This is a genomic window from Bacillus sp. AFS098217 (genome assembly GCF_002551815.1).
Classification (GTDB): Bacteria; Bacillota; Bacilli; order Bacillales; family Bacillaceae_G; genus Bacillus_A.
In genome coordinates this window covers 1-230,686 of record NZ_NVPR01000016.1, presented here as the reverse complement: position 1 = coordinate 230,686, position 230,686 = coordinate 1, and the positions used below count along the sequence as shown (strand labels likewise).

The 230,686-nt window shown below is 36.8% G+C and carries 228 protein-coding genes, 1 pseudogene, 1 riboswitch and 1 other annotated feature (1 of these 231 cut by a window edge); of the genes and pseudogenes, 29 read left to right on the top strand and 200 right to left on the bottom strand.

Annotation, left to right across the window (positions count from 1 at the left end; genetic code table 11):
- The 83 genes from COO03_RS04055 to COO03_RS03645 form a co-directional block, all read right to left on the bottom strand.
- A protein-coding gene (locus COO03_RS04055) for a 2-oxoacid:ferredoxin oxidoreductase subunit beta (RefSeq protein ID WP_097895298.1) crosses the window boundary here: on the bottom strand, positions 1-142 show its start. The gene continues 725 nt to the left of window position 1, outside the view; only the first 142 of its 867 coding nucleotides appear in the window; it begins with the start codon at positions 140-142; the stop codon falls past the left edge of the window.
- Positions 129-1,886 carry a 2-oxoacid:acceptor oxidoreductase subunit alpha gene (locus COO03_RS04050; protein WP_097895297.1) on the bottom strand — a complete coding sequence of 586 codons (1,758 nt, stop codon included), beginning with the start codon at positions 1,884-1,886 and terminating at the stop codon, positions 129-131. Before COO03_RS04050 ends, COO03_RS04055 begins: the two co-directional genes overlap by 14 nt.
- Positions 1,887-2,134: 248 nt before the next feature.
- Positions 2,135-3,058 (bottom strand): dipeptidase, encoded by a 924-nt coding sequence (locus tag COO03_RS04045; protein ID WP_097895296.1) that lies wholly within the window; start codon positions 3,056-3,058, stop codon positions 2,135-2,137.
- 62 nt (positions 3,059-3,120) lie between these two features.
- Positions 3,121-3,381, bottom strand: a complete 261-nt coding sequence (gene spoVS, locus COO03_RS04040; protein ID WP_000404341.1) for a stage V sporulation protein SpoVS — start codon at positions 3,379-3,381, stop codon at positions 3,121-3,123.
- A gap of 148 nt (positions 3,382-3,529) precedes the next feature.
- Positions 3,530-4,324 (bottom strand): TIGR00282 family metallophosphoesterase, encoded by a 795-nt coding sequence (locus tag COO03_RS04035; RefSeq protein WP_003199419.1) that lies wholly within the window; start codon positions 4,322-4,324, stop codon positions 3,530-3,532.
- A gap of 202 nt (positions 4,325-4,526) precedes the next feature.
- Positions 4,527-6,089, bottom strand: a complete 1,563-nt coding sequence (gene rny, locus COO03_RS04030) for a ribonuclease Y (protein WP_097895294.1) — start codon at positions 6,087-6,089, stop codon at positions 4,527-4,529.
- A 476-nt stretch (positions 6,090-6,565) separates the two neighbouring features.
- Positions 6,566-7,600, bottom strand: coding sequence for a recombinase RecA (recA, locus tag COO03_RS04025; RefSeq protein WP_097895292.1), 1,035 nt, complete (start codon positions 7,598-7,600; stop codon positions 6,566-6,568).
- Between the two features lie 142 nt (positions 7,601-7,742).
- Positions 7,743-8,981, bottom strand: coding sequence for a competence/damage-inducible protein A (locus COO03_RS04020; protein WP_097895290.1), 1,239 nt, complete (start codon positions 8,979-8,981; stop codon positions 7,743-7,745).
- Positions 8,982-9,001: 20 nt separating this feature from the next.
- Positions 9,002-9,580, bottom strand: coding sequence for a CDP-diacylglycerol--glycerol-3-phosphate 3-phosphatidyltransferase (gene pgsA / locus COO03_RS04015; RefSeq protein ID WP_097895288.1), 579 nt, complete (start codon positions 9,578-9,580; stop codon positions 9,002-9,004).
- Positions 9,581-9,643: 63 nt separating this feature from the next.
- The gene (locus COO03_RS04010; RefSeq protein ID WP_097895286.1) at positions 9,644-10,543 is read right to left on the bottom strand and encodes a helix-turn-helix domain-containing protein; all 900 of its coding nucleotides are present in this window, start codon (positions 10,541-10,543) and stop codon (positions 9,644-9,646) included.
- A 21-nt stretch (positions 10,544-10,564) separates the two neighbouring features.
- Complete coding sequence (locus COO03_RS04005) at positions 10,565-11,350, bottom strand: DUF3388 domain-containing protein (RefSeq protein WP_012094875.1); 786 nt, start codon at positions 11,348-11,350, stop codon at positions 10,565-10,567.
- Between the two features lie 138 nt (positions 11,351-11,488).
- A complete protein-coding gene (locus COO03_RS04000; RefSeq protein WP_097895285.1) occupies positions 11,489-11,737 on the bottom strand; it encodes a DUF3243 domain-containing protein in 249 nt (82 codons plus the stop codon).
- An 80-nt stretch (positions 11,738-11,817) separates the two neighbouring features.
- Complete coding sequence (gene ymfI, locus COO03_RS03995) at positions 11,818-12,531, bottom strand: elongation factor P 5-aminopentanone reductase (protein WP_097895283.1); 714 nt, start codon at positions 12,529-12,531, stop codon at positions 11,818-11,820.
- Between the two features lie 181 nt (positions 12,532-12,712).
- A complete protein-coding gene (gene yfmH / locus COO03_RS03990) occupies positions 12,713-13,999 on the bottom strand; it encodes an EF-P 5-aminopentanol modification-associated protein YfmH (RefSeq protein ID WP_097895282.1) in 1,287 nt (428 codons plus the stop codon).
- Positions 14,000-15,274, bottom strand: coding sequence for an EF-P 5-aminopentanol modification-associated protein YfmF (yfmF, locus tag COO03_RS03985; RefSeq protein WP_097895280.1), 1,275 nt, complete (start codon positions 15,272-15,274; stop codon positions 14,000-14,002).
- Between the two features lie 211 nt (positions 15,275-15,485).
- The gene (locus COO03_RS03980; protein WP_097895278.1) at positions 15,486-16,445 is read right to left on the bottom strand and encodes an ABC transporter permease; all 960 of its coding nucleotides are present in this window, start codon (positions 16,443-16,445) and stop codon (positions 15,486-15,488) included.
- The gene (locus tag COO03_RS03975; RefSeq protein ID WP_097895276.1) at positions 16,446-17,504 is read right to left on the bottom strand and encodes an ABC transporter permease; all 1,059 of its coding nucleotides are present in this window, start codon (positions 17,502-17,504) and stop codon (positions 16,446-16,448) included. It lies immediately after the preceding gene.
- Positions 17,497-19,029 (bottom strand): ABC transporter ATP-binding protein, encoded by a 1,533-nt coding sequence (locus COO03_RS03970; RefSeq protein ID WP_097895274.1) that lies wholly within the window; start codon positions 19,027-19,029, stop codon positions 17,497-17,499. The genes COO03_RS03975 and COO03_RS03970 overlap by 8 nt, the downstream gene beginning before the upstream one ends.
- A gap of 105 nt (positions 19,030-19,134) precedes the next feature.
- A complete protein-coding gene (locus COO03_RS03965) occupies positions 19,135-20,211 on the bottom strand; it encodes a BMP family lipoprotein (RefSeq protein ID WP_097895272.1) in 1,077 nt (358 codons plus the stop codon).
- Positions 20,212-20,301: 90 nt separating this feature from the next.
- A complete protein-coding gene (locus COO03_RS03960) occupies positions 20,302-21,027 on the bottom strand; it encodes a GntR family transcriptional regulator (RefSeq protein WP_097895270.1) in 726 nt (241 codons plus the stop codon).
- A gap of 234 nt (positions 21,028-21,261) precedes the next feature.
- A riboswitch (purine riboswitch) is annotated at positions 21,262-21,363 on the bottom strand.
- Positions 21,364-21,567: 204 nt separating this feature from the next.
- Positions 21,568-23,961, bottom strand: a complete 2,394-nt coding sequence (locus tag COO03_RS03955; protein ID WP_097895269.1) for a DNA translocase FtsK — start codon at positions 23,959-23,961, stop codon at positions 21,568-21,570.
- Positions 23,962-24,172: 211 nt separating this feature from the next.
- Complete coding sequence (locus COO03_RS03950) at positions 24,173-24,376, bottom strand: YlzJ-like family protein (protein ID WP_097895266.1); 204 nt, start codon at positions 24,374-24,376, stop codon at positions 24,173-24,175.
- A complete protein-coding gene (locus COO03_RS03945; RefSeq protein WP_097895264.1) occupies positions 24,373-25,122 on the bottom strand; it encodes a ClpP family protease in 750 nt (249 codons plus the stop codon). The genes COO03_RS03950 and COO03_RS03945 overlap by 4 nt, the downstream gene beginning before the upstream one ends.
- Positions 25,123-25,222: 100 nt before the next feature.
- Positions 25,223-26,893, bottom strand: coding sequence for a ribonuclease J (locus COO03_RS03940; RefSeq protein ID WP_097895263.1), 1,671 nt, complete (start codon positions 26,891-26,893; stop codon positions 25,223-25,225).
- A gap of 413 nt (positions 26,894-27,306) precedes the next feature.
- Positions 27,307-28,185 (bottom strand): 4-hydroxy-tetrahydrodipicolinate synthase, encoded by an 879-nt coding sequence (dapA, locus tag COO03_RS03935; RefSeq protein WP_097895261.1) that lies wholly within the window; start codon positions 28,183-28,185, stop codon positions 27,307-27,309.
- Between the two features lie 11 nt (positions 28,186-28,196).
- Entirely contained in the window at positions 28,197-29,429 is a 1,233-nt protein-coding gene (gene dapG / locus COO03_RS03930) for an aspartate kinase (RefSeq protein WP_097895258.1), read from the bottom strand.
- Between the two features lie 23 nt (positions 29,430-29,452).
- A complete protein-coding gene (gene asd, locus COO03_RS03925) occupies positions 29,453-30,499 on the bottom strand; it encodes an aspartate-semialdehyde dehydrogenase (RefSeq protein ID WP_097895256.1) in 1,047 nt (348 codons plus the stop codon).
- Positions 30,500-30,648: 149 nt separating this feature from the next.
- Positions 30,649-31,248: a dipicolinate synthase subunit B gene (locus tag COO03_RS03920; RefSeq protein WP_097895254.1), complete on the bottom strand. Its 600-nt coding sequence runs from the start codon at positions 31,246-31,248 to the stop codon at positions 30,649-30,651.
- Positions 31,245-32,147 carry a dipicolinic acid synthetase subunit A gene (gene dpaA, locus COO03_RS03915; protein WP_097895252.1) on the bottom strand — a complete coding sequence of 301 codons (903 nt, stop codon included), beginning with the start codon at positions 32,145-32,147 and terminating at the stop codon, positions 31,245-31,247. Before dpaA ends, COO03_RS03920 begins: the two co-directional genes overlap by 4 nt.
- A gap of 285 nt (positions 32,148-32,432) precedes the next feature.
- A complete protein-coding gene (locus COO03_RS03910) occupies positions 32,433-32,684 on the bottom strand; it encodes a YlmC/YmxH family sporulation protein (RefSeq protein WP_097895250.1) in 252 nt (83 codons plus the stop codon).
- Between the two features lie 203 nt (positions 32,685-32,887).
- Entirely contained in the window at positions 32,888-34,126 is a 1,239-nt protein-coding gene (locus COO03_RS03905; RefSeq protein WP_097895249.1) for a M16 family metallopeptidase, read from the bottom strand.
- 86 nt (positions 34,127-34,212) lie between these two features.
- Positions 34,213-35,112 carry a polysaccharide deacetylase family protein gene (locus COO03_RS03900; protein WP_097895247.1) on the bottom strand — a complete coding sequence of 300 codons (900 nt, stop codon included), beginning with the start codon at positions 35,110-35,112 and terminating at the stop codon, positions 34,213-34,215.
- Positions 35,113-35,270: 158 nt separating this feature from the next.
- On the bottom strand, positions 35,271-37,409 hold the full coding sequence (gene pnp / locus COO03_RS03895; protein WP_097895245.1) for a polyribonucleotide nucleotidyltransferase: 2,139 nt from the start codon (positions 37,407-37,409) through the stop codon (positions 35,271-35,273).
- Between the two features lie 160 nt (positions 37,410-37,569).
- Positions 37,570-37,839, bottom strand: coding sequence for a 30S ribosomal protein S15 (gene rpsO, locus COO03_RS03890; RefSeq protein WP_001229392.1), 270 nt, complete (start codon positions 37,837-37,839; stop codon positions 37,570-37,572).
- Between the two features lie 100 nt (positions 37,840-37,939).
- A complete protein-coding gene (ribF, locus tag COO03_RS03885) occupies positions 37,940-38,911 on the bottom strand; it encodes a bifunctional riboflavin kinase/FAD synthetase (RefSeq protein ID WP_097895243.1) in 972 nt (323 codons plus the stop codon).
- Positions 38,912-38,954: 43 nt separating this feature from the next.
- Entirely contained in the window at positions 38,955-39,878 is a 924-nt protein-coding gene (gene truB / locus COO03_RS03880) for a tRNA pseudouridine(55) synthase TruB (RefSeq protein WP_097895241.1), read from the bottom strand.
- 238 nt (positions 39,879-40,116) lie between these two features.
- Entirely contained in the window at positions 40,117-40,473 is a 357-nt protein-coding gene (gene rbfA, locus COO03_RS03875; RefSeq protein WP_017151269.1) for a 30S ribosome-binding factor RbfA, read from the bottom strand.
- A gap of 15 nt (positions 40,474-40,488) precedes the next feature.
- Positions 40,489-40,770 (bottom strand): DUF503 domain-containing protein, encoded by a 282-nt coding sequence (locus COO03_RS03870; RefSeq protein ID WP_097895238.1) that lies wholly within the window; start codon positions 40,768-40,770, stop codon positions 40,489-40,491.
- Entirely contained in the window at positions 40,767-42,833 is a 2,067-nt protein-coding gene (gene infB / locus COO03_RS03865; RefSeq protein WP_097895236.1) for a translation initiation factor IF-2, read from the bottom strand. The genes COO03_RS03870 and infB overlap by 4 nt, the downstream gene beginning before the upstream one ends.
- 4 nt (positions 42,834-42,837) lie before the next feature.
- Complete coding sequence (locus tag COO03_RS03860) at positions 42,838-43,149, bottom strand: YlxQ family RNA-binding protein (protein WP_017151266.1); 312 nt, start codon at positions 43,147-43,149, stop codon at positions 42,838-42,840.
- Positions 43,150-43,422: an RNase P modulator RnpM gene (rnpM, locus tag COO03_RS03855; protein WP_026590333.1), complete on the bottom strand. Its 273-nt coding sequence runs from the start codon at positions 43,420-43,422 to the stop codon at positions 43,150-43,152. It lies immediately after the preceding gene.
- Positions 43,423-43,433: 11 nt separating this feature from the next.
- On the bottom strand, positions 43,434-44,534 hold the full coding sequence (nusA, locus tag COO03_RS03850; RefSeq protein ID WP_097895232.1) for a transcription termination factor NusA: 1,101 nt from the start codon (positions 44,532-44,534) through the stop codon (positions 43,434-43,436).
- 17 nt (positions 44,535-44,551) lie between these two features.
- A complete protein-coding gene (gene rimP / locus COO03_RS03845; RefSeq protein WP_017151263.1) occupies positions 44,552-45,022 on the bottom strand; it encodes a ribosome maturation factor RimP in 471 nt (156 codons plus the stop codon).
- Positions 45,023-45,358: 336 nt separating this feature from the next.
- Positions 45,359-49,660 carry a PolC-type DNA polymerase III gene (locus tag COO03_RS03840; RefSeq protein WP_097895231.1) on the bottom strand — a complete coding sequence of 1,434 codons (4,302 nt, stop codon included), beginning with the start codon at positions 49,658-49,660 and terminating at the stop codon, positions 45,359-45,361.
- A 129-nt stretch (positions 49,661-49,789) separates the two neighbouring features.
- The gene (locus COO03_RS03835) at positions 49,790-51,490 is read right to left on the bottom strand and encodes a proline--tRNA ligase (RefSeq protein ID WP_097895229.1); all 1,701 of its coding nucleotides are present in this window, start codon (positions 51,488-51,490) and stop codon (positions 49,790-49,792) included.
- A gap of 152 nt (positions 51,491-51,642) precedes the next feature.
- Positions 51,643-52,899, bottom strand: coding sequence for an RIP metalloprotease RseP (gene rseP / locus COO03_RS03830; protein ID WP_141523152.1), 1,257 nt, complete (start codon positions 52,897-52,899; stop codon positions 51,643-51,645).
- Positions 52,900-52,916: 17 nt separating this feature from the next.
- A complete protein-coding gene (gene dxr / locus COO03_RS03825; protein WP_097895226.1) occupies positions 52,917-54,059 on the bottom strand; it encodes a 1-deoxy-D-xylulose-5-phosphate reductoisomerase in 1,143 nt (380 codons plus the stop codon).
- 23 nt (positions 54,060-54,082) lie between these two features.
- Entirely contained in the window at positions 54,083-54,874 is a 792-nt protein-coding gene (locus tag COO03_RS03820; RefSeq protein ID WP_097895224.1) for a phosphatidate cytidylyltransferase, read from the bottom strand.
- 17 nt (positions 54,875-54,891) lie between these two features.
- Positions 54,892-55,668, bottom strand: a complete 777-nt coding sequence (locus COO03_RS03815; RefSeq protein ID WP_097895222.1) for an isoprenyl transferase — start codon at positions 55,666-55,668, stop codon at positions 54,892-54,894.
- 85 nt (positions 55,669-55,753) lie between these two features.
- A complete protein-coding gene (gene frr / locus COO03_RS03810) occupies positions 55,754-56,311 on the bottom strand; it encodes a ribosome recycling factor (protein WP_097895221.1) in 558 nt (185 codons plus the stop codon).
- A gap of 2 nt (positions 56,312-56,313) precedes the next feature.
- The gene (gene pyrH, locus COO03_RS03805) at positions 56,314-57,036 is read right to left on the bottom strand and encodes a UMP kinase (protein WP_097895218.1); all 723 of its coding nucleotides are present in this window, start codon (positions 57,034-57,036) and stop codon (positions 56,314-56,316) included.
- A gap of 66 nt (positions 57,037-57,102) precedes the next feature.
- Positions 57,103-57,990: a translation elongation factor Ts gene (gene tsf, locus COO03_RS03800; RefSeq protein WP_097895216.1), complete on the bottom strand. Its 888-nt coding sequence runs from the start codon at positions 57,988-57,990 to the stop codon at positions 57,103-57,105.
- 103 nt (positions 57,991-58,093) lie between these two features.
- Positions 58,094-58,795, bottom strand: a complete 702-nt coding sequence (rpsB, locus tag COO03_RS03795; RefSeq protein ID WP_012094919.1) for a 30S ribosomal protein S2 — start codon at positions 58,793-58,795, stop codon at positions 58,094-58,096.
- A gap of 361 nt (positions 58,796-59,156) precedes the next feature.
- A complete protein-coding gene (codY, locus tag COO03_RS03790; RefSeq protein ID WP_097895214.1) occupies positions 59,157-59,936 on the bottom strand; it encodes a GTP-sensing pleiotropic transcriptional regulator CodY in 780 nt (259 codons plus the stop codon).
- Between the two features lie 77 nt (positions 59,937-60,013).
- A complete protein-coding gene (hslU, locus tag COO03_RS03785; protein WP_097895212.1) occupies positions 60,014-61,405 on the bottom strand; it encodes an ATP-dependent protease ATPase subunit HslU in 1,392 nt (463 codons plus the stop codon).
- Between the two features lie 22 nt (positions 61,406-61,427).
- Positions 61,428-61,970 carry an ATP-dependent protease proteolytic subunit HslV gene (hslV, locus tag COO03_RS03780; RefSeq protein WP_097895210.1) on the bottom strand — a complete coding sequence of 181 codons (543 nt, stop codon included), beginning with the start codon at positions 61,968-61,970 and terminating at the stop codon, positions 61,428-61,430.
- A 42-nt stretch (positions 61,971-62,012) separates the two neighbouring features.
- Positions 62,013-62,912 (bottom strand): tyrosine recombinase XerC, encoded by a 900-nt coding sequence (xerC, locus tag COO03_RS03775; protein ID WP_097895207.1) that lies wholly within the window; start codon positions 62,910-62,912, stop codon positions 62,013-62,015.
- A 65-nt stretch (positions 62,913-62,977) separates the two neighbouring features.
- Positions 62,978-64,282 carry an FADH(2)-oxidizing methylenetetrahydrofolate--tRNA-(uracil(54)-C(5))-methyltransferase TrmFO gene (trmFO, locus tag COO03_RS03770; RefSeq protein ID WP_097895206.1) on the bottom strand — a complete coding sequence of 435 codons (1,305 nt, stop codon included), beginning with the start codon at positions 64,280-64,282 and terminating at the stop codon, positions 62,978-62,980.
- A 49-nt stretch (positions 64,283-64,331) separates the two neighbouring features.
- Positions 64,332-66,410 (bottom strand): type I DNA topoisomerase, encoded by a 2,079-nt coding sequence (gene topA / locus COO03_RS03765; protein ID WP_097895204.1) that lies wholly within the window; start codon positions 66,408-66,410, stop codon positions 64,332-64,334.
- Positions 66,411-66,560: 150 nt separating this feature from the next.
- Complete coding sequence (dprA, locus tag COO03_RS03760; protein ID WP_097895202.1) at positions 66,561-67,424, bottom strand: DNA-processing protein DprA; 864 nt, start codon at positions 67,422-67,424, stop codon at positions 66,561-66,563.
- An 88-nt stretch (positions 67,425-67,512) separates the two neighbouring features.
- Positions 67,513-68,415, bottom strand: coding sequence for a succinate--CoA ligase subunit alpha (sucD, locus tag COO03_RS03755; RefSeq protein ID WP_042979412.1), 903 nt, complete (start codon positions 68,413-68,415; stop codon positions 67,513-67,515).
- A gap of 19 nt (positions 68,416-68,434) precedes the next feature.
- Positions 68,435-69,595, bottom strand: a complete 1,161-nt coding sequence (sucC, locus tag COO03_RS03750; RefSeq protein WP_097895201.1) for an ADP-forming succinate--CoA ligase subunit beta — start codon at positions 69,593-69,595, stop codon at positions 68,435-68,437.
- A gap of 192 nt (positions 69,596-69,787) precedes the next feature.
- Positions 69,788-70,561 carry a ribonuclease HII gene (locus COO03_RS03745; RefSeq protein WP_097895199.1) on the bottom strand — a complete coding sequence of 258 codons (774 nt, stop codon included), beginning with the start codon at positions 70,559-70,561 and terminating at the stop codon, positions 69,788-69,790.
- A gap of 60 nt (positions 70,562-70,621) precedes the next feature.
- On the bottom strand, positions 70,622-71,485 hold the full coding sequence (gene ylqF / locus COO03_RS03740; protein WP_097895197.1) for a ribosome biogenesis GTPase YlqF: 864 nt from the start codon (positions 71,483-71,485) through the stop codon (positions 70,622-70,624).
- Between the two features lie 21 nt (positions 71,486-71,506).
- Entirely contained in the window at positions 71,507-72,058 is a 552-nt protein-coding gene (gene lepB, locus COO03_RS03735) for a signal peptidase I (RefSeq protein WP_097895194.1), read from the bottom strand.
- A gap of 101 nt (positions 72,059-72,159) precedes the next feature.
- Complete coding sequence (rplS, locus tag COO03_RS03730; RefSeq protein WP_033672113.1) at positions 72,160-72,504, bottom strand: 50S ribosomal protein L19; 345 nt, start codon at positions 72,502-72,504, stop codon at positions 72,160-72,162.
- 147 nt (positions 72,505-72,651) lie between these two features.
- Positions 72,652-73,386, bottom strand: a complete 735-nt coding sequence (gene trmD / locus COO03_RS03725; protein WP_097895192.1) for a tRNA (guanosine(37)-N1)-methyltransferase TrmD — start codon at positions 73,384-73,386, stop codon at positions 72,652-72,654.
- Positions 73,386-73,901: a ribosome maturation factor RimM gene (rimM, locus tag COO03_RS03720; protein WP_097895191.1), complete on the bottom strand. Its 516-nt coding sequence runs from the start codon at positions 73,899-73,901 to the stop codon at positions 73,386-73,388. Before rimM ends, trmD begins: the two co-directional genes overlap by 1 nt.
- A gap of 120 nt (positions 73,902-74,021) precedes the next feature.
- On the bottom strand, positions 74,022-74,249 hold the full coding sequence (locus COO03_RS03715) for a KH domain-containing protein (RefSeq protein WP_097895189.1): 228 nt from the start codon (positions 74,247-74,249) through the stop codon (positions 74,022-74,024).
- Positions 74,250-74,263: 14 nt separating this feature from the next.
- Entirely contained in the window at positions 74,264-74,536 is a 273-nt protein-coding gene (gene rpsP, locus COO03_RS03710) for a 30S ribosomal protein S16 (RefSeq protein ID WP_000268751.1), read from the bottom strand.
- 101 nt (positions 74,537-74,637) lie between these two features.
- Positions 74,638-75,987, bottom strand: coding sequence for a signal recognition particle protein (ffh, locus tag COO03_RS03705; RefSeq protein WP_097895186.1), 1,350 nt, complete (start codon positions 75,985-75,987; stop codon positions 74,638-74,640).
- A gap of 12 nt (positions 75,988-75,999) precedes the next feature.
- Positions 76,000-76,332, bottom strand: coding sequence for a putative DNA-binding protein (locus COO03_RS03700; protein ID WP_042979425.1), 333 nt, complete (start codon positions 76,330-76,332; stop codon positions 76,000-76,002).
- 133 nt (positions 76,333-76,465) lie between these two features.
- Entirely contained in the window at positions 76,466-77,455 is a 990-nt protein-coding gene (ftsY, locus tag COO03_RS03695; protein WP_097895183.1) for a signal recognition particle-docking protein FtsY, read from the bottom strand.
- A gap of 14 nt (positions 77,456-77,469) precedes the next feature.
- Positions 77,470-81,039 (bottom strand): chromosome segregation protein SMC, encoded by a 3,570-nt coding sequence (gene smc / locus COO03_RS03690; RefSeq protein WP_097895182.1) that lies wholly within the window; start codon positions 81,037-81,039, stop codon positions 77,470-77,472.
- A 149-nt stretch (positions 81,040-81,188) separates the two neighbouring features.
- Positions 81,189-81,926 (bottom strand): ribonuclease III, encoded by a 738-nt coding sequence (rncS, locus tag COO03_RS03685; protein ID WP_097895181.1) that lies wholly within the window; start codon positions 81,924-81,926, stop codon positions 81,189-81,191.
- Positions 81,927-81,985: 59 nt separating this feature from the next.
- The gene (gene acpP / locus COO03_RS03680) at positions 81,986-82,219 is read right to left on the bottom strand and encodes an acyl carrier protein (protein ID WP_097895180.1); all 234 of its coding nucleotides are present in this window, start codon (positions 82,217-82,219) and stop codon (positions 81,986-81,988) included.
- 69 nt (positions 82,220-82,288) lie between these two features.
- Positions 82,289-83,029 carry a 3-oxoacyl-[acyl-carrier-protein] reductase gene (fabG, locus tag COO03_RS03675; protein ID WP_097895179.1) on the bottom strand — a complete coding sequence of 247 codons (741 nt, stop codon included), beginning with the start codon at positions 83,027-83,029 and terminating at the stop codon, positions 82,289-82,291.
- Positions 83,023-83,973: an ACP S-malonyltransferase gene (gene fabD / locus COO03_RS03670; RefSeq protein WP_097895178.1), complete on the bottom strand. Its 951-nt coding sequence runs from the start codon at positions 83,971-83,973 to the stop codon at positions 83,023-83,025. The genes fabG and fabD overlap by 7 nt, the downstream gene beginning before the upstream one ends.
- A gap of 14 nt (positions 83,974-83,987) precedes the next feature.
- Positions 83,988-84,980 (bottom strand): phosphate acyltransferase PlsX, encoded by a 993-nt coding sequence (gene plsX, locus COO03_RS03665; protein ID WP_097895176.1) that lies wholly within the window; start codon positions 84,978-84,980, stop codon positions 83,988-83,990.
- Entirely contained in the window at positions 84,977-85,570 is a 594-nt protein-coding gene (gene fapR, locus COO03_RS03660; RefSeq protein WP_097895174.1) for a transcription factor FapR, read from the bottom strand. Before fapR ends, plsX begins: the two co-directional genes overlap by 4 nt.
- Positions 85,571-85,659: 89 nt before the next feature.
- On the bottom strand, positions 85,660-87,708 hold the full coding sequence (gene recG / locus COO03_RS03655; protein ID WP_097895172.1) for an ATP-dependent DNA helicase RecG: 2,049 nt from the start codon (positions 87,706-87,708) through the stop codon (positions 85,660-85,662).
- Between the two features lie 298 nt (positions 87,709-88,006).
- On the bottom strand, positions 88,007-89,683 hold the full coding sequence (locus COO03_RS03650) for a DAK2 domain-containing protein (protein ID WP_097895170.1): 1,677 nt from the start codon (positions 89,681-89,683) through the stop codon (positions 88,007-88,009).
- Positions 89,684-89,705: 22 nt separating this feature from the next.
- Positions 89,706-90,068 (bottom strand): Asp23/Gls24 family envelope stress response protein, encoded by a 363-nt coding sequence (locus COO03_RS03645; RefSeq protein WP_000021111.1) that lies wholly within the window; start codon positions 90,066-90,068, stop codon positions 89,706-89,708.
- A 378-nt stretch (positions 90,069-90,446) separates the two neighbouring features.
- Between COO03_RS03645 and rpmB the strand changes: the two genes are divergently transcribed.
- Positions 90,447-90,635 (top strand): 50S ribosomal protein L28, encoded by a 189-nt coding sequence (rpmB, locus tag COO03_RS03640; protein ID WP_000124776.1) that lies wholly within the window; start codon positions 90,447-90,449, stop codon positions 90,633-90,635.
- 69 nt (positions 90,636-90,704) lie between these two features.
- Here rpmB and spoVM read toward each other — a convergent pair whose 3' ends face one another.
- From spoVM to COO03_RS03555, 17 genes are all read right to left on the bottom strand, one after another.
- Positions 90,705-90,785 carry a stage V sporulation protein SpoVM gene (gene spoVM, locus COO03_RS03635; RefSeq protein ID WP_001213600.1) on the bottom strand — a complete coding sequence of 27 codons (81 nt, stop codon included), beginning with the start codon at positions 90,783-90,785 and terminating at the stop codon, positions 90,705-90,707.
- Between the two features lie 66 nt (positions 90,786-90,851).
- On the bottom strand, positions 90,852-91,493 hold the full coding sequence (locus tag COO03_RS03630) for a thiamine diphosphokinase (RefSeq protein ID WP_097895168.1): 642 nt from the start codon (positions 91,491-91,493) through the stop codon (positions 90,852-90,854).
- A gap of 146 nt (positions 91,494-91,639) precedes the next feature.
- Positions 91,640-92,284: a ribulose-phosphate 3-epimerase gene (gene rpe / locus COO03_RS03625; protein WP_097895166.1), complete on the bottom strand. Its 645-nt coding sequence runs from the start codon at positions 92,282-92,284 to the stop codon at positions 91,640-91,642.
- Positions 92,285-92,286: 2 nt separating this feature from the next.
- Positions 92,287-93,168, bottom strand: coding sequence for a ribosome small subunit-dependent GTPase A (gene rsgA / locus COO03_RS03620; protein WP_097895164.1), 882 nt, complete (start codon positions 93,166-93,168; stop codon positions 92,287-92,289).
- A gap of 614 nt (positions 93,169-93,782) precedes the next feature.
- Entirely contained in the window at positions 93,783-95,756 is a 1,974-nt protein-coding gene (pknB, locus tag COO03_RS03615; RefSeq protein ID WP_097895162.1) for a Stk1 family PASTA domain-containing Ser/Thr kinase, read from the bottom strand.
- An 8-nt stretch (positions 95,757-95,764) separates the two neighbouring features.
- On the bottom strand, positions 95,765-96,517 hold the full coding sequence (locus COO03_RS03610) for a Stp1/IreP family PP2C-type Ser/Thr phosphatase (RefSeq protein ID WP_097895161.1): 753 nt from the start codon (positions 96,515-96,517) through the stop codon (positions 95,765-95,767).
- A gap of 4 nt (positions 96,518-96,521) precedes the next feature.
- On the bottom strand, positions 96,522-97,610 hold the full coding sequence (rlmN, locus tag COO03_RS03605) for a 23S rRNA (adenine(2503)-C(2))-methyltransferase RlmN (RefSeq protein WP_097895159.1): 1,089 nt from the start codon (positions 97,608-97,610) through the stop codon (positions 96,522-96,524).
- 4 nt (positions 97,611-97,614) lie between these two features.
- Positions 97,615-98,949: a 16S rRNA (cytosine(967)-C(5))-methyltransferase RsmB gene (gene rsmB, locus COO03_RS03600; RefSeq protein WP_097895157.1), complete on the bottom strand. Its 1,335-nt coding sequence runs from the start codon at positions 98,947-98,949 to the stop codon at positions 97,615-97,617.
- Positions 98,946-99,890 (bottom strand): methionyl-tRNA formyltransferase, encoded by a 945-nt coding sequence (fmt, locus tag COO03_RS03595; protein WP_097895155.1) that lies wholly within the window; start codon positions 99,888-99,890, stop codon positions 98,946-98,948. The genes rsmB and fmt overlap by 4 nt, the downstream gene beginning before the upstream one ends.
- Before the next feature lie 16 nt (positions 99,891-99,906).
- Positions 99,907-100,383: a peptide deformylase gene (gene def, locus COO03_RS03590; RefSeq protein WP_097895153.1), complete on the bottom strand. Its 477-nt coding sequence runs from the start codon at positions 100,381-100,383 to the stop codon at positions 99,907-99,909.
- Between the two features lie 11 nt (positions 100,384-100,394).
- On the bottom strand, positions 100,395-102,800 hold the full coding sequence (gene priA / locus COO03_RS03585; RefSeq protein WP_097895151.1) for a primosomal protein N': 2,406 nt from the start codon (positions 102,798-102,800) through the stop codon (positions 100,395-100,397).
- On the bottom strand, positions 102,797-104,002 hold the full coding sequence (coaBC, locus tag COO03_RS03580) for a bifunctional phosphopantothenoylcysteine decarboxylase/phosphopantothenate--cysteine ligase CoaBC (protein WP_097895149.1): 1,206 nt from the start codon (positions 104,000-104,002) through the stop codon (positions 102,797-102,799). The genes priA and coaBC overlap by 4 nt, the downstream gene beginning before the upstream one ends.
- Positions 104,003-104,202: 200 nt before the next feature.
- Complete coding sequence (gene rpoZ / locus COO03_RS03575) at positions 104,203-104,415, bottom strand: DNA-directed RNA polymerase subunit omega (protein ID WP_097895147.1); 213 nt, start codon at positions 104,413-104,415, stop codon at positions 104,203-104,205.
- Position 104,416: 1 nt separating this feature from the next.
- Complete coding sequence (gene gmk, locus COO03_RS03570) at positions 104,417-105,034, bottom strand: guanylate kinase (protein ID WP_097895145.1); 618 nt, start codon at positions 105,032-105,034, stop codon at positions 104,417-104,419.
- A 13-nt stretch (positions 105,035-105,047) separates the two neighbouring features.
- Positions 105,048-105,311, bottom strand: coding sequence for an extracellular matrix/biofilm regulator RemA (gene remA / locus COO03_RS03565; protein WP_001251456.1), 264 nt, complete (start codon positions 105,309-105,311; stop codon positions 105,048-105,050).
- Positions 105,312-105,378: 67 nt separating this feature from the next.
- Complete coding sequence (locus COO03_RS03560; RefSeq protein WP_097895143.1) at positions 105,379-106,254, bottom strand: YicC/YloC family endoribonuclease; 876 nt, start codon at positions 106,252-106,254, stop codon at positions 105,379-105,381.
- A 99-nt stretch (positions 106,255-106,353) separates the two neighbouring features.
- Positions 106,354-109,077, bottom strand: coding sequence for a calcium-translocating P-type ATPase, SERCA-type (locus COO03_RS03555; protein ID WP_097895141.1), 2,724 nt, complete (start codon positions 109,075-109,077; stop codon positions 106,354-106,356).
- A gap of 104 nt (positions 109,078-109,181) precedes the next feature.
- Between COO03_RS03555 and COO03_RS03550 the strand changes: the two genes are divergently transcribed.
- The 4 genes from COO03_RS03550 to COO03_RS03535 all read left to right on the top strand — a co-directional run bounded on the left by COO03_RS03550 (position 109,182) and on the right by COO03_RS03535 (position 113,358).
- Positions 109,182-110,891 (top strand): Rqc2 family fibronectin-binding protein, encoded by a 1,710-nt coding sequence (locus COO03_RS03550; RefSeq protein WP_097895140.1) that lies wholly within the window; start codon positions 109,182-109,184, stop codon positions 110,889-110,891.
- A gap of 288 nt (positions 110,892-111,179) precedes the next feature.
- Positions 111,180-112,247 carry a M24 family metallopeptidase gene (locus COO03_RS03545; protein WP_097895138.1) on the top strand — a complete coding sequence of 356 codons (1,068 nt, stop codon included), beginning with the start codon at positions 111,180-111,182 and terminating at the stop codon, positions 112,245-112,247.
- Positions 112,248-112,372: 125 nt separating this feature from the next.
- Positions 112,373-112,897 (top strand): DinB family protein, encoded by a 525-nt coding sequence (locus tag COO03_RS03540; protein ID WP_097895136.1) that lies wholly within the window; start codon positions 112,373-112,375, stop codon positions 112,895-112,897.
- Positions 112,898-113,103: 206 nt separating this feature from the next.
- Entirely contained in the window at positions 113,104-113,358 is a 255-nt protein-coding gene (locus tag COO03_RS03535) for a YbeF family protein (protein ID WP_097895134.1), read from the top strand.
- 137 nt (positions 113,359-113,495) lie between these two features.
- Here the strand turns inward: COO03_RS03535 and pyrE are convergent, their stop codons facing one another.
- The 39 genes from pyrE to panE all read right to left on the bottom strand — a co-directional run bounded on the left by pyrE (position 113,496) and on the right by panE (position 157,418).
- The gene (gene pyrE, locus COO03_RS03530) at positions 113,496-114,128 is read right to left on the bottom strand and encodes an orotate phosphoribosyltransferase (RefSeq protein ID WP_097895132.1); all 633 of its coding nucleotides are present in this window, start codon (positions 114,126-114,128) and stop codon (positions 113,496-113,498) included.
- The gene (pyrF, locus tag COO03_RS03525) at positions 114,125-114,841 is read right to left on the bottom strand and encodes an orotidine-5'-phosphate decarboxylase (RefSeq protein ID WP_097895130.1); all 717 of its coding nucleotides are present in this window, start codon (positions 114,839-114,841) and stop codon (positions 114,125-114,127) included. The genes pyrE and pyrF overlap by 4 nt, the downstream gene beginning before the upstream one ends.
- A 2-nt stretch (positions 114,842-114,843) precedes the next feature.
- Positions 114,844-115,755, bottom strand: a complete 912-nt coding sequence (pyrD, locus tag COO03_RS03520; RefSeq protein ID WP_097895128.1) for a dihydroorotate oxidase B catalytic subunit — start codon at positions 115,753-115,755, stop codon at positions 114,844-114,846.
- Positions 115,752-116,531 (bottom strand): dihydroorotate oxidase B electron transfer subunit, encoded by a 780-nt coding sequence (pyrK, locus tag COO03_RS03515; RefSeq protein ID WP_097895126.1) that lies wholly within the window; start codon positions 116,529-116,531, stop codon positions 115,752-115,754. The genes pyrD and pyrK overlap by 4 nt, the downstream gene beginning before the upstream one ends.
- Positions 116,528-119,746 (bottom strand): carbamoyl-phosphate synthase large subunit, encoded by a 3,219-nt coding sequence (gene carB / locus COO03_RS03510; protein WP_097895124.1) that lies wholly within the window; start codon positions 119,744-119,746, stop codon positions 116,528-116,530. Before carB ends, pyrK begins: the two co-directional genes overlap by 4 nt.
- Positions 119,731-120,828, bottom strand: coding sequence for a carbamoyl phosphate synthase small subunit (locus tag COO03_RS03505; RefSeq protein WP_097895122.1), 1,098 nt, complete (start codon positions 120,826-120,828; stop codon positions 119,731-119,733). Before COO03_RS03505 ends, carB begins: the two co-directional genes overlap by 16 nt.
- A complete protein-coding gene (gene pyrC, locus COO03_RS03500) occupies positions 120,825-122,111 on the bottom strand; it encodes a dihydroorotase (RefSeq protein ID WP_097895121.1) in 1,287 nt (428 codons plus the stop codon). Before pyrC ends, COO03_RS03505 begins: the two co-directional genes overlap by 4 nt.
- Positions 122,095-123,009, bottom strand: coding sequence for an aspartate carbamoyltransferase (gene pyrB / locus COO03_RS03495; RefSeq protein WP_097895119.1), 915 nt, complete (start codon positions 123,007-123,009; stop codon positions 122,095-122,097). Before pyrB ends, pyrC begins: the two co-directional genes overlap by 17 nt.
- Before the next feature lie 148 nt (positions 123,010-123,157).
- Positions 123,158-124,441: a uracil permease gene (uraA, locus tag COO03_RS03490; RefSeq protein WP_097895118.1), complete on the bottom strand. Its 1,284-nt coding sequence runs from the start codon at positions 124,439-124,441 to the stop codon at positions 123,158-123,160.
- Between the two features lie 146 nt (positions 124,442-124,587).
- Positions 124,588-125,130 (bottom strand): bifunctional pyrimidine operon transcriptional regulator/uracil phosphoribosyltransferase, encoded by a 543-nt coding sequence (pyrR, locus tag COO03_RS03485; RefSeq protein WP_097895116.1) that lies wholly within the window; start codon positions 125,128-125,130, stop codon positions 124,588-124,590.
- Positions 125,131-125,334: 204 nt separating this feature from the next.
- Positions 125,335-126,243, bottom strand: coding sequence for an RluA family pseudouridine synthase (locus COO03_RS03480; RefSeq protein WP_097895114.1), 909 nt, complete (start codon positions 126,241-126,243; stop codon positions 125,335-125,337).
- Between the two features lie 4 nt (positions 126,244-126,247).
- Complete coding sequence (lspA, locus tag COO03_RS03475; protein ID WP_097895112.1) at positions 126,248-126,706, bottom strand: lipoprotein signal peptidase LspA; 459 nt, start codon at positions 126,704-126,706, stop codon at positions 126,248-126,250.
- A 129-nt stretch (positions 126,707-126,835) separates the two neighbouring features.
- Positions 126,836-127,165: a molecular chaperone DnaK gene (locus tag COO03_RS03470; RefSeq protein WP_097895110.1), complete on the bottom strand. Its 330-nt coding sequence runs from the start codon at positions 127,163-127,165 to the stop codon at positions 126,836-126,838.
- Between the two features lie 248 nt (positions 127,166-127,413).
- Entirely contained in the window at positions 127,414-130,179 is a 2,766-nt protein-coding gene (gene ileS2, locus COO03_RS03465) for an isoleucine--tRNA ligase (protein ID WP_097895107.1), read from the bottom strand.
- Between the two features lie 73 nt (positions 130,180-130,252).
- Positions 130,253-130,477, bottom strand: a binding site (T-box leader).
- 51 nt (positions 130,478-130,528) lie between these two features.
- Positions 130,529-131,035, bottom strand: a complete 507-nt coding sequence (gene divIVA / locus COO03_RS03460; protein WP_097895105.1) for a septum site-determining protein DivIVA — start codon at positions 131,033-131,035, stop codon at positions 130,529-130,531.
- Positions 131,036-131,128: 93 nt separating this feature from the next.
- Positions 131,129-131,902: a YlmH family RNA-binding protein gene (locus tag COO03_RS03455; protein ID WP_097895103.1), complete on the bottom strand. Its 774-nt coding sequence runs from the start codon at positions 131,900-131,902 to the stop codon at positions 131,129-131,131.
- 15 nt (positions 131,903-131,917) lie between these two features.
- Positions 131,918-132,181, bottom strand: coding sequence for a YggT family protein (locus COO03_RS03450; protein WP_097895101.1), 264 nt, complete (start codon positions 132,179-132,181; stop codon positions 131,918-131,920).
- Between the two features lie 6 nt (positions 132,182-132,187).
- A complete protein-coding gene (locus COO03_RS03445) occupies positions 132,188-132,658 on the bottom strand; it encodes a cell division protein SepF (protein ID WP_097895100.1) in 471 nt (156 codons plus the stop codon).
- A gap of 19 nt (positions 132,659-132,677) precedes the next feature.
- Entirely contained in the window at positions 132,678-133,352 is a 675-nt protein-coding gene (locus tag COO03_RS03440) for a YggS family pyridoxal phosphate-dependent enzyme (RefSeq protein WP_097895098.1), read from the bottom strand.
- 5 nt (positions 133,353-133,357) lie between these two features.
- Positions 133,358-134,167, bottom strand: coding sequence for a peptidoglycan editing factor PgeF (pgeF, locus tag COO03_RS03435; protein WP_097895096.1), 810 nt, complete (start codon positions 134,165-134,167; stop codon positions 133,358-133,360).
- A gap of 117 nt (positions 134,168-134,284) precedes the next feature.
- The gene (locus tag COO03_RS03430; protein ID WP_141523153.1) at positions 134,285-134,563 is read right to left on the bottom strand and encodes a YlmC/YmxH family sporulation protein; all 279 of its coding nucleotides are present in this window, start codon (positions 134,561-134,563) and stop codon (positions 134,285-134,287) included.
- Between the two features lie 199 nt (positions 134,564-134,762).
- Complete coding sequence (gene sigG, locus COO03_RS03425; RefSeq protein ID WP_097895093.1) at positions 134,763-135,542, bottom strand: RNA polymerase sporulation sigma factor SigG; 780 nt, start codon at positions 135,540-135,542, stop codon at positions 134,763-134,765.
- Positions 135,543-135,725: 183 nt separating this feature from the next.
- A complete protein-coding gene (gene sigE, locus COO03_RS03420) occupies positions 135,726-136,445 on the bottom strand; it encodes an RNA polymerase sporulation sigma factor SigE (RefSeq protein ID WP_097895091.1) in 720 nt (239 codons plus the stop codon).
- 19 nt (positions 136,446-136,464) lie between these two features.
- Positions 136,465-137,382 carry a sigma-E processing peptidase SpoIIGA gene (gene spoIIGA, locus COO03_RS03415; RefSeq protein WP_141523154.1) on the bottom strand — a complete coding sequence of 306 codons (918 nt, stop codon included), beginning with the start codon at positions 137,380-137,382 and terminating at the stop codon, positions 136,465-136,467.
- Between the two features lie 397 nt (positions 137,383-137,779).
- Positions 137,780-138,934 carry a cell division protein FtsZ gene (gene ftsZ / locus COO03_RS03410; RefSeq protein ID WP_097895088.1) on the bottom strand — a complete coding sequence of 385 codons (1,155 nt, stop codon included), beginning with the start codon at positions 138,932-138,934 and terminating at the stop codon, positions 137,780-137,782.
- A gap of 39 nt (positions 138,935-138,973) precedes the next feature.
- On the bottom strand, positions 138,974-140,275 hold the full coding sequence (gene ftsA, locus COO03_RS03405) for a cell division protein FtsA (RefSeq protein WP_097895086.1): 1,302 nt from the start codon (positions 140,273-140,275) through the stop codon (positions 138,974-138,976).
- A gap of 386 nt (positions 140,276-140,661) precedes the next feature.
- Positions 140,662-141,429, bottom strand: coding sequence for a cell division protein FtsQ/DivIB (locus COO03_RS03400; protein WP_097895084.1), 768 nt, complete (start codon positions 141,427-141,429; stop codon positions 140,662-140,664).
- Between the two features lie 98 nt (positions 141,430-141,527).
- A complete protein-coding gene (gene murB, locus COO03_RS03395; RefSeq protein ID WP_097895335.1) occupies positions 141,528-142,433 on the bottom strand; it encodes a UDP-N-acetylmuramate dehydrogenase in 906 nt (301 codons plus the stop codon).
- Between the two features lie 50 nt (positions 142,434-142,483).
- Positions 142,484-143,587: an undecaprenyldiphospho-muramoylpentapeptide beta-N-acetylglucosaminyltransferase gene (murG, locus tag COO03_RS03390; protein ID WP_097895083.1), complete on the bottom strand. Its 1,104-nt coding sequence runs from the start codon at positions 143,585-143,587 to the stop codon at positions 142,484-142,486.
- A gap of 94 nt (positions 143,588-143,681) precedes the next feature.
- Complete coding sequence (gene spoVE, locus COO03_RS03385) at positions 143,682-144,773, bottom strand: stage V sporulation protein E (RefSeq protein WP_097895333.1); 1,092 nt, start codon at positions 144,771-144,773, stop codon at positions 143,682-143,684.
- An 89-nt stretch (positions 144,774-144,862) separates the two neighbouring features.
- A complete protein-coding gene (gene murD / locus COO03_RS03380) occupies positions 144,863-146,215 on the bottom strand; it encodes a UDP-N-acetylmuramoyl-L-alanine--D-glutamate ligase (protein ID WP_097895081.1) in 1,353 nt (450 codons plus the stop codon).
- Positions 146,216-147,190, bottom strand: coding sequence for a phospho-N-acetylmuramoyl-pentapeptide-transferase (gene mraY / locus COO03_RS03375; protein ID WP_097895079.1), 975 nt, complete (start codon positions 147,188-147,190; stop codon positions 146,216-146,218).
- 22 nt (positions 147,191-147,212) lie between these two features.
- Entirely contained in the window at positions 147,213-148,688 is a 1,476-nt protein-coding gene (locus tag COO03_RS03370) for a UDP-N-acetylmuramoyl-L-alanyl-D-glutamate--2,6-diaminopimelate ligase (protein ID WP_097895077.1), read from the bottom strand.
- Between the two features lie 280 nt (positions 148,689-148,968).
- Positions 148,969-150,885 (bottom strand): stage V sporulation protein D, encoded by a 1,917-nt coding sequence (locus COO03_RS03365; protein ID WP_097895075.1) that lies wholly within the window; start codon positions 150,883-150,885, stop codon positions 148,969-148,971.
- A 102-nt stretch (positions 150,886-150,987) separates the two neighbouring features.
- On the bottom strand, positions 150,988-153,141 hold the full coding sequence (locus tag COO03_RS03360) for a penicillin-binding protein (protein WP_097895073.1): 2,154 nt from the start codon (positions 153,139-153,141) through the stop codon (positions 150,988-150,990).
- A 17-nt stretch (positions 153,142-153,158) separates the two neighbouring features.
- Entirely contained in the window at positions 153,159-153,524 is a 366-nt protein-coding gene (ftsL, locus tag COO03_RS03355) for a cell division protein FtsL (protein ID WP_097895071.1), read from the bottom strand.
- Between the two features lie 14 nt (positions 153,525-153,538).
- On the bottom strand, positions 153,539-154,471 hold the full coding sequence (gene rsmH, locus COO03_RS03350) for a 16S rRNA (cytosine(1402)-N(4))-methyltransferase RsmH (RefSeq protein ID WP_097895070.1): 933 nt from the start codon (positions 154,469-154,471) through the stop codon (positions 153,539-153,541).
- 369 nt (positions 154,472-154,840) lie between these two features.
- Complete coding sequence (bshC, locus tag COO03_RS03345; protein ID WP_097895068.1) at positions 154,841-156,457, bottom strand: bacillithiol biosynthesis cysteine-adding enzyme BshC; 1,617 nt, start codon at positions 156,455-156,457, stop codon at positions 154,841-154,843.
- 79 nt (positions 156,458-156,536) lie between these two features.
- Positions 156,537-157,418 carry a 2-dehydropantoate 2-reductase gene (gene panE, locus COO03_RS03340; RefSeq protein WP_097895067.1) on the bottom strand — a complete coding sequence of 294 codons (882 nt, stop codon included), beginning with the start codon at positions 157,416-157,418 and terminating at the stop codon, positions 156,537-156,539.
- A gap of 319 nt (positions 157,419-157,737) precedes the next feature.
- On the opposite strand from panE, the gene COO03_RS03335 reads away from it, so the two are divergent.
- Positions 157,738-158,211: an N-acetyltransferase gene (locus COO03_RS03335; RefSeq protein WP_097895065.1), complete on the top strand. Its 474-nt coding sequence runs from the start codon at positions 157,738-157,740 to the stop codon at positions 158,209-158,211.
- A 107-nt stretch (positions 158,212-158,318) separates the two neighbouring features.
- Here the strand turns inward: COO03_RS03335 and COO03_RS03330 are convergent, their stop codons facing one another.
- The 4 genes from COO03_RS03330 to COO03_RS03320 form a co-directional block, all read right to left on the bottom strand.
- Positions 158,319-158,840: an RsfA family transcriptional regulator gene (locus COO03_RS03330; RefSeq protein WP_097895062.1), complete on the bottom strand. Its 522-nt coding sequence runs from the start codon at positions 158,838-158,840 to the stop codon at positions 158,319-158,321.
- Positions 158,841-159,026: 186 nt separating this feature from the next.
- Entirely contained in the window at positions 159,027-159,161 is a 135-nt protein-coding gene (locus COO03_RS27410; protein WP_255257249.1) for a hypothetical protein, read from the bottom strand.
- A gap of 122 nt (positions 159,162-159,283) precedes the next feature.
- Complete coding sequence (gene rpmF, locus COO03_RS03325; RefSeq protein ID WP_001984764.1) at positions 159,284-159,457, bottom strand: 50S ribosomal protein L32; 174 nt, start codon at positions 159,455-159,457, stop codon at positions 159,284-159,286.
- A 61-nt stretch (positions 159,458-159,518) separates the two neighbouring features.
- Positions 159,519-160,019 (bottom strand): YceD family protein, encoded by a 501-nt coding sequence (locus COO03_RS03320; RefSeq protein WP_097895059.1) that lies wholly within the window; start codon positions 160,017-160,019, stop codon positions 159,519-159,521.
- Positions 160,020-160,172: 153 nt separating this feature from the next.
- Here COO03_RS03320 and COO03_RS03315 point away from each other — a divergent pair, with 153 nt between their 5' ends.
- A complete protein-coding gene (locus COO03_RS03315) occupies positions 160,173-161,414 on the top strand; it encodes a nucleotidyltransferase (RefSeq protein ID WP_141523159.1) in 1,242 nt (413 codons plus the stop codon).
- Between the two features lie 103 nt (positions 161,415-161,517).
- On the opposite strand, the gene COO03_RS03310 is transcribed toward COO03_RS03315, so the two are convergent.
- Positions 161,518-162,543 carry a SepM family pheromone-processing serine protease gene (locus COO03_RS03310; RefSeq protein WP_097895055.1) on the bottom strand — a complete coding sequence of 342 codons (1,026 nt, stop codon included), beginning with the start codon at positions 162,541-162,543 and terminating at the stop codon, positions 161,518-161,520.
- Entirely contained in the window at positions 162,536-163,327 is a 792-nt protein-coding gene (locus COO03_RS03305) for a patatin-like phospholipase family protein (protein ID WP_141523160.1), read from the bottom strand. Before COO03_RS03305 ends, COO03_RS03310 begins: the two co-directional genes overlap by 8 nt.
- Before the next feature lie 114 nt (positions 163,328-163,441).
- On the opposite strand from COO03_RS03305, the gene ylbJ reads away from it, so the two are divergent.
- Entirely contained in the window at positions 163,442-164,674 is a 1,233-nt protein-coding gene (gene ylbJ, locus COO03_RS03300) for a sporulation integral membrane protein YlbJ (RefSeq protein WP_097895053.1), read from the top strand.
- Here the strand turns inward: ylbJ and coaD are convergent.
- Positions 164,666-165,157 carry a pantetheine-phosphate adenylyltransferase gene (gene coaD / locus COO03_RS03295; protein ID WP_097895050.1) on the bottom strand — a complete coding sequence of 164 codons (492 nt, stop codon included), beginning with the start codon at positions 165,155-165,157 and terminating at the stop codon, positions 164,666-164,668. The two genes, ylbJ and coaD, sit on opposite strands and share 9 nt — an antisense overlap.
- On the bottom strand, positions 165,154-165,720 hold the full coding sequence (gene rsmD, locus COO03_RS03290; RefSeq protein WP_097895047.1) for a 16S rRNA (guanine(966)-N(2))-methyltransferase RsmD: 567 nt from the start codon (positions 165,718-165,720) through the stop codon (positions 165,154-165,156). The genes coaD and rsmD overlap by 4 nt, the downstream gene beginning before the upstream one ends.
- Positions 165,721-166,286: 566 nt before the next feature.
- On the opposite strand from rsmD, the gene COO03_RS03285 reads away from it, so the two are divergent.
- Positions 166,287-166,676, top strand: coding sequence for a DUF7147 family protein (locus COO03_RS03285; RefSeq protein WP_097895045.1), 390 nt, complete (start codon positions 166,287-166,289; stop codon positions 166,674-166,676).
- A gap of 97 nt (positions 166,677-166,773) precedes the next feature.
- Here COO03_RS03285 and COO03_RS03280 read toward each other — a convergent pair whose 3' ends face one another.
- From COO03_RS03280 to COO03_RS03255, 6 genes are all read right to left on the bottom strand, one after another.
- Positions 166,774-167,040: a YlbG family protein gene (locus COO03_RS03280; protein ID WP_097895043.1), complete on the bottom strand. Its 267-nt coding sequence runs from the start codon at positions 167,038-167,040 to the stop codon at positions 166,774-166,776.
- 128 nt (positions 167,041-167,168) lie between these two features.
- Positions 167,169-167,621, bottom strand: coding sequence for a YlbF family regulator (locus COO03_RS03275; RefSeq protein ID WP_097895042.1), 453 nt, complete (start codon positions 167,619-167,621; stop codon positions 167,169-167,171).
- Between the two features lie 101 nt (positions 167,622-167,722).
- A complete protein-coding gene (locus COO03_RS03270; RefSeq protein ID WP_097895040.1) occupies positions 167,723-168,295 on the bottom strand; it encodes a histidine phosphatase family protein in 573 nt (190 codons plus the stop codon).
- 79 nt (positions 168,296-168,374) lie between these two features.
- The gene (locus tag COO03_RS03265) at positions 168,375-168,620 is read right to left on the bottom strand and encodes a YlbE-like family protein (protein WP_097895039.1); all 246 of its coding nucleotides are present in this window, start codon (positions 168,618-168,620) and stop codon (positions 168,375-168,377) included.
- A 12-nt stretch (positions 168,621-168,632) separates the two neighbouring features.
- Positions 168,633-169,046 carry a YlbD family protein gene (locus COO03_RS03260; RefSeq protein WP_097895038.1) on the bottom strand — a complete coding sequence of 138 codons (414 nt, stop codon included), beginning with the start codon at positions 169,044-169,046 and terminating at the stop codon, positions 168,633-168,635.
- Positions 169,047-169,135: 89 nt separating this feature from the next.
- The gene (locus tag COO03_RS03255) at positions 169,136-170,173 is read right to left on the bottom strand and encodes a CAP domain-containing protein (RefSeq protein WP_097895037.1); all 1,038 of its coding nucleotides are present in this window, start codon (positions 170,171-170,173) and stop codon (positions 169,136-169,138) included.
- A 209-nt stretch (positions 170,174-170,382) separates the two neighbouring features.
- Between COO03_RS03255 and COO03_RS03250 the strand changes: the two genes are divergently transcribed.
- A complete protein-coding gene (locus COO03_RS03250; protein ID WP_097895036.1) occupies positions 170,383-170,748 on the top strand; it encodes a YugN family protein in 366 nt (121 codons plus the stop codon).
- Positions 170,749-170,839: 91 nt separating this feature from the next.
- Here the strand turns inward: COO03_RS03250 and ctaG are convergent, their stop codons facing one another.
- The 6 genes from ctaG to cyoE form a co-directional block, all read right to left on the bottom strand.
- Positions 170,840-171,745, bottom strand: a complete 906-nt coding sequence (ctaG, locus tag COO03_RS03245) for a cytochrome c oxidase assembly factor CtaG (RefSeq protein WP_097895035.1) — start codon at positions 171,743-171,745, stop codon at positions 170,840-170,842.
- Positions 171,746-171,825: 80 nt separating this feature from the next.
- Positions 171,826-172,164 (bottom strand): cytochrome c oxidase subunit IVB, encoded by a 339-nt coding sequence (ctaF, locus tag COO03_RS03240; RefSeq protein ID WP_097895034.1) that lies wholly within the window; start codon positions 172,162-172,164, stop codon positions 171,826-171,828.
- A 3-nt stretch (positions 172,165-172,167) separates the two neighbouring features.
- Entirely contained in the window at positions 172,168-172,791 is a 624-nt protein-coding gene (gene ctaE, locus COO03_RS03235) for a cytochrome c oxidase subunit III (protein ID WP_097895033.1), read from the bottom strand.
- Positions 172,791-174,626 carry a cytochrome c oxidase subunit I gene (gene ctaD / locus COO03_RS03230; protein ID WP_170958147.1) on the bottom strand — a complete coding sequence of 612 codons (1,836 nt, stop codon included), beginning with the start codon at positions 174,624-174,626 and terminating at the stop codon, positions 172,791-172,793. Before ctaD ends, ctaE begins: the two co-directional genes overlap by 1 nt.
- Before the next feature lie 60 nt (positions 174,627-174,686).
- A complete protein-coding gene (gene coxB / locus COO03_RS03225) occupies positions 174,687-175,736 on the bottom strand; it encodes a cytochrome c oxidase subunit II (RefSeq protein ID WP_097895031.1) in 1,050 nt (349 codons plus the stop codon).
- Positions 175,737-175,828: 92 nt separating this feature from the next.
- The gene (gene cyoE / locus COO03_RS03220) at positions 175,829-176,752 is read right to left on the bottom strand and encodes a heme o synthase (RefSeq protein ID WP_097895030.1); all 924 of its coding nucleotides are present in this window, start codon (positions 176,750-176,752) and stop codon (positions 175,829-175,831) included.
- Between the two features lie 499 nt (positions 176,753-177,251).
- Here cyoE and COO03_RS03215 point away from each other — a divergent pair, with 499 nt between their 5' ends.
- Complete coding sequence (locus COO03_RS03215) at positions 177,252-178,181, top strand: COX15/CtaA family protein (protein ID WP_097895029.1); 930 nt, start codon at positions 177,252-177,254, stop codon at positions 178,179-178,181.
- A gap of 209 nt (positions 178,182-178,390) precedes the next feature.
- On the opposite strand, the gene pyc is transcribed toward COO03_RS03215, so the two are convergent.
- The 3 genes from pyc to COO03_RS03195 form a co-directional block, all read right to left on the bottom strand.
- Positions 178,391-181,837: a pyruvate carboxylase gene (pyc, locus tag COO03_RS03210; RefSeq protein ID WP_097895028.1), complete on the bottom strand. Its 3,447-nt coding sequence runs from the start codon at positions 181,835-181,837 to the stop codon at positions 178,391-178,393.
- 396 nt (positions 181,838-182,233) lie between these two features.
- Positions 182,234-183,424, bottom strand: coding sequence for an FtsW/RodA/SpoVE family cell cycle protein (locus COO03_RS03200; protein ID WP_097895026.1), 1,191 nt, complete (start codon positions 183,422-183,424; stop codon positions 182,234-182,236).
- 123 nt (positions 183,425-183,547) lie between these two features.
- Entirely contained in the window at positions 183,548-183,835 is a 288-nt protein-coding gene (locus COO03_RS03195) for a YlaN family protein (RefSeq protein WP_097895025.1), read from the bottom strand.
- A 148-nt stretch (positions 183,836-183,983) separates the two neighbouring features.
- Between COO03_RS03195 and COO03_RS03190 the strand changes: the two genes are divergently transcribed.
- Positions 183,984-184,481: a hypothetical protein gene (locus COO03_RS03190; protein ID WP_097895024.1), complete on the top strand. Its 498-nt coding sequence runs from the start codon at positions 183,984-183,986 to the stop codon at positions 184,479-184,481.
- Between the two features lie 58 nt (positions 184,482-184,539).
- Here the strand turns inward: COO03_RS03190 and COO03_RS03185 are convergent, their stop codons facing one another.
- Both COO03_RS03185 and COO03_RS03180 read right to left on the bottom strand, forming a co-directional pair.
- Positions 184,540-185,868: a PhoH family protein gene (locus COO03_RS03185; protein ID WP_097895023.1), complete on the bottom strand. Its 1,329-nt coding sequence runs from the start codon at positions 185,866-185,868 to the stop codon at positions 184,540-184,542.
- A gap of 244 nt (positions 185,869-186,112) precedes the next feature.
- On the bottom strand, positions 186,113-186,568 hold the full coding sequence (locus tag COO03_RS03180) for a pyridoxamine 5'-phosphate oxidase family protein (protein ID WP_097895022.1): 456 nt from the start codon (positions 186,566-186,568) through the stop codon (positions 186,113-186,115).
- A 141-nt stretch (positions 186,569-186,709) separates the two neighbouring features.
- Here COO03_RS03180 and COO03_RS03175 point away from each other — a divergent pair, with 141 nt between their 5' ends.
- Positions 186,710-186,910 (top strand): YlaI family protein, encoded by a 201-nt coding sequence (locus COO03_RS03175; protein ID WP_097895021.1) that lies wholly within the window; start codon positions 186,710-186,712, stop codon positions 186,908-186,910.
- 36 nt (positions 186,911-186,946) lie between these two features.
- Here COO03_RS03175 and COO03_RS03170 read toward each other — a convergent pair whose 3' ends face one another.
- The 3 genes from COO03_RS03170 to typA all read right to left on the bottom strand — a co-directional run bounded on the left by COO03_RS03170 (position 186,947) and on the right by typA (position 189,558).
- Entirely contained in the window at positions 186,947-187,222 is a 276-nt protein-coding gene (locus COO03_RS03170) for a hypothetical protein (protein ID WP_097895020.1), read from the bottom strand.
- A gap of 14 nt (positions 187,223-187,236) precedes the next feature.
- Positions 187,237-187,539 (bottom strand): YlaH-like family protein, encoded by a 303-nt coding sequence (locus tag COO03_RS03165; protein WP_097895019.1) that lies wholly within the window; start codon positions 187,537-187,539, stop codon positions 187,237-187,239.
- Between the two features lie 174 nt (positions 187,540-187,713).
- Complete coding sequence (gene typA / locus COO03_RS03160) at positions 187,714-189,558, bottom strand: translational GTPase TypA (RefSeq protein WP_097895018.1); 1,845 nt, start codon at positions 189,556-189,558, stop codon at positions 187,714-187,716.
- Positions 189,559-189,698: 140 nt separating this feature from the next.
- Here typA and COO03_RS03155 point away from each other — a divergent pair, with 140 nt between their 5' ends.
- Positions 189,699-189,878, top strand: a complete 180-nt coding sequence (locus tag COO03_RS03155; RefSeq protein ID WP_141523161.1) for a DUF5325 family protein — start codon at positions 189,699-189,701, stop codon at positions 189,876-189,878.
- Between the two features lie 43 nt (positions 189,879-189,921).
- Here the strand turns inward: COO03_RS03155 and COO03_RS03150 are convergent, their stop codons facing one another.
- Both COO03_RS03150 and COO03_RS03145 read right to left on the bottom strand, forming a co-directional pair.
- The gene (locus tag COO03_RS03150; RefSeq protein WP_097895016.1) at positions 189,922-190,713 is read right to left on the bottom strand and encodes an inositol monophosphatase family protein; all 792 of its coding nucleotides are present in this window, start codon (positions 190,711-190,713) and stop codon (positions 189,922-189,924) included.
- Between the two features lie 89 nt (positions 190,714-190,802).
- Positions 190,803-190,991, bottom strand: coding sequence for a hypothetical protein (locus COO03_RS03145; protein WP_001250169.1), 189 nt, complete (start codon positions 190,989-190,991; stop codon positions 190,803-190,805).
- A 209-nt stretch (positions 190,992-191,200) separates the two neighbouring features.
- Here COO03_RS03145 and COO03_RS03140 point away from each other — a divergent pair, with 209 nt between their 5' ends.
- A complete protein-coding gene (locus COO03_RS03140; protein ID WP_097895015.1) occupies positions 191,201-191,827 on the top strand; it encodes a YktB family protein in 627 nt (208 codons plus the stop codon).
- A gap of 81 nt (positions 191,828-191,908) precedes the next feature.
- Here COO03_RS03140 and COO03_RS03135 read toward each other — a convergent pair whose 3' ends face one another.
- A complete protein-coding gene (locus COO03_RS03135) occupies positions 191,909-192,178 on the bottom strand; it encodes a UPF0223 family protein (protein ID WP_097895014.1) in 270 nt (89 codons plus the stop codon).
- 398 nt (positions 192,179-192,576) lie between these two features.
- On the opposite strand from COO03_RS03135, the gene COO03_RS03130 reads away from it, so the two are divergent.
- Positions 192,577-194,058 (top strand): aminotransferase class I/II-fold pyridoxal phosphate-dependent enzyme, encoded by a 1,482-nt coding sequence (locus COO03_RS03130; RefSeq protein ID WP_097895013.1) that lies wholly within the window; start codon positions 192,577-192,579, stop codon positions 194,056-194,058.
- Between the two features lie 75 nt (positions 194,059-194,133).
- A complete protein-coding gene (locus COO03_RS03125; protein ID WP_097895012.1) occupies positions 194,134-194,964 on the top strand; it encodes a protein-glutamine gamma-glutamyltransferase in 831 nt (276 codons plus the stop codon).
- 32 nt (positions 194,965-194,996) lie between these two features.
- Here the strand turns inward: COO03_RS03125 and COO03_RS03120 are convergent, their stop codons facing one another.
- The 4 genes from COO03_RS03120 to COO03_RS03105 form a co-directional block, all read right to left on the bottom strand.
- A complete protein-coding gene (locus COO03_RS03120; RefSeq protein WP_097895011.1) occupies positions 194,997-195,128 on the bottom strand; it encodes a GapA-binding peptide SR1P in 132 nt (43 codons plus the stop codon).
- 56 nt (positions 195,129-195,184) lie between these two features.
- The gene (locus tag COO03_RS03115) at positions 195,185-195,316 is read right to left on the bottom strand and encodes a GapA-binding peptide SR1P (RefSeq protein WP_097895010.1); all 132 of its coding nucleotides are present in this window, start codon (positions 195,314-195,316) and stop codon (positions 195,185-195,187) included.
- Positions 195,317-195,377: 61 nt separating this feature from the next.
- Positions 195,378-195,506, bottom strand: coding sequence for a GapA-binding peptide SR1P (locus COO03_RS03110; protein ID WP_097895009.1), 129 nt, complete (start codon positions 195,504-195,506; stop codon positions 195,378-195,380).
- A 198-nt stretch (positions 195,507-195,704) separates the two neighbouring features.
- Positions 195,705-196,001, bottom strand: a complete 297-nt coding sequence (locus tag COO03_RS03105; protein ID WP_097895008.1) for a DUF3055 domain-containing protein — start codon at positions 195,999-196,001, stop codon at positions 195,705-195,707.
- A gap of 132 nt (positions 196,002-196,133) precedes the next feature.
- Here COO03_RS03105 and COO03_RS03100 point away from each other — a divergent pair, with 132 nt between their 5' ends.
- Positions 196,134-196,526: a DUF1885 family protein gene (locus COO03_RS03100; protein WP_097895007.1), complete on the top strand. Its 393-nt coding sequence runs from the start codon at positions 196,134-196,136 to the stop codon at positions 196,524-196,526.
- Between the two features lie 3 nt (positions 196,527-196,529).
- Here the strand turns inward: COO03_RS03100 and COO03_RS03095 are convergent, their stop codons facing one another.
- The 5 genes from COO03_RS03095 to pdhA form a co-directional block, all read right to left on the bottom strand.
- Positions 196,530-196,757 (bottom strand): hypothetical protein, encoded by a 228-nt coding sequence (locus COO03_RS03095; RefSeq protein ID WP_097895006.1) that lies wholly within the window; start codon positions 196,755-196,757, stop codon positions 196,530-196,532.
- Positions 196,758-197,005: 248 nt separating this feature from the next.
- Positions 197,006-198,418, bottom strand: coding sequence for a dihydrolipoyl dehydrogenase (gene lpdA, locus COO03_RS03090; protein WP_097895005.1), 1,413 nt, complete (start codon positions 198,416-198,418; stop codon positions 197,006-197,008).
- Between the two features lie 5 nt (positions 198,419-198,423).
- Positions 198,424-199,698 (bottom strand): pyruvate dehydrogenase complex dihydrolipoyllysine-residue acetyltransferase, encoded by a 1,275-nt coding sequence (gene pdhC, locus COO03_RS03085; protein ID WP_097895004.1) that lies wholly within the window; start codon positions 199,696-199,698, stop codon positions 198,424-198,426.
- A 92-nt stretch (positions 199,699-199,790) separates the two neighbouring features.
- A complete protein-coding gene (pdhB, locus tag COO03_RS03080) occupies positions 199,791-200,768 on the bottom strand; it encodes a pyruvate dehydrogenase complex E1 component subunit beta (protein ID WP_097895003.1) in 978 nt (325 codons plus the stop codon).
- Between the two features lie 3 nt (positions 200,769-200,771).
- The gene (gene pdhA / locus COO03_RS03075; RefSeq protein ID WP_097895002.1) at positions 200,772-201,887 is read right to left on the bottom strand and encodes a pyruvate dehydrogenase E1 component subunit alpha; all 1,116 of its coding nucleotides are present in this window, start codon (positions 201,885-201,887) and stop codon (positions 200,772-200,774) included.
- A 512-nt stretch (positions 201,888-202,399) separates the two neighbouring features.
- On the opposite strand from pdhA, the gene COO03_RS03070 reads away from it, so the two are divergent.
- Positions 202,400-202,555 (top strand): YjcZ family sporulation protein, encoded by a 156-nt coding sequence (locus COO03_RS03070; RefSeq protein ID WP_097895001.1) that lies wholly within the window; start codon positions 202,400-202,402, stop codon positions 202,553-202,555.
- A gap of 207 nt (positions 202,556-202,762) precedes the next feature.
- Positions 202,763-203,317 (top strand): peptide deformylase, encoded by a 555-nt coding sequence (gene def / locus COO03_RS03065; RefSeq protein WP_097895000.1) that lies wholly within the window; start codon positions 202,763-202,765, stop codon positions 203,315-203,317.
- A 79-nt stretch (positions 203,318-203,396) separates the two neighbouring features.
- On the opposite strand, the gene COO03_RS03060 is transcribed toward def (COO03_RS03065), so the two are convergent.
- A complete protein-coding gene (locus COO03_RS03060; RefSeq protein WP_097894999.1) occupies positions 203,397-204,170 on the bottom strand; it encodes a Cof-type HAD-IIB family hydrolase in 774 nt (257 codons plus the stop codon).
- A gap of 578 nt (positions 204,171-204,748) precedes the next feature.
- Here COO03_RS03060 and COO03_RS03050 point away from each other — a divergent pair.
- Positions 204,749-204,961, top strand: a complete 213-nt coding sequence (locus tag COO03_RS03050; protein WP_097894998.1) for a DNA-dependent RNA polymerase subunit epsilon — start codon at positions 204,749-204,751, stop codon at positions 204,959-204,961.
- 3 nt (positions 204,962-204,964) lie between these two features.
- A complete protein-coding gene (rnjA, locus tag COO03_RS03045) occupies positions 204,965-206,632 on the top strand; it encodes a ribonuclease J1 (protein WP_097894997.1) in 1,668 nt (555 codons plus the stop codon).
- A gap of 362 nt (positions 206,633-206,994) precedes the next feature.
- Here rnjA and COO03_RS03040 read toward each other — a convergent pair whose 3' ends face one another.
- The 12 genes from COO03_RS03040 to COO03_RS02985 form a co-directional block, all read right to left on the bottom strand.
- Positions 206,995-207,660: a potassium channel family protein gene (locus tag COO03_RS03040; RefSeq protein WP_097894996.1), complete on the bottom strand. Its 666-nt coding sequence runs from the start codon at positions 207,658-207,660 to the stop codon at positions 206,995-206,997.
- Between the two features lie 83 nt (positions 207,661-207,743).
- A complete protein-coding gene (locus COO03_RS03035) occupies positions 207,744-208,610 on the bottom strand; it encodes a cytochrome C oxidase assembly protein (RefSeq protein WP_097894995.1) in 867 nt (288 codons plus the stop codon).
- A 351-nt stretch (positions 208,611-208,961) separates the two neighbouring features.
- Positions 208,962-209,420 (bottom strand): TlpA disulfide reductase family protein, encoded by a 459-nt coding sequence (locus COO03_RS03030; RefSeq protein ID WP_097894994.1) that lies wholly within the window; start codon positions 209,418-209,420, stop codon positions 208,962-208,964.
- A 74-nt stretch (positions 209,421-209,494) separates the two neighbouring features.
- Entirely contained in the window at positions 209,495-210,043 is a 549-nt protein-coding gene (locus COO03_RS03025; RefSeq protein ID WP_097894993.1) for a peroxiredoxin, read from the bottom strand.
- A 208-nt stretch (positions 210,044-210,251) separates the two neighbouring features.
- Positions 210,252-211,382 (bottom strand): N-acetyldiaminopimelate deacetylase, encoded by a 1,131-nt coding sequence (locus COO03_RS03020; protein WP_097894992.1) that lies wholly within the window; start codon positions 211,380-211,382, stop codon positions 210,252-210,254.
- Positions 211,383-211,440: 58 nt separating this feature from the next.
- Entirely contained in the window at positions 211,441-212,163 is a 723-nt protein-coding gene (dapD, locus tag COO03_RS03015) for a 2,3,4,5-tetrahydropyridine-2,6-dicarboxylate N-acetyltransferase (protein WP_097894991.1), read from the bottom strand.
- 71 nt (positions 212,164-212,234) lie between these two features.
- Positions 212,235-213,092 carry a LysR family transcriptional regulator gene (locus COO03_RS03010; RefSeq protein ID WP_097894990.1) on the bottom strand — a complete coding sequence of 286 codons (858 nt, stop codon included), beginning with the start codon at positions 213,090-213,092 and terminating at the stop codon, positions 212,235-212,237.
- Between the two features lie 348 nt (positions 213,093-213,440).
- Positions 213,441-213,884: a cyclic-di-AMP-binding protein CbpB gene (gene cbpB / locus COO03_RS03005; RefSeq protein ID WP_097894989.1), complete on the bottom strand. Its 444-nt coding sequence runs from the start codon at positions 213,882-213,884 to the stop codon at positions 213,441-213,443.
- Positions 213,885-214,096: 212 nt separating this feature from the next.
- Positions 214,097-214,288, bottom strand: coding sequence for an antirepressor AbbA (gene abbA, locus COO03_RS03000; protein ID WP_097894988.1), 192 nt, complete (start codon positions 214,286-214,288; stop codon positions 214,097-214,099).
- Between the two features lie 82 nt (positions 214,289-214,370).
- Positions 214,371-214,889: a ribonuclease H-like YkuK family protein gene (locus tag COO03_RS02995; RefSeq protein ID WP_097894987.1), complete on the bottom strand. Its 519-nt coding sequence runs from the start codon at positions 214,887-214,889 to the stop codon at positions 214,371-214,373.
- Positions 214,890-214,964: 75 nt separating this feature from the next.
- Positions 214,965-215,114, bottom strand: a complete 150-nt coding sequence (locus COO03_RS02990; RefSeq protein WP_097894986.1) for a hypothetical protein — start codon at positions 215,112-215,114, stop codon at positions 214,965-214,967.
- A 193-nt stretch (positions 215,115-215,307) separates the two neighbouring features.
- A complete protein-coding gene (locus tag COO03_RS02985; RefSeq protein ID WP_000055151.1) occupies positions 215,308-215,544 on the bottom strand; it encodes a YkuJ family protein in 237 nt (78 codons plus the stop codon).
- 233 nt (positions 215,545-215,777) lie between these two features.
- Between COO03_RS02985 and COO03_RS02980 the strand changes: the two genes are divergently transcribed.
- Positions 215,778-216,014 carry a glutaredoxin family protein gene (locus tag COO03_RS02980; RefSeq protein ID WP_097894985.1) on the top strand — a complete coding sequence of 79 codons (237 nt, stop codon included), beginning with the start codon at positions 215,778-215,780 and terminating at the stop codon, positions 216,012-216,014.
- Between the two features lie 17 nt (positions 216,015-216,031).
- On the opposite strand, the gene COO03_RS02975 is transcribed toward COO03_RS02980, so the two are convergent.
- From COO03_RS02975 to fadH, 3 genes are all read right to left on the bottom strand, one after another.
- Positions 216,032-216,532, bottom strand: a complete 501-nt coding sequence (locus tag COO03_RS02975) for a DUF3993 domain-containing protein (RefSeq protein ID WP_097894984.1) — start codon at positions 216,530-216,532, stop codon at positions 216,032-216,034.
- A 182-nt stretch (positions 216,533-216,714) separates the two neighbouring features.
- Complete coding sequence (locus tag COO03_RS02970; RefSeq protein WP_097894983.1) at positions 216,715-217,932, bottom strand: EAL domain-containing protein; 1,218 nt, start codon at positions 217,930-217,932, stop codon at positions 216,715-216,717.
- A 264-nt stretch (positions 217,933-218,196) separates the two neighbouring features.
- Complete coding sequence (gene fadH, locus COO03_RS02965; RefSeq protein ID WP_097894982.1) at positions 218,197-218,961, bottom strand: 2,4-dienoyl-CoA reductase; 765 nt, start codon at positions 218,959-218,961, stop codon at positions 218,197-218,199.
- Between the two features lie 256 nt (positions 218,962-219,217).
- Between fadH and COO03_RS02960 the strand changes: the two genes are divergently transcribed.
- Positions 219,218-220,075 carry a metallophosphoesterase gene (locus COO03_RS02960; protein ID WP_097895329.1) on the top strand — a complete coding sequence of 286 codons (858 nt, stop codon included), beginning with the start codon at positions 219,218-219,220 and terminating at the stop codon, positions 220,073-220,075.
- Between the two features lie 99 nt (positions 220,076-220,174).
- Entirely contained in the window at positions 220,175-220,411 is a 237-nt protein-coding gene (locus tag COO03_RS02955) for a hypothetical protein (protein WP_097894981.1), read from the top strand.
- A gap of 185 nt (positions 220,412-220,596) precedes the next feature.
- Here the strand turns inward: COO03_RS02955 and COO03_RS02950 are convergent, their stop codons facing one another.
- Positions 220,597-222,705: a polyphosphate kinase gene (locus COO03_RS02950; protein WP_097894980.1), complete on the bottom strand. Its 2,109-nt coding sequence runs from the start codon at positions 222,703-222,705 to the stop codon at positions 220,597-220,599.
- A gap of 107 nt (positions 222,706-222,812) precedes the next feature.
- Positions 222,813-224,351 carry a Ppx/GppA family phosphatase gene (locus COO03_RS02945; RefSeq protein WP_097894979.1) on the bottom strand — a complete coding sequence of 513 codons (1,539 nt, stop codon included), beginning with the start codon at positions 224,349-224,351 and terminating at the stop codon, positions 222,813-222,815.
- 178 nt (positions 224,352-224,529) lie between these two features.
- On the opposite strand from COO03_RS02945, the gene COO03_RS02940 reads away from it, so the two are divergent.
- Entirely contained in the window at positions 224,530-224,988 is a 459-nt protein-coding gene (locus COO03_RS02940; protein ID WP_097894978.1) for a YkyB family protein, read from the top strand.
- 29 nt (positions 224,989-225,017) lie between these two features.
- On the opposite strand, the gene COO03_RS02935 is transcribed toward COO03_RS02940, so the two are convergent.
- Complete coding sequence (locus COO03_RS02935) at positions 225,018-225,638, bottom strand: YkyA family protein (protein ID WP_097895327.1); 621 nt, start codon at positions 225,636-225,638, stop codon at positions 225,018-225,020.
- Between the two features lie 55 nt (positions 225,639-225,693).
- The gene (locus tag COO03_RS02930; RefSeq protein WP_170958145.1) at positions 225,694-226,512 is read right to left on the bottom strand and encodes a peptidoglycan-N-acetylglucosamine deacetylase; all 819 of its coding nucleotides are present in this window, start codon (positions 226,510-226,512) and stop codon (positions 225,694-225,696) included.
- Between the two features lie 460 nt (positions 226,513-226,972).
- Between COO03_RS02930 and COO03_RS02925 the strand changes: the two are divergent.
- Positions 226,973-227,157: pseudogene (locus COO03_RS02925) on the top strand (phage holin); the annotation flags it as partial.
- Positions 227,158-227,186: 29 nt separating this feature from the next.
- Here the strand turns inward: COO03_RS02925 and COO03_RS02920 are convergent.
- On the bottom strand, positions 227,187-227,702 hold the full coding sequence (locus COO03_RS02920; protein WP_097894976.1) for a DUF11 domain-containing protein: 516 nt from the start codon (positions 227,700-227,702) through the stop codon (positions 227,187-227,189).
- Between the two features lie 636 nt (positions 227,703-228,338).
- On the opposite strand from COO03_RS02920, the gene COO03_RS02915 reads away from it, so the two are divergent.
- Positions 228,339-229,874 carry an MDR family MFS transporter gene (locus tag COO03_RS02915; protein WP_097894975.1) on the top strand — a complete coding sequence of 512 codons (1,536 nt, stop codon included), beginning with the start codon at positions 228,339-228,341 and terminating at the stop codon, positions 229,872-229,874.
- Between the two features lie 92 nt (positions 229,875-229,966).
- Positions 229,967-230,524 (top strand): PadR family transcriptional regulator, encoded by a 558-nt coding sequence (locus tag COO03_RS02910; RefSeq protein WP_097894974.1) that lies wholly within the window; start codon positions 229,967-229,969, stop codon positions 230,522-230,524.
- Positions 230,525-230,686: the final 162 nt, after the last annotated feature.

The window sequence follows — 230,686 nt, the reverse complement described above, 5'->3', positions numbered from 1 at the left end:
TACCAGAAATAACTGCTAATTCGTCTGGATTTAAACCAACGTTAGCTGCTGCACGTTGAATCGCAGCTTGCACCGAGAAGTCTCCGCAACCTGGACACCAGTTTGGTTTTACACTGTTACGAAAGTCCTTAAATGTTGCCATTTAATACAACCCCTTTTTTGCATTCGTTGTAAATTTCTTTTGGTAAGAATGGATTTCCATCATATTTTAAGAGACTAGAAATTTTCTCACCATTACCAAGATTCATTTTCATAATGTTAGCAAGTTGACCAGTCGCATTGTTTTCTACTACAACAACGCGCTTCGCACTCTTCACAAGTGGATCGATTTCAGCCGTTGGGAACGGATGGATTAAACGCACATGAGCGTGATTTACTTTCATTCCTTCTTGCTCTAAACGTTCCATCGCTTCCTCAATTGCACCACGAGTAGAGTTAAAACCAACTAACAATACATCAGCATCATCATACTTGGCATTTTTATAAACAGGGGTATTGAACTTCAAATTCGCCATTTTACGGAAACGTTTGTCCATTTGTTCTTTACGATTCAGCGCTGATTCAGATGGTTTACCAGTCTCATCATGCTCTACACCAGTCACATGGTGAACACCATTTTTCATACCAGGTAGAACGCGTGGTGAAATACCATCTTCTGTCACTTCATAACGTTTGAAATATGCTTTATTTTCACGCTCTGGTAACTCTGCTTGTAAATCAAGCTTACCACGGCGAATTTCTACTTTATCTAACTTCAGTGGTTCAACTGTTTGTTTTCCTAAAGAAAGCTGTAAATCTGTTAAGAAGATAACTGGAACTTGATATTCTTCCGCTAAGTTAAACGCTTCTACAATATCATAGAACGCTTCTTCAACAGTACTTGGCGCCATTACGATTTTGGGAATTTCACCATGTGTTCCATAAATCATTGCCATTAAATCAGATTGTTCTTGTTTTGTTGGTAAGCCCGTACTTGGACCACCACGTTGTGTATCTACGATTACAAGAGGTGTTTCTGTAATACCTGCTAAGCCAATCGCTTCCATCATTAAAGATAGACCTGGACCTGCCGATGCCGTTAATGTACGAACACCAGCATAGTTTGCACCAATAGCCATTGTACAAGCCGCAATTTCATCCTCAGTTTGGATTACAGTCCCGCCTACTTTTGGAAGCTTTTTAATTAAGTATTCCATAATTTCAGATGCAGGTGTAATTGGATATGCAGACATAAAGCGAGCACCACCAGCTACTGCTCCAAATGCAATCGCATCGTTACCGATCATAAACATGCGTTTTTGACCGTCAGCTTTTTCAAGCTGCATCATATTTACTTTCTCACCAAGCAATTCTTTCATATATTGAGAGCCGCGTTTGATTGCTTCCATATTCTTTTGAACGACTTGCTCTCCTTTGCGACCAAAGATCTCTTCAACAACCTCTAAATAAACAGTTTCATCTAACCCTAGTACCGAACTAGATGCTCCAACAGCAACCATGTTTTTCATTAATGATGTACCTAATTCTGAAGCAATATCTGTAAACGGTATCACATATAGATTCACATCTGCATTTTCAGGTATAGTCGGATTAAATTTCGCATCCGCAACAACAATTCCGCCTGGACGTAATTCGTGGAAATTAAAATCGATTGTTTCTTGATCAAATGCAATTAAAATATCTAAATCATCTGATATCGCGCGCACCTCAGTTGTACTTACGCGAATTTTATTATTTGTATGACCGCCTTTAATCCGTGATGAGAAGTGGCGGTAACCGTATAAGTAATATCCTAATCGGTTTAATGCAATACAGAAGATTTCTCCTGTACTTTCAATTCCTTCACCTTGTTGTCCTCCAACTTTCCATGAAAGTTGACTAATCATCTCCTACACCCCTTTTGGCTGCATTCATTGTAGTGTATTTTTTTACAGTAATAGTTTAGCACTTTTTATACAAATAAACTACAATGGACGCAAATTATACCTCTTCTGACTTCCCTGAATCTTTTGTATAATCTTAATTCGTCTACCATTCTAGCCTTACCATACAAAAAAAGCAATAAATTGTTTTTATTTCGTTTTTAATTTTTTAAATTTTTAAATTATTTATATTAACTATTTTAAATCCAACACTAAAAAGGAATATGTTCAACAAAATTATCATATAAAAAATTGCGAACACTCGCCTCACTGTATCTTTTACAAAGTTCATTAATTATATGTTCATAGCTCCTATACGCTTCTATTCCTACCGCCATCTCTGGCATACCATCAAAATCCGAGCCAAATCCTATATTTTTCTCTCCTCCAAGCGAACAAATATGTTCTACATGACGTAATATATCATCTATATAGGCTGGTCGATGATTCGTTAAAAACTCAGGTACAAAGTTCACACCAATCACAGCATTTTTTTGAATCAGTACTCGTATTTGTTCGTCTTTGAGATTACGTGGATGGTGACACAGATTGTGACAATTCGAATGTGAAGCAATTGGATATTGAGCGATTTCCATTACATCCCAAAATCCTTTTTCATTTAAATGAGATACATCTGTCCATAAACGAAACGAATTAAGTTCTTGTACAACTTTTTTACCAAAAGCAGTTAACCCTGCTCCCCTTGTTTCCAGTGCACCATCAGCTAGTAAATTCGCATAGTTCCATGTTAACCCGAAAGATCGTACTCCTAAGCGATAAAACAAGCGCAATTTCATCATTTCTTTCCCAATCGCTTCGCACCCTTCTAATGTTAAAATGGCGCCAATTTCACTCTTTCCTAACTGCTTTATATCTTTTTTCGTCTGTATCAATTTCATACCTGGTAGCGATAAAATTTCCTTATGAAATATATCTACCATAGTTAGGGCAACTTCAAAACGTTCTTCATACGCTACTGTTTCCGGTACATATATCGCAAAGCATTGTATACTTCCTTTTCTCCGCTCTAATTGTTCAAAAGTAATATATAATGCTGGATCACTTTGGAAATGTTTTTTTCCTTTTGCATTCCATAATTGCCATAACACATCACAATGCGCATCAAAAACTTTCATTCCCTTGCCCCCTTTACCATAAAAACAACCTGTTTGCACACAAGCAAACAGGTTGTTCAAACTTAACGAGGTTCTACAATTAGCTTTATCGCTGTACGTTCTTCACCATCAATCATAATGTCTGTAAAAGCTGGGATACAAATCAAATCCAAACCACTAGGCGCTACAAATCCTCTTGCAATTGCTACTGCCTTCACGGCTTGATTCAATGCACCTGCACCAATAGCTTGAATTTCTGCTGTTCCGCGTTCACGAATCACTCCAGCAAGTGCACCAGCTACAGAGTTAGGGACCGAAGTTGCTTTAACTTTTAATATTTCCATTCCACGTTTCCTCCTCGTTTCTAAAAAAAGTATTAGCGATTATTTCACTTTAACTTATATTCACGAGGAACGAGGCGTATTCCTGCTAAATCTCTGTAATTTTTCTAAAAAATTAAAATATAATGTTTTTTCTAAATTTTATAGAAAACTATTCAAAAAATGGCTGATCATCATTAATTAAAATGCGCTCAATTTTTTTCGCTTTTCCTGTATTTGGATCCACATCAATTAGTACTGCACTTAATTGTGTTCTACCATTTGTCACTTCAAAACGCACAGGTAAATTTGTTAAGAACTTTTTCAGTACAGCTTCACGATCCATACCTAAAATTCCATCATATGGGCCTGTCATACCTACATCTGTAATATACGCTGTCCCGCTTGGTAAAATACGATTATCAGCCGTAGGAACATGTGTATGCGTTCCTACTACCGCTGTAGCACGACCATCTACATACCAGCCGAGCGCTTGCTTTTCACTTGTTGTCTCAGCATGAAAATCAATAAAGATAATATTCGTGCGTTTTTTCGCAATATTAATTAACTCATCTACTTTTCGGAATGGACAATCAATTGGTGGAAGGAATGTACGACCTTGCAAGTTAATTACCGCTACTTCCGTACCATTACAATTCACGAAAATAAGACCTTTTCCAGGAGTTCCTTCTGGAAAATTGGCCGGCCTTGCAAGATATTTAGCATCATCAATAAATTCAAACACTTCACGGTTATCCCAAGCATGATTTCCAAGTGTAACTGCTTGTGCACCACATTCTAAAAAGTTTCGGTATATTTTCTCTGTAATACCACGACCACCTGCTGCATTTTCTCCATTAATAATTGTTACTGTAGGTGTATATTTTTTCTTTAATGCCGGTACGTATTGTTGAATCATCCCTCTACCAGGAGATCCTACTACATCCCCAACGAATAATATTCTCATATCTATTACCCTTTCTATATACTACTTTTTCATTACCATACCATATTACAAGCTATTCACTTGTAATAAAACCATATTGCTCATTTTAAATTCCCTGCCATCCTACTATAAAAATAATGTATAAGGGCTATTTACGGTGATGGAAGTGTCACTTTATTTTACCCAATTCCAACACAAAAAAATAAAGTGGCATTTCACCACTTTATTTTGCGTATTCCACTGCACGTGTTTCACGAATAACAGTTACTTTAATATGGCCTGGGTAATCCAGTTCATTTTCGATACGCTTTCGAATATCACGTGCTAAACGATGAGCTTCTAAATCATCGATTGTATCTGGTTTTACCAGAATGCGAACTTCACGTCCTGCTTGAATTGCAAAAGATTTTTCTACGCCTTCATAAGACTCTGAAATCTCTTCTAATTTTTCAAGACGACGAATATAGTTTTCAAGCGTCTCACTACGAGCTCCTGGTCTTGCAGCTGACAATGCATCTGCCGCAGCAACTAGAACTGCAATGATTGAAGTTGGTTCCGTATCACCATGGTGAGATGCGATACTATTTATAACAACAGGGTGCTCTTTATATTTCGTTGCGAGTTCGACACCAATCTCAACGTGACTACCTTCTACCTCATGATCAATTGCTTTTCCGATATCATGTAATAGACCAGCACGTCTTGCTAGTTTTTCGTCCTCACCAAGCTCTGCCGCCATAAGTCCTGTTAAGTACGCTACTTCCATAGAGTGTTTCAACACGTTTTGTCCATAACTTGTACGGTATTTCAAACGACCTAAAATCTTAATTAAATCTGGATGTAATCCATGGACACCTACTTCAAATGTTGTTTGTTCTCCTACTTCACGAATATACTCATCCACTTCACGTCTTGATTTTTCGACCATTTCTTCAATACGTGCTGGGTGAATACGTCCATCCTGTACGAGCTTATCAAGAGCGATACGAGCTGTTTCACGACGAATTGGATCAAATCCAGATAAGATTACTGCTTCTGGTGTATCATCAATAATAAGGTCAATACCTGTTAACGTTTCTAACGTACGAATATTACGACCTTCACGCCCAATAATACGTCCCTTCATTTCGTCATTTGGAAGATTTACAACCGAAACGGTTGTTTCAGCAACATGATCAGCTGCACATCTTTGCATTGCAAGAGATAAAATCTCTTTTGCCTTCTTATCCGCCTCTTCTTTCGCACGAACTTCACTTTCTTTTACCATAACGGCAATTTCATGAGAAATTTCACTTTCTACTTTCCCTAAAATGATTGCTTTCGCTTGTTCGCGTGTTAGATTAGAAATGCGCTCTAATTCCGTTTGTTGCTTTTGAACTAACTCTCCCACTTTGCTTTCCAACTCTTCAATCTGTTGTTGTCTCGCTACAAGAGATTCCTCTTTCTTTTCTAACATTTGCTCGCGCTTATCGAGCGTTTCGTCTTTACGATCAAGGTTCTCTTCTTTTTGCATTAAACGATTTTCTTGTTTTTGTAATTCGCTTCTACGATCACGAATTTCTAATTCAGCTTCTGTACGAAGTGTATGAATTTCATCCTTTGCTTCTAAAAGCGCTTCTTTTTTAAGTGCCTCTGCTTCGCGATTCGCTTCGTCTAAAATACGCTTCGCTTCATTATCAGCACCATTAATCTTCGCTTCTGCAATAGACTTTCGAACAAAAAAGCCAACAACTGCACCGACTGTTGCAAGCAAAATGGAGATGAGTATCCAAACTGTACTACTCATGATTTCACCTCCCCTTGCTATGAATGAAAAAAGACTGTCGGCATGTACATTGAATTGCAACGTACAGCAAAGACCGTCGTCCCGCTTTTTTAAGGGACTTTCTTCATTTCACAATTAAAATGTCATATTATTATTTCGGTAAGATTTAAATCTTACTCCGAATATTACTTCTCTTCTAGAGAAGAGTATATCGTATATAAGAAAAAATATACATTCTCATTGTATCTATCGCATTTTTCATTGTCAAGCGTTGTCTACTTTTACTTTCTTTCCCTTTGCCCTATGAATCTTCCCCTAAAAAGAAAAGCGGGTACCATATTATCATGGCAAGCTATACTAGAACCCATCTAATACGCTTAAAAACGTATAGAAATCCATCTTCATACTATTTTAGTAGGATAAGGCGAAAACTCCATCAGCAAAGATCTTGCTGCCTACAATAACTGAAAAAAATAAAAGACACGAAATCGTGTCTTTTATTTTTCAAGAAGAGTTCCCTCTTCCATGCTTTCAGAAGCAGAATCTTCACCAATTCCATGATGTTCACGAATAAAGAATGCAATTTCATCTCTTAATTCTGGATTTTCTTTTAAGAATTGTTTTGCATTTTCGCGCCCTTGTCCTAAACGTTCTTCATTATAAGAATACCAAGCACCACTTTTTTGAACGATATCAAGTTCAGAAGCCATATCTAAAATTTCGCCTTCTCTTGAAATTCCTTCTCCGTACATAATATCAACTTCAGCAACACGGAAAGGAGGTGCCACTTTATTTTTTACTACTTTTATTTTTGTTTTGTTACCAACAATATCATTGCCTTGCTTTAATTGCTCAGCACGACGTACCTCAAGACGAACTGTTGAATAGAACTTCAACGCACGACCACCTGGAGTTGTTTCTGGGTTCCCGAACATAACCCCAACTTTTTCACGAATTTGGTTAATAAAGATTGCAATTGTTTTCGATTTATTAATTGCACCAGAAAGCTTACGAAGTGCTTGTGACATTAAACGCGCTTGTAAACCAACGTGAGAGTCACCCATCTCCCCTTCAATTTCCGCTTTTGGTACAAGAGCTGCTACAGAGTCAATTACGATAATATCAATTGCACCACTTCGAACTAATGCCTCTGCGATTTCTAGTCCTTGTTCCCCTGTATCAGGCTGTGATAATAGTAACTCATCAATATTAACACCTAACTTCTGTGCATATACAGGATCCATCGCATGCTCTGCATCAATAAATGCTGCTTGTCCACCTTGACGTTGTACTTCCGCAATCGCATGTAATGAAACTGTTGTTTTACCTGAACTTTCAGGTCCATAGATTTCGATAATACGACCGCGTGGATAACCACCAACTCCAAGCGCTACATCAAGTGCTAACGAACCACTTGGCACCGTTGAAATTCTACGTTCTGCCTGTTCTCCTAACTTCATAATTGAACCTTTACCGAATTGCTTCTCTATTTGTTTTAACGCCATATCTAATGCCGCTTGACGATCACTCATTCAAATTCCTCCTTAACTGAATTGCTAATCTTATTATACCTATTTTCATTTCAATTTGCCAACAAAAATCGAACATTTATTCGATTTTTTTATTTCCAAATTGAAAATACCTATTTTTTACCATAAAAAAACTAGAAGAAACTCACATCTCTTCTAGTTTTTTATACAAATGATAAAATCCATATTTCACAGACCGTTCTCTAATTTGTTGACGACTTCCACTTAAAGTAAGAGGAAAGACCGCTGTCGGCTCATCCTTAATTGCTAGCCCAACAAATACAGTACCCGGTTCTTTATTTTCTGAAGCTTCCGGTCCTGCTACTCCAGTGAAACTAATCCCGATATCCGCTTTTAAAAGTGTTTTAACATTTTCAGCAAGAAAACGTGCACACTCTTCACTAACTGCCCCAGCTGTTTGTAATGTTTCTTCAGGTACGTGCAATATGTGCTGCTTTACGTCATTCTGATAGCAAATGACACCGCCTTTAAAAATAGAAGACACACCAGCATTTTCTGTTACTTGATTCCCAAAAAGACCACCCGTTAAACTTTCGGCACAAGCTAAAGTAAAACCTTTCTTCTTCAATAAATCAATTGCTTTATAATGAAGAAAATCTTGGTTATATCCGTAGAAAAATTCTCCTACTCTTTCTAAAATCAAGCTTTCCACGTGTTGAATTAACATTTCTGCATGCTTCACATCGTGATGCTTTGCTGTTAAACGAAGCGTCACCTCTCCATCAGAAGCAAGCGGCGCAATTGTCGGGTTCGTTTGTCTATCAATTAAATCTTGTACTTTCACTTCTAGTTGGGATTCGCCAATGCCAAAAAAGCGAAGAACACGAGAATAAATGCTCTCTCCAGTTGTAAAGTTACGTAAAAATGGGTCTACGTAGTTCGTATACATTGGTTGCATTTCCTTCGGTGGACCTGGTAATAAAATATAAACTTTTTCATTTTTATTTAATCCCATTCCTGGCGCCATACCGTGATCATTTGCAAATACTGCCGAGCCATTTAAAACAAGTGCTTGTTTCTTATTATTCTCTGTAAACTCACGGCCAGTACGCTTATAATACTCACTAATGGACGTTAAAGCAATTTCGTCATAAACAAGTTCTTCACCAATAACAGACGCAATTGTTTCTTTTGTTAAATCATCTTTTGTCGGCCCAAGCCCACCTGTAAAAATGAGTATATCTGCACGCTTCTCAGCAATTTGAATTGCCTCTTGTAAACGATGGTTATTATCCCCTACCACAGTATGATAATACACATTAATCCCAATGGAAGCCAATTTTTCAGATAAAAACTTCGCATTTGTATTTGTAATTTGCCCGAGTAACAATTCTGTTCCAACCGCAATAATTTCGGCATTCATTCCGATTCCCCCATAAACTGCTATTTTGAGTTTACAAAAGCAGCTCTATTTTTCCAGAAGTAGTCCCAGCCAGAAATAACTGTAAAGATTAGTGCAATCCATATGAAAATATCCGCAACCGGAATATGGATTAAGTTTAATGGTACATCGTGTAATAAATATGCTGAAATTGCAATAATTTGTGTCCATGTCTTAATTTTCCCTAGCATGTTAGCCGCAACAACTTCTCCAGTTCCAGCTAGCACAAGACGTAAGCCTGTTACAGCAAATTCACGACTAATGATTACAATAACAATCCACGCTGGTACATATTGCATTTCAACCAATGTAATAAGAGCTGCTGAAACAAGTAGCTTATCTGCTAATGGATCAAGAAACTTCCCTAAATTTGTTACAAGATTATACTTTCTTGCATAATGCCCATCAATCCAATCCGTAGCTGAAGCAACAATAAAAATAAGCGCTCCTACTAAATGTTGAATTGGTAAATCTACATTCCCAATTGTATATGCACCCCAATCAAAAGGAGCCAGCATAATCACTAGAAAAATTGGAATTAAGCAGATTCGAGATATTGTAATTTTGTTTGGTAAATTCACAGCTATTCCTCCATCATGTCAAAAACATTTGTTCATTGAAAAAAGTCATCGAAGCGATGACTGTTATTGTGCAGGTTGCCCTGCCCCTAAGTTTTTAATCACCATTCTTTGGTGCATTGCCTCTTCGGTACTTATACCATAGTTGATAACTTTACCATTTACTTTAATTTCAATATTAGGCGCATTACCGATATTAAGCCGTACTTCTTTTTGAGCAGTTAAGTTTTGTGGTACTGTTTGCCCTGCTTCTAACGTAGCATTATAAAGTTCATTACCATTTTCATCTTTAATATCTACATAACTTGTTCCCTTTGCTGAAAGTTCCAATTGTAACTCTTTATTGTTCATTTCATATGTAGATACTTTTCCACTTGTCCCTACCAATTTTATTTCATCTTGTCCTGCTGGTGGTTGCTGTGCTTTTTGCTCATCTTTCTTTGGTTCTTCTTTTTTAGGTTCTTCCGTTTTTTTCTCTTCTTTCTTTTCATCTAACGGCGAACCCTTCGCTTTTTGCACTTCAATTTGTTCACTCTTATTTTGCGTTACTGATCCAGCATCTTTTGCAGTTAACCATTGAAAAATAAACCAAACCGCTACTCCTAATGCAATTACCAATAATGCAATTAAAATTTTCGGCATATGATCTGCGAATGGAAGCGATGTAGCTTTTTGCATTGTTTCCTGCGTTTTTTGACCTGTTGATACTTGTGGTACATCATGAGATTCAGATTGCGGTATTGTACTTTGATACTCTACAAGCAATTCCTCTCCGTTTAATCCAACAGCATCTGCATATTGTTTAATAAACGCACGTGCATAAAACGCACCTGGCAACATGCTATAATTGCCCTCTTCAATTGTCGCTAAATAACGCTTTTGAATTTTTGTAATCTCATGTAGCTGATCGATAGACAAGCCTTTCGCTTCTCTTGCTTCCTTCAGCTTTTGTCCTAATTCCGTCACTGCTAACACCTCAATATTTCTTTAAAAGTCAAACATAGAGAAATTATTTTGCGTTCCTTGCTCAATTTCATCTACTAAATTATATTGAATTTCTTCATCATAATCGTTACGCAATTCAATAATATAATCAAAATCATCAAGTGTATATTCTGATTGACTCACAAATACATCCGGATGTTCCACAACCTTGGTTGCAGGTAATCTCATGATTTCACGCACAAGCTGCCAATGTCTTTCATTTGCACGCTTTGTTGAAACAATTCCATCTAATATAAAAATATTATCGTCGCTATACTCATCTTCAATCAGTTGACTGCGTACAGTTTGTTTAATGAGGGTTGATGATACAAACAGCCAACGCTTATTTGCACAAACACTTGCGGCGACAATAGATTCCGTTTTTCCAACGCGAGGCATCCCTCGTATCCCGATGAGCTTATGACCCTCTTTTTTCATTAATTCTGCCATAAAATCAACGAGTAATCCTAATTCATCACGTACAAATCGGAATGTTTTCTTATCATCTGCGTCCCGTTGTATGTACCTGCCGTGCCTAACTGCTAGCCTGTCCCGAAGCTTTGGCGGACGATATTTCGTTACCGTTATATTATCCATCGTATTTAAAATTGATTCAAGTCTAGAGATTTGCTCTTGATTATCACACATAAGCAAAAGTCCACGCCGAGCATTATCTACACCATTAATTGTGACGATATTAATGCCAAGCATACCGATTAACGAAGAAACGTCACCAAGCAAGCCAGGTCGGTTTTTATGTATTTCATATTCAAAATACCATTCAATCATTCAAGATCACTCCCCTTGCTTACTTTACACCTACGTACTATATTATATGATTTCACGTTAATAGGGAAGCTAAATGTACAACCAAATCAAGGTATTTTCAATACTAAAAAAAAAGAGAGGATATTCTCCTCTCTTTTTTTACTTATGTTGTACAAACTTCACCATTAAATTCGCGATTGTATGTTGCTCTTGTTCGTCAGCAACTTTCCAAAGCCCAGCTAATAGTTTTTCTTGATCATTACGTGCTTCTACTTCATTCGCCAGATAGTCACCAACGCGGAATGCCATATCTGAAACAGCTCCCCCATCAAGACCCTTTCCTTGCGCCTGCTCTAAACGCTCTCCTAAAAAGCTTTTCCACTGATCAAAGTTTTCTAATACTGACATATTTAAGCACCTCACTATTAAGTAATAGAATCATGCTTAATTTGTACAATTCCATGTTTTTTATGTATGTATTTTGCATTTTAACAATGCCATCCACCGTTTACTCCAATAATTTGCCCCGTTATATACGAAGCCCCTGGTGATACAAGGAAAGAAACTGTTTTTGCTACTTCCTCTGGACATCCAATTCTCCCAGTTGGAATCTCTTCTGCCATCCCATTCTTATCTTCCTCTGAAAATACACTTAGCATTTCTGTCTCGATTGCTCCTGGTGCCACTGCATTGACACGAATCCCACTTAAAGCCACTTCTTTAGCCAATGCTTTTGTATACGAATTTTGCGCACCTTTTACCATTGAATACAACACTTCACAAGACGCACCCATTTGTCCCCAAATCGATGAAATAATAACAACGTTTCCACTTCTGCGGTGAATCATTGATGGAATTGCAAGCGACAGTAGTTTATATACGCTTTTCACCTGTAATTCCACCATTTCATTTAACTGTTCATTTGTAACATCTGTCACTAAACCAAATATACTTTTTCCAGCCGCATATACAATTACATCAATTGGATGATGAATTTGTGCCCACAATTTTTCCGGTCCATCTGCAGCTGCTAAATTTGCTTGAACGGGAATCATTTCATCAAATTGGTTTTCTAGTTCTCTTACCTTTTCTTCACCTTTGTTATAATGCACATATACTGTATAACCATCTTCATTTAACTGTTTTGAAATTGCAGAGCCAATTCCTCCGCTTCCTCCAGTCACTAACGCAAATTTTTTCATACTTTTCCTCTCTTATCCTTTCATCTATAAAGAGACTTTTTCAAATTACACATTCTTTCATACATCCCCAAACAAATAATACCCCCATCTTACGATTTAGCAATAGCTAAAAAGTTAGATGAGGGATAAAATGGCTGTAAATCCCCTGAACACCAAGCAGTTCCCTTATTAAAGTTCCCCTTTATTGTTTCGGCAAGACTTGGCAAATACTCATTCTTTCTTCAGATAAAAATACTTTTGCTGCTTCTTGTAAATCTTGAATAGTTAAATCTTCTAAAACAGAAAGAGCATCAAACAAGCTGGATTCATTAAATGCATATCGTGTAAATTGATTTGCAATATATTCAGGCGAGTTAAGTGATCGTAAAAAGCCCCCAATTTTCTTTTTCTTTACGCGCTCTAGCGCCTTTGCATCTAACTCATCATAATTGGTCTGTAATAAAATGCTTTTCAAACGATCTGCTAACTCATCAGGCTGCTTCGTATCGCCACCAACCATCGCAAAACCAAAGTTACTTTCTTCTGTATAATCATAAGAGAATGTATCATCAATGAGTCCTTCATTATATAAAGACTCATAATGAGCTGACCCTTTCCCAAATAAATAATCTAAAAGTAATGTAATCGCAATCTCTTGTTTTAAAAGTTCTTGCCCTTTTTCTTTGAGCCCTGTCGCCTTTATACCGACTAAACATTTCGGTGTTTGAACAGGCATAGAAATAATTTTCTTCTTTTCATTTACCTCTTCCGGTTCACTCTCAAATGAACGTACAATCTCCGGTTGATTTTTATAATCTTTTTTCGCCTGATTTTCACGGACTAAATCCATTGTCTTTTCCGGATCGATAGCTCCAACAACAAATAACAACATATTGCTTGGATGGTAAAATGTTTCATAACACTCATACAATAAGTCTTTTGTAATTTTACTAATAGACTCAATTGTTCCCGCAATATCAATTTTAATTGGATGCTTGACAAATAAACTATCAATTAATCCAAAATATAAACGCCAATCAGGATTATCTTGATACATTTGAATTTCTTGACCAATAATTCCTTTCTCTTTTTCAACCGTTTTTTCAGAAAAATACGGTTCTTGGACAAAATTCAATAATGTATTTAAATTTTGCTCTACATTTGATGTACATGAAAAGAGATAAGCTGTTCTCGTAAAGGATGTAAAAGCATTTGCAGATGCCCCTTGTTTACTAAACAATTGAAATGCGTCATGATCTTCTTTTTCAAATAATTTATGTTCAAGGAAATGAGCGATCCCATCTGGTACCCGAGTCATTTCTTCTTTTCCAAGTGGAACAAATGTGTTATCGATGGAACCATACTTTGTTGTAAATGTCGCAAACGTTTTATTAAATCCTTGTTTCGGCAACATATATACGTTTAATCCATTAGGAAGTTTTTCGTAATAGAGCGTTTCTTTTAATTGTTCATAAACTATTTTCTCCATCTATTCTCCCTCCGTTCCGTGTAAAAAGTAAATTGTATCTAATTCAATGCCATTGGCAACCTTTACAATTTCTTCTTTCGTAACACGCTCAATGCCAGTTAACCATTCCTCTACTGGGCGCGTACGTTCTGCAATCACACCATGATAAAGCATTTCCACGAAACCACGCGGTGTATCAACTGCCTCTAAAATTTGATTTTGAATAACACTTTTTGTTTGACAAATTTCTTCTTCTGAAAAATCACCACTTTGCATGGCCTTCATTTGCTCTTTTATAATCTCCACCGCTTTTTCATAATTTTTCGCTTCAATTCCAGACATAACAAAGAGAAGACCTTTATGACTTTCAAATCGTGATGCTGCATAATACGCTAAACTATTTTTTTCACGAACATTCACAAATAATTTTGAGTGTGAGAATCCACCAAATAAACCGTTAAACAATTGCAATGCAAAATAGTCTTCATCACGGTACGTAATATACGTACGATATCCAATATTTAATTTACTTTGCTTTAATTCTTGTTTTTCAACAATTTCTTTCTCTTCATTATTTCGTTTATGAAGAAGGACATTTTTTTCTTTTGGGGCACGCGGCGAGATTGAAAAATATTTACCAACAAGCTCGACCGCATTTTCTGAAATATCACCAATAATATAAAGATCCATTTCATCTTCTGCTAACACTTTTTGATAATACCGATACAAGCTTTCATTTGTAATAGAAGCAACGTTCTCTTTTTTCCCATTTGCACTTAATCGATATAGCTCTACTTTACACATTTCTTCTATTAATCGCTCGTTAGCATAACGCATTTTATCATCATATGTTGCTTCAATCCGTTGCAAGAGTGCTCGCTTTTCACTTTCTACAATAGAGTGTAAAAAGCTATCCCCTTCCGTCGCTGGATGTAACACAATATCAGACAACATAGAAAGCGCCTTTTCAAAAAGGGGCGGCGCGTCTTGTAAATACGTTTCATTGGCGATATCCACATAAATAGAGATAATGTGATCTTCTCCCTTTTTACTTACATCCACTGCTAAAGAAGAACCATATAATTCCTCTAAATATTGGCGAAGACGAATCACGGATGGTAACTTTTCTGTCGCACTTTGTAAGACGTATGGCAATAAAGCTCGCTCCGTCACCGTTTCTTCATTTAAAGGTGCTTTAAAGCGAAATACAAATGTATTTGTTTTATATTTGTCTGTAGGAATAATATGTACTCGCAAACCACCTAATTCATGCATTTGCTGTTCCATCAGTTTCATTTATAGCCCTCCTTTACGTATGTAGGAATATTCCTCTTCAATATACAGTTTTTAGAAATACAAAATCAACTTTTCTCTCTTATCATCTTTATATCCTTTTCCTTCTAATCATTTCTTCATTAAAAAGCAGAAAATAAATTTCTGTATTAAGCATATTCTATGTAAAAAAGCCCGCACTAATGTGCGAGCTTTTTCTATACTTTTTAAACGATTACCTTTTTCCTTTTTCATACGGTGTTCCAAGTGCTTTTGGAGCTTCTGACCGTCCTACAAAACCGACAAGTGCTAAAATCGTGAACACATATGGTAATATCGCTAAAAAAACACTTGGAATTTCTTTTAATACAGGGATTGTACCACCAGTTACCCCTAGTGATTGTGCAAATCCAAAGAATAAAGCAGCTCCTAGTGCACCAATTGGGTTCCATTTCCCAAAGATCATAGCAGCTAATGCTAAGAAACCTTGTCCCGTAATCGTTGCACCTGAGAAGTTGTTTGAGATTGACAGTGCAAAGACTGCACCACCCACTCCAGCAAACATCCCTGAAATACAAACAGCAATATAACGCATTTTATATACATTAATCCCCATTGTATCTGCAGCCATTGGATGTTCACCAACCGCACGAAGACGAAGACCAAACGGTGTTTTATAAATGATATACCAAACAACAAATGCTAAAATAATGGCAATATACGATGTTAATGGTACATTTGAGAAAAAGATTTTTCCGATAACCGGAATATCCGAAAGTCCTGGAACATCAATTTTTTCAATACGGTAGTGAATAAAATCAGTTTGTCCTTTACCAAAGATTTTCTTAATCGCAAAAACAGTTAAACCAAGAGATAAAAAGTTAATTGCTACTCCACTAACAACTTGATCCGCACGGAATGTAATCGATGCAACTGCATGAAGAAGTGCAAATAATCCGCTACCAATTGCTGCAAATATAAGTGCAATCCAAGGAGTCATAGCCCCCCAAGTATCCCCCATTAATAGCGTTGTAATAATACCAACAAATGCACCAAATAACATTAATCCTTCCAATGCGATATTTACAACACCAGAACGCTCACTAAATACGCCACCTAACGCTGTAAAGATTAGAGGTGCTGCCGTGTATAACGTACCCGTCACAAGAATGGCTAAAACATCTAGAAAGCTCATTTATTTCCCCTCCTTGCTCATGCGCGTAAGTGCCCAGCGTAAAATATAACTACAAGCAACAAAGAAAATAATACATGCAATAATTACATTAATTAATTCAGATGGTACATCCGCTTCAAAGTTCATTTGCGGCGCTGCACTTTTTAAACCTCCAAATAATAATGCAGCAAGTATAATACCAAATGGATTATTCCCTCCAAGAAGTGCTACCGCAATCCCGTCAAATCCAATTCCGGTAAACGTAGCCATTGCTGTCATACTTTGGAACGTCCCGAGCCCTTCCATTGCGCCACCAATGCCAGCAAATGCCCCCGCAATTGTCATAGATAACACAACATTACGAGACACTTTCATACCAGCATATTGAGACGCTTGTTGGTTAAATCCAACTGATTTCAATTCATAACCTAAAGTTGTTCTATCTAATAAGAACCACATAAGAATCGTAACAAGAATTGCGACAACAATTCCCCAGTGAAGGCGAGAACCATCTGTTAAAGAAGCTAACCAATCTGAAGCTAATGACGCACTCGGCTGAATATCATATGTTTTGTCATTACCTTCATGTAAAAAGCGTTTAATGATGTCATATGTAACATATAGTGCAATGTAATTCATCATAATCGTTACAATAACTTCATTAACCTTAAATTTCCCTTTCAAATATCCTGGAATAAATCCCCATAGCCCACCAGCTATAGCTGCCACTAAAATAGACAATGGAATATGAAGAAAGGCAGGTAATGATACTGCATAACCAAACCAAACAGCAGCAAGCCAACCAACTAACAATTGTCCTTCTACCCCGATATTAAATAAACCGGTACGAAACGCAAATGCTACCGATAACCCCGCTAGAATAAGCGGAATCATTGTACGAAGTGTCTCTCCAATTGCACTAGGGCTTCCGAACATACCAGTCCAAAGTGCACCATATCCAACAATTGGATCATATCCACTAACTAACATAACAATGGCACCAACAAGCAAACCAAATATAACGGATAATATAGGAACTAAAATATTAATCGTTCGCTCCGTTAAAAACTTTTTAGCCATTTGTACTCACCTTCTCTTCCCCTGTTCCACCAGCCATTAAAAGACCTAATTGTTTTTCATTTGTCTCTTTTGTATTAACAATCGCAACAATTTTCCCTTCATAAATAACAGCAACGCGGTCACTCACATTTAAAATTTCATCGAGTTCTAAAGAAAGAAGAAGCACCGCTTTTCCCTTATCTCTCTGTTCAATTAATTTCTTATGAATAAATTCGATCGCACCTACATCTAAACCACGTGTCGGCTGCGCTGCAATTAATAAATCAGGATCACGATCTACTTCACGTGCAATAATTGCCTTTTGCTGGTTCCCACCAGATAATGCACGAGCTAATGTTTGCTCGCTAGGTGTACGTACATCAAACTGTTCAATCAGCTCTTTTGCTTTTTTCTTTATTTTACTAAAATTTAAAATCCCCTTATTTGAAAATGGTTTTTTATAATATGTTTGTAAAACCATATTATCTCTAACAGAAAAATCAAGAACGAGTCCATGTTTATGACGGTCTTCTGGAATATGACCGATTCCTTCTTCCGTAATCCGTCTAACAGGCCAATTTGTGATTTCTTTCCCATTAATTGCAATAGAACCTGACTCAACTTTTCGTAAACCAGTAATTGCCTCTATTAATTCACTTTGTCCATTCCCATCAATCCCTGCAATACCGACAATTTCTCCTGCACGAACAGTTAAGTCAAGGCCTTTTACAGCAGGTAATTGGCGTGCATCATGAACAACAAGATTTGCAATAGAAAGTACATCTTCCTTAGGCTTGGCATCTAATTTTTCTGTTTTAAAATTCACTTGACGTCCGACCATTAGTTCTGCAAGTTTATGTTCATCTGTATTTGCAACGTCAACCGTTCCGATTCCCTTTCCTTTACGAATAATCGTACAACGATCACAAACTTCCATAATTTCTTTTAACTTATGTGTAATAAGAATGATAGATTTTCCTTCTTGCACAAGCTTTTTCATAATTTGAATAAGCTCATGAATTTCTTGAGGAGTTAATACTGCCGTCGGTTCATCAAATATTAAAATTTCTGCTCCGCGATACAGCGTTTTTAAAATTTCAACACGTTGCTGCATACCAACCGAAATATCTTCAATTTTCGCATTCGGATCTACAGCTAAACCATATTGTTCTGATAATTGTTGAATCTCTTTTGCAGCTTCATCAATAGCAATTTTCCCTTTTCTCTTCGGTTCATTTCCAAGAATAATATTCTCTGTTACTGTAAAATTATGAACAAGCATGAAATGTTGATGAACCATACCAATCCCGAAGTCATTTGCAATATTAGGGTTTGTAATTTTTACAGGTTTCCCTTTAATTTTAATTTCTCCTTGTTCTGGCTGATATAATCCAAAAAGAACGTTCATTAACGTTGACTTCCCTGCACCATTTTCTCCGAGTAAAGCATGTATTTCTCCCTGTTTTACTTGCAGCGTAATATTATCGTTCGCTACAATGCCTGGGAATACTTTTGTAATATTATTCATCTCAATTACGTATTCCATTTTGTTCCTCCTTTTAGCAGGGAACAGTCCCCAATTACACTCTATTAAAAGTAATTTTATATATACAAAGGTTAGTTCTAAGAACTAACCTTTGCTATTTCTCTATTATTTCTTAAGAGCAGCTTCGTATTCTTTGTACTCTTTATCAGTAGCAGGCACCTTAATTTCACCAGCAGTAATTTTCTTTTCAAACTCTTCTACTTTTGGTAAAATTTCCGGATTTACTTTTTTCACATTATCAGTTGTTTTCGCAATGCCAACACCTTCATCTTTCAAACCAAACGCTTCTACTTTTCCGCCTTCTAACTTACCATCTTTTGCTTCTTGTGCTACTTTTTCAACCGCAACATCAACGCGTTTTACCATAGAAGTTAGCGTTACGTTTTCAGGCATACCTTCTTGATTTTGGTCACGGTCAACACCGATTACCCAAACATTTTCACCTTTCTTCTTACGGTTTTTCGCTTCAGTAAACACGCCGTTACCAGTACCACCAGCAGCATGATAAATTACGTCTACTCCTTGTCCGTACATTGCTGATGCAAGTGCAGCACCTTTTTCAGGCTTATCGAACGCTTCTGCATATTCAGATACAATCTCAATATTTGGGTTAACAGCTTTAGCACCAGCTTTAAATCCATTCTCAAACTTACTAATTAAATCACTCTTCATTCCACCAACAAACCCAACTTTATTTGTTTTTGTTGACATCGCTGCTACTGCACCTACAAGGAATGATCCTTCATGATCCTTAAATGTAATACTTGTTACGTTCGGTTGTTTTACTACAGTATCTACAATTGCAAACTGTTGTTTTGGATTTTCTTTCGCAACCTCTTCAATTGCTTTTTCTAATTTATAACCAATACCAAAAGATAAATCATATTTATCTTTTGCAAATTTCTTTAAGTTCGGAATATAATCTGCTTCTTTTTCAGACTGAAGGTAACGATAGTTCGTCTTCTCTTTTAGCCCATTATCTTTACCGAATTTTTGTAAACCTTCCCAAGAAGATTGGTTAAATGATTTATCATCAACGCCCCCAACGTCTGTAACCATACCTACTTTAATGTTCTTGTCATCTTTTTTATCTCCACTTGCTTTATCCGAGTTACCACATGCACCTAACACTGTACTCGCTACTAACGTTAATGATAATAAAAGACCTGCTTTTTTCTTCATACTAGAAACCCCTCCTAAAATGATATATATATCTATTCATACGCTGCTGTCCCTTTCTTCTTGCTGTCACCTCCCTAAAAAGGAACTTTATTACATACGTTTTCTTAATACGTGGAAGCTAAATTTATCTGCTCTGAAATAATTAATAGAATATAAGATTGGTTCATCATTTTGATCATAGTGCATTTGCTTTAAAACGAGCAGTGCTGTTTCTGGCTCACATTGTAAGATTGGCGATATTTTCGGATGATAACCAATTGGTTCAATATGAGCGACCGCATATGTAATGCGTTTGTGCGTGTTATTATGTATTACAGTAAGCAGCGATTCCTCATTGTAATCCGATAAATCAGGCAATATTTCTTTTGCCAATTTGTCAATACAATATACAACAGGTTCCCCATCTGCTGTACGAACACGCTCAATCATCACTGCTTCAAAATCTTCTTCACTATTAAACTTTTCTTTTTCCTCTTCTGTTAAACTCGTAGTAGATGATGATAAAAAGACTGTTCCCGGTGTTTTCCCCACACTGGAAATCATATCTGTAATACTAGAAAGCTGTTCGATTCCTGAAGAAAATAACGGTTTCGCATTCACAAACGTACCCACACCATGTCTACGAATCACAACATTTTCTTCCTCTAAAATACGCAATGCTTCACGTAAAGTTGCTCTACTTACGCCGAGTTCTTTCGCTAAATCAAACTCTGAAGGCAACTTTTGTTTCTCTTTGTATGCCCCGCTTTTGATCTTCTCTTTAATATGATCGATCACCTGTAAATATAAGTGTCGACTATCGGATTTAACTGACATAAGACTCCCCCGCATTTCAATTATTCGACCTCTGATGTAAGACTTCTTTTCTCTCTTTTCAACCTACACACAGTTTAAATTTTGCAATACTAAAATAAATGAAACTTGCCGAATAAATGTTAATAATTTTTCAAGATGAAATTTTCTATCTTTATTTCATAAAAAAAACTTTGTACCACAAACATTCCTCATATAGAGAAAAAGTTCGGCACAAAGATCCCTCTTACATCCTTTGTTACACACTTTTCCCCTCATAGTCTAGCAATTCATGGTTGCCAGGTAGAAACTTATGGACCTTATCTCCAAGATTATATGAGGCAGTGATTCTTTTCGAAGTAATCTTACCACTTGCTCCCATATGTGTCAACATGATTCAACACTTTTCTACAACGAATATCGAACGTTTTCAAAAACAATATTAAAAGCATTCGTATTCTAAAGAACCACTCAAGATGTAAGCCCTTTCTTTACTGACGACTATAGTATATAACAAAAACGTCATATAAAAAAGCCTAATTGCAAACAATTAGGCTTTTTTTATTAAGAACTTTTTTCTTGTATATCTTTAATCAACACTTCTCTCGGTTTACTACCCTCATAAGGTCCAACTACACCATTCATCTCCATTGCATCAATTAGACGCGCCGCACGTGTATATCCTACTCTAAATCTGCGTTGCAACATAGAAACAGAGGCTGTTTGCATTTCTACAACAAGTTGAACCGCTTCATCATACAATTCATCTTCAACTTCTTGTTTTGTTTCGGGGACATCTTGCGGGATCATATCTTCTTGATATTGCGCTTTTTGTTGCCCTATAACATATTCTACAACTCTTTCTACTTCATCATCTGATAAGAACGCCCCTTGCACACGAACTGGCTTCGATGCACCGATAGGTATAAATAGCATGTCTCCACGACCTAGTAACTTCTCAGCGCCACCACCGTCAAGGATTGTACGAGAGTCTGTTTGAGAAGATACAGCAAAAGCAATACGCGATGGAATATTCGCTTTAATAACACCTGTAATAACGTCAACTGACGGACGTTGCGTCGCGATAATTAAATGAATACCAGCTGCACGCGCCATCTGCGCTAAACGCATAATTGCATCTTCTACGTCTGAAGAAGCAACCATCATTAAATCAGCTAGCTCGTCCACAATTACAACAATGTATGGAAGTTCTGGTTGCTTAGCTTCAGATTGGTCATTATGCTGTCTAATATACTCATTATACCCTTCAATATTACGCGTTCCACTATGAGCGAACAATTCATACCGACGTTCCATTTCACTCACAACTTTTTTCAATGCTTGTGAGGCTTTTTTCGGATCTGTTACCACAGGTGTTAATAAATGCGGAACACCATTATATACATTTAACTCTACCATCTTCGGATCAATCATCATTAATTTTACCTCATGTGGTTTTGCACGCATTAAAATACTAACAATAATCCCATTAATACATACACTTTTCCCACTGCCAGTCGCTCCAGCTACTAATAGATGGGGCATCTTATTTAAACGTGCTAACACGGCTTCACCAGTAATATCACGTCCAAGACCAATTAATAATTTTTCTTCTGGATGGTTGTTCGCTTTTGAATCAAGTACTTCTCTAAGCGTCACCATAGAAACCTCTGAATTTGGAACTTCAATTCCTACTGCTGATTTCCCGGGAATTGGTGCTTCAATTCGAATATCCTTGGCCGCTAAAGCCAGTGCCAAATCATCACTCAAACTAACAATTTTACTTACTTTCACTCCCATATCCGGATACACTTCATACTTCGTAACCGCAGGACCTCTATGTACTTTTGTTACTTTCGCTTTCACACCAAAGCTTTGGAATGTGCGTTCCAATTTACGAGCATTCTCATAAATTTCCGCATTTTCATTCGTAACTTGCTTATTCTTTGGAAATTTCAATATATCAAGAGAAGGAAGCTTATAATCTTTATTTTCCACATTGGAAAATTGCATTGGAGGCGCCTTTGTTTCCCCCTCTAAAGATTCAACTATCTTTTCGCCGCGTTTCTTTTTCGGTTGTTCTTGTGGTTGAGATGGAATTTCTTCTTCAACAAGCGGCGAAGTAATTAAATCGTTTGGTCTTTCTTCTTCACTGCGTTTATCCTGCTCCTCACTTACCGGGTAATTCTCTGTGAAGTTTGAAATAATTGGCGGTCCGATTTCTATTTCTTCTACCGGATCGGCAATCTCTTCTTGGGTATCAAGACGTTCACTCCGCGTACGCCTTGACGTTTTTTTCTTTTCCGTTTGTTCAGCTGCACGCTTAGATTTCCAATCTTTGTAGTCTCCTTGCATCACTTGAAACTGACTTCTAAGTATTCTTCCTACCGGAGCAAGTACTTCTCCAATATGTTTATTTGTAATACAGAGCACACCAAGAACAACTAAAATAATCCCAATAATATAGGCTCCTACTTCGTCAAATAAAAAATAACATGTCGCAAACATAAGAGCTCCAAACATGCCGCCACCTAAATGGACAGTATTTGGACTCTTTTTCATTTCTAGAAAGAATAAATCTTTTGTACTAACAATTACAGATGTATTTTCTACCGCTCCGTCTTTTGTAAGCAGGTTGAATAATGTGATATGACTAAACATTAATATCGCTGATACAATTAAATAAACACCTATTAACCGTTTGTTTAAAAGATTAGGCCATCCACGTTTTATCACAAATGCAATTGACAAAGCAATCACACCTAATACGCCAATTATGTACCATTCACCAAAGAAAAAGCGAAAAAATAACACAAACGATTTTCCTACAACACCTAGCTGTAAAATTGTAATGATTGAAAGTGCAAAAAGAGTCAACCCGACGATTTCGTAATACAAAGTCGGCTTTATCGTACGTCTTGCTTTTGCTTTCGTCCCTCTTTGCTTTTGTTTTGCCATTTCTTCACCCCGTGTTCTAAAATTAAATAAAACTTTCATTTACAAAATGATTTATTTATAAACCATTCCTTATATTCAGGTCTCGTTATCTTCTATTTTTACACTTCTTGTAAAATGCTAAATAAACAGAAGAAAGCAGCCTACTCATGGCTGCTCAACCGTCTTGTTTTTTATATTATACCATAGCTTTTAAACAAAATCCTGCTTTTTACTAAAAGGTTATTTTCTGTCCAGGCTCATATTGTAAGTAATGGGATGGATCCGTACTTAGCACGCGTACTATGGAATAGGATTGATTATTTTCTTCAGAAACAACCATCTCTACACCATTTACATTCACTATTTTTTGACTTTCACACTGCGAATAATCCGCTGGATAAATAACTTGCTCTGGCATAATTGTATATAAAATCATTGCAACAACTTCCCATCTTGTTTTCCATCCGCTTTCATATCTATTAATTCATTTAATTTTCGAATCGCATCTCCAATACCACCAACATCATCTATTAAACCATATTTCACTGCGTCTCCACCAATTACATTTGTTCCAATATCTCGCGTTAAATTCCCTTTTGCAAACATAAGCTCTTTAAAACGATCTTCCGTCACTTTTGAATGCTTTGTTACAAATCGTATAACCCGTTCCTGCATCTTATCTAGATACTCAAATGTTTGCGGAACACCAATGACAAGACCAGTTAAACGAATTGGATGAATCGTCATTGTTGCAGTTTCTGCAATATATGAATAATTCGTCGATACCGCAATCGGTACACCTATTGAATGCCCTCCACCTAAAACAAGGGATACAGTTGGTTTTGATAGTGAAGCTACCATTTCAGAAATCGCTAGTCCAGCCTCAACATCACCACCTACTGTATTCAACAATAAAAGTAAACCTTCAATTTTCGGATTTTGTTCAATTGCTACAATTTGCGGAATTACATGCTCATATTTCGTCGTCTTATTTTGCGGTGGAAGTTGAACATGCCCTTCTACCTGTCCAACAATTGTTAAACAATGAATACGTGATTCATTCATTTGCGGCACATTCGTTTGACCAAGCTGTTGAATTTTTTCTACTACTGATGCTTCCTTTGAATCCTCTTTCGGATCAGCTTCTTTTTCTTCATTTGTATAATGATCACGCTCTGTCATATCGCATCCCCTTTCACTCGTATACAACTATTATTTCTTAAGTTATAAATTTCATTCGATAGGGATAAAAAAGAAAAAACCACCTATAAAGGCGGCTTTCTTATACTTCCATAATAATTGGTAAAATCATTGGCTTTCTCTTCGTTTCTTCATATAGGAATTGTCCTAATAATTCACGAATATTTTGTTTTAACATAGACCATTCAATAGAATATTCTTTAATTGATTGTTCAACAATTGTACGTACAATATCTGTAGATCTTTCAATTAATGCTTCTGATTCGCGAACATATACAAAACCACGTGAAATAATTTCTGGACCAGAGATTATTTTTTTCTCATCTTTCCCAAGTGTTACAACAACAACTAAAATTCCATCTTGCGATAACATCTTGCGGTCACGTAGGACAATGTTACCAACATCCCCCACACCTAATCCATCAATGAGAACATTCCCTGCTTGTACTTTACCAGCTAGTTTTGCTTCTTCTCCTTCAAAAGCAATCACATCGCCTTTTTCCACGATGAAAATATTTTCTTTCAAAACACCTACATCTTCTGCTAAATACGCATGTGCTTTTTGCATACGGAATTCACCATGTACGGGTATAAAATATTTCGGCTTCATTAAATTTAACATCAATTTCAATTCTTCTTGACTACCATGACCAGAAACATGAACTTTTCTTTCACCATAATAGACAACTTCTGCACCAGCTCTGAATAGTAAATCAATAATTTTCGATACCGATATTTCATTTCCAGGAATTGGAGAAGCCGCAATAATAACTGTGTCTCCCTTACGGATTGAAATTTGCTTATGAGCTTGCTTCGCCATTCTTGAAAGAGCTGCCATTGGTTCCCCTTGACTACCAGTTGTTAAAATCGCCACCTTCTTCTCGGGGAAGTTATCTACCTCTTGCAATGAAATAATCATGCCATCTGGAACATCTAAATAACCAAGACGTCTTGCTATATCTACTACTTTCACCATACTACGACCTACTACTGCTACTTTACGCCCTGTTTCAACCGCTGCATCGAATACTTGTTGAATACGATGTACATTTGATGCAAAAGAAGCAACAATAATACGGCCTTCTGAACCATAAAATACTTTTGAAATTTCTATTCCAACCTCTTTTTCAGAACCGGTGTAACCAGGACGTTCAGCATTTGTACTATCAGATAATAAGCACAGAACGCCTTCATTTCCAATTTGCGCCATCTTTCCAAGATCGGCCCCACTGTTACCAATTGGTGTTTGGTCGAATTTAAAATCTCCAGTATATACGATAGCACCTTTTGATGTATGGAAGCACACACCAACAGAATCTGGAATACTATGTGTTGTACCAAAGAATGAAACCGTTGTCGTATTAAATTCCACTGTCGAATTCGCATCAATTGTTTTTAAATCTACACGACCCAGCATTCCTGCTTCACCAAGTTTTTCTTGGATAAGACCTACTGTTAACTTTGTCGCATACACTGGGATTGAAAGTTTACGCAGTACATAAACAATTCCACCAATGTGATCTTCATGACCATGTGTAATAAATAAACCTTTTACTCGCTCTTGATTTTCTACTAAATATGTAATGTCAGGGATGACGATGTCAATTCCAAACATTTCATCTCCCGGAAACATTAAGCCTGCATCTACAATAAAAATTTCGGAATCAATTTCGACACAATACATATTTTTTCCGATTTCACCTACTCCACCAAGAGCAAATACCTTTACAGAATCAATCTCTTTTCTCTTCATGTTGTTGCCTGGTTTAAAAATCTTGCAAACACTGATTTCACTAAAATTGTAGAGACACCAGGGAAACTCTACAACCACCATATATTCACCGTCCGAGACGAATGTCCTTACCGTTATGCGATATCATGTTCTTGTTCACTTTTTAAACCAGGTTTCACCTCTCTTTCATTATATAAATCAAATATCTTATGCGATATGATATGAAAATTCCGTTAAATTATAAATTTTTCCAATTTTGCTAAGCATACCCGTACTAAGCTACTTAGCCATATTATAACTGATACAAGAAATAGAACACAAGTTAAATTATGAGAAAGAGCGGGGAAGCCTACAAATCCGAAACGTTGATACAGTCATTTCAACTCCAAAAAAAAATGACCTAGTCTTATACTAGGTCATTTTTTCACCCTATGTTAACGAGGGATTGATTGCATTACACCCTGCAATGTTAGTCTTTCTTCTTCTGTTAACGGAAGAAGTGGTAGACGTACAGAGCCTACATCTAATCCAACCATTTGTAACGCTGTTTTTACTGGTGTTGGGCTCGGTGCCATAAATAGCGCATTTGTTACTTTTACAAGTAATTGATGCAATTTCTGTGCTTTTTTGAAATCTCCTGCTTGGAACGCCGCAATCATTTCTTGCATTTCATTTCCAATAACATGAGAGGCAACAGAAATAATACCTTTAGCTCCAACTGCCATAGCTGGTAACGTTAAACCGTCATCACCGCTGTATACAGCAAAGTCGTCCGCTGTTTTTTCAATGATTTCTGTCATTGATAATACATCGCCGCCAGCATCTTTAATTGCAACAATGTTTGGTATTTCTGATAAACGAACAACTGTATCAACGGAGATTTGTACAATAGATCGCCCTGGAACATTGTATAGCATGACCGGAAGTTCAGTACTTTCAGCAATTGTTTTAAAATGCTGATACATTCCCTCTTGGCTCGGTTTATTATAATACGGTGCTACTAGCATAATTGCGTCAACACCAACTTCTGTTGCCTTTTTCGTTAATTCAATAGAAGCATGTGTATTATTGCTACCTGTTCCAGCGATTACGGGCACCCTTTTATCGACAACAGATACGACATGGCGATATAACGCTACTTTTTCTTCTGATGATAATGTAGGAGACTCTCCAGTTGTTCCTCCTACCACGATTGCTGTTGTACCGTTATCAATTAAATAATTTACCAATTTAGTTGTCTTTGCAAAGTCGACATTTCCGTTTTTATCAAACGGTGTTACCATCGCTGTTGCAATTGTCCCAAAATCTATCATGGTCTCACTCCTTATTGTTCCAGTTGCTTTTCTTTAGAAAGCTCAAATGCACTATGTAATGCATTCACAGCTTCCACTAAATCTACTTCTTTCACAAGCACCCAAATTGTCGTATGACTATCGGCAGATTGTAAAATTGTTACACCTTTTTCTGCCAGCGCTGTGACAATTTTCGCTGTAACTCCTGGTATACCTGCCATTCCCGCTCCTACAATGGATACTTTCGCACAATGTTCCGTTACGATTGGTTCATATCCAAGCTTACGTAGCACGTCAACTGCAAGGCCCGATACATGATCATTCACTGTATAAGCCACACCTGTAGGCGAAATGTTAATTAAGTCAACGCTAATTCCTTCACTCGCCATTTCTTTAAAAACACGCTGTTGTAGATCATACGATCCTTCTTTTGCAACCACTTTAATTTGTGTCACGTTTGATACATGAGCGATCCCTGTAACAGGTCGCTCTTCTACATCACGGCCCTTTGTAGCACCATCATATGCGGCAATAAGTGTTCCTTCATTATCAGAATACGTAGAACGCACACGAAGTGGTACCTTTGCGTGCATGGCGATTTCAACTGCACGCGGATGAACAACTTTTGCACCTTGATAAGCCATGTTACAAATTTCATTATATGTTACGTTTTGAAGATGACGTGCATCTTTTACAATACGTGGATCAGCTGTCATTACACCTTCTACATCGGTGAAAATATCAATATATTCAGCGTGAAGCGCAACACCTAATGCTGAAGCTGAAGTATCACTACCTCCGCGTCCAAGTGTTGTCGTATCGCCTTCTTTCGTTTGCCCTTGGAATCCAGTAACAACAACAACATCTGTGTTTTGTAACTCTTCATGTATACGATCACAATTCATTTCAATAATCTTCGCATTTGTAAAATCAGCATTTGTTACAAAACCAGCTTGTGCACCATTTAAAGCCGCTGCTTTTACTCCGTTTTCATTTAACATATTTGAGAAGACGATTGCAGAGATTAATTCTCCACATGATAATAATAAATCCTGTTCGCGTTTTGAAATACTAGATTTCTCTTGATTCACAAGGTTTAATAATGTATCTGTTGCATATGGTTCACCTTTACGTCCCATAGCTGATACAACCGTAACTACTTTATAACCAGCATCTAATGATTTTTTAATATGGTGAAGTGCATGCTTACGTCCATTTTCATCACGTACAGATGTCCCACCAAATTTTTGAACAATAATTTTCATTTTTTGCACCTTCTCTTAGCCGTTTACACTAATTGTAATTTTACTAATCGCTCTGCAATTTGAACAGAGTTCCATGCAGCACCTTTTAATAAGTTATCAGATACGACCCAAAGATGGAATCCTTTTTCATTATTTAAATCTTTACGAATTCGTCCAACGAATACTTCATTTTTACCTACTGCAGTAGATGGCATTGGGTATAATTGTTCTGCTGGATCATCCTGCAGTACAACACCTTCTGCATTTGAAAGTAAGCTTTTCATTTCTTCTACTGTAACACCTTCTTTGTCCACTTCAATGTAAACAGACTCAGAGTGTCCTGATACAACTGGTAAACGTACGCATGTTGCTGCAACTTCTAACTCAGGCATATGCATAATTTTTTTCGTTTCATTAATCATTTTCATTTCTTCAAATGTAAATCCATTATCTTGAAACTTATCAATTTGCGGGATAGCATTAAACGCGATTGGGAAATGTTTTTTGTCACCTGATACAGGTAAAACATTCGCTTTTACTTCTTCCCCATTTAAGATTGCTTGTGATTGTTCATGAAGCTCTTCGATTGCAGCAGCACCTGCACCAGACACAGCTTGATATGTGGAAACGATTACTCGTTTTAAACCAAATTGCTGACGAATTGGTTCAAGAGCGACTACCATTTGAATTGTAGAACAGTTTGGATTTGCAATAATACCATTATGTTCTTTTAAGTCATTTTCATTTACTTCGGGTACAACAAGTGGCACATTTTCTGTCATGCGGAATGCACTTGTATTATCAACAACAATTGCACCGCGTTTTGCTGCTTCTGGCGCTAATTGTTTCGATACAGATCCACCTGCACTAAAAAGTGCAATATCCACTCCCTCAAAGCTTTCAGGCGTTGCTTCTTGAACTGTGAATTCTTCTCCTTTAAATACAAGGTTCTTGCCTGCAGATCGTTTAGATGAAAGTAACGTTAACTTCCCAATTGGAAATTCTCGTTTCTCTAAAGTATTTAACATTTGTTCACCAACTGCGCCGGTTGCTCCAACTACAGCGACATGAAAAGTTTTTTGCTTTTCCATCACTATGCCCCTTTCTAGATACCAATCCTTCTATACTTAGAATTAGAAGGGGTATAAAGTACCCCTTCTAATCTTAATAACGTTAATTTTATCATATTCTGCGGTAAGAATGATGGTTTCATAAAAAATTGTCTGTTTTTTTTCGTTTTTTAATTCATATATCTGAATTTTTCTACAACAACTGGTTGTAATTGTTTCCCTTCTAGCGCTTCTATTATTGTATCTTCAAGCAACTCCATTCGAGCTACCATTGAATTCGGCTTTTTCTCCGGTGCATCTTGCCCAAATGGAACAAAATAAATATGTTTGGTAGCGATTAAACGCATGAGATTTACCCCATTGAGCCCAAGGGCATCATTCGTTGAAACAGCTAATACAACCGGCTTTCCATTTCGGAGCGTTGCCTTCGCTGCCATTAAAACTGGAGAATCTGTCATTGCATTCGCAAATTTACTCATTGAATTTCCTGTTAATGGAGCAATCACCATGCAATCTAACGGGATTTTCGGGCCAAGTGGTTCTGCTCCTACAATAGAATTAATAACCTTGTTTCCTGTTATTTCTTCAATTTTTCCAATCCACTCTTCCCCTTCACCAAATCTAGTATTTGTCGTTTGTACGGTGTAGGAGACAACTGGCAGTACTTCCACCCCTTCTGCAATCAATTTCTCTAAATGCGGCATAACTTCTGCATACGTACAATGTGAACCTGTAAATCCAAAACCAATCCGTTTCCCTTTCAAGCTCATTTCCCATTCTCCTCTCTTGCAATCATATCTACTGTTAATAGCTGAGAAAGAACATTAGCCAAAATTTGCCCCGCCGTTTTCGGTGCAACAATTCCCGGAAGACCAGGTGCTAACAAAGCTTTAACTCCTCGCTTCTCCGCATAACGAAAATCCGTACCACCTGGCTTAGAGGCTAAGTCAATAATTAAAGTGTGCGCTGGCATCCGTGAAATAACTCTTGCCGTTACAACAAGATGCGGAATTGTATTAATCACAATATCAATGTCACTTACTTCCTTCTCAATATCCTGCATATAAAAAGGAGAAAACATCATTTCCGAAATACGAGCGATATGTTCCGAACGCCTTGCTCCTACTTTGACATGCGCTCCTAATGATTGAAAAGCTCTAGCTACACTCATCCCAGTTCTACCAAATCCTAAAACCATGACATTCGAACCATGAATCGTATAGTCTGTATGTTGAATAACCATCATTAATGTTCCTTCTACTGTTGGAATAGAATTGTAGATTGCTACATCATCACGATCGAATAACTTTACAAGTTTTCGATTGGTAGTCGCTACAATACTCTCCAAATATGGTGTACCAATCCCTGAATATATAGTAAAATTTGCTGGCGTTTTTTCAATTTGTTCTTTTGTAATCGAAACTTTTTCATTTGAAAAAATAGTATCTACTTCCCCTTTTGCATTTGTTCCTGCTACCGGCAAAATAATTGCATCTAAAGAAGTGAAATCTAGATCTTGCATACTCTCTTTTGCTGCCCCTGTAAAACCATGATCTAATTGGTCAAACCCTATTAATGAAAGTTTCGCATCAAGTTCAACTAACTTGCGAATCACCTCTAGCTGTCTTGCATCTCCCCCTATGACAGCAATGTGCATCTCAGTCAACATTCTCTAATTCACCTTCTTTTTCTTTCATTTATATGAAAAGCGCCTACTTTTTCTTTTTCCTCCACATCATATGTACCGTACGAGTTAGAGGTGATTGCAAAACAAAAAGCATACATTATTTCTAAATATTTAATAGTTTATAAAGTGAAACTTTAATCAGCAAGGATTTTACTTGCAATTAATCCCCCGTCTAACTTCTTTGCTTTCGCTGCACTTTGAGGTGATAGATTATGATCCACGAATAGCAGGATAAAAAAAGAAAAAGACAACCAAAATGGTTATCTTTTATTTTGAACCCGAATGATTCGCAAGGTCAAAAATAATCATATCATGCCCAACTTTCTTAATCCTGCTCCATTCTACCCGCACTTCCTGCTGCTCCCTTTTAAACCCTCCCCATTTTCCAACAGGTATGATAAGAGCTTGAATCTTTCCATCCTTCTCATTAATTTCTAAATCTGCATGGCCTAAAACTCCCATTTTTTCCGCACGTTCCAAGTCTACAATTTCCTTTCCACTTAATTCACTCAAACGCATAGGACTCTCCTCCTTATTCAGCTCATGTGAAGCAACACTCTATAATAAGTACCTATTCTACATGTCTAAAAAAAATAACCAGAATTTTACGATTGATTTATCTCTTTACTTCCACTAAATTTTGAGATAGGCACCTTACTGCCTGCGAATAACGGGATAAAAAATAACCGTATCTCTTTAACACGAGATACGGTTATTTCTCTTTATTTCATTCCCTTTGGCAACTCGCCATTTGGACTAATAAGCGCTGCAGAAAATTCATTTGTAAACATATCGCGGATCAATGTATCTACATTTGTTTTCGTCACACTGTTTACACTCTCAATAATTTCATCAAGAGAACGATGCTTTCTAAGAAGTAATTCATTTTTACCATTGCGGCTCATACGACTATTTGTGCTCTCTAAACTTAGCATTAAGTTTCCTTTAAGCTGTTCTTTACTATTAACGAGTTCTTTCTCCGTGATACCTGTATTTTTCAATGTTTCTAACGTTTCTTGCATTGTATCATACAGCGTATCTAATTGTTGATTTCCTGTCCCACCATACAGTGTTAACATTCCAGTATCTTCATAAGAAGAATGATAAGAGAACACGGAGTATGCTAAACCGCGTTGTTCACGTACCTCTTGGAACAAGCGACTACTCATACTGCCACCTAATATATTATTTAGCACAATTAAGTTATAAATATCTTCATGCCCCATTTGCAATCCTTGGAAACCTAAGCATAAATGTGCTTGCTCTGTTTCCTTCTTACGAGCAACCTTATTGAAATGGAAAATCGGGCTATGTACTTGTTCACGATTTGTTGTTCCTTCGTAGTTACCAAAATATTGTTCCACTGTTTGCACAAATGTTTCATCAATATTTCCAGCAATCGATACAACAACATTTTCAGGTGTATAATGATCTTTAATATATTGACGCAGTGTATCACCCGTAAACGTTTCAAGTGTTTCCTCTGTTCCTAAGATTGGATATCCTAGCGGATGCGTTTCATATGTTGCTTTCGTTAACATATCATGTACGATATCATCTGGCGTATCTTCATACATTTTAATTTCTTCAAATACAACATTCTTCTCTTTTTTCAATTCTTCTTCATCGAATGTTGAATTAAAGAACATATCCGCTAAAACATCTAGTGCATATTTCGCATGCTCATCTAACACTTTTGCATAATAGCATGTATATTCTTTTGAAGTAAATGCATTTACTTGCCCACCAATGCTATCAAATGATTCTGCAATTTCTCTCGCACTACGCGTCTCTGTTCCTTTAAAAAACATGTGTTCTAAAAAGTGCGAAACCCCATTGTTTTTCTCATTTTCATTTCTTGAACCTGCATGGATCCATATACCAATCGCAACTGAACGGACAGTTGGGATATTCTCCATAACGATTCTTACACCATTTTTACAAGTATATTTTTTAATCAAAAACTTTCCTCCTAATGCCAGTTTCTCTAAATAATTGCTATTATTTAATGATAACAAGTTTGGGCATGAATGTCATGCAAATGTATTTAATCGATGCGTTTTTCATCTAGTAATTCTGTAATATTCCCTACTTTATACCCTTGTTTTTTTAATTGCATAATCATCGTATCCAATGCTTCCGTTGTTGAGGAAGTAGGATGCATCAATACAATAGCACCCGGATGTATTTTTCCCATGACCCGTTGCAAGAGCACCTCAGGCCCTGGATGTTTCCAATCAATTGTATCAACCGTCCACATAATCGTTCCCATCTTTAAGTCATCTGCTACCTTTACAACTTCATCACGAAAGCTTCCACTCGGTGGTGCAAACCATCTTACTTTTTGATTAGTAGCTGCCTCAATGATTTGATTTGTCTTTTGTAATTGTTCTTGTATTTCATTTGTAGATAGTGTTTTCATATCAGGGTGCGTATAGGAATGATTCCCTACCTCTTGATTTGCATCCACAATCATCTTCGCAAATCTTAAATTTTCTTTTACCCAGCGACCTTCTAAAAAGAACGTTGCCTTTACATCATGTTTTTTCAATGTCTCTAATATACGCGGAAGATATTCATTGCCCCAAGCAACATTTATCGTTAGTCCAACCATTTTCTTCTGTGGATGCCCACGATAAATTGGAGATGGTGATAAATCTTCTAAATGAACACTAGGTGATACTTCCCGGAAAACAAGTTTCTTTTCATCAAACTTCTTTAACTTCTTCATATTATTATATGACGCCTCAATATCAATTTCTTTCCCGTTATACCCTGGCGTTGCTTTCCAAATTTTATCAATCATTGCATTTTGAGGAGCAATTAAATGCAGCTTCGCCTGTTTCTGAATTTCTTCATATAGATCATCATTGGCAAATACTGAATACGAACATACTCCTATACAAAAAAAGAATATAGATATACATATAAATATACGAGTTCTCATATAAACCCTCCCATTAACTATCCCAAAAGAGAAAATCCATTCTCTTCTTATCTTTGTTAATTTGAGCGTTATGCTGAAAACTATACCTTCTTATATAAAAATCTATATTGCTTATATTTTTTTATATAACAAAAAAAAGCCAAAATTTGGCTTTTTCCTTATTTTTGTTCTTGTGTATTTTCTTCTTTTGCTGCTTCTTTTTCTTGCTCTTCTTTTAGCAATACTTTTCTAGATAGATTTACACGACCTTGTTTGTCAATCTCGATAACCTTCACGGAAATCTCGTCACCGATTTTCACAACGTCTTCTACTTTCCCTACACGCTCAAGTGCAAGTTCAGAAATATGAACAAGTCCATCTTTACCACTGAATAATTCAACGAAAGCACCGAATTTCTCAATACGTTTTACTTTTCCTAAGTAGATTTCGCCTACTTGTACTTCACGAACAATATCTTCGATAATCTTCTTCGCTTTATCATTCATTTCTTGATCAACTGAAGAAATGAAGACTGTACCGTCTTGTTCGATATCAATTTTCACGCCTGTTTCTTCAATAATCTTGTTAATTTGTTTACCGCTTGGTCCAATAACATCACGGATTTTGTCCGGATTAATTGTCATTGTAATAATTTTTGGAGCATATGCAGATAGCTCTTTACGAGGCTCAGCAATAGCAGATAACATATGATCTAGAATGTGCATACGACCAATCTTAGCTTGTTGTAATGCTTCTTCTAAAATTTCACGAGATAAGCCATCAATTTTAATATCCATTTGTAGCGCTGTTACACCTTGTGCTGTACCTGCTACTTTAAAGTCCATATCACCTAAGTGATCTTCCATACCTTGAATATCAGTTAAAATTGTGTAGTACTCACCAGATTTCACTAGACCCATTGCAATACCCGCAACCGGTGCTTTTAGTGGCACACCAGCATCCATCATCGCTAAAGTACTACCACAAATACTTGCTTGTGAAGTAGAACCATTCGATTCTAAAACTTCAGATACAAGACGAACTGTATATGGGAAATCTTGCTCGGATGGAATAACTGGTTCAAGAGCACGCTCACCTAATGCACCGTGACCAATTTCACGACGACCTGGTCCACGCATTGGTCTTGTTTCACCAACACTAAAGGATGGGAAATTATAATGGTGCATAAAACGCTTAGACTCTTCTACACCAAGACCATCTAAAATTTGCACATCGCCTAATGCACCTAATGTACAAATACTTAATGCTTGTGTTTGTCCACGTGTAAACAAGCCAGAACCATGCGTACGAGATAAAATACCTACCTCTGATGCTAAAGGACGAATTTCATCACCTTTACGTCCATCTGGGCGGATTTTTTCAACTGTAATAAGACGACGTACTTCTTCTTTTACAATTTTATATAAAATCTCATTTACTTGTCCTAATGTTTCAGCATCAGCTTCTTGCGCTTCATAATGCTCAATAACACGTTTTTTCACTTCATTAATTGCATCTTCACGTGCATGTTTTTCGTGCACTTGAATTGCAGAATGCATATCTTGCTCAGCCATTGCACGTACTGCTTGATTAAGCTCAGCATCCACTTCATAAAGTTGTACTGCTGTTTTCTCTTTACCTACAGCTTGTACAATCTCTTCTTGGAAAGCAATTAGACGTTTAATTTCTTCATGACCAAACATAATTGCTTCTAACATCGTTTCTTCAGGCACTTGATCTGCCCCTGCTTCTACCATGTTAATTGCATCTTTCGTACCAGCTACAACAAGGTGAATATCGCTTTTCTCTTGTTGTTCTATTGTTGGATTAATAATGAATTCGCCGTCAATACGACCAACTGTTGCACCCGCGATTGGACCTTCAAATGGGATATCTGAAATCGATAACGCTAATGAAGAACCAAGCATAGCTGCCATCTCAGAAGAACAATTTTGATCAACACTCATTACGATGCTGACAACTTGTACTTCATTACGGAAACCATCTGCGAAAAGCGGACGAATTGGTCGGTCAATTAAACGACTTGCTAAAATTGCTTTTTCACTCGGACGGCCTTCACGCTTAATAAAACCGCCTGGGATTTTTCCGACTGCATATAAACGTTCTTCATAGTTTACTGTAAGCGGGAAGAAATCTACATTTTTTGCCTCTTTTGATGCAGTTGCTGTAGATAGAACCGCTGTGTCGCCATATCTTACTAATACTGCTCCGTTTGCTTGTTTTGCAAGCTGACCGGTTTCAATTGTTAGCTGACGACCAGCTAAATCTATCGAGAAGACTTGCTTTTCTTGACTCATTTAAGTACCCCTCTCAATTTAAAATATTCAATTCTTCTATGTAAATGGATAGTCTATCACAATATTCTTCCTCTAGTATTGCCGAAAATGAAGTAAGCTATAAAGAGTAGAAGATATATTTTTACCTAACAAAAAAGCGGGAATATTCCCGCTTCTTTGACTATCGACGTAAGCCAAGCTTTGTGATTAATTCACGGTAGCGTGTGATATCGCTATTACGAAGGTAAGTAAGTAAGTTACGACGTTTACCAACCATCTTTAATAGACCACGGCGTGAATGATGATCTTTCTTGTGAGTACGTAAGTGCTCGTTTAGAGTGTTAATTTGCTCCGTTAGGACAGCAATTTGAACCTCTGGAGAACCAGTATCAGTCTCATGAGTTCTAAATTGTGCAATGATTTCATTTTTACGCTCTTGTGTTAAAGCCATCCTATTTCACCTCCTAATAATTAAACCACCAATTCCCTAGCAAGCGTCGGTGAGTCGCAATGCCAAGCAATGGTTGTCATAAAGTACATAACATAGAATACTACTTTTCATTGGAAAAAGCAAGCATATTCTTTGCGGTACTAAAATATTCTTGCGCCGTCATTTTGTCTTGTGCAATTTGTGCAACTAACTCATCGATACCATTAAACTTTTTCTCTTCTCGAATACGCATATGCCACTCAACAGTAACAATTTGATCATATATATCCTCATTGAAATCGAATAAATGCACTTCAATAGATAACTTACGCTCCGCCTCTTTAAAAGTTGGTTTATAACCGATATTACATACACCATCATGCCACTCATCATGAACTTTTAATCTTACTGCATACACTCCAACAGGTGGCAGAAGGTATTCATCACTTAAAGCTACATTAGCTGTTGGAAAACCAATTTGACGTCCACGTTTATCTCCGTGAACAACCGTTCCTTCTACTGTATAAGCTCTGCCTAAAATAGATGGAATTTGTTCCATTTCTCCATCTCGAATCAATTTTCGTAATGCTGTGGAACTTACTTTTTCTTCTTGAAATTCAACTTTTTCAATCACGGTCTGTGTAAACTCCCCTCGTGCATGAAATGGTAAAGTCTCCATCGTCCCTTTTCCTAAACGTCCATATGAATAATCAAAGCCTGCTACTACATGCTTTACATTTAGCCCAATAATATATTCATCTACAAACTGTTGTGGTAACAATCCAGCAAATACTTCATCGAATTTCACCACATATAACATATCAATCCCTAAGCTTGCAATTACTTTTTCTTTAATGCTCATAGGTGTAATGTACTCCACATGCGCTTCTTTTTTCCCTAATATAACAGATGGGTGTGGATGAAACGTTATGACAGCACTTTTATATCCTCTTTCATCCGCTATTTTTTTTGCTGTTCGAATCACACGTTGATGTCCTAAATGAATGCCATCAAAAAATCCTAATGCCATTACAGTTGGTGGTAATTCTAATTTATTTTGTTCATGTGGATGAGTTAAATGAATAAGTTTCACGCTTGAATTCACCTTTTTCTGTAATAATCCTTCTAATAATTCATTATAGCTTTAGTTCCTGATTATTCACAAGTACTTTCATTGGCTTTAACATGCCAGGGTGTTTTGGATGATGTTCATAAATTGCTAAGCAACGTTCGTTTTTATCAAATACTGTAATAAACGGCGCTGTCACTTGCAGTTCATTCTTTAAAAACATACCATTTTTCACCTTTTCTGTTTGTTTTTCATCTACAATCATTTTTGGAAATTTACTTAATGCCTCATCAATTGAGATAAAAATAGATTCTACTGTTCCATTTTGCATGTTTTCTTCAATTTCTTCAAATGATATGCAATCTTTTAGCAAAAATTCTCCTGAAGCTGTTCGCACAAGATGTGACATATGTGCTGGGAATCCTAGTTTTTCACCAATCATAACCGCTAATGTTCTCACATACGTTCCTTTGCTACATGTAACACGGAAGCGGAATGAAATATTCTCCCCTTCAAATACTTCACGATCATCAAGTAACACAAATTCATGGATCGTTATTGTACGAACTGGGCGTTCAACTTCTTGTCCTGCTCTTGCATATTCATATAGTTTCTTTCCGTTTACTTTTACAGCTGAATACATAGGCGGTACTTGTTCAATTGTACCTGTTAATTCTGCTAATACGCCTTCCACTTCCGTACGTGTAATGACGCGATTTACTTCTTGTTTTTCCACTACTTCACCAGAAGCGTCTTCAGTTGTTGTTGAAAAGCCTAGTGTAACTTCACCTTCATATGTTTTTGTTTCACTCGTTAAAAATTGTGCAATCTTTGTGGCACGCCCTACACAGATTGGTAATACGCCTGTCACATCTGGATCTAATGTTCCTGTATGGCCAATTCTCTTTTCACGCAATATCTTTCTTAACTTAAATACACAATCGTGTGATGTCATTCCTTTTGGTTTATGTAATAATAATACACCTTCCATATGTTCACCTCATCATTATACTTTTGTAGATGATGTTCAGAAAGTCAGGTAAGGATAGCTATAGCATTTCTTCGTTACATTGCCAGTCCAGTAGACATGTAGGTCCATCTACACTTCATATCCTCCTAGCTCCTGTACCTCAAACTGCTCGGCGCTCTTTACCTTCTTTTTTGAACACGCACACTTGTATGCAAAACTTACTTTCCATTGAAAAAATGGATAGACAAATGTCTATCCATTATTCTTCACGTTTACCGTCTTTATTAATTTCATGTAAAAGTGTATCAATTCGATGACCATATCCGATAGACTCATCAAATTCAAAGGAAATCTCCGGTGTTTTACGAAGACGAATACGTTGGCCAATTTCTGAACGAATAAAGCCTTTCGCTTTCGCTAAACCCTTTAATGTATTTTCTTTCTGCTCTTCGTCTCCTAAAACAGAAATATATACTTTAGCAATTTGTAAATCTCCACTCACTTGTACATCTGTTACTGTAACAAATCCAACACGTGGGTCTTTAATTTTACGACTAATGATGTCGCCTAATTCTTTTTTCATTTGCTCGCCCACACGGTTCGCACGTAGTTTCATAACTATTCACCTCATTCAATACCATTCCAATTGCGTTATCGTACGTTCAATCTCAGGAAATGAATCAATGTACTCAAGTACACGATTCATTTCTTTCTCGCAGACAACACGATTTGAGGATACGGAAACAATTGCAATTTCTGTACGTTGCCATACATCTTGGTGTCCTACTTCAGAAACAGCCACATTGTAACGCTGTTTCACACGAGTTAACACACGTTGTAAAATTGCTCGTTTCTCTTTTAAAGAATGCACATCATAAATTATACATTCGAACGAGAGTGAAGCGATAATCATCGCTTCACTTCTTCCATAATGTACGCTTCAATGATGTCCCCTTCTTTAAGATCGTTGTATTTCTCAATTGTAATACCACATTCATAGTTTTGTGCAACTTCTTTTACATCGTCTTTGAAACGTTTTAACGTATCAAGTTGTCCTTCATAAATTACTACGCCATCACGGATAATACGTACGCCGCTATCACGTGTAATTTTACCGTCTGTTACATAACATCCAGCGATTGTTCCAACTTTTGTTACTTTGAACGTTTGACGAACTTCCGCTTGACCAATTACTTTTTCTTCGAATTCTGGATCAAGCATACCTTGCATTGCTGCCTCGATTTCCTCGATTACTTTGTAAATGATACGGTGTAAGCGAATATCAACGTTTTCTAACTCAGCTGTACGTTTTGCGTTCACATCTGGACGTACGTTAAATCCAATTACAATTGCATTAGATGCAGAAGCTAAAATAATATCAGATTCTGTAATTGCACCTACGCCTGTATGGATGATTTTTACTTTTACACCTTCAACATCAATCTTACGAAGTGATGCTGCCATTGCTTCTACAGAACCTTGTACGTCTGCTTTCACAATTAGGTTAATTTCTTTCATTTCGCCTTCTTGGATTTGTTGGAATAAATCTTCAAGGCTTAATTTAGATTTTTCACCGCGCTGTGCAAGTAATGCTTGCTGTGCACGTGATTCACCAATTTGGCGTGCTTTCTTCTCATCAGCAAATGCCATGAAGCGATCGCCTGCTTGTGGAACTTCATTTAAACCTGTAATTTCAACAGGAGTAGATGGACCAGCAACTTTCACACGACGGCCAATATCACTTACCATCGCACGAACACGCCCGAATGATGTTCCAACAACAATTGGATCTCCTACTCGAAGTGTACCATTTTGTACAAGTAATGTTGCGATTGTTCCTTTACCTTTATCAAGCTGTGCTTCGATTACAGTACCAGTTGCATAACGGTTTGGATTTGCTTTATATTCTTCTACTTCACTTACAAGTAGAATCATTTCTAATAAGTTGTCAATTCCTTCGCCTTGAATTGCAGAGATTGGTACGAAAATTGTGTCGCCGCCCCAAGCTTCTGGAACTAATTCGTACTCTGTTAACTCTTGCATTACACGGTCTGGATTTGCTGCTGGTTTATCCATCTTATTCACAGCAACAATAATCGGTACTCCTGCTGCTTTCGCATGGTTAATTGCTTCTACTGTTTGTGGCATAACACCGTCATCTGCCGCTACAACAAGAATTGTAATATCTGTTACTTGTGCACCACGAGCACGCATCGTTGTAAATGCCGCGTGACCTGGTGTATCTAAGAATGTAATTTTCTTGTCATTTACTTCAACTTGGTATGCACCAATGTGCTGTGTGATTCCACCAGCTTCGCCAGCAGTTACTTTTGAATTACGGATAGAATCAAGTAATGTTGTTTTACCATGGTCAACGTGTCCCATAATTGTAACAACAGCTGGACGCTCTTTTAAGTTTTCTTCATCGTCTTGCTCGTCGATGAATGTTTCAAACTCAGTCTCACTTACAATTACTTCTTCTTCTACTTCAATACCGTAATCACTAGCAAGTAGCTCAATTGTATCTTTATCTAAATCTTGATTAATTGTAGCCATAATACCTAGCATAAAGAGCTTTTTAATAAGCTCAGATGGCTCTTTGCTTAGTTTTTTAGCAAGATCACCTACTGTAAGTGTTCCAGAAAAAGTAATTTTATCTGGTGTTTCTACAACTGGTGTTTGTTGTCTTCCAGCAAAGTTTTCTTGACGTTTGTCTTCATTTCCTTTGCCTTTTTTCTTTTTCTTATTGCTGTTCTTTTTACTGCGAACAACTTTTTCTTCTACTTCAAACTCATCTGCAACAGAAGGTTTTTCTGTTCCAGTATTATATTGATTATCTAATTTGTTTACTACTTCATCGTCTAACATTGTCATATGATTCGAAACCTCGATATTCATTTCTTTTAGTTTTGTAATAATGTCTTTACTTGAGATATTGTGCTTCTTTGCATATTCATACACTCGAATTTTACTCATACCTTCACCCCCGGTAAGTTGTATCGAGCATGCTACGCAGCTTTTTCGCAAAGCCCTCATCTAACACAGCTACAACGACTCGCTCGTCTCTCCCAATCGCATGCCCTAATTGTTGTCGATTTTCGACTTTTCTCATTGGTATGTTGTAGTACGTGGTCTTATCAGTGATGCGTTTTGTAGTGTTCGCTGACGCATCTTCAGAAAGCAATACCAACTTCGCCTTGCCACTTCGTACTTCCTTTAAAACGAGTTCTTCACCCGAAATAATTTTTCGGGCGCGGTTTGCTAGCCCTAAAAACGATTTCCAATCGGACACTTATTTCGACTCCTTCTCAACAAGCTCAAGAAGCTCTTCGTACAGAGAACTGTCGATCTTCGCTTTTAGATGATGTTCCAAAATATTTTTCTTCTGCGCTTGAATAATGCATTCTTTGTCTTTTGACAAATATGCACCGCGTCCTGATTTCTTTCCAGTTAAATCAATGGACACTTCGCCCTCTTTGGAACGAACAATGCGAACGAGCTCTCGTTTTGATTTCATTTCTTGCGTTGCGACGCATTTTCGTAACGGAACTTTTCGATTGCTCACACTCATCACCTCTATTCGATTTCGTCTTCAATTGAATCGAATGCGATCATGTTGTCTTCTTCTGTTACAATCCCAAGTTGTTTCGCATCAGACTCGCTTTTAATATCAATTTTCCAGCCTGTTAATTTAGCTGCAAGACGTGCATTTTGTCCACGTTTACCAATTGCTAATGAAAGCTGGTGGTCTGGAACAACAACAGTTGTTGCTTTTTCCTCTTCATTCACAAGTACTGATACAACTTGTGATGGACTTAAAGCGTTCGCTACATATTCAACTGGATCACTTGACCAGCGAACAATATCAATTTTTTCACCTTTTAGCTCATCTACGATGCGTTGTACACGTTGTCCTTTTGGCCCTACGCAAGAACCTACTGGATCAACATCGATATTCTCTGCATATACAGAAATTTTAGAACGATCGCCCGCTTCACGTGCTACGGAACGAATTTCTACAGTTCCATCATAAATTTCTGGAACTTCAATTTCGAATAAACGTTTTAAAAGACCTGGGTGTGTACGTGATACGTAAATTTGTGGTCCTTTTGTTGTTTTTTCTACTTTTGTAATAAAAACGCGAATACGATCATGCGGCTTATATTGTTCGTTCGGCATTTGTTCGCTTACAGGTAATAAAGCTTCTACTTTTCCTAAGCTTACGTAAATGAAACGAGCATCTTGACGTTGTACAATACCCACCATGATGTCTTCTTCACGATCACTAAATTCTGAATAAATAACACCGCGTTCTGCTTCACGTACACGTTGTGTTACAACTTGTTTCGCAGTTTGTGCTGCAATACGACCGAAATCTTTTGGCGTTACTTCAATTTCTAGTACATCGCCATCTTGATAGTTTGGATTAATTTGTCTTGCTTCTTCTACAGAGATTTCAAGACGTGGGTCAAACACATTATCAACAACATCTTTACGTGCTAAAACTTGAATTGTTCCCACTTCTGGGTTAAAGCTAACACGAACGTTTTGTGCTTGGTTAAAATTGCGTTTATAAGCAGAGATTAAAGCTGCTTCAATCGCATCAATAATAATATCTTTGCTAATACCTTTTTCTGATTCTAATACGAGCAAAGCATCTAACAACTCAGTGCTCATGAAGATCCCCCTTCTTACTAAAACGTAACAGCAAGTCGCGCATTCGCAACTTTGTCCATTGGAATTTGGATTTCTTTTTTACGTGTTTTAATTGTTAATAGTAATGTAATTGTTGTACCATCATAGGAAAGTAGCTTTCCTTCAAACATCTTTTCACCATCAATCGGCTCATATGTTTTAATTGCCACTTGCTTTCCTACCGCTTGCTGGAAGTCTTTTTCTTTCTTTAATGGGCGTTCCGCTCCAGGAGATGATACATCCAAAAAGTAAAGATGAGGAATTGGATCCTCTTTATCTAAAGCTTCGCTTAAACGTTCACTTACCGCACCGCATTCTTCAATGTCTACTCCTGTCTCAGAATCGATGAATACGCGTAGGAACCAGTCTTTTCCTTCTTTCACATATTCTACATCTACAAGTTCAAGATTTAACTCTTCAACAATCGGCTGCGCAAGTGCTTCAACAACTTCTGTGACTTTCTTATCCATAAACAGCCTCCTTCCTGCCGCCATGTACCATTTGAAAGAAAAAACTCCGCCTCATTATAAAACGGTCTATCTCATTCTTTCTCGTTAGCTAACAAAAGCCCCTGCTGTTAAGCAGGGAATATCTGTCTTAGTATTACCAAATTTAAGAAGTAAAACTTGTAACAAAATATGTATATACGACAGAAATGTCCCACCTACATACGTAGATAAAACATAGATAGTAACACGAAAGAGTGGGTTTCCCCACTCTTTTTTTTGCAAAATATACATGACATGGTTATCTCGGTTAATAGTATACCATAGCAAATCCCGATTTGCAAAGACTTTTCCAGTCCACTAGAACAGTGACAATTGGTTTTGATCTGGCAAATCACCTAAACAACCTTGACTATCTAAATACTCAATAATTGTTTTAGAAACCTTACTGCGCTGTTGTAAATCTTCTTTTGATAAAAACTCACCATTTTCACGTGCTTCAACAATACTTATGGCTGCATTTGTACCAAGACCAGGTATTGCATTAAATGGAGGAATCAACGTATCTCCATCAATAATAAAGTCCGATGCATGCGAACGATATAAATCAACTTTTTGGAATGAATAACCACGTTCGCACATTTCAAGCGTCATTTCTAATACCGTTAATAAACTCTTCTCTTTAGGAGAAGCATCCAATCCTTTTTGTGCAATTTCATCAATTCTCGCACGGATTGACGCTGACCCTTTTACCATTGCCTCTACATCAAAGTCATCTGCACGTACTGTAAAGTATGCTGCATAGAATAGAAGTGCAAAATGTACTTTGAAGTACGCTATACGTACAGCCATTAGTACATAAGCTGCCGCATGTGCCTTAGGGAACATGTACTTAATCTTTTTACAAGAATCAATATACCAACCAGGTACATTGTTATTGCGCATTTCCTCTTCCCATTCTTCCGGTACACCTTTACCTTTACGTACCGATTCCATGATTTTAAATGCTAAAGATGGATCTAATCCTTGGTAAATCAGATAAACCATAATATCATCACGACAACCGATAACTTCGCTTAGTGTACATGTACCGTTGTAAATCAATTCATTCGCATTACCAAGCCATACGTCTGTACCGTGGGATAGTCCAGAAATTTGGACAAGCTCCGAGAATGTCGTTGGCTTTGTTTCCTCTAACATCTGCCTTACGAATTTCGTACCAAACTCCGGAATGCCAAGTGTACCTGTTTTACAATTAATTTGCTCTTCTGTTACACCTAACGATTCTGGACCAGAGAAGATTTTCATTACTTCTGGATCATCTGTTGGTATTGTTTTCGGATCCACGCCACTTAAATCTTGCAGCATACGAATAACGGTCGGATCATCGTGTCCCAGAATATCCAGTTTTAATAAATTATCATGAATAGAGTGGAAGTCAAAGTGTGTCGTTCTCCACTCCGCTCCTACCGAATCGGCAGGGAATTGAATCGGTGAAAAATCAAAAATATCCATGTAATCTGGCACAACGATAATTCCACCTGGATGCTGTCCTGTTGTACGTTTTACCCCTGTGCAACCGGCGACAAGACGATCAACCTCAGCATTCCGAATGGTTAAATTATGATCATTGGCATAGCCTTTTACATAACCATAAGCTGTTTTCTCCGCAACCGTACCAATTGTTCCAGCACGATATACATAATCCTCACCAAACAGTACTTTCGTATAGTTATGGGCACGTGGTTGGTATTCTCCGGAGAAGTTCAAATCGATATCCGGTACCTTATCTCCTTTAAAACCAAGGAACGTTTCGAACGGAATATCATGTCCATCTTTTACATATGGAATATTACATGTTGGACACTCCTTATCAGGTAAATCAAAACCAGAACCTACAGAACCGTCATTGAAGAACTCTGATTGCTTACACTTCGGACATACATAATGCGGAGGTAATGGATTTACTTCTGTAATCTCCATCATTGTCGCAACGAATGATGACCCCACCGATCCACGCGAACCTACAAGATAACCATCTACAAGCGACTTTTTCACAAGCTTATGTGAAATTAAGTAGATAACGGCAAATCCATGTCCAATGATACTTTTTAATTCTTTTTCCAGACGGGCTTCTACGATTTCTGGTAGCTCTTCCCCATAAATGCTACGCGCCATTTTATAACTCATATCACGCGTTTCGTCGTCTGCTCCTTCAATTTTCGGTGTGTACAAATCATCTTTTACTGGATGAACGTCACCAATCAATGATGCAATCTTTTGTGTATTGGCTACAACAATTTCTTTTGCTTTCTCTTCTCCTAAGAACGAGAAGCAATCTAGCATTTCATCTGTTGTGCGAAAATATACAGGTGGCAATGAATGACGATTTAATGGGTTTGCCCCGCCCTGTGAGCTTACTAAAATTTTACGGTACATTGCATCTTCTGGATCAAGATAATGTACATTTCCTGTAGCAACAACTGGTTTACCTAATGTTTCACCCAATTTTACTAAATTAGAAATGATTGTTTTTAATTGTCCTTCATCTCGAACTAACTCACGCTCTACTAAATGACCCAACACCACTGGAGGCATAACCTCAATGTAATCATAGAACTGTGCAATTTCCTCTACCTCTTCAGGAGCCTTTTGCATCATTGCTTCAAAAACTTCACCTTTATCACAAGCTGTACCAACTAATATACCTTCTCGATATTTTTTTAATAATGATCTTGGTACTCGTGGTACACGGTAGAAATAATTGATATGTGAATATGAAACAAGTTTGTATAAATTTTTCAAACCTTCATCGGATGTTGCAAGCAAAGTGACATGACTCGGCCTTCCACGTTTATACGCATCACCTTGTCCCATGCTATCATTTAATTGATCGTGATATTCAAAACCCTTTTCAATGGCATCTTTCAACATTTTTACAAGTAAATATCCCGTTGCTTCCGTATCATAAATCGCACGGTGATGTTGCGTTAATTCAATGTCGAGTTTTTTACACATCGTATTTAAGCGATGATTCTTCATTTCTGGGAATAAGAACCTAGCTAACTCTAATGTATCAATAACTGGGTTTTTAGGCTTGTCTAAGCCACATTTCTTAAATCCTACATTTATGAATCCCATATCAAAACTTGCGTTATGGGCAACAAGTGTATGATCACCCATCCACGCTTCAAACTTTTCAAATACTTCTCCTACTTCTGGCGCATCAGTCAACATGTCATCTGTAATACCAGTTAACTCAATAATCGTAGCTGATAGCGGTTGATGTGGATTCGCAAAAGATTCAAAGCGATCAATAATTTCACCGCCTTTGACTTTTACTGCTGCTAATTCAATAACAGTATCATACACAGCCGATAACCCTGTCGTTTCGACGTCAAAGACAACGTATGTTTCATCGGCAAGCAACCTGTGTTCTTCGTTATAGGCAATTGGGACACCGTCATTTACTAAGTTTGCTTCCACTCCATAAATGACTTTTATGCCGGCTTTTTTCCCTGCAGAATATGCTTCTGGGAATGATTGTGCAACAGCATGGTCTGTAACAGCAATCGCTTCATGTCCCCATTTTCCAGCTTGCGCAACAAGTTTAGATACTGAGGTAACAGCATCCATTTGACTCATTGGTGTGTGTAGGTGAAGCTCTACTCGTTTTTCTCCTTCAGGCGCTTTATCTTTACGAGAAGGTCCTGTTATTTCGTTAATATCGTTTGCAATCATAACTAGATCACGAACAAACGTATCATTTTGAACCGAACCTCGCGCTTTTATCCACATTCCTTTTTTCAAGGATTGCAGCAACGGAATATCTTCTTTATCACGTGAGAACATTTTTATCATAATGGAATTCGTATAATCTGTTATTTTTAACGTTAATAACGTACGTCCACTACGAAGTTCTTTTGTTTCCACATGGAAGACATAACCTTGGACCGTTTTTCGTCTTTCTTCATCTTGGATTTCGCGCAGCGGCGTAATTTCTTCATCAGACTTAATGAGGTAACCAAGTACAATTGGTCCTTCATGTACAACGTCGCTTTCTTCAGTTTGCTTCTTGGCCATTTCTTCCATAGCTTGTATCACACGCTGACGATCCTCTTGCTGCGTCTGTTCACGAAACTTTTGAACTTCCTCTTCATTCTGTTTTATATTGGTTTCAAGCTGAAAACGCGGAAATCCAAACACTTCATATTGATCACCTACTGGCTTTGCAAGATTTTTCTTTAACGCAGTAGATTCCAACTCATTATTCACATTTAGTAACAACTTCACTCCATTTACATGCGGAAGTTGCTTTTTTAAATACGCAAACATAGGTGAAAATATAATTCGCTCTGTACAAAGTGGCCAATATGCCTTGACCTGTTCTTCCGTAAACTGTTTATTTTCTGTTTCTAGTGCAAATGACGTTTTTGCAATATGAGAAAATGACTGCTTGAGCTGTGCTTCTAGCAATTCATATAATTCTGTTGGTAAAATACGTGGCACCTGTAAGTCAAAATGCCAGCTTTTATTTACTTTATCAACAACTAGCTTCTGAATACCGCCACCTTGTAAATATTGATTGATAAGATCTTCCGGTATTTGCAACTGCTGGAGCAAAATTTGAAATCGCTCTTGTTGTTCATTTGTTAACGACATAAGCAACCTCCTTCCATCTGCTATTATAAATTGAAATGCTCCCTTCAGCAAAGAAAGGTTTATTCCTTCTTCTCAAAAAAAGCTTACTCTACAAAGAAAGAGAAGTACCTCATTACGAGGTACCTCTTCTTATTTTAAAATATTAGCGATATATGTGTGAAGTTCTTCAACTTTTACTTCTGCAGATTCGTTTGTCGCACGTACTTTCACTTCTACAATACCTTCATCTGCTTTTTTACCAACTGTTACGCGAACCGGAAGACCAAATAAATCCGCATCAGCAAATTTAACACCTGCACGCTCTGCACGATCATCTAATAATACTTCATAACCTTGCTCCTGTAATGAACTGTATATATTTTCGCCCACTTCACGCTGTGCATCAGATTTCATATTAACTGGAATTACATGTACATGGAACGGTGCAACTGCTTTTGGCCAAATTAAACCATTCTCGTCATTAAATTGCTCAGCGATTGCTGCTACTGTACGAGAAACACCAATGCCATAGCAACCCATGATAAGTGGTTTCATTTTTCCATTTTCATCTAAGAATGTGGCATTCATCGCTTCACTATAGCGTGTTCCTAATTTAAATACATGTCCTACTTCAATACCACGAGCAAAACGAATTGTTCCGTTTCCATCCGGAGATTGATCTCCTTCTTGAATGAAGCGTAAATCTGCATATTGACTTACCTTAAAGTCACGTTCTGGATTTACATTTACATAGTGGAAGCCTTCTTCATTTGCACCACAACAACCATTTGCAATTGCAGCTATCGCATGGTCAGCAATAACTTCAACATCACCTGTAACACCAATTGGTCCTAAAGAGCCTACTTCACAATTTAATAGGTTTCTTACCTCTTCGTGTGCAGCAAGTTCAACAACTGAAGCACCGTATACGTTCTTCACTTTTACATCATTTACTTCATGATCTCCACGCACAAGAACAACAACGAATTTTTCATCTACTTTAAACACCATTGATTTAATGCACTGAGATGGCTCAATGTTTAAGAATGTAGATACTTCTTCAATTGCCTTTTGATCTGGCGTTGCTACTTTTTCAAGCGCTTTTTCCGCTTCCTCGCTCTTTGTATAAGAAGCAACAACAGGAGCCATTTCAATATTTGCTGCATAATCAGATGTATCAGAATACGCGATTGTATCTTCTCCTACATCGGATAACACCATAAATTCATGAGTATCTTTACCGCCCATCGCTCCAGAATCAGCAATAACTGCACGGAAGTTCAAACCACAACGAGCAAAGATATTAGAATACGCTTGGAATAGACGGTTATAAACTTCATCTAAACTTTCTTGTGTTGCATGGAAAGAATACGCATCTTTCATTAAAAATTCTCTTCCGCGTAATAAACCAAAACGTGGTCGTTGCTCATCACGGAATTTTGTTTGGATTTGGTATAGTGTTAAAGGTAACTTTTTGTAAGACTTAATCTCATCACGTACAAGATCTGTAATAACTTCTTCATGCGTTGCTCCTAATGCAAACTCACGATCGTTACGATCTTTCATACGCATTAACTCAGAACCGTAAGAATACCATCGACCTGATTCTTGCCATAACTCAGCAGCTTGTAATGCTGGCATTAATAATTCTACCGCTCCCGCTCGTTCCATTTCTTCACGAACAATATGTTCTACTTTATGCAATACTTTCAGCCCAAGTGGTAAAAAGCTATAAATACCAGAAGCGTTTTGACGCATAAATCCCGCGCGAAGCAGCAATTGATGACTTTTAATCTCAGCATCTGCTGGCACTTCACGTAATGTAGGACTAAATACCATACTTTGTTTCATCTATTCGCACCTCTTTAATTTACTCTAATACGCAGTAAAACCCCTCACCTCAAATTAGGTGAGGGATTACAACTCTCAGAGCTCTATTCATTTCATTCACTATCCACAACAGATATTGTGAGATTCACACTTACTGCAAGTTTTACTCTATTTTATAAGAAAAACTTGCGAATGTCATTCCACGTTACAACTAACATAAGTAACATTAATAACGCAAACCCAATAAAGTGCACCATTCCTTCTTTTTGGCGATCAATCGGTTTCCCGCGCAATGCCTCAATTAAGAAGAAGAACAAGCGTCCTCCATCAAGAGCTGGAACCGGTAATAAGTTGAATAAACCAAGATTTATACTTAAAACCGCCGCCAAACTTAGAACACGTGTGATTCCATAGTCCACGACTTGGTCTGTTAAATTATAAATTCCTACAGGACCTGATAAATCATTAATAGAAAACTGACCTGTAACCAATTTTATAATGGAGTCAAAAATAAGTTTCGTCCATGTATACGTCTGTTCAAAACCTGATTTAATAGAACCAAAAATAGATTTCTCTACAGGGGAGTATACACCAATTCTACCAACCTTTTCTTTCCCCTCTTTATCAACTGTTGGCGTTACTTTTACATTAAATTGTTCGCTGTCACGTTTTACATGAAGCGTAATTTCTTTATTTGGGTTTTCACGTACAATCGCTACAACATCTTTCCATGTATTCGTGTCTTTCCCATCGATTGCTTGAATCATATCATCTTGTTTCAATCCCGCTTGTTCTGCAGCACTATCTTTCATTACTTTTCCAACCATCGGTTTATCAACAGGAACGCCTTGTACAAATCCAAGGATCACGAAAATAACAAATGCAAGGACAAAGTTCATAGCAGGACCTGCAAAAATTGTTAACGCTCGCTGTCCTAATGTTTTAGAGCCAAACTGTCTGTTAAACGGAGCAATTTGTATCTCTTCTCCCGCAGAAACAATACGAGCTTTTTCATTTATACGAAATGTTTGCAATTCTTCCTCGTACTCTTCGTAACCAGCGATTGTGAGACTATGTTCTAAATCAGCTTGTTCTACTTCAATCACGCGAACATTCGGATACTTTTCGCGCCCGTCTAAAACTAATTTTACAACCTCTTCGTTTTCATTTAATACAAGTCCCACTTTTTTACCTGGTTTTAATTCAACTGTTTCCGCATCTTCGCCAGCCATTCTAACATAGCCTCCAAGAGGCAGCAGTCGAACCGTATAAACTGTTTCATTCTTTTCAAATGAAAATATTTTTGGCCCAAAGCCAATTGCAAACTCGCGACATAAAATACCAGCTCTTTTTGCGAAATATAAATGCCCTAGCTCATGGAAAAATACCAGTGCACCAAAAATTAATATAAAGGCAATCGCTGTATTCAATTCCATAACCACCTTTGCTAAATTTGTTCCATCACAAACCGTCTTGTGGCCGCATCAATTTCCTGAATTTCTTCTAAGCTTGGACGTGCAATGACATTGTGATGGTGCATTGCTTTTTCAATGAGGTCTTCTACTGCTAAGAAACCAATTTTCTTTTGTAAAAAGGCTGCTACAGCTACTTCATTTGCTGCATTCATTACAGCTGGCATGCTCCCACCCGTCTTCCCAGCTTCATATGCAAAACGTAGGCAACGGAAACGCTCTTGATCCATTTTTTCAAAATGCAACGTTCCAATTTCCCATAGATTTAACCGTTTTGTATCCGAAAGAGGTAACCTGTCAGGATATGTAAGTGCATATTGAATTGGTACACGCATATCTGGTGAGCCGAGCTGCGCCATTACACTACGATCTTCAAATTCAACCATAGAATGAATAATGCTTTCTTTATGTAAAACAACATCGATTTGCTCATAAGGAATGCCGAAAAGCCAATGTGCTTCAATTACTTCCAGCCCCTTATTCATCATTGTAGCAGAATCAATTGTAATTTTCGAACCCATTGACCAGTTCGGATGACGAAGCGCATCTTCTACTGTCACATGATGCAATTCATCTCTCGTTCTATCACGAAAACTCCCGCCTGATGCAGTGATAATTAAACGCGAGATTCTTTTTTCATTTTCTCCATTCAAGCATTGAAAAATAGCTGAATGTTCACTATCTACTGGAAGTAATGACACATTGTATTTTCGCGCCGCTTCCATGACAAGATGTCCTGCAGTTACTAATGTTTCTTTATTTGCAATTCCAATTGTTTTTTTTGCCTCAATTGCACGAAGTGTTGGTAACAATCCTACACTACCTACAACAGCATTTATTACAACTTCTGCTTCTGGATGAAGAGCTACCTCTAATAACCCCTTGTCACCATATACTACTTTTGTATTTCCAGAAACGGATTGTAAGCTTACAACATCTTCTTCTCTTTGTACAGAAACAAGCTGAGGAGAAAATTCTTGAATCACTTTTACTGCGTAATCGATATTTTTTCCTACAGAAAAAGCAACGAGACGGAATTGGTCTGGGTGCATGCGCAATACATCTAACGTTTGCGTTCCAATTGATCCACTTGCACCTAATAAACTAATGTTTTTCATGACTCCAACCCCTCGTTCATTTATTAAATGTATTGTAATAAGAAATATAGAATTGGTAAAACAAACAGCCAGCTATCTGTTCGATCTAATATACCGCCATGGCCAGGTAAAATTTTACCTGAATCCTTCACGCCATAATGCCGCTTAAATGCAGACTGTACTAAGTCACCAATTTGTCCAAAAATAGAAATTGCGATTGTAGCAACAATTAAAATTCCCACACTGTTTTCAACTGGGTAAAACATATTATATACAAACGCAACAACAATACCACAAACAATACCGCCTAATGAACCTTCTATCGTTTTATTCGGACTAATCTCTGGCCACAATTTTCTTTTTCCAATTGCTTTCCCTATGAAATATGCGCCTGAATCAGTTGCCCAAATGACAAATAATGCATAAAACACATATTTGATTCCCAATATTCTTGTCTCATTTAAATATAAGAATCCCATTGCAACATATGTTGTTGCCATAAGTAAAAATGCAGCATTGTCAAAAGTAAATGTATTCTTCGAAAGGACTGTATATGATAAAAGTAATAAAACAATCACAAATGTGATTTCCAATTTATCTAATCCAATCCACTCAAACAATCCTGATGCATTACTTGGAACTAAAATAATCCACAATAATAATGCAGCTAAAACTGTTGGTACCGAAATAAGTGTAAGCTTGTTCATGCGAATTAATTCATATAACCCTATAGAAGCGAGTGCATACACTAAAGCTGTAAAAGGCACGCCACCGTAAATTACGATGGGAATGAATAGCGCGGCAGCAATCACTCCTGTAATAATTCTCTGTTTCACTACCAAACCCTCTCTTTCTACACGCCTCCGAATCTGCGCCCTCTATGTTGAAAGTCTGTAATCGCGTTTAACAAATGTTCCTCGGTAAAATCTGGCCAATACACATCTGTAAACCAAAGCTCCGAATACGCAATTTGCCATAGCATGAAATTACTAATACGTAGTTCTCCACTTGTACGAATAAGCAAATCCGGATCAGGTAAAGTACTTGTCATTAAGTATGAAGAAATCATTTCTTCATTTATATCTTCTGAACGAACTTTCCCTTTTTCACTATCTTTCATCATCTGTTGCACAGCAGAAACGATTTCATCGCGACTTCCATAGTTTAACGCAAAATTGAGAATTAATCCCGTGTTCTCTTTTGTATCTTCCATGGCTTTTTCCATCGCTCTGCGCGTATGCGTAGGAAGACGATCTTTTTGTCCAATCACTCGAATTTGTACATTTTCTTCAATCAATTCTGGTAAAAATGTACCTAAAAATTCTTCTGGAAGCTTCATTAAATAATCGACTTCCTTTTTCGGTCTTTTCCAGTTCTCAGTAGAAAAAGCATAAAGAGTCAGCACTTTTACATCAAGTTTACTAGCAAATTTCGTAATCTTTTTTACTACTTGCATTCCTTCATGATGTCCAGCAATACGAGGCATAGCTCTTTTCTTTGCCCACCTTCCATTACCATCCATAATGATTGCAATGTGCTCTGGGATATGTCCCTTTTTCACTTCTTCAATGAGATGATCAAACGATGTGACCTTTTTACCTTTAAAAAAAGGAAACTTTTTAAACATCATTCATACCCTCCAACAAGCAGACGTATGCCTAAAAGTGTAAAAAGACCCCCTTAAGAAGAGGGTCATATTTGCGAAGGTATCGCTATTACACTTCCATGATTTCTTTTTCTTTGTTTTTTGCGATTTCGTCAACTTTTGCAATATACTTATCCGTTTCTTTTTGGATATCTTCTGTATATCCTCTTAAGTCGTCTTCTGTAATCTCGCCAGCTTTTTCAAGCTTTTTAAGGTCATCATTGCCGTCACGACGTACGTTACGAACAGCAACTTTTGCTTCTTCAGCGTATTTTTTCACAACTTTAACAAGATCACGACGACGCTCTTCTGTTAATGCTGGGAATGCAATGCGAATTACTGAGCCATCGTTAGAAGGATTTAAGCCTAAATCTGCTTTTAAGATCGCTTTTTCAATATCACCGATAGAAGTTTTATCATAAGGCTGAATTACAAGTAAACGTGCTTCTGGAACTGTAATGTTCGCTAACTGCACAACAGGTGTTGGTGCACCGTAGTAATCAACTTGTACCTTATCTAATACAGACGCGTTTGCACGACCAGCACGAACTGTTGCTAATTCACGTGAATAAGCAGCAACTGCTTTTTCCATTTTTTCATTTGCAGCTTTTAATACTTGTTGACCCATATTTATTTCCCCCTTACAATTGTTCCAATATTTTCGCCTAAAACGGCACGTTTAATGTTTCCTTTTTCCATAACCGAGAATACAATTAATGGAATATCATTGTCCATACATAATGAAGAAGCAGTAGAATCCATTACACCCAAACCTTCTTTTAATACATCTAAGTATGTAAGTGATTCATATTTCGTAGCTGTTTGATCAACAGATGGATCTGCACTATACACACCATCTACATTGTTTTTCGCCATTAAAATAACATCCGCTTCGATTTCCGCTGCACGTAATGCTGCAGTTGTATCTGTAGAGAAGTATGGGTTACCTGTACCTGCTGCAAAAATAACAACACGTTTCTTCTCTAAGTGACGAATTGCTTTACGACGAATGTAAGGTTCTGCCACTTGACGCATTTCAATAGAAGTTTGAACACGCGTTTGAATTCCAATGTTCTCCAAGCTATCTTGAAGAGCTAATGAGTTCATAACTGTCGCTAACATGCCCATATAGTCCGCTCCTGCACGATCCATGCCCATTTCACTTCCAATTTTCCCACGCCAAATGTTACCGCCACCAACAACAACAGCAACCTCTACATCAAGTTCTGCAATTTCTTTCACTTGTTCTGCAACTGACTTAATAACAGCTGGGTTAATTCCAAATCCTTTTTCACCAGCTAACGCTTCTCCGCTTAGCTTTAAAACAACACGATTATATTTCGGTTTACTCATAATGAACCTCCAATTGCTTACATCTTTATTTTAAAAAAGGGAACACAATGTGTTCCCTAATCTGTATTAGTTGCTACCTTTTACTTGGTTCATTACTTCTTCAGCAAAGTTGTCTTCGCGTTTTTCGATACCTTCACCAACAGCGTAGCGAACGAATCCTTTTAATGTGCCGCCTTTAGACTCAACGAACTGACGAACTTTCATATCAGGGTTTTTAACGAATGCTTGGTCAAGTAAGCAAATCTCTTCGAAGAATTTGCCAAGACGACCTTCAACCATTTTCGCAACGATTTTTTCTGGCTTGCCTTCGTTTAAAGCCTGTTGTGTTAATACTTGACGCTCATGCTCAACTTCTTCAGCTGTTACAGCATCGCGGTCGATGTATTTAGGGTTAACTGCTGCAATGTGCATTGCTACATCTTTAGCAGCTGCTTCATCTGTAGAACCTTCAAGAACTGTTAATACACCAATGCGTCCACCCATGTGTAAGTAAGCACCGAATGCATCTGCATCAGTTTTTGATACGATTTCGAAACGACGAAGTGTAAGTTTTTCACCAATTTTAGCGATTGCTTCGTTGATGTACTCTTCTACTGTTTTGCCGTTTGCAATTGTTTGAGCCATAGCTTCTTCAAGGTTAGCAGGTTTGTTAGCTAATAAGTGAGCAGCTAATTCTTTAATTAATGTTTGGAAACCTTCGTTTTTCGCAACGAAATCAGTTTCAGAGTTTAATTCTAAGATTAAACCGTCGTTACCGTTTGTTTCGATGAAAGTTAAACCTTCAGCAGCGATGCGGTCTGCTTTTTTAGCAGCTTTTGCAATACCTTTTTCACGTAAGAAATCAATTGCTTTCTCCATGTCGCCATTAGTTTCTGTTAAAGCTTTTTTGCAGTCCATCATACCTGCGCCAGTTTTTTCACGAAGTTCTTTTACCATTTGTGCAGTGATTGCCATACTTTTCATCCTCCTAAAATATGTATTTATACCTTTTAAAAAGGTGTTTATACCTTAAAAAAGGTGATAAAAGGCCGAACCCCTTATCACCTTTCCAAATTTGTTACGCAGTAACAGTTTCTTCACCTTGTTTTGCTTCAAGGATCGCGTCTGCCATTTTAGATGTAAGAAGTTTTACAGCACGAATTGCATCATCGTTTGCTGGAATTACGTGATCGATTTCGTCTGGATCACAGTTTGTATCAACGATACCGATGATTGGAATGTTTAATTTGCGTGCTTCAGCAACTGCGATACGCTCTTTACGAGGGTCTACTACGAATAATGCACTTGGAAGACCTTTCATATCTTTAATACCGCCTAAGAATTTTTCAAGACGCTCTAACTCTTTTTTAAGTTGAACAACTTCTTTCTTAGGAAGTACATCGAATGTACCATCTTCTTGCATTCTTTCGATATCTTTAAGACGCTTGATACGTTTTTGGATTGTTTGGAAGTTTGTTAAAGTTCCACCTAACCAACGTTGGTTAACGAAGTACATTCCAGCACGAGTTGCTTCTTCTTTGATAGCTTCTTGTGCTTGTTTTTTTGTACCTACGAATAAAATGTCGCCACCTTCAGCAGCGATGTTACGCATTACGTTGAAAGCTTCTTCAACTTTTTTCACAGTTTTTTGTAAGTCGATGATGTAGATACCGTTACGCTCTGTGAAAATGTAACGTTTCATTTTTGGGTTCCAACGACGAGTTTGATGTCCGAAATGAACACCAGCTTCAAGCAATTGCTTCATAGAAATTACTGACATAATTTAGTTCCTCCTAAATGGTTTTTGATATCCTCCGTTTACTTCATCTTTAAGTGAAACTACAAGCGTAGCACCAACACTTAAATCAGTAAACGTGTATACTTTGTACTGACACCACTGCTTACTATATCATAATGAAATATTACAATCAAGTCGAAAATGCGAACAATGTAAAACTTTCTTTTTGATTATGATTTTACTCATCTTTTTTCTCTGCTTCAATTCCAGTATTACCGCATTTTTTCTATTTTAAGCAACCTTGTCTACGAAATAAAACTAAGGTTTCCCTCACACAAACCCACAATGGATCTCTTAAAAAATAAAAAAGCTCCCCTCAGATGAGGAGAGCTTTTCTTACAAATTAGTTTGTTTTTAATTTAGCAAGTTCATGTAAAAACTTGTCGTTTAATACTTTAATGTATGTTCCTTTCATACCTAAAGAACGAGATTCAATAACGCCTGCACTTTCTAATTTACGAAGGGCGTTTACGATTACAGAACGAGTAATTCCAACGCGATCAGCGATTTTACTTGCAACAAGTAAACCTTCTGTTCCATTTAACTCTTCAAAGATATGTTCAATTGCTTCTAATTCACTGTAAGACAATGAGCTAATCGCCATTTGAACAACCGCTTTACTACGAGCTTCCTCTTCAATTTCTTCTGCTTTTTCACGTAGAATTTCCATACCTACTACAGTTGAGCTGTACTCAGCAAGGATTAAATCATCATCTAAGAATTCTTGACCAAGACGAGCTAACACTAATGTACCTAGACGCTCACCACCACCAACGATTGGCACGATTGTAGTTAAACCTTGACCGAACAATTCTTTGTTTTCTACAGGGAAAGCTGTGTATTCACTATTCACATCTAAGTTTGGAGATGTTTCTGTAATATGGAATAAGCTTTGTGTATATTCTTCTGGGAATTGACGCTCTGCAAGCATTTGTTTCATGCGTTCGTTCTCAATTTGTTGGTGAATTGCATATCCTAATAATTTACCACGACGACTTACAACGAATACGTTCGCTTCAATTACTTCACACATTGTATCAGACATTTCTCTAAAGTTTACAGGCTTTCCTGCTGCTCTTTGTAATAAAGCATTTAATTTTCTCGTTTTTGCTAATAATTCCATTTCAAAAGTTCCTCCTACATGTTACTTACATATTTTTTCATCACTTGGAAACTAGGGCGAGTCACCTGATGATACTATTACAAAATAAACTGGCTCACATCTTTATTTTTAGCGATTGTCGCTAATTTTTCCTCTACATATTGAGGTGTTATCGTTATTTTTTCTAACGTAATTTCAGATGCTTCAAACGATAAATCTTCAAGAAGTTTCTCCATAATGGTATGAAGCCTTCTCGCTCCAATATTATCCGTATCTTGATTAACTTGATAAGCAATCTCAGCAATCTTACGAATAGCTTCGTCAGAAAATTCAATTTCTATACCTTCAGTTGCCAACAATGCTATATACTGCTTCACTAACGCATTGTCTGGTTCGATCAGAATTTTAACAAAATCATCTACTGATAATTTCGTTAATTCCACCCGAATCGGAAATCTCCCTTGCAATTCTGGAATCAAATCAGACGGTTTGGACATATGGAATGCGCCGGCTGCAACGAATAAAATATAATCTGTTTTTACTGATCCATATTTCGTTGCAACATTTGACCCTTCTACAATCGGTAAAATGTCACGCTGCACACCTTCACGCGATACGTCTACGCTATTCGACTGCTTACCAGCAATTTTGTCAATTTCATCAATAAAAATAATCCCGAGCTGTTCAGCACGATAAACAGCCTCTTGTGTAACTTCATCCATATCAATTAAGCGCTGTGCTTCCTCATTTGTCAAGACTTTTCTTGCTTCTTTTACAGAAAGTTTACGTTTTTTCGTTTTTTTCGGCATAAAACTTCCTAATGCATCTTGGAAATTCATCCCCATTTGTTCCATACCAGTTCCTTGTAGCATATCAAACATAGAAGACTGTTGTTCCGTCACTTCAATCGATACGACTTCCTCTTCAAGTAAACCGGCAGCAAGTTTCTTTTCAACTTCTCGGCGCTTATTTTCAATTTCTGCGTCGTCTTGTGTTTCAGATGTCTGACTAGAATTTTGATTCCCACCAAACAGCATTTCTAATGGATTTTTAAATCCTGTTTGTTTTTGTTGACTCGGTACTAAAATTTCAACAAGTCGTTGATTCGCTTGCTCTTCAGCTTTATCTTTAACCTTAACTACCATCTCTTCTTTCACAATACGAACGGACGTTTCCACAAGATCACGTACCATCGATTCTACATCCCGGCCGACGTATCCAACTTCTGTAAATTTGGTAGCCTCAACCTTAATAAAAGGTGCCCCAACGAGCTTCGCCATTCGTCGTGCTACCTCTGTCTTCCCGACACCTGTCGGTCCAATCATTAAAATGTTTTTCGGAGCAATTTCATCGCGCAAATCTTCCGCTAGCTTACTGCGACGATATCGATTTCTAAGTGCTACTGCAACCGCTTTTTTCGCATCCTTTTGACCAATAATATATTGATCCAATTTTTCTACAATTTGACGCGGAGTAAAATGTAAATGCATATAAAATGCCTCCCTTACGATTCTACAATTCTTCCACAACTATGTTGTGGTTTGTATACACACAAATATCGCCAGCAATCTCTAAACTTGCTTTCGCAATCTGTTTTGCTGTTAAATGTTCACTCGCATGTTGCTTTAAAGCACGACCAGCAGCAAGTGCATAATGTCCACCTGAACCAATCGCTAAAATACCATCATCTGGTTCGATTACTTCCCCCGTACCTGAAACGAGAAGCAGTGTTGTTTCATCCATGACAATGAGCATTGCTTCCAATTGACGCAGCATCTTATCACCACGCCATTGCTTTGCCATTTCAACTGCAGCACGTTGTAAATTGCCATTGTACTCTTCTAGTTTTCCTTCAAACATTTCAAAAAGAGTAAACGCATCCGCAACTGAACCTGCAAAGCCAGCTAACACTTTTCCCTGAAATAACTTTCGGACTTTGCGGGCTGTGTGCTTCATCACAACGGCATTGCCAAATGTCACCTGTCCATCACCAGCCATTGCACACTTACCGTTATGGTGAATTGCAAATATCGTTGTAGCGTGGAAATTTCCCATAGAAAAAACTCCTTTATATGTTTTTATAGCTTTAAAAGCAATTTATGCCCGTGGGTGATGCTTCATGTAAACAGAACGCAATCTTTCTTTAGAAACATGCGTATAAATTTGTGTCGCTGATAAATTTTCATGACCTAATAACTCCTGTACAGTACGTAAATCAGCTCCTTCATCTAACATATGTGTAGCAAATGTATGCCTTAACATATGTGGACTTATTCGCATTGTAAGAGAAGCTTTCTTAATCAGTTCATTTAAAATATAACGCACACCTCGATCTGTTAACGGCGTACCCTTTGCATTTAAAAACACCATTTGAGAGTGTTCCTCATTTTTTTTAGATAACTGTTTTCTCCCGTTCTCTATATAAGTAATTAAAGCATCTTGTGCATAGCTTCCGAACGGAATATACCTTTGTTTTTTGCCTTTTCCCATTACAAGAATTGTTCCCACTGAAAAATCAATGTCAGTGAGTTGTAAATTTACACATTCACTCACACGAATCCCTGTTGCATACATGAGTTCTAATAGGGCTTGATTTCTTTGACCAAGCGGCGTTGTCGTATCAGAAACTTCAAATAATTTTTCCAACTCTTCAGCGTACAGGAACTTTGGGATTGACCATTCTTTTTTGGGGAGTGACGCAAGTGCGAACGGATTATCTTCGCGATACCCTTCACGCATCAAAAAACGATATAAACTTCGTAAGCTTGACACTTTCCTTGCGACAGATTTACGGGCTAACTTTTCATCGTGTAACGTCGTTAAGTACAAACGAACATCAACGTATGTAACATCTAAAAAAGAGGATATGCCTTCTCGCTCCATAAATTGCACAAAATGTTCTAAATCATTTTGATAACTTGCAATTGTATATTTTGAATAATTTCTTTCAATTTGTAAATATCCAACGAATAATTGTAACAATTTCTTCACATTCACATAACTCACCTCAATAAAGGCTACTAAATCGTATCACAATTCAGTAGCCTTTGCAAGAAATTTAACTAAATATTTACAAAATTTTGAATTATCTCTAAAGCGCGTGCTGCGTATGCTTCATTTCGTTCTTGTTTCTTTTTGATTTTCTTTTCTAGTGGTGTAAATAAACCAAAGTTTGCATTCATCGGTTGGAAGTTTTTCGCATTTGTTGCAGTAATGTAATTCGCCATACTCCCCATCGCAGTTACAGGTGGTAGTACAATAGGCTCTTCTCCTTGTACAACACGAGCTGCGTTAATACCTGCTAACAACCCTGAAGCAGCCGATTCTACATATCCTTCTACCCCTGTCATTTGTCCTGCAAAGAATAAATCGTCACGGTGCTTATATTGATATGTTGGACGAAGTAACTTCGGTGAATTAATAAATGTATTGCGATGCATTACACCGTAGCGTACAATTTCTGCATTTTCAAGTCCAGGAATTAATTGTAATACTTCTTTTTGTGGTCCCCACTTTAAATGCGTTTGGAATCCTACAATATTGTATAACGTTCCTGCCGCATCATCTTGACGCAATTGAACAACCGCATATGGTGTCTTCCCTGTTTTTGGGTCCTCTAACCCAACTGGTTTCATCGGACCAAATAGCAACGTCTGTCTACCTCTACCCGCCATAACTTCTACTGGCATACATCCTTCAAAGAAAACTTCTTTCTCAAATTCTTTCAATGGTACTGTCTCAGCAGCGATTAAAGCATCATAGAAACGGTCAAACTCTTCTTCTGTCATCGGACAGTTTAAGTATGCTGCTTCCCCTTTATCATAACGAGATTTCAAATATACTTTATTCATATCAATGCTGTCCTTCTCTACAATTGGAGCGGCCGCATCATAGAAATAAAAATAATCTTCACCCGTTAATTCTTTCAACTGTGCAGAAAGATCAGGAGATGTAAGTGGACCTGTCGCGATAATAGTTGGTCCTTCTGGAATTTCTGTAACTTCTTCATTCATTACAGTTACATTTGGATGGTTTTTCACATATTCTGTTACTTTCGCCGCAAACTCATGACGATCTACAGCTAAAGCTCCTCCTGCTGGTACAGAGCATTCGTCAGCCGCACGAATGATAACAGAGTCCATTCGGCGCATTTCTTCTTTAATGACCCCAACAGCATTCGTTAATGTATTTGCACGAAGTGAATTACTACATACTAACTCAGCAAATTTATCTGTATGATGGGCTGGTGTTTGCCTTACAGGCCTCATTTCATATAACTTTACTTGGACACCACGTTTTGCGATTTGATAAGCAGCCTCGCTTCCCGCAAGACCTGCGCCAATGACGTTTACTACTTGTGTTGTCATATATATCACCTTTCCTTTTCTATCCCGAAAAAAATGTGAGCGGTTACGCTCACATTTGTTGTTCTTCTTCATAATCACACGAAATACATTGCACTTGAACGCCTTTTTTCAACTTCTTCTCTACAAGCATACCTTCACATTTTGGACATTTTCGGCCAATCGGCTTATCCCAAGATACAAAGTCACATTCTGGATATGTTCCACACCCATAGAAAAGACGTTTCTTTTTATTACTTCGACGTTCAATAATTTGTCCTTTATCACATTTCGGACAAGTTACACCGATTTCTTTTACAATCGGTTTTGTATTACGACAATCAGGGAAATTTGAACAAGCCATAAACTTTCCGTATTTACCCATTTTAAAGACCATTGGGTGATCACACAACTCACAGTCTTCCCCAGCTGGTTCATCTTTAATTTCTACTTCGCGCATTTCTTTCTCCGCTTTTTCCAAGCGAGGTTCAAAGCCTACGTAGAAATTGTCAACAATTTTTACCCAATTCGCTTTTCCTTCTTCTACTTCATCGAGACTTTGCTCCATATTGGCAGTAAATTCGATGTTAATAATTTCTGGGAAAAACTCTAAAATAAGTTCGATTACAATCTCGCCAAGTTCAGTAGGAACAAATCGTTTATTATCTAATGCGACATATCCTCGCTTCTGAATCGTTTCGAGCGTTGGTACATAAGTCGATGGTCTCCCAATTCCAAGCTCTTCAAGCATTCGAACTAAACGGGCCTCCGTATAGCGTGGTGGTGGCTGTGTAAAATGTTGTTTCGGCTCTACATCTTTTGAAAATACAGTTTCTCCTATTTCTAAAGGAGGCAACATTTTATCTTTTTCTTCTGCACCATCATCTTTCGACTCCACGTACACCTTCATAAACCCTGGGAATTTCACTACCGATCCATTTGCACGGAATTGAACATTGTTATTAATGAGTCTAGCTGTAACAGTATCCATTATAGCAGATGCCATTTGACTTGCAACAAACCGCTCCCAAATCAATTTATACAAACGATGTTGATCACGACTTAAGAAACTTTTCAATTCATCTGGCTTTCTCATCACAGAAGTTGGACGAATTGCTTCGTGCGCATCTTGTGCATTCGCTTTTTTCGTTTCCTTCTTCTTCTCTGTCCCTATGTATTCCGAACCAAATGCGTCAGTAATATAAGAACGAGCTTCTTCTTGAGCAGTTTCTGAGATACGTGTTGAATCTGTTCTCATATACGTAATAAGACCTACTGTTCCTTGTTTACCAAGATCTATCCCTTCATATAGTTGCTGTGCAAGCATCATTGTTTTCTTTGCTCGCATGTTTAACTTACGCGCTGCCTCTTGCTGTAGGGAAGACGTTGTAAACGGTGATGCAGGATTGCGCTTTCTCTCTTTTTTCGTTACATTTTCAACCGAAAACGCATTGTCTTTCATTTTTCCAATTATGTCATTTACTTGTGCTTCATTTGTTAACTGAACTTTCTCTCCGTTTACACCGTAAAAAGATGCTTCAAATGTGTCTTTTCCTTTTACAAATTCTGTTTTAATTGTCCAGAATTCTTCAGGAGTAAAGTTTTGAATTTCTTTTTCACGATCAATAATTAAACGAACCGCTACAGATTGTACGCGTCCTGCACTTAATCCTTTTTTGACTTTCTTCCATAATAAAGGACTAATATTGTAACCAACAAGACGATCAAGTATTCGTCTTGCTTGTTGTGCATCTACTAAATCCATATTAATTGCGCGAGGATGCTTAAATGATTCCTTGATTGCATCTTTTGTAATCTCATTAAACACAACCCGGCAATCCGATTCAACGTCCACATTTAACGTATTTGCTAAATGCCAAGCAATCGCTTCTCCCTCGCGGTCTGGATCGGCTGCGAGATAGACTTTTTTTGCTTTTTTTGCCGCTGATTTTAAATCTTTTAAAACGGGACCCTTACCACGAATGGTAATATACTTCGGGGTGAAGTTATTCTTTACTTCTATCCCCATTTGGCTTTTAGGTAAATCGCGAACATGTCCCATAGACGCGACGACTTTGTATTTTTTCCCTAAATATTTTTCAATGGTCTTCGCCTTAGAAGGCGACTCCACGATCACGAGGTAATCTGACATGCTAGTGCCTCCTTAAGAGGTGGATTCAAATCTTCATTAATCTTATTGATTTCTCTTATTTTTGTCAATCAAGAATGAGTATAACATACAGTGCCAATCTACCATTTGTCAATAATTGTTTAATAAAAACATAAAAATATAAGATTAATTTTAAAATTCTTCAAGAATATCTTCTGCTTTTTGAACAAGTTTTGCCCCTTGCTGAATGAGTTGATTTGTCCCAATTGCACTATCTATAAACATAGGACCAGGAAGTGCAAACACTTCTCTATTTTGTTCTAAAGCCAGATCTGCAGTAATAAGCGATCCACTCCTTGCTTTCGCCTCCACAACTAAAACCCCTTTGCAAAGTCCACTTATAATTCGATTTCTTCTTGGAAAATACCATTTTCGCGGAGAATAATGCGGCGGATATTCCGTTAATAATAACATGTAATCTTTCCATGTGTTGTAAAATTGCTGATTTTCTTTTGGATATATATACTGTAAACCATGTCCTAATATCGCAATGGTCATGCGTTGCTGCTGCACTGTGATTTCATGGGCAATTGTATCAATCCCACTTGCCAAACCACTAACAATTAACCACCCTTTATCTATCAGCGGTTGTAAAATGGGTTGTATGCTCTCCTTCCCATATAAAGATGGTTTTCTTGTTCCAACTACCGCTAATTTATTCATTTTATTAAGGAGTTCTCTCTGTCCTTTTCCATATAAAACAAAGGGAGGATCTGGTATTTCACGTAACAATTCTGGATAGTCATGATCCCATATTGTTACATAAAAAAGATGATTTTTTTCTAAATGATGAATACATTGAGAAGATGTTGATGTCTGTAAGAATTTCACTAATTCAGAAGATTTTTTCGAGGATAATCCTGTATATTTTTCAAAGTGTTCCGGACAAAAATTATAGATGTTCTTTACCTCTGGATCAATGTGTAACAAGTATTTTAACGCTTTCCAATGATCCGCTAATACATAGTGAAGATGAAGCAATCGTTCTCTTTTCACAATCATTCTCCTTACCCATAATTTTTATTATGTAAACAAAAAATGTGTAAAAAGACACCTTCTAACATGAAGGTGTCTTTCAAAAAGATTAATAGTTTTTACAAGTTTCGAATAATCCCTTTTCTTTTAAAACAGAGATTAATGTTTCACCCATAACAGCTGGTGTTTCGGCAACTTTAATACCACAAGCTTCCATTGTTTTAATCTTTTCAGCAGCAGTTCCTTTACCGCCAGAAATGATCGCCCCAGCATGACCCATACGCTTACCTGCAGGTGCTGTTTGACCGCCAATGAAGCCGACAACAGGTTTTGTCATGTTTGCTTTTACCCACTCAGCAGCTTCTTCTTCTGCTGTTCCGCCGATTTCACCAATCATAATAACAGCATGTGTTTCTTCATCTTCATTAAACGCTTTTAACGCATCAATAAAGTCTGTACCATTAACAGGGTCCCCACCAATACCTACAGCAGTAGATTGGCCAATACCTTCTTGTGTTAACTGATGTACAGCTTCATACGTTAATGTACCAGAGCGAGATACGATACCTACATGACCTTTTTTGTGAATGTAGCCTGGCATAATACCAATTTTACATTCATCAGGTGTAATGACACCAGGGCAGTTTGGTCCAAGTAAACGTGTATGTTTACCAGCCATATATCTCTTTACGTTTACCATATCTAATACAGGGATTCCTTCAGTAATACATACTACTAAATCAATCTTTGCATCAACTGCTTCCATAATTGCATCAGCCGCAAAAGCGGGTGGAACGTATACAACTGAAGCGTTCGCGCCTGTTGCTTTCACAGCATCTTCTACTGTATCAAATACTGGTACACCTTCAATATCAGTGCCGCCTTTACCTGGTGTTACACCACCGACAATTTTCGTACCGTATTCAATCATTTGTTTTGTATGGAATAATCCTTGAGAACCTGTAATACCTTGAACAATAACTTTTGTATCTTTATTAACTAATACGCTCATTTTTCTCCCCCGCTTTCTATTAGCCCACTAGTGAAACAATTTTTTGTGCACCGTCTGCCATAGATTCTGCTGCAACAATATTTAAGCCAGACTCATTTAAAATTTTCTTACCTAACTCTACGTTTGTACCTTCAAGACGTACAACTAAAGGTAACTCAAGACCTACTTGCTTCGTTGCTTCAATAACACCTTCTGCAATAACATCACACTTCATAATGCCACCAAAAATGTTAACAAAGATACCTTTTACATTTTTGTCAGAAAGGATAATTTTGAATGCTTCTGTAACTTTTTCAGCTGTTGCGCCGCCACCAACATCTAAGAAGTTAGCTGGGTCACCATGGTAATGTTTAATGATATCCATTGTAGCCATTGCTAAACCTGCACCATTAACCATACAACCGATATTTCCATCTAAAGGAATGTAGTTTAAGTCATATTTAGAAGCTTCAATTTCTTTTGAATCTTCTTCATCAAGATCACGAAGTTCTAAAATGTCTTTATGACGATATAACGCATTAGAATCAAAGTTTAATTTTGCATCTAACGCCATAACTTTCCCATCACCTGTTGTAACAAGTGGATTAATCTCCGCGATAGAGCAATCTTTTTCGATAAACGCACGATATAAGCCCATCATAAACTTCACAGCTTGTCCTACAAGCTCTTTTGGAATATTGATGTTAAACGCGATTCGACGCGCTTGGAAGCCTTGTAATCCTACTGCTGGATCAATATATTCTTTAAAGATTTTTTCAGGTGTTTTTTCAGCTACTTCTTCAATTTCTGTTCCACCTTCTTCAGATGCCATTAAAACAACTTGAGAAGTTGCACGATCTAATACAAGACCTACATAATATTCTTTTTTAATATCGCAACCTTCTTCGATAAGTAAGCGTTTTACTTCCTTACCTTCAGGACCTGTTTGATGCGTCACAAGTGTAGTTCCTAAAATGCTTTCCGCATATGTACGAACTTCATCTAAATTTTTCGCAACTTTTACTCCGCCAGCTTTGCCGCGTCCACCAGCGTGAATTTGTGCTTTAACTACACATACATCCGTTCCTAATTCTTTCGCTGCTTCTACAGCTTCTTCTACTGTAAAGGCAACCTTCCCGTTTGGAACACTAACCCCATAGCTTCTAAGGACTGCCTTACCTTGATACTCATGGATATTCATAGTCCCATCCTCCCCCGTTTTCCTGTTTTACTCAAAAAGTTTTTTAATGTTTAAAAACACTACATTGCCATTGTATAAAATGATTGCCATGCTGTCTACAATAAAGTGTCAGAAAACTGAAATCGCTTTATTCTTTTTTGAAAATAGTAATATTTGTATGCCAAAATAAAAAAATAAGCTGTAGGTTACAGCTTATTTTTGGATCATATCTTTAATTGGTGCAAATGTTTTCCGGTGTTCTTCTAGTACACCATATGTTTCGATTGCTTGCAAATGTTGTTTTGTTCCATAGCCCATATGCTGTTCAAAACCATATTCAGGGTGTTCCTTCCCTAGTTCCTTCATCATGCGATCACGCGTGACTTTCGCGATAATGGAGGCAGCTGAGATAGAAATACTTTTTGCATCTCCTTTGATAATGGATGTTTGTGGAATGGAAGTAGGAAGTTTCATCGCATCAATTAATAGATGCTCTGGTGTACACGATAAATTTGCAATTGCATCCAACATCGCTCGCTTGGTTGCTTGATAAATATTTATCTCATCAATAACCTGCGGTGATACAATTCCAACCCCAATTGCTACTGCCCTTTCTTTAATTTCATCATAGAAACGCTCCCGCTTCGCTTCACTTAGCTTTTTAGAGTCATTTAACCCTGGTATATAAAAATCTTCTGGAAGGACAACAGCGGCCGTAACAACAGGTCCAGCTAACGGCCCTCTTCCTACTTCATCAATCCCAGCAATATATAAGAGCCCCTGTTCACGTAATGCCTGTTCATATTGAGACATCTCTAAAAATTGTTCTCTTTCTTTTTGCACCTGTTCTTTTTGTTTGTGCCATTTCGCAATTAAGTTTTGAACGCCTTTCCGCTCATCTTTTATTAACATTTGAAATCGTTCATCTTCTTCTGCCGTAATTTCTTGTAATAAACATCCCACTTCTTTAATTGTTAATTTTTGCATTTTATGTACACTCCTTTTTAAAAACACCCAAAAAGAAAAGACGTACAAACGCACGTCTTCTTATACCTCTTCTACAAATTCATCTGGTGTTTCAAATGTCATTCTTCCCAGTTTACCACCGCGAAGTTCACGAAGAACAAGTTCTGATGTTTTATCATAATCAACAAGTCCGCCGCCCATTAAACAACCTCTGTTCTTTCCAATCGCATCAAATAATTCCACAATATCTTCTGGAATGTCATTTATTTTATAACGCTCTTGCAAACGCTCAGGATAATGTTTTTCCATAAAGCGAAGTGCATAAACAGCTACATCTTGTAAGTTTAAAATAGCGTCTTTAATTGCGCCAGTAGTCGCAAGACGAAGTCCAACTAATTCATCTTCGAATTTCGGCCATAAAATACCTGGCGTATCTAATAACTCCATTTCCTTTCCTACTTTAATCCATTGCTGTGCTGTTGTAACACCAGGACGATCGCCTGTTTTCGCAATGTTTTTCTTCGCTAATTTATTAATCAAAGTAGATTTACCGACATTTGGAATACCGACGATTAATGCACGAATCGCTCTTGGTTTAATCCCTTTTGCAATCATTTTATCAAACTTTTCTTTTACAAGTACTTTACAAGCAGCTGTAATTTCTTTCATACCTTGTCCGGCCTGTGCATTAATTGAAATTGCTTTATGACCCTGCTCTTCAAAATAAGCGATCCATTGTTTCGTCAAACGATCATCTGCCATATCGGCTTTATTTAAAACAACTAGTCTCGGCTTATGTGTAATAATTTCATCGATCATTGGATTTCGAGAAGATAAAGGTAAACGTGCATCTACAAGTTCAATTACAACATCAATTAACTTTAACTTTTCTGTTACTTGGCGCCTAGCTTTTGCCATATGCCCTGGAAACCACTGAATTGCCATGTTGCCACCTTCTTTTTTTGTTTATTTCACAATACGTGCATCCTTTAATGGCCAATATAACATATTTGCTTTTCCTATTACTTGGTCCATCTTAACCGTGCCAATCGTACGACTATCTTTACTAAAACGACGATTATCACCTAATACAAATAATTGACCTTCTGGAACGGTTTTTTTACCTGTAATTTCTTCAAGTTTGAAATCATATGTAAGCGGTCCGTCAGAAAGTTGTTTTTTCTGCTTGTCTAAATACGGTTCCTCATAGGGTTTTCCGTTAATATAGAGTGTATCGTTACGATATTCAACCTCATCGCCTGGTAAGCCAATAACACGTTTAATATAATCTTTCTCTTCCGTTGCTCGAAATACAATTATATCAAAACGTTTCGGTTCACCAATGTGATAACCGATTTTATTAACAATCATCCGATCACGGTCATGAAGCGTCGGTGACATCGAGACACCATCTACAAGAATGGGCGCAAAGAAAAACTGTCTAATCACAGCTGCTAACACAACAGCAATCAAAATTGCTTTTATCCATTCCCAAAGCGAACTCTTTTCTTTTTTCATGCTTTACCCCTCCACAGTTATGTACGCTGCTCGTATTATATCAAAATTTCATATAGATTGGAAAAAGGGAGCTTGTGCATTTACAAGCTCCCATACATGTCTTATCGAATTTCTTTAATACGTGCTTTTTTACCGCGAAGGTTACGTAAGTAGTATAACTTAGCACGACGTACTTTACCACGGCGAAGTACTTCGATTTTCGCGATTCTTGGTGTGTGAACTGGGAATGTACGCTCTACACCTACGCCGTAAGAAATCTTACGAACTGTGAACGTTTCGCTAATTCCGCCACCACGACGTTTAATTACAACACCTTCAAAAAGCTGAATTCTCTCACGAGTACCCTCAACTACTTTTACGTGTACACGTAAAGTGTCACCAGGACGGAATGAAGGTAGGTCAGTTTTTAATTGGCCTTTTGTAATATCTGCGATTAATTGTTGCATATTCAATTCTCTCCTTTAAACAGATGCTCTTATAAAGTCATTCATAAATTACAGCGGAACATCGTTAATACGGCTACTGCTTTCAGTAGCACAAATGTTATAATAGCATATTGCTAGGCCTGTTGCAATAGAAAATATATGAAGTTCTTACTGCTCTTCTTTAATTTGCTTAAGCCAAGTCGCTTCTTGCTTTGATAGCCTGCGTTCTTCAAGTAAATCTGGTCTACGCGTATAGGTACGTCGCAACGATTCCTTATGACGCCATTCTTCAATATTCTTATGGTTCCCTGACATAAGCACATCCGGTACCTTCATGCCACGAAAATCGGCTGGACGTGTATAATGCGGATGTTCTAATAAGCCTGTACTAAAAGAATCTTCCACCTGTGAGTTTTGATTTCCAAGTACCCCTGGCAAAAGACGTACAACACTATCTGTAACAACCATAGATGCTAATTCCCCACCTGTTAATACATAATCACCAATAGAAATCTCATCTGTTACAAGATGTTCACGAATTCGTTCATCATAACCTTCATAATGACCACACACAAAAATAACATGCTCTTCCCCTGCAAGTTCTTCTGCCTTTTTCTGCGTTAATCGTTCTCCTTGTGGACACATTAATACAACTCTTGGTTTACATTCTGTATCTTTCATTAATTCTTCTACAGCATCAAAGATAGGCTGTGGAGTTAACACCATACCAGCGCCCCCGCCGTACGGATAATCATCTACACTGTTATGCTTACTTGTCGTATAATCACGAAAATTTACAACTCTAAGCGATACAGCTTCTTTTTCTTGCGCTTTTTTTAAAATCGAAGATCCAAACACACCAGTAAACATCTCTGGAAATAATGTTAAAATGTCAATTTTCATTATAGCAATCCTTCCATTACATGAATGGTTACCAATTTATTTTCAACGTTAACTTGCAGCACAACATCATCAATGTACGGAATTAAAAGTTCTTGTCCTTTTGGACGTTTAATTACCCATACATCATTTGCACCAGGAGATAGAATTTCTTTTATTGTTCCCAGCTCTTCACCATCTTCTGTTACTACTTTACACCCAATAATTTCATGGTAATAGTACTCACCTTCAGCAAGTTCACCAAGTTGCTCTTCTGGAACCTTTAGTAAAGAACCTTTAAACTTTTCTACTTCATCTACATTGTTAAACCCTTCAAATGTCAATAAATCAAATGTCTTATGCTGACGATGAGTAGTTACTTTTACAGGAAGCGGAGTTTTCTCCTTATCATTCCATATGTATAATGTATTTCCTACTTTATATCGTTCTTCCGGAAAGTCAGTACGAGAAATGACACGGATTTCTCCCTTAACACCATGAGTATTTACAATTTTTCCTACGTTAAACCATTTTGTCATAAACAGCACGTCACCCCTGTTTTCTATATAAGTTAAGCATCTCCATTCTATATATGGACAATGCAATTTCTCTTAAAATGTTAAAAAAGGGAGAGGAATAAATCCTCGCCCTTTTCACACCTATTGAATTTCCAGTGTAACTTTTTCATGATTATGATGTCCCACTGAATACAAGAGCATTCGAATTGCTTTTGCAACACGCCCTTGCTTCCCAATGACTTTTCCAACATCCTCAGGATGTACGGTTAATCGATACTTTATCTCTCCGTTGCAAAGTTCCTGTGTAACCTTTACATCTTCAGGATAATCTACAAGAGGCTTGACGATCGTTTCGATTAACTCTTTCATAGCCATTGCCTCAATTACTTACCTTGTTTAGATAAGTGGAATTTCTCCATGATACCTTGAGTAGAGAAAAGATTGCGAACTGTATCAGATGGTTTCGCACCATTTCCTAACCATTTTAATGCTGCTTCTTCATTGATTTTCACTTCAGCTGGTTGAGCAACTGGATTGTAAGTACCAATTTCCTCGATGAAACGTCCGTCACGAGGAGAACGAGAATCTGCAACAACTACACGATAGAAAGGAGTTTTTTTAGCTCCCATACGTTTTAAACGAATTTTAACTGCCATTTATAAAGCACCTCCGAATTTATTTCACACAGATAATTATATTAGCAAAAAGACTATTGCTTTGTAAAGTATTTTTTCTTAACAGAGCCATCTTTTTTTCCTTACATAAATGGAAACTTCAATCCACCTAGTCCCTTTTTCTTACCTTTTTGCATGCCAGTCATCGTCTTCATCATTTTTTTCATATCTTCAAACTGTTTGAGTAGACGATTAATTTCTTGTACGGTTGTACCGCTACCTTTGGCAATACGCTTTTTACGACTAGCATTGATTATTTCCGGTTGTTCTCGCTCTACTATTGTCATAGAACGAATAATTGCCTCAATATGCCCAATTTGTTTTTCATCAACTTGTGCATTTTTCAGCCCTTTAATTTTATTTGCACCAGGAAGCATTCCTAGCAATTCATCAAGTGGCCCAAGTTGACGCACTTGTCCAAGTTGCTCAAGGAAATCGTCAAGCGTAAACGAAAGCGTACGCATTTTCTGCTCAAGTTCTTTTGCTTTTTCTTCATCAACTGTAGCTTGCGCCTTTTCAATTAATGTTAGAACGTCACCCATCCCTAAAATACGAGATGCCATGCGTTCAGGATGGAATGCTTCAATTGCATCTAATTTCTCACCCATACCAGCAAATTTAATCGGTGTATTTGTTACTGCTTTAATAGATAATGCTGCACCACCGCGCGTATCACCATCTAATTTCGTTAAAACAACACCTGTTAAACCTAGCTGATCATGGAAGCTTTGTGCAACATTGACCGCATCTTGTCCTGTCATCGCATCGACAACTAGGAAGATTTCATCCGGGTTCGCAACTTCTTTCACTTTCGCTAGTTCATCCATTAGTTCTTCATCAATATGCAGACGACCTGCAGTATCAATTAAAACATAATCATGATGATCTTCTTTCGCTTTTGCAATCGCTTGTTTTGCAATTTCAACAGGACTTACTTGATCTCCTAATGAGAAAACAGGCATATCCAATTGCTTCCCTAATGTTTCAAGCTGTTTAATTGCTGCAGGACGATAAATATCAGCTGCAACAAGCATCGGTTTACGATTGTGCTTTTTACGAAGCAAATTCGCAAGTTTACCTGTTGTCGTTGTTTTACCTGCACCTTGCAGTCCAACCATCATAATGACAGTTGGTGGCTTATTAGCGACAGCAATTTTACTTTGCTCTCCGCCCATAAGTTCTGTAAGTTCTTCCTGTACAACTTTAATTACTTGTTGTCCAGGTGTCAAACTCTTCATTACATCTTGTCCGACAGCACGCTCAGACACACGCTTTACAAAATCTTTTACTACTTTAAAGTTAACATCCGCTTCTAAAAGAGCTAGACGAACTTCTCTCATCATTTCTTTTACATCGGCTTCGGAAACTTTTCCTTTGCCGCGGATTTTTTGCATCGTCTGTTGAAGTCGGTCGGCTAATCCTTCAAATGCCATATTGCCGCCCTCCTAATCTAATTTTTCGATAGCTTCAACAACTTGTTTCATTTCTTCATTCACATGCTCTTCTTCGCTGATTAGCTGTTTTAGCCTTGCAACAAGTCGCTGTCGCTCTTGAAACTTTTGAAGTAATACTAATTTCTCTTCATATTCTTCAAGCATCGCTTCAGTCCGTTTAATGTTATCATACACGGCTTGGCGACTTACATCAAATTCTTCCGCAATTTCACCAAGAGATAAATCATCTAAATAATAAAGCGACATATAACTTCTTTGTTTTTGCGTTAACAACGATTGATAAAAATCAAATAAATAATTCATTCTCGTTGTTTTTTCGAGCATGTTGGATCATCCTTTGTTAAGTGATTTCCCTTTACATGAATTAGTTTACATGGAGTATAAAAGAGTGTCAAGTTTTTTTCTTAACATCCTATATTTTTCATAAAAAAGAAGCGGAAGCCCCGCTTCTTTCACTTTATGCTTCTTCTTTTTCCACTAAGTTTGCAAACAAACCGTAAACATATTGTTCTGGATCAAATTGCTGTAAGTCGTCCATTTGCTCTCCAAGACCAACAAATTTTACTGGTACATCCATCTCATTACGGATTGCTAATACAATACCACCTTTAGCAGTTCCGTCTAATTTTGTTAAAACAATACCAGTAACGTTCGTTGCTTCGCGGAATGTTTTCGCTTGACTTAAACCATTTTGTCCTGTTGTTGCATCAATAACAAGTAATACTTCATGAGGAGCACCTGGAATTTCACGTTCAATAACACGTTTCACCTTTTCCAACTCTTTCATTAAGTTTACTTTATTTTGCAAACGTCCTGCTGTATCACATAGCAAAACATCTACTTTACGCGCTTTTGCTGCTTGAACAGCATCGTACATAACCGCTGCTGGATCAGAGCCAGACCCTTGTTTAATTACCTCTACACCAACGCGGTCGCCCCATACTTCTAGCTGTTCAATTGCTCCCGCACGGAACGTATCCCCAGCTGCTAATAAGACGGATTTTCCCTCTGTTTTAAACTTATGAGCCATTTTGCCAATTGTTGTTGTTTTTCCAACACCGTTAACACCAACGAATAAAATAACCGTTAATTGATCTTGTTGCATATTCATTTCATTACTAAACTCTTCGTCACCTTTGTAAATCCCTACTAATTTCTCTGAGATAACAGCTTGTACTTCTTTTGGATCTTGAATGTTACGACGCTGCACTTCTTCCTTCAGCTGATCAATAAGTTCCATCACTGTCGCAACCCCAACATCTGCACCAATTAAAATCTCTTCCAATTCTTCAAAGAAATCCTCATCGATTTTACGATAGCGATACACTAAATCATTTACTTTATCCGCAAATGAATTTCTCGTTTTTTCTAACCCTTGCTTAAATTTCTCTGTTACAGTATCAGTTTGTTTTGAAATCTTTTCTTTTAACTTTTTAAAGAAGCTCATTCTTCCCATCCTTCCTATTTGCTTGTAACCAGCTCTTCTCCATCATCCAGACGAACGGAAACAAGTTTAGATACACCTGATTCTTGCATCGTTACCCCATATAGTACATCCGATTCTTCCATTGTACCTTTTCGGTGTGTAATAACAATAAACTGCGTTTCATCACTAAACTTCTTCAAATACTGCGCGAAACGGACTACATTCGCCTCATCAAGAGCAGCTTCCACCTCATCTAGTACGCAGAACGGAACAGGGCGTACTTTTAAAATACCAAACAGCAATGCAATTGCAGTTAAAGCACGCTCACCACCTGACAGTAAACCTAAATTTTGCAATTTCTTACCTGGCGGCTGCGCTACAATATCAATACCCGTATTTAATAAATCTTGCGGATTTGTCATTACTAAATCGGCTCTTCCGCCTCCAAATAATTCACAGAATACTGATTGGAACTCTGTTCGGATTGCTTGGAATGTAGTGGAAAAACGTTTTTTCATTTCTTCATCCATTTCCGTAATAACTTGGTGCAGTGTTGCCTTCGCTTCTTCCAAGTCGTCTCGCTGCTCTAATAGGAATGTATGACGTTCTGCTACACGCTCATATTCATCAATCGCACCTAAATTTACTGTTCCAAGCTCTTCAATGGATAATTTAATTAGTTTCACCTTTTTACGTGCATCTTCTGCAGGCATCATCATTGTATATTTTAGTTTTGCTGCTTCAAATGAAATGGTATACGTTTCACGTAAATGTTGCAATCTATTCTCTAATTCCACATCGAGACGATTGATTTTTACTTCTTGATTTTTTAACATTTCTAAAATGTATTTATGCTTACCCTTCGTCTCTTTCACTTCACGTTCTAAATGGTCTATCCGCTCTTGCAAAGCTAAACGTTGTTCACGACGAGAACGAATTAATTCCGATGTCTGATTTCGATCATGTGCTTTCTTCTCAATCATATTCGTAATTTGCTCTTCGCCACTTGAATTCGATGTCATCTCTTGTTTTAAGAACGATAAATCTTCTTTTGTTTTTACAAGCATTCGCTGCGCTTCCTCTTTTTCTTTCGTTAAGCGCTCTACTTTTTCTTTCTGGTTAGATAAACGTTGCTGCTTTTCTGCTGCTTGTACTTTCAGCTCTGTCATCTCTGTTTGAACTTTTTCTTTCGAAGAATGTTGCTCGCTTTTCTGCTTTGTTAAAGCAGAAATCTTTCCATCTAACTCTGCAATTTCTTTTTGAAGATTTGCTAAAATCTCTTCTAACTCTTCTTTACGTCCTTGCATTTTTACTTGCTCTTGTAAAAAGCCTTCTATTTCTAAGTCATAGATAGATAAGCGATCATTAATGCGATGTTCTTCTAACTCTAACTGATTAATTTCTTCTTTTAACTTCTGTTCATCCACACGCTCTTCTTCCGCGCTGTGACGCAGTTCGTTTACTTTCACTTCTTTTTCTTGAATTTCTTGCTTCAATACTTTCACAAAATTTTCTAATTTAGATGTTTTTTCTTCCATTTCAGCAAGCTTCTTATTCCACTCTTCAAGTTCGCGCTGACGCCCTAATAAAGAAGATTTCGCTTGTTTTACAGCGCCACCAGTCATAGAACCACCAGGATTCACAACATCCCCTTCAACTGTCACAATGCGGTAGCGATATTGCAATTGCTTCGCTAACTCATTCGCCCCTCTTAAATCTTTTGCAACAACAACTGTACCTAATAAATTCGAAACAATGTTTTCATATTTATTATTGTACTGTACGAGTTCTGCTGCTACACCAATAAATGATGGATGTTGATTTACAATACGTAATTGATCGAATGATAACGATCTCCCTTTCATAACTGCCTGAGGTAAAAACGTTGCACGTCCATGCCTATTTTGTTTTAAAAAAGCAATTGCCTTGCGCGCGTGCTCTTCTGTTTGTACAACAACATGTTGCATCGCTGCCCCAAGGGCTATCTCCATTGCTACTTCATATTCTTTCGGTACGGTAAGAAGTTCCGCCACAGCTCCTTCAATCCCCTGAAGCTTGCTTTCACGGGCTTTTAATACTTCACGTACTCCTTGATAAAAACCAGAATAATCTTCTTGCATTTCTTCTAGCATTTCTTTTCGAGAACGAGCTTGCTGAACAAATTGATACGCTTGATATAGCTTTGTTTCATTTTCACTATATTGCTTCTTGCATTTCTCAAGCTCTACTTCTGTCTTTTGTATATTCGTAATAATGCTTGTGACTTTCTCTTTTGCTTGCTCGTAGCTCTCCGCAAATTTCGCCTTTTTAGCTGTAATTTGCATACGCTTTTGAACATACTTTTCATTTTCCTCATCAAGGCGCTGGTTTTTAGAATTTTGTTGTTTGAACTGTTCTTCTAGCATAGATAGTTCATTACGATTACTTGCTTGTTGATTTAAAAGTTCAATATAATCACCTTTTAAATGTTCAATTTGCTCTTCTAGATTTTCTGCATATGTTGAAAGAAGTTTCTCATTTTCATGTAACTTCTGTTCTAATTTTTTTACCTGATTTGCAAATTTCATTAATTCTTCTGTACTCGTTTCAATTTCACCATCATAATCATTAGCTTTCTCTGTTAATTCAATAATTAACTGTTCAAGCTGTGCGCAATGCGTTGTTGCATTTTGTTTTCTTTCCTTCAGCAATTCACGCTGTCCTTCTAATTTTTCTAACTCTTTACTAGAAAGAAGAAGGACTTCTTGTAAGGAATCCACAGATTCATCAATTGCTTGCAATTGTCCACGCAACTCTTCAAGCTCTGCTTCACTTTTTTGTAAGTAGGTTGACATTTTTACTTCTTCATCTTTATTGTGTCCAAACTGACTACGAAGCGTTTCCCATTTTTCATGTAATTCTTCAATTTCATATACAATGAGAGCTACCTCTACCTTCTCTAGTTCTTCTTTTTTCTCCAAATAATCTTTCGCAATAGAAGCTTGTCTCTCGAGAGGCTCTACTTGACTACTTAATTCATGAATGATATCTTGTACACGATTTAAATTTTCTTGTGTTTCTGCTAATTTTCCTTCAGCTTTCTTTTTGCGGAGTTTATATTTTAATACACCCGCAGCTTCTTCGAATACACCGCGGCGTTCTTCCGACTTACTACTCAAAATTTCTTCTACTTTCCCTTGGCTAATGATTGAGAAAGCTTCTCGACCCATGCCAGAGTCCATAAACAAATCAATAATATCTTTTAATCTACAAGATTGTTTGTTAATAAAAAAGTCACTATCTCCCGAACGGGAAACACGGCGCGTTACACACACTTCATTATATTCAATCGGTAAACGCTGATCTTCATTATTTAAAGTTAACGTCACCTCTGCAACATTAACCGCTTTTCGCGTATCACTTCCTGCAAAAATAATATCCTCCATCTTTGCACCACGTAATGATTTTGCAGATTGTTCACCAAGTACCCAGCGGATCGCATCAGTAATATTACTCTTTCCGCTTCCGTTAGGACCAACGACAGATGTTACACCTGGAACAAAATCAACAGATACACGCTCTGCGAAGGATTTAAATCCCGCTATTTCTAATCTCTTTAAAAACACGAAAGGCTTTCCCCCTATTCTCCGTTGTTATAGGCGCTGTCTATAACAAACAAGCTATTGTACGGATTCATATTTAACTTTGTATTTCCAAATAAAAATAAAGCTTCATTCTATGCATAAGGAATCCCCCTCATTTAAAGGGGGATTCCTTATGATTGTTCTTTTAATTTTTTCAACGCTTCTGCAGCAGCTTGCTGTTCAGCTTCTTTTTTCGACTTCCCACTTCCGACCCCTAAAGCCACACTATTTAATGTAACGCGTGACACAAACTCTCGATTATGAGCAGGTCCTTTTTCTTGCAAAATTTGATATTCAATATTACCGCTACCATCACGCTGAATCAATTCTTGTAGTTGACTCTTATAATCCATCACATGAGAAAAAGCACCTTCATTAATTTTTGGGTATACAATTTCTTTTAAAAATCCCCAAACTGTATCTAATCCTTGATCAAGATAAAGGGCTCCAATAAACGCTTCAAAGACATCCGCTAATAAAGCTGGTCGTTCACGCCCACCTGTCATTTCTTCACCTTTCCCAAGTAAAACAAGGTTACCAAATGACAATTCATTAGCAAAACGAACAAGAGATGGCTCACACACAATAGCTGCGCGTAACTTTGTTAATTCTCCTTCGCTCATTGTCGGATATTTTTGAAACAGATACTGTGATACAGTTAGTTCTAATACAGCGTCTCCAAGAAATTCAAGACGTTCATTATCTTCATGTGGTTTTTTTCGATGCTCATTCACATACGATGAATGCGTAAATGCTTGAATCAATAATTTTTCATCTATAAACGTAATACCTATTTTTTGTTGAAACGTTTTAAAAGCTTCACGATATTTTGTTTCGTATTTTTTTTCTCTATATTTTCGGTACGGCATAGGTCCCTCCAGATATAAGCCGAGAAAGCCCCGCTAAAAAACGGGACTTCACTCAAACATTATAGATGACTCTCTATGTAAGTCACAGCATCGCCAACAGTAGCAATCTTTTCAGCATCTTCATCAGAAATTTCCATTTCAAATTCATCTTCTAATTGCATTACAAGTTCTACTACATCTAGGGAGTCTGCGCCTAAATCTTCTTTAAAGCTTGCAGCTGATACTACCTCAGTTTCTTCTACTCCTAAACGATCAACGATGATTTTTGTTACGCGCTCTAAAACATCTGCCATTGCATTCACCTCCCCTCAATTATTATATTAAATATTGTCCAAAAAAACTAGAAGAAATCGATTCTTTTATTACATTACCATACCGCCGTCAACATTTAACGTTTGACCTGTAATATATTTGCTTTGATCAGAAGCAAAAAATGTTACTGCATTTGCAATATCTTGCGCTTCTCCAAATTTAGCGGCAGGGATTACTTTTAACATTTCTTCTTTTATATTTTCGTCTAATACATCCGTCATATCAGTAGCAATGAATCCTGGAGCAATTGCATTTACTGTAATATTTCGGCTAGCTAATTCTTTAGCTGATGTTTTCGTTAATCCAATTACCCCCGCTTTAGCCGCCACGTAATTCGCTTGACCTGGATTTCCTATCACACCAACGACAGAAGCGATGTTTATAATGCGACCATGACGTTGACGCATCATATAACGAGATACTGCCTTCGTACATAAGAAAACACCTTTTAAGTTTGTATTAATAACTGTATCCCATTCTTCTTCTTTCATACGCATTAATAAATTATCTTTTGTTACACCTGCGTTATTTACAAGAATATCAACTTGTCCAAATGTATCTGCAGTTTGTTTCACCATATTTGCAACATCATCAGCATTTGCAACATCTGCTCTTACTGCAATTGCATCTGAACCAAGTTTTTTAATTTCATCAACTACTTCATTTGCCTTTTGCTCATTACCAGCATAATTCACTACAACATTTGCACCTTGTTTAGCTAATTCAATCGCAACTGCACGACCAATTCCACGTGACGCACCTGTTACTAGCGCTACTTTCCCTTTTAACATCCGCTTTCTCCTCTCAAACTGAAAATGGTATCATTCAATGTCTCTTCATCATAGATTGCATATACCTTTACAGATGGAGCAATTGATTTCATAAGACCAGCAAGTACTTTTCCAGGTCCAATTTCAATAAACGTATCTACCCCTTGTTGTACCATACGTTCAATAGATGGGTACCATAAAACAGGAGAATAGAGCTGTTCAATTAGCTTTTCTTGAATGTCTTCACCGCGCGTAATAACGTCTGCCGTAACGTTTGCAATAACAGGAATATTTGCATTTTGAATTGTAATTTCATTTAAAACACTTTGGAATTTTTCAGCAGCCGGTTTCATAAGTGATGAATGAAACGGCCCACTTACTCGAAGCGGAATTGCTCTCTTAGCGCCATTTTCTTTTGCTCTTTGAGAAGCAATTTCTACTCCTTGTTTCGTTCCAGAAATAACAATTTGCTTCGTACTATTCATATTAGCAATTTGGACAGCGTAGCCTTCACTCGTTACTTCTTCTGTAACTTGTTTCAGCACATCTGGGTCTGCTCCTAAAATAGCTGCCATCGCACCTTCTCCGTTTGGAACAGCCTCTTCCATATATTCGCCGCGTTTTCTTACAGCATACACAGCATCTTCAAATGTTAACGCTTCAGCTGCAACAAGTGCACTATATTCACCCAAACTATGTCCCGCTACATAATCAGGTTTAATATCGTATTCTTTCAAAGCTGTTAAAATCGCAAAACTTGTTGCCAATAATGCAGGTTGCGCATTTGTCGTTAATGTTAGTGTTTCCTGCGGCCCTTCAAAAATTAATTCTGAAAGGGATTCTTTTAAAACTTCATCCGCTTTTTGAAATACTTTCGCAACCTCTTTATTATTCCCTGCTAATTGTTTACCCATTCCAACCGCCTGTGAACCTTGGCCTGGAAAAAGAAATGCTAGTTTTCCCATTTCAAATCCTCCTTTTATTGAAGCGGCTCTTTCTCTATTACACTCGAAATTGTAGGAATTACTTCTTTCGCTACCATCTCTCTTGTTTGACGAATCGCACTGAAGATCGATTGATCATTAGAAGAACCATGAGCCTTAATGACAGGAGCTTGTAATCCAAATAATGCCGCCCCGCCATACTCTGAATAATCCATTTTATCTTTTAATACCATAAGTTTCGGTTTTAATACCGCTGCTGCTAATTTACTTGTAAACGAACTCATCAATTGTTCTTTCAGCATAGAGAATAACGCAAGTGCTGTTCCTTCTAATGATTTTAACGCCACATTCCCCGTAAAACCATCACATACAACAACATCCGCTACACCTTGCAATAAGTCTCTTGATTCAACGTTTCCAACAAAATGAATCGGCGCATCCTTTAACATGGCAAATACTTGTTTTGAAAGTTCATTCCCTTTGCCATCTTCTGTCCCAACATTTAAAAGTCCAACACGCGGATTTTTAATTCCTCTTACTTTTTCAGCATAAACAGAACCCATAACTGCGTATTGATATAAATGAATCGGTTTTGCATCGACATTCGCTCCAACATCTAGCATAACGAAACCTTCTCCATCGACCGTTGGCATTGTAGGGGATAAAGCTGGTCTTTCGATCCCTTCCATTCTACCTACAACAAACAATCCAGCGGCCATTAAAGCTCCTGTACTGCCTGCTGATATACACGCATCTGCTACACCATCTTTTACTTGCTGTGCTGCAAGTACCATTGAAGCTTGCTTTTTCCGGCGAACAGCTCTTACTGGCTCATCCGTCGCTTCAATCATTTCGTCTGTATGAAGTATAGTAATACGCTCTTCATTCGTTAAATACTGACGAATGTCCTCTTCTTTTCCTACTAATGTAATATGTAAATCTGAATATTCCTTAATAGCTTTCATTGCCCCTAATACAACTGCTTTTGGAGCATGATCGCCGCCCATTGCATCTATTGCGATTTTCATAAGTTGTTACCTTCCTCACTATAATTACTAGATCGATACATTTCAAAAGTGCCTGTAAAAACGAGTTCTTCTCCAACAAAGCTACGCACTTTGACAACCGTCCGTCCTTTATCATTCTCTACATCTTCAACGCGCGCCTTTGCAACAACACGTTCTCCTAATTTTACAGGACGAATGTATCGAATGGTAGACTTTGCAGTTAAAGCGAGTTCTTCATCAATAACCGCAACAGCTAGTGAGTTTGCTTGAGCAAACAAATGATGCCCACGAGCAATTTGATTTCTTTTAAAAACATGTTCTATCTTTACTTCAAAGATAGAAATTGCATGTCTATCTAATTCTATGTCAATAATTTCCCCAACGACTTCTTCTAGCGGCAAAGATTTCACATCTTCTTCATGTTGTTTCGTCGCTACATGTTTAATTCGCTCTCTTAACTCTGGAATTGATAGTTCCATACGATCAAGACGAACCGTTTGTATGCTAACTTGAAACTGCTCCGCTAACTCTTCATCTGTTATGAACGGGTTCGTTTCTATTGTTTGTTGTAATAATACTTGTCTTTCTTTTTTACTTCTTCTTTTTTTCATACCGCACCATCCATTTTTTATGACTAGGTACTAACAGTAGTATATAATCATTGAAAGTAGAATGCAACAAAAATTTTTACATTCCATTTTTAATCGAGCTTTTCTCCTTGGAATACACCTGTTCCCTCAAGATACACACGAAGCGGCGCATACTGATCATTACGCCAAAATGCTTTTGAATCAACCAATATCGCTGCGTCTTGTCTAGCTGTTTCTAGCGCTCTATAATCATGTACCATATCAGCAACCTTAAACTCTGGCAGACCACTTTGCTTACTTCCAAAGAAGTCTCCAGGTCCTCGTAACTCCAAATCTTTTTCTGACAATACAAACCCATCATTTGTTTCAGTCATAATGCGCATGCGCTCTTTTCCTGTTTCCGATTTTGGATCTGCAATTAATAAGCAATAAGATTGCTCACTACCACGTCCAACACGACCTCTCAACTGATGAAGCTGAGATAAACCGAAGCGCTCCGCATCATAAATAACCATAACAGTTGCGTTCGGCACATTCACACCTACTTCAACTACAGTTGTTGAAACAAGAATTTGCACTACATTCTCACTAAACTGTTCCATTACCTCTTCTTTTTCCTGAGATGATAACCTTCCATGCATTAATCCAACTTGGAACTTTCCTTGATAATGATGCATCAGCATACTATGTAAATCGATAGCATTTTGCACATCCAGTTTCTCAGATTCTTCAATAAGAGGGCAAATAACGTAAGCTTGTCGCCCTTTTTTCACTTCTTTCTCAACAAAACCGAGAACGCGATCTAACATATCATGTTTTGCCCAATATGTTTCAATCACCTTTCGGCCCGCTGGCATCTCATCAATAATTGAAACATCCATTTCACCGAATGCAGTAATTGCCAATGTACGCGGAATTGGTGTTGCTGTCATAAATAACACATCTGGGCTTTCACCTTTTTCTCGTAAAACACGACGCTGCGCTACGCCGAATCGATGCTGCTCATCAGTAATAACGAGACCTAATCTATGGAAAATAACTTCATCTTGAATTAAAGCATGTGTTCCAACAAGAATATCTACTTCCCCTTGTTCTAATCTCGCTAAAATTTCACGGCGTCTAGCTCCTTTAACTGAACTCGTTAACAACTCGACATTCATATTAAAATGCGAGAATATTTCAGCGAGCGATTGATAATGTTGTTCAGCTAAAATTTCCGTAGGAACCATTAAAGCTCCTTGATAATGCGCTAATTTCGCTGCATAAAGAGCAATTGCCGCCACAACTGTCTTTCCGGACCCTACATCCCCTTGTAATAATCGGTTCATCCGATAAGGAGATTTCATATCTTTCATAATTTCATCAACAACTCGGCGCTGTGCACCAGTTAACGGAAACGGAAGTGCATCAGTAAACTCTTGTAATGCTTCCATCGAAATTTCTTTTTTCGTCCCTTTAGAATTTTCCCTTTCTATTTTCCGAAGCGTTTGCATCTTCAGTTGAAATAAGAAAAACTCCTCGTAAACAAACCTACGACGCGCTTGTTTTAAATCTTCTTGCCCAACCGGAAAATGCAGTGCCCGAAGAGCTTCATAACGAGGTAACAACTTATAACGACTAAGTAATCCATCTGGCAATACTTCCGTTATCAAATTGCCGTATTCTTTTAAAGCTTGCGCAATAAAGCGACGCATTTGCTTTACTGTCATTTTCCCTTTTACCGAATACACAGGCTCTACTTCTTGTTGACGTACAACTGGCCCAAAGTAGAGCTCAGATACAGAAATTATTTGACGATGTTGATCCCACTTACCAGTAATCGTTACCGTCTCATCTAACTTTAACTTTTGCTTATAATATGGTCTATTAAAACATACAGCTGTAATTAAATAACGGCCAACAAGTACACGGACAGTCAGACGCGATTTTTTCTTCCCATAATATTGTAATAAAGGAGCACTATGCACTTTCCCTTCAACCGTCACACGTTCTTCGTGCTTCACTTCAGCCAAATCTTTCATTGCGTAATCTTCATAACGGTACGGAAAATGTTCTAGCAGATGAGAAACTGTATAAATCCCCATCTCGTGTAATAACTCAGATGTTTCTTCTCCAATTCCCTTTACATCCGTAACAGGAACTTGTACAACTTCATTCAAGGTTTTCACGCTCCGTCACATCATTTTATTCTATAGATTACAGTTAACTTATACCTGTAATCGCTCTCTTCTACCTTATATATTCTATCATAGGCATTCTAAGAGAAACTACTCTAATCCCTGCATATACAAAGCAGGCGAATGAACTACGTAAGAAAAGAGCCTCACTATAACAGCAAGGCTCTTTTCCATCATCAATATGCTAGCCTTTTGAGCAAGAGCTAGGGACACATTTTATGTTACTAGCTCTTGCTCATTAGCAAGTAAATAATCAATTCCTTATAATAAAGAATTTTTATTATTCTACAGAAAAAATGAAAGAATACACAGGTTGGTTACCTTGGTGTACCTCTACTTCAGCATCTTCAAATTGCTCTTCTACAAACGCAACTAATTCAGCAACTTCTTCATCCGTTGCATCTTCACCTTGTAAAATTGTTACAATTTCAGATTCTTCATCGATCATAGCTTCAAGTAATTGCTTCGCCGCACCTACTTTGTCAGCGTTTGTAGATACAATTTTCCCATCTGCAATACACATGAAGTCATCTTTTTGAATTGCTACACCGTCAATTTCCGTATCACGAACTGCATACGTAATTTGACCTGTTTTCACATGAGATAAAGCTTCTTTCATGTTTTCTTCATTCTCTTCTAACGTTCCAGCTGGATTAAATGCTAACATTGCAGCCATACCTTGAGGAACAGTTTTTGAACGAACGACAATAACATCTTGATCTACAACTGATGCCGCTTGCTCTGCTGCCATTACGATATTTCCGTTATTCGGTAAAATGATAATTTTCTCAGCATTCGCTTCTTCAATCGCCTTCACGATATCCTCCGTACTTGGATTCATCGTTTGACCGCCCTCAATAACTTGCGTTGCACCAATGCTCTCGAATAAGTTTTTAATACCCGATCCCATTGCTACAGTTACAATACCATATGGCTGTTTTTCTTTTGCCGGACTTACTTTTTCCGTCATCGGTGCTGGCTCATCTAATAAAGCAGTATGCTGTTCACGCATATTTTCTACTTTAATTTTAATTAAGCTACCGTAACGTTGTCCATAGTTCATCGCATCACCAGGATGTTCTGCATGAATATGAACCTTTACAATTTCATCATCCGACACAACTAATAATGAATCTCCGTATACACTAATGTCTTCACGGAATTTTTGTTCAGAGAAATTATGTTCCTTTACTTTCTCAGGCTCTAATTTCACCATGAACTCCGTACAATATCCATATTTAATGTCTTCTGTACTCAATTGGCTTTGTACACTACGGTGATGTTCTGCACGCACCATTTCGTTCATAGATGGCTGTGCTGGTGCATCAGAAGAAATTGTTTCTCCCTTTAAATCAGCTAAAAAGCCTTCGTATACAACAACAAGACCTTTACCACCGCTATCTACAACGCCAACTTGTTTTAATACAGGTAATAAATCTGGCGTACGATTTAACGATGCATTTGCTTCTTTAACAACGTCTTCCATAAACAAAACAAAGTCGCGCTGTTTTTTCGCAACCGTGACTGCATATTTACCCGTTTCTCTTGCAACTGTTAAAATCGTTCCTTCAATCGGTTTCATAACTGCTTTATATGCTGTTTCGACACCAGCTTCTAAAGCTGCCGCAAAATCAACTGTTGTTAACTCTTCTTTTTGCTCAATAGACTTAGAGAAACCTCGGAATAACTGTGATAAAATAACACCTGAGTTACCACGAGCTCCCATTAATAATCCTTTTGCTAAACTTACACCGACTTTACCAGCATGCTGTGAAGGATTTGCTTTTACTTCACGTGCGCCTGAAGTCATTGATAAATTCATATTTGTACCGGTATCGCCATCTGGAACTGGAAAAACGTTTAATGCGTCAACAAGCTGAACATTATTTGTTAAATTATTCGCTCCTTGAATGATCATTTGTGATAAACGTTTTCCATCAATTTTTTGAATTGACACAGATTTTCCTCCTTAATGCACATTACAAGTTTATTACTTTAACTCCTTGTACGTAGATGTTTACAGAATCTACTGCTAGTCCTACCGTTTGATCTAATGTATATTTCACTTTTGTTTGGACGTTGTGTGCTACCTCTGAAATTTTCGTACCATAGCTCACAATAATATACATATCAATATGTACTTCATCTTCGTCTTTACGGACAATAACGCCCCTAGTGAAGTTTTCTTTTCGTAAAATTTCTGTTAATCCATCTTTCAACTGATTTTTTGAAGCCATACCAACGATACCATAACAATCTACCGCGGCCCCTCCAGCAATCGTTGCAATTACATCTGTACTAATATCAATTTGACCGTACTTCGTTTTAATTTCAATTGACATCTCGTTTCCCCCTTCATAAATGGTGAAAGTGAGCTAGACTACTTTAGTTACTATCATATAATCTTTTTAAAGAAAATTCCATCGTTCTTTCTTTTTGCTCTCATATTTTTCACTTATCATTACACTTTTTTTATGACGAGCAAAATAGTCCATTGTTATTATACAACATGTACCACTATAATATGTCAAGTGATTTTTCTTGATTTCTACTTTTCTTTACTAACATTTAGTGTCAAGTAATTTTTCTTGATTTCTTTTCTATACACTGTTGCATTCTCTTTTTAGTTGTGTTAAATTATAGTAGTGTTTTTAGCATCGCATAAAAGACTAACATTGAAAAATTACGTATGGTAAGGTAGTTAAGGGAGGGAAATATAGATGGCTCGTGTTTGTGCTATTACTGGAAGAAAAGCTCGTTCTGGTAACTCTCGTTCTCACGCAATGAACGCTACAAAACGTAAATGGGGCGCTAACCTTCAAAAAGTTCGCGTACGCATCGACGGTAAAGTTCAACGTGTTTACGTTTCTGCTAGAGCATTAAAATCTGGCAAAATCGAACGTGTTTAATAAAAAAAAAGAGCCACTAGGCTCTTTTTTTATTATCCCCATGGAAAAAGCACCGGTAATAGGTGCTTTTTAGTCCTTTTTAAAGGTATTTAACACCGCGCGAACAATTCCACCAAGAAATTTAGGTAACTTAATTGTATAAAATCTCATGGTTTCCCTCCTAATCCCCATTACTCCACTTGTTTACTATATGACGCAAGGAGCAAAATTGTTTCTTCAATCAGTGCTTCTTATCACCATTAATATGCCAGAAGTAAATGAAAAAGTACCTTTTTCCGCAAGGAGTTCATTACTAATACAAAGTGTCGATCCCCATTTAATTGTTTTATCTATAAGAGGATATTTAAAACCACGAAGTGTAATACCATTTACACATTCAGTAACAGGTACAAAGGATACGTATGGAAATTGTTTATTTTCTTCAATTATATATGTACCCACGTCTCTCACAAATATTTCGTTTTTATTATCAACAATACACATTTCCGTACTTTCTTCCAAACCTTTCAAAAGCATTTGTATATTCGCTAGACCATGATCAAGTCTTCCACCTGTAGCACCAAAAATACGAATCAATTTCGGCTTTTGCTCCAGCGCCCAGCTAATCGCAATTTCTAAGTCGGTTTGATCTTTTTCACGCGGAACAATATGTAGCTCATCTGTCTGTTTTTGCATCCACGCTAATTCTTCCTCTGTAACTGAGTCATAGTCACCAAATGCAACAGCTGGTACGATTCCTCTTTGCAACAAACGATATACACCACGATCAACCGCAGCCCATACTACTTCCTCATTTTCATATCGAGAGAAATCAGCACAGTACTCCGCAGGTCCTCCAGCTAAAATATGAATAATCATCTTTTCTTTCCCTTCTATAGAAAAAAGCAATCTGCCAGTCGGTAGATTGCTTTTTTTCACATTATCCCGTTCTAACAGGTTCGAAAACTCCCCTATTGATTTTTAGTCCTCATCAATCGGGATAAAAGTTTCCTTACATCTATTCGTTATCCACGAATTACTCGAATTGCTTCACCGCGGTCCTTTTGATTGTATACTGCCGATCCTGCTACAAGAACATTCGCCCCAGCTTCTACACAAAGTCTCGCAGTCTCAGCGTTTACACCACCATCAACTTCAATTTCAATTTCTAAATTACGTGCCTTGGCCATTTCTGCAACTTGTTTAATTTTCGGTAATACAGAATGAATAAACTTCTGTCCACCGAATCCTGGATTTACCGTCATAAGTAATACCATATCAACATCTTCCAATACATGTTCAATCATAGAAACTGATGTATGTGGGTTTAATACAACCCCAGCTTTGATACCATGCGATTTAATTAATTGAATCGTACGATGTAAATGTGGACATGCCTCTACATGAACAGTAATAATATCTGCTCCAGCTTTTGCAAAAGTAGGGATATAGTTATCAGGGTTTTCAATCATTAAATGTACATCCAATGGTAAAGATGTAATTGGACGAATTGCTTCTACAATTAAAGAACCAATTGTAATGTTTGGAACAAAATGTCCATCCATGACATCAACATGGATATAATCCGCTCCACCTTTTTCTACATCTTTAATTTCTTCCCCTAATTTTGAAAAATCTGCTGATAAAATCGATGGTGCAATTTTAATCATGACTAATACCTCGGCTTTCTCTCTCTAATTTCTTCTACGAATTGTTTATAATGTTCGTAACGATAATGAGTAATCTTTCCTTCCTCAACTGCAGCTTTCACTGCGCACTTCGGTTCAGAAAGATGTGTGCACCCTCTAAATTTACAGTATTGACTCTCTTCTTTCAACTCTGGAAAACAATGTGTAAGATCTTCTACTTCTATATCAATAAAATCAAGTGAGCTAAAACCAGGTGTATCTGCAACAAGACCACTTCCAACTTCAATTAATTCCACATGTCTTGTCGTATGCTTACCGCGGCCTAAATGCGAAGAAATATCGTTTGTTTTCAGTGCTAAATCAGGTCGTAATACATTCAACATAGAAGATTTTCCTACACCAGATTGTCCTGCAACCACTGAAACATAGCCTTCTAAAAACGGTTTTAAAATATCAATACTTTCCGATGTATTAATAGAAGTAAACAATACATCATATCCCATTTCACGATAATCATTTGCATAAGACTCAACAGTTTCTCGCATTTTTTCATCTACTAAATCCATTTTACTAATACAAATAATTGGTTTAATGTTATGATATTCAATTAATACGAGAAATCGATCTAGTAATCCTGGGTTAAAATCTGGTTCAACTGCTGAGAAAACAAGGATTGCTTGATCTACATTGGCAATCGGCGGCCTAACAAGTTCATTTTTTCGCTCAAAAACTTCTAGAACATATCCCTCGTTCGGATTCTCCGCTTGAAAAACGACTTGATCTCCTACAAGCGGCGTAACTTTATTCTTTCTGAATACACCACGACCACGGCATTGTGTAATACCATCTTCATGCTGCACATAATAAAAACCACTCAAAGCTTTTACAATTTTTCCTTCTGCCATATAATTCTCCTTTATTCTATATAAAACTTTAATCAATGGTTGTTTCTTTACCTCATTGATTACAATTTAAACGAATCAAGCTTTTGTAAACAACTATTTCCAAAAATCATCACATGAATACTCCGCATCTATAAAGTAAAACTTTAATCAGTGAGTTTTTTCTTCCTCCCTCACTGATTATTAACTCTCACCAATGGGGCTTTTACGGACAGTTGAATCCCCACCTAACTTCTTTAGAAAAGCGGAAGCGGCTTGCTCAGAATCGCAGGACGCCCGCGTCCCTGACAGAGAGGCGCTTTTTGCCTCGTCCGAGGGGGCGAAACGACCGGAGATTCTAGCCGCTAGAGCTGGCCAATGCTTTCACTGAATTTTGAGGTGGGGGTCTTATTGTCCGCAAATAGCAGGATAGATAACTCACTCATTCTGTTTACACTTTGCTTAATCTTCGTTCAAAACCTTATTTATATTCACGTCACTTTTATGGCTATTTTCTATTTTGAAACGTAAATTCTTGCCTGTTATACCGTTCACCATGCAAACAGCATAACAGGCAAGAGTAACGAATCCCATCCCCTATATAAAGAAGATGGAATCCACCAAATAGAGACTCATCTTTACCCGACTGGATATGGTACTTCTTTATCAATGATTGTCGTTCCATCTCGAACAATCTTATAATGTCCTTTTGTTCCTTCTTGAATCACAAATTCCAAAGAAATAGTAGCAGTTTCTGTTATTGTTCGGGTTTCAATTGGTCTATCCATTTTTTGCTGCATATCTTCTTTATAAATTTCAATTGTTTGTGGCTTTTTCTCACCTGTTGCAGGAGCTTCATATGGAAGTGGAATATTATCAACTTTTACAGTCTTCGTTACTTTCGGCTTTGGTCCATCCGAAATAGTAACTGTTACTTTCTCCCCTTCTTTTAACGGCACCCCTGGTTTTGGTGATTGTGAGATTACCAGCCCTTTATCAATCGTATCCGAATATTCTCTTTTTATATCCGGTATCAGCTTCTTCTCATTTAAATAGCTGTTCACACTATTCTCAGTCCATCCTGAAAAGTCAACAGGGCGAATTTGATAAGGACCTTTACTTACCCAAACTTTCACATCTTGCTCCGCTTCCACAACCATTTGGTCTGCTGCTGGACTTTGTTCTACGATTTCACCTTTTGGTTTTTCATCGTCAACATCGTATCGGACAACAATTTTATATTTCCCTTCTAATTCTTTCTTCAAACTATCAAAATCTTTTCCGATTAAATTACTCATTTTACTCTTTTTTTTCCCGCCGGATTGATAGATTGTAATTTTAGAATTTTCCTTTACAATCCTTCCTGCTGCCGGACTTGTTTTAATTACTTTTCCAGCTTCAACATCATCTGTATAGACAATGTTTGGCTCAGCAACTTCAAATCCTTTCTCGACAAGAGCATTAACAGCAGTCTCATACTTCATACCAGACACATCTGGAATTTTCACATCTTTTGGGATAAAAAATCTTGGAATTACAGTAAGCGCTAACGTTGTACCGATTGCTAAAAGTAAAAATGTTGCAATTAACACTTTCAACCATTTGTTACTTCGCTTTTTTTTCACATTTGGTTTGACTTCTTCATTTTTTATCTGTTCATCCGCTTTGCTTCCATTCAATACGATTGTTTCATCACTTATATTTCCTAATAATTGTTCTTGTTGAATAATTGGAATCGCCTTCGTCGCTTCCATATCTTCAGGTATATAAAATGGTTGTTCGTTAATACGCTCTGGATATAGAGCTGTTTCAATATCCCTCTTCATCGCATTAGCAGACTGATATCGATGGAACGGATCTTTTGCAGTTGCTTTTAAAATTATATTTTCTACACTTTGCGGAATATCTGGATTCCAACGTTTTGGAGATGGCGTTTCATTTTGTAAATGTTTTAAAGCTATCGCAATAGCCGACTCCCCTGAAAACGGCTGCCTTCCTGTTAATAATTCAAACATAACAATACCGAGTGAATAAATATCCGATTGTTTATTCGCTATCCCTCCGCGTGCTTGCTCTGGTGACAAATAATGAACCGAACCAAGCACTGAGTTCGTATGCGTTATCGTCGTCGCACTTGTAGCTGTCGCAATTCCAAAGTCTGTCACTTTCACAACTCCATCACTTCGAATCAGGATGTTATGTGGTTTTATATCACGGTGAACAATTTCAAAATGATGGGCATGCGCCATTGCAGCTGTTAACTGCTCCATAATATCAAGAGCTTCTCCTATAGGTAACATTCCACGCTGATTTATGTATTGCTTTAATGTTTGTCCAGGTACGTATTCCATAACAAGATAATAAATTCCATCTTCTTCCCCAACATCATACATATTCACAATATTTGGATGCGACAACGTTGTAACAGATTGCGCTTCTCGATGGAAACGTTTAATAAACTCTTCATTATTTGCATAATCGAGTCGTAGTATTTTTACCGCTACATCTCGGCCTAGTATATCATCATGAGCCAAATATACATTGGCCATTCCTCCGCCACCAATCATTTTCAGCAGCTTATAACGGTCGTTTAGGCGTTTTCCAATCAGCACGTTGTAATTCACCTACTTTCGTTTGCCGAATCCACATAATCAACAATGACAAGGGTAATGTTATCTTCTCCACCACGATCATTCGCCAATTGAATAAGATGTTCTCCCTTTGTCTCAAGTTGTTCGTTTAATTGCAAAATCCTTTGCATATCATCTATGGCAACTTTATTTGATAATCCATCAGAGCAAAGAAGCAATTGATCATTCTCTTCAAGCACTAATGTTTTAACGTCTAATCCGACTGTTTCTTCTGTTCCAAGCGCACGCAAAAGTACATTCTTTTTAGGATGATACTCTGCATCCTCTTTTGAGATTTCACCATGCCTAACAAGTTCATTTACAAGCGAATGATCTTCTGTAATAAGTGATATCTCTCCATCTGACACTATATAACAACGACTATCTCCTATATGTCCAATTGTTACAAAATCTGCCTTACAAATCGCTACAATAACTGTTGTTCCCATACCACTACACTCTACATGTTGCTTAGCGTATTCATATATGCGCTCGTTAATCATCTCAACTTTTGTATGTAACCATTCTTCTGCTTTTCTAGGTTCATTCATGTTATACGTTTGTTTCCAATAATCATGGAATAGTTGAATGGCCATCGAGCTAGCAACATCACCCGCTCGATGACCTCCCATTCCATCAGCTACTACAGCTAATATATCTCCATCCAAATTATGAAAAACTCCTGCACTATCTTCATTATGTTGACGAACTTTTCCTTTATCCGATAGAAACACGGCTTTCATCTTGTCACCTCGTCTCTTCTTTGCGCTCCTTTGCACGCAACTGACCGCAGGCAGCATCAATATCATGACCTTGTTCACGACGAATCGTTACATTCACTCCACGGTCTTTTAGCGTTTTTTCAAATAAGAAAATTTGCTCACGTGGCGTTCTTACATAATCGCGTTCTGGTACGTAGTTTACCGGAATTAAGTTTACATGACATTTTACACCTTTTAAGAGTTGAGCCAGTTCTTCAGCGTGCTCAACTTGGTCGTTTTCTCCTCCAAATAAACCATATTCAAACGTAATACGACGTCCAGTTCTATTTACATAGTATTTAATAGCTTCCATTAAATCCGGCAATTTATAAGCACGGTTAATCGGCATTAATTTTGAACGTAATTCTGTATTTGGAGCGTGCAGTGAAATCGCAAAGTTAATTTGCATATCTTCTTCGGCAAACTTATAAATTTTCGGGATAATTCCACTTGTGGAAACTGTCATATGACGTGCCCCAATATTGATTCCCTTCTCATCGTTAATAATGCGTAAGAATGCCATTAAATTATCATAGTTATCAAACGGCTCCCCAATTCCCATTACTACAAGAGAACTTACACGTTCTTCTGTTTCATCAAGCGCACGTTGCACTTCTACTACTTGTGCTACAATTTCTCCAGCTTCTAGGTTTCGCTTTAAACCACCTAGTGTCGATGCACAAAACGTACAGCCAATACGGCAACCAACCTGTGTTGTTACACAAATGGAATTTCCATATTCATGTCGCATTAATACTGTTTCAATGGAATATCCATCATATAATTGGAATAAAAATTTAATTGTTCCATCAGAAGATGTTTGTTTTACTAATGTATTTAAAGTAGTAATATCAAAGGAATTCGACAATTTATCACGCAATCCTTTAGATAGGTTTGTCATATCCTCATAATTTTTCACACGTTTTTTATAAAGCCAATCAAAAATTTGTCCTGCACGGAATTTTGGTTCCCCTTGTTCCTTTAACCAATCTTGCATTTCATGAAGTTGTAAAGAATAAATAGATGGTTTTTTCATTTCTAAATTTTTCTTTTGTTTTCTTACAGTCGTTTCCATGATGCTACACCTTCCTTCTTAAACAAGCAATATAAAATCCATCTGTTGCAAAATAATGCGGTAAAATTTGTACTTGTCCCTCATTTATATAAGGACGTAGTTTTTCCGGCATACGCTCTTTTATCGTCGTATCCCATTCAAATTCAGGATGCTCTTGTAAAAATTGCTCTATCACTTGTTCATTCTCTATTTTTTCAATTGTACACGTACTATAAACAAGGCGCCCACCTGCTTTTAATAGGGGTGCAATTTTGTCTAGTATCGTTAGCTGGATTGTCGATAGTCTTTCACTATCGCCCTTTCCTTTACCTAATTTAATATCAGGTTTACGTCTGATAACACCAAATCCAGAACATGGTGCATCTACTAATATTTTATCAAAGCTTTCGTTTGCAAAATGCTCTTGGACTTTTCTTGCATCTAGTGCCTTTGTTTCAACATTTTCTAAATCAAGACGCTTTGCTTGTTGCTGAATTAAACGAACTTTATGCGGATGCAAATCAAGAGACATTACTTTGCCCGTTCCTCTTAAACGCTCTGCAATATGTGTTGTTTTCCCACCAGGTGCTGCACAGCTATCAAGAACTTTATCTCCTTCTTCCGGTTCTAAAGCTCGGGCAACAAGCATAGAGCTTTCATCTTGAATCGAAAGAAATCCTTTTTGGAACGCCTCTGTATGCGCAACATTTCCTTTTTCAATTTGAATAGCATCCTCTGATAAATCACCAAGTTTTGCCTCTACGCCTTCATTTTCTAGCAAAGCAATCGCTTCTTTGACCGTTACTTTATCAACGTTCACACGCGCTGCCGAAACAGGTGGAATCATGCTTACTTCACACATTTTTTGAGCGGTTTCCAGATCATACGCTGTTACCCATTCTTGTACAAGCCATTCTGGGTGACTTGTTGCAACAGCTAATCGTTTTACAGGATCTTGTATCTCGTCTAAAGACGGAACACCTTCACGCTGAATCGAACGCAGTACTCCGTTTACCATTCCTGCAATGCCTTTATGACCACGACGTTTTGCAATCTCAACAGCTTCATGAATTGCAGCTCTTTCTGGAACACGATCTAAATATAGCATTTGATATAAAGATAAGCGAAGCAATACTTTTACCCATGCCTCTATCTTTTTTCTTAAAAATGGTTGTAAATAATAATCGAGCGTGTCACGACGTTGAATCGTTCCATACACAATTTCAGTTAACAAGCCAATATCTTTTCTATCAATCGCACTTTTTTCAATCAAATTATTTAAAAGTAGGTTGCTATAAGCACCACTTTTCTCCACTTGCATTAAGCCATCAAGAGCTAACTCACGAACATTTTGTCTCATGCGTCTTCTCCTAACTTTGTACCAATTTCAGGTTTTGTTCCACGTAAAAATTGTGAACAGCTCATACGCTTTTTACCAGATGGTTGCAACTCAGTAATTTTAACACCCGTTTCATTTCCTGTTGCTACAATGAAACCCTCTTCTTCAATTGCCACAATTGCGCCTGGCTCGGCCTTAGCTGTTACAGGAACCTTTTCTCCCCACCATACTTTTACAACTTGTCCCGCTAAAGTCGTGTAAGCAACCGGCCATGGGTTTAAACCGCGAATGTGATTGTATACTTCTTCGCCCGTTTTCGTCCAATCAATTTTTTCTTGCTCACGCTTAATGTTGTAGGCAAATGTAGCTTCAGCTTCATTTTGTTTAATTGGTTCTAATTTCCCTTGGATTAATAGCGGAACCGTTTTGGATAATAAATGTGCCCCCGCTTCGCTTAGTTTATCGAATAATGAACCTGTTGTTTCACGTTCTTCAATTTCCACTTCTACTTGCGTTAAAATATCACCAGCATCTAATTTTTCAACCATATACATAATTGTGATGCCTGTTTTTTCTTTACCTTGCATAATCGCGTAATGAATTGGCGCACCACCACGAAGTTCTGGAAGTAATGAAGCATGGACATTAATACATCCGTACTTCGGTGCTTCTAAAATTTCATTTGGTACAATTTGTCCGAACGCAGCTGTCACAATTAAATCCGGTTCTAGTGCCAACACTTTTTCATACTCATCTTTTTCGCGAATTTTTAACGGCTGTAACACCGGAATACCATGTTTTTCTGCTTCCACCTTAACAGGTGTTGGTGTCATAACCTTTTTTCTACCCACTGGACGATCTGGCTGCGTTACAACACCAATCACATCATATCCATCCTCAATAAGACGACGAAGCACCGGTACAGAAAAGTCCGGTGTTCCCATAAATACTACTTTCACCATTCAAAAATCGCTCCTTTTACATCTCTTCTAATTCATTTTCCTCATAATATCTCGTCACTTTGGATGTAAATAGTACACCGTGTAAATGATCGATTTCATGTTGAATTGCACGTGCTAAAAAATCATCCGCTTCTAATAAAAATATTTTACCACGGCGGTTTTGCGCGCGTACTTTGATATACTCCGCACGCTCCACTTCACCATAAAGTCCCGGAAAGCTTAAGCAGCCTTCGGGACCTACTTGTTCACCACGTTTTTCTAAAATAACTGGGTTAATGAGTTCAATCTTACCAGTATCATCACCGATATCAACAACTGCTACTTGCAAACTCACACCGACTTGCGGCGCAGCTAAACCAACACCATCTGCAACTAACATTGTTTCGTACATATCTTTTAACAACTTTACTAACTTTTTATCAAAGTGAATTACCCGTTCACATGGAGCTTCTAACACTTCATTTGGATGCTTTACAATTTCTAAAACTGTCATAATTCCCTCCGCTACATTAACATTGTTGGATTAAAATCAATTGAGATTTGTAGCTCTTTTTGCATTTCTGCTTGATAATGTTCATTTACCATTTTGAGCACGTACTTTAAGTTTGGTTCCCGTTTGTATTTTATCACGCATTGGTAACGATATCTATCTTTTATCCTTGGAATTGCTGAAGCAACTGGCCCTAACACCATTGATTGCTTTGAACAATGTGTTCGTAAATACCCAACAATTTTCTCCGTTACTTGCACTGCTTTTAATAATTCCGGATGTGATACAGTTACAAGCGCAACGTAGTAGTACGGTGGATATTGCCTCATTTTCCTCATCTGCATTTCGTGTTCAAAAAATACATCATACTGCTGATTTTTTGCTAACTCTACACTGTAGTGTTCTGGTGTATACGTTTGAATAACCACTTCTCCTGGTAATTCATGTCGTCCTGCTCTTCCACTCACTTGCGTCAATAACTGATATGTTTTTTCACTTGCTCGAAAATCTGGTAAATGAAGCATCGTATCGGCTGTTAAGACACCAACAAGCGTAACTTTTGGAAAATCGAGTCCTTTGGCAATCATTTGTGTACCCAGTAAGATATCTGCCTTCTCCTCACCGAACGCTTTTAATAACTTTTCGTGCATTCCTTTACGACTTGTCGTGTCAACATCCATTCGGATAACTCGAGCCTCAGGAAATAACTTCGTAATTTCTTCTTCCACCTTTTGCGTCCCTGTACCAAAGAAACGAATATACAAACTATTACAAGCAGGACAAGCAGTTGGCATATTCTCCTCATAACCACAATAATGGCATTTCAAACGATGATTCATTTTGTGATAGGTCAGTGATATATCACAATGCGGGCATTGCACCACATAACCACAATCGCGGCACATAACAAATGTAGAATGACCTCTTCGGTTTAAAAAGAGAACCATTTGCTCTTTCTTCTCTAACCGATCCGCTATTTTCTCATGAAGTAATGTAGAAAACATCGAACGATTTCCCTCGCGAAGCTCCTCACGCATATCAACAATTTCTACTGTCGGCAACGCTTGTTCATTCATACGCTTCTGCATCGTCAATAACTCATAGACACCTTTCTTCGCTCTAGCAAATGATTCAAGCGTTGGTGTGGCACTACCAAGTACAATTGGACAATTATGATATTGTCCTCTCCAAACTGCAACATCCCTGGCATGGTATCTTGGATTATCTTCTTGTTTATAACTGGATTCATGTTCTTCATCAATAATAATAATTCCTAAATTTTCAAAAGGGGCAAAAATGGCAGAACGTGCGCCAACTACAACTTTTACTTCTTTTCGCAAAATCTTCCGCCATTCATCGTATTTTTCCCCAACAGAAAGCGCACTATGAAGAACGGCAACTTGCGAACCAAATCGCCCTTTAAAACGATCTACCATTTGCGGTGTTAATGCAATTTCAGGAACAAGCACAATCGCTTCTTTCCCTTTTTTTAATACCGCGGCAATCGATTGTAAATACACTTCTGTTTTACCACTTCCTGTAACACCATATAGCAAAAATGGATTGTAAGTTTCGTTTGCAATCGATGACAAAATTGGTGTAATCACTTGGTTTTGTTCATCCGTAAGCGGGAATGGTTTTGTCTGTTCAAAATCTTCATCGTCATACGGATTACGATATACTTCCACATATTTCTCCGAAAGCAAGCCTTTTTTGACAAGAGACTTTATCGGCGCATCTGTCATTTGCAATTCTTCTGTTAATGTTTTTGATGGCACGCTATGATAATTTTCCACAAAGTAATATAGTACATCTTGCTGTTTTTTGCTTTTTAGCTCAAATGCTGCTGCCTCTAATTTTCCCTCTGGTAACTCGGGCTGAATCACTCTTTGCTTCTTCTTTTGTACTTTATCCTTTACTTTATAGATAACTTCAATCGTACCATTTGTGATTTCTTTTTGAACCATACGATATAGATGTGGATGCGTGGCAATCTCTTCCCAATCTACTGCTTCTTTCCCTTGAAATAAATTACAGATTTCCGGGGCTGCCTCTTCTGGTTTAAGAAGTTGTAGCCGCTTTTTATAAGTCGCTTTTATCGCGGTTGGAAGCATAACTTGAAAAGCTGAAATCGTATAACATAGCGTTTCATTTGTTAGCCAAAAACCAAGTTTCAATAGTTCCTCATTTAAAACTGGCGTGACATCCAATATTTCATGCAATGCTTTTAATTTCTTACTTTCCACATCTACCGAATCTTTTATTTCAATAATAAATCCCTGTAATTTTCGTGGACCAAATGGAACGACGACACGCATACCCTTTTGTACGATATCTTCCCATTTTTTAGGAATGATATAATCAAATGGTCTATCGGTTTGACGTGCTGGTACATCAACAATCACACTTGCAAATTTCATACACGATCCTCTTCTAACATCGCTTCGATTTGCATTAATATTTCACGAGCTACTTCTTTCTTTGCTAAAAATGGTAACTCAATCACTTCTCCATCTTTTCTATACATTGTTACAATATTTGTATCCGTACCAAATCCTGCCCCTTGCGCTTTCACATCATTCGCAACAATCATATCGGCATTTTTTTCACGTAATTTTTTCGTTGCATATTCTTCTACGTTTGTTGTTTCAGCAGCAAAACCTACAAGCAACTGATGTTCCTTTTTCTCACCTAATGTTTTCAAAATATCAGTCGTTCTCTCTAGTTCAATCACTGCATCGCCAATTTTCTTTTTCATTTTATGATCATATACAATTTTTGGGCGATAATCTGCGACAGCAGCTGTTTTAATAACAACATCTATAGAAGCATACTGCTGAAGAACAGCTTCTAACATATCTTGTGCAGATTGTACTTGTACAGTTGTTACATTTATAGGCGGCGTTAATGCTGTTGGTCCTGAAACAAGTATTACATCCGCCCCTAAATTCGCTGCAACTTCTGCTAGAGCATACCCCATTTTCCCAGAAGAGAAATTTGTCATAAAACGAACTGGATCAATCTTTTCACGAGTTGGTCCAGCTGTTACTAATATCTTTTTTCCTAGTAATGGTTTTTTTTCTGAAAAAGCCTCTTCTAGTCTAGCAATGATCGTTTCCGGTTCTTCCAGTCGCCCTTTTGCAACATACCCACATGCTAAAAAGCCTTCTCCAGGCTCAATAAATGTATATCCTAATGTTTTTAATGTCATCATATTCTTTTGAACAATTTTATTTTCATACATATGCACATTCATAGCAGGTGCAATCCATACTGGTGCTGTAGTAGCTAACAATGTCGTTGAAATCATATCATCAGCAATACCATTTGCTAACTTTCCAATACAATTCGCTGTAGCCGGAGCAACAAGTACAACATCTGCCCAATCTGCTAAATCAATATGAGCGATAACTGCCGAATCTTTTTCATCAAACGTATCTGTGTATACATCATGGCGAGAAAGCGCTTGAAATGTAAGAGGTGTAACAAACTTCATCGCCGATTCACTCATCATTACTTTTACAAGTGCCCCCGCTTGTGTCAACTTACTTGTTAACGCAGCCGCTTTAAAAACAGCAATGCCTCCTGTTACACATAGAAGTATCTTTTTCCCTTTTAGCATATGACTCGTCCTCTTTCTTTTTCAAACTTGTTTTGCTGAAATGGAATGATTCCAGCTCGTCAGTGCCAGCATTTCATTAAATCTTTATCTTATTTCTTTTTAGCTCTATCGTAAAAAAATAACAACCTACTTGTAAATAGGTTGTTACCGTTACATAGAAAATTATAAAGTCTATGTTTTCTTTTGTCGAAAAGAACGTCTTACTCAGATATTTTCTCTTCGCTTGGTACATAGCTTAATGCTTCTGTATCAATTTCTTCCAATGCTTTACCCACACATTTATGAGAAACAGGATTTTCAATAACACAATTGTTAGCAAGTTGCATTTCACGAGCACGTTTTGCCGCTACCGTTACCAATGTATATTTAGAATCGATTTTTTTTAGTAATGAGTCAATTGATGGATTTAACATATTATATACCCTCCGTCATTTCCTTATAATATTTTGCTACTCTTTCGCGGCGGCAATGTTCACCAACCACAATTGCTTTAATGCGTTCACAAGCCATTTCTACTTTATCGTTTTCTACAACATAGTCATAAGCGTCCATCATCTCGATTTCTTCTTTCGCCACAGTTAAACGATTTTCAATAACCTCTTCAGTCTCTGTACCACGACCTACGATTCGGTTCTTTAATTCTGATAGGCTTGGAGGAGCTAGGAAGATAAATACACCCTCTGGGAAAGCTTTCTTCACTTGAATTGCTCCTTGCACTTCAATTTCTAAGAACACATCTTTTCCTTCTTGCAATGTCTTTTCAACATAGTCAATTGGTGTTCCATAGTAGTTTCCAACGAACTCCGCCCACTCAAGTAGCTTTTCGTTACGAATCATTTCTTCAAACTCTTCTCTCTCTTTAAAGAAATAATCCACACCGTCCACTTCGCCTTCACGCGGCTTACGTGTTGTCACTGAAATAGAATATTGAAATTTTGTATCTTCATGGCTGAACAACTCTTTTCGAACTGTCCCTTTTCCAACGCCAGAAGGTCCTGAAAGAACGATGAGCAACCCTCTTCTACTTCTCATAAATATGTAAAACCTACCCTTCCTCACTTAAATCTTCTTTATTATTCAAACGATGTGCAATCGTCTCTGGCTGAATTGGACTTAATACAACATGCCCATCATCCATAACAATAACCGCCCTTGTTTTTCTCCCATACGTAGCATCAAGTAACGCATTATGTTCACGCGCTTCCTGTACCGTTCGTTTGATAGGAGCTGACTCCGGACTTACAATAGCAATAATTCGATGAGCAGATACAATATTCCCGTATCCAATGTTTAAAAACCGCATGGCCATAGTTTGCGCCTCCTAGTAAGTCTATCCGATTTCTCCATCACGTATAACTCTATATATTTTTTGACAGCTACTCAATATTTTGTACCTGTTCACGAATTTTTTCAAGGTTATTTTTCATTTCTACAACATATTTTGAAATTGTTAAGTCATTTGCCTTAGAACCAATCGTATTAATTTCACGATGCATCTCCTGTACGATGAAGTCCATTTTTCTCCCAACAGGCTCTGTAATCTCAAGTGCTTCATGAAATTGATCTAAATGACTTTGCAAACGAACTAATTCTTCATGAATATCACAACGCTCTGCAAACATTGCTACTTCTGTCAACAATCGTTGTTCATCTAAATCCTGATTATGTAATTCCTTCAAGCGATTTTCCAATCGTTCACGATATTTTTGAATTACAATTGGAGCATGCGGGATAATCGCATTTACACAATTGTGAATTTCTTGTAAACGATATGCTATATCTTTATGTAATCGTTCTCCTTCGCCATCTCTCATCGTTTTTAACATACAAGCAGCCTGGCGAACAGCCTCATATAAACTTTGTTCAAATTGTTCATTTACATTTTCCATTTCCTCAATTGCCGTTACTTCTGGCATTCCCATTAGTTGTTGAAGTGTAATGGAATCTTGTAATTGAAACTTTGTTTTTACGTCTTCCATAATGGATTTATATTGCTTGAGAAGCGACCAATTTACACTTAATTTTCTTTCGACAAGTCCTTCCCCTGTAATGCTAACGGACACTTCAATACGTCCGCGGCGAACTTGTTCTGCGATGATCTTACGAATTTTGTCTTCAAAAACCATCATTTGTTTCGGAAGTCGAATGTTCATCTCTAAAAAACGATGGTTCACTGACTTCATTTCTACTGTAATTTGAAAAGCATCGTTTTCTACCTTCGATCTTCCAAATCCTGTCATACTAGAAATCATCTTTATCACATCCACGCCATGAAATAACTCAATGAAAAAGGTAATAGAGATGCAACTCTACTACCTTTTGTAAATTATATCACATTTTCATATCATTGACTATTTCAAGTTTATCCCTTTCTTATACAACAAAGGCTTTTTCTTTTTCTCCTTTTTCCCTGTCAGTAAGGAACCAACTAACAAGAATGTTGGAATGGAGGATAAACCTACAATTAATAACCAATCTCTCGCCTGAATCGGCAGTGTACTAAATATCGGTTGTAATGGTGGATAATAAATCACCACAAGCATCAACAATATGGAAATGATCACCGCTCCAACTAAATACATGTTACCAAATGGATTCCGATGGAATACAGAATGTTCACTACGACAGTCGAATACATGGATAAGCTGCGCTAACACCAGTGTTGCAAACGCTACTGTTTGTGCATATTTCAATTCATTCGGATGTTGATTATACGCAATAATAAATGCAAGTAAGGTTACTGTACCAATCAAAAAGCCTCGACTTACAATCTTCCAAGCAAGTCCTCTAGCAAATACCCCTTCTTTCGGATGTCGTGGCTTTCTTTTCATTACATCTCCCTCAGCTGCATCTAATCCTAATGCCATTGCTGGTAATCCATCCGTTACTAAATTTACCCATAAAATTTGAATTGGAACCATCGGAAGCGGTAGTGCCAGCATCATTGCAAATAACATAACTAAAATCTCTCCGACGTTGGATGCTAATAAATACCGAATGAATTTCCGAATATTTTCATATATATTTCGGCCCTCTTTAATTGCAGATTTAATCGTAGCAAAGTTATCATCTAACAATACAAGAGAGGAAGCTTCTTTGGCTACATCCGTCCCTGTAATCCCCATCGCTATCCCAATATCGGCTGTTTTAATAGCAGGAGCATCATTCACTCCATCACCTGTCATCGCTACAATATGATCTTTATTTTGAAGAGATTTTACAATTTTTAATTTATGTTCAGGGGATACACGTGCAAATACATAGGTGTCTTCTACAATATCCTCTAGTTCATCTACAGACATATTTGCTAATTCCACACCTTCTACAACGCGCCCATTCGGCGGCAAAATTCCTAACTGCTCTGCGATAGCCATTGCCGTTACTTTATGATCTCCCGTAATCATTACCGTTTTAATACCTGCTTCTTTGCACTCTTGTACAGCCTGTTTCACTTCTGGTCTTGGTGGATCTATCATTCCTTGGATTCCAACAAGCATAAAATCTCTTTCTACTTCTCGTTCATGTTCAATTGAATCTGTTACTTTTAACGGCTTAAACGCAACTGCAATTGTTCTGAGTGCCTGACTGCCAAGGCTATGGATAGCTGCCTGTACTTCTTTTCGGTACAGTTCACTTAAAGGCTGCTGTTTATTTCCCCATAAAATGGTTTGGCTCATTTGTAACAAAACATCTGGTGCACCTTTTGTAACAACAAATTTTTTACCATCGCGATCACGAACAATAACACTCATCATTTTACGCGTGGAATCAAAAGGAAATTCATGAATAATTTCAAATTTCCCCTTTAGTGCTTCACGTGATATTCCCGCTTTCATTGCTGCTGCAACGAGTGCACCTTCTGTAGGATCCCCATCTAACACATACGTTTTTTTCTTTTTAATAATATTAGCATGATTACATAGACATCCAAATGTTAATAATTGATAAAGCGATTTAGTAGCTGCTGGATCAATATTCTTTTCCTCCTTCATAAAAGATCCAGTTGGCTCATACCCTTGACCTGTTACCTTCCATAATTCACCGCCTGACCACATATGTGTCACCATCATTTTATTTTGCGTCATCGTTCCTGTTTTATCTGAACAGATAACCGAAGCGCACCCTAGCGTTTCTACAGCTGGCAATTTCCGTACAATCGCTCTCTTCTTAATCATACGCTGTACACCAAGTGATAAAGCAACTGTAACAATAGCTGGCAACCCTTCTGGAATTGCCGCAACCGCAAGCGAAACACCAGCTAAAAACATATGGTACACTTCATTACCTTGATATACACCAGCTAATACAACAAGTGCTGTTAAAATAAGAGCGACAACGATTAAGATTTTTCCAAGTTGTTCTAGCCTTCTTTGCAGCGGTGTTTCCATCTGCTCTGCATTTTGCAGCAGATTTGCAATCTGTCCCATAGCCGTATTCATCCCTGTAGCTACTACTACTCCGGCCCCGGAACCCCGTGTTATCATCGTCCCCATAAATGCCATATTTTTTTGATCACCAATCGCAACATTTTGACCGCCTAATGCTTCCACTTTCTTTTGAACAGGTACAGATTCTCCCGTTAAAGCCGATTCCTCGATATATAAACTCGATGCTTCAACAAGACGAATATCAGCACCAATACGGTCGCCGCTAGAAAATTTAATGATATCCCCAAGGACAAGTGCTTTAGATGGTATTTTCATCCATTTTCCATTTCGTAAAACCGTTACTTGCGGGGCAGCTAATTCTTTCAAAGCTTCCAATGATTTTTCTGCTTTTCTTTCTTGAAAAAAGCCAAGAACACCATTGATAATAACAATTGCGACAATTGCAATCGAATCAATATACTCTCCTAAAAAAGCTGAAATGATTGTCGCACCAAACAAAACAAGTACCATAAAATCTTTAAACTGCGCCAAAAATACAAGGAGTGCAGAAGGCCTTTTTGCTTCCTGTAACTCATTTGGACCAAGCTTCTTTAATCGTCCTTCTGCCTCTTGCTCTGAAAGTCCTATTTTCACATTCGTATTCGTTCTTTCCTCCACTTCATGCGCACGCATCTCATACCAATTCATCTCGCTATCGACCTCCTGATTGCAGACATACTCTAATGAAAGCTTATTCAGCCTCGTCCAAAAAAATGCTATAATTAACTTTTAGTTAGAAAGGAGTGTTCATAATGGCATTCGATGGATTATTTACAAGAGCGATTACACATGAAATTGCAAATTCTCTTCAAACAGGAAGAATTTCAAAAATATATCAACCCTCAAAATATGAAATTTTATTACATATTCGAGCAAACGGAAAAAATCAAAAACTGATTCTTTCAGCACATCCTACATATGCACGTGTGCATCTTACCAACCAAAGTTATGATTCACCCGCCATCCCCCCAATGTTTTGTATGCTACTTCGCAAACATTTAGAAGGTGGATTTATTGAAAATATTGAACAAATCGATTTAGAGCGTATTATTCAAATTACGATCCGGAGTCGTAATGAAATTGGAGATGAATCATTAAAAACATTAGTAATTGAAATAATGGGGCGCCACAGCAACATCATTTTAGTAGATGCAAAAACAAATGTTATTTTAGATAGCTTGAAACATGTTTCTTTGGCAGTAAATCGCCATCGTACTGTATATGCTGGTGCAGAATATGTTGCACCACCAGCACAGCATAAAATCAACCCACTGCAGATTGAAACAGAAGCTGGGTTTATTAGACCGCTAGACTTTTTATCGGGAAATATGGATAAGCAACTTGTAGGAGCGTTTATGGGAATTTCTCCACTATTTGCAAAAGAAGTTGTAAAAAAAGCGGGTCTAGTAAATGAAAATGCATTATCAGCAGCATTTTTCTCATTACAAAAACCACTGCAGGTGCATCAATATACACCAACGATGATAACAGCGAATGGGAAAGAATTCTTTTATCTCTTCCCTCTCACTCACTTAAAAGGTGATGAGAAAGCATTTCCATCCGTTAGCGAATTATTGGATCGTTTCTTCTTTGGAAAAGCAGAACGTGATCGTGTCAAACAACAAGCTCACGATTTAGAACGATTTATGCACAATGAAAAAACAAAGAACGAAAAAAAATTAATTAAACTAGAAAAAACATTACAGGACGCTGGAAAAGCGGGTAAATATCAATTATTCGGTGAGCTCCTTACAGCTAACATGTATGCATTAAAAAAAGGTGACAACGAAATTGAAGTTGTTAACTACTATGATGAAAATGGTGGAACTGTAAAAATCACGTTAGATCCACTAAAAACACCGTCAGAAAATGCACAACGTTATTTTCAAAAGTACCAAAAAGCCAAAAATTCTGTCGCAATTGTGGAAGAACAAATTGAAAAAACGAATGAAGAAATCCTTTACTTTGATAGCCTCCTTCAACAAATGGAAGCTGCTTCTGCAAAAGATATTGAAGAGATTCGCGAAGAATTAGCTGAAGAAGGTTATATACGCAACCGTAAAGCGAAAAACGCAAAGAAAAAACCGACAAAGCCAGTATTAGATAAATATATCGCTAGCGATGGAACAGAAATTTTAGTTGGCAAAAATAATAAGCAAAACGACTATTTAACAACTAAATTTGCACGCCGTGATGAAATTTGGTTACATACGAAAGACATACCTGGATCTCACGTTGTTATCCGCTCTGTGGAACCTGCTGAGGAAACTTTATTAGAGGCTGCCAAACTTGCTGCTTATTACAGTAAAGCAAAGGAGTCTAGTTCTGTCCCGGTCGATTTTACAAAGATCCGTCATGTCAAAAAACCGAGCGGTGCCAAACTTGGATTTGTTACATATGATAATCAACAAACATTGTATGTAACGCCAGATGCTGATACAGTGATGAAATTAAAAGCTTAAAACGTAATAAAGAGGTAATCACGATTCATTGGATATCGTGATTACCTCTTTTTACGTATACACTTCTCTCAACAACATAAAAAAATAGACACCATAGATTCCTATGTTAAAAAATATAGACATATAAACTTCTTGTTTGTTTATATTTTTTGACAGCTTATGAATCGAAACATCACTTTCCCTATCCAACAGATTATGTCCCACATATTCTTTTAAAACACAGCCTTTCACCTAAAAATATTGGCACAATTCTTGCTTTATATAAGCATGTGAAAAGGAGGAGTCAAAATGATTTTACGAATAAAAAAAATTCAAGAACAACTACATCAATACGGAATAGACGGATTACTTATTACCAAAAAGGAAAACCGCCAGTATGCAACTGGATTTACAGGTAGCGCTGGAGTCGTGTTACTATCCGCAACTGAAGCTGTATTTATTACAGATTTTCGCTATGTAGATCAAGCAAAAGCACAGGTACAACAAGCGGAAATCATTATGCATAAAGGAAACATAGAACAGGAGATTGCAAATCAAGTAACTAAATTAAACATCCAAAAATTAGGAATCGAAGAAAACGACATAACTTTAAAGCAATACATGGCATTAAAAAAATATGTGAGCAGCGACATTGTACAAGTATGCGAATTAATCGAAACCATTCGTACCATTAAAGAGAAATCTGAAATTGAAACAATTAAAATCGCAGCTAACATTGCGGATCAGGCATTTCAGCATATTACGAGTTTTCTAAAACCCGGTGTATCTGAATTTGACGTTCGAGATGAATTAGAATTTTTCATGCGAAAACAAGGTGCTTCTTCCTCCTCATTTAACATTATTGTAGCTTCCGGAGTCCGGTCTTCTCTCCCACATGGAGTTGCTACAAATAAAATTATTGAAAATGGAGATATGGTTACGTTAGACTTCGGTGCACTCTACAATGGATATTGCTCTGATTTAACACGTACTGTCGCGATTGGAAGTTACTCCAAAGAATTTGAAAAGATATATAGTATTGTATTAGAAGCATTAAAACGAGGAACCGAAGCAATTAGACCAGGTATCTCCGCAAAAACGATTGATGATGTTACAAGAAATCATATTACAGATCACGGCTACGGTGAATACTTCGGTCATTCTACCGGCCATGGTCTTGGATTAGAACTTCATGAACCTCTTCGATTATCACAAGAAAGTAAAGCTATTTTGCAAGAAGGCATGGTTGTTACTGTCGAGCCAGGTATTTATATCCCTAGCTGGGGCGGTTGTAGAATTGAAGATGATATTGTCATTACAAAAGATGGTCATGAAATAGTTACACAGGCTAATAGAGACCTTATTGTTATTGGTTAATCCGTCCCCTATATAACGATTTTTTCTTTTAACACAAGGAGTTTTTTCTTCTTTATTTAACAGGAATTTCTTTCTATGTAGCGAAATCTTTCTCTGAAGAGATTATTTACTAGGAGGCATTTCTATTGAATTTTGTAATTGATAAGATGGACGGATTAAACATGGAATTCTCAAAACTTGTTTCTATGATGAATTATGCTCGCTATACAACAATGCAAGCGGTACAAGACTTAACAATTGAAGAGCTCGATTATTTGTACGATGATGAGGCAAATTCCATTGGTATGCTTTTATATCATATGGCTGCAATTGAATTTTACTATCAGATTCATACTTTTGAAGATCGTGAACCAACAGAAGCTGAATTAGAACGCTGGTTACCAGGGGTTGAATTAGGTGATCTTGGACGTCAAACGATTAAAAATCATCCTATAGACTACTACATAAATACGTTACAAGAAGTTCGTACTAAAACGATTGCAACGTTTCAATCACTACCTGACGAATGGCTATATAAAACGACACCGTTTTGGTATGACAAACCAGCAAACAACTTTTTCAAATGGTTTCACGTCTTTGAAGACGAAATCAATCATCGCGGACAAATTCGGTTAATTAAAAAGATGCAAAAGGCTCATGCAGTAAAATAATAAAAAGTGCTACCTTGTAAGGTGGCACTTTTTATTATTTATAACTTTGAAATAAAGTGGGATTAAATTTCTCTTACTCTAATTCTCTTAACTATGATTATTTATCCATTCACACTTATTCATTTTGTAATAATTATATTAGGAGAACAAGTATTTCAAAATGTTCACGAGAAACACATGATTTCTTAAGAAAAGGGGACATAACTATGAGTGAATTGATTTTCCTCTTATTTATTTGCCCATTACTTATCTTTATTGTTTCAGTAATTGGGACGCTTAGAACAAGAGCATCTTACGTAATGCCCATTGTAACGTTTGCTATTTTTCTTATATTAGGAGTTACATTGTTTACACCATCATTTTTCTTTTGGGTTGGCATGTACAGCATTTTCTCATTTATTGTTTCTTATATGACTTTATTATTTGTAAAAGGGTATGAAGCTATCGAAAGAAACGAGTAACCATTCTCCTTTCATTGAAGAACCTGAAAATTTTCTAAATGCAATACACTCTTTTACAAATCGATTAAAATCAAATTTTTCTACTTTATAAACAAAAAACACGACCGCGTTTCCCCCCGCGATCGTGTTTTTCAATGTTACGCTGTAATCCAAGCCTCATCAGCTGGATTTTTACGCCACTCTTGTAATTTCTTCGTTTCAGCTTGTCCGATCATACCTTTTTCTTCAGCTACTTCAGTCAGTGTGCTGTAGTCGCTTAAAGAATAGGATGCTACGTTTGCTGCTGCTAGTTTTTCTTTTCCTGCTTCAAGCTCGTATGTGAAGATTGATACGATTCCTAATACTTCACAACCAGCCTCGCGAAGTGCTTCAACACAAGTGATTGCACTACCGCCAGTTGAAATTAAGTCTTCTACTACTACTACTTTTTGACCTTTTTCAGCTTTTCCTTCAATTTGATTACCTTTACCATGACCTTTTGCTTTACTACGTACGTAACACATTGGTAAGTCCATACGATCGCTTACCCACGCAGCATGCGCAATACCAGCAGTCGCTGTTCCTGCAATAACTTCTACAGTTGGGAAGTGCTCCTCGATTAACTTCTCTAATCCTGCCGCAATCGCTTGACGTACTTTTGGATATGATAACGTTAAACGATTATCACAATAAATTGGTGATTTCATACCAGAAGACCATGTAAATGGATCATTTGGTTGTAAAAATACTGCTCCAATTTCTAATAGATGAGATGCGATTTCTTTTTTCATATTGTTACACCTTCCCACTGTTGTTTTACTGTTTTATACGCTTCAAGCGGATTTTCCGCCTTTGTAATACTACGCCCCACTACAATATAACTTGAACCAAGTTCACGTGCACGTTTTGGTGTTGCTACGCGCACTTGATCATTCACATCATCACTTGCAAGACGAATCCCAGGTGTTACAGTTACAAATTCCAATCCGCATACTTCACGTAATTTTGGTACTTCTAGCGTTGAACATACAACACCATCAAGTCCACTTTCTTTCGTTAATTTTGCATAGTGAGCAACCGCTTCTTCTAACGTTTTCTCAATGCCGATTTCTTTTTTCATCATGGCTTCCGATGTGCTTGTTAGTTGTGTAACTGCAATACAAATCGGTCTCTCTTTTCCTTCTTGCTTACCTTCCTCTAATCCCTCAAGCGCAGCTTTCATCATACTGCTTCCCCCAGCAGCATGAACATTTACCATATCAACATCTAGACTAGCTAGGCTGCGCATTGCGCTTTTTACCGTATTCGGAATATCATGAAGCTTCAAATCTAGAAAAATTTGATGACCTTTTTCTTTTAGGTACGTAATGATAGCAGGTCCCTCTTTGTAAAATAGTTCCATACCAACTTTGACAAATAACTGCTCCCCTTCAAAGTGATGTAAAAACTGTTCTACCTCTGCTTTACCTGGAAAATCCAGTGCAACGATTAAAGGCTGTGACATGATTATTTCCAGCTCCTTCCTTGACATTCCGAAATGTGGTCAAATCCTAATTCATCTAATAATGCTGGTAATTCTTCAATAATTGTTGGACATACAAACGGATCCACAAAGTTCGCTGTACCAACTGCAACTGCACTTGCACCAGCGTAGAAGAATTCAATAACATCTTCCGCTGATTCAATACCGCCCATTCCGATAATTGGAATATTAACTGCTTGACTTACTTCATGTACCATACGAATCGCTACTGGCTTAATGGCTGGGCCTGATAGTCCACCTGTACGGTTTGCTAAAATTGGTTTTGCTGTTTTTAAATCTAGACGCATACCAAGCAATGTATTAATCATCGTTAATCCGTCTGCACCTGCATTTTCGATTGCCTTTGCAATCTCCACAATGTTTGCCACATTCGGTGACAATTTCACATATACCGGTACTTCAGAAACCTCTTTTACTCGCTTCGTTAAATCAGCAGCAATTTCTGGGACAGTACCAAAAGCAATACCACCCGTTTTTACATTGGGACAAGAGATATTTAACTCTAGCGCATGAACATTTGGTGCTTTCGAAATTTCCTTTGCTACCGCTACATAATCCTCAGCCTGTGAGCCCGCAACGTTCGCAATAATTGGAAGATCAAATTGCTCTAACCATGGTAATTCAGAAGTCATTACCTTTTCTAACCCTGGGTTTTGAAGCCCGATTGCATTTAGCATTCCGGCTGGCGTTTCAGCAACACGAGGCGTTGGATTTCCATAACGAGGTTGTTCCGTTGTTGCTTTAATCATGATTGATCCAAGTACACTTAAATCATAAAACTGCGCATACTCACGACCAAACCCGAAGCAACCAGATGCTGGGATAATCGGATTCTTTAATGATAATCCTGGTAATTCAACTTGCAATCTGTTCATAGTACAACCTCCCCGATTGGAAATACTGGCCCGTCGCTGCACACCTTCTTGTAAGAATGTCCACTTGGATCTTCTTGCAAGTGGCATACACATGCGAAACATGCTCCAATACCACAGCCCATACGTTCTTCTAGTGAAATGTAGGCTTTTTTCTCTTTATAGCGGCCTTCCAATGCGCGAAGCATTGCTAAAGGTCCACATGAGTATAAAATGTCAAAGTCAATTCCATAGCTATCAATCACATCTGTTACAAATCCTTTTGTACCATGTGTACCATCGACTGTTGCAACATACGTATCACCAAGCTCTGCAAATTTCTCTTCATAGAAGACAACATCTTTTGTTTGGAAACCTAGGATGTGAATGACACGTACTCCTTTTGCAACAAGGCGTTGTGATAACTCATAAAGTGGTGGCACACCAATTCCCCCACCTACTAATAGAGCAGTTTGTCCAGCTTCCGCTTCTTCTACCGGAAATCCGTGACCTAATGGTCCTAATACGTCTACAAGTTCACCTTGCTTTTTCTTTGCTAATGTTTTTGTTCCTTGTCCTTCCGCTCGATATAGCATTGTAAACTCGTTCTTGTCTTGATCTACATTACAAATACTAATTGGGCGGCGCAGAAGGGGCGTGATGCCCTCTGCTACCTTAATGTGTACAAACTGCCCTGGTTCGTTCATTTGCTGTACAAGATCCCCTTGAAGCACTAATTCGTAAATGTTTTTTGCGATTTCTGTTTGGTTAACGACGATCATATTTTGCTTTTGCATCATGCATGTACCACCTCGTGACCTTGCTTTGGCGCGATTTCTTTCATTGCGTGAGCTGAGAATGTCATAGATTCTAGTACGCGCAAGATTGCTCTTGTTGTATCAAGTGATGTTAAGCAAGCTACACCATTCTCTACAGACTCACGGCGAATGCGGAAACCATCACGCGCTGGTTGTTTTCCTTTTGTTAATGTATTGATTACAAACTGTGCTTTTCCTTGACGAATAATATCAAGTAAGTTGTAGTCTTCAGAATCAATTTTGTTTACAACTTGCACCGGAATGTTTTGCTCTGTTAACGATTGTGCTGTTCCTGCTGTTGCTAATAAGTTATAGCCGATTTCATGGAAGCGTTTTGCAATTTCCATCGCTTCTTCTTTATCTTTATCCGCCACAGTAATGATTACTGATCCGTGCGTTGGAATGTTAATTCCTGAAGCAACAAGTCCTTTATACAGTGCTTTTTCAAGCGTTAAGTCTTTACCCATTACTTCCCCTGTTGATTTCATTTCAGGCCCTAATGTTGTATCAACTGAACGTAGTTTCGCAAATGAGAATACTGGAGCTTTTACATACACTTCATTCTCTTCTGGGCGATATCCAGTTTCATATCCTTGTTCTACAAGATTTTGACCTAAAATAACTTTTGTTGCGATATTCGCCATCGGTACACCTGTAATTTTACTTAAGAATGGTACTGTACGGCTCGCACGTGGGTTTACTTCAATTACATACACTTCGTCTTTGAATACTACAAACTGGATATTCAGTAATCCAACAATGTTTAATCCTCTTCCAAGTGCAATTGTATTTTCGATAATTTGTTCTTTCAGTTTTGCAGATAAGCTTTGCGGTGGGTATACTCCAATTGAGTCACCAGAGTGAACTCCAGCGCGTTCAATATGTTCCATAATACCTGGAATGAATACATTTTCACCGTCTGAAATCGCATCTACTTCAATTTCTTTACCAACCATGTAACGGTCAATTAATACTGGATGATCTGCATGAACTTTTACTGCGTTTTTCATATAGTGCAGTAGTTCTTCTTGACGATATACAATTTCCATTGCACGTCCACCAAGTACGTAAGATGGTCTTACTAGTACTGGATACCCAATTTCTTCAGCAATTGCTACCGCTTGTTCTACTGTTGTTGCTGTTTTACCAACTGGCTGCGGGATACCAAGCTTCGTTAATGCTGCTTCAAATTTATCACGATCTTCTGCACGGTCTAAATCTTCAAGGGATGTTCCTAAAATTTTCACACCGTGCTCTTCTAATTTAGCAGCTAAGTTAATTGCCGTTTGTCCACCAAACTGAACGATAACACCTTCTGGCTTCTCTAAATCAATGATGTGCATTACATCTTCGATTGTTAATGGTTCAAAGTATAATTTGTCAGAAATACTGAAGTCTGTTGAAACTGTTTCTGGGTTGTTATTTACAATAATCGCTTCGTATCCAGCTTCTTTAATTGCCCACACAGAGTGAACTGTTGCATAGTCAAACTCAACACCTTGACCAATACGGATTGGACCAGATCCTAGTACGACTACACTCTTGCGATCTGTCACAATTGATTCGTTCTCGTCACCGTATGTGCTGTAGTAGTATGGTGTTGCAGATTCGAACTCTGCCGCACAAGTATCTACCATTTTAAATACTGGTGTCATATTATTTTCTTTACGCATATCGTAAATTTCACGCTCTGTTTTATTCCAAGCAGCTGCAATGTAGTGATCACTGAAGCCCATTTTTTTCGCGGATTGTAATACTTCCATATTTCCTACATTCGCTTTTACTTCGCGTTCCATGTTTACGATGTTTTCAACTTTTTGTAAGAAGAAGAAGTCCATTTCACACCATGCGTTGATTTCTTCTTTTGTTACACCTTGACGGATCGCTTCTGCTACAACAAACAGTCGCTCATCATCAGCTTTAATAATGCGTTTTTTCATTGTTTCTTTATCAAGCTCTTTTAAGTGGTCTAACTCTAAGTGATAAATGCCAAGCTCTAGAGAACGAACCGCTTTTAATAATGATTCCTCTAAGTTACGTCCGATTGACATAACTTCACCTGTTGCTTTCATCTGCGTACCAAGTGTTCTGTTTGCTGATTCAAACTTATCAAATGGCCAGCGCGGAATTTTTGAAACAACATAGTCTAATGCCGGCTCGAAGCATGCATATGTTTTTTGTGTTACTGGGTTTACAATTTCATCTAATGTTAAGCCGACTGCAATTTTCGCTGCTAACTTCGCAATTGGATATCCAGTTGCTTTAGATGCTAGTGCAGATGAACGACTTACACGTGGGTTTACTTCGATTACATAGTACTGGAAGCTATATGGATCAAGCGCAAGCTGAACGTTACATCCACCTTCAATTCCTAGTGCACGAATAATTCTTAATGAAGTGTTACGTAACATTTGATATTCACGATCACTTAACGTTTGGCTCGGTGCAACAACGATAGAATCCCCTGTATGAACACCAACTGGATCGATATTTTCCATATTACATACTACGATGGCGTTATCATTTGAATCACGCATTACTTCATATTCGATTTCCTTACAACCAGCAATACTCTTTTCTAATAAACATTGTGTTACTGGGCTATGTTTTAAACCGCTTGTTACGGTTTCAATTAATTCTTCTTCGTTATGACAAATACCGCCGCCAGTTCCTCCTAATGTGAACGCTGGACGAACGATTACTGGATAACCGATTTCTTTTACGAATTCATATGCTTCATCAAGCGTATGAATAATTTCACTTGGTGGTGTTGGTTCATTTAAATCTTGCATTAATGTACGGAATAAATCACGATCTTCCGCTTGCTCGATTGCTGATAATTTTGTTCCTAAAATTTCAACTCCGCATTCGTCAAGTACGCCTGATTTTGCAAGTTCAACCGCCATATTTAAGCCTGTTTGGCCACCTAATGTTGGTAAGATTGCATCTGGACGTTCTTTACGAATAATGCGGCTTACAAATTCTAATGTTAATGGCTCAATGTATACTTTATCTGCTGTTGCAGTATCTGTCATAATTGTTGCTGGGTTAGAGTTAACAAGGATTACTTTGTAACCTTCTTCTTTAAGAGATTGACAAGCTTGTGTACCAGAGTAGTCAAACTCCGCTGCTTGCCCAATTACAATTGGTCCTGATCCGATTACTAAAATTGTGTTAATGTCTAGGCGTTTTGGCATAACTCTTCCCCTTCTTTCTTGAAGTTTGCAATCATTGTTAAGAAATCTTCGAATAAATCATTTGCATCTTCTGGTCCTGCTGAAGCTTCTGGATGGTATTGTACTGTAAATGCTGGGAACTTCGTATGACGAAGACCTTCTACTGTTCCATCATTTAAAGCTACATGTGTAATTTCAAGATCTGTACTTTTAACTGATTCTTCTTCTACTGCGTAACCATGGTTTTGAGAAGTAATGGCTACTTTTCCAGTTGCAAGATGCTTTACTGGATGGTTTAATCCACGGTGACCGAATTTTAACTTGCTTGTATTTGCACCAGATGCTAGAGCGAACAATTGATGTCCAAGGCAAATTCCGAATAACGGTACTTTCCCAATGATACCTTGTAACATTTCAATTGCTTCTGGTACATCTTTTGGATCCCCAGGTCCATTACTTAACATAATTCCATCTGGGCTAAGGCGTAAAATCTCTTCAGCCGTTGTATTGTAAGGTACAACAATTACATCACAGTCACGTTTATTTAGTTCTCGTAAAATACCATGCTTCATACCGAAGTCTACAAGTACAACACGATGGCCACGACCTGGACTTGGATATGGGTCTTTTGTTGATACACGTTTCACATGATCTGTAAAGACTGTCGCTTTTAATTGACTAACGATGTACTCTACATCCGCATCCATGTTGCAAAGACGTCCGCGTAATGTTCCATATTGACGAATTTTTCGTGTTAATTTTCTTGTATCAATTCCTGCTAATCCTGGAATGTTTCTTTCTTTTAAATAATCATCTAACGAAATTTCATTACGGAAGTTAGATGGGTGATCACAAATTTCGTTTACTATTAAACCATTTACAGATGGATGAATTGATTCGAAATCATCACGGTTAATGCCGTAGTTTCCGATTAATGGGTACGTAAATGTTACAATTTGACCGCAGTATGATGGATCAGATAGTGTTTCTTGATATCCAGTCATTCCAGTTGTAAATACAACTTCACCTGACTTTTCGATTTCTCCTCCGAAACCTTTTCCAATTAATACTGTTCCATCTTCTAAGATAAGTTGTCTTTTCATACTAATGCACTCTCCTTTTGCCATGCGATCTTACCACCAACGATTGTCATAACCGGCCAGCCTTGACATTTCCAGCCTGCAAATGGCGTATTTTTTCCTTTTGATAAGAATGTTGTTGGATCAATCTCTTCTTCATTGTCTAAATCGATAATTGTAATATCAGCTGCTCTACCTTCTGTCAGGCGCCCTGCTTCTAAACCGAATGTATCAGCTGGTTTTTCTGTTAAGAATTGAATTAATTGTTCTAATGTAATGATTCCTTTTTTCACAAGGTTCGTATATAAAAGTGGGAATGCCGTTTCAAAACCAGTAATTCCGAACGGTGCTCTTTCAATCCCTTGCGCTTTCTCTTCCGCAGTATGCGGTGCGTGGTCAGTTGCGATCATATCGATCGTTCCATCTAATAATCCTTCGATTAACGCTTCATGATCTTCTTTTCCTCGAAGCGGTGGATTCATTTTAAAATTAGGATCAGCTGATGGGATATCATCTTCACATAATAGTAAGTGATGCGGCGTTACTTCTGCTGTCACTTTAATTCCAGCACGTTTTGCATCACGAATCACACGTACAGATCCTTTTGTACTTACGTGACATACGTGATAGTGACAATCTGCTGCTTCCGCAAGTAATATGTCCCGGGCAATATGTACGGATTCACATACTGATGGGATACCGTTTAATCCGTGTTTCTCAGAAAACTTCCCTTCATGTACACATCCTTTATTAATTAGCGTATTTTCTTCACAGTGTGCAACGACTGCCATATTTAATTTCGCTGCACGCTTCATAGCAGCTAGCATCATGCTCGCATCTTGTACGCCTACTCCATCATCAGTAAACGCGAACGCTCCAAGTTCTTTTAATGTTTCAAAGTCTGTCATTTCAGAACCTGCTTGGCGTACTGTAATCGCTCCATATGGTAAGACATTTACATGTGCTTTTTCTTTAATTCGTTTTTGCAAGTCTTCCATATGTTCTTTACTATCTGGCACTGGTCGCGTATTTGGCATTGCGCAAATTGTTGTAAATCCGCCTTTTGCTGCTGCAAGTGTACCTGTTTCAATTGTTTCTTTATGTTCACCACCTGGCTCACGAAGATGAACGTGTACATCTACTAATCCAGGCGCGATTAATTTTCCGTTTACATCGATTACTTCAGCATGATCTGCCGTAATATTTTCTGCTACTTTCGCAATTTTACCGTCTTGTACAAGAAGATCTGTTACTACGATTTTTCCTTCGTTATTCAGATAGCGTCCATTTTTAAACAAATAATTCATGTTTCATTCCTCCTAATACATTTGGTAATGCGCGTTTTAGTACAGCCATTCTTACGTAAACTCCATTTTCCATCTGTTTGAATATGCGTGAACGCTCACACTCAACGAGCTCACTTGCAATTTCGACATCGCGGTTTACCGGAGCTGGATGCATAATAATACTTCCTTGTTTCATACTCTTTTCTCGCTCAATTGTTAATCCATGCTGCTCATGATACTCTTTCATAACCTCTGTTTCATAATGGTCATGACGCTCATGTTGCACACGAAGTAACATCATCACATCAACTTCTGGAACAAGTTCATCTAAACTTTTGTATGTTCCAAATGTGTTTGTTTCATCTTTCCACTCTTCTGGACTAGCAAAATAAATCGTTGCTCCTAATTTCGTTAGTGCCTCAGCGTTAGAACGTGCTACTCGGCTGTGACGAATATCTCCAACAATTGCAATCTTTAATCCTTCAAATCTTCCAAACTCTTGTTTAATTGTTAGAAGATCTAATAGACATTGCGTTGGGTGATTTCCACATCCATCTCCAGCATTTAAAATTGGGATGTTTATCTTACCTTTCAGCTCATCAAAGTAGCGATCTTGCCCGTGGCGGATGACTACTGCTTTTGTTCCGATTGATTCTAGTGTTCTTATCGTATCGTATAACGTTTCTCCTTTTTGTACGCTAGATGAATCTGCTGAGAAGTTTAACACATCAAGTCCTAATCTCTTCTCAGCAACTTCGAAGCTAAACCTTGTTCTTGTACTGTTTTCAAAAAACAGGTTCGCTACAAATGTTTGCTCTGTTGTTTTTCTCTCTCTTCCATTCGCAAAATCTTCTGCGTCTTTTAGGATTTCTGAAATCTCTTCTTTCGATAATTCACTCATCGTTAACAAATGGCTCATTGTCATCCCTCATCTTTCTGATTTTTATGATAACACCTTTGTATTTTTATAACAATAACCGCATAAAAATACCCTAGTCGTGTGAGACTAGGGTGCAAGAAAGAAGCCACCCTTTTCTGTCTCACAGGACTGAATTAAAAGGTTGTTTTTATGAAGCAATCTGCTTAGATTGTTGTTTCTCTTTCATTTCAGGTAACAGTAGATTTAACAGTACACCAACGATTGCTGCAAGCGCCATTCCCTCTACTTGGAACGATTCTCCGACACGAAGTACCGCACCACCAATACCAATCACAAGGATAACAGATGCAATCATTAAGTTTCGTTTATCACTTAAGTCTGTTTTATCATCTACCATCATGCGTAAACCACTTGATGCGATTACACCGAAGAGCAAGATTGATACACCGCCCATAACCGGCGTTGGAATGGAATGAATCAGTGCTGAAATCTTACCAATAAATCCGAACATGATTGCGAAGACTGCTGATCCGATGAATAAGTATACACTGTATGCTCTTGTAATTGCCAGTACACCGATGTTTTCACCGTATGTTGTATTCGGCGGTCCACCAATTAATGATGCGATTAATGTCGCTACACCATCTCCAAAAATCGAGCGATGTAAACCTGGTTTTTCAATTAAGTCTCGATTAATAACATTTCCAAGTACGATTTGATGTCCGATATGTTCTGAAATTGTTACAAGTGCTACTGGCACCATTAAGAGTACAATCTTCCATGAAAACTCTGGCGTGTAAGTTACAAATGGTACGACAAAGTCTGGTACATCAAACCATTTCGCCTCAGCTACTGGCTTTAAGTCCACCAATCCTTGGAAGTAAGCGAAGATATATCCTCCGATAATCCCTAGTAAAATTGGTATGATGCTGAAAAATCCTCTTCCGAATATGGAGCAAATAATTGTAATTGCTAGCGTTACTAATGCTACTGAGAAGTGTGTAAAACTATATTTCCCATCTGCACCATTCATTGCCATGTTAACTGCTGTATGTGCTAAAGCTAAACCAATAACCATAACAACTGGACCAACTACAATAGGAGGAAGTAATTTCATAATCCAAGATGATCCTGATTTCTTAATTCCTAGCGAAACTAAGATATAAACAAGTCCTGCTAACATACCTCCAAGCATCGCCGCTCCCGGCCCACCTGCTGTTTTAGCTGTAATAATTGGTGCGATAAACGCGAACGATGATCCTAGATACGCTGGTACTTGACCTTTTGTTATAAGAAGAAACGCTAGTGTTCCTAATCCGCTTGAAATTAAAGCTACTGATGGATTCAGCCCTGTTAAAAACGGAACAAGCACTGTTGATCCAAACATCGCAAATAAATGTTGTATACTTAAAAATAACCATTTTCCCGGTTTCGGTACTTCATGAATGTCTAACACTGGCTTTTGCTCCATTGTTACATCCTCCTTCAGTTTAAAACTTTTCAATAAAAAAACTCTTTGTGACTATGCACAAAGAGTCCTATACTTTCGTATGCCAAATTTGACATATGAAAGCCAAGACCCTTTGGCAGCCTCACAGGACTACATTTAAAAGGGCTTTACTTATCGTATATGCTTACTCGATCTTGCTGATCTGTCTCTTGCAAATCAACTTCAATACGTTCTTCACTTGATGTTGGAATGTTTTTTCCTACATAATCAGCACGAATTGGTAATTCGCGATGACCTCTGTCCACAAGAACCGCCAGTTGGATTTGTGATGGTCTTCCTAAATCCATCAAAGCATCCATTGCCGCTCGAACTGTTCTACCTGTATATAAAACATCATCCACAAGAATCACTTTTTTCTTTGTAATGTCTACAGGAATATCTGAACCTTTTACAAGCGGTTCTTTATTTTTTGACTGCAACGTTAAATCATCACGATATAATGTAATGTCTAACTCTCCAACCTCAATGTTTTTTCCTTCAATTTGACCAATGCGTTCTGCTAAACGCTGTGCAATAAAAATCCCACGTGTTTTAATTCCAACAAGAACACAATTATCGACACCTTTATTACGTTCCACGATTTCATGACTGATTCGTGTTAAAGCGCGGCGAATCATTTGGTCATCTAAAACGACAGCTTTTTCTTGCATACTCTACACCTCCAAGCTTTTTTCTTGCGTGAGAGGAATGGTATAAAAAAAGTCCTCTCAGCGTGTGCGAGAGGACTTTTGAAAAAAGGGTACAATCATACCCTAAGTATTTCAAACCGTTACCTTCTCAACCTCACGGGGCTGTGTTAAAGGATCATTATTTAGCTGTTGTTAGTATCGCAGGTTTTACTCGTTTTGTCAATACTATTTCCGTAAAGCATTTAAAACTTCTTCAAATACTGCCGGAACTGGTGCCTCAAATTCGACATATTCGCCTGTACGAGGATGATCAAATCCTAAAACCCCTGCATGAAGCGCTTGTCCATTTATATCTAATGTTTTTTTCGGACCATATTTCGGATCTCCTGCAAGTGGATATCCAATATATTTCATATGAACACGAATTTGATGTGTACGTCCTGTTTCTAAACGACATTCCACAAGTGTAAAATCTTTAAATCGCTCTAACACTTGAAAATGTGTAACAGCATGCTTACCATTTTCATCAACCGTCATACTTTGACGCTCCTTCTTATCTCGAGCAATTGGAGCATCAATTGTTCCTTTATCATGCGGAATTACACCATGAACAATCGCTTTATAGCGTCTTGTTACCGTTTTTTCCACTAGCTGATTTACAAGCGATTCATGTGCCATATCGTTTTTTGCAACCATTAATAATCCAGATGTATCTTTATCAATACGGTGCACAATACCAGGACGCATTACACCGTTAATACCCGATAAATCTGTACAATGATGCATTAATCCATTTACAAGTGTACCACTCGTATGTCCTGGGGCTGGATGTACAACCATGCCACGTGGCTTATTCACAACTAACACATCAGCATCCTCATAATAAATTTCCAAATTCATATCTTCTGGGCTGATATCAAGTTCTTCTGGTTCTGGTATTGTTACTGTAATTTCATCATTTGCTCTTACTTTATAATTACCTTTAACAGCTTTTCCATTTACTGTTACAACACCATCTTTAATCCATTGCTGCACTTGTGTACGTGACCATTCACTGTTGACACCTGCAACAAATTTATCAATCCGTTCATTTTTTTGTTCTTCTGCAACTGTTACTTGTACTACTTCGCTCATTCAATTACTCCTTCATTTTCTTTCCTTCTAATAATGTTTGAATAATAATTAATACAACTCCAATACATAAAGCTGAGTCAGCTATGTTAAATACCGGATAGTTGTATGAAAAAATATACACGTGAATGAAATCCACCACTTCTTGTCTAAATACACGATCAATAAAATTGCCAATTGCTCCGCCTAAAATAAGACCTAATGAAATCCCTAGGAGTTTATCTGTTTTTGCGTACTTTTTCATATAAAATACAATAAATCCAACAAAAACAACTGTAATGATATAGAAGAACCACATTCTATTTTCTAAAATGCCCCAGGCAGCTCCTCTGTTCCGATGTGATGTTATGTATAATACATTATCGATAATCGGGATACTTGTACCTAATTCCATGTTCTTTACAATGAACCATTTCGATATTTGATCGATGGCAATGACAAATAACGCTATTAAATAATATATCATTTTCATTTCCCCCACAAAGACAGTGTACCTCAAAATTTTAGCATAGCTGCTATCTTTTCACAATGAACCTTTATAGAAGAATAAAATAAAATGAAAAAAGGTAATATAATATCGTTGTACTTATTATACTTATACATTTACCTTTTCATATAAAAACTCTCCCATTGTACGCGCCGTTGGCATCATTTTCATCTGCTGTACAGGAATATATTTCCCCGTTTCCTCACAAATGCCATACATATTGATTTCCATTTTAAATAAAGCTCGTTCCACGTCTTTTAAATCTTCTCTTATATCATGTAAGAACAATTTCTTTTTTTCATCTTCCTTCTGTTCATACCTTAGTTCCTGTCCGAATTCCACATAATATGTGTGCATCGCTTCTTTTGCCAGTCGCTCCTGTAATTCTTTTCTCATCAATTGTAACTCTTCTCTAATTTCCATATAGATTTCATTCACGTGTACATTCCTCCCGGCTGCAATGTACCGTTAGTGTGTCCGAAATTCACTTCCTTACCGCACACACATTTTTCCTTCATAGGAAAGAGCTTAAACAACCTTCTCAGCATTCAAGAACCTTGTTCATTCCCCAGTGACAGAAAAAATTTATTAGACTAAACTTTACCAATCGTTTATCTCCATCATATTATCAATTACTAAAAAAACTGACTGCCATTAATAGCAGTCAGTTTTTCTTGATTACATCATTATTTCACATAGTTTTCTTTCACAACTGTCGCACAACGCTCACATAATGTTTCATGCTCAGCGTCTTTACCAATTGTTTCTGAAACTACCCAACAACGTTCACACGTTTCACCAGTTGCCTGAGTAACAACAACCGCTGTATACTCATACTTCGGCGCATCTGCTGGTGCTTCTTCGATTGTACCTCCAAGTTTATACTCAGAAACGATGAATAATTGCTTTAAGTCTTCGCTAATAGACTCTAACATAGCTTTCATTTCTACAGTCGGATATAGCGTAATGCTCGCATTTAATGACTTACCGATTACTTTTTCATTACGAGCTACTTCTAACGCTTTTAATACGTCATCACGTAACGTCATAAATGCATCCCATTTTGTTTTTAATGCTTCCGCACCATCTAATTGTACAGCTTCTGGCATATCAGTTAATTGTACGCTTTCTTCTGTTACTCCAGGAATATATGGCCATACTTCATCAGCTGTATGCGGTAAGATTGGTGTTACAAGTTTCGTTAATGCAACAAGCACATCATATAATACCGTTTGAATTGCACGACGATCTTCGTGATTTGCACCTTCAATGTATAAAATGTCTTTTGCAAAGTCTAAATAGAATGAACTTAAATCAATTGTACAGAAGTTATGAATTGCGTGATATACAGCAGCGAAGTCGTATGTTTCATACGCTTCTTTTACTTTTGTAATTAAGTCATTTAATTTCACTAACATGTAACGGTCCACTTCACGAAGTTCAGCCGTTGCTACAGTATTTTCACTTGGATTAAAGTCATCTAAGTTTCCTAATAAGAAACGGAATGTGTTACGGATTTTACGATAAACTTCTGCTACTTGTTTTAAAATATCATCTGAAATACGTACATCAGACTGATAGTCAACAGAAGATACCCATAAACGTAAAATGTCTCCGCCTAATTGATCCATAATTTTCTTCGGTACGACGATGTTTCCAATTGACTTACTCATTTTACGACCTTCGCCATCTAATACGAAACCATGGCTTAGTACGCCTTTATATGGAGCTTTACCAGTTACAGCAACCGCTGTTGATAACGAAGAGTTAAACCAACCACGATATTGGTCAGATCCTTCTAAATATAAATCTGCTGGACGTTGTAAATCTTCACGCTCTTCCAATACCGCTTGGTGAGAAGAACCTGAATCGAACCATACATCCATGATGTCTGTTTCTTTACGGAATTCACCATTCGGACTACCTGGATGTGTAAACCCTTCTGGTAATAAATCTTTCGCTTCACGCTCGAACCATACGTTAGAACCGTGTTCACGGAATAAATCTGCTACATGGTTAATTGTTTCATCTGTAATAATTGGATCGCCATTCTCTGTATAGAATACAGGAATTGGTACACCCCATGCACGCTGACGAGAAATACACCAGTCACCACGGTCACGAACCATATTATGAAGACGAGTCTCACCCCATGCCGGTACCCATTTCGTTTCTTCAACAGCTTGCAATAACTCTTTACGGAATGCTTCAATAGATGCAAACCACTGTGCTGTTGCACGGAAAATAATCGGTTTTTTCGTTCTCCAATCATGTGGGTATGAATGCGTAATAAATGTTAATTTTAGTAACGCGCCTACCTCTTCTAATTTTTCCGTAATTGGCTTGTTAGCTTTATCATAGAATAAACCTTCAAATCCAGGTGCTTCACTTGTTAATACACCTTTATCGTCAACTGGGCAAAGTACTTCTAATCCATACTTTTTACCAACAACGAAGTCATCTTCCCCGTGTCCAGGTGCTGTATGAACGCAACCTGTACCTGCATCTGTTGTTACGTGCTCCCCTAACATAACTAATGAGTCACGATCGTAGAATGGGTGTTTTGCAACTGTATACTCAAGCTCGCTACCTTTTACCGTTTTCACAACTTCAGTATTTTCCCACTCTAACGTTTTTGCAACCGTCTCAAATAGTTCAGAAGCGATGATATATTTCTCATCATTTACTTTCACAATGCTATATTCAAGTTCTGGGTGAACAGAAATACCTAGGTTTGCAGGTAACGTCCAAGGTGTTGTTGTCCAAATAATGAATTTCTCATCACCTTCTAATACGTTCTTCCCATCTTTTACAGGGAATGCTACGTAAATAGATGCTGATTTTTTATCTTGGTATTCAATTTCAGCTTCTGCTAAAGCAGATTCACTCGTTGGAGACCAGTAAACTGGTTTTTGACCTTTATAGATATAACCTTTTTTCGCCATGTCACCAAACACTTTAATTTGTTGTGCTTCATAAGCTGGCTCTAAAGTAATATATGGATTCTCCCAATCTGCACGTACACCAAGACGCTTAAATTGTTCACGTTGACGTTCTACTTGTTCATATGCATACTCTGCACACAACTTACGGAACTCTGCAACCGTCATTTCTTTACGTTTTACCCCTTTATTTGTTAAAGCTTGTTCAATTGGTAAACCGTGCGTATCCCAACCTGGTACATATGGTGCACAGTATCCAGTCATTGATTTGTAGCGAACAATAAAGTCTTTTAGTACTTTATTTAATGCGTGTCCCATGTGAATATCACCATTCGCATATGGAGGCCCATCATGCAGCACAAATAAAGGTCGACCTTTTGTATGTTCTTGTACTTTTTCGTAAATGTTCATTTCAGCCCACTTTTCTTGCATTGCAGGCTCACGTTTTGGTAAATTCCCACGCATCGGGAATTCCGTTTTTGGCATTAGTAATGTGTTTTTGTACTCCATGCTCAATTCCTCCTCGAATATATAAAAGAAAGACCTTAAAAAAATGGAATAAAAAAGAGACTTTCTCATCCCAAAAAGGGACGAGAAAGTCTCCCGCGGTACCACCCTAGTAGACCATACACATATGTACAAGGTCCTCTTTATATTCTTAACGCGAATATACGCCTACGCCTACTCATTTGTTCAGCGCGGAACTCCAGGGTGATATTCCCATTTATCGCCTTATCCTGAGCTTACACCATCCTCAGTTCGCTATATAAGGTGTGAAAAAGGTACTTATCCCTATCTTCGTTTTTCTTAATAAATATGTTGTTTAAAATTATATGTAATAATGAGAAAAACGTCAAGCTTACACTGTTTCTTCTTTTTTCAACAGCTCGTCCACTTCGTCTTCTAACTCAATTAATTTGTCCCAATCGTCGTTGTTTAACATTTCAAGCTGTGTTTCTAACAGCATGCGGAAACGAGTACGGAATACTTTTGCTTGTTTCTTTAACTCTTCAATATCAAATGCAACTTTTCTTGATTTCACTAAAGCTTCATTAATGATACGATCTGCATTCTTTTCTGCTTCACGTACAATTAATTTCGCTTCTTTTTGTGCATTACGTTTCACTTCTTCCGCTGCTTCTTGTGCAACAACAATAGACTTATTTAACGTGTCTTCAATATTAGAGAAATGATCTAACTTTCCTTCTAATTGTGCAACTTTTTCTTCTAAAGCTTTCTTCTCACGAATGACTAATTCATAATCTTTGATGATCTGATCAAGAAATTCATTTACTTGATCTTCATCATAGCCACGAAACCCGCGACTAAATTCTTTATTATGAATATCTAATGGTGTTAACGGCACAAACGCCACCTCCAAGTAGTTATCTAAATTTTCCTCATTCTAAATTATATCTTTTCTTCGACAAAATAAGAGTTTTTCCTTCTAAAAAACCAATCATTTTAGTATACCATACAAAATTATCCATTTGTCGCGTTTCGTTCTTCCTTCTACAGAAAACAATTTACTTCGTCCATATCCTCTAACTGAAAATACATCCCCCGGAAAACATTCATAGGAAGTTTGCTCTACAATTTTCCAGTTCACCTTCACAAGACCATTCTTTATAAGGGGTTGTACCTTTTGACGTGATATATGGAGCATTTCGGCTAATAAGACATCTAGACGAAGTGATGAAACAGTTCCAGACTGCTCTCTCCACTCTTCATGTGATTGCAACACTTGGTTTGGTTGTACACGGGAGAGTGAAACCTTCATTTTTCCTATCGATTGCAAGTTAATTTCAATGTACGAAACAATTTCTTTTGCAACTACAATTTGGGCACGATTTTCTTGGAGCAAAATATCACCGCACTTTTCTCTTGTTAAACCAAGAGACATAAATGCACCTAATATTTGCCTATGTTCAAGCGTATAAAACTTGGAAGGATAGTCAATTTCTAATACTTCTACTTGAAACTCTTCTTCATTTAATTCAAGGTAATCTGGATAAATAAGTGCTCTTTTTCTCTCTGCTTTCGGCGCCGCACCACCAAGCTGTAAAGCAACATCTCCTTGATGTCCAATTACTGTAGCTACAATTTGTTGCTGACGTGGATCAAGAAAATCTGTTAATTTTACTTGATGGTACTCTTCTGCCACCTGCTTCCATTCTAACACTTTATCGACAAAGACCGCTTCATCAGGTCTAAAATGCTCATAGATGCTCATTCATTTAACCTCTTGCTATAAGAAATAACGAAACAGACTTACTAAACCACTGCCAGCAAATTTCAATGCAATAATTGCAACGATTGGAGAAATATCAATTACACCAAACGGCGGAATAAATCTCCGAAACGGTTCTAAATACGGTTCACAAATACGTGCAAGGAAGTCACCGAATGTTGATTCTCTTGCGCCTGGGAACCAAGATAGAAGAATATAGATAATAAGCGCCCAGGTGTAAATTTGAATAGCATAGTACAATATTTGTAAAATCATTATCATGGCGTATTACCACCTCTTTATATTTGTCTCTTCCTCTTCACCGAACAACTCTGAAATTGCTCCAACAATGTCCACATTTTCAGGTGTACACATAAACGTTTTCGGTCCTAATTTTTGAATATCCCCGCCTATAGCGTATACAGTACCACTTAAAAAGTCAACGATGCGCACAGCTTGATCAGTAGACATTCTTTGTAAATTAATAACAACAGCCCGTCTTCCTTTTAAATGGTCGGCAATCCCTTGCGCTTCGGAATATGTGCGCGGTTCTAACAAAACAACTTTAGAGGACTGTTTTGCCGTTTCAATGCTCACGATATTTTGTTTTGGTTGTACTTTTGTAAATGGAACATCCTGCTGCTCTGGAGGATCTTGTTGCTTTTTCATTTCTGTTTGCTCCTTTTCATAAGCATATTGGGCTGCTTCTTTTTCTTCTGGTGTGTCAAAAAAGAAGTATTTTACTTTTGACCAACTCATAATAACATTCTCCTTTCTTTTACACTTTTCCTACTAAAATCGTTCCCAAACGAATATATGTAGCACCTTCCTCAATTGCAATCGTGTAATCATTTGACATTCCCATCGATAGCTCTTCACACGGAGCGTATGGCAATTCTAGTTCCTGCACTTGTTTTTGTAGCATGCGCAGCGTTCTAAAACAACGACGAATTTCCGCTTCTTCCTCCGTAAATGGTGCCATTGTCATCAATCCAACAACTTCAATTTTATCAAAGTCTTGCAAAGCTTGAATAAACGCAATCGCTTCCTCAGTCGATAAACCTTGTTTCGATTCTTCACGTGATGTCTTCACTTGTACAAAACATCGAACCTTCTTTGTAGCACGCTTTTGAATCTCTTTTGCAAGCGAAAGACGATCTAATGAATGTAAATAATCAATCTCATTGATGACCTCTTTTGCTTTTCTCGTTTGTAGCGAACCAATGAAATGCCAATTAACTTTCGAGCCAAAATGCTCATATTTTTGTAAAAAGCCCTCATTTCGGTTCTCACCTAAATCAGTTAGTCCAGCTTCTACTACTTCATTTGTTGCTTCAATTCCTACTGTTTTTGTTACTGCAACAAGCTTAATCTCCTGTACCGAGCGCTCTGCTCGTTCACACGCTTTTTTAATTGCTTCCTTTACAACTACTAAATTCTCTTGTACTGCCACTGTTTTCAATCCTCCTTAAAACCTATGAAACTCAACATTCTCCCCGTTTTCCCTTGATCACGGCGATGTGAGAAAAACAATTGTTCTTCACAGCTTGTACAAAGAGACGACATCACAATATGCTCTTCTTTTATGCCAGCTTGTACGCATAATATACGATTAATTTCTTTTAAATCAATCGCATATTGTCCATCTGAAATCAATTTATAAGGAACACGTCCGTTTACTACTTGTTTTGCTGCTGCTAATACACGATCATCAACAACATAACAGCACGATCCAATGGCAGGTCCAATTGCGACATGAATTCCGTGAACAGGGACACCTTCCGCTTTCCACTTTTGAATCATTTCCTTTGCAATCTCTTTAACAGTTCCTTTCCACCCAGCATGTGCAAGTCCTATCATACCATGTGATGGTGCATAGAAATAGAGTGGAACACAATCTGCATAACAAGATGTTAAGCACACATCTTTATCAGTCGTGTAAATACCATCCGTATTTGGAATACCATCTTCATACGAATAAATTCCTCGCCCTCTTTCCCGTTGTCCTACTTTTTCAACATGATGATCATGAACCTGTTCTGAGCAAATCCAATTCTCTAGTGGTTTTTGTAACTTATTCGCTAAAATACGTCTATTTTCATGAACATTCTCCACGATATCATTCACATGTAATCCTAAATTCATCGCATGAAAGGAGCCTGTACTTACCCCACCATCTTTTGTCGTAAATCCAGCAGTAATGTTTCCAAGATCTTTCCACGCTTGTAAATACAATATACCGTCCACATATTTAAATGGTTCTCTCATAAAGCGGCTCCTTCTAATTAAAATAGCTTAAAAAAGCATGGTACTTCCTGTCTATTTTACCATACTTTTATTTTTCCATAATGACAACAGAAAAAAAAGAGGAATTTGTAATATTCTTTAAGAAATTGTCGGTGTTTGTATTGATTCTGTTACAGGATTGACATGATCGCCTCTTACTAGTATGACATCCTCTCCAATTTTCACAATTTGTTTCCAGGGGATTACAAATTCTGCTTCCTTTCCAAATATACCTAACATACGTGTCTGCTTTGAAATAATAACTGCTTGAATTTTCCCTGTGTTCATATCAATATCAATATCTCCAATATTCCCAAGTTTTTTTCCATCTGAGACATTGACAACATCCTTCATCTGAAACTCTGAAATTCGTATCATTGTCATCCGCTCCTTTATCTCGCATTAACAGGAAGTAACCCTCGCTAATAGAAAATCCATTTTATTATCATTATATGAATACGCTATCTCCTCTATGAGCGGAATCTGAACTACACATAATAAAGTGAACCTGTAAATCAATCGTGTTTTATAGACAGCAACTACAAAATAAAAAGACCTCACCATAAATGGTGAGGTCTTATCCTTGAATCGTTTTATTCATTTGTTTAATAGCTGATTTTTCCAAACGTGATACTTGTGCTTGGGAAATTCCAATTTCTTCTGCAACTTCCATTTGTGTTTTCCCTTGAAAGAAACGTTTTCGAATAATCATTTTCTCCCGATCATTCAATCGCTTCATTCCTTCTTTCAATGCCAATTCTTCCACCCATTGCTCGTCCTTTTGTTTCTCATCACTTAACTGATCCATTACAAAAATAGGATCTCCCCCATCATTATATATGGGCTCAAATAACGAAACTGGATCTTGAATGGCATCGAGTGCAAAAACAACTTCCTCATGCGTTACTTCAAGAACCTTTGCAATATCCATTGCCGTTGGCTCTTTTGAATTTTCCGCAATTAACTTTTCTCTTACCTGTAATGCCTTATACGCAATATCTCGTAATGAACGAGATACGCGAATCGGATTGTTATCACGCAAATATCTGCGTATTTCCCCAATAATCATTGGCACAGCATATGTTGAAAATTTAACATTTTGGCTTAAATCAAAGTTATCAATGGATTTCATAAGTCCAATGCAGCCAACTTGAAATAAATCATCAACAAATTCTCCTCTATTGTTAAATCGCTGGATGACGCTCAGTACAAGACGTAAGTTTCCATTCACTAATTTCTCTCTTGCGCTTATCTCTCCACTTTGCATTTCTCGAAATAATTTACGCATCTCTTCATTTTTTAGTACTGGAAGTTTAGCTGTATCAACACCGCAAATTTCTACTTTGTTTCTCGTCAAAGTGTTCCCTCCTATCGGGAGTTGCTGTACAGTGTAAAGTATCTCCTTTGGAGGGAATTTTATGCATACGGTTTTTCCATCTTTACTAACTAACGCGTGATTTGTAAATACAATAAAACCAATCGGAATACCAATTGGTTTTATTAATCTCCCTTGATCATATAAGCTTTTTTACATACTTCTTTATACCATTTTATTAAATTCTTTCCGCAACCTTTTTATAATCCTCTTTTCCAAACGGGAAATATAAGACTGTGAAATTCCTAACATATCTGCTACATCTTTTTGCGTTTTTTCTTCTCCGCCTGCAAGACCAAAACGAAGCTCCATAATTTGCTTTTCACGGTCATTTAATTGATGCAGTGCTTTCATAAGAAGATGACGATCTACAGTAGCCTCTAAATCTTTTGTAATAATATCATCATCTGTACCAAGCACATCCGATAGCAGTAATTCATTCCCATCCCAATCAATATTTAACGGTTCATCAAATGACACCTCTGAACGATTTTTATTATTTCTGCGTAAATGCATTAAAATTTCATTTTCAATACAACGTGATGCATATGTCGCTAATTTTATTTTCTTTTCAGGATTAAATGTATTTACGGCTTTAATAAGACCAATTGTTCCAATACTAATTAAATCCTCGATATTAATTCCTGTATTTTCAAACTTACGAGCTATATATACAACGAGCCGCAAGTTACGCTCAATAAGCAATGACCTTGCTGCTTGATCCCCTTTTGGCAATTTATTCAAAAGAACCTCTTCTTCCTCTTTTGTCAAAGGGGGTGGCAATGCCTCACTTCCACCAATATAATAAATTTCATCGGTCTTAATTCCAAGTTTCAGCAATACTTTATACCAAAGGTATACTAAGTAAAATTTTAATTTCGCCATGTTCTCCCGCCTCTCATCATTAAGCAATTGTCACTTTTTGTGATATCAACATCTTCGGATGTATAATGCATTGATACTCCCCATTGGTAGACAATTGCTGTGTATTTAATCCGATTAATACCTTGTTGACAACCATATCGCTTCCTTCGTGATGAACTTGAACAATATCTGGCTTAATGGCCCATAAAAATTGATGATCCACTCCTACCGCTCGAAAAGGAATTAAGCGTAATCTCGTTGCCCAACCAGAATCATTTTCTGGTATTTGTGGAATCTCTGTTTTGGAATAAATTTGTTCTGTTAACCATGTCGGTAAACAATGTTCTAACGATGAAATATGCATAACCATAACCGGTGTTTTTGTTAAAGGATCATGAAGTTGGTTTCCACTATCAATTAAGCCATCTAATTCAATTTCATTTTCAGCTAGTTTAATATTCACCTTTACGATTTGATCATAATGAATCTTTGTCACTTCTACATTTTCAATACGTTTTTTCGAGAAATAATAAATAATGGGAAATCCAAAAATAACAAACATCCAGCTTACAGGATCACCATAAGAAATTGATTTTACCTGCACTAACCCATTTACCATTTCATTTGTTTGTAGGAAAAAATGAGTTCCAATTAATCCTCCTCCTACCATGAATGTTACAAAATAAAAAGTAAAAACGGTCTGTGTATAATCTCGAAAAGTAGAAAATCCAAATGCCGCATACACAATAAATAACGAATACACGAGTTTCATAATTGGATGTGTCATCATAGAAGCAAAAGGAGTAAAGGCAAAAATAACAATCGTGGAACCGATAAATGCCCCTAAGACAAGCCTCCATCTTTTGATCTTCTTTTTTAACACCGTTGCTGTTAATAAAAGTAAAAGAAAATCAATGCAGGCGTTTAACAACCAAACAACGTCGGCGTAAACAACCAAACAATTCACCTCTTTTTTTAAGTTGAGACTAGTATAATGCATATCCAATGAGAAAGTGTGTCAATTTACGGAGGGGTTTTTTTGTTATTTTGTGGTTTCTAGACATAATCTGTCGTGAAGAAATAAACGTGGATTTTTTATAGAAAGATATATAACTATTAGCTGCTATTTCAAAAAAAAGATCTGCTTAACAGATCTTTCTAACATGTAAACTTTATTCATCTCGTATTTTCCGAAGTGAGTTTCTTCTGAATATGTATTGCAATAAACCGTTAATCATCCAATGATTCTCTTCATCTCTCAATGATCATTAGTCTGCCAATAGCTGGACAGGCAAATCTAGTTTTAACATTTTTTAAACAACTAAAAAAGGAGCTAAATGAAAGCTCCTTTTCTTTTATCGTCTACGACGGTTACGTAAAAATGCTGGGATATCGATATCATCTGAATCCGTATTACGATCATGTACAACAGGCTCTTCACGTTTCACTTCGCGTTTTACTTCACGTTGTTTTTGTGGTTGAGCTACTGGTTGTTGTTGTGCGTAATTTGAATTCGTTGCTGGACGTACAAATGGTTTTGGCGGTTGAACTGAAATACTATCATCAAAACCAGTTGCAATAACAGTTACAACAATATCATCTTTTAATCCTTCATTAATAACAGAACCGAAAATCATATTCACTTCTGGATCTGAAGCTGAAGCTACAATATCTGCTGCTTCTTGTACTTCATATAAACTTAAGTTTGCGCCACCTGTAATGTTCATAATAACACCTTGTGCGCCATCGATAGATGTTTCTAGTAGCGGACTAGAAATTGCTTTCTTTGCAGCTTCCGCAGCACGATTTTCACCATTACCAGAACCGATACCCATTAATGCTGAACCTCTATTAGACATAATAGTTTTTACATCTGCAAAGTCTAAGTTAATAAGACCAGGTGTAGCAATTAAATCTGAAATACCTTGAACACCTTGGCGTAATACGTTATCCGCTTCACGGAACGCTTCTAACATCGGTGTATTTTTATCTACAATTTCTAGTAAACGATCATTTGGAATTACAATCAATGTATCTACATTTTCTTTAAATGCTGCAATACCAGATGCAGCTTGTGTTGCACGTTTACGTCCTTCAAATGTAAATGGACGCGTTACAACACCAACTGTTAATGCGCCTAATTCCTTTGCAACTTGTGCGACTACTGGAGCTGCACCAGTTCCAGTTCCACCGCCCATACCAGCTGTTACAAAGACCATATCTGCACCGCGAAGTGCTTCTTGGATCTGCTCTTTACTTTCTTCAGCAGCTTTTTTTCCTACTTCAGGATTTGCGCCGGCACCAAGTCCACGCGTTAATTTTCCACCAATTTGCATTTTCGTTTCAGCTTTTGATAGATTTAATGCTTGTGCATCAGTATTTACAGCGATAAAGTCTACACCTTGTACGCCATGCTCAATCATACGATTTACAGCATTATTTCCGCCGCCGCCGACACCGATAACTTTTATATTCGCTAATTGATCTTGAGTAGTATCAAACTCTAACATGTCGAAATCCCCCTAGAACCTCATTTTTCTTGTCCAATTTTAATCCCATAAGTAACGGAATACACGTTTTACTTTTGACATCATACGTTCATCATTTTGATCATTATTGTTTTGATTACGAGTTTTTTGTTTCACAGGTTGCTGTTGTACCGGCATCGTTGCTGGTACTGGGTCAAAATGCTCTTGCGTTTCTTGAACGCTTTTCCCTCGTAATTTAGCTTTTTGATAAGAGTGTTTAATTAACCCAACTCCAATTGTATATTGAGGCTCACGAACACCAATATAATCTGGAGTTGCTATACGAACATTTTCATGTAAAATATCAGATGCAAGATCTAGAATACCTGGCATAGAAGCAATACCACCAGTAAGCACATAACCAGAAGCTACTTGTTTCACTCCCAATTTGCGCACTTCGTCTTGAACGAACATTAAAATTTCTTCTACACGTGCCTCAATAATATCAGATAACTCTAATTGAGAATACTGTTCTGTTTGATCGCTTCCCATAATAGGAACCGTAAACACCTCTTCTTCAGAAGCCGTATCATAAAAAGCATGTCCATATTTCAGCTTAATTTGATCTGCATTCTCTGTTGAAGTTTTTAGCCCTATAGCGATATCCTTTGTTATATGATCTCCACCTAATGGCAATACACTCGTCGCTTGTAACTCTCCATCTCTAAAAATGGATAAAGTTGTAGATCCCCCGCCAATATCAACAAGGGCCACTCCTCTGTTTTTTTCATCAGAAGATAAAGCAACTGTCGCAGCCGCTAACGGTTGCAGGCAAATATCAACAATTTCAAGACCAGCTTTTTCTACACAACGAAGTAAGTTATGTAGTAAAGTTCTTGAGCCTGTAATTAATGTACCTTCCATTTCTAATCTTACGCCGATCATCCCGCGCGGATCGTTAATCTCGTCAAGACCGTCTACAATGAATTGTCGAGGCACCACATCAATAAATTCACGTTCAGGAGCAATTGATACAACTTGCGCTGCATCTAAAACTCGTAAAACATCATCATTCCCGATTTCACGATCTTCATTTGAAACAGCGACTACTCCGTGGCAAGGAAGCAACTGTACTTGGTTTGCATTGACACCAACAACAACTTGTTCAATGTGAATTCCCACCATGCGTTCAGCTTGTTCAATTGCTTTTTTAATTGATCGAACAGTCTCGTCTATGTCAACTATAGAGCCCTTTTTCAAACCATTTGATTTTACGTTTCCAACACCAATAATGTTTAAGCTGTCATTAACCATTTCACCAATGATGACTTTAACATTGGATGTACCGATGTCAAGACTAACATATATTTCATTGCTGTTCATTCTTTGGCACCTCCTTCTTTATTTATACCATACAAGTCAATATATGGAACACCAATCGCAACTTTACTATTTATAAGAAAAATATTCAACGTCTTTATGCATTTCCCTTTTTTAACCCTGTATTTTTCTTATTTTTATTTAACATTCACTTAATAATATTACAGTAATCTGTGAACGCCTGCTTTATTTTGAAATAAATCTACTTCAAATACAAAGATTACCGCCAAATATAAGTCTACACTAAGATGTACTCATAGAAAAGTGAAACTTGTACCAATCCTAGTACGAATCGAAGAAAATCTAAATATTTTTCATCAAATCAATCCCTACTCAAGAGAACGTACGTACTGTTTTTATATGAAAAAAGAAACAAAACTACTATTCTTCTATTTCTTTTCTTCACCATCTAAATACTTGACATATGTCCCAACTTCTAAATCAATTAGAACTTTCTTACCTGGTTCTATTTGTTTCAAAATTAATGGATAAGCTTCCATACGCTTTGCGAAATCCTGAATAGTTGTACTAACTTCATAGCCTTCATTCATATATAAAGTAAGATGGTCTTCATTTGAATTCGTTGGAGTATAACGAATTTCAGAAATAGATCTTAGAATAGTCGGTGTTAATTTTTTTAGTTCTGCAATTAACTCTTTCATTTTTTCTTCTTTAAATGGTTCGAAAATCGGAGCTGCAACAGGCAATTTTCCATTTGGAAGCACATCAAGTGTTTTGCCGTTTTCTAAAAGTGGTTGTAATTTCCCACCCTTATTTATATACCCTATCGTTACATATTCTTCGATATGGATATCGATTTTGTTTGGAAAACGTTTCTTGACATTTACCGCTTTAATTTCTTTTTGTTTCGTTAAATTTTCTTCCGCCTTATGCGCTGTTACCCGAAAATAACTTGTTTCATATGTAACTCCAGATTCTTTCAGGACTTGTTCATCTGTCATGTAATGATTTCCAAAAACACTTATCTTTTTTATATTACTAAGTGGAGACCGAAAATAAATTAAAAAAAGTACTAATAAAAATAAAATCGATATGTATAAAATTAATCGGTGATTGACAGTTTTTTTATCCCTTTTCTTTTGATTTTTTAATTTAGGTACACGATCTTGTAGTCTAATAACTTTACTATTTTTCATGTACGATCCCCCTATGTAACATAAAGAACGGCATGTTCTTCATGCCGTTCTTATCTTCTTATTATACCATAAATGATAATGAGCGGAACATATAACAATTATCTTCCAATGATTTCTACTTCTGTATGCATATCTATATCAAATTGTTCTTTGATTGTTTTTTTGACAAATGCGATTAAATCTAAAACATCTTGTGCTGATGCAGATCCTGTATTGACAATAAAATTCCCATGCATTTCAGAAATTTTCGCACCGCCAATTTGATACCCACGAAGACCAGCCTTTTCTACTAAATCTCCAGCAAAATGCGGTAGCGGATTTCTAAATATACTACCCGCACAAGGGTGATTCCATGGCTGTGTTTCACGGCGATAGTCTTTATTTTTTTGCATGATACGAACAATTTCTTCACGCTCTCCTGTTTTCAGCTGAAATTCAGCTTCTAATACAATACCAGGGCGCTTTGTTTGTAAAACAGAAGTACGATAAGAGAATTCCATCTCTTCTTTTGTTAACCACTTAACTGTCCCATCTTCAAACATAATGCAAGCTCTCATTAAAATTTTCGAGATATCAGATTTATGAGCACCAGCATTCATATATACTGCACCGCCAACACTTCCTGGAATACCACTTGCAAACTCTAATCCAGCTAGCCCTTGGCGACTAAGTAATGTCGACAACTTAATAAGAGGATATCCTCCACCAACTCTTACAATAGCTTCTTCTACTTCTAAGTGATCTAATCCTTCTCCTAAACGAATTACAACACCCTCGATACCTTTATCAGAAACAAGAAGATTCGAACCACGCCCAATTGCCGTCCATTTTGTTTTGTTTTTTGTTACCAAATCCAAAATTTTCTCAACACCGGCAGCACTGCTTGGCATAATTAAAATATCAGCTGGTCCCCCTATTTTCATAGTTGTATAACGAGCTAATGATTCATTTACGAATACCTTCCCAACTTTTGCTTCTATAAGTTCATTTGCTAATTGTTCCATGATGATCTCCCCCATATTAAGTCTCCTTACTACAGTAGTATGCAGGGCATTCACCTAACGTTATTTTTAACAAGCTTGTTCATTACTTCAAATAACTTGTTGGCTGCATCTGGAATTCCTAGCTGCTTAGCAGCTAGTTTCATATTTTGTAATGTTTGTGTGTCTAATAAAATCTCGTCAATATCACGAAGAAGCGTTTCAGCTGTTAAATCCTTTTCAAGAAGCATTTTTGCCGCTCCTTTATCAACAACTGATTGTGCATTTTTCTCTTGATGATTATTTGTCACATAAGGACTTGGAATCAAAATACTTGGTTTTCCTAACGCTGTCAACTCAGCAAGCGTTGTTGCACCAGCTCGTGAAACTACAAGATCTACACCAGTAAGTACCTCTGGCATATTATGAATGAACGGTTTAATAATCACATTACCTGGATTCCCTTTTTGTTTCACAGCTTCCATTACTTTATCATAATGCACTTCACCAGTAATATACAATACTTCATAATTTTTGTTACCAAATTGTTCAATTGCTTCTACAAAAGCATCATTAATTGGTCTTGCTCCGCGACTCCCACCAAAAATAAGAACAGACTTTTTAGGAAGCGATAATCCAACAGAGCGCTTTCCTTTCATTCCATTTTGGTTCATTACTTCTGATGCACGTGGATTTCCTGTCATAACAACTTTAGATTGTGGGAAATGCTCAGACGCTGCTTCAAAACAAACAGCAACTTTATCCACATAGCGACTCAAAAATTTATTCGTTACACCAGGTACACTATTTTGTTCATGTACAATAGTTGGAATCCCTAATTTCGCTGCCGCATATACGACCGGACCACATACATAGCCACCTGTACCAATCACAACATCAGGATTAAACCGACGAATATATCTTTTACTATCCTGGACACCTTTTAGAAAACGCATTACTGTTTTCACATTATCAAGGGAGATTTTTCGCTTAAATCCACTAATAACAATAGATTGAAACGGTATACCTGCTTTTGGAACAATTGTGCTTTCCAATCCATTTTCCGTACCAATGTATAAAAATCGTGCTTCAGGATGTAGTTTTTTTATTTCCCTAATTAAAGCAAGGGCTGGATATATATGACCACCTGTGCCACCACCACTAACTAATACTCGCACTACAAATTCCTCCGCTTCTCTGTTCTAATTTCAATTGTAATTATTCCTACATTCATACTATAACAAACGAAAAACCCTGTCTTATAAACAGGGTTTAGTAGCGAGAGTGACGACTTATATTCAATAATACGCCAACTGCCATTAGCATCAAAGTCAAACTTGATCCACCATAACTTAGAAATGGCAAAGTAATTCCTGTAACAGGCATCAATCCCGTTACAACACCAATATTAATCATCACTTGAATCGCAATCATCGCCACAATACCTACTGCTAAAAACGTACCATATAAATCAGGCGCTCCTAATGCTATACGAATCCCGCGCCATAATAACAGACTAAATAATAATAACACAAACGAACCACCAATAAAACCTAATTCTTCGGATAAAATCGCAAATATAAAATCTGTTTGGGGTTCCGGTAAATAAAGAAATTTTTGTCTACTTTGTCCAAGTCCAAGCCCAAATAAACCACCCGGACCAATCGCAAGTAACGATTGAATAATCTGAAATCCACTTCCAAGCGGATCCGACCATGGATCTAAATAGGATGTAATCCGTTTCATTCGATATGGTGCCGATGCAATTAATCCAACAAATCCCGCTGCTCCAACTAATCCTAACATTGCAAAATGAAAAACACGTGCTCCCGAAATGAAAATCATTATGATACATGTCCCAGCCATTACTGTTCCTGTTCCAAGATCCGGTTGAAGCATAATCATTCCAAAGGCAACAAATACAAAACCAAGTGCTGGGAGTAAACCATGTTTAAACGATGTAATCAACTTTTGTCTTTCTGATAAAAATTTCGCCAAAAAAATAATCATCGCGAATTTCATAAATTCTGATGGTTGAATCGAAAATGCTCCGATTCCAATCCAGCTTCGCGCTCCCCCTCGAACAAGTCCCACTCCAGGAATTAAAACAAGAATGAGGAGAATAAAACAAACGAGCAAAATTACTTTTGAATAGGTACGCCACACCCAATAGTCGATTTTCATAATAAAAAACATCGCTGCTACTCCAATTCCCGCAAATAATAGTTGTCGTTTTGCAAAAAAGAATGAATCACCCATCTTATAGGAGGCCCAGACAGCACTTGCACTGTAAACCATAATCATCCCGATTGTTAGCAACAAGAGCGTAACGATAATGAGAATGAAATCAGGCGTTTTTTTCATTGGCAATGAACACCACCTCTTTGGACGAAGCATTTTGTCTATGTAACAAAACATCAGTAGGTGTTGGCCTACTGATGTTTTGATTTACTTTATATAAGTTTATGCACGGCTTGTATAAAAATGTCTCCTCTTTCTTCAAATGTTTTAAATTGATCCCAGCTTGCACATGCTGGTGAAAGAAGGATAACATCTCCATCTGTAGAATGAACGTAAGCTCGTTCTACCGCCTCTTCTAAATTATCGACACTTTCAATGATATCTATCCCTGCTTTTTCTGCTGCCTTCACTAACTTTGGTGCAGTTTGTCCAAATGTTACAATCGCTTTTACATGTTCAAAATATGGAATTAAATCATCAAATTCATTACCGCGATCAAGTCCACCTGCTAGTAAAATAACAGGCCCTGTAAATGCTGATAACGCCTTTTCCGTCGCTAACATATTCGTTGCTTTTGAATCATTATAAAACTTACGATTCTTAATTGTTGTTACGTACTCTAGACGATGTTTTACACCCGTAAAACGTTTTAATACTGTAACAATAGCCTCATTTGCTACACCTAATAATTTAGCAATGCTCATTGCTGCTAAAATATTTTCTAAGTTATGTTTACCAGGTAAAACGATATCCTGAATTTCAACAACTTTCTCGCCTTTAAAATAAAGAGCGTTATCTTTTACACACGCACCATCTTCAATTTCTTTCGTAGCTGAAAATAGTACTTTTTGCCCTTTACTATTTGCTGCTAAAGACATCACATCTGCATCATCTGCATTAATTACACTATAATCCGTTTCAGTTTGGCTTTTAAAAATATTTGCTTTCGCTAAACCATACTCTTTCTTCGTACCATGATAATCTAAATGCGCTTCAAATAAATTTAAAAACGCTGCGATTTTAGGTCGGAATGTTTCTACCCCCATCAATTGGAAAGATGAAAGTTCTGTAACAACTACTTCACTTTCTTTTGCCCCTTGCGCCACTTCACATGCTACCGTACCTATATTTCCAGCGATAACAGGGTGCTTTTGTCCTTCTTTCAACATTTCAAATGTTAGCATTGTCGTTGTTGTTTTACCATTAGAGCCCGTAATTCCAACAAACGGTGCCTCTGAAATACAATACGCTAACTCTACTTCTGTTACAATCGGAATTTGTTTTTCTTTCGCTGCAACAAGTAATGGATTAGAATATGGAATCCCAGGATTTTTCACGACAAGTGAGATATTTCTTTCTAATAACTCTAATGGATGACCTCCACATACAACATCCATTCCTTTTGCTTGCAATTCTGCAGCTAGCGCATTATCAGCTAATGGCTTTCCGTCATTTACAATCACATTTGCACCTAAATTTTTTAATAAAGTTGCAGCTGCATAACCGCTTTTTGCGATACCTAATACAAGAATATTTTTATTTTGATAGTCAGTCACAGTTTTCAATTACATCCACACTCCGATATAAATTCCTAATACCGCTAATAAAAATCCTACAGACCAGAACGTTACAACAACACGCCATTCTGACCAACCACATAATTCATAATGATGATGCAGTGGACTCATTTTAAAAACACGCTTTCCAGTCGTTTTAAATGAAATAACTTGAATGATAACAGATAAAGTTTCCATTACAAATACGCCGCCAATAACAACAAGTAATAATTCTTGTTTTAATAAAATCGCTACTGCAGCTATCGCGCCACCTAAAGCAAGGGAACCTGTATCTCCCATAAATACTTTAGCTGGATTCGCATTAAACACTAAAAATCCAAGTACAGCCCCTACAACTGCCATACAGAAAATCGCTACTGCATATTGCCCTTGAGCAACAGCAATGATACTAAATGCCCCAAATGCAATTGCAGCTGTCCCTGATAACAGTCCATCTAAACCGTCTGTCAAATTGACTGCATTGGATCCACCAATAAGCATAAATAGCACAAGAATAAAATACGCCCAGTGTAAATCAAATTTAACATCCGTTCCTGGAATCATTAAATGTGTATCGAATCCCTGTCCTTTTGCGATGACAAAAAACGCAATTGCAATGACAAGTTGACCGATTAATTTTTGTTTTGATGTTAAACCAAGATTTCTTTTCTTAACGACTTTTATGTAGTCATCCAAAAAGCCAATCAAACCATAACCAAAAGTAACTAATAATAGTAATGATACTTCTGCACCTAAATATTCAAATTTAATTGCCATGATTAGTGTCGTCACCATCATAGACACATAAATAACAATACCACCCATCGTTGGTGTTCCTGATTTCTTTTGATGCGATTTTGGACCTTCGTCACGAATGCTCTGTCCAAACTTTAATTTTCGTAAAAATGGAATAAACAATGGCGAAAGGGCAACAGAAATTAAGAATGCCACCCCTGCCGTTACTAATAAACCTTGTTCAAGCACATGTAGTCCCCCTCTCATGTTGTTATTCTTTGTTGTTTAAACAATTCGAAATTGCTTCTTTAGCAATTTCACGATCGTCAAAATGATGTACTTCTTTTCCAATAATTTGATACGTTTCATGCCCTTTCCCAGCAATAATAATGATATCTTCCGCTTTCGCTTCAGAAATCGCATGGAAAATCGCTTCTTTTCGATCCACAATTACTTCATAATTATTCCCTTTTGCACCAGTTATCATATCATCCAAAATAGCTTGTGGATCTTCACTCCTTGGGTTATCTGAAGTCAAGATGGCATGCGTTGCATATGCTGTAGCAACCCCCGCCATAATTGGTCTTTTCGTCCGGTCACGATCACCACCACATCCAACAATACAGTACACATTCCCTTTCGCAAATTGCTTCGCTGTTGTTAGTACATTTTCCAAACTATCTGGTGTATGAGCATAATCGACAATAACTGTATAATCCTGTCCGCCATCCACAACTTCAAAACGTCCTGGAACACCAGTTAAACTTTTCACAACATCAATAATTATTTGTAAAGCCACACCAGAAACAAGAGACGCTGCTGTTGCCGCTAAAACATTGTATACATTAAACTTTCCTATTAATTTCATCGTAATATTTTTACTCTCATAAGGTGTAACGAGAGTAAATGTTGTACCACCGCTCGTCATGACAATATCCTTTGCCATAACATCGCTACGTGTATCAATTCCATAAGTAATAACCGTAGCCGCTGTACTTCTTATATATTCTTCCGATGCTGGATCATCATTGTTTAACACAGCATACTTTTCACGATTATGATGATAGCTATTACCAAGCTGTGCAAAAAGCAAACCTTTTGCATGTTTATATTCTTCCATCGTCTTATGATAATCTAAATGATCTTGTGTTAAATTTGTAAATACTGCCACATCATAATCGCAGCCATGTACACGGCCAAGATCTAATGCATGTGAAGAAACTTCCATTACTGCGCTATTTACGTTTTGCTCAACCATACGGTGAAACGTTTGTTGAAGTGTCAGTGCATCTGGCGTTGTATTTTTCACCTCGAATGTTTCATCACCGATTTTCATATTAATTGTTCCAATTAGCCCTGTTTTATGACCGTGCGCTCGCATAATCTCATCCATAATGTGCGATGTTGTTGTCTTTCCATTTGTACCTGTAATCCCAATTAAGTGCAACTTGTGTGTTGGCTGCTCATAAAAATAATCAGCTAGCACTGCCAATGAACGATAAGTATTTTTCACAAGTACAACTGGAACGTCAACATCAATCGGTCTTTCCGCAACAATAGCAGCCGCACCTTGCGCGGCTGCTTGCTTAGCAAAATCATGGCTATCAACCGTATACCCTTTCATACATACAAATAAGCTTCCATTTGTCACTTTACGTGAATCAGCTTCAATAGATGTAATTTCTGGATTTTCTTTTGGAACAACTGGAAAATCATGCAAACATGATACAAGTGTGTGCAACTTCATTTCACTAAACCCTCTCTACATTGTTTATTTATCTCTTACTTAATAGGCAATACATATCTCCCGCCTTCAAAATTAAGACGGAAGATTGTTGCCTAACGATCTGAAAATAGACCTGTTTATCAATGAGACGTACAATCATCTCAACTGACCAACTTCATCTTAGCCCTTATTTTCAGAAGAAATATATCGCATTTTCATAGAAATTAAATTTCTATGAAAACAAGTCTTCTATATTGAACTAACTTCCACCAATTGTATCATAAAACACAATCTCTTACCTTTAATTACCGAAGTAAATTCTAATTTTTGAGCCCTCTTTTACTTTAGCACCCGCTTCTGGTGATTGTTTAATTACCTTTTCTCCTTCACCACTTACATCGAGTTGTAAATCTACAAGCTGTGTTTGTAAATCCTTCTTATTCATTCCAATTAAATCTGGAACTTCTACAGTAGGCGTATCGCCCCATTTATATTCTTTTTCAACTTGCTCTTTTCTCGGCTCTACTCCCATAGCAGGAAGCGCATCACGAAGTATATTTCCAACAATTGGTGCAGCAACCACCCCACCAAATTGAGTTACTCCTTTCGGATTATCAACTGCAACATATACTACAATTTGCGGATCATCTGCTGGAGCAAATCCAATAAAAGATACAATATAGTTATTGTCTAAGTATTTTCCGTCTTTTACCTTTTGGGCAGTCCCCGTCTTTCCACCAACACGATAACCATCAATATATGCACCTTTACCAGAACCTTTCGCTACAACATTCTCTAACGCATAGCGAACCTTCTCTGATGTTTCCTTGGAAATAACTTTTCTTTTTGCAACTGGCGTTTTCTTGCTTACAACCTGATTATTCGATGGATCAACAAATTCCTTTGCAATATATGGTTGATATAACGTTCCACCATTTACAGCTGCAGCTACCGCAGCAACTTGCTGAATTGGTGTAACAGAAACACCTTGACCAAAAGAAGTCGTCGCTTGTTCAACTGGACCAACCTTATCTAAGTTAAATAAAATCCCTTTTCCTTCTCCTTGCAGGTCAATCCCTGTCTTCTGTCCGAAACCAAAATCCCGAATGTATTGGAATAACTTCTCTTTTCCAAGCCGATCACCAAGCTCAATAAAACCTGGGTTACAAGAGTTTTGGACAACTTCTAAAAACGTTTGACTACCATGCCCACCAGCTTTCCAACAACGTAGCCTAGCACCACCAACTTCAGCTGCTCCATCATCATAAAACGTATCTTTCTCTAAGTCTACTAATTTTTCATTTAAAGCAGCTGCCAATGTAATGATTTTAAAAGTCGATCCTGGCTCATATGTACTCCATACAGGCAAGTTTCGATTAAACACCTCTGGTGAAACACTCTGAAAATCTGCCGGATCAAAACTTGGACGACTCGACATCCCTAAAATTTCACCATTCTTCGGATTCATAGCAATTGCAATCATACCGTCTGGATTATAAGTGGATTCTGCTATATTAAGCTCTCTTTCCATAATTGTTTCGATACGAGAATCGATTGTTAATTTCAAATCCAGACCAGCCTCTGGTTTTTTAAAATCATCACCAACATTTGGCATACGTTGCCCTTTTGCATCTGCAAAAAAGCGGACATGACCTTTATCACCATTTAATTCTTTATCATAATACGCCTCAAGTCCCATAAGCCCCTGATTATCACTACCAGCAAACCCTAATACGTGCGATAAGTATTTTCCGAATGGATAATACCGAATAGAATCTTCAGCAATATAAACACCTTTTAAGCTTAAACCACGTACTTCTTTCGCCTTATCATGCGAAATTTTCCTTCCACCTTTATCCAATCTTACAATAGATTCTTTTTTTGTAACCCTCTTGTAGATTTCCTCTTTGTCCACACCTAAAACTGCAGCTAACTTCTCTGCAGTCTCTGCTGGTTTTTCAATTTGCCTCGGTACAACAAAGACAGTTGGCGCACTTTTATTTGTTGCAAGCTCTACACCGTTTCGATCTAAGATCTTCCCGCGCTCAGGTTCAAAAGTAATATTACGACTCCACGAATCCTTCGCACGATCTGTCAACATATTTCCAAGAAAAAACTGCACATATCCAAGACGAATATCAATAATTGTAAAAATAAGTATCCCAGATACCAGTATAAAAATAAGTCGTTTCCTAACAGTTACATTTGACACACGCATATTGGAACAAGCCTCCCTTACGCCTAGCTTGTTCCAATATATGCTTGTACCTATTTGATTAGAACTGTCTACTTTCGTTTATATCCACTCTTTATTTTCATGTTAAGGTTTATCCGCCTCTTGCTGCGGTTCAAGTGGCGGTACAAGTGTTACAGCTAATTCTGTACCAGGTTGCAGCAATGTTCCTTCCGCTACACTTTGTTCTGTTACATACCCTGTACCAGATGGTTTCAAGTTAAGATTTAACGTTTTTGCTAAATTCATAACATCACGCAGTGCCCAGCCCTGTATATTTGGCATTGTCGGTTTATCCCCTACTAAGAAGATCCGATCGCCCTTCAATGTTTTTTCAGTTGCTTTTGGCACTTGCTGTTTCACTTTACCTTCACCTAGTCTAATTGGACGGAATTTCTCTTTCTCCTCTAACGCTTTCGCCGCCTCTTCCATCGCTTTTCCAGTAACATCTGGAACAACAGCTTGCTGTTCTTTCACATATTTCTTCGGATCTTTTACTTCTTGTGGTTTAATCTTTAAATACTCTAAACTATCTTTTGTTACTGATTTAAATATTTCAGCAAGTGGTTGTGCCCCGTATTCATTATCTTTTAATTTCGGTTTCTTAATTGCCAAATAGACAATCAATTGAGGGTCGTCTATCGGTGCCATACCTAGGAATGAGAAAATATAATTCTCTCTTCCAGTCATATAACCACCTTTTCCATCAGGAATTTGTGCTGTTCCTGTTTTACCACCAACCGAATATCCATCTATCTTGTAGGCATTCCCTGTTCCTTTCGGTGATGTAACAACACGTTCTAGTAACTGTCTTACTTGTGCTGCTGTTTCTTTTGAAACCGGCTTCCCTACCTCTTCTGGCTTATGCTGTAATTCTGCCTTCTCTGTTATTGGATCTACAATTCGATCGATTACGTAAGGTTTCATCATTTCCCCATCATTTGCAATCGCTGTTGCAGCTTGTACAAGTTGGATTGGAGTGACAGTAGAACCTTGCCCAAACGCTGTTGTTACTTGCTGAATTTGCGAATCAAATACAATTTTATTCGCAACTTCTCCTTGCAAATCAATCCCCGTCTTTTCATCCAGTCCAAATTTATGAATATATTGACGGAAAAGGTCTGGTCCAAGTTTTTGATCTCCTAAAATAGCAAATGCAACGTTCGAAGAACGCTCAACCCCTTCATCGAACGTAATAGATCCCCAGCCAACACCATCATTATGATCTTTTATTTTACGATTTCCAACTGAATATGTACCAGACTGATAATATTCCTGACCGTTATATTTACCTTCATTAATCGCTGCTGCCAATGTGAAAATCTTCATCGTCGACCCTGGCTCAAACGCATTTGCGACTGGCACATTTAAATAATTTTTAACATCAGGTTTATTGGGATCAAAACTAGGACTACTAGACATCGCTAATATTTTCCCAGTTTTCGGATCTGCTACAACTGCAGTTAACATTTCAGGTTCATAATGCTTCTCCGCCGCTTTCATCGCATTTTCCAAAAAGCTTTGAATGCGCTGGTCAATTGTCAAATACACATTATCTCCATTTTTAGGCGGTTTTATATTTTGTTTTCCGCCTTCAAGAGGAACTCCATTACGTCCCCCTGTATATCCCACACTTCCATTAGAAGCACGTAAAAATTTGTCTAAACTCTGTTCTAACCCATATTCTCCTTTTGTAATACCATCTTTATCATCTGGTCTTGCATAACCTAATACATAAGACGCAAAGTCTCCATTCGGATACACTCTTGCTTTTTCGGTAACAAATGAAATCCCTTGTATGTTAAGAGCTTCTATTTGTTCTTTCTTCTCTTTCGTCAAGTTCTTTCCTATCGTTCCAAACTCTACTTGGTTCTTATCTTTTTTTAAAGTGGCTAAAATTTCACCTTCGCTCGCTCCGAGTACACCTGCAATCTTTTTAGCAGCATCCTCTTTATCTTGTACAGGCTTTTCGCCTTTCAACGTTGCGACAAGCTTATAGGAGTTCGCATCTTGTGCTAACACATGTCCATTTTGGTCATAAATCGTTCCACGGTTCGCTTCAAGTATACCTGTTTTACTATGTTTATCTTGGGCAAGTTTCTCTAAGTCCTGATTATGCACTGTTCCTGTTGCTTGAATATAAAAGAATCGGGCTAGCAACAGCAAAAAGAGCAGGAGGAAAAATATCATAAAGTAACCTGCTCCCTTATTCGTATGAAGTTTGTTCATATTCATCTTCATATTTGTTTCACACCTATTTATTGTAGGCCTTTTACATTATTCGCGTTAATTTCTAGCCCGTGTTTTTTTGCAATTTCAGCGATACGCTCATAGCGACTTAATTTTTCTACTTCAGCTTGTAATTCTTGATTTTCTTTTTGTTGTTTCACAATTGTATCCTCTATATTTGCTGCTTCTGCATCAACTTGGTATAATCCAGCCTTATTACCAATAAAAGCTACACAGGCATATAATAAAAAGCCAATAAAAGCTACATACAACAGTTTCTCAATTCTTGTAATCTTCGCTTTAGCTTTTGGTTGTACCATCTGCTGTGGAACTTGAGATTGTAACTGTACCTGTTCTTGCGCTTGTTGTTTGTACTTTACAGCTAAATTTGTCATACCTCTCTCTCCTTTTATCGTTTTTCGGCGATCCGTAACTTCGCAGAACGCGCACGATTATTTTCTTCTAACTCTACATCAGAAGGTAAAAGCGGCTTTCTTGTGATAAGCTTTAGTTTCGGCTTAAACTCATCAGGAATAATTGGTAATCCAGGAGGAAGCTGTGGTGTTGTACTATTTCGTTTAAATGTTGTTTTACAAATACGATCTTCTAACGAATGGAATGTAATCACACTAATTCTTCCGCCAGGCTTGACCATTTCAATTGCAGATTCCAATGCTTCCTCAAATACTTTCAATTCATCATTTACAGCAATACGAATCGCTTGAAATACTCGTTTTGCAGGATGTCCACCTGTTCTACGAGCTGGAGCAGGAATTCCTTCTTTAATTAACTCCACTAACTCCCCTGTCGTTTCAATTGCCTTACTCTCACGATACGCTTCAATTTTTCTTGCAATTTGTTTTGAAAATTTCTCTTCACCATATTGGAAGAAAATTCTTACGAGTTGTTCATATGACCAGCTGTTCACAACATCATATGCTGTTAACGGGGCATCTTGATCCATCCGCATATCTAACGGCGCATCATGATGGTAACTAAAACCACGCTCTGGTGTATCTAATTGAGGGGAAGAAACGCCTAAATCAAATAAAATCCCATCTACTTCTGTAATACCTAATTCATGTAGCTTTTCTGATAAATAACGAAAGTTACTCTTCACTGTTACAAATTGATCACCATAAGAAGAAAATTTTTCTTTTGCATTTTGAATCGCAATCTCATCTTGATCAAATGCAATTAACTTTCCCCCTTCCGTTAGCTGGGATAATAGATAAGAACTATGACCGCCGCCACCTAACGTACAATCTACATATGTACCATCTGGCTTTATATCTAAGCCATCTACTGTTTCTTTTAAAAGCACTGTTACGTGTTTAAACATCGTTGCACCTACTCTTTTTCCAAATAATTATGCTGAACGCACTTCTTTCTCCTAGCTAATATATATAAGCTGGAAAAATAAACAATGTTAAAGTGCGACTCATTCAACTCACCATTAGTGAAAAGGATTATCCACTGATCGCAGCTTTAATTTATTATATACTAAATTTTATCATTTTTTGCGGGAATTTAAATAAAAACATGTCGAAAAACATAATAATACGTTTACATTTTGTGCTATTTTGTCATATATGTTTATTTTATTTATTATGAGCACTATTCAGTCATCTAATCATATAATTCAGAAAATTATTATTTTACAGGTAATTCCACAGAACAAAAATAAAATCCTGCTCCGAAGAGCAAGATTTTATAGTTTTATAACGTGATGCTTTCCATCCCAAGAATAAGACTGCTCCATCACTCTTTGAACAAAATCAAGACCGAACTGATTTAAATAATAACATATATTCCATACTCGTTCTTGCGGCGCTCCTAGTGGACGAAGCGCAAATTGTAGACGGCGAAATTTATTCAACTCAACTTCATGTTTTTTCTCAACATTTCGTTTTAACATTCTTTCTAACAATTCAATTTGTTCTTTAATTTTCCGCTCATTTTCTCCAGCAAAATCATTTAAACCAGGATCTATCCTTTTTACAAACTGTTGTAAGGATGTGTGAATTTCCATCATTCCCTTTTTCGCTTCAAGGAATTGCTCTTCTATTGGCTCTTCTATTTGATTAGACAGCCAGTTTTCACGTATTTCACCTATATCTTTTACAAACGGATCACTTTCTTGTAAATGTAGATCATATAAATCTGTTATAATATTCCGTTCCATATAGCTAATTGTAAGACGCGGAACAACCGGAGGCATTTGGAAACCAAACACATGAAATACTTGCTGTAATTCACTCCAGTACGCAATCTCACCTGGCCCTCCAATAAACGCTAATGTTGGGAAAATATATTCCTGCATAAGCGGCCTAGTTACAACATTATTGCTAAATCGCTCTGGATTTCTTTCCATTTCCCCTATCAATTCTTCATACGAAAATGAATACGTACCATCTTGCCCAACAAATTTCCCATTCTCTTCTTCTAACAATACACGCTCTTCGTCAATTTGCATAAATACATGTATTGCATTTGATTTGGTTTCAATAATTGGCTTATACCCTTGTTCTCTAATAATCTGCTGTTGACTATGAAGAGCTTCCTGAACTGCTTTATATTGGCTTATAATTTGTTTAAAAAAGGAAACTTCTAATTTCCTAAGTGCTGGATGATGTGAATCGACAAGAATCAAGCCTGTATCTGTAAACAGCTTCATAATGAGGTGTGCGAAGAAATCTACATATGTCCGAGACTTCTGCAAGGCATCCTCAACGAATTGTAATACATCTTTTGTAAAATTTGTTTCTGGATACGTTTTAAAAATCTCATCGATCCACTTTCTGCAGTCTTCAATTGAAAGATCCGATTCAGAAGCACTTACCTTTTTAGGATGACGATCATGAAAAATCATCTTTTTTATTTTTTTATTTTTTGTTACAAATGTATGATTAATTTCATCAATGTCATGATCTTCACCAGCAATCCAAAAAACAGGAACAACTCGAACCCCTAGACTTGCTTCTTTCTCTTTCGCAAGCTGTAATATCGAAATAATTTTATGCACTGTATAGAGTGGTCCTGTTAATAGTCCAGCTTGTTGTCCTCCGATAACAACATATGTATTTTCATCTGCAAGCGCTTCTATATTACGAAGCGTATATTCTCCAGCATGTAACTGTGTATTATATTTTAATAAATGCTCCACCAAATCTTGACGGAAAAACTTTTTATCACGTAAATCATGCAGACGTTGTTTAAATCCATCTTCTGTTAACTGATAGTCAAAACATGCCTGTATCTCTTTTTCGCCCTTCCTATAGTCCGCCGCAACACCTTGTAGCGGAACAGAGATTTCTTTTATCTCCATATAATTCTTCCTTTCGTATCCTGTTCTCTCACCAATCCACATTGTAGTCAATGTTTGATGCAAAAGCAAAGAATATACCTTACCGCTCTAATCCTCTTATTGCGTTATACAAAAATTGAAGTGTAGGTACTTGTTTTTGCTGTTTCTTCGCTTCCCCCAACACATAACCAACAATAGCGTCAATTTCTGTTTTTCGCTTTCCCTTCACATCAGCTAACATGGAAGATGTATTACTAGACGTTTTTTCACACACACGACAAACCATTCGCCACAGCTCTTCTTTTTTTTCCTCTCTAATAAGAAATATAACTTCATTAAATACCTGCTTCATTGCTTGATAAAAAAATGGATTTGATAATAATTCTCCGTTTTGCACTCCAAACAGCGCTGTTAAAGGATTAATACATACATTCACTACCAATTTATTGTACATTGTCTGTTTCCAATCATTCTCTACTTGTAACGAAAACAATTGAGAAGAAAAACAATTGAATACCGCTTCAAATGGAACATGATTACCACGTACCAGACCAAACTTTGTAACACCTATCCCGGTATGATGTACTGTATGTTCATTCACCTTTTTTGCTCCATGTTCTACAATACCTACAGCTATATTGTCACACTGTAATTTTTGCATGACTTGAAGATGAGACATCCCATTTTGCAAAAAGATTAGTTGTTGTTGTTCAGTTATAAAAGGCAGTATATCAGTTAAATGATACTGTTTTACAGCAATGAATGTATAATCCAATCTCTCACCTAACACATTTTCTAATGGCAAAACATTCGGAAATACAGTTTCTCGTTTTCCATTTCGAATGCACGTTATCCCCGTCTGCATTATTCTTTCTGCTTGCTCAAATGTTCTTGTAAACAATGTAACATCTTGCCCATTTTTTTTAAAATAAAATGCATAAAGTAGACCAATGGCTCCCGGGCCAACAATTCCAATCTTCATTTCTCTTCACGCAAGAGCCTCTCCTAAATCACTAGATATAAAAATATCTTGTAGTCCATTCAGAGCCCTTGACTCCCCCCATCTAATATGTATTGCTATAACATTGATTATATCCTATTTATCATTCACCAAACATAGCTTCTTCTCTTACATGTATATATTGATTACCAATACATTTCATATTCCAGTGTAGCAAATTTTCCAAAAATACCGAAAGAAATTTTCTATGTTCTTCATAAAAATGAAAAAATGAGTTATAATATTATTGAAAATATTTATACTTTTCTTTATTTACAAGACAAGAAAAGGACGTGGTGAAATGACATTCCCAAAAGTTGAGCGCTTGCTCATCAACTATAAAACATTAGATGAATTCAAAAAATTCAAAGGCTGTGGTGCTCAAGAACTCTCTATGTTTGAAGAATTACAAGCAAATATTATTGAAAACGATAGCGAATCCCCATTTTACGGCATTTATTACGGTGGATCTCTTATCGCACGTATGAGTTTGTACATGAGAAGACGTGGTGAGGCAAACCTTGAAATTACAGGATCTTACGTAGAGCTTTCCAAACTTGAAGTATTACCAAGCTTCCAAAAGCAAGGTTTCGGTCAAATGCTTGTTAATTATGTGAAACAACTGCAATTTCCTATTAAAACAACAGCACGCATTCAATCTGCCGCATTTTGGGATAAACTAAATTTCCAAAAAACAACAACGACTGATGGCGAATTTTATATTTGGTACCCAGAAACTAATTTGAATGCGGTTACAAACGAAGAATCTGCGTAAGAGGACACTTTAATCAGTGTTCATCGTCTACTGATTATTAACGAGCAGCAAGCTTACTGCTTGTTAATAGCGGGATAAAAATAAAAACAGCTGTTACTCAGCTGTTTTTATTTTTTTAACTTTTCTAATATTTCATGCTCATGAACAGCATCTTTTTCTTTTACCTCTAGTACCATTACACTTCTTTTTTGATCAATATAGTCAAGCAAAGTTCGATACTCTTCCTCATATACCGCTAAACGCTGAAGAAGCCATTCTTTCTCCTTTTGCAGTAATTCAATTTTCTGTTGCAATACTTTTGATTCTTTTTCATCTTTATATTTTTGTAAGAAATCAATAACATCATTCAATGTAATAGACATAGATGAATTTTCTACCACTTTCGGTTGCTTCACTTCATAATTCTCTACCTTGCGAATTTGTTTCGCTTCTTCAATACGTTCTTTATACTGCTTTCTAACGTAAGAATTCCATCTGAAGCCACAGGCTGCAGGTGTACGAGATAAATTCCTACCTACCTCTTTAAAGGCGGAAAGTTGCGTTCCTCCTTCTCGAATATGCCGGAGTACTACTTCTGCCAGAAGCAAATCTTCATCATCATTCCATGCATCTTGTCGTGTTGTCGCCATCTTTCTAGTCCTCCTTATGCATTTTTTATTAAACATATGCAGTTACTAGAAAAGATAGAATGCCAACATGCAAAGAATATCTTTTTCTATTTCTTTAAAGTTGTAACAATCGCTCGCCTATGCTCTTCCAATTCCCATAACCGTGCACATTCTGCACAAAATGACTACACACTTCAGCCCATCTTCTTATCTAATGTCTTGTATCACTTTTTCTAATGCATCCATCATTTCACCATTAATTGCATCATGATGTTTCGGCCGATTTAATGTAATCCATATTACCGCTTCTTTATGTTCTACTAAAAGGTTCACAATCCTCATCTCTCCCTTTCCTTCACAAAGTTATGTTTGAGGAAAATGGCAAAAAACTTTTCATTCTTCTTAATAGAAAAAGACAAAAAAAATAAACGTAGAAGATACTCTTCTACGTTTATTTTTTGCAATTACTTGCTGATTACTTCTTTACCTTTGTAAGTACCGCATGCTTTACATACACGGTGAGCTAATTTCGCTTCACCACAGCTTGGGCACTCTACCATACCAGGTACTGATAATTTGAAATGCGTGCGACGCTTTCTTTTTACTGTTTTAGAAGTTCTTCTAAAAGGTACAGCCATTCTTCCCACCTCCTTAAAAGAAATAGTTATTTTCATATGAAGGCCTGAACCAGTCTTCCGATTATTTGTCAAAAAACTTCGCAAGTCCTGCTAATCGTGGATCAACAGGCTTTTCTTTGCTTTCTTCCGAAATCACTTGCCAGTCTTGACCTTGCGTCGGTGCTCCACCGGAAACATCATCACTGAAAATTTGCATTGGAATCTCCAAAAGTATATTTTCCTTGATTATAGGGAGTAAGTCAAGTACTTCTCCTTCTAAACAATGGATTTCAGCTTCCGTTTCATACTCTTCTTCTGAAGTTTGGAACACCTCAGTTGTTTTAATGTCAAATGGTAATGTCACATCTACTAAAGAGCGAGAACATGGTAAAACCATGCTTCCAGTTATATGTAGATGAAACGTAAACTTACCGGAGCCAAAATCAACTCTACCTGTTACATGGACAGGGTGAATTTCACGAATTTCTTTCTCGACTTCTTTTAGCTCACTTACATCTACCATCTCATCTAATGTCAATCCTTTATGTCTCAATTTGTTTAATTGATGGATGGACCATTTCATATCATATCACCTCAAGGCAACAAACAAAATTATAGCTAGCCATTTTATATTTGTCAATGTTTTTTCTTTACACTATAATGGAGTCATTATAGTAAATAATATATAGAGTATCATGTTTTTAGAAAAGATGCTACACCGAAAGGAGAGATTATCATAAAGGCAAGCGGTATTGTTGTTGAATATAACCCCTTTCATAACGGTCATGCTTATCATGTGCAACAAACAAAAAACTTAACACAGTCTGATGTTACAATTGCCGTCATGAGTGGCCCTTTTTTACAACGCGGCGAGCCAGCTCTCGTATCAAAATGGTATCGAACAAAGATGGCTTTAGCGGGTGGCGTTGATCTTGTTGTCGAACTCCCTTATGCGTTTGCAACTCAAAAAGCTGAAACATTTGCAAATGGAGCGATTTCCATTTTAGATGCTCTTGGCGTGTCTGAAATTTGCTTCGGCAGTGAAGATGGAAAAGCAGAACATTTCTATAACACCATCTCTTTACGAAAGAAAGAAAAGGATACTTTTGATCGCCTCATACAACAATTTATGAATGCAGGTAATAGTTACGCAAAAGCTACATCTGAAGCCTTTTTACATATTTCATCGCATGAAAACACTGTAGATATGTCACAGCCGAATAACATTTTAGGCTTACATTACATCGAGGCAATTCTTTCACAAAAAAGTTCCATATATGCACAAACTATAAAAAGGTTCGCATCCCATTATCACGACGAAACCTTTCAAGATCAACATATTGCAAGTGCAACAAGTATTCGTAAACAACTGTTTAGCGAAAGCAGTTCATTTACAGATATTGAGCCTTTCGTTCCGAATACGACTTCCTCACTTTTAGCAGACTACAAGCAAACATACGGTATGTTACATAACTGGGAAAAGTATTTTTCATTTTTCAAATACAAGCTCCTGACAATGTCTCTTCAGGAACTACAACATATATATGAAATCGAAGAAGGTTTAGAGCATCGTATTTTATCAAAAATACATAATTCTTCATCATTTCTTACGTTCATGGAAGCATTAAAAACAAAGCGGTATACGTGGACTAGATTACAACGAGCTTGTACACATATTTTAACCAATACAACAAAAAAAGACATGGCACGAGCGAGTATAGAGCAACATGCACCATATATTCGACTGCTTGGTATGTCACAAAAAGGACAATCTTATATTTCCAAAAATAAAAAGAAAATAGAACTTCCAATCCTTACTCATACAAAGACATTCCAGCATCCAATTTTAGATATAGAACGAAAAGCAAACGCTGTTTATCTTTCTGTGTTACAAGAACCTTTCCGTATGAAATGTATACAACAAGATATCATACAACATCCAATCCGATATGATGAAACAACTGTAAGGTTCCTATAAAGCCCCTAACATCGGGTAGTTCTTTTCTATCCAACTGCGTTGCTTGTGTTTGAAATTAGAGGAATTACACCAAAAAAAAGTAAACCTCTCTGAAGCGAGAGGTTTATTTTTTTTCTGGCATTTTTTCTAAATACGCTAATGCATCATCCAATGTATCTACCGGTACGATTTTCATTTTCGTCTTAATATCCTTCGCCGCTTCAAGAGCATCTTTATAATTCGATTTCTCTGCCCCTTTTTCATTTGGTGCAAAGAATATTTCGGCTCCTGCATCACTAGCAGCTACAACCTTTTGTTGAATCCCACCAATCGGACCAATTTCTCCTTTTTCATTAATGGTTCCCGTTCCAGCAATCTCATGACCTTTTGTCATATCCTTTTCAGTCAATTGATTATAAATTTCCAATGTAAACATTAATCCTGCTGATGGTCCCCCAATTTCATGTGAATCGATTTTCACCTTTGGATCTACTGCTAATTCCCTTTCAGTAACAATGGAAACGCCAATACCAACACGCCCCTTGCCATCAGGAATTTGTTTTAGCGTTAATTTTTCCGTAGAATGTTTTCCACCTCGAATGTACTCAACACTTACTACATCGCCTTCTTTTTTACCCGCCATATATTCCACAAATTGATCTATTGTTTCAAAAGGATGTCCATCAACACTTACAATGACATCACCTAGCTTTAACTTTCCTTCTGATGGCATATTTTTCGCAATCCCAGCAACTAAAACCCCCTTGTTTTGAAAGGAAACTGAACGATTCGCTCGCTTATACGCATTATAAATGGCTGCGTTTTGAGAATCTTTCATCGCATATTCTTGGCGAAATTGATATTCTTCATCACTTTCACCTTTTTGCAATATTTCTTCCGCTTTCGAAATATGATTATATTTATTAAATTGTGCAGCTATTAAATTCACCACATTTGCAGGCCCCATCGAAACGGTTACGAGCATAAAATCTCCAGACTCTTTCTTTCCTCCTTCAACTTGTACATATGGCGTTAATTTCGCTGCCATACCTGGTTTTGTTACATAATACGGAAGGCGTACGTACACAAGTAACATCGCCAATATAACCCCTATTAGGATTGCATATATAAACCGAAAACGCTTAAACATTATTTTTCTCCTTCCACTGTTCAATTAGTAAGTAAATATCTTGAATATGTTTTTCCGCTTCTTCTTCTCCTACTTGAATAATGTCTTCAATATTCGTAAAAGCACGTGAACTAAACCGCTCTACTGCTGGACGCATCATTAAATCCGATGCAATTTGTCGATTGACAATGAGCTCATGCTGCATAATTTCAATACTTTGCATAATCACATCATAGATAGAGGTCACTTCGCCATTGATCTTAATCGGAGATACATCTACAGCGATTACAATGTCAGCGCCTAACTCTTTGACAACGGATACAGGGATACGATCAATCACCCCACCATCCACTAATAAACGACCATCTATTTTCTCCGGTACAAACACTCCTGGCACAGAGATACTCGCTCTCACTGCGTCTGCAATAGAACCGCTTGTAAATACAACTTTTTCCCCCTTTAAAATGTCAGTGGCCACAACTGCAGTTGGGATATCTAACTCTTCTAATTTTTTATTGTATGTAAACATTTTAATCATATCTTTTACACGTTTTCCAGAAATAAATCCCATTTTCGGTACAGTAAAATCCAAATAATACTTTCTTTTAAATACAGTCGCCAATCGGTAGAGTCTCTCAACGTTGCAACTTGCCGCATAAAATGTCCCAATTAATGCTCCTATGCTACTTCCTGCAATCATATCAATAGGAATATTCGCTTCACGTAATACTTTAATAATCCCCACATGCGCAAAGCCTTTTGCACCTCCAGATCCAAGAGCCAAGCCTATTTTCGGTTCGTTCATTTCTCTCACCCTTAAATTTTTTTCACTCCCTTTTTCATACTTATGGTCTAAACTCGCCATGTATCCACGTATACTGAAATGAGCGTTTTTTGGGACAAAGGGGGATTTGGTAACATGTATGAAAAATGGAAAACAGTTTTTCTCACCATAATGATGATATTTCTAACACTTTCTCTTGTACTTCATCCCCAAGCCGCTTTGCAAGCTTCTATTCGCGGATTAAATATATGGTGGGAAGTTGTCTTTCCCTCACTACTACCTTTTTTTATCCTTGCAGAACTTTTAATTAGTATAGGTGTCGTAAAGTTTATCGGCGTCATTTTAGAGCCGCTTATGCGCCCTCTCTTTCGCGTTCCTGGTATCGGCGGATTTGTTTGGGCGATGGGAATGGCTTCCGGATTCCCTGCAGGCGCCAAACTAAGCGCTAGATTACGCCAAAGTAATCAACTAACGCAAATTGAGGCTGAACGCCTTGTATCTTTTACAAACTCTTCTAACCCATTATTTATTTTTGGAGCTGTTTCTATCGGTTTTTTTAACAATCCGAAATTAGGTTTTATCTTAGCTGCTGCACATTATATTAGCAATTTTACTGTCGGATTACTTATGCGGTTTTACGGTAATAACAAAACTTATATAAAAGACAAACACTCTATCCGGAAGCGCCCCTTACAAAACGCTTTTTCCGTTCTTCACGAGACGCGTTTACAAGAAAAAAGACCAATTGGAAAACTACTTGGCGATGCTATTATTTCCTCTATTCAAACTTTACTTATGATCGGCGGATTCATTGTTTTATTTTCAGTTCTAAATAAAATGATTACAGTCTTCCAACTAACAGCAGCGCTCGCTTTTATTATGCAACATATTTTATCTTGTTTCCAACTGTCACCTCATTTTAGTATTCCCATTTTATCAGGTCTTTTCGAAATGACACTAGGGAGTCAAATGATTAGTCAGATCACTGAAACTACGATACTTGAACAAGCAATGGTAACAAGTTTTATCTTGGCTTTTAGTGGTCTTTCAATTCAAGCACAAGTAGCGAGTATATTAGCAGATACCGACATTCGCTTTAAGCCGTACTTTTTCGCACGAATTATCCAAAGTATTCTCGCCCCCATCTATACCTTTATATTTTGGGGACCACTTTATGAAAAATCGCATTCTTTCTCACCTACCCAACAAGATATTCCTGTTTTCTTATCAAATCACTCTTCTATACTTGAAAAAATTTGGGGATTAGCCCTTCACTATGGACCTATTTTTACACTGTTTTGTTTATATCTATATGTGATTTTATTATTCTTACGCACAATAAATAAAGAAAAACCCCGTTCATTTTAACGGGGTTTGAAACTTTTCTTTTAAAGCGTGCTCGACGACAGGGGGAACAAGACCCGCTACATTTCCTCCATAGCGAGCTACTTCCTTCACAATGCTTGAGCTTAAAAATGAATATTGATTATTTGTCATAATAAAAAAGGTTTCAATGTTTTCATCTAACTTTCGATTCATGGATGTAATTTGCATCTCATATTCAAAGTCAGAAACTGCTCGTAAACCACGCAAAATCGCATTAGCATTACGCATTTTTGCATATTCAACCAACAATCCACTGTGTGAATCAACTTTTACATTCGGAATATCTTGTGTTGCTTCTCGAATTAACTCTAAGCGCTCTTCTACTGAAAAGAATGGTTTCTTAGATGAATTATTTAAAACAACAACATATACTTCATCAAATACCTTTGCCCCTCTTTTAATAATATCCAAATGTCCAAGAGTTATCGGATCAAAGCTTCCTGAAGAAATCGCTATGCTTGTCATTCAGTTCCCTCACCTTCATACTTATAAATCGAAATTGCTGTAATACCATAATTTTCTTCTCTTACCTTTACAAGTCCCCCTATTGTCTCAGGTAAGACTACGTCATTCTCATGTTCTGCCATAATTAAGCCATCTTTGTTCAATAATCCATGCTGATCCATAATACTAATTAACGAAACAATTTTTTGATCTTTATACGGTGGATCAAGCAATATGAGATCAAATGATATTTCGCGTTTAATCAGCGCCTTCACAGCACGTTCTGCATCATTTCTATACACTTCAGCTTGATCATGTACTTTGCAGCTTTCTAAATTTTGATGAATCACCTTCACAGCTTTATTATCTCGATCAACAAAAATCGCTTTGTCAATCCCCCTGCTAAGCGCTTCAATCCCAAGACCTCCGCTACCACCAAATAAATCGAGGGCAAGTCCTCCCTCAAAATACGGACCTATCATATTAAAGATAGATTCTTTTACTTTATCTGTTGTTGGACGCGTTGTATTACCAGGCACAGCTTTAAGTGGATGCCCTTTACATTTTCCAGAAACTACTCTCATTTGTTGTCACTACCTTTATTTCAATCTATCGAGCGATTATCACAAACATATACTCGTTTGAGTAACCGCTATCAAACCATACTCTTTCAGTTATTTTCCAATTAAAGAATAACGGAATCCATTACCTATAAAAAGAAAAATCACTTTATTTCTTTGAAAAACCATCATTATGTAATAATTTCCCAATATCTCATATGTATATTCATCTCGCGAGCCGCAAGTAAAATCCTCTTTATTAACACAAGGTTCACTTTATCTTTTTTTATCCTATCATAAAATAAAAGAAAGAAAAATAAAAAGCCTACGATAAATTTTAAATTCATTATGTATATCTTCATTTAGATTGGACATAAATAAATATAACAACATCACCTTCGATGTTGTTGCCAACCGCGGAGAAGACTTACGTTTCCCCATAAGTTCTTCCTCCGGTTTCTCCTCTCCCTTTGCCTTCTTACTAGTATATGCTAGTATAAGAAGGGCCCTGCTTTGCAGGGTTTTTTTCTTTGCCTGCTTTTCATTTAAAAAATGAAATGATACAGTAAAAGAAAGAGGAGGAAAATGATATGATTCAACGTTTTATTGAGCTCGGAGAAGGCTACTCTGATTTATATGAATTACTTGAAATTGCCAAAGCAAATAAAGACCGTGTAACACATATGCTACAATTTGAAACTGTAAAAAACGAGAAAAATGTATGTTCACTTGTTGTGGTTCTAAAACCAACAACTGTTGGTGATTTTCAACCGCTATACATATGCCGTGAAGGAATCCCTCTACTTGAAAATAAAAAAAGTAAACGGATTATTTTATTTGAAGAAACTGCTGCACAAATTGAAAAAAAAGTTACTTCTTTTACCGTAAAACCATCTACAACTTTTCCAGAAAAGGAATTATATTTTAATCACCTTATCGGTATTTTGCGAATGAATCATTTTATTCCACCAATGCAGTAAAGATATTACATCTACCATTTTTTTATTCTTATCGATAGAAGTTTCACTTTATACTCACTAAAATCCCCCACACCAAAATTGGTGTGGGGGATTCAACTTAACTATAGTCGTATTCTTTCGCACGATCCGGACGTGAATTTTCAAATTCCGTTTTTAAGAATGGGCGATACGACTGATCAATTTTTTTTACAAAAGGAAGTTTATTTAACTTGTGCATCATATGCTCTATTTGTTCCATATCACAATATACAACCGCATATTTCAATCGTTTTGATATGTAATGAATATTACCATATTTTCTTAAAATTTTGGCATGTTTTAATGAATGTAAATAAACAATCATACTTTGTCGTTGCCCGAACATAATCTTCTCCTTCTATATACTTATATTCTTGTATCTTATAAACAGCAATCAGAAATTTGTGACATTACAGTACATTGTAGAACAAATTCCGTATACGCTTTCTTCCATACTCTAAAAAACGGGGCACATCACCCCGTTTTTTTACAACCACAACTACCTCCAGAGCCACAACCGCCTCCACAGCCACCTGCATCAAAAAATGGATTCCCCGTAGGAACTTTAATCGCAGATGAAACTTCAGAGCCAATTGCTACACTGACTTCATCTAATAATTTCTGCAAAGTATTTTCCGCGTTTTTAAAAGCAGCAATCTTTTCATGCAAGTCTATAGAGCGCTTTAACTCTCGCATTTTTGTTGAAACAACAGTATAATCTGGATGATATTTACCAAAGCGTTGCACTTCTTCATATCGCTCTTTCATTGCTGTAAATTGATTAATTAATGTCTGGGCTTCCAAATCTTCTTGTAAGACCTTATAACATTTACGATAATTTTCTGCTATATCTGAACAGATAACCGCTTTTGCCAGCCGCTCTGCCTTATCTAAAATCATTACGCTTTCAAGCGTCGCTACAATCATGAGAGACACCTCCAAGTATCCATCATAACACATTTAGAACGGAACTACTAATTTGATTCTCCCATCTAAACATAAAACTAAGCATACGCATCCATCATCTCTTATACACAAATATGCTCCGCAATATTATATCTTAGTACGTCCCATTTTCCATGTTCCTCTTTTACATAATTAATACATGCATTTTTTAATGGGGTTTTAAATGTAATTTCTTCCGGTGAAATTGCGTGTAAAATTGCTTTAATGGCATGTGAATGCGCCACAATAATAATACGCTTACCCGCGTGCATTTGCGCAACATCTTGTAATGCTGTAAAACACCGGTTTACAATCTCCTCATCTGATTCCATTCCCTCTACATTTCCCTCTGCAATACGTTCTCGGACTGTAGGAACAGGTTTTCCTGAAGCCTCTCCGAAATTCCGTTCAACAAAACGCTCATCGAGAAAGATAGAATGTATTCCAACAGCTTCGCTAATTACCCTAGCTGTTTCCTGGGCTCGAATTAAAGGACTACTAATAATCACGTCCCATGCTTCTAACTGCAAAGCAGCCGCACTTTGACTCGCTTGCTTTTTCCCAACGTCATTAAGTGGAATGTCTTCACGTCCTTGAATAATCTCTTGAAAATTCCAATCAGTTTGTCCATGTCGTACTAAACAAATTTCCGTCATGCTGTAACTCCTTTTTTTTCAATAGTCCGCTTTTATTGTAACAAAAGTTTCGCATGACGGACATAGTTTTTCCTTCCTATTACGTTGCATTTTGCTGTTTCATATATTGAAACATGTCAATCATAATAGAAGCAACGGCCAATTGATTTTGAAACTTTTCGACTTTGTCTGGTATTGTCTTTTTGAAATGTTGTAATGCCGCCAATTCAAAGGCTTCTTTTTCCCCTGGATTACGTGACAATTTTCGGTACCAATATGGTTGTTCACGAATATAACGTTCTAAATCTTCATTAGCTTTTATAAATTCCATAAGTTCTGCCCTCATCCTCTTTTCCCCCTAATCTTTTTGAAAGAAAAATGGATTATTTTCAGAAGTTCGTTGCTCTGGTTGCGCGCGATTTCCTTGAAATTGTTGAATCACTCGCTGCACACTCCCAATTGCACTCGTAACATTTGCTAAATGTTGCTGCATTTGTTCCACATCTAACTTCTTGAAAAAAGAAAGCATTTGCCCCATCAAGTCAGCTGTTTGTTCATCTTTATTTTCTTGTACCGGCGAAGAGATTGCCTCATTGTCCGCTTTGTAAACTTTCCATACTTCATCTTTCTCTCCAAGTAAATACCATTCCTCGTAAAATTGTTGCCATGTTTTTTCACCACTTCGAACTTCATGAACCATTTTAGGGTGATGGTTTACAAATGCTTTAAATTGTTGAACAGAAGGATGTAACGCTCCTTTTGTTGTTGTCATAATCCTCACCTCTTCAGAAATATCTACTATATTGTAAGAAAAAAAAGGCGCATGGTTCGCCTATTTTTAGACGTTTCATGCACCTTTTCTTATTTTCGAATAAAATTTTGAGTATAAAATTTATCATATACTCCGACACCTAACTCAGTAAATTGTTCATTCAGTAAGTTGTTTCGATGTCCTTCACTGTTCAACCAACCTTGCAACGCAGCAATTCCATCAGTATGTTGCGCCGCTATATTTTCACCTGCAAGCTGGAAAGCAACTTGACCTCGTTGTAATCGATCTCCTAACGTTCCAAACTTTGGTGAATCATGTGAAAAATAATTATTCTCTTTCATGTCTTTACTATGTCCAAATGCAACATCCGCTGTTTGCTGATCCCACGTTAATAATGGTAATTGATGGTGACTTCGAATAATATTTGTCAAATCCAAAATTTGTTGCATATTTCCATGTTCTACTTGTGTCATTTTTTCTGGGGTCATCTGTTGTTCTGTCGTTAATTCACCAGAGTATACAAGCTGATATGGTCTTTGACGAAGCAATGTATCATCATCCATATACCTGATTCCAACAAGTTCATGTGTGAAATGATCAAAATATAGCTGTGCCCAAATTCCTTCTTCTATTGAAACCAGTGGCTGTTCCATAGTTTCAGTATCAGACAATTCAAATTGATAACTATTTCGCCCTCTTTTCAAAGAAATTTCATGTGAGAATGCCTTTTTTTTATACGCATCTTCATATTTTTCATTTATGCGGAAAGGCTCTACATCGACTTGATCACCAGCAACATAAGCCGTTACAATTTTATGTTCAGCAACTCCAAACTGGACATATTGCGATAAATCTTGATTATACACCCACCATTCGTAACCGTACGCAGAGGGTTCAATTCGAGCTGGTTCCCCCCATTTTGCTAACAGATTTTCCGAATCTCCACCCATAACTTGTGAAATAGTTTCTGGAAAACCTTCATTTGTCGGCTTTTTTTTCTTTACAACTTTTTGTTCTTGCTTAGAATGAGAGGGAGTCAGTATATATTGCGAAACGAGTAATTTCCCGTATAAGTCAATGGCCAAAATAAAAACCGTAATCATTACGATACGCAATAATTTCTTCAAACGATATACCTCCTGGACAAACATAAAGTTGAGATATACACAAATTATTTTTTCTTCTTTCCTTTTGTGTGTACCATACTCTTTTCACTATATCATATTTTTGTAAAAAAAGCCGTGTTTCTCTCTTTTCTCCCAATACGAATTGCGTTTTCTGATTTTTCGTACTATTATAAAATTAACAATTAGGAAATTTAATAAGGAGGGATTCTATGCAATTTCCAAATTCAAAACTCATCGGAACAGTAGTTGACTTTACACTTCTAACTGAAATCATGCAAAATCATCATTTCGTACTTGCTGGACAATGGGACTATGAGCGAGTTACATACGACTATAAATTTGAAATATTGAAGGATGTATATTATTTACGAGTACAAGGCCTTGCAGTGGAAGGAGACATCGGCGGAAGACATGCACAAATCAAATTACTTTCACCACTGTTAGGAAAACATTATTATCCACATGGTGTTGAATATGGTGAAAATGAAATCTTCCCTACAAATGTACTCCAAAAAAGCGAACAACTCCTGCAAAATATCGAAAAAGAACTGAAGGAATTTCAAGTTATCGAATAAACAAAACAGGCGTATCCATATGGACACGCCTGTTTTGTTTATAACTTAAAAGTGAATCGTCTTTTTAACCGAATGAATGTACACCTTTTTATTACTTCGTTTGTAAATAAGGAGGAACAGCGTGTAATTGTTCCTCATCTTTTCTGCGCTCTTTACGAGCCCATTTAAAGAATACATAGCCAATAATTGTACCATACACTATTTCCTGGACAATTTTCATAATGATACCACCTGTTTGTTGATCCTGTACGACTGGAATCCAATGTAAAAAGTCTGGGCCAGCTATATTTAAATCTGTCAACGTTCCCGCAGGTACACAAAGTTCCATCGCTTTCATCCAAGAACTTGGATCTGTATATGTCGCAAATAATGGTTCACTCGCAAAAATGATTAATGCACAAGCTGGTGTTAATAAAATACCATTGGCAAACATGTAACCAAGTTTCTTTATATCACTTAATGATTGATACTCTGGTAACGGATTTAACATCGGCCACCACATCATTATCGATGTAAAAAACAATACAGCAAGAAAAATAGGGTGTGCCATTTGGCTTTGCTTTACCGTATCAAACACAACTGGCAAATGATAAAAAGAAAATAAGCCATTGAATACAAACAATGCAATAAGTGGTTTTGTAAATAGCTTTAAAATAACTTGAATAACTTTAAAAGATGTAATATATCGATATAACCAAACTGGTATTCCTAACAGTAATAGCGGTGGCACCACTATATACATCACTGCCATTTCAAGCATATGTGCACTGAAGATAATATGTCCAATTAAATCAATAGGTCCTCCCTTCACAATATATAGGAGGACTATTCCTGTCGTAAAATAAAATATCTGTTTTTTACTTACCTTTTCTGCATTTTCAAACCGCATTCTATATGGTCCAATAACGAGAAAGTAACAGATAAGGATTGAAATCATAAAAAGTAAAAAGATCGGGCTCCATAACGCTTGAAAACCAAATATCCATAAGTTGCTCATTTTTACACCCACCTTTTCAATAGAAATTCCTTACCTTAATAGGAAAAGAGGGCCAAGATACCTCCAAGCCCTCTACCTATTTAAACCCATACAATCGTCGTAAAAGCCAAAATTGTTAACAGTCCTACTAACAATCCAGAATATAAGAAAAACGATGCTGCTTCATGCCCTTTATGACTCATATGCATGAAATAATACAACTGAAATATAACTTGAACAACTGCTAACAATACAATAAATGGTACAGAGAAAACTGGACTAAAAGTTTTTGGATAAGCTACTGCTACAAAAGCAACAATCGTTAAGAAAATCATTAAACCGAATGTGATAACTTGATGCTTCATCTCCTCTGCACTTTTTCTCCTACGATAAATGAGATCTACCTTTGAATTGCTTGTATTTGTTTGCTTTGTCGCCATTGTTTATCCCACCATTCCCATCAAATATACTACAGTGAAAATAAACACCCAGACTACGTCGATGAAGTGCCAATAAATAGATGCAACGTAAAACTTTGGAGCGTTGTATAAATTCAAACCACGCTTTGCATTGCGAAAAATCAATGTTAAGATCCACAGTAATCCAAATAATACGTGTAGTCCATGTGTCCCAACAAGTGCATAAAACGCAGAACCAAATGCACTGCTTCTCATTGTATGTTTAAATTCATGCGCATAATGATTGAACTCATATATTTCAAATCCTAAGAACCCTATGCCAAGTACTACTGTTACAATGAGCCAAAGCTGCATTTGCTTAAAATTAAAGTTCTTCATATGATACATTGCATACACGCTCGTTAAACTACTTGTTAATAGAAGCATTGTCATAATAAACACAAGTGGCATTTGAAACATTTCTTGCGACGAGGGGCCACCGTTTGTAGAATTTCTTAACGCTAAATATGTGCCGAATAAGGAAGCGAATAATACAGTTTCGCCCCCAAGAAACAGCCAAAATCCAACAAATTTATTTTTCCCCTCAAGGGTTGCTTTTTCAGGCTCTGCTGGAAATGTTTCATTCGTTAATTTTTCCTCTACATGCATCACGCTGTGCCCCCCTTATCATCTAAATCTTCCTTATGAATATGATAACCATGATCATCGATTACCGAACGAAGGAACATTGTACCAAAAGTGATAATAAGTCCAATAATCGCAACCACTAGCCAAAACTTATCTTTTCCCCCTTGCATATACATAGCACCAAACGCGGCTATAAACAGTCCAAGTGAAATGATAAATGGTGAGAACGAAGAATTTGGCATATGGATGTCACTAACAGGTTCTGCAGCTGTCATTTCTTTATTTCCTTCACGTTTCTCAATCCAGAATGGATCCAATCCACGAACAAATGGTAATTGTTTGAAATTGTATTCTGGTGTAGGTGCTGGCAGTGTCCATTCTAATGTACGCCCATCCCATGGATCACGCCCCGCTTTTTCTTTAGATAATGTCGTTTTCACAATATTAAATAAAAGAACAATCGTTCCCAGTCCCATGAATACAGCACCAATCGAACTAATTAAGTTCCCCATTTCTAATCCTTGGCCTGGCAAATACGTATAGTATCGACGCGGCATACCAATTAAACCAAGGAAATGCTGAATGAAGAATGTTAAATGGAAACCGATAAAGAACAACCAAAATGTTATTTTCCCCAAGGTTTCATTTAATACTTTATTAAACATAAGCGGCCAATAGTAATGTGCTCCTGCTAGTAATCCAAATACAACTCCACCAACGATTACGTAGTGAAAATGTGCCACAACGAAATAGTTATCATGGAATTGATAATCAGCTGGAGCTGAAGCGAGCATAACCCCTGTTACACCACCCATTACGAATGACGGTATAAAACCAACAGCCCACATCATTGGCGTTGTAAACCTGATACTCCCGCCCCACATTGTAAAGAGCCAATTGAATATTTTAATCCCCGTTGGAACTGCAATTGCCATTGTTGCAACTGAAAAAATGGCATTCGCAACAGGACCGAGACCAACTGTGAACATATGATGTGCCCACACCATAAAGCCTAAAAATCCAATTAATACTGTTGCAAATACCATAGATGAATAACCAAATAATCGTTTTTTAGAAAATGTAGCGAAAATCTCTGAAAATATCCCAAAAACTGGGAGTATGAGAATGTATACTTCTGGATGACCGAAAATCCAGAATAAATGCTCCCATATGATTGTATTCCCACCTAAAGCAGGATTAAAGAAACTTGTTCCAAATAATCGATCTAACATTAATAGCGCTAATCCCACTGTCAATGGTGGAAAAGCAAATAAAATAAGTGAAGAAGTTACAAATGTTGTCCATGTAAACATCGGCATACGCATATATGTCATTCCTGGTGCACGCATATTAATAATTGTAACAAGGAAATTAATACCACCAATCAATGTACCAATACCCGATATTTGTAATCCTAATACATAAAAGTCAATACCATGCCCTTTAGAAGCAAGGGATAGCGATGCATACGATGTCCATCCTGCATCGGGTGCTCCTCCTAAAAACCAACTTAAGTTTAAGAATACTCCGCCAAAGAAAAACAGCCAAAATCCAAGTGAATTTAAAAACGGAAACGCTACATCCCTTGCTCCAATTTGAAGTGGTACAGCAGCGTTCATAAATGCAAACACAAGCGGCATAGCTGCGAGGAAAATCATTGTTGTACCGTGCATCGTTAATACTTGGTTATAAGCATCTCCAACAAGAAAAGCGTTGTTTGGAATCGCTAGTTGAAGACGGATAAATAACGCTTCTATTCCGCCAATGATAAAAAACAATCCACCTGCAATTAAATAGAGAATGGCAATTTTTTTATGGTCTACTGTCGTTAAATAATCCCATATAACAGCACCCATCCCCTGTTTTTTTGCTACAGCACTCACGTTTTCAACCTCCCCTTCGCAAATAATCCCTCTTTATTTCTCAACTTTCAACGTTTTCAAATATGCATTTAATGCATCTATTTGGTCATCCGTTAAGTTGCCATACTTACCAGTCATTTTATTTCCTGGCTTCATATTCTCGGGATTCTTTAGCCATTTTTTTACGTTTTCATCATTGTTTTCGGCAATCCCAGCAACCATATCGCGATCAGCGAAGTTTGCTAGGTTTGGCGCGATACGTGCAGAAGGTGGTCTACTATCATTTGATCCAACCGCGTGACAGCCAATACAACTTTTGCTGAATATTTCCTTACCTTCTTGTTCTTTTGTAGAAGCGACTTCCTTCTTACCATCAAGTTTTTTCATATCAGCAAGCCAAGTTTTGTACTCGCTTTCATCAACAGCTTTTACTTTAAATTGCATTAAAGAATGTGATGGACCACAAAACTCTGTACAAAAACCATTATAAGTGCCTGATTTATCTGCTTTTAGCCACATTTTATTGACATTATCTGTATTCGTATCCATTTTTCCAGCTAAAGATGGAACCCAAAACGAATGTTTAATGTCGGCACCCTTCAAATTCAAATATATTTTCTTACCTGTAGGGATGACTAAATCTTGCGAAGTTACTATATTTTCTGATTTATAAGAAAATTCCCACCAATAAAGATTCGCTGTTACATCAACAACGATTGTATCTTTATCAATATTCTTTTTCTCCATCGCACTTACATCAGCAAGTTTAAACGTGTATGTAACGGTAGGGACAGCCAATATCAGTAACAAGATAATTGGAATGACTGTCCATATAATTTCTAGTTTGTGATTTCCTTCAACTTGCTCTGGGATGTAATCCTCCTGGCCTTTCTTTTGCCGGAAGCGCACAATTACATACAAGAAAATAATAGTAACTACAAGTACGACACCTATCATAATTGCACTTGCTAACAAGAGTAAATCATATTGCATTTTTGCTACTTCACCTTGCGGAATTAAAGTAGATTGAAAGGCTTTACCGCATCCCCCTAACAGTAAAGCCAGCAGTGAAACGAACGAAAGCAGTCGCCACTGTTTCTTCATACAAACAACCCCCACTTTCTTTGTGAATTAGATTGTACTTTATAGTAAGTAAAGTAAATCTCAACATAAAGAAATCCACTCATGTCGTTGTCTTAGAAGAATGTAACTACAATCATTGACACAAATAAGATTGTCAAGTAATTCAGGGAGTAGACAAACATTTGTACGGACCATTTGATGTCATCTTTCTTACGGAAGCCATAGAATCCTAATACGATCCATCCGATGTTAAGCAATGTTGCTATTACCATAAATGTTACACCAAGTCCACTCATATAAAATGGTAATGGTAATAAACATACTGTCCAAATCATGATTTGACGCTTTGTAATATCAAATCCATGAACAACAGGAAGCATTGGGATCCCTGCATTTCGATATTCATCAACACGTTTCATCGCAAGTGCGAGGAAATGTGGGATTTGCCAAATGAACATAATCAAAAATAACATCCAAGCGATTGGATGATCTAAACTAGGATCAATAGCGGCCCAACCAATTAAAGGTGGAACTGCTCCAGATACACTACCTACTACTGTATTTAGTGTATATGTTCGCTTTGTCCATAATGAATATAAAACAACATATGTGAAAGCACCAATGAAACCAATAAATGCTGCCATAGGTGTTGTAAGTAACAAGAATACAAATCCAAGAAGTAATAATGCAATACCTAATGTTAACACAAACCCAGGTTTATATTTTCCAGTTACTGTCGGACGGTTTTTTGTCCGTTCCATTAAGTGATCAATATCTCGATCAATATAGTTATTTAAGCTACATGACCCTGCCATAATTAATGCAGAACCGACAATTGTAAAGAACATTTTATCCAAGTGTTCCAAAACATTTAATCCATTAAAATGTACAGCCAACCAAAATCCTGTAAATACAGTTAGCGTATTTGAGTTTACAATCCCCATCTTAACGAGCGCTAATAAATCTTGTACACGTGTTGTTTCCGGTACATTTGTTACAGCTGACTCATCATGCAGCTCACTTGTTGCATGGTTCATCATTTCAACCCCCTCTTAAAACTTTCATCCTTCTTCTGCGTCTTTACTTTATAAAAGTAGTACGCTTCTATATAGCAATATTATTACAGTAGAAATGATGTTAACTCATTCTACTACTAATCTACGCTCATACTCCAATATATTAAATCATATTTCCCGAACATTTTGTGAAGAAAACATGAACTTTTTGTGTCGAATCATAAAAAAGTTTCTCCTATTCATTCCTATCATACCATGATGCTACCTTTTATAATAAACTATTTTGTCATATTTAGCATGTATTCCTTCCATTTCTTTTCATAATAGGTGTAATCCTCCCTAAATTATGTAATTTTTATTCCGTTTTTTTCTTTTTGTAAACATTTTATTCCCCCTCTTCATTTCTTTGCTATTTTATTATTTTTTATATATCATAGGACTGTAGCACATTTTGTTCTATAAACGTAACGGAATGAAAATATTTCGCAATAACTTCATAGCAGAAAGATGGTGAAAGAGATTGCAACGCTTTATTAAATGGTTAGCAGTCATTACAAGCCTCGACTTATTAGGGGTTTTATTAGGAGGAGCCTTAGTTACAAAAACCGGTTCAGGTCAAGGTTGCGGTAAATCATGGCCACTCTGTAATGGTGAATTGATTCCGTCTCATTTATCAATGGAAACAATTATTGAGCTAAGTCACCGCTTAACATCAGGATCAGCAGGAATTCTTGTTACACTTCTTTGCATCTTATCCTGGAAATATTATAAGCATGTGCGTGAAACAAAAACGCTTGCTATTTTATCGTTCGTATTTTTAGTTGCACAAGCATTAATGGGAGCAGCTGCGGTTGTTTGGGGACAAATACCCGCTGTATTAGCTATCCATTTTGGCATTTCCTTAATTTCATTTGCTTCGGTCATTTTACTAACGTGTCTTATTTTTGAAATTGACAAGAAATTTGATGCACGATCTCTCATTATGGACAAAAAAATGAAATTCCATATTTACGGTGTAACAATTTACAGCTATATTGTCGTCTATACAGGGGCTTTAGTACGGCATGAACATGCAAGCTTAGCATGTCCGTCCTTTCCGCTTTGTAGTAAAAATAGACCATGGCCTACCCAGTTACACGAATGGGTTCAAATGGGGCATAGGTTTGCTGCAACATTAATATTTGTTTGGATACTATATGCAATGATTCTAGCTATTCGCCAATATAAACAACAACGCGTTGTATATTGGGGATGGATTACTTCATTTGTTCTCGTTACACTTCAAGCAGTTGTGGGGATGTTAGTTGTATATACAGGCGCTAGTCTATCAATGTCATTATTACACTCACTCTTTATTTCTTGCCTCTTTGCTGTACTATGTTATTTGGTTATGTTAGGCACAAGGAGTACAGCAAATGCTAAAAAAACACAACAATCAACCTCAGCGTAAAATAAACAATCGTTTTAATAACTTGCCACTATGGCAAGTTATTATTTTTATCCCGATTGATGAGGACTAATAATCAGCGGGGGATGAAGCCCCCCACTGATTAAAGTTTCACTTTATTTCTCGCCTAACTTCTTTACTTCTGTTAAGTATTACCGTTCGCCAATAACGAGATAAAAAAAGAGCCGCTTTTTAGCAGCTCTTTTTTATTATTAATGATCTAATTCCATTAATAAATCACCTGTTTGAATGGCATCGCCATCTTTTACATATACTTTCTTCACTTTACCGTTGAACGGAGCTTGAACAGTTGTCTCCATTTTCATTGCTTCCGTAATGGCCATGGAATCACCTTTTTTCACTTCATCGCCTTCATTTACGACAACTTTAATAACAGTTCCTGGCATCGTTGCACTAATATGATTTGGATTCTCACGATTTCCTTTCACACGCTGTGCAACTGTCGCTTTAATACTTTCATCTTTCACAACAATTTCACGAGGTTGTCCATTAAATTCAAAGTAAAGCACACGCGTTCCATCTGGCTGCGATTCTCCAATTGATACTAATTTAACCATCAATGTTTTACCACGCTCAATTTCCACATCAATTTCTTCACCAAGGCTCATGCCATAGAAGAATGTAGGTGTATCGAGCACGGACACATTTCCATAAAGCCCAACAACTTTTTCATAATCCATAAACACTTTTGGATATAATGCATATGCAACTACATCAAAAATTGTTACTTCACGTCCAAGTTTATGGAATAATTCTTCTTTTAAAGCGTTGAAATCTACTGGTTCTAATAATTCACCTGGTCTTACTGTTATTGGTTCTTTCCCTTTTAAAATAATTTTTTGCAATTCTTTCGGGAAGCCACCATATGGTTGTCCAAGATCACCAGAGAACATTTCAATAACAGAACCTGGGAAATCTAAGGAATGTCCACGCTCAAAAATATCTTGTTCTGTAAGGTGATTTTGTACCATAAACAATGCCATATCCCCAACAACTTTTGACGATGGCGTTACTTTTACAATATCACCAAACATATCATTTACACGGCGGTACATCACTTTTACTTCGTCAAAACGATCTCCTAATCCAACCGCCTTCGCTTGTTGCTGAAGATTACTATATTGCCCACCTGGCATTTCATGCATATATATCTCTGTATGAGGAGCATTCATACCACTTTCAAATGGTGCATAGTATTTACGAACATCTTCCCAGTAATGAGAAAGTTTTTCTAATGAATTCACATCAACATCTGGTTGTCTTTCATTTCCACCTAACGCATAGTATAACGTGTTCGCACTTGGCTGTGATGTTAAACCTGCCATTGAGCTTACTGCTACATCGACAATATCAACACCTGCTTCAATTGCTTTCGTGTACATTAAAACACCATTTCCACTTGTATCATGCGTATGAAGGTGAATCGGAATCGATATTGTTTCTTTTAGCGTAGAAACTAGATCGTACGCCGCATTTGGTTTTAATAATCCAGCCATATCTTTAATACCTAAAATATGTGCGCCTGATGCCTCTAATTCTTTCGCTAAGTTTTTATAATAATTCAAGTCATATTTACTGCGCATTGGGTCATGAATATCCCCTGTATAACACATTGTTGCTTCTGCAATCTTACCGCTATCTCTTACAGCATCAATTGCAACTCTCATACCTTCCACCCAGTTTAAGCTATCAAAAATACGGAATACATCAATTCCAGCTTGCGCTGAACATTCCACAAATTTTTGAATTAAATTATCTGGATAATTTTTATAACCAACTGCATTTGAAGAACGAAGAAGCATTTGGAATAATACATTCGGCATTCTTTCACGAAGTTCTAGTAATCGCTCCCACGGATCCTCTTTTAAGAAACGATACGCAACATCAAATGTAGCACCGCCCCACATCTCAGCCGAGAATAAATTCGGTAACATTCTAGCTGTTGGCTCAGCGATTTGATTTAAATCTTTTGTACGAATACGTGTTGCAAGTAGAGATTGATGTGCATCACGGAATGTTGTATCCGTTAAAAGTACACGTTTTTGATCTTGTACCCATTTTACTAAGCCATCCGCACCGCGTTCATTTAGAATTTGTTTCGTTCCGTTTTGAATTGGTTCAGAATGTTTCGTGTTTGGTATACGTGCATCTTGGAAAATTGGTTTTTCTTTCTTACCTACCCCAGGGAAACCATTTACCGTTACCGTACCAATATAACTTAACATTTTTGTACCGCGGTCTTTACGTTTTGGGAATACGAACAGTTCAGGTGATGCATCAATAAATGATGTATCATACTCTCCTGACAAGAAGTTTTTATGTTTTACCACATTCTCTAAGAATGGAATATTTGTTTTAATACCACGAATACGAAATTCTTTTAAATTACGTTCCATTTTCGCAGCAGCTTGTTCAAATGTAAGTGCCCAAGTTGTCACTTTTACAAGTAAAGAATCATAGTACGGTGTAATAACTGCTCCTTGGAAACTATTACCTGTATCAAGACGAACCCCAAAACCACCACCGGAGCGATACGCCATAATTTTTCCTGTATCAGGCATGAAATTATTAAGTGGATCTTCTGTTGTTACACGAGATTGAATCGCATAACCGTGTACAATAATGTCTTCTTGTTGTGGCACACTCACTATCGAACTATGTAAAGCATGTCCATCTGCAATTAAAATTTGTGACTGAACAATATCAATTCCTGTAATCATCTCTGTAATTGTATGTTCTACTTGAACACGTGGGTTTACTTCAATGAAATAAAAGTCATCCCCTTTTACAAGGAATTCAACTGTACCAGCATTCAAATAATTCACATTTTTCGTTAAGTGTACTGCCGCTTCACAAATGCGATGACGAAGATCGTCGGCAAGTGATACACTAGGTGCAATTTCAACTACTTTTTGATGACGACGTTGTACAGAGCAATCACGCTCATATAAATGTACAACATTTCCTTCTTCATCCGCTAATATTTGCACTTCTATATGTTTAGGTTTTTCAACAAATTTCTCAACATATACTTCATCATTACCAAAAGCCGCTTTCGCCTCTGATTTTGCACGAGTATAAGATTCTTTTAATTCATCACTATTACGTACAATACGCATACCTCGACCGCCACCGCCAAGGGAAGCTTTAATAATTATCGGATAATCATACTTTTCAGCAAATTCTTCAACTTCTTTTAGTGAATTAACAGGTCCATCACTACCAGGGATAACTGGAATATTTGCTAATTGTGCTTGCGTTCTTGCTTTTACTTTATCTCCAAACATATCTAAATGTTTGCTCTTTGGTCCGATAAAGATAATCCCTTCTTCTTCACAACGTCTTGCAAATTGAATATTTTCTGACAAGAAACCATATCCAGGGTGGATTGCATCTACATGATTGCTCTTTGCAATCTCAATGATACCTTCAATATCAAGATAGGCATCGATCGGTTTTTTTCCTTCCCCTACCAAATAAGATTCATCTGCTTTATAACGATGGTAAGAACCGCTATCCTCTTTTGAATAAATTGCAACTGTGCTTAACCCAAGTTCTGAACAAGCTCGGAATACACGAATTGCAATTTCTCCGCGGTTAGCTACTAATACTTTTTGAATACGTTGCAGCTTTGTCATGATTTTCCCCCTCTATTTTCCTACCACTCTAGAGATTAAGTAAGCACATGTTCTAAAGAGCGTGAAGTTCTTCACTTTCTTTTCAAAATTTCACTTAGAAAGCTTCACCTTATTTTTATTCATCATACCTTATTTTTTAACAAATGATAAGTTTTCTAATCAATTTGTTTCACAAAAATAGTATAGCATACCTCTTCCTTTTCTAACAGACTTATTGTATATCACATTCAAATAAATATGTTACACTTTTGTTTTTTAGTCGAAAAAAGTATAACATATTAAAAAATCAATATAATAAAAAGGCTCTGTGTTCGAAAACACAAAGCCTTTTTATCCCGCTATTTGCTAGCAGTAATAGTCAGCAGAGAATACAGCCCCACTAGTTAAAGTTTTATTTTATTTCACGACAACAAGATGTCGTTCACCGTGTTCTTTCTTCTGATTTATTCTTTCTTGCTGCTTCTCTTGTTTTTTTACGTAACTGGCTATATTTAACAATATGCCCATTGCAAATAAATTAGCCATTAAAGAACTACCACCATAACTGATAAATGGTAAAGGTACACCAGTAAGAGGTAATAACCCAGACATACCACCAACATTAACCAATGTTTGTACTCCAATCAGACTAGCGATACCAATTGCTATTAAACTTCCAAATGGGTCTTTACACTTTTGAGCAATCCTAAATGAACGAATAATGATGAGTAACAAACAAATTAAAACAATCGCTACACCGATAAAACCAAGTTCTTCAGATATGATTGTCATAATAAAGTCTGTATGTGGTTCAGGTAAATACCCATACTTTTGTATGCTATTTCCAATCCCTCTACCATTTAGTCCCCCTGAAGCAATTCCAATAAAAGAGTTCACTAGCTGAAATCCAGTACCTTGTGGATCGTCAAATGGATTAAAAAACGCTGTAAAACGTGCTTTTTGGTAGGGTTTCAATGCATAGTTACCAACTAAGTATAAAAGCGGAATCCATACAATTGAGCTTAACAACAGACGCTTTATCCACTTGTTAATCGGAACTCCTGAACAAAGAAACATAATCCCGACAGTGCCTATAATCAACAATACCGTCCCTAAGTCATTTTGTTTCAGAATTAAAAATACCACTAACCCTATAAACAAAATTGTGCCTGCTGATCCTTTCCATACTGAAGTGTCTGTTTCTTGTCTTCTTGCAAAGAAACGTGCAAGTATGATAATGATAGCTATTTTAACAAATTCCGCCGGCTGTATACCAAACACCCACGCTTGCGCACCATTCGCTGTCGTTCCAAGTAATAATGATAAAGATAACAATCCAATGCTTCCTAGTATCATTAGTAACAAAACAATTCGTTTTCTCCAAAACTGATATGGAATCGCAGCGATCACTCCTAATCCCAATACTGTCCCTATACCTAATGCTACTAATTGCTTACGAAAAAAGTAATCACTCGGCAAATTCAGTTTAGCATACTTTGTAATAGCCAAAATAGAGCTAGCACTGTATACCATTATCACTCCCAGTACACATAAAATGACAAGAGGAAGCAATAATGAATAATCCATTGACTTCCATACTTTTTTCATGCAATATCCTCTTTCTGTTTTCATTTTAATTGTTGTATTCCATATGTATCAATATTCTTCCTGCTTTATTATACAAATAAAAAGCTCAAACTGAATCAGTTTGAGCCCCCTTATTTGAACCCGTTATTGTTGTTTATTTGTAAATGCTTCATGAAGTGCTGATAATTCCCGTTCAAGCTCTCCTAACATCTCTTTCCCTTGCTCTTCTGTAATAAGACCAAGACGAACCGCAAAGTCAACCTCACGGGATAGCCCAAACATTTGTGTGTCCAACACTTCTTCATATAATGGACATTGCGGCATCGTAAGGTGATCCATCTGCACCTTAATAAGTCTTAAAATCTTCTCCGCATCCGCTTGTAGAAGGGCAAGTGCCTTTTCCTGATGATTTGCTATTGTCTCAGACGCCAAATTGATTCCCTCCGTTTCCGTCCTACTATCCTATCTATTAATATTAGCGATAGTTTTAATAAATTGCAATAGAAACATTTTTTGTGACAACCGTGTCTAATCCTATTATACTGAAAAGTGGGAGCATAATACAAATGGGGGAACAACAATGAGTGAAATTTTGTTTATAAACGGAAAAGTACGCTTTCCAATTACCATCGATCCAAGCGTTTGGATTTTTGATGATCGAAAAGTAGATTTAACAACTTATTTTAGTGAAACTAGAGAAGAAACATCTGAATTAGAAACCTATCTGAAACACACTTCTGAACATTGGGACCGTGAGATTCGTGATGGTGCAATTTTCCCACCGATTCAAAAGAGCGTAAAGAAATTCAAAAAAGAGCAACTTATTACCGGAACATTCGGTATACCACTTCATCCCTTTTTCAAAAATGCCGAAATTATAGATAGTGCAACACATGTTGAAATTGAAACGCTGCATGATACAATCACATTTCCATTAGAAAAAGTCCAAAATGCTATTCTCGGCTTTTCAAAAGACGGGAAACCATTACGAGAGGACGGACCTGTTCACCTTTACTTTGATGACGGTTCTAATAAAAATAATCCGATTCGAAATATCCGTAAATTTACAGTTATTTAACCAGATGCTTCCTATCTAATAACAGAATAAAAAGGAGTGGGCTTTTGCCCACTCCTTTTTATAATAAATCTGCTGCTAATTGTGCTAAATTAGAACGTTCTCCTTTTACAAACTTTACATGCCCACTAATTCTTTGTTCTTTAAACTTCTCTACAACATATGTTAGGCCATTATTATATTCATCTAAATAAGGATGATCGATTTGCTGAGGATCCCCCATTAACACAATCTTACTTTTCTCTCCCACCCTTGTTAATATTGTCTTCACTTCATGTTTCGTTAAATTTTGTGCTTCATCAATAATAATAAATTGATCTGGAATACTCCTTCCTCGTATATACGTAAGTGCTTCGACCTCAATCGAACCCATACCTGCTAAAATAGCATCTAATTCACCAGGCTTTTTGGTATTAAATAAATACTCTAGGTTGTCAAAAATCGGTTGCATCCACGGCCTTAATTTTTCTTCTTTCTCTCCAGGTAAATAACCAATATCTTTTCCAACAGGGACGATAGGTCTTGCGACAAGAAGCTTTTTATACAAACCTAAATCCTCCGTTTGCATAAGTCCAGAAGCTAGTGCAAGCAACGTTTTACCAGTGCCCGCTTTACCTGTTAAAGTTACAAGCGGAATGTCTTCACGGAGCAATAATTCTAATCCCATAATTTGCTGTACATTTCGCGGACGTATTCCCCAAACTTGCTCATTATGAAAAATGAGTTTTTTTACTTTTTTCCCTAAGTTATCAACGATTCCAAGCGCAGAACTTGATCCCCCTAACGCATCTTTCATTACAATAAACTGATTTGGATAAAACGGGTGATTTGCAATTTCGGATAAAGGAAGCTCTCCTTTTTCATAAAAATAATTCAACTGTTCTTTTGATATGTAGCTTTCTAAAAATCCTGAATATATATTTTCCACTTCAATTACACGATCACTTAAGTAATCTTCGGCTTGTAAGCCTAATGCATCTGCTTTTACTCTTACAAGGACATCTTTACTTACTAAAATAACAGACTTCCCATCTTCTTTATCCTGCTCTTCTAAGGATAAATTTTTTGCGACCGCTAAAATACGATTATCATTTGTTTTTTCTACAAAAATATCTTGCAGTTGAACAAACGAGCGATGATTTAATTCAATACGAAATGTCCCTCCATTTTCCAGAGGAATACTTTCATGCAGCTTTCCAAGTTCACGAAATTTATCTATTAGCTTAGATACATAACGGGCATTTCGTCCAACTTCATCCATATAACGTTTTTTCGAATCAACCTCTTCTAATACAACTGCTGGAATCACTACTTCATTTGTTTCAAAAGAAAAAATAGATAAAGGATCCTGCAAAAGTACATTCGTATCTAACACATAAATTTTATCCAACCTGTTACCCCCTGACTCCACTTTTAAATTTGTAGAACAAGGGTTTCATCCATCACATAATATGGACGAACCATTGTTATAATTATATGTACCGTATAAACGAGGTAGAATCGAAATTCATATAAATTAAAACTTTTCTTCAATCTTTCTGCGTTCTCTCCTATTCAAAAGCACTTCATTATTAACATTTATAATTTACCAGGAAGTAGAAAAAGGATGAACCACCTCAGTTGTTCATCCACTTTCACAATTCTTTCATCCCTGTTAACACTTGATGATCAAGTTTTTTAGCAGCTCGAATATCGTATGTCTTTTCATATGTTGGTTCTGCAACAAGCCTTGCTCCGTAAAACATAACATCACGGACCTCTTTTACAGCTACTTCTACTACAGTTAACTTAAGGGAAACACCCTCCATTCTATCAGTTAAAACCTTTGCTTCACCGCTAATGGAAAATACGGATTCATTTGCCATTATAGTTAATACAAGTTCTGCATGATGTCTTAAATTTTCCACAATACGTGAACGTTGATCCACAGCAAATCGAATACTAGTCTCACTCATTGCATATACCCATGAAATAGCACTGACATTAGGAATATTTTTTTCAAAATCAGTAGTTGCTATTGTAACAATATTCTCCTTACGTAAAGATTGTACTAAGGAATCTGTCAATGTAGGTTCTACCACATTCGCCATATTTCCACCTCCAAATTTTTCTTATCTTTATGATAACTTATTTTTCGAATTGCGAAAATATTATTTTTTTCCTCTACAGTTCAAAAACATCAAACTTACATGATATACTTATAACGATAGAATTTGTATTGAGGTGACGAAATGAGAGTCAAATGCATGATTTGTGATAAAAAAGATGAGCTAGATGACGAAAACCCTATGGCCAAAAAGCTTCGTAACCGTCCAATTCATACATATATGTGCATGAAATGTACAGAGCGTATTACAGAACGTACAATGGAACGCCATGCAAGCGGCAAGTTTCATTTATATCGTGATAAAACAGTAGAAGATGAATGGTAACCTGTAAAATAAGTCCTTAATCATTTAGATGAGGACTTATTTATATTTTTCTGGTTCTCGGTTCATCTGCTCTAAAAAACAATCAATCAATTCTAATGGAAATCTTGCAGACCGTATTTCTCCATCTTTTTCGTATGTAATTACATACATCTCCTCGTTCTTTTCAACCGTTATATTCTTTAATTGATAGTCCTCATATAGCATGTTATGAAATAACCCATATGTTTCTTGGGCAGCCATATCATGCGGGCGTGCTTCCATAACCGTTTTAATTGTTAACCAATTATATAGCACATCTTGTACGGAACGCATGAAAACTTCCCCCTTTAACTTGCTTTCTGTTGCCTCGCTTGACGTAAGCGTAATCTATACATACCGAGCACAATTGCAGCCACAACAAGCCCCTCCCCAACTGGTAAAAAAACCGCAAAGAAAGTTAAAACAGTACACCCGATTGCTAAAGACACATAAATTACAATATTTTTTAGTAAAGATAACTTCCGAGCAAATCCTAAATTATATACAAGCGCACTTAATATGATGATTGTACCGTAAAGCAACCACATCCCCACTTCTGGATTGACATCTACATTGTACAACTTCGCAAAAAATGACATTTTTTCAAGCACTACACTTCTCCCCCTTACTCACGCAGATGAATAACAACTCCTTCTCTTTCATTTTCAATGTACTTACTATAAGAGTACCCTGCAAAAAAAGTACTGTCCACACAAAAGAGTAAATTTTCAAAAAATATTTACAATAAAAAAGCTGCCTTTTATCAAAAGGCAGCCCTACATTACTTAAGCTTCGACAGATTTCTTTTTCTTAGCAGCTCTTTCGCGCTCACTCTTATCAAGAATCTTTTTACGAAGACGAATTGATTCTGGAGTTACTTCACAGAACTCATCATCGTTTAAGTACTCTAATGACTCTTCTAAAGTCATTAAGCGTGGTTTTTTCATTGTTGAAGTTTGATCTTTCGTCGCAGAACGAATGTTAGTTTGTTGTTTCATTTTTACAACGTTAACTGTTAAATCATTCTCACGTGTATGTTCTCCAACAATCATACCAGCATATACTTCTGTACCTGGTTCAACGAAGATTACACCACGATCTTCAACTTGCATAATACCGTATTGTGATGCTTTTCCTGTTTCAAGTGAAACAAGAACACCTTGGCGACGTCCACCAACTTGTCCAGCATGTACTGGTTGGTAGCAATCGAATGTATGGTTTAAAATACCATAACCACGAGTTAATGTTAGGAATTCTGTCGTGTAACCAATTAAACCACGTGCCGGAACCATGAAAGTAAGGCGAACTTGACCGTTTCCGTTATTCACCATGTCTAACATTTCACCTTTACGTGCACCCATTGATTCCATAATAGAACCAGTGTATTCTTCAGGCACATCGATTTGTACGCGCTCTACAGGCTCACATCTTACGCCATCAACCTCTTTAATAATTACTTCAGGCTTAGATACTTGAAGTTCATAACCTTCACGACGCATGTTTTCAATTAAGATAGATAAGTGTAACTCTCCACGTCCAGATACAATCCATGCATCAGGAGATTCTGTATTATCTACACGTAAGCTCACATCTGTTTCTAATTGTGAACGAAGACGCTCTTCAATTTTACGAGATGTAATATATTTACCTTCACGACCTGCAAATGGGCTGTTATTTACAAGGAATGTCATTTGTAGTGTCGGCTCATCAATACGTAATAATGGTAATGCTTCTTGATGTTCAACTGGACATACCGTTTCACCAACGTTAATGTCTTCCATACCAGAAACAGCTACTAGGTCTCCAGCTTTTGCTTCTTCAATTTCTTGACGTTTTAATCCCATGTAACCAAATAATTTTGTTACACGGAATTGTTTTACACTTCCATCAACCTTCATTAGTGCAACTTGTTGTCCTACTTTCATTGTACCGCGGAATACACGACCAACTCCGATACGACCTACATAATCATTATAATCAAGAAGTGCTACTTGGAATTGAAGTGGCTCTTCACTGTTATCAATTGGTGCTGGAATATGATCAACAATTGTATCAAATAATGATTTCATATTCTCTTCTTGGTTTGCTGGATTTGAATCTAAGCTCGCTGTTCCGTTCATTGCTGAAGCAAATACAACTGGGAACTCTAATTGATCTTCGTTTGCACCAAGTTCAATGAATAAATCGATTACTTCATCAACTACTTCATCAGGGCGAGCAAAGTCACGGTCAATTTTGTTTACTACAACGATTGGAGTTAAATTTTGCTCAAGAGCTTTCTTTAAAACAAATCGTGTTTGTGGCATACAACCTTCATATGCATCAACAACAAGTAAAACACCATCTACCATTTTCATGATACGTTCTACTTCTCCACCGAAGTCAGCGTGACCAGGTGTATCTAAAATGTTAATTCGTTTATCTTCATAGTGAATCGCAGTATTTTTCGCTAAAATCGTAATACCGCGCTCTCTTTCTAGATCATTTGAATCCATTGCGCGTTCTTCAACGTGTTCATTCGCACGGAAAGTCCCCGCTTGACGTAATAATTGGTCAACAAGTGTTGTTTTACCATGGTCAACGTGGGCAATAATTGCTATATTTCGTAAATCTTGTCGTTTTTTCAACATGTCCAACTCCTAGTGTCTTTTTAATCCTTCTCTATTATAAGAGCGAAGGGGATACAATGGCAATCAAAATAAAATCAAGAATGAAAATATAGTTGTATTCTTACTTTTGTGAAAGTAAAATGAGATTGGAGGGTGAAGATATGGAACACATTCAATATCGCTTTTTATTAATAGCTATTATCGGTGTTATTTTCTTAATTGGCATTGGAATTATGATTGCTGAAAATAGTCCCATCGGTGTTATTATTTGCATTATCGGAACATTTGTTACAGTTGGATACGGATTTGTAACAAAACGAAAAATGCGTAAATCACAGTAACAGTAAAAAGTAAGAAGCTTTTCGTAGCCTCTTACTTTTTTTGTTACTGTGATACAAATGGTAATAACTCTTCATATACTCCCGGCTTCGCAACTAATACACTACTTTTTTCTACAATAGAAATTGCTTTACCAGCAAATGTCGTTACTTTGCCATCAACTTCTTCTACAATGATTAGCCCTCCACCAAAATCCCAAGGAGATAATCGCGGCGTCACGTAAGCATCTAATCTCCCTGTTGCAACATATACCATTTCTAGTGCTGCGCAACCATATGAGCGTGTTCCTCGTGCTTTTTTCACGAGCTTCATCATTTTTTCCATATTAAGTAATGGATTATCAGTAAGCCACGTAGCATTTAAAGCGATAATTCCGTTTTCTACTGTACCTTTCTCTAAAGTAGGAATGGTTATACCGTTACAAAATGCTCCTTCCCCCTTTATAGCATGATACAGTTCGTCATGAACCGGATCATAGATGAGGCCAATTTTTCCGATACCGTTCTCATAAATGCCAATCGAAATTGCGAAATTTCTTTTTTGATGAACAAAATTCATCGTACCATCAATTGGATCAATTAACCAAACAACCCCATTCGGAGAAGTGATTTTGTCTCCATATCCTTCTTCTCCTAAAATATAATGATCCGGGAATGTTTCTTTAATTTTCCCAATTAAAAACTGTTCTATTTCTCGGTCCATATTTGTTACTAGATCAGTGACATTTGACTTCGTTTCTACAATAAGTGATTTTTTCAACGATGCCATTAAACGTTCCCCAGCTTCTCGAATCCACTGTTTTGCATGTGTATCGATTTCTTTCCATACCTCTTGCATATTTTAAACACCTCGATCTATACTGTTCACAGAAAAAACGAACCCTTTATAAGGTTCGCACCAACTAAATTTTTATACATATACTATTATTACGCTTCTAAACGAATCATTTCAAGTCTTAGCACTTCTAATTTTTGTACGCACTCTTCTTTTTTCTGATTATCATTCTCCATCATAGCATCATATAAAGTCGCTAATTCATAATCTAATTCCAATCTCAATACCGGAATTCTCTTTTCAGCATCTGTTCTCTTTAACGCATTAATCACCTGTCTCATTTTTATTTGCCTCCTCCCAATATTCGTCTGCCCTCGGACTAGAATTAACTTAATTTTCTGATTTTTTGTTTTATACTATACTATGTTGGATAAATCATCTATGCAACAAAATTATATTTTTTTTACTGAAATTTTTTTGTGCTGTTTTTTTATGAATCGTACAAGCTATGCTAAAATAAAAAAACAAACTAGGAGTTGGAGGAACTGTCATGACATTACAAACATTTAAATCAACTGACTTTGCTGTTTTTTCTGTTGATGGTCTTGAAGAACGAATGAATGCTATTAAAACAAATATTCATCCAAAATTAGAAGCTTTAGGCGAACAATTTTCCCATTATTTATCCGAGCAAACTGGGGAAACTTTTTTCTACCATGTAGCGAAACACGCACGCCGCAAAGTCAATCCACCAAACGATACTTGGGTTGCTTTTTCAACAAATAAACGCGGGTATAAGATGTTACCACATTTTCAAATTGGCTTATGGGGTACCCATGCCTTCATATACTTTGGTTTAATCTATGAGTGTCCGCAAAAAGTGGAAGCGGCTCATGCCTTCTTAGAACATTTAAATGATTTAAAAACAAATATACCAAATGACTTCGTTTGGTCCATTGACCATACTAAACCAAGTGTAAAATCACATAACATATTAGAATCGAAAGATTTACAAAAAATGATCGAACGCTTAGCCACTGTAAAGAAAGCAGAGCTATTAGTCGGTATTCATATCTCGCCAGAAGAATTTTCAGAAATGACCAATGAACAATTTCTTGCCAAGGTTGAATCTACGATGCAATCACTCCTTCCTTTATATAAAATTTGTAATCGATAGTAGAAAACGGACAATATATATTGTCCGTTTTTAGTTGTTATCACATTATAGCACTTCAATTTTTATTTTTCAAAATCTTTTTTATATTTTAACAATCTTTTGTTCTTCTACTTCTTTCGCTTTTTGCATGGCACGATATATAGAATATCCACTTACCTCTTGAAACTCTTTATCAATTTTCTTCTCTTCCGCTTTCGATGGAACAATCTCTTTAAACCTACGATACAATCCCATCAATTCTTCTCTAACAATTCCTTTTTCATATACCTTTTCAATCGCCTCATAAAATTTCACAATCGCAATCATTTCCTCGTTCGACCAATCATAATCAAGTGGATATTGATATTCCATTCTTACACCTCATCTATCTTTTGTTGTTTTGTTATTATGCTACCTTAAAGATTACAATTTCATCCTTTGGTATAGCCACTTTGCATTATACACTATTTCTCTTTTTTTATAGAATTGTCTTCCTCTATGAGAAAAATGAAAAATAAAATTGAATGACTAGAAATCATACATACGCTAAAAATGATATTTTTCTATACATCTATAATTATTGGTGATATAATGCTTTTGTTTTATAGAAAATAAAGTGAAACTTCCATTTCAAAAAACTTTTTTATGAATGGTAAGTAAAACGAATCTAGTTCTTAGAGATCGTTATATAACTATACAAGGGAAGATAACTTTCTTATTGAACAAGATGTCATAAAACAAAGCATAATAAATATTTCAAAGAAGAAGGGGTGTATAGATTGTCCCAATACAAAACACCATTGTTTACCGCTTTAGTAGAGCACAGTAAGCGAAATCCTATTCAATTCCATATTCCAGGTCATAAAAAAGGACAGGGAATGGATCCTGTATTTCGCGAATTTATTGGGCATAATGCATTAGCAATTGATTTAATTAACATTGCGCCGCTCGATGATTTACATCATCCAAAAGGTATGATTAAAGAAGCACAGGATTTAGCAGCTACTGCGTTCGGTGCAGATCATACTTTCTTTTCAGTTCAAGGTACAAGCGGAGCAATTATGACAATGGTGATGAGTGTTTGTGGCCCAGGAGATAAAATTCTCGTACCGCGAAACGTTCATAAATCTGTAATGTCAGCCATTATTTTCTCAGGTGCAAAACCAATTTTCATTCATCCTGAAATCGATCCGAAACTCGGTATTTCACACGGGATTACGATTCAATCCGTAAAAAAAGCACTTGAGGAACACACAGATGCAAAAGGATTACTCGTTATTAATCCAACATATTTTGGATTCGCCGCAGACCTGCAGCAAATTGTAGAATTAGCTCATTCCTACGAAATACCTGTATTAGTTGATGAAGCTCACGGTGTCCACATCCATTTTCATGATGAATTACCGATGTCAGCTATGCAAGCGGGTGCAGATATGGCAGCGACAAGTGTTCATAAGCTAGGCGGATCATTAACACAAAGCTCTATTTTAAATGTAAAAGAAGGCCTCGTAAATGTAAAACATGTCCAATCGATTATTAGTATGCTTACAACTACATCGACTTCTTACATTTTGCTAGCTTCCCTTGATGTTGCGAGAAAAAGACTTGCAACTGAAGGAAAAGTATTAATAACAAAAACAATACAGCTAGCTGAGCATGTTCGTGACGCCATAAACGATATTGAACATCTTGATTGTCCCGGAAAAGAAATGTTAGGTACAGATGCCACGTTTAGCTATGATCCAACAAAGCTAATTGTGTCTGTAAAGGACTTAGGAATTACAGGTCATGAAGCAGAAGTATGGTTAAGAGAACATTACAATATTGAAGTTGAGCTCTCAGACTTATATAACATTCTATGTCTTGTTACACTAGGCGATACAGAAGATGAAACAAACATTCTTATTAGAGCCTTACAAGAAATGGCAACGACATTTAAACATAGAGCCGACAAAGGTGTTCAAGTACAAGTTGAAATTCCAGAAATTCCTGTACTTGCTCTCTCTCCTCGAGATGCCTTTTATTCAGAAACAGAGGTTATCTCGTTTGAAAATGCTGCTGGCCGCATTATAGCTGATTTTGTTATGGTTTATCCACCAGGGATTCCAATCTTTACTCCGGGTGAAATTATTACACAAGAAAACTTAGATTATATTCATAAAAATTTAGAAGCTGGTCTACCAGTACAAGGTCCTGAAGATATGACGTTACAAACATTACGTGTTATTAAAGAATACAAGCCTATCAGTTGATAGGCTTTTTTTTCACCATTTTTTCGTTTATTCATACGATACTAGAGAATGTAACGTATAGGTGGGGATACCATTATGATTGTGATTGGTCGCTCTATTGTACATCCTTATATCACAAATGAAAACGAACCGTTTGCTACTGAGAAACAACAAATTTTAGCCATTATGACTGGAAATCAAGAAGTATACTCCTTCCGAACAGCTGATGAACTTAGCTTTGATCTAAATTTACGAATTAACATTATTACTTCTGCATTAGAACTTTTTCAAAGTGGATTTCAGTTTCGGACATTTCAGCAATCCTTTTGCAATCCTGAGTTTTGGCAAAGAACATCACTGGGAGGATTTCAATTACGCCCTGGCGTACCATCTTCCGTCGCGATACGAGATATTTTTAAAAATGGAAAAATGTATGGCACAGAGTGTGCAACAGCAATGATTATTATTTTTTATAAAGCGCTATTAGCATTATATGATGAAGAAACGTTCAACCATCTATTTGCAAACCTCTTACTCTATACATGGGATTATGATCATGACCTAAAATTAATAACAAAAACAGGTGGCGATATCGTTCCCGGTGACCTTGTTTACTTTAAAAATCCACAAGTGAATCCAGCTTCGATTGAATGGCAAGGAGAAAATGCAATTTATTTAGGGAATTACTTTTATTATGGTCACGGTGTAGGTGTAAAAACAAAAGAACAAATTATTTATCTATTAAATGACCGAAGAATTCCATATGCCTTTATTTCAGCATACTTAACTGATTTTATTACACGTATAGATAGCCGCCTCATGAGCCAACATGCTTCTACAAGCAATCTACAAACAACGCTAGGATTTATCCCTATTAGAGATGATGCAATCGTTGCAACAATTGGTCACACAACTACTATCTACTAAAAAACGCCTGCAGATGCAGGCGTTTTACTCTATTACTGGGCTTTTGTATGCTCCTTGTGATTACATTCGCAATGAGATCCACATTTCCCGTAAAGTACTGTTGTTTTTTCATCTTCAAAGTGTGCAATTGTTCCTTCACAAACTTGACATACGATTGTTCCCATTTTCTATTTCCCCCTAAATTTATACTTCCTAGACCTTTTTTATACGTCTCTATATATTATCGGGCCGTTGTATGTTCCTTGTGATCACATTCGCAATGAGATCCACATTTCCCGTAAAGTACTGTTGTTTTTTCATCTTCAAAGTGTGCAATTGTTCCTTCACAAACTTGACATACGATTGTTCCCATTTTTTATTTCCTCCTAAGTTTATGGTCCTAAAAACTTTTTTAGTTGCAAGATTCCTATATATTACTGGGCCGTTGTATGCTCTTTGTGATCACATCCGCAAGATCCACATTTCCCGTAAAGTACCGTTACTTTCTCATCCTCGAAGTGTGCAATTGTACTTTCACAATCTTGACATACGATTGTTCCCATTTTTCATTTCCCCCTAAGTTTATAATCCCAAAAACTTTTTTGTAACCGCTTAACTTTCTGTCTTTATTTTAATATGTTATACTTTTTACGTCAATAGGTTTTTGAGTATAGCACATTTATTTTTTAAAATTTATATTAGTATGAGATAATAACACAAAAAAACAGCCATATCATATAAGTACGACTGTTTCTTCTTATTTATTCTTCATACTCCGCATGTAAGGAAGTATGTGGAACAAGAAATTTAAAAAATTGTGCTAAATCATCAGCCTCTTCCTCTGATCCTAGTTTGAAAACTTCTTGTAAATGTTGAACATTTTCTACATCATCTGGTCCAAGGAGAGTCGCTCGTCCTGTTTGCATACAAACCACAAGAGGCTTCCCAAAAAACATATTTGTATAGATGACTCCAAAATCATAGCGATTTTCATGTGTCATAAACCCTAAAAAACGCACCTGCACACTTTCATGTTCATCATACAATTTTTCAAACATTTACTTCCTCCTTTCTAAATAATACTCTCTACTCATATATATTAAACAAAAAAAGATAGATCCCTTTAATTGTCAAAAAATTTACAACAGTGTTAAAATAACAACATACATGAAGTCAGGAGGAAACCTTTTATGCAACATGCATTTATTAAACTTGTACCTAAATCTAAGCAGCAATCTGTTTCAGTGGAAGATGTAAAGCAGCTTTTTCAGTATTACAAAAAAATCACCTCTCAGACTGGCATCCAAGTTAGTTATGCATATGCAAACTTTGCTTTTCCTTACGAGATACTCAATACATCAGACACGACGCTGGAACTGAAATCTAGTCATGATCGATATTCTTCTATTTATGTAGGGATTGGAACAGAAAACGAGCAAACTTTTATTCAACTTTCTTTACCTTCTACTGCAACGTTTGGTGATAAAGGAAAAGCAAATGAGTTCTGCCGTTTTTTAGCGAAAAAATTAGAAGGGGAATTACAATTATTTAATGGAAGAACAATGTATTTTTATAAACGTTAACTTTTATAAAAGAAAAGATATCATTAAAAACAGCATACTATTCGCACAAGTAAGAAACAAAGCCTGTTTTCTTGCACTGAGAATAATATAAGCAATTACATATGCTAAATAAAGGAATACGAAAAAGAGCATCACTTTATAATGGAACTTATCACCGTTCGATAATAATAACACAATAGAAAACCCACTCCATAAAAGAAAATGATAAAATATAACATGTATGATTTTCATGGAACCGTCTCCTTTGACATGCCCTATTTTATTATAATATATGGGATTGAAATCCAATCAATGACATAATACGAAAAGATGTACTTCTCTTTCAAAGGTGAGTCTAATGCATTGCTACTCAAGTTACGTACATTCATTATATATTCATTCGACAAACACACATAATGACCTTGCTAACCATACTAAAGCTTTAAAAGAATGATTCATAAAATAAAAAAGAACCCGNNCGGGTTCTTTTTTATTTTATATTATTTTACAATGTGAATTGGCATTCCAAGAGCAACTTCAGCTGCTTCCATTGTAATTTCACCTAATGTTGGGTGAGCATGGATTGTTTGAGCGATATCTTCTGCTGTCATTCCAGCTTCGATAGCTAAACCAATCTCAGAGATAATGTCAGAAGCACCTGCACCTGCAACTTGTGCACCTACAAGAAGACCATCTTCTTTACGTGTTACAAGTTGTACGAAACCGTCTGTGCTGTTTAATGATAATGCACGACCGTTTGCAGCGAATGGGAATTTAGAAACTGCTACTGTCATTCCAGCTTCTTCAGCTTGTTTCTTAGTGTAACCAACAGATGCTAATTCTGGATCAGTGAAGCATACTGCTGGAATTCCGATGTAATCGATTGCCGCTGCGTGACCGCTAATTGCTTCAACAGCTACTTTACCTTCGTAAGAAGCTTTATGAGCTAATGGTGGTCCAGGAACGATATCACCAATTGCATAGATGTTTGGTACATTCGTACGGCATTGTTCGTCGATTTCGATTAGACCACGGTCAGTCATTTTAATTCCAACTTGCTCAAGACCGATTTCTTGAGTATTTGGACGACGACCTACAGTTACTAATACGTAATCTGCTTCTACAGTTTGTACTTCGCCTTTAACTTCGAAGCTAACTTTTACACCGTTTTCAGTTTCTTCAACGCCTTTAGCCATAGCTTTTGTATGGATTGTTACGTTACCTTTTTTCTGAAGGGCACGTTTTACAACTTGGCTCATTGCTTTTTCAAAACCAGCTAAGATTTCATCGCCAGCTTCTAATACAGTAACTTCAGTACCGAAGTTTGCATATGCAGTACCTAATTCCATACCGATGTAACCGCCGCCGATTACAACAAGCTTTTTCGGAATTTCAGGTAAGCTTAAAGCACCAGTTGAGTTAAGAACACGTTTAGAGTATTTGAATCCAGGAATTTCAATTGGAGTAGAACCTGTTGCAAGAACAGCATTTTTAAACGTATACGTTTGAGCTGCATCTTCAGTCATTACGCGTAATGTGTTTGCATCTACAAAGTAAGCTTCACCGCGAATGATTTCAACTTTGTTACCTTTAAGAAGGCCTTCAACACCGCCAGTTAATTTCTTAACTACGCCGTTTTTCCATTCTTGAACTTTTGTGAAATCAACTGTTACGTTCTCAGCAGTGATACCCATGTCATCAGAATGTTTTGCATTCTCATAACGGTGACCTGCATTGATTAATGCTTTAGAAGGAATACATCCAACGTTTAAGCATACGCCACCAAGGTTAGCCTTTTCAATAATTGCTACCTTTTGACCTAATTGTGCTGCACGAATTGCTGCAACATATCCACCAGGACCTGCACCAACAACGACTGTATCTAATTCAATTGGGAAATCTCCTACTACCATTGTTATTACGCCTCCATTACTAATAATTGTGGGTCGTTCAATAAACGTTTAATTTGGTTTAATGCTTTTTGAGCAGTTGCGCCGTCAATTAAACGATGGTCAAAGCTTAGAGATAATGCTAATACTGGAGCTGCAACGATTTCACCGTTTTTCACAACTGGTTTCTCAGCGATACGGCCAATACCAAGGATTGCTACTTCTGGGTGATTGATAACTGGAGTGAACCATTGTCCACCTGCAGAACCAATGTTTGTAATTGTGCAAGAAGCACCTTTCATTTCAGCTGGAGCTAAGCGACCGTCACGTGCTTTACCAGCAAGTTCATTGATCTCGTTAGAGATTGTGAAGATAGATTTGCGATCTGTATCTTTAACAACTGGTACTAATAGACCTTTGTCTGTATCAGCTGCGATACCGATGTTGAAGTAATGTTTATGAACGATTTCTGAAGATGCATCATCTAAAGAAGTGTTCAACATTGGGTATTCACGTAATGCAGATGTTAACGCTTTTACAACGTATGGAAGGTAAGTTAATTTAATACCTTTGTCAGCTGCAACAGCTTTGAACTTTTTACGGTGAGCAACAAGTTCTGTTACATCTACTTCGTCCATTAATGTTACGTGAGGAGCTGTGTGTTTAGAGTTAACCATTGCTTTCGCAATTGCTTTACGGATACCGCTCATTTTCTCACGAGTTTCTGGGTATTCACCAGCTGGAATTGGTTGTGCTTTTGGTGCTTCTTCTTTCGCTGCTGGAGCTTCTGCCGCTACTGGAGCTTCAGTTGCTGCTACTGCTGCTTGTCCACCATTTGCAAATGCATCGATGTCAGCTTTTACAATACGACCGTTTTTACCAGTACCAGCTACTTTAAGGATGTCTACACCTTTTTCACGTGCATATTTACGAACAGATGGCATAGCAATTACGCGCTCATTAACTACTTCTTCAGTTGCTGCTGGAGTAGCTGCCGCTGCTGGAGCTTCTTCAGCTTTTGGAGCTCCGTCATGATCGTCACCTTTAAATTTAAGGTTTTCATATCCAGGAGCGTCAAATTTAACAAGAACATCTCCTACTACTGCTACTGTACCTTCTTCTACAAGAATGTCAAGTACTTTTCCTTTAACTGGAGAAGGGATTTCTACAACTGCTTTATCATTTTGTACTTCAAGAAGTACATCGTCTTCGTTTACTTCATCGCCTGGTTTAATAAACCATTTTACGATTTCACCTTCGTGGATACCTTCACCGATATCTGGTAGTTTAAATTCAAATGCCACGGAATTCAGCCCCCTGATTTATATCATTATTATGGAATAAGTGCAAAAGAAATCAGCATGTGCTGATTTCTTTTGCACATGAAAAACTAAAATTAGAAGTTCATTACTTTGTTAACAGCTTCAACAATATCTTTATGGTTTGGTAACCATACGCTCTCAGCTTGAGAGAATGGGAATACTGTATCAGCAGCTGCAACACGTACAACTGGAGCTTCTAAGTTTAAGATTGCACGGTCGTTAATTTCCGCCACAACGTTTGCTGCAATACCAGCTTGTTTTTGAGCTTCTTGAACAACAACTACGCGGCCTGTTTTTTCAACAGAAGCGATGATTGTTTCGATATCTAATGGTTGAACTGTACGTAAGTCAACAACCTCTAAAGAGATACCTTCTTTTTCAAGTTCTTCAGCAGCTTTTAATGCAGCGTGTACCATCGCACCATATGCGATAACAGATACATCTGTACCTTCGCGTTTAACATCAGCTTTTCCTAGGTCAACTGTGTATTCGCCTTCTGGTACTTCTTGACGGAATGAACGGTACAATTTCATATGCTCTAAGTAGATAACTGGATCGTTGTCACGAATCGCAGAAATTAAAAGGCCTTTTGCATCATATGGAGTAGATGGAATAACAACTTTTAGACCAGGTTGTTGTGCAACTAATCCTTCTAAGCTATCAGCGTGTAATTCTGGAGTATGAACGCCACCACCAAATGGAGAACGAACTGTAATTGGAGCAGTCCAACGTCCACCAGAACGGTAACGTAAACGAGCCATTTGACCAGAAATTGAATCCATTACTTCGTAAACGAAACCGAAGAATTGAATTTCTGGAACTGGACGGAAGCCTTCAAGTGCAAGTCCAACTGCAAGTCCACCGATACCAGATTCTGCAAGTGGAGTATCCATTACACGGTCTTCACCAAATTCAGCTTGCAAGCCTTCAGTAGCACGGAATACACCGCCGTTTACACCAACGTCTTCACCAAATACAAGTACGTTAGGGTCATTTTTCATTTCAACGCGTAAAGCATCAGTGATTGCTTGAATCATTGTCATTTGAGCCATGGCTTACTTCGACTCCTTTTCTTTGTAAATTTCATATTGTTCAGCTAAGTTGTAAGGCATTTCTTCGTACATGATTTCCATTAAATCAGTTACTTTTTGTTTTGGAGCTTGGTCAGCCTTAGCAATTGCTTCTTTAATGTCTTCTTTAGCTTGTTCGATTACTTTTTCTTCTTCTTCTTGAGACCAAATGCCTTTGTTCTCTAAGAATGCACGGAAACGTACGATTGGATCTTTTTGTTCCCATTCATTTTCGATATCTTTTGTACGGTAACGAGTTGGGTCATCACCAGCCATTGTATGTGGACCATAACGGAATGTTAAAGTCTCAATTAAAGTAGGGCCTTCACCATTTACTGCGCGCTCACGAGCAAAAGCAGTTGCTGCATATACAGCTAATGGGTCCATACCGTCTACTTGAATTCCGTAAATACCTGCTGCAACTGCTTTTTGTGCTACAGTTTTTGCTGCAGATTGTTTTTCTACTGGAGTAGAGATTGCGTAACGGTTGTTTTGAACAACGAAGATTGCTGGAGCTTTGAATGCACCTGCAAAGTTCATACCTTCGTAGAAGTCACCTTGTGAAGCACCACCGTCACCAGTGTAAGTAATTGCAACAGATTTTTTACCACGTAATTTCATACCTAACGCAACACCAGCAGTTTGGATGATTTGCGCACCGATAATGATCTGTGGAGCAAGTGCATTTACATCTGCAGGCATTTGGTTACCCATGAAGTGTCCACGAGAGAATAAGAATGCTTGGTATAATGGTAAACCATGCCATACTAATTGTGGAACATCACGATATCCTGGTAAAATGAAGTCTTCTTTTTCAAGAGCAAAATGACTTGCTAATTGAGAAGCCTCTTGTCCAGCTGTTGGTGCGTAGAAACCTAAGCGTCCTTGACGGTTTAAAGAAATAGAACGTTGATCTAGTACGCGAGTATACACCATACGGCGCATTAATTCTTTTAATTGATCATCAGTTAATTCAGGCATTGCTGCTTCATTTACAACTTCGCCTTTTTCATTTAAAATTTGTAATGTTTCAAATTGAGCTGCGATAGCTTTCATTTGCTCATCAACATTAAATAGGGTCTTTTTTGTTTTAGTACCCATTCCGTTCACCTCTTCCTCTCTTGAACCATATTCTGAAACGCTTTCACTAGCAATTGGCTAGTCCGAAAACGCAACCATGTAAACCAACAAGCTCACCTGTCGGTTGAGAATAATTTTGTGTACCTAACAATCTGTACTAATGTTTTTTATGAAACATATTAATACAATCTTGATCACGTTTTTTAGTTTACAACTATTCTAATCACGATGTCAATTACTTTGGTTACGTTTTTTTATGAAGAACATTAAGTTTTCCACGATACCTACGTGTTTTTATTTTCACATCTGTATTAGTAGGCAATAACCTACTGTTATATTATTCCCTATTTAACCTACTTTTGATCATAGAATAATATGTAAACGATTTAATTCTCCTTAGTTTTTCTCTCTTTGTAATAAAAATATGCAAGCTCTTCTTCCATTTCTAGATAACTGCCCATACATTCTTACCTACCCCTCCATACATTATAGTAACCGCAATATTAGCGGGAACTGATAAAGGAGGTCATCTCATGTACGGATACACATATTGTTATCCAACTTGCTCATATCCTTCCTATGGCTATGGCGGTTCTTGTGGCGGCGGATGCGGATCTGGCCGCGGCTTTGCCTTAATCGTTGTGTTGTTTATCCTTTTAATTATCGTTGGTGCAGCTTGCATTCGTTAATGTAAAACAAAACAACTATGGAAAGGAACAGGCGGCTTTGCCGTCTTTTCTTTTTATCACAAGAACATTTATCGCTAAAGCATGCTATTCAAAATATCCTCTTCTAAAGTTTCTTCTGTAAACTATATGTGTATAGAATCTCCATGTACTTTACCATGACTTTTTTCATCTCCTTTGGTAGACTAAAGGAGAAAGGAGAGATTACATATGCTTACAATGAATGATGTAATTCGTGAAGGAAGCCCCGTTCTAAGAGCAGTAGCAGAAGAAGTACCACTGCCAGCGAATGAAGAAGATACACGTATATTACGAGAAATGATTGAATTTGTGATCAATAGTCAAAACCCTGAAATGGTTGAAAAATATAAATTACGTCCTGGAATTGGATTAGCAGCTCCACAAATTGGTGTTTCAAAAAGAATGATCGCTGTTCATGTTACAGACACCAATGAAACATTATATAGCTATGCTCTATTCAATCCAAAAATCATTAGCCATTCTGTTGAACGTACATACTTACCAGCTGGTGAAGGTTGCTTATCCGTAGATCGTGAAGTGCCTGGCTATGTTCCTCGCTATACAAGAATTACAGTTACAGCAACTACTATTGATGGTGAAAAAGTGAAATTACGTTTAAAAGGATTACCAGCGATTGTATTCCAACATGAAATTGATCATTTAAACGGTGTAATGTTCTATGATCACATTAACCAAGAAAATCCTTTTGCAGCTCCTGAGGATGCAAAACCTCTAGAACGATAAAAAAGCAGAAGCCACAGCTTCTGCTTTTTTGACTACTATCTATTTCACTTCTTTATGGAATGGTTTCCATAATCTCTTATTAAAGTAATCCAGCCCACTGCAACCCATGACGGATACCATCTTCACTAACATCTTTCGTCACATAATTTGCAAGCTTTTTCAATTCCTCATGACCATTCCCCATCACAATACCTGTTCCTACCGCTTCAATCATTTCTAAATCATTTAACCCATCTCCAAAAGCATAAACCTGTTCACGTTTGAATCCTAATTTCTCAATAAATTTTTCAATTCCTTTTGCTTTTGAACCGCCATTTGGGATAATGTCCATCGAATACGCATGCCAACGAATAAAGTGGAAATCTGGGTAATCATGAAGAAACTTTTCTTCTTCACCTGCTTGGCAAAAAAGAAGTGTTTGATAAATATCACGATTTTCATAAAAATTTGGTTCATATACTGGATGTTCAAATTGCAAACTACCAAAGCTTTCTTTTACATAGGCATGATATTCTATTGTTGCTTTCATATCCTCATGATCCAAATAAACTAGAGGATATCCTTCCTGTTTTGCAAACGACGTAAAAGTACGTAGCGTCTCTGGATGCAATGGATTTTTAAATATAACCTCGTCTTCAAATACTACATATTGTCCATTAAAACTTACATAGTTATGGATATTAAGTTCATTACGAATGTCTTCAAACATGAACGGAGCACGTCCTGTTGCAATTGCTACATGTACTCCTTTTTCTTGCAAAGCACGTACGGCTTCCCTTGTAGATTGCGGGATTTTTTTATCATGATCTAGCAATGTTCCATCAATATCAAAAAAGACAATTTTATCATTCATTTACCAAAACCCTTTCTACCCCTTCTATATTCCTACTCTGATTATTACTTTTCAAATTCTAAAAAAAAGTATAACATATTAAACATCTGTGAAGAAAGCGTTCACTTCCTAACCTTATTTACAAAAAGTGCATATACTATCAAAAGGATGCTGATATTTGTTCGAATGAATTTTCTTTTCTAATCTTTCCCATACTATACCCATAACTAACGGCTACCGTTCGTTAATACGGGATAACCTATACGGAGAACGAAAACTCATTCAATCATTAAAACAGCAATCCACTCACTCCCATTCTATCATCATTAAGAATATAGAAGGAAAGAGTTCTTACTCATAAGCATGAAATGCATATGCACGTTTAAAATAAGGAAAGGAAGGAGTAATCATGCTGAAGAAGCTGAAGAAAAAGCTAAAACGCTATTTAAATGATTTAGTCCGTAAAAAGACAATTGCTTAAATGGTGCCCATTTCGGGCTTTTTCTTCATTCCCATTCGAAAAAACATGAAAATCATCACTGTTTGCTTTATAATAGGTAACAGATAATGCAAAACATAGACAAGGAGAGGTTTTCCCAATGATTTTTAAAGTATTTTATCAAGAAAAAATGACTGAGGTTCCAGTACGTGAAAATACAAAAGTTTTATATTTAGAGGCTGAATCTGAAAGAGATGTTCGTACAAAGTTAAAAAAGTTCGCATATAATATTGAGTTTGTTCAGTCTGTTACTGGCGCTCATCTTGAATACGAAAAGCAAAATGCTGATTTAACACTAACGGAGATTGTATAATTTATGAAATTCCTAAAAAATGATCAGGTTGCCGTTTTTGCTCTTGGTGGACTTGGTGAAATCGGCAAAAATACATATGCTGTTCAATTTCAAGATGAAATTATTATAATTGATGCTGGAATTAAGTTTCCAGAAGACGAACTTCTCGGAATCGATTACGTGATTCCTGATTACACTTATTTTGTACGAAACGAAGATAAAATTAAAGGGCTATTTATCACACATGGTCACGAAGATCATATCGGTGGGATCCCTTACTTATTACGCCAAGTGAACATCCCAATTTACGGTGGAAAATTAGCAATTGCCTTAATTAAAAACAAATTAGAAGAGCACGGATTACTTCGTAAAGCAAAACTTTACGAAATTCAAGAAGATGATGTTATTAAATTCAAAAAGACATCTGTTTCCTTCTTCCGTACAACGCACAGTATTCCAGATTCCTATGGAGTCGTTGTGAAAACACCACAAGGACAAATTGTTCATACGGGAGACTTTAAATTTGATTTCACACCAGTTGGTGAACCTGCAGATTTAACAAAAATGGCCGAAATCGGTAAAGATGGTGTACTTTGTCTCTTATCCGATAGTACAAACAGCGAAGTCCCTAACTTTACAATGTCTGAAAGACGCGTTGGTGATAGCATTCAAGATATTTTCCGCAAAGTGGAAGGACGTATTATCTTCGCAACCTTTGCATCAAATATTCATCGTTTACAGCAAGTTGTCGAAGCTGCTGTTGAAAACAATCGTAAAGTAGCTGTTTTTGGCCGAAGCATGGAAGCAGCAATTGAGATTGGTCAAAATCTTGGTTATATTCGCTGTCCAAAAGATACGTTTGTAGAATCATCTCAATTAAATCGACTACCAGCTAATCAAGTTGTCATCTTATGTACAGGTAGTCAAGGAGAACCAATGGCAGCACTTTCTCGTATTGCTAATGGTACACACCGTCAGATTCAAATCATTCCTGGCGATACAGTGGTTTTCTCTTCTTCACCAATTCCAGGAAATACTGTTAGTGTGAGCCGCACAATCAATATGTTATATCGTGCTGGCGCTGATGTAATTCATGGGAAACTTTCAAATATTCATACGAGTGGACACGGTGGACAAGAAGAACAAAAACTAATGCTACGTCTAATTAAACCTAAATATTTCATGCCAATCCATGGTGAGTATCGCATGCAACGTATGCATATGAATTTAGCAAACGATTGTGGTATTCCAGAAGAAAATTGCTTCATTATGGATAATGGTGATATTCTTGCCTTACGTTCAGATGAAGCGAGCGTTGCTGGAAAAATCCCATCCGGCTCTGTTTATATTGATGGAAACGGCATTGGGGATATCGGTAACATTGTATTACGTGACCGTCGCATTCTTTCTGAAGAAGGACTGGTTATCGTAGTTGTAAGCATCGATATGAAAGAATTTAAAGTTGCAGCAGGACCTGATATCATCTCTCGTGGATTCGTTTATATGCGCGAGAGCAGCGATTTAATCAACGATGCACAAACATTAATTACAACACATTTAGAAAAGGTAATGGAGCGCAAAACAACACAATGGTCTGAAATTAAAAATGAGATTACAGATACATTAGCACCATTCCTATACGAAAAAACAAAACGTCGTCCAATGATTTTACCAATCATTATGGAAATATAAGAAAGACAATGCTACCGAGTAAGCAGTTCTTTTTTATGAAGAAATACTATAAATAGCATAGTAATAAAAAGACCAATTCGCATAGCGAGTTGGTCTTTTTAAATCAATGATATAATCATGATTAATGACTTTTAACATATAAAATTACAACAAAATAGATATACTAAATAAAAAAAATTTATACTTAATGAAATAAATTTATACTTAATGAAATAAAAAGGCTTAGTTTAAAACCAAGCCTTTTACTAATTTTGTTGTGAGTTCATAAGATATTCAACTCTTATTTTGTTTTTTCATCAAAGTATCAGAACTACTTAGCTTACAAATATTGTCCTCACACTCTTTGTGCCGAGAAAAAACTTTTATCGTAAGAAATGTTTAAAGCGGTCTACTTCATCATCATGCCCAATTACAATTAAAATATCTCCTGCTTGGATATTCTCTGTAGCTCGTGGAGAAACAATAACTTCTTTACCACGTTTAATTGCTACAATGTTTAATCCAAACTTCGCACGAATATCTAATTCAATTAATGAATGACTATCAATCTTTTTATTTGCAATAATTTCTACAATACTATGTTCATCCGAAAGCTCTAGGTAATCTAATACGTTACTTGAAGCAATATTATTTGCAATACGTTTCCCCATGTCTCTCTCTGGATGTACAATGTGGTCAGCACCTATTTTACTTAATACTTTTTCATGATAATCATTTTGAGCCTTCACAGTAATATTTTTCACGCCTAATTCTTTTAAAATGAGCGTTGTTAAAATACTTGCATTTAGATTATCTCCAATTGCTACCACAACATGGTCAAAATTACGGATACCGAGACTTTTTAACACCATTTCATCTGTTGAATCAGCAATTACAGCGTGTGAAGCAATGTTCGCAAATTCATTAATTTTATCTTCATCTAGGTCAATGGCCATTACTTCCATGCCTAATTGAGCTAATTCACGACAAATGCTGCCCCCAAAACGTCCAAGCCCGATGACAGCAAATTCTTTCTCTTTTTCACTCACATGAATTCCTCCAATAACATCAAGTCCAATCTATTTTCATTGTAGCATATTTTATATTTGCTACAAAGACTAGCGAACCGTACTTATTTTTGCTTTTGTATGTAAAAATACTGTTGTAAATAAAATGAAATACCGCAAATAAGCATTCCAAACACAAAAATATTCCCGAACGAACTAAACGTTTGAAAAACAAATAATAATGTTTCTTGTCCAAAAAAGGCAAACAAAAGCTGTGCAAATGCAAATAAGAGCGCCCATATATAATGGTGTTGATGAAATAAGTAATGCGTTGCCCCTAAAAAAGCACCAAAAGAAATAATAAAGATCCACCAAGTTTCTAAAAAAACTTGCCATCCGATAAAATGATATCCATTCACAACAACCGCAATGATTCCTATGACAAGCATTGTCGGAACACTCCAAAATAATGATCGAATTCTAAAAAAGCGAACGCCATTCACATCCCCTTTTTCATTTGCACAATATGTTAAAAATGCTGTACTTATATACAGAACAGAAAGAATCGTTAAGATAATAATTAACCAAAAATGAAGCTGGTAATATTCATGTTCTATATTTGTAACTATGGCAGCTAACATACTTGGAATCAACATACCTGTCCAGCCATCAATTGTCCGTTCATTCCAAAACACAGCATTACCAATTCGAATACCTAATAACATAAAAATAATAATACCTATTACAAATAACGTCGTCTTATTTCCAACTAGGCTCGTTGAAAAAGCAATTAATCCAATAAATAAAAAAAGAACAAAACCATTCATAATTTCTAATACAGGCGATAAGTATCCCTTCACCCACTTATATGTGTCTTTATATTCATGTTTATTGGCTAAGCGATATGCATAAAAGCTTATCCCAAAATAGATCGCCGCAATAATAACATATGCATATAAAAAGAAACATAAGATTGCACTGCTAATTTGCACCTGATTCCCCACCCTTTTTCCATGTATCACATTGATTTTACACACTTTTAATATAAAAAGTAAACTAAAACATATAGTTTCATTTCTGACTGTAAGATTTTCTTTTTATTCATTTTCAACTGTACAAATGCTCCACTATTCAAGATTTAAACACTTTCACCACTAGTAATCCCTTTATCTACACTAATGATATCCTACCTAACTTCTTTACTTTCGCTAAATTTTGAGGTGGGAGTATTACTGCCCGCAAATAACGAGATAAAACAAAAACCTCCTATAAGGAGGCTTTTGCATCTATCAATAGAAGCTTGTACTCTCAAATTAAATGAGCATGAAAGGACAGTGCTAATCTTACTCAGCTTCCTTTTTCGCTTCATCTAGCACACGATTTACTCGTTTTGTTAACATTTGCATACCACTTCCACCTGCTTGGAAATGACGAAGTACTCCGTTTTTATCAAATACATAATACGCTGGTACATATTGATTTTCAAATGCATCTGTAATTTTGTGCTGATTATCCACTAAAATAGATTGTGTTATTCCATGCTCTTTCGCCACCGCTTCTACCTGCTCAAGATTTAAATCTTCTTCTGATCGCGGCATATGAACTGCAACAACATTTAATTGCTCTTTATATTCATCACGGAATTTGTTAATATCCGGCATTGCTTCTTTACACAAATGGCAACTAACTGACCAAAAGTGAATAAGTGTTGGTCTTTCACCAATTAGTGATTCACGCACTACTTCTCCATTTAATACTGCTGTTGCACCGTCTAAAGAAGGCATTGGTTGACGTAACTTCATGATTTCTCCCCCTTACGGATGTAGAGAGAGGTCTAACAAACTATTTGTTAGACCCCCTGTAATTTAAAATAAAATTAAACGTTTAAAGTTTCTTGACCTGGTTTCCAGTTTGCTGGGCAAAGTCCACCAGTTTGAAGAGCTTGAAGAACACGAAGCACTTCATCAACTTCACGTCCAATGTTGTTGTGATGTACAACTTGGTACATTAATTCACCCTCTGGGCTAATGATGAATAAACCGCGAAGTGCAATACCTTCTTCTTCAAGTAATACGCCGTAGTCACGAGATACTACATGGTTAGTATCAGCTGCTAGAGGGTATTTTAATTCACCTAAACCGTTTTTCGTACGGTCAGTGTTAATCCAAGCTAAATGAGTATGAATTGTATCAGTAGATACACCGATTACTTCTGCGTCTAAATCTTCGAACTCGTCGTAGCGATCAGAAAGTGCGATGATTTCTGTTGGACATACGAAAGTGAAATCCATTGGATAGAAGAAAAGTACTGTCCATTTATCCTGTTTCATAACTTCTTCAAGACTTACTTTACCAAATTCTTTGTTTGGCATAACAGCATCCATTTCAAAGCGTGGCGCTTGTTTTGCTACCATACGTTCTGCCATATGTATCAACCTCCGTGATTTTTTAGTAAATATTGTCTACTCTTGTATTATATAGGAGAAATCAGTTTTCAGTCAATTTCATTTAATAATTATTATAAAATAACTTACTAACAACTTATCCCTCCACCTACCATTATAAAGTATTGTGTTAGAATTACAAAAAAAATGCATTATAAATCATATTTTTCACATAGAAAAGGAACAGACTCTATTTTCTGTTCCCTTTCCATTTTACATATTGATTTAAAAACATAATTGTCTGTTCAATCGCAGATTCATTCGGTTGTAATTTCGCATGATGCAAACCATATTCTGAGTCTACTCCAAGCCAGAACATGAATCCTGGAATATCTCGAATCATGTATCCGAAATCTTCTCCTGTCATCGCCTCTGTACATGTAACGACATTCATATTGGTTTGCTCCGATGCAAACTGCATAAACTCCTTCGTTAACGCTTCATGGTTATATACTTGATGGTACATTGCTCCGTAATCAATTACAGCTTCGCATTGAAATGCCGCTTCAATACCTGTAACAATTGCTTCAATTCGATTTTTAACCCGTTTCATTGATTCAACAGATAATGTTCGAATCGTCCCTTCTAAGCGAGATTTTTCTGCAATTATATTTTGGACTGTACCACCTGTAATTTTACCAATTGTAATAACTGCGCTATCAAGTGGATTCACGTTCCGGCTAATCACTGATTGAAGCTGTGTAACAAGATGACTAGCTGCAACAATCATATCATTTGCTGTATGCGGATACGCTGCATGTCCACCTTTTCCTTTTAAATCAATATATAGCTCTGATGTATTTGCAAATAGTAGCCCTTCTTTTGTTGCAATTGTCCCTACCGGATACTCAGGTGCAATATGAAGACCAAGGATCATATCTGGCTTCCATTCCTTCAGCACTTCACTTTCTAACATGGGTAGAGCCCCACCTGGTCCTTCTTCAGCTGGTTGGAATAGAAAGACAAGATCATCGTCTACTCTTTCATTTACAGTAGCCGTTAAAAGCCCTAAACCGATGGCAGTATGCAAATCATGACCACATGCATGCATCATCCCTTCATGAGTAGAAGCGAATTCATAACCTGTTTCCTCAGGAATCGGCAAACCATCAATATCTGCGCGATAACCAATCGTTTTCTCTGGGTTTCTGCCCTTTGCCTTAACAATTACACCCGTCTTCCATGTTTTAACTTCAATATTTTCCTTAGGAAGAGTATCAATATAATCTAAAATATATTGTTGCGTTTTCCATTCCTTAAATCCTAATTCCGGAATTTTATGTAAATCTCTACGAATTTGAACAAATTTACTAACTGTCATATTTTCACCGCCATTTATAAAAAGCGTAAGAGCTTAGTTGCTCTTACGCTTTCGTTCTTTATTTTTCTGGATTTAATTGACGAAGCTCTTGTTTAATTTCTGTTTTCGCTTTTGTCTTCTCATCAATTTCTTTAATAACACGCGCTGGCGTTCCTGCAACAACTGTGTATGGTGGTACATCTTCAGTTACAACTGCACCTGCTGCAACAACTGCACCTTTACCTACTGTAACACCTTCTAAAACAACTACATTTGCACCAATTACAACATCGTCTTCAACGATAACTGGTTTTGCAGAAGGTGGTTCAATAACGCCTGCAAGAACAGCACCTGCACCTACGTGACAGTTCTTACCTACTGTTGCACGTCCGCCAAGTACAGCGTTCATATCGATCATTGAACCTTCACCGATTACTGCACCGATATTAATCGTTGCATTCATCATAATAACAGCATTATCACCAATTTCAACATGATCGCGAATGATTGCGCCTGGCTCAATACGAGCTTTAATACCTTTTAAATCAAGCATTGGAATTGCAGAATTACGACGGTCATTTTCAACAACATAATCTGTAACATGCTTTTTATTTTCTTCAAGCATTGTCTTAATATCAGACCATTCTCCGAATAAAACACCAGCTTTTTTATTTACAAATGCTTGTACTGTCTCAGGGAATGCTACTTCTTTTAAATCCCCTTTTATGTATACCTTTACGGGAGTTTTCTTCTCACTTTTTTGAATAAACGAAATAATTTCGTTTGCATCCATCATTTTCATGCTTATTGCCTCCTAAATCCATTTATATTGTTACTCTACCAAACGAGAGAGCTCGTAGCAAGATAATAATCTTATTTTTCCATTTGAATTTCTTCTATAATTTCCAAAAACGCCTGTACTTGTTTAAGCTGTCTTGCGGAATCACTTGTTAATAACCACGTTTCTCGCGTTAGACGAACAGGTATTCTGAATGTATTTTCCTTTACTTCTTTCAAGACAGTAGAAGGTAAAAGCGCATAACCAATTCCATTTAAAACAAGTTGCTTACACGTTTCAATCTGATCAACTACGATTGTACGCTTAGGAGGATTAGAAAATAAACTGTACCACCAATTTTGTATTTGTCCATAGTATGTCGAATCACTTTTAAATTGTATAAAAGGTCTATTTGTATCCTTTAACATAGCAATATCTTTAATCTCCGTATCAACTAAATACAGTTCATCTTCAAACAATTGTTGTTTATGACCTTTATATTCTTGTGTTCCCCGCAATATAGCGACATGAACATCGCCTTCATAAAAATGTTTTTGCACCTCGCTACTCCAACCTGTGAAAAGAGAAATTTTCACAAAAGGATACTTTTGTACAAACCTCTTCAAAACAGGAGGTAACCAGTATTGTCCAATTACAGATGCAACAGCTATTTTTAATGTCCCATATGTCTCCGTTCGATAGATTGCCAATTCACTTTTAATAGCTTCTTCTCTTTGCAACATATCTTTTGCATAATTAGCCACCTTTTCCCCTTCTGGTGTGATTGTCAATCCTTTTTGTGAACGAATAAAAAATTTCATTCCCCATTGTTTTTCCATCGATTGTAAGCGTTGACTGAGTGCAGGCTGCGAAACAAACAAACGCTCCGCCGCTCTTCTCATATTGGATTCTTGTGCTAAAACAACCATCATTTGAAAATCATCAATTTGCACCTTTCTCCCTCTTTCCTTATCCTACATAATAAAGTGAATTTTTTAGTCAGTGAGAAATGTTATCCCCCATCATTTGTCATCACAAATCGAACTTTCACAAACAGTTCTCCTCCACCTCACTCCTTTGTCTATCCTAAATTTTCAGGTGGAGCAAATAGTGAGTCAATATATATACACATTGTTTCCTAGCATGCAATATTCATTTTCTATCTTTAAGAACCGTGAATGAGTTGGCACTTCCCTTATCCTTTTATGCTTATTTGTATCTTTCTAAATATAATACATACATAACAGAGATGCACGATAAAAAAGCGACTTCTCCCTTTCACCGAAGTCGCTCACCCCTCTTTATCGATTATGTTGCCTTACTTTTTTATTCAACAACTTTAAAATAGCACGTCGCGTTAAAATACCTTCAAAATACTCTTCATCATTTACAGCACAAATAAAAGGATGATCAATTGTCATTTCTAATGCTTTCGCAAAAGAATCTTCCAGCCTAAGAGTCGGAATATCTTTTTTCATTACCTGCTCCACTTTCATGTCCTCAAGCTTCTCAAATTCAATACGTTCTAGCCCTAAAATCCCATCCAAAATCATTGCAGTACTAATTAGCCCATGTAATTTGTACATAGGGTCCAAAACAGGAATTGCAGAATATCCAGATTTTACAAGAACAAGTAAAGCATGCTCTAAGCTATTTCCAATTTGAACATGTGCAACCTTTTCTGATGAAATCATTAAATCCTTGACAAGAACTTGTTGAAACTCATCTTTCGGAATACTAATCATCTTACATCCCCCACTTTTTCCTGCTAACATGGTTTTTAATACATGATAAAAAACTTCTTATTTAAAAATTCTTTTTATTTTCCATTTCTATTCATATCTTATGATAGCGTTTTCATATTATTATTTTGTCCTTGGTTTATTCCAACAAAAATATGATACACACTTCATTTTATCATAGAACACAAAAAAAAAAACTACCTTTCTGGTAGCCCTTAGTATCCTTCATTTTTTAATCGATAAAATAATCTTGTAATTCTTCTATATTGGGAAATATCTGTTTTTTTGAGGCCGCTCTCAATATCTGTAAGCTCAACAGCTAAAATTTCACTAGCGTAGTTTTGACGAAATAAGATATCCAATAGCAATTTTTTTTCTTCATTTGTTAAAGTAACTTCCTTCTGCATGTACTCCTCTCCTTATGCTTGTTTCCTTATTATTTATTATATAAAATATTTGCTTTATTTAATAGATAAAAAATTCAGTTTTCTATTTTGTATAGCGATTTGCATAACTAAAGGCCGCATAAGCATCTGGTTTAATCTTTGCCGTTAATCCCATCGCTCTTACCTTCGTTGTCATATCTGAAATAAATTCTTTTGTTAATCCATCATTTCCTATATCTAAGTGAATTTCCATTACAAATCCTGCTCCCTCATGAGCATATGGATGCAATAAATCCCATATCCTCTGTATATGTTCTGGCGTAAACAAGCAAGCAATCTCTTGACTTAGCTGTGTTTCTAAATATATTTTTTCACGCAATGTCGTTGGCATTTTATGCACTGCTTTATGACGCAAACACCCCCATGCTCCTTTTCCCACACGATGAATGTGCACTGCCGTAATAAAACGTGTAACTTTCTGGTGTGCTTGTGAATCTGTACCAATGGATAAGCGATATAAATTACGTGGATCTTTTTCAATAAAATTACAAATACGTATAAAAACCGTTTCAAAATCCATATGTCTCTCTGATACATTATAAAATCTATGCTCTCCGTCCACATAGTCACGTCCTTTCGATTAGACAGACTTTTTGCATTCTCATTGTATGGGACAAAAGCGCAAAATATGACTTTACTATCCTTTATTCGTTTCAATATTTCGGATCACATACTGACAAGAGGGACATGTATAAATTACATTTTGATTAGACTGGGCGGTTAATACATGAACAATTTCAGATGAACTATGACATTTTGGACAAACAACAATTGGTAGTCTCTCCACTTTCAGCACTCCCTTCAAACTTTTATTACCAGTGTTGGAAAAATTAAAAATTCTTATACATATAACTCCATCCCCCTATTCTTTATAAGGTGCTCTCTCCCTTGCTTCTGTACAGATGGAATAAAACAACAGCCCATAAAACCTAGCATTACTAAAAAAAGTACCGCCCTTTGGCGGTACCTTTTTATATGTATCAAGAAATAATATCGTAAATTTCGATAGCAACCATATCAATGTTATCAAATTGATATACTTGTGGCTTTTCGCCTTGTTGATACACTTCTAATTCATACATTTCACTTTTATCGAAAAATTTCACGCTACATTTGCGCTCACCGTTCACTTCAAAATAGCGTTGTGCTACTTCACCGCTTTCAGCTTGTTCTTGTAGACTAACAAGTCGAGTTAAAATTCCTTGGAGTAGAGACATGAAATCTCCCCTTTCTCTAATCTTCCTATCAATAGGTTTTACAGCTATACTCATTCTATCCGTCATAACAGAAAAAATGTTCCACACTCTAGGATAAAGGTTATTGAGCAGAAACTCAACTAAAATTTGTCGAAATAAGAGGTAAAAAGCAGAAAGAATATCTTTCTCTTTCTTTATTGCGGTTTTTTTAGCTGGAGAATATAATTAAAAACAGAAAATGAGGAGGAATTTTAATGAAGAAAATTGAGGTTTATACACAACCAGATTGTCCGCCATGTACAATTGTAAAAGAATTTTTAAAACATAATAACGTAACGTACGAAGAATTTGACGTAAAAAAGGATGCAGCTGCTCGCAACCGTCTTTTATATGACTATAACTCCTATTCAACTCCCACAGTCGTCGTTGATGGGGAAGTTGTTACTGGTTTTCAAATTGAAAAGTTACAACAGCTGCTCAATCTAGAATAGGAATAGGCAAAAATGCACTATTCCTGTTCTTTTAACTCTTGCAATTTTTTCATTTCTGTCAAAAGTTCCTGACTTTCATGATAACCAGCTAATTTCCATTTCCCTTTATCCTTTTGCAAAGTCACAATTTGATATTGTTCATTTTTTGTCCGTTCATATACATATAAAAGGCCGTGCTCTTCATCATACGCCAGTTTTGTCTGCGAACTAAATGAAAAAGGTGCTTCTTTTGTAGGAAATAAGTATTCACCACTTTTTTTATCATCATTGCTATTTTCATCTGTAAAAACTTGAAGGAAATTATCTGTAAAATATGGTGATAACGCATCATACATTTTACTCACTGTTAAATGCTTACCTCGAATTGAAAATTGTACTTCATATCCCTTTTGAATCGTTGTAAACACTTCTTTTCGATCCACTTTTGTTTCTTCTTTACCAAGAACTGTTGTAACACTATACCCAACTAGAAAGGCAACACATAAAAATAGAACAAACCATATCCCATATTTTTTCATTCTTTCACCTTCCTTTACAAGAGCTTGTCTTTGTAGTATTCATTGTAACAATGATTATGCAAAGAAAGTGATGGTTTCGTTCGTAAAATCTTTACAATGATAGACAGCATTTTCACCATCATTTTCACTATTACCAATTTATGATAAAAACAAACAAAAAAATGCACGAATTGCTTCGTGCATTAAAATAAAACATCTTCTTCATATAAAAATTCATATGATAAATCAATAAATAAGAACTGTTCATCATCGATTGGGAAAGAGAATGTTCGTACCATTTCACCCGTTTCTATGTCTGCATATAAATCCGAAAGCCTTGCTTTATTTTCAAACCGCATTTTCATTATATTTTCTAAAAAATACGGACGCCAACTCCAGTTTTTCATATAATACTCCGGCATAACAATCCATGCACCATCTTTTTTCATAACGTTTCCTGATTGTTGAAAACCGTCTTCATTGCAAATGAAAATTCGAAAACTATACTGTGATACATGTTGACTAAAATGTAATAACCACTCATTAACATCTTCATTCTTTTTGGGCTTAGATAACACATTTCCAACTTGATCACGCAATGTTTCCGTTAATTGATAAATCTTTTGTAGTTTTTTCTTTTCATGTTGAATAAATTGATGACATTCATTGCCAAGACGTTCTTTTAAAATGTCTGCCTCAATAAAATCTGGCAAACACTCTTTCAAATAATTACCTTGATAGTATCTTCCACCATTCTTCCAAGCATATTGCAGTTGGTAAAAAGCATCAATTTCTTCGTATAGTAATGTCGCACCAATTCTTCTCGCTAATAAGGACAAAGAATATAAAATATCTTGATACGATTGTAAAAGTGCAGTTTGTCGTAAATTTGTTAAATCTACTTTTAAAATATCAGGGGCTAACACACTAATTCGCTCCAAATTACTCGTACCTGTTCCTACTTTATTAATTGAAGTTTGAATGCCATATGTACGGTAATACATGAGTAAATGATTAAATTGTTCTATATCTTCCTTACACTCATGCTCTGTTATTTCTAAAACAATATTTCGTAAGTTCAGCCCTTTTTTTTCATACATTAACAATAGTTGAAGTAAACTCTCATCTTCATCGTTCATAAGTACGTTCGCATTTCGGTGTATAAACAATAAAAATGTTTGCTTTGTCTCTAAGTACCTATCTAATGCTTTTTCTACAATGACATTATCCGCTTCGAGTTGAAACTCACTTGGAATGGAATCATCATGAAAGAAAGAGGAAAGACTTTGTATACCCTCTTCTGTTTGGATACGCCCTACTACTTCGTATCCAATTACTGTATGTTCATCAGCACTAAAAATAGCTTGATAATAAGGAAGGACTTTATCCAAATTACTCATTACATCTAATGCATCTATCAAAACATTTCCCTCCCTTTACTTTTCAAAAATTATAACATGGTATGTATAGAAAAATAATAAAAAATCCCTTCAGTTTTCCTGAAGGGATTAGAGGGGTAAAATGCTAAGGGGAATTAGCAATTCTACTATGAAGAAAAAAGAGGTCTTAAATATACCTTATATAACTTCTCCTGTAAACACTTTTTTCTCAAATGTCACAAATTCTTCACATTTTATCATACACGGATAAGTAGTCATATCCATGCCCCATTTTATACAATCCCTTTAGAACGGATACTGATGTAGGTGTTGCCCACCATCCATTGTCATACACGTTCCATTTATGTAAGCAGCTGCATCAGAACTTAGATAAAAAGCTAAGCCTGCAATTTCTTCTGGTGTCCCTAATCTACCTAACGGAACGCTTTGTAATGTACGCTTAGCCATCTCCTCCGAAATCCACAATTTGTCCGCACCGCCTGTACGTTCAATCGGGCCAGGTGCAATGGCATTGACTCGTATCCCATATTTACGTCCCCACTCAACAGCAAGCGTTTTCGTCATCGCTAATACACCAGCTTTCGCTGCAGCAGAATGGATCACACCTGGTCCCGCATCCCAGGCATACGTTGCTACCATATTAATGATATTTCCTTTTATCCCTTTTTCGATCCAATATTTCCCTACTGCTTGGCTACAATAAAATGTTCCATTTAGTACAATATTAATTACTGCATTCCAACCGTTAACAGATAAATCTTCTGCAGGACAAATAAAATTACCTGCTGCATTGTTAATTAAAATATCAATACGTCCAAATTTCTCATCAATATGTTCAACCATACGTTGAATATCATCTGTACTTCGCACATCCATTTGCACAGTCAATACTTGCCCTGGAAATTGTTCAATCTCTTTCTGGGTTTCCTCAAGCTTTTCTTTTGTACGTCCTGTAATAACAACACGTGCCCCTTCCTTTGCAAACCGAGCTGCCATTCCTTTTCCCATTCCACTTGAGCCACCTGTTATGATAACTACTTTTTCTTTCAAATATATCCCCTCCCTCAAAAAATGAATACACATTCATTTTACCACTTTATTTGAAAGAAATCTTTATATTTTTAAAGTTTTCTGATATCTTTTAAATACAAGAAATTTCTTTCATTATCATATTTCTTATCACATATGCTATTTTTCTATCTTTCAAAATAAAATTCTATAACAAGAAATAAACGAAAAGGAGAGCCAAGTGACCTATAATGAATTGTTCATACACCTTATAAACTATAGGTTCGCTCATATTCCCATGAAACAAATAACAAGAAGAAACTTTATAAAAACAGGAATTCGCACTTGTCTCTATACTTGTATTACAGCTAGCCTCGGCTATTACTATGCTAAATATATAGAACCAAATTCCCTTTCTTTGACGCATCATACACTTCGGTCTCCGCTTATTCCAAAAAGTTTTCATGGCATGAAGATTATTCAGTTTAGTGATTTACATCTCGGATACTACTTTTCTCTTCAGCGCTTATCTTACATTGTCTCCAAAATTAATGAAACAGCACCAGATATCGTTCTTTTTACAGGTGATTTAATTGATAATTATCAGACATATAGTGATGCTCCTTTTGTCTCCTCCATTTTGCGTAATATCCATGCACCATTTGGTAAATTTGCAATCTATGGAAATCACGATCATGGTGGATATGGAACAGAATACTATGATCTAATCATGAGTGACTCAGGTTTTGAACTGTTAAAAAATACTGAAAAACGCATTCGATTATTAGATAATAGTGAAATCTCTATTTTCGGAATAGATGATCTACTACTTGGCAAACCTGAAATCGATTCAACATTACAATATGCACAGAAGGATATTTATACAATTGTACTTGTTCATGAACCTGATATAGCACCAAAAACCGCTCAATTCCCAGTAAACCTTCAGCTTTCTGGACACAGCCATGGCGGACAAGTTCAAATCCCCTTTTTGGGTGCAATTATTACTCCAGCACTTGCAAAACACTATATTGAAGGCTTTTATCACATTCACAACTTACTTCTCTATGTAAATCGCGGCCTTGGGAGAACGCGCGTTCCATTTCGATTTATGGCCAGACCTGAAATTACACTTTTTACATTGCACCATTTGTAACGTACACTTGCCTATTTTCTTATCTACCCTTTCTTGTACTCGCTCATCCACGCTTTTTCTCCATATGATAACAATGAGTCCATTAAAGGAGGTTGTTACATGTATCCATATTTTCAACCCATCCCAGTTCGCTCAGCACCTATTGGCCCAATAGACGACTCGCGCTTCTTACCATTTTTCGGCGTTCCATTTTTAGCTGGAATTGCTGGCGGATTACTTGGTGGAGCATTAGCATTTGGTCCTAGACCTTTCTATCCACCTTATCCACCACCAGCGCCTTATCCACCGGCACCGTTTCCTTGTTACGGAAATCCATGTCAGCCGTATTATTATTAATTCAGGACTTCCTTCAGCATAATTCTAGCGATTTACAAATTGCATTAGGTAAATCTAAAAAACTATTCTCTCATTCCTTACTGCTTTATTTCCTCTGAATTTTTAATAGATATTTTTAGGAAAAAAGCATAAAAACCTCTTATATAAATAAGAGGTTTTTATGGTCATACTAATCTGTTATTCCATTACTCTGCATCCATCTCTTGATAAGCCATCTTAAATAATTTTACTTGGCTATCAATCTCTTCGGAGCCATTATTTATTACATAGTAATATTCACCATCTTTATTTTGTTCGCGTGTTTTTACATTATCCGCCAAAACAAGCTGTAAAATTGCTTTTATTCTCGCTTTCATTTCAAAACCTAGAATTGGGAAAGATATTTCTACCCGCTTTTCCATATTCCTTGTCATCAAGTCAGCTGAAGATAAATAAATTTTTTCATCTCCATTATGATGAAAATAATAAATACGGCTATGCTCTAAATACCGTCCAACGAGACTAATCACCCGAATGTTTTCACTTACATTTTGAATACCGGGACGCAAGCAGCATGTTCCCCTAACGATAAGTTCCACCTTTACCCCAGCCTGTGATGCCTCATACAACTTTTGAATCAACGGTTTATCCGTTAATGAATTCATCTTAGCAATAATGTGTCCATTACCATATTGCTTATGATAGCGAATCTCTTCATCTATTAGCTCCATAAATTGCTGACGTATGTCAAAAGGGGCCACTGACAAATGATGAAAATGAGGTTTCGTTGTATAGCCGCTCAAATAATTAAAGAAATTTGTTGCATCTACCCCAAAATCTTTTCGAGATGTAATATATCCAAAGTCTGTATATAGTTTTGCTGTAGCATCGTTATAATTTCCTGTCCCCAAATGTACAAACCTTTCGATTTTTCCGTATTTTCTTCGCACAACAAGTGTAATTTTACTATGGGTTTTCAAATGACTCACACCATAAATAACATGGCAACCAGCTTGTTCCAGTTCCTTTGCCCAATGGACATTATTTTCTTCATCAAATCGAGCTTTTAATTCAACAAGCACCGTTACTTGTTTTCCCTTTTCGGCTGCCGTCTTTAAAGCCTGAATAATCGGAGAATCTCCACTGACACGATATAACGTTTGCTTGATTGCCAGCACATTTGGATCATCTGCTGCATCACGTACAAAATCAACAACGGGCTGAAAAGATTCAAATGGATGATGTAATAAAATATCGTGCTCGATTGCTTTCTCAAATACATCTTCTTCATCGTCTAAATCTTGAGGTGGCTGCGGAATCAGAGCTGGATAAACAAGATGTTCATATAAAGGTGCTAATTTTTTATATAGGGAAAATAAACATGTTAGATCTAACGGTCCATCCATCATATATACATCTTCATCTTTTACCTCTAACACCTCATATAATAAGGCTAACACTCTTTCATCTACATGCTCTTTTCCAACTTCTAAGCGAACAGCAGCTCCCCACTTACGTTTTTTCAACTCTTTTTCAATCACTTTCAATAGATCACGCGCACCCTCTTCGTGTATTGTTAAATCCGCATTACGCGTAATACGAAAACGAGTGACAGAGGATACTTTGTATCCTGTAAATAATTTATGAGTAAAACTACTAATAACGTCTTCTAATAAAATAAATTTATACTTTTGATCTTCACTTGGTAAAAAAATAAAACGCTCGAGCAATGATGGCACTTGAACAATCCCAAGCTTTGTGCGGTTTTCTTCCTCTACCTGTTTTTCATCATAGAGAATCGTAGCTAAGTTTAAACTTTTATTTAAAAGCATCGGAAACGGACGATATGCATCGATTGCTACAGGTGTTAAAACCGGAAAAATTTGCTCATCAAAATATTCTTCAATAAATTCACGTTGTTCTTTCGTTAAATCGTGAAATGCTAAAGGCTCAATCCCTTCTTCTTCAAGTCCTGGCAATACAGTATTTTTAAATGTATTATACTGAACTGTCATTAATTCATGAGCCTTCGTAGAGATTTTATTAAGCTGTTGTTTCGGTGTTAAACCCGCCTTGTTTTCCGGTTGATTAAACCCCGCGCTTACCTGATCCTTTAATCCTGCAACGCGTACCATAAAAAACTCATCCAAGTTCGAACTAAAGATACTAATAAACTTTAATCTTTCTAAAAGCGGATTACTTTCATCCTGTGCTTCTTGTAATACGCGTTCATTAAAAGCTAGCCAGCTTAATTCACGGTTATTATAATAAGCAGTATCATTTAAATTTACCGAATTCCCCTTCACTAATTCCATTTTCTCCACACTTCTCTTGAAACTTTTTCAATATAATTTAGTTACATTTATTGTATCAAATTCCAATTTATTAAAGTGTAAAACTTTTGTAAAGACGTCCGTACAAGTTAATATTTCTCTTCAAATATTAACCGAATGTTCATCTTTAATGCTTTTTCCAGCTGTTTTTTCTGCTTTTCTGCTTGTACCTTTTCTGCTAAAGCTGATTGTTTACAAACAATACGAAATGCAAGCCCCTCTTTCTCTTTTTCCACATGAATCTTTTCAACAAACGCTCGTTGTCTCACATTTAAAGCAGCTGAAAATTGTAAAACTGCTCCTAACAAGCAAATCGTTTTCTGTTCACTTTTATCAAACCAACCTTCAAATGGTGCTAAATACTGTTTAAATAACATTTTTGATTTATAAGAGGCGATGAGTGCGAGTCTAACTCGATCTTTATGCATCATACCGTCAATCGTTTTATTTGCCAATAAATAAAATGTATGTAAACGACTTGCTTCTACATCTATGTATTTCCCAATATTAAATACTTTAGCAGCTTGATGAAATGTCTCCCAATCCTTTTCTGACAAGCAAATCACCTCAGCTTCCTCAAGTTGCTTACAGATTAAAGCCCCATGTTTAATAAGCTGAATTACATATCCCATATCCATTCCATACTCATAGGATAATAAGTTGAAACTTTCTTCTAACACATTTGGGTAATAAGAAATGCCTAAATTTTTTGTTAGTTCTTCGTAGAAAACACCTTCTCGCAATCCTTTTCTGCTTAGTACAAAAGCTGGAGCTTGTACAATATTAGTTAGCATATGAAACACTTCTACCGCTGGAGTAATCGTATCAGCTCGATCTTTTGCTAAACCATCTAATTTTTGCAAATCTGCGAAAGAAAGATTAATTAACTCTGCCTGTACCTCTTTTATGTCCGCTTCTTTCATTTTATATAAATGTAAACCTGCTATTGGATAAGAAATCAAATTTTGATGAATTTTCACCATATTACGTGCGCTTCCGCCTATCGCAATAAGCGGTAATTTTTTTTCATTTAGCCACGGCAAAGTTCGGAATTGATACCATAAATATCTTCTTAATTCATCTAATTCTTCTGAAATTGGTGTCTCATGACGAATGAATTGTTGCTTTAAAGAAAGTGCCCCAAATGGAAAACTATAATATTCTACAATTTCTCTATCTCGAAAATATGTAACCTCTGTACTACCACCGCCAATGTCAACAGTAATTCCTTCTGTAAAAGAAGTTGAATTCATTACTGCTAAATAACCGTAACGAGCTTCCTCATATTCAGATAAAATTCTAAGTATAAAATCTGTTTTTCCTTCTACAAGCTTTTTAATTTCTGCTTGGTTCTTTGCTTGTCGAATCGTTGCTGTCGCAACACAACGCACATTATGCAATCCATGAAACCTTGTACTTTCTTGAAATTGAAGTAATGTTTGCAGGAGTATATTCATTCCATCTTCTATTAGTATACCATCAATTAAGTAATTTCTTAAACGAGCTACAACTTTTGTATTTTCAATCTCTTTATAAAAACCTCCATTTTGTTTTTCATAAATAACTAATCGCATTGTATTTGAACCAATATCAATAATGGCATATTGCTGTTTCAATATATCTTTCATACTTTTCACTCTTTCATTATCAAATTTCTAAAAACCATCCCTATCACTATTATACAAAATAGTTGTTTTTGGTAACAATATTGCTTTAATATTAAAAATATATACAATCACTTTTTGCATATAATAAAAACTCATTTTATTTATGTTATAATAATAAAAATTAGAAAGGAGACCCACTATGAAACCTTCACAACCACAGTCTCAGTCACAAAAACAATATTCTATCAATCGATTAGCTCAATCTATTTTCGTTGTGAATCGGCATGCAAAAGCAGCTACAAATCCTAAGTACTTATACTGGTTAAAAAAGGTTGTTTTAGAACGTTTAATTACTGAAAAAAAAGCACTAAAAGAAGGATTACATTTTTCTAGAAATCCACGTCTTAGTCAGCAACAATCTGATGTTCTCATTCGTTTAGGTGACTATTTTTTTCATATTCCCCCTACAAAAGATGATTTTCGTACCCTCCCGCATCTCGGTAATCTTGAGTCTTCCTATCGAAATCCGAAAACAACTCTTTCTTTAACAGCAGCAAAAAAAACGCTTCAAGATTATATTGGCCCTGAGGCCCTGAAGCAAGAAAAAAAATTAAGCGAACCGATTCCTTGGTATCGACGTACGTATACAAAAAAATAAAGCAGGTTTGGCCCTCAGGCCAACCTGCTTTATTTTTTTTCTTCTTTTATTTTAATATCCGCTTTTTTATAGAAAGCTACTTTTTCTGTATTGTATGATTTAGTATACTCATTGAACTTATCTTTTTCAGTATCAATATCTTTGTAAGATTGATTTACTGTTTTTACTTTATCACTAATTGCTTTTAATTTTGCATCTTTATCTTGTAACATTGTATATAATTCTTTTTCTAATTTTAATGACTTAGTGTAGTTATCATACATCTTTTTAAACGATTCATATCGTTTTTCATACGTACTCTTTACTTTGTCTGCTTGCTCTTTTAACTTATTATCCTTAATTTTCTCTACGTACTTATCAACTGATTTCATTTCTTCTTGCGCTTTATTCAATGCATCTTTTTCTTTATCGATTATTTTTCCGCGCTCCGCTGTGTTTTTCGCTGCTTGATCTAACTTCTCCTTCACAGCTTGATTATTATCTTTTCCCTCTTGTACAATTTGATTGTATAACGTTTGTCCCTCTTTTTCTAACGCCTCTAATTTTTTCGCATCTTCAAACATAGGTTTTTCTTGCTTTGCAGCATTTTCAAATGCCACATATAATTCTTCTTCTGGTTTTGGACCAAAACAACCAGCTAATAAAGTCATAGATAATGCAGTTACAATTGCTATTTTATTATATTTCACTTTCTTTTCCTCCTACTTATATACGATCATCATGCCAAAAATTTAAGGGGAAATGAGTTGATTCTTCATATACTTCAAACTCATATCCTTTTTTACGAAGATCATCAATAATTGTTTGTAAGGCTTGTACAGTTTGTTGCTTCTCATGCATTAAAATAACTTCACGATCTTGTTTAGCCCCTGAAATTACATTTTGTACTACACCATTTGGATTTCCAGGCAGTTTCCAGTCTAAAGAATCAATCGTCCAGTCCCACTCTTTCATACCAACTGGTACCATTTGGTCACGTAATCCTTGATTCAATCCAGGCATACTTCCATATGGGCAACGAACAAGCTTAGGCTGAAACCCTGTAACATCTTTCACCATATTTTGCGCTTGTATCATCTCTTCTACAAATCGACCTTGTTTATAAAGTTTCGCATAATCATGTGTCATGCTGTGAACACCTGGATAATGTCCTTCCTTTACTAAACGTTTCACACTATCTGTATGAGATGGAATATTGCCACCAATCATGAAAAATGTTCCTTTTATTTCATTTTTCTTTAAAATGTCTAAAATCTCTTTTTGAAATTCACTCGGTCCATCATCGAAGGTTAAGTATGCTACTTTGCGTACTTGTCCATTAAATTTCGTCGGTGCTTTTTTATCCAATCCAACTTTAAACTGCTCACTAGCAAGCTGGACTGAGTTCACTTGATTTGCTACAGCCTTTGCAGGCGATGTAAAGGATTGAAATATGAAAAACCCTGCCACGATAGCACTAATTACAATAGCAATTATAACCAGCCGCCTACCCAAGGGCGATCGTCGGCTCCTAACGTCTATCATTCTACCATTCCCTTTCTCTCTTTCTATCAATCTACTTGTCCATTTTACACAGTATAAAGGTTTACTTGCAACAACTTACAAATATTCTTTAACTTTCCTAAAAAGGAAAAGTGTAGAGATTGCTTCCCTCTACACTTTTCCCCCAAAAAACCATTGTGCAAAATGTCCTGACACATCTATCACAATTATATGATGATTAAATATATTTTTAAAGGCTTTTGTTACAAAACACCGTTTTTTTGTAACAAAAGAGAAGCAATTGTTACGAAAAATACTTTTATCATTCATTCTTCCGTAAATCTCTATTCTTATACAATTGAGTTTGCGCTTTATCTAATAGCTCTTCTAACGTTTTTCCTTCCAAAGGATAACTAGCAGCTCCAAATAAAAACGAAATATTTACCACATTATTTGCTAATTCTTTTGTAATATTCGTTACTAGCCGATCTGTTATTGTTGATTTCTCTTATCTTTAAAACTATTATTTGAATCGTTCGGACATACTTTTATGACAAATGACCAAATTGATGCAATTATAAATGTTGCCTCGTTCTTATTCATTCTATACTTCGGATATAAAAATAACTATGTAGGAAAAAAAGGACTAGAACAAAAAAATTACTAAAAAAACACAATCTTCACTAAAAAAGGAACCCACGTCACGGGGTTCCTTTTTATTGTTGTATCACAATTGCTTCTTTCGTTTGAAGTGGTCCATACGTTACGTCAGCATGTTGGAATGTATACGTAGCACGTAATGACATAGTAGAAGGAACAGGAGTGTGTGCTACTTTTACTTGACAAGTTAATTGAACTTTTTCATTCGGAAGCAGTTCATCAACTCGCCACCTTACAAGCTGAAATAAGAATTCACCTGCTCCCTTATTCGTCTTTAATGTATTAGGAATGTATACAAAATAATCACGGATCATATGACTCACAATTACTCGAGAAACCTCTTCAGTTCCTCTATTTTCCACCTCAAGTTGAATAACGAGAGTTTCATTTATATCATAAACAAGTTCGTATGAAAAATCTTTCTCTTGTACATTACTAATTTGTAATGTTACCGCTACATTTGGAGTAGATTGTTTTCTGTTTATTTCTTTAGCTCCTCCATCCATCCACAAAACAGGTTGTAAAGATAAAAGAAACATTTCTTGATTTGAAATTCGTTTCCATATTTTCATAATAAAAATTCACCTCATTCCAGATCGTATTATCTATACAACTTTATTCTTCCTAACTAAACAATGAACTACCCTTCTTTCATTATTTATCCCACATTACCGGGCAGTAATACCCGATTGGTGAGGGCTTTCCATCAGTGAGGGATGGACAGCCCCCACTGATGGAAGTTTCACTTTATCCGAAATACTAACTTACTTCCGTTCAATACGTAATCCATTTATAACTTCTTTATCTCTCCTCTCTATCTTATTCGACAATTCCAGGAAAAAACCATTTTAAATAGTGGAACAGTACATGATTCAATATTTCTTTTTTTACAAACTTTACATTTGAATTATTTCTTCCCATTCATTTTGTGCACTACCCTATTTTCCTCACTTGTTCTCAAAAAATTCACTACATATCTCCTTTTTAACTACCTTGAAGAAAAGAAACTTTTGACGGGTAAAAAAAGTTTACCTTTTAGTCAAATTTGACTATAATATGAGTTATGATTTCTATTCTTTCTTTATAAATAAGCACAGGGAGAGAAAGACTGTACATAAAGGTATTCTTCATTATGTACTTCATCTTTTGGAAAATACATCCTTTGAAAGATTAAATCAGTTCATTTTTATACTAAAGGAGGATTATGTTTGGAGACACAAATATCTCAAAACAAAATAAGTAAAACAAAGTTTGTTGTTGCAGGATTATTACTTGGTATTCTGATGGCAGCAATGGATAATACGATCGTTGCAACTGCGATGGCAACAATTGTTGGAGACCTGGGAGGATTTGATAAATTTGTTTGGGTCACATCAGCTTATATGGTAGCAACAATGGCTGGAATGCCTATTTTCGGGAAGCTTTCTGATATGTATGGGCGGAAACGTTTTTATATTGGTGGATTACTCCTCTTCTTATTTGGTTCTATTCTTTGTGGTACAGCAACAAGCATTGAACAGCTAAGTATTTACAGAGCAATCCAAGGTATTGGCGGCGGTGCTCTTATGCCAATCGCATTTACAATTATGTACGATATATTCCCACCTGAAAAACGAGGAAAAATGACAGGGCTATTTGGAGCTGTTTTCGGAACATCGAGTGTTTTCGGTCCTTTATTAGGTGCTTATATTACTGATTATATAAGCTGGCACTGGGTTTTCTATATTAATATTCCATTAGGACTTATCTCTTTCTTCTTCATTTCTAAGTACTACAAAGAGTCATTACAGTATAGAAAACAAAAAATTGATTGGGCTGGTGCTATTACACTTGTAATAAGCATTGTTTGCTTAATGTTTGCATTAGAACTTGGCGGTAAGGAATATGCATGGGATTCCAATATAATTATTGGTTTATTTACAACATTTGCTATTATGCTTATCATTTTCTTCTTCGTGGAAAGAAAAGCAACAGAACCAATTATTTCTTTCCATTTATTTAAAAAACGTTTATTTGCAGCAAGCCAAGGTGTAGCCTTTTTCTACGGAGCAGCTTTTATTATTTGTACAGTGTATATTCCAATCTTTATTCAAGGTGTTCTGGGCGGTTCTGCATCCAATGCTGGATTAATTTTAACACCGATGATGGTAGGTTCTGTAATTGGAAGCCAAGTAGGTGGACAATTGGCTTCACGAACAAGTTATCGTAACATTATGCTGATCTCTGGTACATTTTTTGTAGTTGGTATCTATTTACTCAGCACTTTAACAATGGAGACATCACGCACACTCGTAACAGTCTTTATGATTCTTGCTGGGCTTGGGGTTGGCTTCTCTTTCTCAGTTTTAAGTATGTCTTCTATTCACAATTTAGAAATGAGAGATCGAGGCTCTGCCACATCAACAAACTCATTCTTCCGTTCTCTCGGAATGACTCTCGGTGTAACAATCTTTGGTACCATTCAAAACCATATTTTCACCGATAAATTAAAGGCGGTTTTCCCTCCAGAATTAGCAAAACTGGCACCAAAAAGTGGAGACACAAGCTTTTTATTATCACCACATGCTACTGAAAAAATTCCACCGGAAATACTTAGTGGAATTAAACAAGCGCTTGCGACATCTATTGCTAATACATTTTTATGGGCGCTTATTCCAGCTATCCTAAGTATTATCTGTATTACACTAATGGGAAAAGATCGTCTTTTCACTGGAACAAAAAAAAAACAAAAGCAAGTAAGTTAGTATAGTAAAACATGCAACGGTATATCTCTTTATCGAAAGAGATATACCGTTTATAATATGTATAAAGTTTATAATACAGGAGTTGAGACAGCGTGAGCATGAAATTAGTCATTCTCGGCTTACTACTCGAAGGAGATAAACACCCATATGAAGTGCAACATATAATGAAAGAACGCCAAATGGATTGTTATATTAAATATGCAAAAGGATCCCTCTATTACGCCTTTGAACAATTAGAAAAACAAGAAGCAATTGCGGTTACAAATGTTGTACGAGATACAAATCGACCAGATAAGACGATTTTTCATATAACCGAAACTGGAAGAGAACTTTTCTATACACTGCTTTTAAAACAATTCGAGGCAAAAAATCAAATATATAAACCAATCTATTCAGCACTATCTTTCGCTCATTTTGGTGATGAAAAAACAATCGTTCCTATTTTAGAAAAAAAGAGAGAGGACACAATTCAACATTTACATACGATGCAATCAATATACGAACATAGCAAGACACACGTTACACGTGCACAACTTTATATTTTAAAAAGTGTTATTGAACATATTACAGTTGAATTGCATTGGTTAAATGAACTCCATAAAGATGCAAGTGCTGGTCGCCTTTTTGAAATAGGAATGGATGCAAAGTGAGACTTCTATCAGTGAGGCTTTTCCTCACTGATAATTAGCCTTACCATCCGCCTCTTTATACTCTCTATTATCGCTTCTCTTTCATGTCAACTACCCACCACTTAAACGCTAACACGTTTTGAAGTGAGGGCTTATAAAAAGTCCTGGTTGTCTAGCCTCAGT

Excerpts from the sequence above, each read along its gene's own strand:
- COO03_RS04050 (WP_097895297.1), bottom strand. The coding sequence starts at position 1,886 with ATGATTAGTCAACTTTCATGGAAAGTTGGAGGACAACAAGGTGAAGGA.
- COO03_RS04045 (WP_097895296.1), bottom strand. The coding sequence starts at position 3,058 with ATGAAAGTTTTTGATGCGCATTGTGATGTGTTATGGCAATTATGGAAT.
- spoVS (WP_000404341.1), bottom strand. The coding sequence starts at position 3,381 with ATGGAAATATTAAAAGTTAAAGCAACTTCGGTCCCTAACTCTGTAGCT.
- COO03_RS04035 (WP_003199419.1), bottom strand. The coding sequence starts at position 4,324 with ATGAGAATATTATTCGTTGGGGATGTAGTAGGATCTCCTGGTAGAGGG.
- rny (WP_097895294.1), bottom strand. The coding sequence starts at position 6,089 with ATGAGTAGTACAGTTTGGATACTCATCTCCATTTTGCTTGCAACAGTC.
- recA (WP_097895292.1), bottom strand. The coding sequence starts at position 7,600 with ATGAGTGATCGTCAAGCGGCATTAGATATGGCGTTAAAACAAATAGAG.
- COO03_RS04020 (WP_097895290.1), bottom strand. The coding sequence starts at position 8,981 with ATGAATGCCGAAATTATTGCGGTTGGAACAGAATTGTTACTCGGGCAA.
- COO03_RS04005 (WP_012094875.1), bottom strand. The coding sequence starts at position 11,350 with ATGATTGAATGGTATTTTGAATATGAAATACATAAAAACCGACCTGGC.
- COO03_RS04000 (WP_097895285.1), bottom strand. The coding sequence starts at position 11,737 with ATGTCAGTATTAGAAAACTTTGATCAGTGGAAAAGCTTTTTAGGAGAG.
- ymfI (WP_097895283.1), bottom strand. The coding sequence starts at position 12,531 with ATGAAAAAATTTGCGTTAGTGACTGGAGGAAGCGGAGGAATTGGCTCT.
- yfmH (WP_097895282.1), bottom strand. The coding sequence starts at position 13,999 with ATGGAGAAAATAGTTTATGAACAATTAAAAGAAACGCTCTATTACGAA.
- yfmF (WP_097895280.1), bottom strand. The coding sequence starts at position 15,274 with ATGAAACTGATGGAACAGCAAATGCATGAATTAGGTGGTTTGCGAGTA.
- COO03_RS03980 (WP_097895278.1), bottom strand. The coding sequence starts at position 16,445 with ATGAGCTTTCTAGATGTTTTAGCCATTCTTGTGACGGGTACGTTATAC.
- COO03_RS03975 (WP_097895276.1), bottom strand. The coding sequence starts at position 17,504 with ATGGCTAAAAAGTTTTTAACGGAGCGAACGATTAATATTTTAGTTCCT.
- COO03_RS03970 (WP_097895274.1), bottom strand. The coding sequence starts at position 19,029 with ATGGAATACGTAATTGAGATGAATAATATTACAAAAGTATTCCCAGGC.
- COO03_RS03965 (WP_097895272.1), bottom strand. The coding sequence starts at position 20,211 with ATGAAGAAAAAAGCAGGTCTTTTATTATCATTAACGTTAGTAGCGAGT.
- COO03_RS03960 (WP_097895270.1), bottom strand. The coding sequence starts at position 21,027 with ATGTCAGTTAAATCCGATAGTCGACACTTATATTTACAGGTGATCGAT.
- COO03_RS03955 (WP_097895269.1), bottom strand. The coding sequence starts at position 23,961 with ATGGCAAAACAAAAGCAAAGAGGGACGAAAGCAAAAGCAAGACGTACG.
- COO03_RS03950 (WP_097895266.1), bottom strand. The coding sequence starts at position 24,376 with ATGATTTTATATACAATTATGCCAGAGCAAGTTATTTATCCAGCGGAT.
- COO03_RS03945 (WP_097895264.1), bottom strand. The coding sequence starts at position 25,122 with ATGACAGAGCGTGATCATTATACAAATGAAGAAAAAGAAGCTGATCCG.
- COO03_RS03940 (WP_097895263.1), bottom strand. The coding sequence starts at position 26,893 with ATGAAGAGAAAAGAGATTGATTCTGTAAAGGTATTTGCTCTTGGTGGA.
- dapA (WP_097895261.1), bottom strand. The coding sequence starts at position 28,185 with ATGATAGATTTTGGGACAATTGCAACAGCGATGGTAACACCGTTTGAT.
- dapG (WP_097895258.1), bottom strand. The coding sequence starts at position 29,429 with ATGAAAATTATTGTTCAAAAATTTGGTGGGACATCTGTACGTGATGAA.
- asd (WP_097895256.1), bottom strand. The coding sequence starts at position 30,499 with ATGGAAAAGCAAAAAACTTTTCATGTCGCTGTAGTTGGAGCAACCGGC.
- COO03_RS03920 (WP_097895254.1), bottom strand. The coding sequence starts at position 31,248 with ATGAGCTTGAAAGGGAAACGGATTGGTTTTGGATTTACAGGTTCACAT.
- dpaA (WP_097895252.1), bottom strand. The coding sequence starts at position 32,147 with ATGTTGACTGAGATGCACATTGCTGTCATAGGGGGAGATGCAAGACAG.
- COO03_RS03910 (WP_097895250.1), bottom strand. The coding sequence starts at position 32,684 with ATGCGTTTGAGTGAATTAAGTGGAAAGGAAATTGTAGACTTGGAACGT.
- COO03_RS03900 (WP_097895247.1), bottom strand. The coding sequence starts at position 35,112 with ATGAGAACTCGTATATTTATATGTATATCTATATTCTTTTTTTGTATA.
- pnp (WP_097895245.1), bottom strand. The coding sequence starts at position 37,409 with ATGAGTCAAGAAAAGCAAGTCTTCTCGATAGATTTAGCTGGTCGTCAG.
- rpsO (WP_001229392.1), bottom strand. The coding sequence starts at position 37,839 with ATGGCTTTAACACAAGAGCGTAAAAATGAAATCATTGCACAATTTAGA.
- truB (WP_097895241.1), bottom strand. The coding sequence starts at position 39,878 with ATGGAAGGTGTATTATTATTACATAAACCAAAAGGAATGACATCACAC.
- rbfA (WP_017151269.1), bottom strand. The coding sequence starts at position 40,473 with ATGAAACTACGTGCGAACCGTGTGGGCGAGCAAATGAAAAAAGAATTA.
- COO03_RS03870 (WP_097895238.1), bottom strand. The coding sequence starts at position 40,770 with ATGATTATCGCTTCACTCTCGTTCGAATGTATAATTTATGATGTGCAT.
- infB (WP_097895236.1), bottom strand. The coding sequence starts at position 42,833 with ATGAGTAAAATTCGAGTGTATGAATATGCAAAGAAGCACAATATCTCA.
- nusA (WP_097895232.1), bottom strand. The coding sequence starts at position 44,534 with ATGAGCACTGAGTTGTTAGATGCTTTGCTCGTATTAGAATCAGAAAAA.
- rimP (WP_017151263.1), bottom strand. The coding sequence starts at position 45,022 with ATGGATAAGAAAGTCACAGAAGTTGTTGAAGCACTTGCGCAGCCGATT.
- COO03_RS03840 (WP_097895231.1), bottom strand. The coding sequence starts at position 49,660 with ATGTCGTTAACAAATGAACAACAAGAGCGATTTCAAATTTTGCTCCAG.
- COO03_RS03835 (WP_097895229.1), bottom strand. The coding sequence starts at position 51,490 with ATGAAACAAAGTATGGTATTTAGTCCTACATTACGTGAAGTGCCAGCA.
- dxr (WP_097895226.1), bottom strand. The coding sequence starts at position 54,059 with ATGAAAAACATTAGTTTATTAGGTGCAAGTGGATCAATTGGAACGCAA.
- COO03_RS03815 (WP_097895222.1), bottom strand. The coding sequence starts at position 55,668 with ATGATGTTTAAAAAGTTTCCTTTTTTTAAAGGTAAAAAGGTCACATCG.
- frr (WP_097895221.1), bottom strand. The coding sequence starts at position 56,311 with ATGGGTCAACAAGTATTAAAAGCTGCAAATGAAAAAATGGAAAAAGCA.
- pyrH (WP_097895218.1), bottom strand. The coding sequence starts at position 57,036 with ATGAGTAAACCGAAATATAATCGTGTTGTTTTAAAGCTAAGCGGAGAA.
- tsf (WP_097895216.1), bottom strand. The coding sequence starts at position 57,990 with ATGGCAATCACTGCACAAATGGTAAAAGAACTTCGTGAAAAAACTGGC.
- rpsB (WP_012094919.1), bottom strand. The coding sequence starts at position 58,795 with ATGTCAGTAATTTCTATGAAGCAATTGCTTGAAGCTGGTGTTCATTTC.
- codY (WP_097895214.1), bottom strand. The coding sequence starts at position 59,936 with ATGGAATTATTAGCAAAAACGAGAAAATTAAATGCTTTATTACAAAGA.
- hslU (WP_097895212.1), bottom strand. The coding sequence starts at position 61,405 with ATGCATTTACATTTTACTCCGCGTCAAATTGTAGAAAAATTGGATCAA.
- hslV (WP_097895210.1), bottom strand. The coding sequence starts at position 61,970 with ATGGGAAATTTCCACGCTACAACGATATTTGCAATTCACCATAACGGT.
- trmFO (WP_097895206.1), bottom strand. The coding sequence starts at position 64,282 with ATGACAACACAAGTAGTAAACGTCATTGGCGCAGGTCTTGCGGGAAGC.
- topA (WP_097895204.1), bottom strand. The coding sequence starts at position 66,410 with ATGTCAGATTACCTCGTGATCGTGGAGTCGCCTTCTAAGGCGAAGACC.
- sucD (WP_042979412.1), bottom strand. The coding sequence starts at position 68,415 with ATGAGCGTATTAGTTAATAAAGATACAAAAGTTATTGTTCAAGGTATT.
- sucC (WP_097895201.1), bottom strand. The coding sequence starts at position 69,595 with ATGAATATCCATGAGTATCAAGGTAAGGCAGTCCTTAGAAGCTATGGG.
- COO03_RS03745 (WP_097895199.1), bottom strand. The coding sequence starts at position 70,561 with ATGCAAAAATTAACAATTAAAGAAGTGGGATGTTTATTACAAGAAATT.
- ylqF (WP_097895197.1), bottom strand. The coding sequence starts at position 71,485 with ATGGCAATTCAGTGGTTTCCAGGGCATATGGCAAAAGCTAGGCGCCAA.
- lepB (WP_097895194.1), bottom strand. The coding sequence starts at position 72,058 with ATGAAAAAAGAAAAGAGTTCGCTTTGGGAATGGATAAAAGCAATTTTG.
- rplS (WP_033672113.1), bottom strand. The coding sequence starts at position 72,504 with ATGCAACAATTAATCGCAGATATTACAAAAGGCCAATTAAAAACTGAC.
- trmD (WP_097895192.1), bottom strand. The coding sequence starts at position 73,386 with ATGAAAATTGACATTTTAACATTATTTCCAGAGATGTTTACTGGTGTG.
- rimM (WP_097895191.1), bottom strand. The coding sequence starts at position 73,901 with ATGACAAAATGGTTTAACGTAGGAAAAATTGTAAATACTCATGGTGTT.
- COO03_RS03715 (WP_097895189.1), bottom strand. The coding sequence starts at position 74,249 with ATGAAAGAGTTAATCGAAACGATCGTCAAGCCTCTTGTAGATTATCCT.
- rpsP (WP_000268751.1), bottom strand. The coding sequence starts at position 74,536 with ATGGCAGTTAAAATTCGTTTAAAACGTATGGGAGCTAAAAAAACTCCT.
- ffh (WP_097895186.1), bottom strand. The coding sequence starts at position 75,987 with ATGGCATTTGAAGGATTAGCCGACCGACTTCAACAGACGATGCAAAAA.
- COO03_RS03700 (WP_042979425.1), bottom strand. The coding sequence starts at position 76,332 with ATGCTCGAAAAAACAACGAGAATGAATTATTTATTTGATTTTTATCAA.
- ftsY (WP_097895183.1), bottom strand. The coding sequence starts at position 77,455 with ATGAGCTTCTTTAAAAAGTTAAAAGAAAAGATTTCAAAACAAACTGAT.
- rncS (WP_097895181.1), bottom strand. The coding sequence starts at position 81,926 with ATGCCGTACCGAAAATATAGAGAAAAAAAATACGAAACAAAATATCGT.
- acpP (WP_097895180.1), bottom strand. The coding sequence starts at position 82,219 with ATGGCAGATGTTTTAGAGCGCGTAACAAAAATCATCGTTGATCGTTTA.
- fabG (WP_097895179.1), bottom strand. The coding sequence starts at position 83,029 with ATGTTAAAAGGGAAAGTAGCGCTAGTAACAGGTGCGTCACGTGGAATT.
- fabD (WP_097895178.1), bottom strand. The coding sequence starts at position 83,973 with ATGGGAAAACTAGCATTTCTTTTTCCAGGCCAAGGTTCACAGGCGGTT.
- plsX (WP_097895176.1), bottom strand. The coding sequence starts at position 84,980 with ATGAAAATCGCAATAGATGCAATGGGCGGCGATCATGCTCCAAAAGCA.
- fapR (WP_097895174.1), bottom strand. The coding sequence starts at position 85,570 with ATGAAAAAAAGAAGAAGTAAAAAAGAAAGACAAGTATTATTACAACAA.
- COO03_RS03645 (WP_000021111.1), bottom strand. The coding sequence starts at position 90,068 with ATGTCAATTGAAATTAAAACGAAGTACGGTCAAATTGATATTAGTACA.
- rpmB (WP_000124776.1), top strand. The coding sequence starts at position 90,447 with ATGGCTCGTGTTTGTGCTATTACTGGAAGAAAAGCTCGTTCTGGTAAC.
- spoVM (WP_001213600.1), bottom strand. The coding sequence starts at position 90,785 with ATGAGATTTTATACAATTAAGTTACCTAAATTTCTTGGTGGAATTGTT.
- COO03_RS03630 (WP_097895168.1), bottom strand. The coding sequence starts at position 91,493 with ATGATTATTCATATTTTAGCTGGAGGACCTGCGGAGTACTGTGCTGAT.
- rpe (WP_097895166.1), bottom strand. The coding sequence starts at position 92,284 with ATGATTAAAATTGCACCATCGATTTTATCAGCAGATTTTTCAAAATTA.
- rsgA (WP_097895164.1), bottom strand. The coding sequence starts at position 93,168 with ATGGCAGAAGGAAAAATTGTAAAAGCTTTGAGTGGTTTTTATTATGTG.
- COO03_RS03610 (WP_097895161.1), bottom strand. The coding sequence starts at position 96,517 with ATGAAAGCCGTGTTTCTATCGGATAAAGGAAAAGTTCGTCAACATAAT.
- rlmN (WP_097895159.1), bottom strand. The coding sequence starts at position 97,610 with ATGGAAACGACTGTAAGAAAACAAAAGAAAAATTTAGAAATGAAAAAA.
- rsmB (WP_097895157.1), bottom strand. The coding sequence starts at position 98,949 with ATGAGACAAAATGTTCGTGAGTTAGCTCTTGATGGCTTAATGCAAGTG.
- fmt (WP_097895155.1), bottom strand. The coding sequence starts at position 99,890 with ATGGTGAAAGTAGTATTTATGGGAACACCGGACTTTTCTGTACCGGTG.
- def (WP_097895153.1), bottom strand. The coding sequence starts at position 100,383 with ATGACAGTTTTAGAAATTGTAAAGCATCCAAATGAAGTGTTAGAAGCT.
- priA (WP_097895151.1), bottom strand. The coding sequence starts at position 102,800 with ATGAAATTTGCAAGTGTGATTGTTGATGTACCAGCACGTCAAACCGAT.
- coaBC (WP_097895149.1), bottom strand. The coding sequence starts at position 104,002 with ATGCTAAAAGGGAAAAAGATACTTCTATGTGTAACAGGAGGCATTGCT.
- rpoZ (WP_097895147.1), bottom strand. The coding sequence starts at position 104,415 with ATGTTAAATCCATCAATTGACTCATTACTAAAAAAAATCGATTCTAAA.
- gmk (WP_097895145.1), bottom strand. The coding sequence starts at position 105,034 with ATGAGAAGTAGAAGAGGGTTGCTCATCGTTCTTTCAGGACCTTCTGGC.
- remA (WP_001251456.1), bottom strand. The coding sequence starts at position 105,311 with ATGGCCATGCGGTTTTTAAACATTGGATACGGGAATATTGTATCTGCT.
- COO03_RS03560 (WP_097895143.1), bottom strand. The coding sequence starts at position 106,254 with ATGATTTCTAGTATGACAGGATTTGGAAGATCGAAGGTAGAAAACGAT.
- COO03_RS03555 (WP_097895141.1), bottom strand. The coding sequence starts at position 109,077 with ATGAATTGGTATGAGATGCGTGCGCATGAAGTGGAGGAAAGAACGAAT.
- COO03_RS03550 (WP_097895140.1), top strand. The coding sequence starts at position 109,182 with ATGGCATTCGATGGATTATTTACAAGAGCGATTACACATGAAATTGCA.
- COO03_RS03545 (WP_097895138.1), top strand. The coding sequence starts at position 111,180 with ATGATTTTACGAATAAAAAAAATTCAAGAACAACTACATCAATACGGA.
- COO03_RS03535 (WP_097895134.1), top strand. The coding sequence starts at position 113,104 with ATGAGTGAATTGATTTTCCTCTTATTTATTTGCCCATTACTTATCTTT.
- pyrE (WP_097895132.1), bottom strand. The coding sequence starts at position 114,128 with ATGAAAAAAGAAATCGCATCTCATCTATTAGAAATTGGAGCAGTATTT.
- pyrF (WP_097895130.1), bottom strand. The coding sequence starts at position 114,841 with ATGTCACAGCCTTTAATCGTTGCACTGGATTTTCCAGGTAAAGCAGAG.
- pyrD (WP_097895128.1), bottom strand. The coding sequence starts at position 115,755 with ATGAACAGATTGCAAGTTGAATTACCAGGATTATCATTAAAGAATCCG.
- pyrK (WP_097895126.1), bottom strand. The coding sequence starts at position 116,531 with ATGATGCAAAAGCAAAATATGATCGTCGTTAACCAAACAGAAATCGCA.
- carB (WP_097895124.1), bottom strand. The coding sequence starts at position 119,746 with ATGCCAAAACGCCTAGACATTAACACAATTTTAGTAATCGGATCAGGA.
- COO03_RS03505 (WP_097895122.1), bottom strand. The coding sequence starts at position 120,828 with ATGAAAAGACAACTTATCTTAGAAGATGGAACAGTATTAATTGGAAAA.
- pyrC (WP_097895121.1), bottom strand. The coding sequence starts at position 122,111 with ATGAATTATTTGTTTAAAAATGGACGCTATCTGAATAACGAAGGAAAA.
- pyrB (WP_097895119.1), bottom strand. The coding sequence starts at position 123,009 with ATGAGCCATTTGTTAACGATGAGTGAATTATCGAAAGAAGAGATTTCA.
- uraA (WP_097895118.1), bottom strand. The coding sequence starts at position 124,441 with ATGGAGCAAAAGCCAGTGTTAGACATTCATGAAGTACCGAAACCGGGA.
- pyrR (WP_097895116.1), bottom strand. The coding sequence starts at position 125,130 with ATGCAAGAAAAAGCTGTCGTTTTAGATGACCAAATGATTCGCCGCGCT.
- COO03_RS03480 (WP_097895114.1), bottom strand. The coding sequence starts at position 126,243 with ATGAGCGAAGTAGTACAAGTAACAGTTGCAGAAGAACAAAAAAATGAA.
- lspA (WP_097895112.1), bottom strand. The coding sequence starts at position 126,706 with ATGATATATTATTTAATAGCGTTATTTGTCATTGCCATCGATCAAATA.
- ileS2 (WP_097895107.1), bottom strand. The coding sequence starts at position 130,179 with ATGGAGTACAAAAACACATTACTAATGCCAAAAACGGAATTCCCGATG.
- COO03_RS03455 (WP_097895103.1), bottom strand. The coding sequence starts at position 131,902 with ATGAGCATCTATGAGCATTTTAGACCTGATGAAGCGGTCTTTGTCGAT.
- COO03_RS03450 (WP_097895101.1), bottom strand. The coding sequence starts at position 132,181 with ATGATAATGATTTTACAAATATTGTACTATGCTATTCAAATTTACACC.
- COO03_RS03445 (WP_097895100.1), bottom strand. The coding sequence starts at position 132,658 with ATGAGTTGGTCAAAAGTAAAATACTTCTTTTTTGACACACCAGAAGAA.
- pgeF (WP_097895096.1), bottom strand. The coding sequence starts at position 134,167 with ATGAGAGAACCATTTAAATATGTGGACGGTATATTGTATTTACAAGCG.
- COO03_RS03430 (WP_141523153.1), bottom strand. The coding sequence starts at position 134,563 with ATGATACGAATTTCAGAGTTTCAGATGAAGGATGTTGTCAATGTCTCA.
- sigE (WP_097895091.1), bottom strand. The coding sequence starts at position 136,445 with ATGGCGAAATTAAAATTTTACTTAGTATACCTTTGGTATAAAGTATTG.
- ftsZ (WP_097895088.1), bottom strand. The coding sequence starts at position 138,934 with ATGTTAGAGTTTGATACTACTCAAGATCAATTAGCGAATATAAAAGTT.
- ftsA (WP_097895086.1), bottom strand. The coding sequence starts at position 140,275 with ATGAACAGCAATGAAATATATGTTAGTCTTGACATCGGTACATCCAAT.
- COO03_RS03400 (WP_097895084.1), bottom strand. The coding sequence starts at position 141,429 with ATGAAAAATAGTAAAGTTATTAGACTACAAGATCGTGTACCTAAATTA.
- murB (WP_097895335.1), bottom strand. The coding sequence starts at position 142,433 with ATGGAACAATTAGCAAATGAACTTATAGAAGCAAAAGTTGGGAAGGTA.
- spoVE (WP_097895333.1), bottom strand. The coding sequence starts at position 144,773 with ATGAAAAAAACGCCTGATTTCATTCTCATTATCGTTACGCTCTTGTTG.
- COO03_RS03370 (WP_097895077.1), bottom strand. The coding sequence starts at position 148,688 with ATGAAGTTGCACACACTTGTATCATGTTTGCATGATTTTCCAGTTGTT.
- COO03_RS03365 (WP_097895075.1), bottom strand. The coding sequence starts at position 150,885 with ATGCGTGTGTCAAATGTAACTGTTAGGAAACGACTTATTTTTATACTG.
- COO03_RS03360 (WP_097895073.1), bottom strand. The coding sequence starts at position 153,141 with ATGAAGATGAATATGAACAAACTTCATACGAATAAGGGAGCAGGTTAC.
- ftsL (WP_097895071.1), bottom strand. The coding sequence starts at position 153,524 with ATGACAAATTTAGCTGTAAAGTACAAACAACAAGCGCAAGAACAGGTA.
- rsmH (WP_097895070.1), bottom strand. The coding sequence starts at position 154,471 with ATGTTTAAACACGTAACAGTGCTTTTAAAAGAAACAGTAGATGGCTTA.
- bshC (WP_097895068.1), bottom strand. The coding sequence starts at position 156,457 with ATGGAGATAAAAGAAATCTCTGTTCCGCTACAAGGTGTTGCGGCGGAC.
- panE (WP_097895067.1), bottom strand. The coding sequence starts at position 157,418 with ATGAAGATTGGAATTGTTGGCCCGGGAGCCATTGGTCTACTTTATGCA.
- COO03_RS03335 (WP_097895065.1), top strand. The coding sequence starts at position 157,738 with ATGACATTCCCAAAAGTTGAGCGCTTGCTCATCAACTATAAAACATTA.
- COO03_RS03330 (WP_097895062.1), bottom strand. The coding sequence starts at position 158,840 with ATGGCGACAACACGACAAGATGCATGGAATGATGATGAAGATTTGCTT.
- COO03_RS27410 (WP_255257249.1), bottom strand. The coding sequence starts at position 159,161 with ATGAGGATTGTGAACCTTTTAGTAGAACATAAAGAAGCGGTAATATGG.
- rpmF (WP_001984764.1), bottom strand. The coding sequence starts at position 159,457 with ATGGCTGTACCTTTTAGAAGAACTTCTAAAACAGTAAAAAGAAAGCGT.
- COO03_RS03320 (WP_097895059.1), bottom strand. The coding sequence starts at position 160,019 with ATGAAATGGTCCATCCATCAATTAAACAAATTGAGACATAAAGGATTG.
- COO03_RS03310 (WP_097895055.1), bottom strand. The coding sequence starts at position 162,543 with ATGTTTAAGCGTTTTCGGTTTATATATGCAATCCTAATAGGGGTTATA.
- COO03_RS03305 (WP_141523160.1), bottom strand. The coding sequence starts at position 163,327 with ATGAACGAACCGAAAATAGGCTTGGCTCTTGGATCTGGAGGTGCAAAA.
- ylbJ (WP_097895053.1), top strand. The coding sequence starts at position 163,442 with ATGTATGAAAAATGGAAAACAGTTTTTCTCACCATAATGATGATATTT.
- coaD (WP_097895050.1), bottom strand. The coding sequence starts at position 165,157 with ATGACAAGCATAGCGATTTCTTCAGGAAGCTTTGATCCGATAACTCTT.
- rsmD (WP_097895047.1), bottom strand. The coding sequence starts at position 165,720 with ATGAGAGTAGTTTCTGGAAAATGTAAAGGGCATCCACTTAAAGCTGTG.
- COO03_RS03285 (WP_097895045.1), top strand. The coding sequence starts at position 166,287 with ATGATTCAACGTTTTATTGAGCTCGGAGAAGGCTACTCTGATTTATAT.
- COO03_RS03280 (WP_097895043.1), bottom strand. The coding sequence starts at position 167,040 with ATGTTCGGGCAACGACAAAGTATGATTGTTTATTTACATTCATTAAAA.
- COO03_RS03275 (WP_097895042.1), bottom strand. The coding sequence starts at position 167,621 with ATGATTGTAGCGACGCTTGAAAGCGTAATGATTTTAGATAAGGCAGAG.
- COO03_RS03270 (WP_097895040.1), bottom strand. The coding sequence starts at position 168,295 with ATGACGGAAATTTGTTTAGTACGACATGGACAAACTGATTGGAATTTT.
- COO03_RS03265 (WP_097895039.1), bottom strand. The coding sequence starts at position 168,620 with ATGAGGGCAGAACTTATGGAATTTATAAAAGCTAATGAAGATTTAGAA.
- COO03_RS03260 (WP_097895038.1), bottom strand. The coding sequence starts at position 169,046 with ATGACAACAACAAAAGGAGCGTTACATCCTTCTGTTCAACAATTTAAA.
- COO03_RS03250 (WP_097895036.1), top strand. The coding sequence starts at position 170,383 with ATGCAATTTCCAAATTCAAAACTCATCGGAACAGTAGTTGACTTTACA.
- ctaG (WP_097895035.1), bottom strand. The coding sequence starts at position 171,745 with ATGAGCAACTTATGGATATTTGGTTTTCAAGCGTTATGGAGCCCGATC.
- ctaF (WP_097895034.1), bottom strand. The coding sequence starts at position 172,164 with ATGGCGACAAAGCAAACAAATACAAGCAATTCAAAGGTAGATCTCATT.
- ctaE (WP_097895033.1), bottom strand. The coding sequence starts at position 172,791 with ATGCATGTAGAGGAAAAATTAACGAATGAAACATTTCCAGCAGAGCCT.
- ctaD (WP_170958147.1), bottom strand. The coding sequence starts at position 174,626 with ATGGGTGCTGTTATATGGGATTATTTAACGACAGTAGACCATAAAAAA.
- coxB (WP_097895031.1), bottom strand. The coding sequence starts at position 175,736 with ATGAAGAAACAGTGGCGACTGCTTTCGTTCGTTTCACTGCTGGCTTTA.
- cyoE (WP_097895030.1), bottom strand. The coding sequence starts at position 176,752 with ATGAACCATGCAACAAGTGAGCTGCATGATGAGTCAGCTGTAACAAAT.
- pyc (WP_097895028.1), bottom strand. The coding sequence starts at position 181,837 with ATGACAAAGCTGCAACGTATTCAAAAAGTATTAGTAGCTAACCGCGGA.
- COO03_RS03200 (WP_097895026.1), bottom strand. The coding sequence starts at position 183,424 with ATGAAAAAAGTATGGAAGTCAATGGATTATTCATTATTGCTTCCTCTT.
- COO03_RS03190 (WP_097895024.1), top strand. The coding sequence starts at position 183,984 with ATGAGTGAAATTTTGTTTATAAACGGAAAAGTACGCTTTCCAATTACC.
- COO03_RS03180 (WP_097895022.1), bottom strand. The coding sequence starts at position 186,568 with ATGGCGAATGTGGTAGAACCTACATTGACAGATTCCTTAGTACAATCT.
- COO03_RS03175 (WP_097895021.1), top strand. The coding sequence starts at position 186,710 with ATGAGAGTCAAATGCATGATTTGTGATAAAAAAGATGAGCTAGATGAC.
- COO03_RS03170 (WP_097895020.1), bottom strand. The coding sequence starts at position 187,222 with ATGCGTTCCGTACAAGATGTGCTATATAATTGGTTAACAATTAAAACG.
- typA (WP_097895018.1), bottom strand. The coding sequence starts at position 189,558 with ATGTTGAAAAAACGACAAGATTTACGAAATATAGCAATTATTGCCCAC.
- COO03_RS03155 (WP_141523161.1), top strand. The coding sequence starts at position 189,699 with ATGGAACACATTCAATATCGCTTTTTATTAATAGCTATTATCGGTGTT.
- COO03_RS03150 (WP_097895016.1), bottom strand. The coding sequence starts at position 190,713 with ATGCAAGAGGTATGGAAAGAAATCGATACACATGCAAAACAGTGGATT.
- COO03_RS03145 (WP_001250169.1), bottom strand. The coding sequence starts at position 190,991 with ATGAGACAGGTGATTAATGCGTTAAAGAGAACAGATGCTGAAAAGAGA.
- COO03_RS03140 (WP_097895015.1), top strand. The coding sequence starts at position 191,201 with ATGACATTACAAACATTTAAATCAACTGACTTTGCTGTTTTTTCTGTT.
- COO03_RS03135 (WP_097895014.1), bottom strand. The coding sequence starts at position 192,178 with ATGGAATATCAATATCCACTTGATTATGATTGGTCGAACGAGGAAATG.
- COO03_RS03125 (WP_097895012.1), top strand. The coding sequence starts at position 194,134 with ATGATTGTGATTGGTCGCTCTATTGTACATCCTTATATCACAAATGAA.
- COO03_RS03120 (WP_097895011.1), bottom strand. The coding sequence starts at position 195,128 with ATGGGAACAATCGTATGTCAAGTTTGTGAAGGAACAATTGCACACTTT.
- COO03_RS03115 (WP_097895010.1), bottom strand. The coding sequence starts at position 195,316 with ATGGGAACAATCGTATGTCAAGTTTGTGAAGGAACAATTGCACACTTT.
- COO03_RS03110 (WP_097895009.1), bottom strand. The coding sequence starts at position 195,506 with ATGGGAACAATCGTATGTCAAGATTGTGAAAGTACAATTGCACACTTC.
- COO03_RS03105 (WP_097895008.1), bottom strand. The coding sequence starts at position 196,001 with ATGTTTGAAAAATTGTATGATGAACATGAAAGTGTGCAGGTGCGTTTT.
- COO03_RS03100 (WP_097895007.1), top strand. The coding sequence starts at position 196,134 with ATGCAACATGCATTTATTAAACTTGTACCTAAATCTAAGCAGCAATCT.
- COO03_RS03095 (WP_097895006.1), bottom strand. The coding sequence starts at position 196,757 with ATGAAAATCATACATGTTATATTTTATCATTTTCTTTTATGGAGTGGG.
- lpdA (WP_097895005.1), bottom strand. The coding sequence starts at position 198,418 with ATGGTAGTAGGAGATTTCCCAATTGAATTAGATACAGTCGTTGTTGGT.
- pdhB (WP_097895003.1), bottom strand. The coding sequence starts at position 200,768 with ATGGCTCAAATGACAATGATTCAAGCAATCACTGATGCTTTACGCGTT.
- pdhA (WP_097895002.1), bottom strand. The coding sequence starts at position 201,887 with ATGGGTACTAAAACAAAAAAGACCCTATTTAATGTTGATGAGCAAATG.
- COO03_RS03070 (WP_097895001.1), top strand. The coding sequence starts at position 202,400 with ATGTACGGATACACATATTGTTATCCAACTTGCTCATATCCTTCCTAT.
- def (WP_097895000.1), top strand. The coding sequence starts at position 202,763 with ATGCTTACAATGAATGATGTAATTCGTGAAGGAAGCCCCGTTCTAAGA.
- COO03_RS03060 (WP_097894999.1), bottom strand. The coding sequence starts at position 204,170 with ATGAATGATAAAATTGTCTTTTTTGATATTGATGGAACATTGCTAGAT.
- COO03_RS03050 (WP_097894998.1), top strand. The coding sequence starts at position 204,749 with ATGATTTTTAAAGTATTTTATCAAGAAAAAATGACTGAGGTTCCAGTA.
- rnjA (WP_097894997.1), top strand. The coding sequence starts at position 204,965 with ATGAAATTCCTAAAAAATGATCAGGTTGCCGTTTTTGCTCTTGGTGGA.
- COO03_RS03030 (WP_097894994.1), bottom strand. The coding sequence starts at position 209,420 with ATGAAGTTACGTCAACCAATGCCTTCTTTAGACGGTGCAACAGCAGTA.
- COO03_RS03025 (WP_097894993.1), bottom strand. The coding sequence starts at position 210,043 with ATGGCAGAACGTATGGTAGCAAAACAAGCGCCACGCTTTGAAATGGAT.
- COO03_RS03020 (WP_097894992.1), bottom strand. The coding sequence starts at position 211,382 with ATGACAGTTAGTAAATTTGTTCAAATTCGTAGAGATTTACATAAAATT.
- dapD (WP_097894991.1), bottom strand. The coding sequence starts at position 212,163 with ATGAAAATGATGGATGCAAACGAAATTATTTCGTTTATTCAAAAAAGT.
- cbpB (WP_097894989.1), bottom strand. The coding sequence starts at position 213,884 with ATGATTAGTATTCCGAAAGATGAGTTTCAACAAGTTCTTGTCAAGGAT.
- abbA (WP_097894988.1), bottom strand. The coding sequence starts at position 214,288 with ATGCAGAAGGAAGTTACTTTAACAAATGAAGAAAAAAAATTGCTATTG.
- COO03_RS02985 (WP_000055151.1), bottom strand. The coding sequence starts at position 215,544 with ATGTCTCTACTCCAAGGAATTTTAACTCGACTTGTTAGTCTACAAGAA.
- COO03_RS02980 (WP_097894985.1), top strand. The coding sequence starts at position 215,778 with ATGAAGAAAATTGAGGTTTATACACAACCAGATTGTCCGCCATGTACA.
- COO03_RS02975 (WP_097894984.1), bottom strand. The coding sequence starts at position 216,532 with ATGAAAAAATATGGGATATGGTTTGTTCTATTTTTATGTGTTGCCTTT.
- COO03_RS02960 (WP_097895329.1), top strand. The coding sequence starts at position 219,218 with ATGAAACAAATAACAAGAAGAAACTTTATAAAAACAGGAATTCGCACT.
- COO03_RS02955 (WP_097894981.1), top strand. The coding sequence starts at position 220,175 with ATGTATCCATATTTTCAACCCATCCCAGTTCGCTCAGCACCTATTGGC.
- COO03_RS02950 (WP_097894980.1), bottom strand. The coding sequence starts at position 222,705 with ATGGAATTAGTGAAGGGGAATTCGGTAAATTTAAATGATACTGCTTAT.
- COO03_RS02945 (WP_097894979.1), bottom strand. The coding sequence starts at position 224,351 with ATGAAAGATATATTGAAACAGCAATATGCCATTATTGATATTGGTTCA.
- COO03_RS02940 (WP_097894978.1), top strand. The coding sequence starts at position 224,530 with ATGAAACCTTCACAACCACAGTCTCAGTCACAAAAACAATATTCTATC.
- COO03_RS02935 (WP_097895327.1), bottom strand. The coding sequence starts at position 225,638 with ATGACTTTATTAGCTGGTTGTTTTGGTCCAAAACCAGAAGAAGAATTA.
- COO03_RS02930 (WP_170958145.1), bottom strand. The coding sequence starts at position 226,512 with ATGATAGACGTTAGGAGCCGACGATCGCCCTTGGGTAGGCGGCTGGTT.
- COO03_RS02920 (WP_097894976.1), bottom strand. The coding sequence starts at position 227,702 with ATGAAAATATGGAAACGAATTTCAAATCAAGAAATGTTTCTTTTATCT.